Source organism: Methylobacterium carpenticola (assembly GCF_042748905.1).
Taxonomy (GTDB): Bacteria; Pseudomonadota; Alphaproteobacteria; order Rhizobiales; family Beijerinckiaceae; genus Methylobacterium; species Methylobacterium carpenticola.
In genome coordinates, this window is sequence record NZ_JBHZEO010000001.1 from 5,288,799 (window position 1) to 5,515,800 (window position 227,002).

Consider the following 227,002-nt stretch of genomic DNA (forward strand, 5'->3'; position numbering starts at 1 on the left):
CGTCGCATGGTTCGATGGGCTCGTCGACGGCGACCGATCCTTCGCCGTCCTGCCGGCCGACCTGTACGACGTGGACGCCGATTCGGGCGATACCTCGGCCGGCCATCGCTTCCGCGATCCGCAGGAGGCCGCCGCGCGCGTTGCCGAGCTGATGATCGCGCACGGGCTCGTCCGGGCGCCGGCGGATCAGCCCGAACCGGCTCCGGACCGCCCGCCGTCCCGCTGGGGCAGGGTGTTCGGCCGCCCGCTCGCGCGGCGCCTCACGGCCCTGATGCAGCGGGGCATCCGGCCCGGAGCCGGCTCCGGCTGATCAAACCCGGAGCCGGCTAGTCCGCGCGGCGTAAGCGCCGGGACCGTCAGGCGTTGTCGCGGCCGTACACGTCCTCGATCCGGACGATGTCGTCCTCCCCCGTGTAGCTGCCGACCTGCACCTCGATCAGCTCCAGCGGGATCTTGCCCGGGTTCACCAACCGATGCACGCAGCCGATCGGCAGGTAGATCGCCTCGTTCTCGTGCACCAGCGTCACCGTCCCGTCGACCGTTACCTCGGCTGTGCCGCGCACCACCACCCAGTGCTCGGCGCGATGGTAGTGCTTCTGGAGCGACAGGCGCCCGTCCGGCTTCACGGTGATGCGCTTCACCTGGAAGCGCGCACCGATGTCGATCCGCTGATAGGAGCCCCAGGGCCGGTAGATCAGGCGATGCGCATCCGCCTCGGGCTCGCCGCGTGCGCGCAGGTCCTCCACCAGGGCCTTGACCTCGCTACCCGCCTCGCGGGTCGTCACCAGCACGGCATCCGGCGTGGTGACGACCACCACGTCGTCCAGCCCCACGACCGCCGTCAGGATGTCGCCGGAGCTGTGCACGAGGCTGTTGCGCGTGTCCCGTACCGCTGCCCGGCCGCGCAGGGCATTGCCCGATCCGTCCTGCTCCGAGATCTCCCACAGCGCGCCCCAGGTGCCGATATCCGACCAGGGGAAGCGGACCGGCAGCACGCCCGAGCGCCGGGTGCGCTCCATCACGGCGTAGTCGATGGAGATCTTCGGCGCCTGCGCGAAGGCGGCCGGATCGAGCCGCACGAAGTCGAGGTCGCGGCTGGCCCGCGCGAGGGCCTGCTCGGCGGCCTCGAGCACGGCCGGCGCATGCGCGCGCAACTCGTCGAGCATCACGTCGGCGCGGAACAGGAAGTAGCCACTGTTCCACAGCGCCCCTTCGGCGATCAGGCCTTCGGCGCGAGCCGCGTCGGGCTTCTCGAGGAAGCGCGCGATCGCGTGAGCGCCGCTCGCGCCCGCCGCTCCGGGCAGAGGATCGCCCATCTGAATGTAGCCGTAGGCGGTGGCGGGTGCGGTGGGCGTGATGCCGAGCGTCATGATGGAGCCGTCGCGCGCCGCGACCGCGGCGGCCCTGGCGGCGGCGACGAAGGCCGGCGTGTCGCCCACCACGTGATCGGCCGCGAGGATCAGCACCAGGGCCTCGGGATCGCGGTGGGCGGCATTGAGGGCCGCCACCGCGACGGCCGCCGCCGAGTCGCGGCGCTGCGGCTCGAGCAGGATGTCGGCTGCCACGCTCACCTGGGCGAGCTGCTCACCGACGGTGAAGCGGGCTTCCTGGGCCGTGATGACCGTGGGCTTGGCGAACACGGCGGTGTCCGTCAGGCGGAGCGCCGTGGCCTGGAACGACGACCGATCCACCTCCGCGAGGGGGATGAATTGCTTCGGATGGCTCTCACGCGAGGCCGGCCACAGCCGCGTGCCCGACCCACCGCAGAGGATGACCGGATGGATCAGGTTGTGCTCCGTGGCAGTCATTTCTTGCTCCAACACATGCGGCGTTGCGCTTATCAGATCGATTTGGGCGAGAGTAGGGACCGAGCATCCGCTTCTGGCGCTGCGCATTGCGCGCGAGCATGTCTCACGATGACCCGCTCCATTCTCCGCCGGTTGCACGTCTCAGATCAGGCGCGCGGTCTGGTTGCGCACGCCGCCGCTGGGGAAGGGTGGTTCCCGCGACAGGCTTGAGCCAGGATCCGGCGCGTGTACATATGCGCACCGCCATCCCCTTCCGGCCCGCCTCCTCGGGCACCATGGCGCGTTCCACTGGTCCAGCAGGACGGACATCCTCAAGCAAGCGCTCACACGCGATGCCTCGATCCCGGTCTGCCCTCGGCCGAGGCGTCTCCTCCAGCATGTCGTGCAAGGTTCGACAATGAGAAAAAGACGTGGCATGTTTGTCGAATACGCGGTCAGGACCGGGCGGGCATTGAATGGATACCGCCGCAGGCGGCCGATCCGAACGAAATCACAAGCGTCCAAAGACTATGCCGCGATAAAGAACAGCACCGGCATGTTCGATGCGGCGTGGTACCTGACCGAGTACCCCGACGTCAAGCAGTCGGGAATCGACCCGATCGCCCATTACGTCGAGCACGGGTCCAAAGAAGGGCGCATGCCGAACCCGCTGTTCATGACGCACTGGTACCTCGACCGGTATCCGGAGGCGAGATCGTCCGGCGAGAATCCCCTGGTCCATTACATCCGGCACGGCGTCGATCGGGGGCTGCAGCCCCATCCTCTCTTCGACACGGCTTGGTATGACCGCCAGTACCCGGATGCGGCACGCGGAGGTCTCCACCCACTGGCACATTTCCTGCGCCACGCATTCGACGGCACCGTCGACCCGAATCCGGTGTTCGGCACCGGCGCATACCTGACGCGTCACCCGGATCTCGGTAAGACCGGGATCAATCCGCTGGCGCATTATGCCGCCACGGACGTGAATTTCTGCGCCAAGGCCGAGACGGCAAGAGCCGGCCAACCCCACAGGAACGGTCGAGAAATCCTCTATATCGATAGCTACCATCCTCGATTCAAAGCCGATTCAGGATCCCTGGACGCGCTGAATTTCCTCCGAATCTTCATCGGCCTGGGTTTCAAGATCACCTTCATCGCAGCTGCTGAGTTTTTCGACCAAAATCCGCATCGTGATCATATCGAAAGCATGGGAGTTGACTGCATTGATTACTACAAATTTAAATCTGTCGAGGATTTGATTGCCAGACAAGGCAATTCATTCAGTATTTTCTTTCTTTCAAGAATCCATTGTGGCGGGAATTACTACAAAGCGGCTAGGAAGGCGGCGCCGGAGGCGAAGATTATTTTCAATACGGTCGATCTCCATCACGTGAGAGAGGAGCGGGAAGCGCGCCTCACCGACGACCGGGTATCGCTCAACCGCAGCTACTGGACGCGCGAACGGGAATACTATCTGAGCAGAATGTGCGACGCGACGATCGTGGTGTCGTCGGTCGAGGCCCGGATCATCGCGGACAACGTCAAGGGCGCGAACGTGCGGGTGATCCCGCTGCTCCGCGACCTGACCGGGCGCGGGAGGCCTTTCGCGGAGCGGGACGGCGTCGGGTTCATCGGCGGCTACCGCCATACGCCGAACATCGACGCGCTCCTCTACCTGCTCACGGAGATCTGGCCCCGGGTCACCACGATCAACGACCGCCTCACGCTGTACGTCATGGGCGCCGACCTGCCGGCATCGTTCAGGGAGCGGAACGACCACAACGTCGTGTATGTCGGGTACGTCGACGACATGGCGGAGGCGTTCGGGACGCTGCGGGTGACGACGGCCCCGTTGCGGTACGGCGCCGGCGCGAAGGGAAAGCTGGTGTCCAGTCTCCTGCATGGCGTCCCCTGCGTGGCGACGCCGGTCGCGGCCGAAGGCATGGATCTGGTGTCGGGACAGGATGTTCTGGTCGCCGATGATCCGGCCGCGTTCGCCGCGATGATCTGCCGTCTGCACGACGACCCAGCCTTGTGGGAACGTGTGTCACGCTCGGGCTACGCGCACGCCTCGCAGTTGCACGACATCAACCGCGGCTCCGATCTGATGCGAAGCCTGCTCGAGAGCATCCGCTCCGATTGGCAACTGGCACATACTGAGGATGAAGGCCCCACAATAGCGGCTCTCGGCACCCTCTGACCACCGGATCGAAAGGTTGCACGGCGACTTGCATTACAGTGAGTTTTAGTTTTCCGATCTCCGAATCCAACTGATCAAAGCTGAGATCAGCTTCGTTGTCCAAGTAGGGCAGAGTGACCATGCGGGTCTCTTACCGTTTGTTGCTCCCTGGTTTGTCGTGTGGATCATAGAGATGCGGTTCGCAGCGCGATGGGGGCACGTACCGGGGTCTCATCGCAGAGCCGGGCCCACAGCAAAAAGCAATCCTGCAAAATCTTACTCAAAGATGAAAAACCTACACTCAATCGAGACAGTTTCAAGTCATCTGCGGGATGATCCTTTATTTTGGAAAGATTATTTAAATGGCTTTTACTTTATTCCCAATGAAAATATCAGTTTTGCCACCTATTTATTGGAATATATTTGCTACCGTCGCTTCTACACGAAGCCTAGCGCGTGTTACGGACCCGGGCCTAAGTGCCTGTAATAGCTCATTAATCCGATTGGCCGCGGTGATAAAAAAATCATTGCCTCAACGGGTTAGCGTTGGTACGTAACACGCTCTAGCACTACCTGGGCACAATGCCGGATTGCGCAGCGTGATCAACGAGTTGGCCGAAGTGGTCCTTTTCGCTAAGTCATTGACACAAAAAGATTTTTCAGAAAATCTGCCCAAGTAGTGCTAGGTCATTTCACTACCTGTTAATTTGCGGATCATGGCTCGCCTGAAGCACAGCCGGACCAGCCTACCCTTATGCCTATGCGAAGCCGATGGAATGCAGAGCGTGCCAAGACCCTGCAACCTATGAGGATCGCCCCTCTAGAGCCATGATATGAGGCGGGCTTGGCATTGCGAAACACTAGATGTATCATGCTATCTATGTGTCTTCTTCAATTAGGTGAAATTTGATTATGCTAAACCTGCAAACATATACTTCTTGTGGAGATCTTATTGCGCCAGGGTTTAGGTCTTTGCCTTACAAACGAACCACACCTTTGATCTACGGACCTCGCGCAGACTGGATGAAGGAAGTCATTTCGCAGAAGGTTGGCGAAGAGGTAAGGGCACCAGACTTAAATATTGTAAAGTTCAGGGATGTTACGATACACGGGCCGGGGGTTGCAACACTGGCAAACAAGATAATCGTAAAAGAAACACTGCAAAATTGTGAGCATGATGCTGTCCTTGGCAATGTTAAGCGCATCGAACAGAAGGATGAATTCGAATTAATATCCGAACATGAAGTTCAAGAAAGAAAGGGCAATTTCATTCATTTAAAAGTTCAATGGGATGGAAATTATGGTCACTGGCTAGTTGAATGTCTTCCTCGCTTGATACTTCTTTCGCAAGTCGTTCCTGTATTTGATTATCAAATTATCGTTTCCGGTAATGGCGGGCGGATTGACCAAGTCTATATTGATACATTATCTCAAATTGGAATTGCGAGGGAGCATATTTTTTTCAGTTATTGTCATAATTATCACTTCAATGAGCTGATCTATCCGGGACCAATTACCATTCAGCCCTGGATAAAATCACCGCTGGTTGTAGCAGCTCTGAGCGAACTCCGCACATCCGTTATCGCAAACACAGCCGAAAAACAATCCAATACTCCGCGAAAAATTTTCATCGACCGCCCCAATACATCGCGGCGCCCACTGATAAATATTGATAAAATCAGAGATATAGCCTTGAGCAAAGGCTTTACCGTTGTCAATCCTAGCGGTATGAGCTTTCATCAGCAGGTGCGCGCATTTGCACACGCCGAGGCTGTTGTCGGCGTGCTGGGAGCCGAGTGCACAAATATTGTTTTTAGCCCAAAAGGCGTCAGATTATTTGGCCTGTCACCTGAACACATGCAAGATGATTTCTTCTGGGATCTGGCTTCTTTGAAAGAGGGTCACTACGTCTCGCTGCACGGAACAAGTTCTAAATCGGAGGATGGCATGAACTCACCGTTCGAGATTGATGCTAAGTTATTCGATACCCTGCTAGCGCAGTTCATGGAATATTGAGTAAAATTTACATATTCAAAATAACGCCCAAAGCATTGCTTATCGTGCGCTAAAATCATTGGACGGAGTCGAGAAATATCGGAGATAAACCTGACCTCAGCACTCTGGTTTCTTGTGGATGGCCCATTGGCCAACTGATACATCTCTGCTCGTGATGACTCGGAGTTTCTTCCCGCCCAGCGCAACCAGGCCTTGTATGACCACATCGTCGTGAGCCGCCCGCGCCTGAATTCTGCGGTGGGCTGCGTCGACTGCCGTGCTATGCCGCCAACCGGACCACGATGGACGTGCAGACGAGCCCGGCCTCCCACATTCGGCTTGGAAGGCTGGACAAGCTTGAACAGCACCTGTCTTGCACTCAATCGTACCTGAGCCGTGTCGGCGCCGATGGAGAGATCATGAGCAGTCTGAAGTTCGGAACAAGCGGCCTGCGCGGCCTGGTGACGGACCTCGAAGGCGGGCCGAGCTACGCCTATGCGAGCGCCTTCTTCCGCTCCGTCGCGGCGACGAGCGGCACAGGCCGCGAGGTCGTGATCGGACGGGATCTGCGCGACAGCAGCCCAAGGATCGCCGAGACGGTGGCCAGCGCGGCCGCGGCGGCCGGCTTCGACCCGATCGATTGCGGCGCCCTGCCGACGCCGGCCCTCGCGCTGGAAGGCATGCGGCTTGGGGCTTGCGCCGTGATGGTCACGGGCAGCCACATCCCGGAGGACCGCAACGGCCTGAAATTCTACCGGCCCGATGGCGAGATCACCAAGGATGACGAGGTCGCCATCCTGGCCGCCCTCGGCGGCATCGAACAAGCGGACGCCCCCTCGGCACCCGTCTCCGCGGCCCCGGACACCGGTGCGCTCGAACGCTACCGCAGGCGCTACACCGACGTCTTGCCGTCAACGATCCTGTCCGGCTTGCGGGTTGCCGTCTATCAGCAAAGCTCGGTCGCCCGCGACCTTCTCGTCGATCTGCTCACGGCGTTCGGAGCGCAGGTGGCGCCGGTCGGGCGGTCCGCCGTCTTCGTGCCGATCGACACGGAGGCCCACCGTCCCGAGGACGTCACCACCATCCGCGACGCCGTGACCTCGGGCGGCTTCGATGCGCTCGTGACGACGGACGGCGACGCCGACCGGCCGCTCGTCGCGGACGGCACGGGCCGGATCGTGCGCGGCGACATCCTCGGCCTGATCACCGCCCGCTACCTCGGCATCGACACGGTCGTGGTGCCCGTCACGGCGGGCTCGGCCCTCGAGCAGGCCGGGTTCCGGCGCGTGCTGCGCACCAAGGTCGGCTCGCCCTTCGTCATCGCCGGCATGGCGCAGGCGCAGCAGGAGGGCGCCCCCTCGGTCGTCGGCTTCGAGGCGAATGGCGGGTTCCTGCTCGGGTCGGACGTGACCATCGGCGGGAGAACGCTGGCCGCCCTGCCGACCCGCGACGCGGTGCTGCCGATCCTGGCGACGCTGGCGGCGGCGCGCGAGGCCGGCCGGCCGCTCGCCGATCTCGTCGCCTCACTCAATGCAGGCGAGACTGCGAGTGACCGTCTTCCCAACACGCCTGCGGAGCGGAGCAGTGCTCTGCTGCGGCAGCTCAGCCAAGACGCATTTCGCCAGAATTTCCTGCGCCCGGTCGGCACGCCGCTGGCGGTCGATGAGCAGGACGGGATCAGGATTGAACTCGACGGCGGACGAACGATCCACTTTCGGGCCTCCGGAAATGCGCCTGAACTGCGTTGCTACGCGGAGGCGCAGTCGGCAGCGGAAGCCCAAGAGCTCGTTCGATGGGGATTGGCGGCCGCGGCGGCGGCCATGACGTGAGTCGCGAGGGGGAATGCAGGCCGAACCGCGGTCCCTCGCAATCTCCGTGAGAGGCGAGCGGACCGCTTTGCAGCCCTCCCGTGCGGCGGCACCGCACAGGTCAGGCGCCGGCTCAACGCGTGCGCATCATCCGCGCCCGCGCGGAGCCCCCGCGGGGAGCCGGAGACGAGCGCCCTCGACCTCGGCGTGAGCCGGCAGACCGTGGCGCTGTGGCGCCAGCGCTTCGCCGGGCACCGGCTGAAGGGGCCTCGTTGATGCGCCGCGCTCCGGCGCATCCCGTTGCATCAGCGACGAGGCTGTTGATCAGCTGGTCATACGGTTTCCGGATGATCGCTTCGCGATGCGGAAACCGGCCTCGCTCAGGCGCCGCGCGGGCTCGTGATACGGTTTCCGAAAGTGATCGTCCGGAAACCGTATCACTCCCATCCGAGAGGCGGCCCGCAACGCCCTGCATGGGAGCCGCAGCGGCATGAGCCAGACTCGCGCGTTCGCCCTGCGGTCGCACCACGCCGACACCTTCGAGTTCGCCGCTGATCCGATCTTCGTCGAGAAGGCCGGCACCATGATCGGCTCCGGCTTCGTCCGCAGGTCACACCGACATGTGCGTCGTGGCTGAACTCGGTTGATACCGACGGCCATGTTCCGTGATCGCTGTCATAACTCCGATCACGAGGCATGACATGACAGCGTTGCTGGCAATACGCCTCGCCTGGATCAGACGGAGGACACCCAGATCGATCATCAACGGACCGAAGCGCCGATGCGGATCGGCCCGCACGAGCCTGAAGCTCCGGTCGACCAGTGACGATTTCGGTCCGTGGGATGGCTCCCCGAGCAGGACTCGAACCTGCGACAAGGCGATTAACAGTCGCCTGCTCTACCAGCTGAGCTATCGGGGATCGCGCTGGGGCCGCCTCTCTAGGCGAAACGCGGTGCGGCGTCAAATCGTTCTTTCGCCCATCGGCAGCCCTCCCGGATCACCGGCGAAACCCGCCCGTCACGACGCGGGGAGGGGCCGCCGAAAGCCGGGGCACCGAGCCGCCCCGGCCGCTCGATGCTGCCAGCACCTACCACGTCCAGCGGCAGCAGGTGACCCTGATGGACCACGGCCCAGCCAGCAATAGGAGCCCCGCCGCGCTTGTCTGCGCCGCCGGGAGGCGCCTCGACTGGATCCGTAACCTGCCCGCCAGCCGCCGGAATCGTCAGAAATCGTGGATTGACCTCGGTTTCGGTGTGAATATTCGCTGAATCCCGTTGACGGACCGCACCAAGCACTACACTGATACGACCAGCTAAGCACAGGGACACATAGATGAGCGAGACCGAAGCAGCGCCCGTCGATCTGAGCGGCCTGACCAGTGATATCGTGTCGGCCTACGTTTCGAAGAACAACGTCCCGAGTGCCGAGCTGCCGGCCCTGATCCGGAGCGTCTACGACACGCTCTGCAACATCGGAAAGCCCGCGGCTCCCGCGGCCGATGAGGCGCCGAAGGCCACTCCCGCGCAGGTTCGCAAATCCATCACCGTCGACCACCTCATCAGCTTCATCGACGGCAAACCCTATAAGTCCCTCAAGCGGCATCTGACGAAGCACGGCCTGACGCCCGAGGAATACCGGACGAAGTTCGGTCTGCCGCGCGACTATCCGATGGTGGCCGAGAGCTATGCCAAGCAGCGCTCGGAACTCGCCCGCAGCCTCGGCCTCGGCCAGATCCGGCGCGACCGCGCCGCCAAGGCGAAAGCCGTGGAGCCCGAGCCGCCGGCCGTGGTCGAGCCCCCCGAGGTCGTCGAGGCCCCGGCCAAGAAGCCGGCCCGCCGGGCGCGCTCCAAGGCCGCCGCGGAATAGCCCCGAGGCGCCGGCCGCGCGCTGCGGGCCGGCTCCCGAATGGCCGCGCGCCGCCGTTCACGGCAGCGCGCGGATTCCCCCCAGAGCAGGGGTCGTCCATCCCGGGACGGATCCGGCTCCTGGTGCGTCAGGCTCCCACTTGGCGCCGTTCCGTGGCCCGCGGCAGCCAGCCCCGCAGATCCTTCGTCGCCATGCGCACCGGGACCGGCCGGGGCGCACAACCGGCTCGGCGGCACGTATCGTGCCGTGCTCGGCCGGGATCGCACGATCGACGGCTTGCCGAGGGCACCGGCGATCGCCCCCGGAATCCGCGACGCCGCCCGGATCTTGCAGATTGCCCGCTGCCCACCGAGTGTCTTCCGAGCCGGAACGCGACCGATCGGGAGATTCGCGGCGATGCAGCATCGACCATCGTCCTCATCCCAGGGCTTCCCTTTCCAGGTGGACCAGCAGGTCCAGCGGGTGGTAGCCGCCTCCCTGGTGCTCGCGGAGCAGACATTCCTCCTCGGCCTCGCCCTGCAGGCTGCGTGGGTCGAAGCCTGGATGCGCCCGCTCCTCCAGGCGAGCGAGGCCTGTCGGCACTGGCATACGCAGCAGGAGCGGCGCGCCCGCTTGGTGCGGCGCGGGATCCCGGATCGGCTCGCCCGCCGGGGCCTGCGGCTCGTAGAGCCCTGAAGCCGCTGGCCTACCCGCCGGAATTCTGACCCAAGGTCAGGAACCGACCGCGGAACCGCCCGTTGACGAGACGCACTGACCGACCATCCGGTGTGCCGTTGGGCACACCGGGCGGGGCCGTTTGCGTTTACCGAATTTCCAACGGACACGCTTGCCGGGCGGCAACCCTTCGGGTGTTCGGGACTTATCTATGGCAGAACGGTGGAGCGGCGGCTCCGCCGTCGACCCTCACGCGAAGCTCTCAGGAACAGGATGAACCCCATGCGTGCGCACCTCGGCGCCCGGCTGACCCTGCTCGCCGCTCTGACCGCCGGTGCAAGCCTCGCCACTGTCCCGGCCTTCGCCGCGCCCGCCGTCGACAAGACCCCCGCCAAGGCTCAGGGCCGCAGCCCGGCAGTCCGCGACGTCACCGCGACCGCGACGACGCCGGAGGACGCCGCCGACGACGCCACCTGCACCACCGCCCGCAAGCGCCTGTTCGTGGAGGGCGAGGGCTGGATCGTGCGCCGCGTCACCACCTGCCGTTAGGTCCCGGTCACAGCAGGGCGAGGTCAGCCGGTGCGGCTCCGGCGAAGACGCGCTGCAGGCTCGCAGGCTCGAGGCCGTAGAGGCACCGCAGCAGGCCGGCGAGCAGCGACCGGTAATCGGTGAGAACCGGAAAGCCTCGATTCTGGACGAGATGCGCCTCGTCGGCCCGCACCTGCGGTCCGGCGATCCGGCCGCCCTTCACGCCGCCTCCGAGCACCCGGCCGACGCTGCCGTGGCGGCGATCGGTGCCCCGGCTGCCGTTCTCCCGGACGGTGCGGCCGAATTCCGACAGGCCGACCACCGCCGTGTCGACCCAGCCCGGGCCGACCTCCTGCGCGAAACCCGCGAGACCCCGCCCCAGTTCGCGTCGAGGCGCCCGGCGGCATTGTCCGCATTGTCGAGGAAGCGCGGCATCGCCGGATGGCGCAAAGTCGCCCCGAGCAGGTCGCGGAAGCGGCCGAGCGCGTGCGGACGGATCGCCGTATCGACGTAGTCGCCGACCATGGCGCGCAGGTTGGCCTTGCCCTGATGCACGTTGAAGCGGTTGAACCAGAACCACGTCAGCCGCTCGCGCACTCAGCCCCGCGGCGCCAGGGCTCGGCCGGCGTCGCGGCCCGGGCGAGGCCCGGCCGCCGCAGGCGCCGCATCATGATCGTGAGGCTCCCGTGACCCAGGGCCGTCACCCTGCGTCACGATGCGGGGCGGGATTGCGGCAGGGCTCCTCACGATCCCGTGCCCGCCTCATGAAAAACCCCGCCTCCGGAGGAGGCGGGGCCATCGCGACCGGACCGGCCGTCACCCTCAGGCGAGGATGTCGCGGTCCTTGGTCTCCGGCACGAACAGGAGGCCGATGACGAAGGTCATCAGGGCGATCACGATCGGGTACCAGAGGCCGTAATAGATGTCGCCGGTCTGGGCCACCATGGCGAAGGCGGTGGCGGGCAGGAGACCACCGAACCAGCCGTTGCCGATGTGGTAGGGCAGGGACATCGAGGTGTAGCGGATCCGGGTCGGGAACAACTCCACCAGCGCCGCCGCGATCGGGCCGTAGACCATCGTCACGTAGAGGACGAGGATCGTCAGGATGGCGATCACGAGCAGCTTCTGGCCCGAGAAGATGTCGATGGGGTTTGACGCCTTCACGATGTCGGGGTTGTTGGCGCCCGGATAGCCCGCCTCGGTGAGGGCGGCGGGCACCGCCTTGGCGAAGGCCGGGTCGCTCACCGGGAACTCCTTGCCGGCGACGGTGACCACGGTCGGGGTGCCGGCCGGGACCGCCTCGGTCCGGTAGTTCACCGCGTTGCGGGCGAGCAGCGCCTTGGCGACGTCGCACTCCTTGGTGAACTTGGCCGTGCCGACCGGGTTGAACTGGAACGAGCAATCGTTCGGGTTCGTCCGGACCACCACCTCGACATTCGACTGCGCGGCGTAGAGCTTCGGATTGGCGTTGGCGGTGAGCACCTTGAACAGCGGGAAGTAGGTCATCGCCGCGATCAGGCAGCCGCCCAGGATGATCGGCTTGCGGCCGATCTTGTCCGACAGCGCCCCGAAGAACAGGAAGCCGCCGGTGCCGAGGATCAGCGACCACGCGATCAGCACGTTCGCGGTGAACTGGTCGACCTTGAGGATGCTCTGGAGGAAGAACAGGGCGTAGAACTGGCCCGTGTACCAGACCACGGCCTGGCCGGCGGTGAGGCCGAGCAGGGCGAGGAGCGCCCACTTGGCGTTGCGCCACTGGCCGAACGCCTCCGAGAGCGGCGCCTTGGAGTGCGTACCCTCCTCCTTCATCTTCTTGAAGGCGGGGCTCTCCTGCATCTGAAGCCGGATCCAGACCGAGATGGCGAGCAGCACCACCGAGACCAGGAAGGGAATGCGCCAGCCCCAGGCCTGGAAGGCGGTGAGCGTCGTCGTGGTGCCGTCCGGGTTCTGCGTGACGGTGGCCGGGAAAGCCGCGTTCACGTAGCCCTGCGTCGACAGGATGATGATGAGCGAGAGCAGCAGGCCCAGCGTCGCCGTGGTCTGGATGAAGGCGGTGTAGAAGCCGCGCCGGCCGGGCGGGGCGTGCTCGGCCACGTAGACCGCGGCGCCGCCATACTCGCCGCCGAGCGCGAGGCCCTGGAGCATGCGCAGGGCGAGCAGCGTCACGGGCGCGAGCCAGCCGATGCCGTAGGCGCTGAGCGTGCCGTAGGAGGGCAGGAGGCCGACGCAGAAGGTCGACAGGCCCATGATCAGGATGGTGATCAGGAAGGTGTGCTTGCGCCCGACCATGTCGCCGAGCCGGCCGAACACCAGGGCGCCGAAGGGCCGCACCAGGAAGCCCGCCGCGAAGGCGAGCAGCGCGAAGATGTTGCGGGTCGCTTCCGGGTAGGCCGAGAAGAACTGCGCGCCGATCACCGCGGCGAGCGAGCCGTAGAGATAGAAGTCGTACCACTCGAAGACGGTGCCGAGGGAGGAGGCGAGGATGACCCGCTTCTCCTCCCGGGACATCGGCCGGGGGGCGGTCACCGCCTGCCCGACCGCGGTTGCTGTTGCCATGGGGGCGTTCCTCCGTGCTGCGAGCCGCAAAGACCGGCGGGCGCCGTTCGCGTTCCGCCGGGCGGCTCGGTCGCCGCGCGATCTCGATCCGTGCGGGGGCCCGGGACCGGTCGAGTCCGGCCTCCGCGCATAGCCCCGTCACGGTCGCCAGCCAGGGTTAATCCAGCCGCGATCCGAACCCAATTCTCCGTTCGTCGTCAGACTTTCGGATCATCCGCGCGCCCGGCGATCCGCGCGACCGACTGCCCCTCGCCGACGCCCGTCCGACCCGCGGCGCACGCCTGGTTGATGTTGGGTAAACTGGGCACAGGGCGAGATCCTGCGTCCGGGCGAGGAGCCTCATCGGGCTGAGCAAGGTCGCCAATATTCCGCCGAAGGCCGGAATCGGCCTCATGACCCAAGGGAAAACAGCCGCCGGACGCGCCGCGCGCGCCGAAGCTGCACCCACCAAGAGTTGCATCCAGGAGAGAGCGGCCGAGCTGGGCCGTTCACCCGGCCACCCGCGCCGGCATTATTCAGCGCCACGCCATGCTTGCCCGATCCTTATCTATCCGGATTAGGGGCGATATTCAAACTCTGAACAACACTATTACTGCGATTTCTAGAACACAGGTTGTACACGCTATACACAGGCTGACGTTCGCTCGAATGCGTGCGTTCTCTTTAATACCTTGTTAACTTTGGATCGCTGGAGGGCTGGGGGCGCCTCCACTCACCAAAGTCGGATGCTTCCGGAAACGAATGGTCATGAGCCGCAATTCAGCACACGTGATCCGTGAGATCAGCCAAGCTTCGCTCCGGCCGGTCCGCAATCCTGCCGCGCCCGGCATCGCGGCTCCGACCCCGCGCGCCTTGCTCTCACCTTCCGTCTACACGCGCCTTCCGGTCCGTTCCCTCGAACGGCACTACGCGGCCGTGGCCTACGACGTGAATCGGGCGCTCGATCAGGTCCACGACATCGCGATCGAGGGCGGATACGACCCCTTCATCGCCGAGCTGATCGACTTCCTCGGCCTGCTCAAGGATTCCTTCAAGGACAGGACGTGGCGCGAGGCGGTGCTTCCGGCGGCGCGCGGGCACAAGGTGGCGGCCCTGGTCCACGAATGCCCCTTCACCCGCCACTCCTTCGAGCGGCCGCGCGGATATCCGGGCGATGCCGGGCTGCTCGACTTCGTCTACCGTCATCCGGTCGCGCGGCCGTCGGAGGAGGCCGCGACGGCGGGCGGACGGGCGGTCATGGCCCACACGGTGAATGTCAGCGCCTGCCAGGCCGTGCGGCAGCGCAAGGCGCTCCTGGCGCGGACCATCGACGCGGTGGCGGACCGGCATCCGGGGGCGGAGGTGCTCGCCGTGGCCTGCGGCCACCTGCGGGAGGCGGAGGAGAGCCTTGCCCTGCGCGAGGGCCGGGTGGCGCGCCTCGTCGCCACCGACCAGGACCCGGTCAGCCTGGAGGTGGTGGCCGGCTACCGGGAGACGATCTCGCCCGCGATCGAGACCCGCCCCCTGAGCGTCCGGCACTTCCTCGCCGGGCGGCACGGCCTCGGCAGCTTCGACCTCGTCTACGCGGCCGGCCTCTACGATTATCTGGAGGAGCGGCTCGCGGCCCGGCTGACCCACCGCCTGTTCGGCCTCCTGAAGAGCGGCGGGCGCCTGCTGATCCCGAACTTCCGCACCGGCGTGCGCGAGGAGGCCTATATGGAGGCCTATATGGACTGGTATCTCCTCTACCGGTCCCGGGCCGAGATCGAGGCCTTCGCGGCCGAGATCCCGCCCGCCGCCATCGCCCAAACCCGCTACGTCGAGGATGAGAGCGGCCTGATCGGCTATCTGGAAATCGAGAAGCGCTGAGTCCCGCCGCCGCCGGGCCGTCACCCGGCGGTGCCCGGGGCGAGCCGGCCGCCCTTGGCCGCGAGAAGCCCCAGGGCGTCGGCGGACATCGGCCGGTTGAAGTAGAAGCCCTGGAGCAGGCGCACCCCGTACTGCTTCAGGAGCTCGACCTGATCGCCGGTCTCGACGCCCTCGACGACGATGTTCTGGCCGGAATTCTGCACGAGCGTCACGATGTCCTTGAGCATCTTGGCGCCGCGCGGCGTGTCGCTGGCCTGCACGAAGAGCCGGTCGACCTTGACCGTGTCGAAGCTGATGCGGCTGAGGCAGGACAGGCCGGCGAAGCCGGTGCCGAAATCGTCGAGCCAGATCTGCACGCCGAGCCGCTTGAGGGCCGCGATCGTCTCGGCCACGGCGGAATCGGTCTCGATCTCCAGCCCCTCGGTGATCTCGACGGCGAGCCGGTGCGGGGCGATCCGCTCCTCCGCCAGGATGGCCGCGAGGGTTTCGACGAAGTTCGGCCGCCCGAGCTGCACCGCCGAGACGTTCACGCTGATCGTCGGAATCGCCTCCGTGCGGCCGAGTTGCCGGCAGGCCTGCCGGAAGGCCCAGGTCCCGAGTTCGACGATCGCGCCCGTGCGCTCGGCGACCGGAATGAAGGCTCCGGGCGAGATCGCGCTGCCATCCGCGTCATAGAGCCGCATCAGGGCCTCGACGGCCAGGATTCGGCCCGCCGCCACGTCCCAGATCGGCTGGTAGACCAGGGACACCCGCTCCTGCTCGATCGCGGAGCGCAGAGCCTCGGTCACGCTGTCCTGGGTGCTGTTGGCGCCGAACAGGCGCTCGTCGAAGAGCTTGACGCAGTTCCGGTTGCTGTCCTTGGCGAGGTAGAGGGCGCGGTCCGCCGCGGTGATGATCCGCTCGGGCTTGTCGGCAGCGATCTGCCGGCAGAAGGCCGCGCCGATGCTCACCGTCACGGTGGCGAGATGGTCGAGGCGCGCCTCATGCGGGATCTGCAGGGCCTGGACGCTGCTGCGCATGTCCTCGGCCACGGCGGCGATCCGCGCCTCGGTCTCGGCTTCGAGGAGGAGGATGAACTCCTCGCCGCCGAAGCGGCCGATCCGGCAGCCGTGCCGGGACGCCACGCCCTCCATCACGCGGGCGACCGCCCCCAGGCAGGCATCGCCCTTCTGGTGGCCGTAATAGTCGTTGAACATCTTGAAGTAGTCGATGTCGACCAGGATCACGCCGAAGGCCGCCGACCGCGCCGTCCAGGCGGTCCAGAACTCGCCGAGCAGCTGATCGATGGCGCGGCGGTTCGCCAGGCCGGTGAGGGCGTCGGTGGTCGAGAGCTTCAGCAGTTCCTCGCCGCGCTCCGTCGCCTGCCGCTGGCGGATCTCCGCCCGCATCGAGTTGAGGAACACGCGATAGCGCTCGCGGTTCAACTTCCAATTGATGAAGATCGTCAGCACGAAACTGAGGACGTATAACGACCCGATCGCCACGTAATACTGGAACGGAAAAGCGAAGAACATCAACGTCGAAACGAAGAAGATGACGGTGATGAGGCCTGAGGTGAGGAGTGCGACGCGGAACCGGAAATTGAAGAAGAGGTTCGACACCATCATGAAGACGGTGCCGTACGCGAGATAATAGGAGACGTTCGCGCTGTGGGCGCTGAATACCGTCAGGAGCAGCCAGGACGCGTAGCCGATGACGACCCCGAGCGCGCATTGCAGCTCGATCAGCGCCGCATCGACGTTCCGCCTGATCTGCACGCCGATGCAGAGAATGTAGACGGCTCCGATCGCGAGCCGCGACAGAACCGCGTAGAAGATGACGTCGCCGATGAGGATCGCATCGGTGATCGAGAACAGGATGTACAGGGCACCGACGAACCAGATCGCCAGCCGCGCATCCTGGCGTTGCACCTGCCGCTGATGCGCATCATACAGCCGCTTGAGGAGTCCAAATCTCCGGTCATACCAAGATTTGGCGATCTCAGCGTCGAGCAACTTGGTGAAGTCTGCTTGCATATCTGGATCCTGGATGAAACCAGTGATAGCAGCGAGCGTCTCAAGAAACGTTAACGGCCAAGTGAGAAACGTTCCGCCCGGCTCTCGACCGGCCGGATCTGCGATGAAATCGGGATCGGACGGGTTTGTCCGCGCACGGACATTTGCGGCCACGGCGGAGCAGGCGAATGCCGGGCACTCGGGCGGGCTCCTCGCCCCTGCGCATTCTGCCACGGCTGGCGCTCGCGCGGGGAGGGAACGACCATGGGCGTCGCGCGATTGACGGGCGGATTCCCTGGGAGGCACCACACGATGTGGCGTGACCTGATCGGCCTCGGCCTCGCCGTGGCGGCCCTGAGCGCGGCGAGCCCCGCCGCCGCGGACCCGGCGCCCGGCCTGCGGCCGGCCGGCGGCGCCTTGCGGCCGGCTGGCGGCGCCTTGCGGCCGCCCCACACCCTGCGCCATGCCGCCCGGCCGCCCGGATCCGGGTTCCGGCACGGCCGCTTCGGCGGGGTGCCGGCCGGCTTCGCCGGCGGCGTGGTGGCGAGCGAGGCGGCGCCCCCCGTCGTGGCGGAGGGGCCGCTGCTGACGCTGCCGCAGCCGTCGGAACTCGTGCCCTCCGCCTGGGGATACGGCACCTACGGCATCCCGACCGTCGCGGGCATCGCGAGCCCGCCCCGCGCCGAGCCGGTGGTCTACGTCATCGAGGGCGGGAGCCCGCGCGCGCCGGCGACGGCCCGGACGGCCTCTATCGGGCCGGCGGTCTACGGCCGGACCCGAGGCGGCGCCTGGGAGAAGAGGGCCCAGCCGGCGCGTCCGCCCGCCTCCCGTTCCGGCGCGGCCCGGGTGGTGGAGGTCGCCGTTCCGCGGCGCTGAGCCGGCCCGCATCCCCTTCGGCGCCGGGCTCCGGCTTGCGCCGCCTCGCCGCGGCGAGGGACGGGAGCATGAGTCCGCGCAGCAGGACTGGTGAAGGCTCGACCTTCACGGTAACTCTGCCACTCCAGCGCTGACGAGGGCCGAGAGTACGATGACGGAGGCGGGAGCGAGCACGCCGCGGACCGGCACCTACGGCAGCCCCGCGCGCGTCCCGACCGGGATCGCCGGGCTCGACGAGATCCTCGGCGGCGGCCTGTTCGAGGGCGGCGTCTACATCGTCCAGGGCACGCCCGGCAGCGGCAAGACCATCTTCGCCAACCAGGCCTGCTTCACGCATGCGGCCGAACGCGGCGCGCGGGCGCTCTACGTCACCCTGCTCGCCGAGAGCCACGCCCGCATGCTCGGACACATCGCCGGGCTGGCCTTCTTCGACGCGGGCGCGATCCCGGACCGGCTGACCTACCTGTCGGCCTTTCGCACCCTGCAGGACGAGGGGCTGGCCGGCCTGCTCGCGCTGCTGCGCCGGGAAGCCGCCGAGCGGGAGGCCGACCTGCTCATCCTCGACGGCGTGATGGCGGCGGAGGAAAGCGCGGATTCGGCCCTCGAATTCAAGAAGTTCATCCACGAGCTGCAGACCCAGGCGGCGGCCAGCGGCACGACGGTGCTGCTCCTGACCAGCGCCTCGGCGGGCGCCCCGATGGCGGCGGCCGAGCACACCATGGTGGACGGGCTCATCGAGCTGTCGAGCCGCCTGCACGGGCGCCGGGCCGAGCGCGACCTGGAGGTGCGCAAGTTCCGGGGCAGCGGCTTCCTGCGCGGGCGCCACAGCTTCCGCATCACGGACGAGGGCGTGGTGGTCCATCCCCGGACCGAGGCGCGCTTCCGCGAGCCCAGCCGGCGCGACCACGTGACGGGGCCGGCGGTCTCGCTCGGCATCCCGGCCCTCGACGCCATGCTGGGCCGGGGCCTGCCGCTCCATTCCACGACGCTGCTCGTCGGCCCCTCCGGCATCGGCAAGACGACCCTCGGCCTGCAATTCCTGGGGGCCGGGCCGGGCGAGCCCGGCCTGCTCGTCGGCTTCCACGAGAGCGAGGCGGCGCTCACGGCCAAGGCGCGGGCGCTCGGCCTGCCCGTCGCCGGGGCGATCGCCGATGGCGCCGTCTCGCTGATGTGGCAGCCGGCGACCGAGGGGCTGATCGACGAGATCTGCGACCGGCTGCTCGCGACCGTGCGGAACCTGGGCGTCCGGCGCGTGTTCATCGACGGACTCGACGCGATGAGCCGCCTGACCGAGGACGGGGACCGGATCATCCGCATCGTCGCCGCGCTCACGGCGGAGCTGCGGGCCCTCAACGTGACGAGCGTGGTCACGATGGAAACCGATCTCACCGGGCTCGCCGCAGGTCAGCCGCTCAGCGGCGTGTCGCTGAGGGGAGCCTCCGCCATCACCGAGAACATCCTGGTCATGCGCTTCGTCGAGCAACGCTCGGCCCTCCATCGCATGGTGTCGGTGATCAAGGCCCGCGACAGCGCCATCGACCAGCGCCTGCGCTGCTTTGCGATCCGGGACGGCGGCATCGCCGTCGAGGACGGGCCGGAGCGCGCCGAGGCGATCCTGGCCGAACTCCAGCACCTGCCCCTGCGGCGCGGCGGGGAGTGACGGGGTGGCGACGGTGCTCATCGTGGACGACGAATTCGGCATCGCCGAACTCTTGGACGCGGTTCTCACCGACGAGGGCCACACGGTGCTCACCGCCGCCAATGGCCGTCACGGGCTGATGCGCCTCGCCGAGGCCGAGACCAAGCCCGACCTGATCCTGCTCGATTTCATGATGCCGGTGATGGACGGACCGGCCATGCTGCGCGCCCTGGCGGAGGACGCGGCGACCGCGGCGATCCCGGTCGTGCTGATGAGTTCGATGCCGGAGGCGGCCGTGCGCGAGCGCTGCGACGGCTACACGGCCGTCCTGCGCAAGCCCTTCCGGCTGAAGCAGGCGCGGGACGCGGTGACGGCGGCGCTCGGCGGGGCCGGGCGGGACTGATACGGTTTCCGGAAGATCACTTTCGGAAACCGTATCACGAGCCCGCGCGGCGCCTGAGCGAGGCCGGTTTCCGCATCGCGAAGCGATCATCCGGAAACCGTATGAGGACCGCCCGCGGGGAATCGCCTGAGAGATGGCCCTGCCCGCATGCCCTCGCGGGCTCGTCACCGTCGCGCGGCGCCTCACGTCGGCCGGCGCGGGCCGACCCGTCGAGCCCGGGATGAGCGGCCCGCCATCCTCTGTTCGGGATCGAGCGGTTCGGGCCGGGTCGGCGGATCGCCACGGAACCGGCACGCAGCGCTGCTTCCAGATGCGGGCCGACGATCCGCGGCTCGGGCGCGCCGCGGACGGGACCGTTCCGGAGTTACGGCGGCGTGAGCCTGCATGAGCATGGAAGCCGCGTGATCCTCTACGAGGCGCAAGGCGGGCGGCATGTGATCATCGCGGTCCGCACGGCCCGCCGTCCATCGGCTGTTCGTTCGAACGTCACGCAGGCGTTCCGTTAGACTGTTGCCAGCGCTGCGGATATCCTCCACCGGGACCATACCGGGGGGAGCTTGGCCATGGAGCCGGACGGCAACGCGGCGCGGCATGAGGAGGAGATCACCCCGGCGGGACCGGCCCTCTTCGCGCGGCGGATGGCGGAGGGCGAGGCCTCTCCCGATCTCGACCTCGATCAGCTGCTCGCCGCCCTCCAGGCGATGCGGGCGGGCGATTTCAGCGTGCGCCTGCCGGGCAACCTCACCGGCCGCTCCGGCAAGGTCGCCGACACCTTCAACGAGATCGTGGCCGCCAACGAGCGCATCGCCGGGCAGCTCGAACGGGTGGGCCAGGTGGTGGGGCGCGAGGGGCGCACCCGCACCCGCGTGCGCTTCGACCTCGGCCAGGGCGCCTGGGGGGAGATGGAGACCTCCGTCAACACCCTGATCGACGACCTCGTCTGGCCGACCACCGCCGTGACGCGGGCGGTCACCGCGGTGGCCCGGGGCGACCTCCTCCAGACCGTGCCCCTCGACGTGGACGGGCGGGCGCTCCAGGGCGAGTTCCTGCGCTCGGCCACCATCGTCAACGCGATGATCGAGCAGCTCGGCGAGTTCACCTCGGAGGTGACCCGCGTCGCCCGCGAGGTCGGCACGGACGGCAAGCTCGGCGGGCAGGCGCAGGTGCGCGCGGTGACCGGGGTCTGGAAGGACCTCACCGAGAGCGTCAACTCGATGGCCTCGAACCTCACCGCCCAGGTGCGCAACATCGCCGAGGTGACGATCGCGGTCGCGAACGGCGACCTCTCGAAGAAGATCACCGTCGACGTGCGCGGCGAGATCCTGCAGCTCAAGGAAGCCATCAACACGATGGTGGACCAGCTGCGCTCCTTCGCCTCCGAGGTCACCCGCGTCGCCCGCGAGGTCGGCACCGAGGGGCAGCTCGGCGGTCAGGCCATCGTGCCGGGCGTCGCCGGCACCTGGAAGGACCTCACCGATTCGGTGAACGCCATGTGCGGCAACCTCACCGCGCAGGTGCGCAACATCGCGCAGGTGACGACGGCGGTGGCCCGCGGCGACCTCTCGCGCAAGATCACGGTCGACGTCTCGGGCGAGATCCTCGAACTCAAGAACACCATCAACACGATGGTGGACCAGCTCAACGCCTTCGCCGGGGAGGTGACCCGCGTCGCCCGCGAGGTCGGCACCGAAGGGCGGCTCGGCGGCCAGGCGCAGGTGCCGGGCGCCGCCGGCACCTGGAAGGACCTCACCGACAACGTCAACTCGATGGCCTCGAACCTGACCGCCCAGGTGCGCAACATCGCCGAGGTCTCGACGGCGATCGCGAGCGGGGACCTGTCGAAGAAGATCACCGTCAACGTCTCGGGGGAGATCCTGGAGCTGAAGGAGACCATCAACACGATGGTCGATCAGCTCAACGCCTTCGCCTCCGAGGTCACCCGCGTCGCCCGCGAGGTCGGCACCGAGGGCAAGCTCGGCGGCCAGGCCCAGGTGCCGGGCGCCGCCGGCACCTGGAAGGACCTCACCGACAACGTCAATTCCATGGCCGGCAACCTCACCGCCCAGGTGCGCAACATCGCCGAGGTGACGACGGCGGTGGCCCGCGGCGACCTCTCGCGCAAGATCGCCGTCGACGTGAAGGGCGAGCTTCTGGAGCTGAAGAACACCATCAACACGATGGTGGACCAGCTCAACGCCTTCGCCTCCGAGGTCACCCGCGTCGCCCGCGAGGTCGGCACCGAGGGCAAGCTCGGCGGCCAGGCCCAGGTGCCGGGCGTCGCCGGCACCTGGAAGGACCTCACCGACACCGTGAACGTGATGGCCGCGAACCTCACCGAGCAGGTGCGCGGCATCGTCAAGGTCGTGACCGCGGTGGCGGACGGCGACCTCACCCAGAACCTCACGGTGGCCTCGAAGGGCGAGGTCGCGGCGCTCGCCGAGACCATCAACAACATGACCCGGACGCTCGCGACCTTCGCCGATCAAGTGACCACGGTCGCCCGCGAGGTCGGCGTCGAGGGGCGGCTCGGCGGACAGGCCAACGTGCCGGGGGCGGCCGGCACCTGGAAGGACCTCACCGGCAACGTGAACCTGCTCGCGGCCAACCTCACCACGCAGGTGCGCGCCATCGCGGAGGTCGCCACCGCCGTGACCAAGGGCGACCTGACCCGCTCGATCCAGGTCGAGGCCCGCGGCGAGGTCGCGGAGCTCAAGGACAACATCAACACCATGATCGGCAACCTCCGTCTCACGACGGAGCGCAACACCGAGCAGGACTGGCTGAAGACGAACCTCGCCCGCTTCACCAACATGCTGCAGGGCCAGCGCGACCTCGCCACGGTGGGCCGCACCCTGCTCTCGGAACTCGCGCCGCTCGTCGAGGCGCATCAGGGGGTGATCTACCGGGTCGAGGGCGGGGAGGCGGGCCCGGTCGGCCTGCGGCTGCTCTCGGCCTACGCGGATGGGGGCGCGGCGGGCCACCCCGAGCGGCTCGCGGTGGGCGAGGGGCTGATCGGCCAATGCGCCCGCGACGCGCGGCGCATGCTCATCGCCGAATTGCCGACCAGCGCGACGCCCGTCGTGTCGGGCCTGTTCCGGGCCTTGCCGCGCAACGCCATCGTGCTGCCGGTGCTGTTCGAGGGGCAGGTCAAGGCGGTGATCGAACTCGCCTCGCTCACCACCTTCACGGCCCTGCAGATCTCCTTCCTGGAGCAGCTCACCACCGGCATCGGCATCGTGCTCAACTCCATCGAGGCGACGATGCAGACCGAGGGGCTGCTCAAGCAGTCCCAGGAACTCGCGGGCGAATTGCAGATCCGCCAGCGCGAATTGCAGCAGACCAACGAGCAGCTGGAGCAGAAGGCCCAGCAGCTCGCCGACCGCAACGACGAGGTCGAGGCCAAGAACCAGGAGATCGAGCGGGCCCGCCGGGCCCTCGAGGAGAAGGCGGCGGAGCTCGCCCTCACCTCCAAGTACAAGTCCGAGTTCCTGGCCAACATGAGCCACGAGCTGCGCACCCCGCTCAACTCGATCCTGATCCTCGGCCAGCAGCTCAGCGAGAACCCGGACGGCAACCTGTCCGAGCGGCAGGTGGAATTCGCCCGCACGATCCACGGCGCGGGCACCGACCTGCTCAACTTGATCAGCGACATCCTCGACCTGTCGAAGATCGAATCCGGCACGGTCTCGGTGGAGGCCGAGGAGATCGGCGTCGCCAACCTGCTTGCCACCATCGCCCGGCCGTTCCGGCACGAGGCGGAGAACCGGCGCCTGTCCTTCGACGTCGAGATGGCGCCGGGGCTCGGCACCCTCGTCACCGATTCCAAGCGCCTCCAGCAGGTGCTCAAGAACCTCCTGTCGAACGCCTTCAAGTTCACCGAGCAGGGCGGCGTGCGCCTGCGCGTCGCGCCGGCCACGGGCGGCTGGAGCGCCGACCACCCGGTGCTCGCGGGCGCGCCCACGGTCGTGGCCTTCGAGGTCTCGGATACCGGCATCGGCATCCCGCCCGAGAAGCAGCGGATCATCTTCGAGGCCTTCCAGCAGGCGGATGCTGGCACCAGCCGCAAGTACGGCGGCACCGGGCTCGGCCTCGCCATCAGCCGCGAACTCGCCAACCTGCTCGGCGGCGAGATCCAGCTGCGCAGCGCCTCGGGGGTGGGGAGCACCTTCACCCTGTACCTGCCGCTCGCCTACGGGGGCGCGGCGAGCGTGCTCCCGGCCGCGCCCCGCCTGCCGGCCCGGACGGCGGCATCGCCCGCTCCGGTGGCCGAGACGGCGGCGAGCGACGACCGCGAGACCCTGCAGCCCGGCGACGCGGTGCTGCTCGTCGTCGAGGACGATCCGCATTACGCCCGGGTGCTGGCCCAGCTCGCCCGCGACACCGGCTTCAAGGTGGTCACCGCGAGCCGCGGGGCCGACGCGCTGGCGCTCGCGCGCCGCCACCGCCCGACCGCCGTCTCCCTCGACGTGTTCCTGCCCGACATGCTGGGCTGGACGGTGCTGAGCCACCTCAAGCAGGATCCGGCGACGCGCCACATCCCGGTGCAGATCGTGACGCTCGACGAGGACCGCCGCCACGGCCTCGCCCGCGGCGCCTTCGCGTTCCTGTCGAAGCCGACCACGCCCGAGCATCTCGGCTCGGCGCTCCAGCGCATCAAGAGCTTCGCCGAGCCGCGGCGGCGCCGGCTCCTCATCGTGGAGGACAACCCGGCCGAGCGCCTCGGCATCGCGACCCTGCTCGGGCATCAGGACATCGACATCGTCACGGCCGAGACCGGCACGGAGGCGCTGGCGGCCCTGCGCACGCACGGCATCGACTGCGTGGTCCTCGACCTCAAGCTCCCCGACATGACGGGCTTCGAGGTGCTGGAGCGGCTGCGCGAGGACGACACCCTCGCCGACCTGCCCGTGGTGGTGTTCACCGGCCGCGCCCTCTCGCCGGACGAGGATGCCCGGCTCCACGCGCTCGCCCGCAGCGTGGTGGTCAAGGGCGTGGAATCGCCCGAGCGCCTGCTCGACGAGACCGCCCTGTTCCTGCACCGGGTGGTGGCGGACCTGCCCCCCGAGAAGCAGCGGATGCTGGAGCGCCTGCACCGCTCGGACGAGGATCTGGTCGGGCGCACGGTCCTCCTCGTGGACGACGACGCGCGCAACATCTTCGCCCTGTCGAGCGTGCTGGAGCGCCGCGGCATGCGGGTGCTCACCGCCACGACCGGGCGCGAGGCGATCTCGATCATCGAGGCGCGGCCGGATGTCGCCATCGTGCTCATGGACATCATGATGCCGGAGATGGATGGCTACGAGACCATGCAGGTGATCCGCGCCAATCCGGCCTTCCGGCGGCTGCCGATCGTGGCGCTGACCGCCAAGGCGATGAAGGGCGACCGCGAGAAATGCCTGGAGGCGGGCGCCTCCGACTACCTCGCCAAGCCCGTCAACACCGAACAGCTCCTCTCGGCGCTCCGCCTATGGCTGCACCGCTGACCTTCCTGCCCGCCACCGGCACGCCGCCCGAGGCGGAGGCCTCGCCGCCGGTGCGGCGGGCGGACGAGCGCGTCAACATCCTGCTGGTGGACGACCAGCCGGGCAAGCTGCTCAGCTACGAGGTGATCCTGAGCGAGCTCGGCGACACGCTGCTCAAGGCCACCTCCGCCCGCGAGGCGCTGGAGCACCTCCTGCGCACCGAGATCGCCGTGGTGCTGATCGACGTCTGCATGCCCGAACTCGACGGGTTCGAGCTCGCGACGATGATCCGCGAGCACCCGCGCTACCAGCACGTGGCGATCATCTTCGTCTCGGCGATCCAGATCAGCGACCTCGACCACCTGCGCGGCTACGAGGCGGGGGCGGTCGATTACGTCCCGGTGCCGGTGGTGCCGGCGGTGCTGCGCGCCAAGGTGCGGATCTTCGCCGAGCTCTACCGCAAGACCCGGCAGCTGGAGCGGCTCAACGCCGAGCTGGAGCGGCACGTCGCCGAGCGCACCGCCGCGCTCGAAGCCTCGACGGCGCGCCTGCGCGAGAGCGAGCAGCGGCGCAGCCTCGCGCTCGCAGCCGGGCGGATGGGCTCCTGGGACTGGGACCCCGCGACCCGGGAATACACCTGGGACGAGGGCCAGTACCGGCTGTTCGGCGTCGATCCGGCCGGGTTCGTGCCGACGCCCGAGAGCGTCGATGCCCTGCTCCACCCGGAGGACCGGGCGCGGATGCGGGCGCTCGGCCGCCACGCGGCGCGCACGGGCGAGCCCTTCGACGCGGAGTTCCGGATCGTGCGGCCGGACGGGGAGACCCGCTGGTGCGTGGCGGGGGCGGCCACCACCCTCGATGCGGCCGGTCGGCGGCGGCTCAGCGGCGTCACCCACGACATCACGGCGCGCAAGCGGGCCGAGGAGGCCCTGATCGACCTCAACCGGGAGCTGGAGCGGCGCATCGAGGAGCGCACCCGCGAGCGCGAGGCGGCGCTCGCCCAGCTCTTCGAGGCGCAGAAGCTCGACACGATCGGCCAGCTCACCGGCGGCGTGGCGCACGATTTCAACAACCTGCTGATGGCGGTGCTGGGCTCCCTCGAACTCCTGGAGAAGCGCCTCGATCCGCAGGACGACCTCGCCCACCGCCTGGCGGGCAACGCGATCCAGGGGGCGCAGCGCGGCGCGGCCCTGACCCAGCGCCTCCTCGCCTTCGCCCGCCGCCAGGAGCTGCGCCCGCAGACCGTGGCGGTGGCGGGGCTGGTCGAGGGCATGCGGGACCTGCTGGAGCGGGCGCTGGGACCCAGCGTCGCCCTGGTGATGCTCCTGCCCGCCGACCTGCCGCCGATCCGCATCGACGCCAACCAGTTCGAACTCGCCCTCCTCAACCTCGCGGTGAATGCCCGGGACGCGATGCCGGCGGGCGGCACGATCACCCTCGACGGCAGCGCCGTGGCGCAGGCGCCCGGCCTGCCCCCGGGGCCCTATGTGCGCATCGCCCTGACCGATACGGGCATCGGCATGGACGCGGCGACCCTCGCCAAGGCCACCGAGCCGTTCTTCACCACCAAGGGGCCGGGCAAGGGCACGGGGCTCGGCCTGTCCATGGTGCAGGGGCTGGTGGCGCAGTCGGGCGGAATCCTGCAGGTGTCGAGCGCGCCGGGGCAGGGGACCACGGTCGCCCTCTGGCTGCCGGCTGCGGCGGCGGTCGAGGCCGAGCCGGCGGCGGCCGCGCCGCTGGCGGATCCGGCGGCGCTTGCGTCCTGCACGATCCTGGTGGTCGACGACGATCCGCTCGTGCGGATCGGCACCGCGGCGATGCTGGAGGATCTCGGCCACGTCGCCCTCGAGGCCACCTCCGGCGCGGAGGCGCTGGCCCTCCTGGAGAGCCGGCCGGGGATCGACCTCGTGGTGACGGATCACGCCATGCCGGGGATGACCGGCCTCGACCTCGCCCGTCGCCTGCGCGCGGCGCATCCGGCCCTGCCGGTGATCCTGGCGACGGGCTTCGCCGAGCTGCCGAGCGAGGGCGAGACTCCGCTGCCGCGCCTCGCCAAGCCGTTCAGCCAGGAGGAGCTGGCGATGCTGCTCGCGGCGGTGCTGGTGCCGGAGGCGCCCTGACGCGCGCCTCCGCCGCGTTCGCGGAAGCGGTCACCGGTTCGGCGGCGACGATGCCGCGTCAGCCCGGAACGACGTCGAGCGGAACGACGTCGAGCCCTTCGGCCGGAAACGCCCCGCCTCGCGGGACGCAGAGCACCCGCACGCCGGCGTGGCGCGCGATCGCCTCCGCCACGGTCTCAGGGGGCGTCGGGGCGCCGGGGGTCTCGCTCACCACCACGGAGACGAGGGCCACCCCGTGACGACGCAGGGTCTCGATCGCGGTCAGCGCGTGGCTGATCGCCCCGAGATAGCTGCCCGAGACGAGCAGGGCCGGCAGGCCGAGCGCCGTGAGCCACGCGAGGCCGGTCGCCTCGGCGGTGAGCGGGCTCATCAGCCCGCCGACCCCCTCGACCAGCACCGCCGTCCCGGCGGGCGCCCGCGCGATCGCCTCCCGGCACCACGCCACGAGATCCGCGAGGGCGAGGCTGCGGCCCTCGCGCGCCGCGGCGAGATCGGGGGCGAGCGGTGCGGCGAAAAGCCAGGGCGTCGTCGCCGACACCGTCTCGGGCCTCACCGGCAGATCCTGGGCGGCCAGGAGCTGGGCGGTGTCGCTCAGCGCGAAATCCGGATCGGCGAGGGGCGGCACGCCGCTCGCGACGGGCTTGAGGGCGACGACCGGCCGCCCGGCCGCCCGCAGGGCCCGGGTCAGTGCCGCGGTGACGTAGGTCTTGCCGATCTCGGTGCCGGCGCCCGCGACGAAGAGCGCGCTCATCCGCGCGCCCCGAGATCGACGAGAGCCTGGGCCAGGGCGTCGACCTCCGCCTCGTCGTGCGCCGCCGAGAAGGCGACGCGCAGGCGCGCGGTGCCGGCGGGCACGGTGGGCGGTCGGATCGCCACCACGAGGAAGCCGCGCTCCTCCAGGGCCCGCGACAGGGCGAGCGCGGCCGGGGCCTCGCCGATCAGCACCGGCACGACGGCGCTCTGCGCCTCGGGAAGCCCGAGGCGGGTCGTGAAGCGGCGCGCGAGCGCGAGGGGCCGGGCCGCCCGGTCGGGCTCCGCCTCGATCACCGCGAGCGCCGCCAGCGCCGCGGCGGCGGAGGCGGGGGGCAGGCCGGTCGTGTAGACGAAGCTGCGCGCCCGCGAGGTCAGGAGGTCGATCACCGCCCGCGAGGCGCAGAGATAGCCGCCGTAGCTGCCGAGCGCCTTCGAGAGCGTGCCCATCTCCAGGGGCGCGGTGTCGTCCGGCCCGACCACGCCGAGCCCGTGCGCGTCGTCGACGAGGGTCCAGGCGTCGAAGGTCCGCGCGAGGGCGAGGATGCCGGCCATGGGCGCGCGGTCGCCGTCCATCGAGAAGACGCGCTCGGTGACGACGAGCGCGTGGCGGGCGCTCCCGCGCTCGCGGGCGAGCAGTTCCTCGAGATGGCCGAGGTCGTTGTGGCGGAAGGGCAGGGTGCGGGCGCCCGAGAGCCGCGTGCCCGCCCACATGCAGGAATGGCCGAGTTCGTCGATGAGGATCAGGTCGCCCGCCCCCGCGAGCGCGGGCGTGATGCCGAGATTGGCGAGGTAGCCGCTGCCGAAGACGAGGGCCGCCTCGTGGCCCTTGCGCCGGGCGAGCGCCGCTTCGAGTTCGGCGAAGACCGGATGGTCGCCGGTGACGAGGCGCGAGCCGCCGCTGCCGGCGCCGAAGCGCTCCAGCGCCTCCCGCGCCGCCGCGATCACGGCGGGGTGCGTGGCGAGGCCGAGATAATCGTTGCAGGAGAACGAGACCACCGGGCGCCCGCCGCGCTCGGCCCGGGCCCCGCCCGTGCGCGCGGTGGGAACGAGGCGGCGGCGCAGGCCCGCTTCGTCGAGCCCGGCGAGCTTGGCCTGGGCGAAGGCGTCGAGGCTGGGAGTGTGGGGTGCCGGCATCGGGGCGCTGTGGCGCCGGCAGGCCATCGGTGTCAAGGCGGCTGCGGATAGCGCTTTGGCGGAGAGCCGCTGCGGAATCCCCTGGTCGCGGGGACATGAAAATATTTGACTCAGTCAATAAAACCGGTCACCGTTCTCGGGCCTGGGGAAAGCCATGACCGCGCCGTCAGCCCACACCGACGATCCCGTTGCCGCCGTCCGCGCCTTCAACCGCTTCTACACGCGGCAGATCGGCCTTCTGGACGAGGGTCTGCACCGCAGCGCCTTCTCCCTCACCGAGGCGCGGGTGCTCTACGAACTCGCGCATCGCGACGGGCTCACCGCCAGCGATCTCGGCCAGGATCTCGGGCTCGACGCGGGCTATCTCAGCCGCCTGCTCAAGCGCTTCGCCGCCCAGGGGCTCCTCCTGCGCGCGCCCTCGGCCGAGGACGGCCGCCGCCAGGTGCTCGCCCTGACGGAAGCCGGGCGCGGGGCCTTCGCGCCCCTCGACGCGGCCTCCCGGCGCGAGGTCGGCGCGATGCTGGACCGCCTGCCCGAGGCGGACAGGGCGGCCCTGGTGCGGGCGATGCGGACCGTGCAGCGGCTCCTCGGCGAGCCGCCCGCGCCGATCGCCCTGCGTCCCTTCCGCCCGGGCGACACCGGCTGGATCATCCACCGGCAGGGCCGCCTCTACGCGGAGGAATACGGCTGGGACGACGGCTTCGAGGCCCTGGTCGCCGACATCCTCGCGGGGTTCGCGGCGAACCACGACCCGGCCCGCGAGCGCGGCTGGGTGGCGATGCGCGGGGACGAGCCGGTCGGCAGCATCTTCCTGATGCGCCAGTCGGACGCGGTGGCCAAGCTCCGGCTCCTCTACGTCGAGGCGGCGGCGCGGGGCACCGGCACCGGCCGGCGGCTGGTCGAGACCTGCCTCGCCTTCGCGCGCGAGGCCGGCTACCGGCAGGTGACCCTCTGGACCAACGACGTGCTGGTGCCGGCCCGGCGCCTCTACGAGCAGGCCGGCTTCCGCCTGACGGAGAGCGCCCCCCACCGCTCCTTCGGGGCGGACCTCGTCGGCGAGACCTGGACGCTCGACCTCGCGGCTTGACACCACCGCCCGTTCGGGCCGAAGCCGCCCGCATGAGCGAACCCCGCGACGATCGTCTCTGGCGCCCCTACACGCAGATGAAGACGGCCGCCCCGCCGTTGCGGGCGGCGCGCACCCGTGGCAGCCGCATCGTGCTGGAGGACGGGCGCGAGCTCGTCGACGGCATCGCCTCCTGGTGGACGGCCTGCCACGGCTACAACCACCCCCACATCAAACAGGCGGTGGCCGCCCAGCTCGACGCCATGCCGCACGTGATGTTCGGCGGGCTGACCCACGCGCCGGCTGAAGCCCTCGCGCACCGCCTCGCCGCGCTCCTGCCCGGCGACCTCGATCACGTCTTCTTCTCGGATTCGGGCTCGGTGGCGGTCGAGGTCGCCCTCAAGGCGGCGGCCCAGGTCTGGCTCAACCGGGGCGTCGCCGGCCGCAGCCGCTTCGCCGCCTTCCGGGGCGGCTATCACGGCGACACGATGGGGGCGATGTCGGTCTGCGACCCCGAGGAGGGGATGCATCGCCGCTTCGGCCGCTACCTGCCCGAGCAGGTCTTCTTCGACCTGCCCGACACGCGCGCGCGCGAGGCCGCCCTCGATGCCGGGCTCGCCCGCCACCGCGACACCCTGGCGGGGGTGATCGTGGAGCCGCTGGTGCAGGGGGCGGGCGGCATGCGCCTGCACCCGCCCGAGGTGCTGGCGAGCATCGCGCGGCTCTGCCGCCGCCACGGGCTGATCCTGATCCTCGACGAGGTCTTCACCGGCTTCGGCCGCACCGGCACCTTGTTCGCCTGCGAGCAGGCGGGCGTGGTGCCGGACCTGATCTGCCTGTCGAAGGCGCTCACCGGCGGCACCCTGCCGCTCGCCGCCACGGTGGCGACGGCCGAGATCTTCTCCGCCTTCTGGTCGGACGACCCGGCCGCCGCGCTGATGCACGGGCCGACCTTCATGGCGAACCCGCTCGCCTGCGCGGCGGCGAATGCCAGCCTCGACCTGTTCGCGCGCGAGCCGCGCCTCGCCCAGGCCAACCGCATCGCGGCGCTCATGGAGGAGGGCCTCGCCCCCCTGCGCGGCCGGCCCGGCATCGTCGACGTGCGGGTGCTCGGCGCCATCGGGGCGGTGCAGCTCGCGCCTCCCCTCGACCTCGCCGGCCTGAAGGCGGCCTTCCTGGAGCGGGGCGCCTGGGTGCGCCCCTTCGGGGACATCGTCTACCTGACGCCCGCCCTCACCATCCCGGAGGGCGACCTCGCGCTGCTCCTCGGCGCCATGCGGGCGGTGCTCGGCGGCGCCTGACCGGTCAGGCCGGGACGCGGCAAGGCTCGGGCACCAGGGCCGCGGCGACCGCCTCGGGGCTCGCGAACAGATGGGCGGGCTGCTGGGCCGCCAGCGCCTCGGCCCGGGTGTAGCCCCAGGCCACCGCCCCGAAGGCGAGGCCGCAGGCCGCGGCGGCCTGCGCATCGCGGATCTCGTCGCCGAGGCAGACCACGCGCTCCGGCGCGATCCCGCTCGCCCGCACCACGGTCCTGAACCGGCGGGCCTTGCCGAACAGGGCCGAGCCGCAGGCGAATTGCGCGATCCGCGCCGCGCTCTCCAGGCCGAGCACCCGGCGCACGATGTCCTCGCGGTTCGAGGTCACGACGGCGAGGCGGATCCCGCCCGCGTCGAGGCGCTCCAGCAGGGCGGGAATGCCCGCGAAGGGCCGGATCTCCGCGATGTCGCGGGCGGCGAGATCCCGCATGTGGCGGGCGATGAACGGCAGCTTCCAGCCCGGCACTTCGAGGCGCCGCAGGACCTCCCGGGCGCCGAGGCCGCGCAGGGGCTCCACGTCCTCCGGGGCGATGCGCCGGAAGCCGTAGCGGTCGGCAACATCGTTCAGCACCCGGCAGAACCAGGGGAAGCTGTCGGCCAGGGTCCCGTCGAAATCGAGGATCGCGAGCCCGTACGGACCGGCCGGGTTCACCGGCAGTAGCGCGGCAGGCGGCGCTTCCAGCGCTCGCCGACGCGCAGCTCGTCCTCGCGCCGCTTGCCCCGGGGGGCCGCCTCGGCGCTGCCGCTCCGCGCGGCGGCGAGGGCGGCGGGCACCGGAGCCGGGGCGGGCGGCGCAGCCGGCACGGGCGCGGGCGCGGGCGCGGGCGCGGGCGGAGCGGGCGGCTCGTCCGGCCAATCCTCGGGCCAGACGAAGCCCTGGCTCGCCGGCGGCGCGGCGGGCTTGCGCACGATCGGCCGCCGGCGGCGGAAGATCGGCTCCTCCTCGACGACGGGCTCCGGCTCGGGCGGCGGCTCGGGCGGCGCGATCAGGCTCGGCAGCACCCGGCGCGAGGCCGCGGAAGCGGAACCGCGCGCGGCGCGCGGCGCGGGCGCCGCGGCCTCGGGGGCCTTGCCGAAGAGACCGGGCGCGGGATCGAAGCGGCCGGATTCGCTCGCGGCAGCGGCCTCCTCGATCAGGCCGGTTCCGGCCCAGAGGGTGCTCGCCTGCGGCTTCGGCGCGACGGCCTCGCTGGTGGCGGCGATGGGAGAGTTGCGGGTACGTTTGATCTCGACCGTGAACGACGGTCTCGCGCGGTAGCGCGTCATCGAGTGTCCTGAAGCGATCTGTTCGGGATGGCGCCCTCCGCACACTGCGCCGGCGCCTGCCCCTCACTTAGGATGAGACGCACCCCTTGTCCATGCGGGAGGTTAATAAAGTGCCAACAAGCATGATCTGGAGGATGTCGGAGCGTTTAAGGGCAGGGGAAAACGCCGGAGCCGCAAGTTCAGGACGTGTCCTGTGCCGCTCCGCAGCGGGCCGCGGAGCGGGTGCAGCATGAACATCTTCGTTCTGACCGGCGCCGGCGTCTCGGCGGAGAGCGGGCTCGGAACCTTCCGCGACCCGGGCGGGCTGTGGCGCCGGTTCGACCCCGCGCGGCTCGCGAGCCCCGAGGCCTTCGCGGCCGATCCCGACGAGGTCCACGCCTTCTACAACCTGCGGCGGCGCGGGGTGTGCGAGGCCGCACCGAACGCCGCGCACCGGGCGCTCGCGCGCCTGCAGGCGGCGCTGCCGGCGCAGGGCGGGCGCCTGTTCCTGTGCACGCAGAACGTCGACGACCTGCACGAGCGTGCCGGCGCGACCGAGGTCGTGCACATGCACGGGGAGATCCTGCGGGCGCGCTGCGGCTCCTGCGGGGCCTCGGCGCCCTGGCGCAGCGATCTGACCGTCGCGACCGCCTGCCCGGCCTGCGGGCGCGCGGGCGGGATGCGCCCGGACGTGGTGTGGTTCGGCGAGGTGCCGCTTCATCTCGACCCCATCGAGGCGGCCCTGGCGGCGGCGGATCGCTTCGTCGCCATCGGCACCTCGGGGGCGGTCTATCCGGCGGCGGGCTTCGTCGCCGCGGCGCGCCGCCGGGGCATCCCCACCCACGAGATCAACCTCGCCCCCTCCGACACGGCCCACATCTTCGACACCGCCGCCTATGGTCCGGCGACCGCGGCGGTGCCGGCCTTCGTCGGGGCGGTGCTGGCCGGCCGGATCTGACGGCCTCACGGCTGCCGGGCGCCGGGGCGGGGCGGCGGTCCGGGAACCGTCCCGCCCCGCTCGGCGCGGGCCAGGGCCTCGGCAATGGCGGCCCGCGCCCGGGCCCGGGGCGTATCGCGGCCGGGGCGGCAGTCCAGTTCGGCGACCGGAGCCGCCAGGAGTTCCGCCTCCAGCACCGCAGTGAGACGCTCCAGGGTGAGATCCGGCCGCCAGCCGGTCGGAGGTGGGGTCATGAGCGGGCTCCATCCGAAGACAGGCGCAGGAGCGCGCGGCGCATGCGCCTGCGCGCCGTATCGTAGGTGGTCTCGGACAGGCCGTACCGGGACCGGATCTCCGGCGGTGTCGCCCCCTGGGCGAGGCCATCGAGGATCGCCAGCACCGTGGCATCCCTCTCGAAGAGGCCGCGGAGGGCCCGCAGGGCCTGGGCGGCGGCCAGGACGCGCTCGGGATCCGCCTGCGGCGCGGGATCCGGCTCGGCCTCCACCCTCGTCTCGCCGGCCGCGACCATCACCCGGCGCTCGCGCTGCAGGCGGCGCCAGTGGTCCTGGCAGAGGCTGCGCATGCAGCCGGCGAGGAAGACCGTGAGCGGCAGGCCGGGCGGCCGGTGCCGCGCGCCGCTGAGGGCACGCAGCACCGCCTCATGCAGCAGGTCGGCCGGATCCAGCCCCGGTACGGAGCGGGCCCGCAGCCGGGCCACGGCTTCGAGCCGCACCAGATCGGCGTCGGACAGGGCGGCCAGGGCCTCGGCCAGATCGGGCCCATCCTCCTCGGGCGCGGCAGCGGCACCGATGCGTGATGGTCTCACCGCGAAAGCGTCCTCCACTCCGGGACTCTACGTGCGGCGGGAGACCGCGCGGACCCCGCACCGAAAAATTTCCGGGCCCGTCCGCGCCGACGCGCGAACCGCGTCTTGTGGGGGACAGATCCCGGAGACGACGGATGACGACGGACGACGACCTGCGCGCGCTGCGCCGCGCCTATGCCAAGCAGGTGGCCCATGCGGCACAGGCCGCCGATCCACGCCTGGAGGACGCCCTGGCGGACCTGCCGCGGGAGCGCTTCCTGCCGCCCGGCCCCTGGCTGCTCGCCCGCGGGTCGGGCGGCTACCGGCCGACGCCGGATGCCGATCCGGTCTACCTCTATCAGGACGTGCCCATCGCCCTGCAGCCGGAGCGCCGCCTCAACACGGGGCAGCCTTCCTTCGTCGCCGGGCTGATCGGCCACCTGCGCCTCGCCGCGGGCGAGACCGCCGTTCATGTCGGTTGCGGCACGGGCTACTACACGGCGATCCTCGGCCGGTTCGTCGGCCCACAGGGCGCGGTGCTGGCGATCGAGCACGAACCGGATCTCGCGGCACGGGCCCGCCAAGCTCTCGGCGGCCTGCCGCAGGTGCGCGTCGTGGAGGGCGACGGCAGCGCGGTCCCGCTGCCTCCCGCCGACGCGATCCTGGTCACGGCCGGATGCACGCACCCTGCCGACCCGTGGCTCGACGCCCTGACGGCGGATGGACGCCTGATCCTGCCCCTGACCGTGGACAGGGGAGAGGGCATCACCGAAGGCGTGATCCTGCTCGTCGAGCGTCGGGGCGAAACCTTCGCGGCGCGCTGCCTCTGCGGCACGCGCTACTATCCCTGCATCGGCGCCCGCGACGCCGCCTCGGGTGCCGCCCTGGCGGCGGCCCTCGCCCGGGGCGGCGCCGGACGCGTCACCGCCCTGCGGCGCACCGATCTCGTTCCGGAGGAGGCTTGCTGGCTGCGCGCGCCGGGCTGGAGCCTCACTTACGCGTGACGTCCCGGCCGCTTCAGGGCGCGTAGGCGCTCGCGGCGGTGGGCAGGCCGGGGGGGCGGGAGGGGGAGAGGGGGCGCAGGCGCAGGGCCGCCCAGGGACCGGCGAGTTCGTAGAGGGAGCGGGCCTCGCCGCGGCGCTCGGCGCCGCGCAGGGGATCGCGCGAGACCGGCTCGATCTCGGCGGCGAGCCGCTGCTCGGGCAGGTTGACCCGGCCGCGCAGGGTCAGGGCGGAGGCGCCGGTGCGCACCTGTCCCTGCATGATCTCGCCGAGGCCGCCGGCCACCCCGAGCGTCAGCTGGGCCCGCTCGAAGGACAGCCGGCTGCCGCGGCGCAGCACCGGCTCGGCCCCCGGCACCTCCGCCAGGGCGACCCCCGCGATCTCCCCCTGGTCGATCGTCGCGGCGAGGCGCCCGCCGACCCGGCGCGTCATCTCGGCGAGGTCCGACCCGGCCGCGTCGAGGGCGAGGGAGCCGTGGAGCCGCCCGAGGACCGGCCGGGACAGGCCGAGATCCGCGAGCAGCGCGCCGAGATCGACCCGGTCGGCCGTGCCCTGCAGCTTGGCTTCGAGCCCGGACGAACCGCCGTCGAGGAGCACGGCGCGCCCCTTGACGGTGCCGCCCTGCACGGTCGCGCGTCCGAGGCTCGCCTCCACGGCGCCGGCCCGGACGAGGAGGCCCGCGGCGACGTCCTCGGCCTCGAGGGAACCGATCCGGGCCGATGCCGCCGAGAGGCGCAGGTCGAGGTCGCCGCCCGTCCAGGGCGCGAGGGCGAGGGGCGCGCGCACCCAGTCCGGATCGGACCGGCCGGGCAGCAGGGTCGACAGGTCGAGGCGCTCCGTCGCGAGGGTGCCCGAGAGGGCGAGGCGGCCGTCCGGCCCCAGGGTCGCGCCGCCCGCCCCGTCGAGCACCGTATCGGCCACGGCGAGCCGCAGGGCCGGCATCGCGAATTCGTCCGGCCGCGCCTCGAAGCGGCCCTCCAGGGTGGCCCGGCCGAGGACGGGGGCGAGCGGCGCCCGGACGCCGAGCCAGGCCAGGGTCTCGGGCAGCGCGCGGGTGGTGAAGCGGCCCTGGCCCGCCAGCAGCGGCCCGTCCCGCCAGGACCCCGTCCCGTCGAGATCGAGGCTGCCGGACGGCCAGCCGAAGGCCGCCTTGAGCGGGCTCGGATTCCCCGTGGCGAGATCGAGCGGGCGGGCGGCGGCGAGCACGATCGTGGCCGGCACCCCGCGCCAGGAGAAGCGGCCGGACAGGTCGAGCCCGGCCCCGGCCCGGGGCCAGCTCGCCGCGACGGCGAGGTCGCTCACGCGGTCGGGCCCGGCTTCGCCGACCGCGATCCGCCCGCCGGTGACGGCGAGACGGCGCAGGGGCCGGGCCCCCTCGGCGAGGCGCGCGGTCAGGCGGGCGAGGGGACCGGCCCAGCGGTCGTCACCCTCCCCCTCGGGCAGCACGAAGCGGGCATCGCCGAGCGTCAGGGCGGCGGCCTCGGCCTGGCCGGCGAGCAGCGCGCCGAGGCCGAGCTGCACCTCCAGCTCCCGGCTCTCGGCGAGCAGGCGGCCGTCGTTGAGGACGCGCACGCCCCGGAAGCGCAGGCGCGGCGCGGGCAGCAGGGCGAGGGTGGTCGGCCCCTCCGCCTCGAAGGCGAGACCGTAGGCCCGGGCGAGGTGGCGCCCGACGAAGGCGCGGGCCGCGGGCGTCGCGACGCCCCAGGACTGGCAGGCCGCAGCGGCGAGCGCCAGCGCCGAGGCGCCGCCGCAGAGGACCAAGATGGATCGGCGCGACATCGCTCCCCGGCTGATGGTGTGACCTCAGGTGCCCCCCACGGTCGCGCCGCCCGCCCGCAGGCGGCGCACGTTCCATCCCCTTGCCGCCTCCCATACTCTTTCGGGGACGATTTGTCTTCAGCCCCGGCGCGGCACGGGCCTTGCGGTCCCAAGCCGGAGCGTCGCAGTTTTCGTGCGGGTCCCCGGTGACCGCCCGCCCGAAGGATGCTTAAGAAGGGGTCTGTCGAGCACCCGCCTCGTGCGGGAGGTGGACGCGGCAGGCGCCGGATCCGCACGAGGTCCGGCGTCCAGGAGAGGAACCGCGATGAAGAAGGTATATCCCGACGCCACGGCGGCCCTGGCGGGCCTGCTGCGGGACGGCATGACGATCATGGCCGGGGGCTTCGGCCTGTGCGGCATCCCCGACGTCCTCATCGACGCCGTGCGCGAGAGCGGCGCGAAGGACCTCACCGTCATCTCGAACAATGCCGGCATCGACGGGGTCGGCCTCGGCGTCCTCCTGGAGACGCGCCAGATCAGGAAGATGATCTCGTCCTATGTCGGCGAGAACAAGACCTTCGCCCAGCAATACCTCGCGGGCGAACTGGAGATCGAGTTCAACCCGCAGGGCACGCTCGCCGAGCGCATCCGGGCGGGCGGCGCGGGCATCCCGGCCTTCTTCACCAAGACCGGCGTCGGCACGCTGATCGCCGAGGGCAAGGAGGTGCGCGAGTTCGACGGCGAGCACTACGTGATGGAGCGCGGCCTCTTCGCCGACATCGCCCTCGTGCACGCCTGGAAGGGCGACACCGAGGGCAACCTCGTCTACCGGAAGACCGCGCGCAACTTCAACCCGATGATGGCCACGGCCTCGCGCATGACGGTGGCGCAGGTGGAGCACCTCGTCCAGCCGGGCGAGATCGACCCCGACCACATCATCACGCCGGGCGTGTTCGTGAAGCGCCTCGTCCACCTGCAGAACCCGGCCAAGCGCATCGAGCAGCGCACCACCCGCAAGCGCCCCGATGCCGCCGCGGCCGGCGGCGGCGCCATCTAAGTCGAGGAGAGAGCTCAATGGCCTGGACGCGCGACCAGATGGCGGCCCGCGCCGCCCGCGAACTGCAGGACGGCTTCTACGTCAATCTCGGCATCGGCATTCCGACGCTGGTGTCGAACTTCATCCCCGACGGCATGTCGGTGCAGCTCCAGTCGGAGAACGGCATGCTCGGCATGGGTCCCTTCCCCTACGAGGGCGAGGAGGACCCGGACCTCATCAACGCCGGCAAGCAGACCATCACGGAACTGCCGACCACGAGCTACTTCTCGTCCTCGGATTCCTTCGCGATGATCCGCGGCGGCCACATCGACCTGTCGATCCTCGGCGCCATGCAGGTGGCCCAGAACGGCGACCTCGCCAACTGGATGATCCCCGGCAAGATGGTGAAGGGGATGGGCGGCGCCATGGACCTCGTGGCGGGCGTCAAGAAGGTCGTGGTGGTGATGGAGCACGTGGCCAAGGCGAAGGACGGCTCGGAATCCGCCAAGCTGCTCAAGGCCTGCGACCTGCCGCTCACCGGCACGCAGGTCGTCGACATGGTGATCACCGATCTCGGCGTCTTCGCCATCGACAAGAAGGGCGACGGCGGCATGAGCCTGATCGAACTCGCCGACGGCGTCACCGAGGAGGAGATCCGGGCCAAGACCGAGGCCGAGTATCGGGTGGCGCTCAAGAACACCTGAGACGGACTACGGGCCGGTCCCCGAGGAACCGGGGCCGGCCGCGCTCCTCGCCAGGGCATCGTCCGACGAAGTGGATCCCGGTTCGTCGCAGACAATGCGGTAACATCAAAAACCTGGAGCAGCGCCCGATTGCACCGTGATCGGGCGCCGCTCGAGACCTTGGAAGCGTGGCCCGCGGTCTCCCGGCGGGGATCCGCGGCCCATCGGACGCGACGCGGGTGGAGCGCCGGCTCGCACCGCGAATCCAACCCGATCCTCGCAAAGCCCGTGGCATGGGGCCCCGTGGCATGGGACCCGGTTTTCGGCGACGCCGGACCACCTCACGCGACATGCGGAGTGTGACGCGGCGCATCGCCGGTGCTTTCTTTCTGTCGTCCGAACCTGCGCGACGCCGGGCGAGGACACATGACGGGAGACGGCGCATGATCACTCTTTACTCCTATCCTGGGCTGTTCGGCGTCGCGGACAACAACGGCTACGGGCTCAAGGTATTCGCCTTCCTCAAGCTGACGGGCCTGCCTTTCAGGCAGGAGCACATCGTGGACGCGTCGGCCGCGCCGCGTGGACAACTGCCCTACATCGTCGACGGCGGAGACACGGTCGGCGACAGCGACGTCATCATCTCGCACCTCACGCGCCGGTACGGCTTGACCATCGACGCCGGGCTCACCCCGGCCCAGCGGGATATCGGCCACCTCGTCACCCGCATGCTCGACGACCTGTACTGGGTGATGTCCTACTCGCGCTGGAAGGATGAGCGGTTCTGGCCGGCGTTCCGGGACGCCTTGCGCCACGAGCATCCCGACTTGACGGACGAGCAACTCCGGACGGCTCGGGACTTCAACGCCCAGCGCTACTATTACCAGGGGATCGGCCGCTACGCGCCGGACGAGGCGTACGCGCGCGGCATCGCCGATCTTCGCGTTCTCGCCCATCTCGTTCCGGCGAGCGGCTTCCTGTTCGGAGAGAATCCGACCAGCTTCGATGCCGCGATCTACGGATTTCTGGCGAACATCCATTTCTACGACATCGAGACCCCTCTCAAGGCGTTCGTTGCGGGGCATGCCGATCTGGTCAGGCATTGCACGACGCTGCATGGCCTCATCGGCCGGGACGGAGAGATCGCTTCGCCGGCGTGAGGCGCGCGGCCGGCCGCCGCCCCGAAACGCCGGTCCGGGTTGCGCCCCGCTCGCTACCGGCAGCGCGAGCGCGCTGCTAGAGCCACTCTCCCGCCCGGAGCCGGCGCCAAGACCGGCCGGGCCTCGCCCGAGGATGCGCCCGTGCCCGCCCCCAGCTTGCCGGCCGACCGGCCGGATTCCCCCGCCGCGTGGCGGCGCCTCGCCGTCGCCGTGCTGCTCACCACCATCGGCGGCGTCGGCATGTGGTCCGTCGTCGTGGTGCTCCCCGCCGTGCAGGCGGAGTTCGGCATCGCCCGCGCCGCCGCCTCGCTGCCCTACACCCTCACCATGGTGGGCTTCGCCCTCGGCGGGGTGCTGATGGGGCGGCTCGCCGACCGCTTCGGCATCGTGCTCCCCCTCGTCATCGGCGGCCTCTGCGTCGCGGCGGGCTACGGCGTCACCGCCGTCGCCCGGAGCCTGTGGCCCTTCGTCCTGGCGCACGGCCTCCTCATCGGGGTCGGCTGCTCGGCCGCCTTCGCGCCCCTGATGGCCGACACCTCCCTCTGGTTCGTCCGGCGGCGCGGCATCGCGGTCTCGCTCTGCGCCGCCGGCAACTACCTCGCCGGAACGATCTGGCCGCCCCTCGTCCAGCACGCCGTCGCCACCCATGGCTGGCGCGCGACGCAGGCCGGGCTCGGGCTCATCTGCCTCGCCACCATGCTGCCGCTCGCCCTGCTGATGCGGCGGCGGCCGCCGCAGGCGGGCGGGCCTACGGCCGGGCCCGGGGGCTGGCCCGGCGGCGCGCCGGCGCTCGGGCTCTCCCCCGGCGGGCTGCAGGCGCTCCTCGCCCTCTCGGGGGTCGCCTGCTGCGTCGCCATGGCGATGCCCCAGGTCCACATCGTCGCCTATTGCGGGGATCTCGGCTACGGCGTCGCCCGCGGCGCCGAGATGCTCTCCCTGATGCTCGGCTTCGGCATCGTCAGCCGCATCGCTTCCGGCCTCCTCGCCGACCGCATCGGCGGGGCCGCCACCCTGCTCATCGGCGCCGTGCTCCAGGGCGCGGCGCTCGTCCTCTACCTGGTGTTCGACGGGCTGACCTCGCTCTACGTGGTCTCGGCCCTGTTCGGCCTGTTCCAGGGCGGCATCGTGCCGGCCTACGCGATCATCGTCCGCGAGGTCTTCCCGCCCGGCGAGGCCGGCGCCCGGGTCGGCATCGTCATCATGGCGACCCTGTTCGGCATGGCGCTCGGCGGCTGGCTCTCGGGGGTGATCTTCGACCTCACCGGCACCTACGCGGCGGCCTTCGCCCACGGGCTCCTGTGGAACCTCGTCACGGTCGGGATCGCCCTCTGGCTGATCCAGCGGCAGGCGCCGCGGGAGCGCCTCGCCGCGGCCTGAGCGGCCCGCATGCACCGCCGCAAGGGCGACCTTGCGGCGGGCCCGGTTTCCAAGGCGTCTCCGCTCCCCCATCCTCGGGGGCATGACGATCTCCATCGAACTCGGCCTCGACACCTTCGGCGACGTGACCGCGGCGCCGGATGGCGGCCTCCTCCCGCACGCCCAGGTCATCCGCGACGTCGTCGCGCAGGCGGAACTGGCCGACGCGGTCGGCCTCGATTTCTTCGGGGTCGGCGAGCATCACCGCGCCGATTTCGCGGTCTCCTCGCCCGAGACCCTGCTCGCGGCCGTCGCCGGGCGCACGCGGCGGATCCGGCTCGGCTCCGCCGTCACCGTGCTGAGTTCCGACGACCCGGTCCGCGTGTTCCAGCGCTTCGCGACGCTCCAGGCGGTGTCGAACGGCCGCGCCGAGGTGATCCTGGGCCGCGGCTCCTTCACCGAATCCTTCCCGCTCTTCGGCTACGACCTCGCGCAGTACGAGACCCTGTTCGAGGAGAAGCTCGAACTCTTCGCGGCCCTGCTCACGGGCGGGCCGGTGACGTGGCAGGGCCGCACCCGGGCGCCGCTGACGGAGCAGCGCGTCTTCCCGAGCCTGGAGACGCCGCTCACCACCTGGATCGGGGTCGGCGGCAGCCCGAACTCGGTGGTGCGGGCGGCGCATTACGACATGCCCCTGATGCTCGCCATCATCGGCGGCGATCCGGGCCGGTTCCGTCCCTACGCCGACCTCTCCCGGCGCGCCTACGCGCAAGCCGGACGGCCGGTGCGGCCGATCGGCGTCCACTCGCCCGGCTACGTGGCCGCGACCGACGCCGCGGCCCGGGAGGAGCTGTTTCCCGACTACAAGCGCATGCGCGACCGCATCGGCGCCGAGCGCGGCTGGCCGCCGATGACCCGCGAGGAATTCGAGCAGGAGGCCGATCACGGCTCGCTCTATGTCGGCTCCCCGGAGACGGTGGCGCGCAAGATCGCCGCGACGGTGCGGATGCTCGGCCTGTCGCGCTTCCAGCTCAAGTACAGCGCCGGCCCGCTCCCGCACGACAGGCTGATGCGCGGCATCGAACTCTACGGCATCCGGGTGGCGCCGCTCGTGCGCGCGCTGCTGGCCTGATACGGCTTCCGGAAGATCACTTTCGGAAACCGTATCACGAGCCCGCGCGGCGCCTGAGCGAGGCCGGTTTCCGCATCGCGAAGCGATCATCCGGAAACCGTATGACCGGGCCCCTCACGCCCGCGGCGTCGCGGTGCGCAGCAGCACCGCCACCGGGGCGAGCCCCACCGCCACGATCAGGAGGGCGGCGAGCGCCCCGTCCTCGTAGGTGCCGCGCGCGGCCTCGCCGTAGAGGTGGGTCGCCAGCGTCTCGACGTTGAGCGGGCGCAGCAGCAGCGTCGCGGGCAGTTCCTTCACGCAATCCACGAAGACGAGGAGCGCGCCGCCGAGCACCGCCGGCCATGTCAGCGGCAGGTGGATCTGCGCCAGCGTCGCGGCGGCGCTGCGGCCGAGCACCCGGCTCGCATCGCCCAGCGACCGCGGCACCCGGGCGAGCCCCGCCTCGCTGGTGCCCACGGGGATCGCCAGGAAGCGCACCACGTAGGCGTAGACCAGGGCGACCCCGGTGCCGAGGCCGACGAGCCCGAGCCCCGTCCCGGTGAGCGCCCGGCTCGCCCCGTCGAGGGCGGCGTCGAGCCCCGCGAGCGGCGGCATCAGGCCGATCGCCAGGATCGCCCCCGGCACGGCGTAGCCGAGGGTCGCGCAGCGCACGAGCGCCGCCCGCCACGCCACCGGCCCGGCGAACAGGCGCGGCCCTGCCGCCACGAGGAGCCCGAGCGCGGTCGCCGCCAGCGTGGCGAGACCCGCGTAGAGAACGGTGTTGAGAACCTCGCCGAGGATCCGCGGCGAGACGCCCGCGAACTGCACCCGGCGCACGGCCTGCACCACGAGATAGGCGGCGGGCGCGAGGAAGCCGACCGCCACCGGCGCGAGGCCGAGGGCGAAGGCCGCGAGGGCCGGCAGGCCCCGGAGGCGCTGGCGGCCCATGCGGCGGGGCCGCTGCGCCCCCCCCGCATAGCCCCGGCGGCGGCGCGCCGCCCGCTCCACCGCCATCAGCGCGAGCACGAACAGCAGCATCACCAGGGCGATCGCCGCCGCGCCGGGCAGGTCCGAGCGGTTCACCCAGGTCGCGTAGATCGACACGGTGAGGGTGCGCACGCCGAGGAATTCCGCCGCGCCGATGTCGTTGAGGGCCTCGAGCAGCGCGAGGCTCGCGCCGAGCGCGATGGCCGGCCGCGCCAGCGGCAGCGCCACCCGGCGGAACACCGCGGCGGGCGAGAGGCCGAGGCTGCGCCCCGCCTCCACCAGGTTCGCCGACTGCATCAGGAACAGCGCCCGCGTCGGCAGGTAGACGTAAGGGTAGAGCACGAAGCCGAGGAGCAGGATGCAGCCCGGCAGCGAGCGCACGTCCGGCAGCATCAGGTCGCGCGGGCGCGCAACGCCGAGGAGCGCCCGGATCGCGCCCTGCACCGGGCCGACCGGGTGCAGCAGGTCGAGATAGGCGTAGGCCACGATGTAGGTGGGCACCGCGAGCGGCAGCAGCAGCGCCCAGTCGAGGAGGCGCCGCCCCGGAAACTCGTAGGCCGCGACCAGCCACGCCGCGCCCGTGCCGATGGCGACGACGAGGAGCCCGACGCCCGCGAGCAGCAGCGCCGTGTCGCGCACCGCCTGCGGCAGCACGTAGGCCAGGAGATGCGGCCACAGCCCCCCCGAGCCCTGCAGCGCCTCGGCGGCGAGCGAGAGGAGCGGGGCCAGCACGAGCAGGGCCGCGAGCCCCGCGGCCAGCGTCCAGGTCAGAAGGCCGGGAGCGAGGGCGGGGGGCACGCGCGCCCCGACCCCGCGCCGCGGAGCGATGCCCTCCGGGAACCCGCTACTTGTCGAAGCCGACACGGTCGACGAGGAGGCTGGCGGCCTTGCGGTTGCGGGCGATCTCGGCGAGCGGGACCGTGTCGACCTTGAGCGGGCCGAGTTCGGCGAGCAGCGGGTCGACGGCGACGCCGGGCTTCACCGGATACTCGTAATCGCCCTTGGCGTAGAGCGCCTGCGCCTCGTCCGAGACCAGGAATTCGAGGAGCTTGACCGCGTTGTCGCGGTTGGGCGCCGACTTGGCCACCACCGCGCCCGAGATGTTCACGTGCGTGCCCGCGCCGGCGAAGACCGGCAGCACCACCTTGATCCCGTCGCCCCACTTCTTCTGCTCGGGGCCGCCGCGGCCGCTGCGCATCAGGCCGACATAGTAGGAATTGGCGAGCCCGACCTCGCAGAGATCGGCCACGATGTCGCGCGCCACATCGCGGTCGCCGCCGCCGGGCTTGCGCGCGAGGTTGGCCTTGAGGCCCTTGAGCCACGCCTCCGCCTTCTCCTCCCCGTGATGGGCGATGTAGGCCGCGATCAGCGCCGTATTGTAGGGGTGCTGGCCCGCCCGGATGCAGACCTGCCCCTTCCACCTCGGATCGGCGAGATCCTCGTAGGTGATGGCCTCCAGCCCCTTGGTGTCCGGATCGGCGTAGAGCACCCGCGCGCGGGTGGAGAGGGCGAACCAGCGCCCCTCCGGGTCGCGCAGGCCGGCCGGGATCGCCGCCTCCAGCACCGCCGAGCGCACCGGCTGGCCGAGATCCTTGTCCACGATCTCGATCAGGTTGCCGACATCGACCGTCATCACGAGGTCGGCGGCGGAGCGGGCGCCCTCGGCCGCCACGCGCTCGGCGAGCCCCTTGTCCACGAACACCGTGTTGACCGTGATGCCGCTCTTGGCCGTGAAGGCGTCGAGGAGCGGCCGGATCAGGCCCGGCTCGCGGGTGGTGTAGAGGTTCACCTCCCCCGCCGCCCGCGCGCCGGCCGGATGCCCCAGGATGGCGCCGGCGAGCGACGCAAGGACGACGAACGGACGGATCGATCGGTGCGACAAGGTTCCCCTCCCGGATTGTCGCAATCCGTAGAGAAGCAGAAGCGCGGGAAAATCAAGCGTGATAGATTAGACTGGTTTTAAGATGAGATCCGGCGGCCCGAACCGGGTCGCCGCACGTTCACGGCCCCGCTTTAATCCTGTCAGGACCCTGCATCGTCCTCGTCCGGAAGGACCAGCACCGCCGCCTCGCGCAAGGTCAGGCCGACCGCGTCGCCGGGCCCGAAGGATTCCGCCCCCGACAGGCGCGCCCGCAGCGGCACCGCGAGGCCCGGCACCGCGAGGTGGACGAGGGCGGAGGCGCCGAGGAAGACCCGGCGCACCACCTGCGCGGGCAGGCCGGTGCCCGGCGCCCCCACCCGCAGCGCCTCCGGCCGCAGGCAGACCCGCACCGCCATCCCCTCCGCGAGGCCTTCGGCCCGCATCCGGCCGAGGGGCGTGTCGGCGGCCCCGTCCCGGATGCGGGAGGGAATCTCGGTCGCGTCGGCGAGGAAGCGCGCCGCGAACAGGGTGGCGGGCGCCCGGTAGAGCGCCTCGCCGGTGGCGACCTGGACGATGCGGCCGGCCCGCATCAGGGCGATGCGGGTGGCGACCGCGAGCGCCTCCTCGGGATCGTGGGTGACGAGGAGCGCCGTCGTGCCCGTGCGGCGCAGGAGCGCCACCGTATCGTCGCGCACCCGGTCGCGCATGCGCCGGTCGAGATTCGAGAAGGGCTCGTCGAGGAGGAGGAGCCGGGGGCCCGGCGCCAGCGCCCGCACCAGCGCCACCCGCTGCTGCTCGCCGCCCGAGAGCGTCTGCGGATAGCTCTCCGCCCGGGCGCTCAGGCCCACCTGCTCCAGGAGCGAATCGGCTGCCGCCCGGGCGGCGGCGGGCCGGCGCGCGAGGCCGAAGCGGATGTTCTCCGCCACGGTGAGGTGCGGGAACAGGGCGTAGTCCTGAAACATCAGGCCCACCCCGCGGGCCTCCGGCGGCACCGCCACGCCGGGCCCCGCGACGAGGTGGCCGTCGAGGAACACGCGGCCCCGGCCCGGCTGCTCCAGCCCCGCCACGATGCGCAGCAGGGTGCTCTTGCCGCAGCCCGAATCACCCAGCAGCGCCATCACCTCGCCGGGCCGCACCGCGAGCGACACCCCGTCGAGGGCCTGCACGCGGCCGAACCGGCAGGCGACGTCCTCCGCCGCGAGGGCCGGGGGGGCCGGGTGAGATCGCGGCGCCGTGAAGGGCATGGAGGCTCGATCGCTCCGTTCTGGCACAGACCGGCCGCGGATGGCGGTCCACAGGGTCAATCAGGCGTTAAGCGGATCCGTCGAAAGCTCCGCATCGCCCGGGCGGCCTTAGCCGGCCGGCCGGGTCCCGAGCAACCGTCAGGGTGAGTGGCGTATGCGTAGCGCGTCGAGCGAGGCCGGCAATGTCGTGCCGTTCCGGCGATCCAAGCTCCAGGCCGGGGGCTATCATCCCGAGGACCTCGCCGCTCCGAGCCCGGCGCTCGCCCGCTCCCGCCGCGACCAGCGCAGCCTGATGGACACGGTCTACGAGGCGGGCCACCTGCCGGTGGCGGCGGGCGACCGCGACACCAAGCTCGTGGCCGCCCGGCTCCAGGTCTACGGTTTCCTCGTCATCGAGGAGGTGGAGGAGGACGGCCGCCTGCGCCGCCTGCGCCCCTCCGAGGCGGTGCGCGCCGAGGGCGACCGCCCCTGGCGCCTGTCGCGCTCCTCCTACGGGGTGAGCCTCGCGGTCTCGATCCCGCGCGTGGACGACTTCCTGTTCGAGCCCGTCGGCATGACGGTGTGAGGGGCGGGGCGGTCCGCCCCGAAAATTGACTTTCCGGACCGGATCACCGACAGGAGCGCCCGTCGCGGCGACCGGGGGCGGAGTGCCGTCGCGGGCCCGCCGCCGATTCGGAGCGACAGGATGAAGAGCCTTGCTGCCGGGCCGACATCCGGTGCCGGGCCAACGCCCGGCGCCGCGGAGCGCCCTGGCCGCGCCGCCCTGCTGGGCACCCTCGCCGACCGGCTCGTGTCGCTCGGCGCGCGCGGCCATGCGGCGGCCTGCGGCCTGCTCGTCCTCCTCTGCCTCGTCTGCTTTCTGCCGGGCTTCGCCTCGCTCCAGCCGATGGACCGGGACGAGCCCCGCTTCGCCCAGGCCTCCAAGCAGATGCTGGAGAGCGGCGACCTCGTGGACATCCGCTTCCAGGGCGAGGCGCGGCACAAGAAGCCGGTGGGGATCTACTGGGCGCAGAGCGCCGTGGTCGGCACCGCCGAGGCGCTGGGCCTGCGCGACGCCCGCACCACCATCGCCCTCTACCGCATTCCCTCGCTCCTCGGCGCCATCGCGGCCGTGCTGCTGAGCTACTGGGCCGCGCTCGCGTTCCTGCCGCGCCGCCACGCCTTCCTGGCCGCCGCCCTGTTCGGGGCCTGCGCGATGCTGTCGGCCGAGGCGCGCCTCGCCAAGACCGACGCGCTCCTCACCGCCACCGCGGTCGCCGCCATGGGGGCGCTCGCCCGCGCATGGCTGGCGCGGGGCCGGAGCGAGCGCCTGCCAACCGGCACGGTGCTCACCTTCTGGTTCGCGGTCGCCCTCGGCATCCTGATCAAGGGGCCGCTGGTGCCGATGTTCGCCGGCCTCGCGGCGCTCACCCTCTCCCTCAAGGCGCGCTCGGGGGCGTGGCTGCGGCGCTTGCGGCCGGGGCTCGGCCTCCTCATCGTGGCCGCCGTGGCGGCCCCCTGGTTCATCGCCATCACGCTCAAGAGCGGCGGAGCCTTCTACGGCGAGGCGGTCGGCCACGACATGCTGGGCAAGGTCGGCACCGCCCAGACCCAGCACTGGGCGCCCCCCGGCACCTACCTGCTGGTGATCTTCGGCACCTTCTGGCCCGCCGCCGCCATCGCCGCCATGGCGATCCCCTTCGCCTTCGCCGCCCGGCGCGACGACGCGGTCGCCTTCCTGATCGCCTGGGTGGTGCCGTCCTGGCTGGTCTTCGAGGCGGTGCCGACGAAGCTGCCGCATTACGTGCTGCCGCTGTGCCCGGCCCTCGCCATCCTGGCGGTCATGGGCGTCGCCCGCGGGGCGGTCCACCGGGACCGGCCGGGGGCGCCCCTCGTCGCCCTGCTCGTGCCCCTGGTGCCCCTCGGGCTGACCATCGGGCTCAGCGTCGCGGCGTGGCGGCTCGACGGCGTGCTGCCGCTCGCCGCGCTCCCGCTCCTCGTCGCCGCGACCCTCGTCGCCGCCGCAGCCTGGCGCCTGTTCGTCGGCGGCCAGCCCGAGCGGGCGCTCGCGGTCTCGGTCCTCGCCGCGATGCTGCTCGGCCCGGCGGTGTTCGGCCTGACCCAGCCGGTCCTCGGCGCCCTCAAGGTCTCGCCGCGCCTCGCCGCCCTGCGCAGCGCGCTGCCCTGCACGCCGGCCGTGGGGACCTTCGGCTACCGTGAGCCGAGCCTCGTCTTCCTCACGGGCACCGAGCTGCGGATGCTCGATTCGGGCGAGGAGGCGGCGGCGTTCCTGGCCGCGGGCGGCTGCCGCCTGCTCTACGTCGAGGACCGCGTCCGGGACGCCACCCGCACCGCCCTTTCGGCGCGGGACCTCCGCCCGGCGCTGGTGGGACGCGTCACGGGCTTCAACATCAACGGCGGCAAGCCGGTCGGGCTCGACGCCTACGCGGTGGTGCCGTGACCGAATCGACCTCCCTGCGGCTCAGCGTCGTCGTGCCCGTGCGCAACGAGGCGGGCAACATCGCACCCCTCGTCGCCGAGATCGCGGCCGCCTGCGCCCCGCTCGCGCCCTTCGAGATCATCTACGTCGACGACGGCTCGACGGACGCGACGCCGGCGGCGCTGGCGGCGGCGCGGGCGGCGCATCCCATGCTCACGGTGCTGCGCCACCGCGAGAGCTGCGGCCAGAGCGCCGCGGTGCGCTCCGGCGTGCGGGCCGCGCGCGGCGATCTCGTCGCCACTCTCGACGGGGACGGCCAGAACGACCCGGCCTTCATCCCCCGGCTGGTCGCGGCCCTCGACGCGGCCGGGCCCCGGGCCGGCCTCGCGCAGGGCCAGCGGGTAGGGCGCAAGGACGGACGCCTCAAGGGCCTGCAATCGCGCATCGCCAACGGGGTGCGCTCGCGCGTGCTGCGCGACGCCACCCGCGACACCGGCTGCGGCCTCAAGGTCTTCCGCCGCGCCGTCTACCTCGCCCTGCCGTATTTCGACGCGCTGCACCGCTTCATGCCCGCCCTCGTCGCCCGGGAGGGCTTCGCGGTCGTCCACGTGGACGTGGTCGACCGGCCGCGGATGAGCGGGCGCTCCAATTACGGGCTGTTCGACCGGCTCTGGGTCGGGCTCCTCGACCTCGCCGGGGTGTGGTGGCTGATCCGCCGCCGCCGCCGGGTGCCCGACCTCGCGGCCGAGGGGAGTTGAGCGCATGGTCGCCGACATCATGCACGGCCTGTGGGCCTACATCGCCTCGCTGTTCACCGGCCCGGTCGATCTCGTGGTGGTGGTCGGGCTCCTCGGGCAGGCCCTGTTCACGGCCCGGTTCCTGGTGCAGTGGATCGCCAGCGAGCGGGCCGGGCGCAGCGTGATCCCGCTCTCGTTCTGGTTCTTCTCCCTCGGCGGCTCGGCGGTGCTGCTCGCCTACGCGCTCTACCGGCACGATCCGGTCTTCATCCTCGGCCAGAGCCTCGGCACGGTGATCTACCTGCGCAACCTCGCGCTGATCTTCCGCGAGAAGCGCCGCGGGCGGGGGAAGAGCCCGGCCTGAGACCGGGGGCGCCGGGACCGGGCTTGTGCGGATGGCGCGTTTCGCGTTGGCTCCGCGTCCCGGAGACGCCCGCATGACCGACCAGCCGCCCTTCTACGACGACCTCGCCGCCTGCCTCGACGAGGCGTGGCGGCTCTTGTCCGAGGGGGCGGCGCATCGGCGCGGCGCGTGCCACACCCCGACCCTGGCCACGCTCGGCCGCGACGGGGCGCCGCGCCTGCGCACGGTGGTGCTGCGGGAGGCCGACGCGGGGGCGAGGCTCCTGCGCTTCCACACCGATGCCCGCTCCGACAAGGCGGCCGAGATCGCCCGCGAGCCGCGGGTGGCGCTCCACGCCTACGATCCCCACGCCAAGATCCAGATCCGCGCGGAGGGCCGCGCGACGCTGCACGGCGCGGACGCGCTCGCCGCGGCGGCCTGGGAGGCGGCCCGGCCGATGAGCCGGACCTGCTACGGCGTCAGCCCCGGCCCCGGCACCCCGATCCCGCGGGGCGACGGCTACGCCCTGCCGACGGACCGGGCGACGGCGGAGGAGGGCCGCGCCCGGTTCCGGGTCGTCCTCGTCACGGTGGAGCGGCTGGATTTCGTCTACCTGGCCTTCGAGGGCCACCGGCGCGCCCGCTTCACGTGGGACGGCGGCACGCCGGCCGCGACGTGGCTGGTGCCCTGAGGAAGGCCCCGCCATGCGCGATGGTCAGGACGCGGCGGGTGCCAACCGCGGGGCGTCGCGAATGGCGGCGGGATCGCGGCCGATCGCCGCGAGATAGGCCTGCCGTGGCGTCGGGGGCTGGTCCGGCCCAGCTCCCGATCCCGCAACGTTCCCAGCGGGATATGAAAGCGGACCGCGAACTCCTCCTGCGAGAGGCCGAGCGCCCGGCGGATGATGCGGACCTGCGGCGTGCGCCGCAGGGACCGGAGGTCCTCGGAGGGGAGCGGCGCCTCGGGATCGGCCATGGCGGCCGCGTGCCGCTCCGCTTCGCCCATCGCGTCGAAGCGGCTCCCGTCGTGCCGTGGCGGGCCAGAGCTCGGCTTCATGGTATCGTCGGCGTTCATGCGGTTCGGCTCCCCGGGCCGAGATGATCCGGATCGCGTCGCCCCCCATCGTATCGACGAGGCACAGCAATCATACGGTTTCCGGATGATCGCTTCGCGATGCGGAAACCGGCCTCGCTCAGGCGCCGCGCGGGCTCGTGATACGGTTTCCGAAAGTGATCTTCCGGAAACCGTATCACCCCTCCGCCATGCCGATGAGCACGGAGCGCTCTTCCCGATCGTTTTTCACGCGTGTCGTGCACGTCAAGAGCGAAGGGGTCGAGGAGCGTCGCCCGCGCCGCTTCGAACGACACGCCGTGCCGCACGACGTTCGAAGCAGCCTTCGCAGGATCCCGCTCGAAGCGGCCAAGCTCCATGACGGGATCAGGCTGTCCGACCCAAGGTCATGCAGCAAGGACGCCGCTCTCGCTCGGGGGGCCGCCCTATCCCGCCGCCCGCAGCCGGACGAAGCCCGCCTCCAGATCCCGCTTGAGGTCCTCGGGATCCTCCAGGCCGATGTGGAAGCGCAGGCCCGGGCCGCCCGGCTCCCAGGCGGTAGCGGTGCGGTAGGTCCGGCAATCGAAGGGGATCACGAGGCTCTCGAAGCCGCCCCAGGAGAACCCCATCCCGAAGAGTTCGAGCCCGTCGAGCATCGCGGCGACCGCGGTCTCGGAGCAGGGCTTCAGGATCACCGAGAACAGCCCCGAGGCGCCCTTGAAGTCGCGGGCCCAGATGGCGTGGCCGGGATCCTCCGGCAGGGCCGGGTGCAGCACGCGCGCGACCTCGGGGCGCTGCTTCAGCCACTCCGCCATGGCGAGGGCTTGGCGCCCGTGCTCGGCGAGCCGCAGGGGCAGGGTGCGCAGGCCGCGCAGGGCGAGGAACACGTCCTCCGGGCCCGCGCACATGGCGAAGAGCGAGAAGGTCTGCTTGAGGGCCGGCCAGTAGCGCGCATTGGCGGAGGTGAGGCCGAGCAGCAGGTCCGAGCCGCCCGACAGGTACTTGGTGCCCGCCTCGATGGCGATGTCGACGCCGCGCTCGTGGGGCGGGAAGAGCAGGGGCGTCGCCCAGGTGTTGTCCATCAGCACGCAGGCGCCCCGGGCATGCGCGGCCTCGGCGATGGCCGGGATGTCCTGCATCTCGAAGCTCTGCGACCCCGGCGCCTCGGTGAGCACCGCCGTGGTGTTGTCGCGCATGAGGTCGGCGATGCCCGCCCCGAGGGTCGGGTCGTAGTAGGTGGTCTCGACGCCGAACCGGGCCAGGAACCCGTTGCAGAACTCGCGGGTCGGCCGGTAGGCGGAATCGGTCACCAGCAGGTGATCCCCGGCCTTGAGGCAGGCCAGCAGGCCCACCGTGACCGCCGCGAGGCCGGACGGCGTCAGCACCGTGCCGGCCGCGCCCGCGAGTTCGGTCCAGGCCTGCTCCAGCGCCCGGATGGTCGGCGTGCCGGCGGTCCCGTAGGTGTATTCCGCCCGGCGGTGCCGCAGGGCGTCGGTGCTCTCGAAGAGCACGGTCGAGCCGCGATAGATCGGCGTGTTGACGAAGCCGTGCTGCTGCGAGGGGTCGCGGCCGGCATGGACGAGGCGGGTGCGCTCGGCCAGACGGCTCGGATCGCGGGGGGGCGTGATGCTCATCGGACCTCGGGATCGGCAGAAGGCGCGACCACAGCCCGGCCGGCCGCCCCGCGTCAAGCCGCCGAAGCGGGCAGGGCGGCCTCCGCAGGGTCATCCAACCCCTTGACCAAACACCGACCTTCGCCTCGAATGCCGTTTGCTTAGGCAGGACCCCTGTTTGGGCAGGATCCTTGCTTAGGGCAATCGACGGCGCAGGTGCGGACGCCCGGATGGCGCAACCGGCCGCGCGGAACAAGAACGGGGATCGGATGAAGAAGGTTCTTGTGGCGCTCGGCCTCGGCCTGAGCGTCTGCCTGGCGGCCGGAGCCGCCCAGGCTCAGGCGACACTCGCCAGCATCAAGCAGAAGGGGTTCATCGCCTGCGGCTCCAATCCGGGCCTCGCCGGCTTCGGCGTGCCGGACGCGCAGGGACGCTGGACCGGCCTCGACGTCGAGTTCTGCCGGGCGCTCGCAGCGGCGATCTTCAACGACGTCACCAAGGTGCGCTACATCCCGCTCTCGGCCAAGGACCGCTTCACCGCGCTCCAGTCGGGCGAGGTGGACGTGCTGTCGCGCAACACCACCTGGACGATGTCCCGCGACACGTCCCTCGGCCTCGACTTCCCGGCGGTCAACTTCTACGACGGCCAGGGCTTCATGGTGAAGAAGAAGCTCGGCGTGACCTCGGCCAAGCAGCTCGACGGCGCCTCGATCTGCACCCAGCAGGGCACCACCACCGAACTCAACCTCGCCGACTATTTCCGCGCCAACAAGCTCAAATACGAGGTCGTGGCCTTCGCCACCTCGGACGAGACCTTCAAGGCCTACGATTCCGGCCGCTGCGACGCCTTCACCACCGACGCCTCGGGTCTCTACGCCGAGCGCCTGCGGGCCGCGACCCCCGACGACAACATCGTCCTGCCCGAGGTGATCTCCAAGGAGCCGCTCGGACCGGCGGTGCGCCACGGCGATTCGCAATGGGCCGACATCGTCCGCTGGACCCACTACGCGATGCTCAACGCCGAGGAGGCCGGCATCACGCAAGCCAATGTCGACCAGATGCTCAAGTCGTCCGACAACCCGGACGTCAAGCGCATCCTCGGCACCGAGGGCAAGTTCGGCGAGGGCATCGGGCTGACCAACGACTGGTCCTACCGGATCATCAAGCTCGTCGGCAATTACGGCGAGGTGTTCGAGCGCAACGTCGGCCAGGGCTCGCCGCTGAAGATCCAGCGCGGCGTGAACGCCCTGTGGTCGAAGGGCGGCCTGCAATACGGCCCGCCGATCCGCTGACCGGATGAGGCGCGGGGATCCCCCCTTTCCCCGCGGGAGGGGGATCCCCGTCATCCGCCCATGGCGTCAGGGAAAGGCACAAACCGCTTGCGTGAGGAAGGTCAGCCATCCGTGTCGAACAGTTCCTCCGGCCCGCCCCGGGTCTCGCCCCTCAACGACCCGACGATCCGCGGGGCGGCCTACCAGATCCTGCTGCTCCTCGGGGTCGGCCTCCTCGCCTGGATGGCCGTCGGCAACGCGGCCGAGAACCTGCGCAACGCCCGCATCGCCTCGGGCTTCGGCTTCCTGTCGAACACCGCGGGCTTCGACGTCAGCCAGGCGCTGATCCCCTTCGCGGCGGCGACCTCGACCTACGGCGCCGCCTTCGTGGTCGGGCTCCTCAACACGCTCCTCGTCGCGGCGATCGGCATCGTCATCGCCACGATCCTCGGCTTCCTCATCGGCGTCGCGCGGCTCTCGCCCAACTGGATTCTGGCCAAGCTCGCGGGCGTCTACGTCGAGACCATCCGCAACATCCCGCTGCTGCTCCAGCTCCTGTTCTGGTACGTGGCCGTGCTCGCGGCGCTCCCGGGCGCGCGGGATTCCCTCGCCCTCCCGGGCTCGATCTTCCTCAACCAGCGCGGGCTCTACGTGCCCAAGCCCGTGCTGGCGGCGGATGCCTGGGCGATCCCGGCCGCCTTCGCGCTCGGCATCCTGGCCGCGCTCGCCTTCCGGCTCCGCGCCCGGCGGGTCCAGGCCCGCACCGGCCGGCAGGCGCCGGTGGGCCTCGTCGGCCTCGCCCTGGTGCTCGGCCTGCCGCTCCTCGCCTGGGGCGTGCTGGCGCTCGGAGGCGCCGACCCGGTCACCTTCGAACGCCCCGTCAAGGGCACCTTCAACCTGCGCGGCGGGCTGCAGCTCTTCCCCGAATTCGTCGCCCTGGTGCTGGGCCTCAGCATCTACACGGCGGCCTTCATCGCCGAGGTGGTGCGCGCCGGCATCCAGGCGGTCGCCCGGGGTCAGACCGAGGCCGCCCGGGCGCTCGGCCTCCAGCCCGGCCCGACATTGCGCCTCGTCGTCATCCCGCAGGCCATGCGGGTGATCGTGCCGCCGCTCACCAGCCAGTACCTCAACCTGACCAAGAACTCCTCCCTCGCCGTCGCCATCGGCTACCCGGATCTCGTCCAGGTCTTCATGGGGACGGTGCTGAACCAGACCGGCCAGGCGGTCGAGGTGGTGGCGATCACCATGGCGGTCTACCTGACGATCAGCCTCGTCACCGCCACGGGCATGAACCTCTACAACCAGCGCGTCGCGCTGATCGAGCGGTGAGGGCAGCATGACCGCCGGATCCCGGACCCTCCCCCTGAGCTTCATCCGCCGGGAGCCGATCCCGCCGGCCCCGGCCCCGGCCCTGGTGAGCGGACCCCTCGCCTGGGCGCGGGCCAATCTCTTCTCCAGCCCCGGCAACGCGGCGCTGACGCTCCTCGCCGTGCTGATCATCGCCCTGGTGGTGCCGCCGCTCCTGCGCTTCCTCGTGCTCGACGCGGTGTTCACGGGCGAGAACCGCGACGCCTGCCGGCCCGAGGTGGTGGGCCGGCCGGTCGGGGCCTGCTGGGCCTTCATCGCCAACAAGATCAACTACTTCGTCTACGGCTCCTACCCGATCGAGGAGCGCTGGCGGGCCAACGTCTTCTTCGCCATGGCGGCGATCGGCGTCGGCTGGCTGCTGTGGCTCGACGCGCCGCGGCGCGACCTCGGCGCCCTCTACTTCTTCGTCGTGTTCCCGCTCGCGGCCTACGCGCTGCTCGCGGGGCTGCCGCTCGCCGGACTGCCCACGGTGCCGACCTCGCTCTGGGGCGGCATGCTGGTGACGATCGTGGTCTCGATCGTCGGCATCGTGGCCTCGCTGCCGCTCGGCATCCTGCTGGCGCTGGGGCGCCGCTCGCGGCTGCCGGTGGTGCGGCTCGTCTGCGTGATCTTCATCGAGTTCTGGCGCGGCGTGCCGCTCATCACGGTGCTGTTCATGGCCAACGTGATGCTGCCGCTGTTCCTGCCCGGTGACATCAGCGTCGACCGGCTGCTGCGTCCCCTGGTCGGCGTCGCCCTGTTCTCCGCCGCCTACATGGCCGAGGTGGTGCGCGGCGGCCTCCAGGCCATCCCCAGGGGCCAGACCGAGGGGGCGAACTCGCTCGGGCTGACCTACTGGCAGGGCATGCGCCTCGTGATCCTGCCCCAGGCCCTGCGCATCGTGATCCCGGGCATCGTCAACAGCTTCATCGCCCTGTTCAAGGACACGACGCTGGTCTCGATCGTCGGCATCTTCGACTTCGTGCGCACGATCGAATCCGCCCGCATCGACCCGAACTGGGCCGCCCCGACTGTGGTCACCACCGGCTACGCCTTCGCGGCCCTGTTCTACTTCGTCTTCTGCTTCGGCATGTCGCGCTACGCGCTGTTCGTGGAGCGCCGGCTCGCCGCCGGCCAAAAACGGTGATTCCCATGAGCATCCCCATGAGCGCCCCGATGACCGCCTCGCCCGCCGTCCCGCACCTGCCGGAGATCGATCCGGACCTCGCGCCCGCCAACACCTCGGCGACCCGCCTCGCCAGCGCCCCCGTCGCGGTGACGCTGGAACGGGTGAACAAGTGGTACGGGGCCTTCCACGTCCTGCGCGACATCGACCTCACCGTGCGCCGGGGCGAGCGCATCGTCGTCTGCGGCCCCTCCGGCTCCGGCAAGTCGACGATGATCCGCTGCATCAACCGGCTGGAGGAGCACCAAGCCGGCCGCATCGTGGTCGACGGCGTGGAACTCACCAACGACCTCAAGCGGATCGACGAGGTCCGGCGCGAGGTCGGCATGGTGTTCCAGCACTTCAACCTGTTCCCGCACCTGACGGTGCTGGAGAACTGCACGCTCGCGCCGATCTGGGTGAAGAAGATGCCGAAGGCCGAGGCCGAGGCGGTGGCGATGCGCTATCTCACCCGGGTGAAGATCCCCAATCAGGCGCACAAATATCCGGGCCAGCTCTCGGGGGGGCAGCAGCAGCGGGTGGCGATCGCCCGCTCCCTGTGCATGAGCCCGAAGATCATGCTGTTCGACGAGCCGACCTCCGCCCTCGACCCCGAGATGGTCAAGGAGGTGCTCGACACCATGGTCGGCCTCGCCGACGAGGGCATGACCATGCTGTGCGTGACCCACGAGATGGGCTTCGCCCGGCAGGTCGCCGACCGGGTGATCTTCATGGACGAGGGCCAGATCGTGGAGGTGAACACGCCGGACGCCTTCTTCCGCTCGCCCCAGCACGAGCGCACGAAGCTGTTCCTGAGCCAGATCCTGCACTGAGCATGCGCGGGCTCCTCGCGGGCTGGCAGGCCTGGGCGCTGCTCTCGGCCCTGTTCGCCGCGCTGACGGCGATCTTCGCGAAGGTCGGGGTCGGGAGCATCAATTCCGACTTCGCCACCTTCGTGCGCACGCTGGTGATCGTGGGGGTGCTCGGCGCGCTCCTCGCAGCCACCGGGCAGTGGCAGGCGCCCGGCACGGTGCCGGGCCGCGCCTGGCTGTTCCTCGTGCTCTCCGGCCTCGCCACGGGCGCCTCGTGGCTGTGCTACTTCCGCGCCCTCAAGCTCGGCGACGCGGCGCGGGTGGCGCCCCTCGACAAGCTCAGCGTCGTGATGGTGGCGCTCTGCGGAGCGCTGTTCCTGGGCGAGCGCCTCTCCGCCCTGGCCTGGCTCGGGGTGGGACTGATCGCGGCGGGCGCGGTGCTGGTCGCGGTGGGGCGCTGACCAGCACCGTGGACCGTATATCCGACAGGGGCGCCCGATCGCGACGCGATCGGGCGCTCTCTAGAGCAACGTCCGACGAACCGGCAACGGCTTCGGCGGGCGGCGCTCTACCGCCCCGTCGCCACCGGCAGATCCTCCCGCGAGCCCCACTCGGTCCAGGAGCCGTCGTAGAGGGCCCGCGCCGGCCGGCCGAGGGTTTCGAGGGCGAGCGAGACGATCGCCGCGGTGACGCCCGAGCCGCAGGTCGTGATCACCGGGCGGTCGAGATCGACCCCCGCCTCGCGGAAGACCTGGCGCAGGGCTGCCTCATCCTTGAGCTGTCCGCCTTCCTGAAGGGCGGCGTAGTGAACGTTGAGGGCACCCGGCATATGGCCCGGCCGCACGCCCGGGCGCGGCTCCGCCTCCTCGCCCGCGAAGCGCGGCGCCGAGCGCGCATCCACCATCTGGGCGGAGCCGGCGAGAGCCCGCCGCACGTCGCTCACGTCCGCCACCGCCGAATGGTCGAGGCGCGCCGTGAAATGGCGCCGGTCGCGCGGCCGCGGCTCGCCCTCCTCGACCGGATGGCCGCCCGCCACCCAGGCCGGGAAGCCGCCCGCCAGGACGGCCACGTCCCGGGCGCCGAAGACCTTGAACATCCAGCGCACCCGCGGGGCCGAGAACAGGCCCATGCCGTCGTAGACCACGATGGTCATGCCGTCGCCGATGCCGAGCGCCCGCATCCGGGACGCGAAGACCTCGGGCGGGGGCAGCATGTGGGGCAGGGGATTCGTCTCGTCGCTCAAGGCGTCGATGTCGAGGCGCAGGGCGCCCGGGATGTGCCCCGCGCGGTACTCGGCCGCGGCGTCGCGATTCATGGCCGGCAGGTACCATGAGCCGTCCACCACCACGATGTCGGGAGCATCGAGCCGCTCGGCCAGCCAGTCGGTCGAGACGAAAGGTCCTGTCGCCATTGCTGTTCACCTTGGGGGCGCCGCGAGCCCGGATCCCCTTCTTTAAGGTGCATCGGCGGGCGGGTCGACCGCGGTACGAGACGAGACGCAACGGATCAAAGGTTAAGCAACGCCGCCCGGGACCATGCTACGACCGGCTGACCGAGGGGAGGAGACGATCGGATGAAGGGCACCGGAGCCGGCATCACGGCCCCAGATGGCACGGTTCATGCTAGGATTCCGGCGCTGCAACCGCCGTGTCCACTCTCCCTTGCACGGCCGGGCGCGGCCGACGGGCCAGGCAGTGAAACTCCGAGGGCTGCCTGGCCCGCCCGGCCCGCATCGCAGCCGGCCCGGACCACCTCAGCCTTCGAGGTCGCGATGAACGCCACGGCTCGATTCGTGCACCCGCTCCGTCCGGACTCGGTCCGGGTGCTGTCCTGCGGCTATCTGGCGGCCGCGATCTGGTGCGCCGACCTCGTGGCGGCCGCCCTGCCGCCGCGCCCGCGCAAGGCCACGGTGCATCGTCTCCAGCCGAAGGTGCAGCCGCCGCGGCCGGCCCTGCGTCCGGCGGCGATCCTGCCCTTCGCCCACGCCGCCCTGCGCTGAGGGAGCCGACGCGACGTGCGCGCGGATCGCCGGGCGTTCCCGTGCGCACGAAAAAGGGCGGCCGAAGCCGCCCTGTTCCGGTGTCATCGGGCCCAGCGTCGGACCCGGGCCGTCATATCCGCGGCGAGCGGCCCCGCATGAGGCCGAAGATCGCCGAGACGGCGAACAGCACGATGGCGACGAAGAATACGATCTTGGCCGCTTCCATGGCGGTGCCGGCGATGCCGCCGAAGCCGAGCAGCGCCGCGACGAGCGCGACGACCAGGAACGTGATGGCCCATCCGATCATGGAGGTCTCCTGTCTGTCTTGACGCTGCCGACATGGACCGGATGGCCCAAAGCGTCGCAGCAAGTTGCAGGGAAAACCTCGTGCGGCCGAAGGAGTTCCGGCAAATTTTCGTGCACCGGATGGGGAACCGTCCCGAGCCCGGCCCGGCATCGCGATTCGCTGGAGCCGGATCACGCGGCGGCCGCGACGGATCAGGGTGTCGTCGGCAGGGGCGGGATGGCTCCCCGAGCAGGACTCGAACCTGCGACAAGGCGATTAACAGTCGCCTGCTCTACCAGCTGAGCTATCGGGGAACGACGGGCACCGCTTAGCGCATGGCTCCGGGCCGATGCAAGCGCGATTTGGCGGAACGCGCGAAAATTCGCCGGCTCTCTCCCGGTTGCCGAGCCGCCCCCAACTCTGTTAGAGAGCCCTCGTTCCCGGGACGGCCGCCCGCCCCGGGAGGACGGCGCTGCCTTCGCTGCACGCCTGTCGGACGGCCTCGTGGCGGAGTGGTTACGCAGAGGACTGCAAATCCTTGCACCCCGGTTCGATTCCGGGCGAGGCCTCCACCTTCATCCCTTCCCATCCATCGCGATTCCAGCCGAAGCGGCAGCCGGGGTGGCAGGCGCGGTCCAACCTTGCCTTTTGGCAGGCGATCCACCACAACCCCGACGCCCGACGGCCTGGCCCGTCGCCGATGGCTTGGCCGCCACTGTCCCCAGAGACTCCCATGCTCGATTACGCGCAAGCGCGCCGCCTCATGGTCGATTGTCAGCTGCGGACCTTCGACGTGACCGATATCGCGCTTCTCGACGCCTTCGACAGCGTCCCGCGCGAGCGCTTCGTGCCGGAGGGACGGGAAGCCTTCGCGTATATCGATCAGCCCATCACCCTCGGCACGGAGGAGGGGGAAACCCGCGCCATGCCGGCGCCGATGGTCCTCGCCCGCCTGATCCAGGCGCTCGCCGTCAAGCCGGGCGAGCGGGCGCTCGACGTCGCCACCGGCCTCGGCTACGCGGCCGCGATCCTCGACCGGCTCGGCGCGAGCGTGACCGCCCTCGAATCGCTGCCCGGCCTCGCCGAGCAGGCCCGCGAGCGCCTCGCCGCCGTCACCGGCAAGGCGATCCCGGTCGAGACCGGCGCCCTCGACGGCGGCGCCCCCCGGCACGGCCCCTACGACGCCATCCTGATCAACGGCCGAATCGAGCGGCGCCCGCAGGCGCTGCTGGAGCAGCTCGCCGATGGCGGGCGCCTCGCCTGCGTCCAGGGCGAAGGCCGCACCGGCAAGGCGACGCTCTGGGTGCGCGCCGGCAACGCCTTCGGCGCCCGCCCCCTGTTCGACGCCGCCGTGCCCCCCCTGCGGGCCTTCGCGACCGAGCCCGGCTTCACCTTCTGATCCGGCTCCGGACGGTCGGCTCCGGCAACCGCGGCGCCGGTCCTCCGCAGGCGACGCGAGCGACCGGATGACGGTCCGGCCCCGGCCGGTGTCCGCACCGCGCAGCCGGAGCGCCAACGGCGCCCGGGCTGCGCGGCTGCGCGCCGGCCGCCGCACTGTCGCTTTTATGCGGCACCACAAGCCAAACTCAGCCCGGAGCGGCCGCGAGGCGATGCTCCTAACCGGCAGTTCAGCTAAGGTTAGGGCCGAGGTGGCAAACCGCAAACCATTCCGCCCGTCATGTCCGTGGATCGGAGCGGAATGGCCATCGACCTCGCGAGGGTGAGTTTAAGCGTGACCGACACACCAACTCGGGCGAATCGCGGGCTCAGGCTCGGTGGTCTCACAGGCCTCGTGCTGGCGGTGGCCGGCCACACCGCGTCCGCGGAGACCCTGGAGACCGCACTGGCGCGGGCCTATGCGGGCAACCCGACGCTGAATGCCCAGCGCGCCGGCCAGCGCGCCACCGACGAGACCGTGAACCGGGCCATGTCCGGCTACCGGCCGACCGTGAGCGGCAACGCCACGATCGGCGTCCAGACCACCGTGGGCAACCAGGGCCAGACCCGCCTGAACCAGACCCTGACTCCGGGCGGGGCAGGGCTCACCGTCAACCAGACCCTGTTCAACGGCTTCCTCACGGACAACCAGACCCGTCAGGCCGAGTCGACGGTGCTGCAAGGCCGCGAGGGCCTGCGCAACGTCGAGATGTCGACCCTGTTCGCGGCCGCCCAGGCCTACATGAACGTGCTGGCCGACACGGCGACGCTCGAACTCAACCGCAACAACGTCGAGGTGCTCGAGGAGCAGCTGCGGCAGACTCGCGACCGCTTCAACGTCGGCGAGGTCACCCGCACCGACGTCGCCCAGGCCGAGGCCCGCCTGGCGGGCGCGCGCTCGCAGGTGAGCGTCGCCGAGGCGAACCTGCGCACCAGCATCGCCACCTACCGGCAGGTGGTGGGCATCGAGCCGCGCCAGCTCGCCCCGGGCCGTCCCCTCGACCGCTACGTGCCGAGCACCCTCGGTGCGGCGATCGACATCGGCATGCGCGAGCATCCGCAGATCCTGGCCGCGCTCCACGCCGTCGACGCCTCCGAGGCGCAGGTGAAGATCGCCGAATCCACGCTCTACCCGACGGTGAGCGTCAGCGGCACGGTGCAGAAGCTCTACGACCAGCAATTCGCCCATACGGAGCTGTTCGACGGCGCCGTCACCGCCCGGCTCACCGTGCCGCTCTACCAGGGCGGCGCGGAATACGCGGCGATCCGGCAAGCCAAGGAGCAGGTCGGCCAGACCCGCATCCAGGTCGAGACCTTCCGCGACCAGGTCCGCGCCTCCATCGTGACCGCCTGGGGCGGCCTCGAAGCCGCCAAGGCCCGGGTGATCGCCCAGCAGGCCCAGGTGCAGGCCAACGAGGTGGCGCTCAACGGCGTGCGCGAGGAAGCCCGCGTCGGCCAGCGCACCACCCTGGACGTGCTGAACGCGCAGCAGGAACTGCTCTCGGCCCGCGTCAACCTCATCACCGCCCAGCGCGACCGGGTGATCAGCTCCTATCAGGTGGTCCAGTCGGTGGGCCGGCTCACCACCGCCTTCATCAACGTGCCGGTCGCGCAGTACAGCGCCAAGCAGCACTTCGATCAGGTCAAGGACCTCTGGTACGGCGTGCGGACGCCCGACGGCCGCTGATCATGGCTCGCGGGTCACACCCGCGAACTGTCCTGTTGGCGGCGGACGGGGTCGCTTGTGCGGCAGCGGGGACGTGGAATACTGCCCTGCGGGCGTGATGGCCCGGCCCTCCCTTCCCGCAGTGTTGTGAGTCGATGAGCGCAGCGAGCCCCAAGACGCAGGAACCCTCGATGGAGGAGATCCTCGCCTCCATCCGCCGCATCATCGCCGACGACCAGAAGGAGGCCGAGCCGGCCCCCGTGGCGGAAGTCCGCCCGATGCCGCTGCCCGACCCGACCCCGGAAGAAGACGTTCTCGACCTTGCCGGCGTGGCCGAGCCCCTGCGCAAGCCGCCGCTGGAGGAGGACGAGCCGGAGATCGCCTTCAAGGACGACCCGATCGACTTCGACGCGATCGAGATCGAGCCGCCGCCGCCGCCGCCCCCCCCGAAGGCGGCCGCCCCGAAGACCGAGCCCGTTCCCCCGCCGCCCGAGCCGGCTCCGGCGGCCGAGCGGCTGATCTCGCAGGACACGGATGCGAGCGTGAGCCAGGCCTTCAACCTCCTCGCCCACACGGTCCTCACCAACAACGCCCGCACCCTGGAGGATCTCGTCCAGGACATGCTGCGCCCGATGCTCAAGGCCTGGCTCGACGACAACCTGCCCGCCATGGTCGAGCGCCTCGTGCGCGCGGAGATCGAGCGGGTCGCCCGCGGACGCTGAGCCCCGCCGGGGCGGGGGAGAGTTGACGGGAAGGCCCCGTTCGGTTGAAAGCGCGTCGTGAGGGGGCCGGTTGCTGACGCGAGCCGGCCCCGTTTCGATTTCCGACGCGTTTTCGCCGGTCGGGCGCCGAGGCCGAGGCCGGGCGCTCCACCGGCGCGGGTGGCCCGTGATGATGGACAAGACCTTCGATCCCGCCGCCGTCGAGGCGCGCATCGCCGCCGAATGGGAGGAGGCGCAGGCCTTCCGGGCCGGGCGCCCCGACCGCACCGACGCGGTGCCCTACAGCATCATGATCCCGCCGCCGAACGTGACGGGCTCGCTGCATATGGGGCACGCCCTCAACAACACCCTGCAGGACGTGCTCGCCCGCTTCGAGCGCCTGCGCGGCAAGGACGTGCTCTGGCAGCCCGGCACCGACCATGCGGGCATCGCCACCCAGATGGTGGTCGAGCGCCGCCTCGCCGAGCACCAGCAGCCCGACCGCCGCAGCCTCGGCCGCAGCGAGTTCGTGCGCCGCGTCTGGGAGTGGAAGGCGGAATCCGGCGGCACCATCGTCAACCAGCTGAAGCGCCTCGGCGCCTCCTGCGACTGGTCGCGCGAGCGCTTCACCATGGACGAGGGCCTCTCGAAGGCCGTCGTGAAGGTCTTCGTCGACCTGCACGCGCAGGGGCTGATCTACCGCGACAAGCGCCTCGTGAACTGGGATCCCAAGTTCCAGACCGCGATCTCCGATCTCGAGGTGCAGCAGGTCGAGGTGAAGGGCCATCTCTGGCACTTCGCCTATCCGGTGGTGGACGCGGACGGCAACGAGACCGCCGAGACCATCACGGTGGCGACGACCCGCCCCGAGACGATGCTCGGCGACACCGCGGTCGCCGTCCATCCGGAGGACGAGCGCTACCGGGCGCTCGTCGGCCAGCGCGTGCGCCTGCCCCTCGTCGGCCGCCTGATCCCGATCGTGGCGGATGAGTATTCCGATCCCGAGAAGGGCACCGGCGCGGTCAAGATCACCCCGGCCCACGACTTCAACGACTTCGAGGTCGGGCGCCGGCACGGCCTGCCGCTCATCAATATCTTGGATGAGGAAGCTCGCATAACGCTCGATGGAAACGAGGCCTTCCTGGAGGGCTCCGCGCCCGAGCCGGAGACCCTCGCGCTCCACGGCCTCGACCGGGCGGAGGCGCGCAAGGCCGTCGTCGCCCTGATGGAGGCGCGCGGGCGGCTCGTCGCGATCGAGCCCAACACCCATGCGGTGCCGCACGGCGACCGCTCGGGCGTGGTCATCGAGCCCTATCTCACCGACCAATGGTACGTGAACGTCGCGCCGCTGGCCGAGCGGGCGATGCAGGCGGTGCGCGACGGCCGTACCCGCTTCGTGCCCGAGACCTACGAGAAGACCTACTTCCAGTGGCTGGAGAACATCGAGCCCTGGTGCATCTCGCGCCAGCTCTGGTGGGGCCACCAGATCCCGGCCTGGTACGACCCCGAGGGCACCGTCTTCGTGGCGGCCAGCGAGGAGGAGGCCCTGGAGAAGGCCGCCGCCCATCACGGCCGCCCGGTGACGCTGCGCCGCGACGAGGACGTCCTCGACACGTGGTTCTCCTCGGGCCTGTGGCCCTTCTCGACGCTCGGCTGGCCCGAGGCCACGCCGGAGCTCGCCCGCTACTACCCGACCAGCACCCTGGTGACCGGCTTCGACATCATTTTCTTCTGGGTTGCCAGGATGATGATGCTCGGCCTTCACGCGATGGACGAGGTGCCGTTCCAAACCGTCTACATCCACGCCCTCGTCCGCGACGAGAAGGGCGCCAAGATGTCGAAGTCCAAGGGCAACGTGGTCGATCCCCTCGATCTCGTCGACCGCTACGGGGCGGATGCCCTGCGCTTCACGCTCGCCGCCATGGCGGCGCAGGGACGCGACATCAAGCTGTCGGTCCAACGCGTTGAAGGCTATCGGAACTTCGCCACGAAGCTGTGGAACGCCGCCCGCTTCGCCGAGATGAACGGCTGCCGGATCGACCCGGAGTTCCGGCCCGAATCCGTGCGCGAGACCCTGAACGCCTGGGCGCTCGGCGAGGCGGCCCGCGCCGTGGCCGAGGTGACGGCGGCGCTCGACGCCTTCCGCTTCAACGACGCGGCGAACGCCGCCTACCGCTTCGTCTGGAACGTCTTCTGCGACTGGTATCTCGAACTCGCCAAGCCCGTCCTGCAGGGCGAGGCGGGCGCGGGACAGGACGAGACCCGGGCCACGGTGGCCTTCCTGATCGACCAGATCTGCATCCTGCTCCACCCGTTCATGCCCTTCCTCACGGAAGAGCTGTGGGCGACGAAGGGCCGGGAGGCCGGGATCGAGCGCGCGCTCCTCGTGCTCGGCCGCTGGCCGGATCTCGGGGCCCTGAGCCGGCCGGAGGCGGAGGCCGAGATCGGCTGGGTGGTCGATCTCGTCTCCGAGATCCGCTCGGCCCGCTCCGAGACGAACGTGCCGGCCGGGGCCCAGATCCCGCTGGTGCTGGTGAACCCGAGCGAGGCCGTGCAGGCGCGCCTCGCCCGCTGGGGCGAGACCGTGCGGCGGCTCGGGCGCATCGGCGAGATCGGCACCGTCGCGGCGAGCCCCGCCAAGGCGGTGCAGCTCATCGTGCGCGGCGAGGTGGCGGCGCTGCCCCTCGAAGGCGTGGTGGACCTCGCCGCCGAGGTGGCGCGCCTGAGGAAGGAGGAGGGCAAGCTCGTGGCCGATATCGGCAAGATCGACGCCAAGCTCGCCAATGCCGACTTCCTGGCCCGCGCCCCCGAGGAGGTGGTCGAGGAGCAGCGCGAGCGCCGCGAGGCGGCCGCCGAGCGCCTCGCCAAGGTGCGCGAGGCGCTGACCCGGCTGGAGGGGTGATACGCAATCCGCTTGATCGAAGCGGATTGCGTATCAGCAAGCCCGCGCGGCGCTTGAGCGAAGCCGATTTCCGCATTGCGAAGCAATCAACCGGAAATCGTATGAGCCGGGCGAACGCCCCGATCCGGCGCCGCAATCACGCGGCGGCAATGCGACAACCCAACGGCCTCGCGATCGGGACCGTTGACGATGCCGGCTCGGCGCGTGCATCACGGTGCCCATGACGACGCATGGTCATCCCGTCTCGGAACCGAGGACGCGGGCCGGCAGCTTCCTCGCCGGCCTCGGAGCGCTCGTTTCGATCTGGCCGGCCGTCACCGTTCCGGCGCGAGCTTCCGGCCTTGACGCCCTGCGGGCGGACGGGCGGCGGATCGGCGACGACGTGAGGCGCGTGATCGCCCGCGAACATGCGCTCCTCGAAACCTCCGCGAAGTGACCCCGCGCAGCCGTCGCAGGGGGCTCGTGCGCCCGTCAGCCCACAGCCATCGTCCGCTCCGAGGAGAGCCGGCAAGGACCGCTGCCGCCGCGGACCCTGGACGAGTTCGAGGCCCTCGTGCCCGATGCGCCCGAGCGGATCGTCGCTCCGTGGGAGCCGGAGGCGCGGCATCGCCGGGTGCTGGAAGAGCATGCGCTCCGCGGAAGCCTGCGAACGGTGCGGATCGGCCAGATCGGCGCCATTGCCTTCGGGTCTGGGCGGGCTCGCATCCGGCTGCTTCCGTGTCTGGATGGGGCATCCCTCCGTGGCGGGCGTCGTGTTCGGCACGATGATCGTGCCCGTGGTGGGTGCCTTCCTCTATCGGCAGCTCAGGACGGAGAAGGCCGGGCAGCGGACCAGCCAAGCCGGTGAGCCGTCGCAGGACGTTTCTCACCGGAACGCGCCATGAAGACCCCGGTATTATGGAAGACCCCGGCATTGCCGGAACGTCCGCGATTCAGACCCCGCCGAACCATCCTGGCGGTCGCGGCCTTCATCATCATCTTGGCCCTCTGGATCGGACTGACCGCGAGGCCCGGCGACCCGACGCTCTATCCGCCCGCGGACGCGGCGGGGATCACCATCCACGTGGTGGCCAATGGCTGGCATTCGGGCCTGCTCCTGCCGCGGGACGCCCTGGCCCGGGGCGCCGCCGCCGTCGGGGCCGGGGGCCTCGCGGGGGTGGCCGAGCGCTTCCGCGCCTATCCGGCGCTCGAGATCGGCTGGGGCGATTCCGGCTTCTACCGGCAGGTGCCGACCCTCGGTGCCCTCGACTGGCGCCTCGCGCTCGAAGCCCTGTTCACGCCGGGGGGACGGCCCGCCGTGCTGCACGTGGTCGGGATCATGGGCGATCCCGCCGAGGCCTTCCCGGCCGCGCGGATCATCCGGCTGCGCCTGTCGCCGGCGGGGTTCGCGCGGCTCGCCGCCGCCCTGGGCGCGAGCCTGCGCGTCCGGGACGGACGGCCCGTCGAGGCGGGGCCGGGCCTCTACGGGCCGAGTCTGTTCTACGAGGCGGAGGGCCGTTTCAGCCTGCTGCGCCTCTGCAATCACTGGACGGCGGGCCTCCTCAACGCGGCGGGCCTGCCGGTCCTGCCGGTGCTCGACACCCTGCCGGACGGGCTGCGCCTCGACCTCGCGCGCAGCACCGAGCCGGACGCCCCGCCGCTCGGGCGCTGACCCGCCCGGTCAGGCGCTGACCGGGAGGTCGCTCTGGTGGGCGAACAGGGACCGGTAGACCCCGCCGCGGTGCAGGAGGGCGGCGTGCGGGCCGTCCTCGACGATCCGGCCGCGGTCGAAGACCAGGATCCGGTCGAGGCCGCGCACCGTCGAGAGCCGGTGGGCGATGACGAGCGCAGTGCGGCCCTGCATCAGCCGCTCCATCGCTTCCTGGATCAGCCCCTCCGATTCCGAATCGAGGCTCGACGTCGCCTCGTCCAGGATCAGCAGCGGCGCATCGGCCAGGAAGGCGCGGGCGAGCGCCACGCGCTGGCGCTCGCCGCCCGAGAGCTTCACGCCCCGCTCGCCCACCGGCGTGGCGTAGCCCCGCGGCAGGCGGCTGATGAAGTCGTGCGCGTGGGCGAGCCGCGCGGCGCGCTCGATCGCCTCCGGCGTGGCGTCCGGCCGCGCATAGGCGATGTTCTCGGCCAGCGAGCGGTGGAACAGCACCGGCTCCTGCGGCACCAGGGCGATCTGCCGCCGCAGGGACGCCTGGGTCGCTCCCGCCACGTCCTGCCCGTCGATGAGGACCCGCCCCTCCGCCACGTCGTAGAGCCGCTGGATCAGCTTGACGAAGGTGGTCTTGCCCGAGCCGGAGCGGCCGACGAGGCCGACGCGCTGGCCGGCCGGGATCGTCACCGAGAGGTCGCGGTAGAGCGGCGTCTCGTGCCCCGCATAGTGGAAGGTCACCCGCTCGAAGCGCAGGCCCCCGCCCGTGACCGCGAGGGGACGGGCCTTCGGCCGGTCCGAAACCCCGAGCGGCTCGGCCTCCAGGGCGACGAGATCCTCCAGCTCGTTCACGCCGCGCTGGAAATGGTTGATGTGGCCGCCGATGTCGCGCAGGTAGCCGTGCACCACGAAGTAGGTGGTGAGCACGGTGGCGACCTCGCCCGGGCTCGCGGCCCCGCGCCACCACAGCCAGAGCGCGGCCCCCACGATGGCGCTGCGGAAGGCCACCAGCAGCGCGAGCTGCCCGGTGCCGCTCCAGGTGACGCGCATCCAGGTGCGCCGCGTGCGCCGGCTCCACTTGGCCAGCACCCGCGCGAGGCGGGCCTCCTCGCGGGCCTCCGCCCCGAAGGCCTTGACCACGGCGTTGTTGCCGACCGCGTCGGCGAGCGCGCCGCCGAGCCGGGTGTCCCAGGCGTTCGAGAGCTGGGCGGCGGGCGCGATCACCCGGGTGGCGAAGAACAGGGTCGCGCCCACATAGGCCAGGGTGCCGAGTCCGATCACCGCGCCCATCACCGGCCAGCGCCAGCCGAGCACCGTCATGGTGCCGAGGAGCACCACCAGGGTCGGCAGGAGCGACAGCAGGATCGTGTCGTTGAGCCCGTCGAGGGCCCACATCCCGCGCGAGATCTTGCGTACGGTCGAGCCCGAGAAGCTGCCCGCGTGCCACTCGGTGGACAGGCGCTGGACCTTGGCGAAGGCCGAGGCCGCGACCTCGGCCATGGTCGAGAGCGTCAGCGGCACCACGAGGCTCCAGGCGATATGGCGCAGGGCGACCGCGAGGAGGCCGAGCCCCGCCAGGGCGGCGAAGGCCGGCACGGCCGCGGCGAGGGCCGCGTCGCGGTCGGGAAGGCCGAGCGCGTCGACGAGGCGGCCCGCGTAGAGGGGCAAGGCGACGTCGGCCAGGGTGGCGCCGGTGATCGCGGCGGCGAGAGCGGCGACGAGGCCGGCCCGCGCCCGCCAGTGACGGACGATGAAGGCGAGGACGCCGCGGAGGGCATCCGCGCGCCGGGGACGAGCGAGGGTCATGGGGCTGCCCGATGCGGGCGCGCATCGGCTCCGGTCAGGCGCCGCCGGCGCGGCACGGATGGATGGTCGGGGGAGAGCGTGCGGAGCGGCCCTCAGGCCGGCTGCCGCGCGGGGCCGTGCGATCTAGCGCGGACGGCCTGCGGAGGAGACGTGATCGGCATGCAGCATGCGGACTCCTCCGGTTCGAGCGTGACGGCCGGGAGCTATATCGTTGCCGGGACCGATTGGCAACCGGGGCCGTCCCGTCTTGTCCGGCAACCCCGTCATCATCGTCATCCACCGAAAGATCTGTCGAACACCTCCGATGCTCACCTCCCGTTTCCCGAGGACATCATGCATTCGGATGATTCTGCATCCCTTGACAGAATAGGCGGAGTGAAAAACTCTCCACACTTCTCGCGTCCATCGCGCAAGAGGGAGATGGACCGTGCCATCGGCCAATCAGATCGCCCTCCGGCTGGTGACGAAGGCGCCCGGATTCTGGCAGTTCGTCAGCGATACGCCGGGTCTGCGCGGCATCGTGAACCGGCTCTTCATCAATCTCGTCACGCAGAGCGCCCCGGCGCGCCCGTACCCGCTCTCCCTGTGGGGACCCGGCACGGATCCCTGCGCGCCCTACGCCTCCTGGACCGGCCTAGTGGAGCGCCGCTTCTCCGGCCGCCACCTGCCGCCCGCCACCCCGGCGGAGATCGAGGCGCTCCCTCCCGTCGCAGCGCTCGACGGGCTCTTCCGCCGCACGGGCACCATGCAGCCCTGCCCGAAGAGCTCGGCCCTGTTCTGCTTCTTCGCGCAGTGGTTCACCGACAGCTTCCTGCGCACCGATCCGGACGACATCCGCCGCAACACCTCGAACCACGAGATCGATCTCTGCCAGATCTACGGCCTGTCGCCCGCCGATACCGCCCTCCTGCGCAGCCACCAGGACGGCCGGCTGAAGTCGCAGATGATCGACGGGGAGGAATATCCGCCCTTCCTGTTCGACGCGGCGGGGGAGCGCGTCCGGCCCGAATTCCTGGGCCTGTCCTACGTGAACGAGGACGGCACCGGATATCGCAACCCGATCCTGGGGGAGAATTTCGACACGCCGGAGCGCCGCCGGACCCTGTTCGCCGCCGGGCTGGAGCGGGGCAATTCCACGATCTTCTACTCCGCCCTGAACACGATCTTCCTGCGGGAGCACAACCGGCTCTGCCGCCGGCTGAAGGCCGAGCACCCGGCCTGGAAGGACGACCAGCTGTTCGAGACGGCGCGCGCCGTCAACATCGCGCAGCTCCTCGAGATCATCATCCGCGACTACATCAACCACCTCTCGACGACGCGCTTCCGGGTCTTTCCCGAGATCGGCTTCGCGGAGCGCCGGCCCTGGTACCGGACGAACCGCATCGCCGGGGAGTTCGACCTCCTCTACCGCTGGCACCCGCTCGTCCCGACCGCGCTGACCCTCGACGGGGCGCCGCTGCCGAACGAGCGCTTCCGCGTCGACAACAGCCTCCTCCTGGAGCGGGGGCCGGTCGCGGTGCTGCACGCGGCGGCGACCCAGCGGGCGGGCCGGATCGGCCTCGGCAACACGCCCTGGTTCCTGGTCCCGGCGGATCTCGCCGCGATGGCCAAGGCCCGGGCGTGGCGGATCAGGCCCTACAACGATTACCGCGAGCGCTTCGGCCTGTCCCGCGTCACCTCCTTCGAGGAGCTCACCGGCGATGCGGACCTCGCCGCGCAGCTGCGCGACCTCTACGCCCACGTGGATCAGGTCGATTTCCTGGTCGGCCTCTTCGCGGAGGCGCGCGCGCCCGACGCGCCGCTCGGCGACCTGATGACGCTGATGGTCGGCTCGGACGCCTTCTCCCAGGCGCTCACCAACCCGCTCCTCGCCCTCAACGTCTACGGGGCGGAGGCCTTCTCGGGGCCGGGCCTCGCCAGTCTCGAAACCACCTCGACCCTCGCCGACGTGGTGCGCCGCAACGCCGATCTCGGTGAGCGGAGCGCGGCCTTCACCTTCGGGACGCCGCCGGAGCGCGACCCGCCCGGCGCCCTCGATCCGCCCGTGCTGAAGACCCTCGTCGATTCGGTGGACTTCCTGTTCGTGAGCGGCTGGGAGCGGTTCTTCGCCCGGCGGCGCGCCCGCCACCGCAGCACCGTGTTCCGGGTGAACCTGTTCCAGCCCCTCGTCGCGGTGCTCGACCAGAAGGGCATCGGGGCGCTCTTCGCCGATCCGGACCTGATCCAGGATTACGGGTTCGGCTGGGCGGTTCCGCCCCGGCCCCTCGTCGGCCACGTGGTGCCGAGCATCTTCGAGAGCGGCCCGGACCACGACGCGCCCAAGCGCCTCTACCTGCGCCTGCTCGCCTGGCGCGCGGAGACGCTGGAGCCGGTCTTCGCCGCGACCTTCGGAGATTTCGCCGCCCGCTGGGCCGCGCAGCCGCGCTTCTCCTTCGCGGAGGCGATCGAGGATTTCGCCGCGACCCTCGCCTTCCGCTGGCTCCTCGGGGCGGAGGTCGACCCGGCCGACGTGCGGCTCGTCTACGGCAACCTGTTCACGCAGCGCTTCACGGCGATCACCCGGTTCATCCCCTGGTCGACCTACGCGCGCTCGCTGCGCGCCTATGCGCGCATCGTCGATGCGGTGAAGCGGGCCCCGGCCTTCCACGACATCGCCGCGCTGGCGCAGAAGGAGGGCTTGGCCGACCGCGAGGCGCTGGCGAGGCAGCTCGCCTTCCTCGCCGGCATGAACGGCTTCCTCGGCCTCCAGAACCTGATGAAGTCCCTGGTCGGCGAGCTGAGCCTGCATCCCGGCTGGCGCGAGGCGGTGCGGCAGGAGGCCGCGGGCGGGCCGGCCGGCCGCGCGACTCCGATCCTCGACCGCGTCATCCGCGAGACGCTGCGCCTGCATCCGCCGGTGTTCTTCATCTTCGGGCGCGCCACCCGCGACCGCAGCCTCGATTCGGAATCCGGCCGCTTCCGGATCCGCAAGGGCGAGCTGGTGATGGGCGTGATCCCCTTCGCCCAGAACGACCCGACGCATGTCCCGCGCGCCACCGTCTTCGATCCGGACCGCTTCGCCGATCACCGGGACGGGCAGCGGCCGCTGATCTGGCCCCGGGGGCTCGAACGGGCCACGGTGGGGGCGCAGGACCGCACCTGCCCGGGCAAGGACGCGGCCTTCGCCGTCGCTCGGCTCTTCTGCACCACCCTGGTGCGGGAGTATGAATGGACGCTCGCCGAGCGTCCGGTCTGGGAGCGCCGCCGCTTCTCGCTGAACGTGGCCGCCCCGAAGGGGCCCCTGACCGTCGAACGGTTCGTGAGACAGGAGCAGACCGGGTGAGGATCGAATCCCGGACGAATGCCCCGGAGAGCGGGGCCTGATGGCGGTCCTCGACCGCACCGGGCGGCGCGAGGAGCCGCATGCGGACCGGGCCGCCGCGAGCCGGGAGCCCGAGCGGCCGGCCGGGCACGCGCCCGAGCGGCGCCAGCTCACGGTGATGTTCTGCGACCTCGTGGATTCGACGGTGCTGGCCTCCCGCCTCGACCCGGAGGATCTGCGCGTCGTCCTGCGCCGCTACCAGGCGGTCTGCGCCGAGGTGGTGGCGCGGCACGGGGGCTTCGTCGCGCAGTTCCAGGGCGACGGCATCGTGATCTATTTCGGCTTCCCCATCGCCCAGGAGGACAGCGCCGAGGCGGCGGTGCGGGCGGGGCTGGAGATCCTGCGGCGCGTGCCGGAGCTGCGGGTCGCGACCGGGACCGAGGCGGAGGTGCGCCTCGGCGTCGCCACCGGGCTCGTCGTCGTCGAGGAGGCGAGCGAGGCCCCCGGCACGCACACCGCCATCATCGGCCAGGTGCCGAACCTCGCCGCCCGCATCCAGGCCGTCGCGGCACCCGGCACCCTGGTGATCGCCGAATCCGTCCGCCGGCTGCTCGGCACCCTGTTCGACCTCACGGATCTCGGCCCCTACCGGCTCAAGGGCATCGCCGATCCGGTGCGTCTGTGGCGGGCCGAGGGCGCGCGCGAGCACGCCGCCCGCGCCGAGGCGCGCCGCAGCGGGAGCATGCATGTCGGGCGGGGGCGGGAACTCGACGCCCTCTCGGCGAGCTGGACCCGCGCCGCGAGCGGGCAGGGGCAGGTGGTGCTGGTGCGCGGCGAGCCGGGCATCGGCAAATCCGCCCTGTTGCGCGCCTGGACGAGCCGTCTCGCGGGGGCCGAGGCGACGCGCATCCTGCTCCAGTGCTCGCCCCGGCACACGCACAGCCCGTGGTATCCGCTGCTGGCCTATTGGCGGCGCGCCGCCGGGCTCGCGCCGGACGATGCCCCCGCGCTCCAGCGGGAGAAGATCGCAGGGCTCCTCGCGCCGGAGCGGCGGGCGGAGGGCGTGCCGCTCCTCGCCCACCTGCTCTCGGTGCCCCTGGAGGATGCGGCCGCGGACCTGACCTCCGACCAGCGCAAGGCGGCGACCCTGCGGCTCCTGCTCGAGGAGGTGATCGGGCTGACCGCGCGCCGGCCCGTGGTGATGGTGGTCGAGGACGCGCAATGGGCCGACCCGACCACCGAGGAGCTGGCGCGCCTCATCATCGACCGCCTCGCCGGGCGGCGGCTCCTGCTCCTCGTCACGGCCCGGCCCGAATACCGGCCCGCCTGGGCCGACCGCACCGGCGTCCGGCCGCTCACCCTCACGGGGCTCGATGCCGGCGAGGCGGAGGAACTCGTCCGCGGCGTGGCCATGGACCGGCCGCTCGCCGCGCGGGCCCGGCGCGCCATCGTGGCCCGGGCGGACGGGATCCCGCTCTTCATCGAGGAGCTCACCCACGCGGTGCTGGAGGTCCGGGACGGCGCGGGCCCCGAGGTGTCCCGCGTGCCGGCGACCCTTCAGGACATCATCATGGCCCGGATCGACCGGCTCGGCGGCGCCAAGCCGGTCGCGCAGATCGGCGCGGCCCTCGGCCGGACCTTCGCCGGAACGATGCTGCGGCGCGTGGCGGACCAGCCCGAGGCCGACCTCGCCGCCGCCCTGCGCGAGATCGTCCAGGCGGGCCTGCTCTCGCAGGGGGACGGGCCGGACGGCGCCACCTACCAGTTCAAGCACGCCCTGGTGCAGGACGCGGCCTACGAAAGCCTGCTGCGGTCGAGCCGCCGCACCCTCCACGCCCGCATCGCCGCCGTCATCGAAGCGGAATGCCCGGAGATCGCCGAGACAGAGCCCGAGACCCTCGCGCATCACCTGCGCGGGGCGCAGCTCTTCCACCGTGCCGCGGCGGCCTCCCTGCGCGCGGGGCAGCGGGCGGCGGCGCGTTTCGCCAATCCGGAGGCGATCCAGCACTTCCGGGCCGGCCTCGACGACCTCGCCCGGGTGCGGGACGAGGAGACCGGCCTCCTCGGGGCCCGGCTGCATCTCGGCCTCGCCCAGGCGAGCTACGTGACGAAGGGCCCCGCCCACGGCGACACGGTGGCGGCCTATGCGCGGGCGCAGGGCTGCCTCGACGACCTCTCCGACCCGGAGGAGCGCCTCGCCCTCCTGTGGGGCGTCTTCTCGGGCCACCATTTCGCCGCCCGGTTCGGCCCCGCGGAGGCCACGGCCCGGACCTGCCTCGACCTCGTGCGGCGGGACGGGGACCCGGCCCATCTCTGCCAGGCCCACCGCATGCTCGGCTACGTCCGCTTCTTCCAGGGCGACCTGCCGGAGGCGCAGGCGCATTTCCGGGAGATCCGCCGCCTCTACCGGCCGGCCCCGCACCGGAGCCTCGCCCCGATCTTCGGGGCCGATTGCCAAGTCGGGGCCGCGGGATTCGAATGCGTCCTCCTCTGCGTGCGGGGCCGCGTCGCGGAGGCGGTCGCGATGGCCGAGGCGAATCTCTGGCACGCGCGCGGCCTCGGGCATCCGGCGAGCATCGGCTGGGCCCTCGCCTCCACCTGCTACGTCCATCACTACCGGGGCGACCGGGCGGCGACGCGGGCGGTGGCGGCGGAGGGCGTCGCCTTCTGCCGCGCTCACGCCATCGCGGCCTGGGGTCTGCACTGCAAGGTCTTCCTGGCTTGGTCCCTGGCGGCGGGCCCCGACGGGGCGACGCTGGCCGCCGAGATCGTCGGCGACCTCGCGGATGCCGCCACGCGCACGCGGCTCGGCCTGCCGCAGCTCCGGGGTCTCGCCGCCGAGGCCCTGCTGCTCTGCGGCGAGACCGAGGCGGCCCTGGCCCAGCTCCGCACCGCCCTCGACGAGATCGCCGAGACCGGGCAGGGCTTCTTCACCCCCGCGCTCCTGCGCCTGCGCGGACTGTGCGCGCTCGCCCGCCGGGAGGGCGAGGCCGAGACCTGGCTGCGCGAGGCCGTCGCGGCGGCCCGCACCATGGGCGCGGCGCTCCTGGAGGATCGGGCACGGACCGACCTCGCGGCCCTCGCGCAGCAGGGCGGGGACGAGGGCGGAGCGGACTTGGTCCGGACCCTGCTCGGCGCGCCGGACCCGGTGCTGCCGCCCGTCTGACCGCGGCCGCGATCGTTCGTCGTGATCATCCTCGGCGAGCGTCCTTGGCGCTGCCGCCGGGATGTGGGACGAGGCCGGGATGACGACCTTCCTGGCCTATGCGGGCGCGGCGCTCGCCGAGATCGCCGGCTGCTTCGCGGTCTGGGCGTGGCTGCGCCTGGACCGCTCGCCCCTCTGGCTCATTCCCGGCCTCGCCTCGCTCGTCCTGTTCGCCGTCCTGCTGACCCGGGTGGAGAGCAGCGCCGCCGGGCGGGCCTACGCGGCCTATGGCGGCATCTACATCGCCGCCTCGCTGCTCTGGCTCTGGGGCGTCGAAGGGCAGCGGCCGGACCGCTGGGACCTCGGCGGCGCGGCCCTCTGCCTTGCGGGCACCGCCGTGATCCTGCTCGGGCCGCGCGCCTGAGCAGGATCACGGCAAGCCGCCATGCCGGCGAAGCGCCTGTGCCACCTGACCAATCCGTAATCTTCGGGCCACGGGCCGGTCAGGGCTCATCCCTAGAATGGCGACATCGACGGGGGCCGCGAGGCGGCCCCGCCCGCCAAACCGGAGGATGACATCCATGACCGAGCCCGTTCCCGCGTCCCGCTTCCACCGCAAGGCCCTCGCCTCCGTGGCGGCGGTGACGCTCGTCGCGACGGGCGCGCTCGGCACCGCGTTCCTGCCGCCGAGCACGCCGGTCCACGCCCAGGCCCTGCCGGAGACCCCGATCACCGTCCCCGAGCACCCGCCGGGCAGCTTCGCGCCGATCGTCAACCGGGTGAAGCCCGGCGTCGTCTCCGTGAAGGTGGCGCTCAAGGACGACGCGAGCGACGACGACGGCCCGGGCGGCGCCCAGAACGTGCCGCCGCAACTGCGCGAGTTCTTCCGCCGCTTCGGCGAGAACGGCGCGCCGAACCGGCCGCACCGCAACGGCGGGCGGGCCGCGCAGGGCTCGGGCTTCTTCATCTCGGCGGACGGCTACGTCGTCACCAACAACCACGTGGTCGAGAGCGCCAAGTCGGTGGAGGTCACCCTCGACGACGGCCGCACCCTCGACGCGAAGGTGGTCGGGACCGACCCGAAGACCGACCTCGCGCTCCTGAAGGTCACGGAGGGCAACGGTTCCTTCCCCTACGTGAAGCTCGCCCACGGCGCGCCGCAGGTCGGCGACTGGGTGGTGGCGATCGGCAACCCGTTCGGCCTCGGCGGCACGGTCACGGCCGGCATCGTCTCGGCCCGCGGCCGCGACATCGGCGCCGGCCCCTACGACGACTTCCTGCAGATCGACGCGCCGATCAACAAGGGCAATTCGGGCGGCCCGACCTTCAACGTCGCGGGCGAGGTCGTGGGCGTCAACACCGCCATCGCGTCGCCCTCGGGCGGCAATGTCGGCCTCGCCTTCGCGATCCCCTCGGAGACCGTGCAGGCGGTCGTCGACCAGCTGCGCACGGACGGCAAGGTCGCCCGCGGCTATCTGGGCCTCCAGATCCAGCCGGTGACCAAGGACATCGCCGAGGGGCTCGGCCTCGACAAGGCCAAGGGCGCCCTCGTCACCAGCGCGCAGGACGGCACACCGGCCGCCAAGGCGGGCCTGAAGTCCGGCGACGTGGTGCAGGCGGTCAACGGCAGCACCGTGAGCGATGCCCGCGAGCTGTCGCGCAGGATCGCCTCGATGAAGCCGGGCACCAAGGTGGAGCTGTCCTACCTGCGCGGCGGCAAGACCGACACCGCCACGGTGGAACTCGCCACCCTGCCGAACGACGGCAAGGTCGCCGCCCGCGGCGAGCGCGGCCAGGGCAGCGACGCCCAGCCGCGGCTGGGCCTCAGCCTCGCACCCGCCGACGCGGTGGGCGCCGGCACCGAGGGCGTCGCGGTGGTGAACGTCGATCCGGACGGCCCGGCGGCGGCCAAGGGCATCGAGCCGGGCGACGTGATCCTGGATGTCGGCGGCCAGCCGGTCTCCTCGGTCTCCGACGTGCAGAGCCGCGTCCGCAGCGCGGAGCGCGACGGCCGCAAGGCGGTGCTGATGCGGGTCAAGAGCGACAAGGGCGTGCGCTTCGTCGCCATCGCCCTGCAGTCCAAGAACGGCTGATCGGGAACAGCCGATCGCGCGATCACACCGGGGCCGGCTCCGCAAGGGGCCGGCCCCGTTCGCTTGATCCACAGGCCGCGATCCGCCTCTCGGAACGGCCCGTCCGTCAGGGGCTGCACAGGAGGGCGAGGCGGCGTCCGGCGACGCGGCCGCGGGCGGTGCCGTCCGTGCGGATGCGGTCGCCCTCCAGGCGGATCTGCCCGGCATCCTGGATCAGCGTGTAGCGGGTGCGGTCGAGGCCGAGCCCGAACTGGCCCGCCCAGAGCCGCAGGGCGGCGCAGAAGCTCTTCAGGGTCTCGGGCCCGTAGCGGACCGGAACGAGGAGCGGGGCGACCTGCGCCGTCCCGAAGGCCGCGCTGCGGAATCCCGCGAGCAGGTCGGAGCGCCCCTCCGGCAGGTCGAAGGCGGCGAGGGATTCGACGCCGAGCGCCCCCGCCCGGTCGGCGGGCTCGGTGGAGAGCGTCAGCGCCAGCGGCTGGTCGGTCAGCACCACCACGGCGCGGTCGGGCGCCGCCGCGAGATCGACGGCGGTGCGGCGGTAGGATTGGGCCTCGGCGGGCCGCGGCTGCGTGAAGCCGAGGCCGATCACGTCGAGCCACGCGGCCGAGCCGGAGACGCGGTCGGGATGGGCGACGAAGCCGACGAGCCGGCGGCGCTGGGCCTCCCGCTCGGCCGCGATGTCGGGCGTCACGATGCCGGTGGCGGGAACCGGCGGGGGTGGCGGAGCGGGAGGCGGGGGCGGATCGGACCGCTCCGGCGCCACCGAGGGCCGCAGCGCCTGCTCGGGCCGCAGCGGCTGCTCGGCCCGCTCGCAGGGCGGGCAGGAGGCCGGCAGCGGCGCGGGCGAAGCGGTCACGGCGGGACCGGGCGCAGGGGCAGGCGCCGGCTCGGGAGCGGCGGGCATCGGCAGGGCCGGGGCGGGCTCCGGCGCCGCGCGGCGGGCGATGAGGCCGATGCGCGGGTCGAGGAGCAGGATCAGCACGATCGGGCTCGCCACCGCGGCGAGCGCGGCGAGCCCGAGCAGGCTGCGGATGATCCTGTGTCCCACGCTGTCCCCGCCTCGGCCGCACCGGACCGCCAGTATGCGTGCGATCCGCCCAACAAAATGTCAGCGGGAAGTGCGGAGCCCCCCCGGCCCTGGGGATAGCGGGCATTGCGGGCATGGCCGGGCCGCTCGGCCACGCACCTTGACCGCGGGCGGGGCCGGCCGCACGGTCCCGGGCGCCCCCCCCGGGTCGCGGGGCCGAGCGGGGGGCCAAGAGGGTTGTCGGAGGACCGTCACATGCTGCGCATCGGGCTCGTCGCGCTCGCCGGTCTCGCGGCGGCCGCCCCGGCGCGGGCCGATGCCTGCGCGGCGCTCGCCGGCCGCTTCGTGACGACGACCGGGGCGGCGCTCGCCGGCCGCAGCGGCAGCACCGTGGCCTTCGGGGCGGCGGATGCCGACCTGATGCTCCTCGATTGCCGGATCCCCCGGCAGGTGATCCTGCGCTCGCGCTTCGCCGAGCCGAACCGGTCCACGTTCGTGCTGATCGGGCTCGCCGCGAAGGCCCTGGCGGGCGCCCGGGCCGAGGAGGCCGAGACCCTCGCGCTCGCCCTGCACCGGTCGGTGCGGCTCTCCGGCGGCGGCGCGTCCGGCCGGGCGGGGCCGGTGGAGATCGCCTGCTCGGCCGCGCCCGCGGGCGAGTTCCGGACGAGCTGCCTCGTGCGGGCCCTGCGCGGGTCCCGGGCCGGACGCTCCTGAAGCGGATACACCGGGGCGGTTCCCCCCTCGGGCCGGACATGCTCTAAGCGTCGGGTGATGCCGCGCTTCCTCGCCACCGGATCCACCCCGTGACGGACACCTCCCGCCTCATCGCCATCCTGGCCGCCGGAGGGTTCGCCAGCACCTTCGCGGGCCGGGTGGTCGAGCCCCTCGTCGGCGTGCTGGCGCGGGATTTCGCCGCCGCGCCCGCCACGGTGGCGCTCCTCTCCACGGCCTTCGCGCTGCCCTACGCCCTGATCCAGCCCGTGCTCGGGCCGGTCGGCGACGCGCTGGGCAAGGAGCGGGTGGTGGTCACCTGCCTCGGCATCCTGACGCTCGCGCTCGCCGCCAGCATCGTCGCCAGCGACATCCGCATGCTGTTCGCCCTGCGCATGGTCGCGGGGGCGGCGGCGGGCGGCGTGATCCCGCTGGCGCTCGCCATGATGGGCGACCGCATCCCGATGAACCGGCGCCAAGTCGCCATCGGGCGCTTCCTCGTCGCGGTGATCCTCGGGCAGCTCATGGGCTCCACCGTCTCGGGGCTGATCGAGGGGCAGATCGGCTGGCGAGGGGTCTTCGGCCTCTCGACCGCCGTCGCGGCGGCGGGATGCGGCGCGGTCCTCGTCGGCTTCGCCCGCAGCCTGCGGACCGCCGGCAGCCGCTTCGCCGTCGGCCCGGCCGTGCAGCGCTACCGGACGATCCTGGCCAATCCCCGCGCCCGGCTCCTGTTCGGCGCCGTCTTCATCGAGGCGATCGCGGTGTTCGGGATCTTCCCGCACCTCGCCCACCTCATCGAGGCGCGGGGCGAGGGCGGCCCGCGCGAGGCGGGGCTGGTGCTCGCGGGATTCGCGGCGGGGGGCCTGCTCTACTCGCTCCTCGTCGGCGTGCTCCTGCGCCTCCTCGGCCAGACCCGGATGCTGATGGCGGGCGGCGCAGTCTCGGGGGCGGCGCTGCTGACGGTGGGGCTCGCGGGGGCGTGGCAGATCGATGCCGCCGCCCTGGTGGCGCTCGGCCTCGGCTTCTACATGCTGCACAACACCTTCCAGGTGCAGGTCACCGAGGTGGCGCCGGAGGCCCGCGCCTCGGCGGTGGCGCTCCACGCCTTCTCGTTCTTCTGCGGGCAGGCGCTCGGCGTCGCGGTGCTGGGGGCCGGGCTCGCGGCGCTCGGCCAGCTCGGGGCGCTCGCCCTCTGCGCCGTCCTCATCCTGGTCCTCGGCCTCGTCACCGCCCGGCGCTTGGCGCAGCCGATCGGGCTCGCGCGCACCGGCTCATGATTTGCCCAAGACGATACTTGAGCAAGATGATCATCCGGTGAACGGCCGATGAACGAAGATGTGACGGTCACCTGCGTCGGTCTCGATTGCCGGAGATGCGGGAACCGTCCGGCGTCTCGCTCGTTGTTCTGCCTGAACAGAGACACATGCGAGGAGAATTCATGCGCAAGCTCGCGCTTCTGTCCGCCGCCGCCCTGTCGCTCGGCACCACCATGATGGTCGCAGCCCCCGCCGAGGCGCGGCCGGGCTACCGCCATGGCGGCTACGGCCACGGCTATTACGGCGGCCCGCGGGCCTATTACGGCGGTCATCGCGGAGGTCGCGGCATCTCGACCGGTGCGGCGGTCGGCCTCGGCATCGCGGGCCTGGCGGCCGGCGCCATCGCGGCGGATGCCGCGCGCCGCAACGGCTACTATTACGGAGCCCCGGCCTACCAGGCACCCGCCTACGGCTACGACGATTACGGGTACTGATCCGCACCGCGCGAAGCGGGCGGGCCAAGGCACGCGAACGAGGGCGGCCGGTCCATCCGGCCGCCCTCGTCGTGTGCCTGTCATCCCCGCGCGCGGTAGGGGGGCACGCCCTGGTCGGGCAGCCAGAGCGCTTTCGGCGGCTCGCCCGTCTGCCAGAACACGTCGATCGGGATGCCGCCGCGCGGATACCAGTAGCCGCCGATGCGCAGGAAACGCGGCTCCAGAAGCCCCGCGAGCCGCTTGCCGATCGCCACCGTGCAATCCTCGTGGAAGGCGCCGTGGTCGCGGAAGCTGTGCAGGTAGAGCTTCAGCGATTTCGATTCCACGAGCCAGCGGTCGGGCACGTAGTCGATCACCAGGATCGCGAAATCGGGCTGGCCCGTCACCGGGCAGAGCGAGGTGAATTCCGGCGCCGTGAAGCGGGCGAGGTAATCCGTGTCCGGATGCGGGTTCGGCACCCGGTCGAGTTCGGCCGCCTGTGGCGAGCGGGGCAGGGCGGTCGCCCGCCCGAGCTGAAGGGTCTCATCGGTGGTCATGCGCCCGATATAGGGATCCCTAACCGCCCGCGATACCGCGTTCTTCCTTCCCTTGGGGTGCTTGCCGCGCGCGACGTCTTGGCCGATAAGCCCGGCCTGTCGGCCGTCCGCCGGAGAGCATCGACATGACCGCGATCACCAATATCGCCGCCCGCCAGATCCTCGACAGCCGAGGCAACCCCACCGTGGAGGTGGACGTCCTGCTGGAGGACGGCTCCTTCGGCCGCGCCGCCGTGCCCTCGGGCGCCTCGACGGGCGCCCACGAGGCCGTGGAACTGCGCGACGGCGACAAGTCCAGGTTCGGCGGCAAGGGCGTGCTGAAGGCGGTCGCCGCGGTCAACGGCGAGATCCTCGACGCGGTCGGCGGCATGGATGCCGAGGACCAGGTCGCCGTCGACGAGGCGATGATCGAGCTCGACGGCACGCCCAACAAGGCGCGGCTCGGCGCGAACGCCATCCTGGGCGTCTCGCTGGCGGTGGCCAAGGCCGCCGCGGAAGCCTCGGGGCTCCCGCTCTACCGCTATGTCGGCGGGACCCAGGCCCGCGTCCTGCCGGTGCCGATGATGAACATCATCAACGGCGGCGCGCATGCGGACAACCCGATCGATTTCCAGGAATTCATGATCATGCCGGTGGGCGCGGCCTCGATCGCCGAGGCGGTGCGCATGGGAGCGGAGGTCTTCCAGACCCTGAAGGGCGCCCTCAAGAAGGCCGGCCACAACACCAATGTCGGCGACGAGGGCGGCTTCGCCCCGAACCTGCCCTCGGCCGAGGCCGCCCTCGACTTCGTGATGGAGTCGATCCGCGCCGCCGGCTACGCCCCGGGCAAGGACATGGTGCTGGCCCTCGACTGCGCGGCCACCGAGTTCTTCAAGAACGGCGCCTACGTGTACGAGGGCGAGGGCCAGACCCGCGACCCCGAGGCCCAGGCCGCCTACCTCGCCAAGCTCGTCGACGCCTATCCGATCCTCTCGATCGAGGACGGCATGGCCGAGGACGACTGGGCCGGCTGGAAGGCGCTCACCGACCGGATCGGCAACCGCTGCCAGCTCGTCGGCGACGACCTGTTCGTGACCAACGTGACGCGGCTCTCCGAGGGCATCGAGAAGGGCACGGCGAACTCGATCCTGGTGAAGGTCAACCAGATCGGCTCGCTCACCGAGACGCTGGCGGCGGTCGATATGGCTCACCGGGCCGGCTACACGGCGGTGATGTCCCACCGCTCGGGCGAGACCGAGGATTCGACCATCGCCGACCTCGCCGTCGCGACGAATTGCGGGCAGATCAAGACCGGCTCGCTCGCCCGCTCGGACCGGCTCGCCAAGTACAACCAGCTCATCCGCATCGAGGAGGGGCTGGGGCCGCAGGGGCGCTACGCCGGGCGCGCCGCGCTGAAGGCGTGACGGAACTCCGGGGAGGAGCGGGCGATCCCCGCTCCTTCGGACGACAGCGATCGGGAAGGCCGCCTCCGGGCGGCCTTTTTGCTGGGAGCCGCCGTCAGGGGCGGCCGATCCGCGGCGCGAACACGACCAGGTTTCCGACGAGGATGGCCGCGACGCCGGCGGCGGCGAGCGGCGTCACCTGGTAGCCCTCGAACAGGACCGACAGCGTGAGCGCCACCACGGGAAACAGCACGGTCATGGTGGAGGCCTTCTCCGGCCCCAGCCGATGCACGACGATCAGGTAGGTGGTGAAGCCGATCACCGAACCCGGAACGGCGAGGTAGAGGAGCGCTCCCAGGTAGGCCGGCGAGGGATCGAGGGTGAACGGCACGCCGCGCAGGAGCGCGAAGGCCGCGACCAGCGCGGCGCCGTACAGCATCCCGTAGGCGTTCACCGAGGCGACGGCGAGCCCGTGCCGCTGGTTCCGGGCGGAGACGAGGTTCCCGGCCGAGAAGAACCACGTGCCCAGCAGGGCGAGCGACAGGCCGCGCGCCGTCTCGCCGCTGAGCGCGGTTCCGGCGATGGTCTCCCAGAACAGGCCGACGATCCCCGCGAGCCCGATCAGCGCCCCCGCCAGCACGCGGGGCGCCGGCCGCCGCCGATGGAACAGGAAGGCGTTCGCGATATTGAAGATCGTCGCCGCCGAGAACACCACGGAGACGACACCGCTCGCGACGGACCGGGTCGCCGCGTAGAAGCAGGCGAAGTTGCAGGAGAACAGGCACGCGGCCTGGAGCAGGACGAAGGGCTGCTGGCGCAGGGGGATGGGCCGGAGACGGCCCGTCAGCCCCAGGGCGGCGAACAGGACGAGGCCGGCCAGGGCGAAGCGGTAGACGATGGACACCTCCGGGGCGACGACGCCGAGCTGGTGCTTGATGGCGATCCACGTCGTGCCCCAGATGAGCACGGTCGCGGCATAGGAGAAGGCGGTCACGGTTCCGGATCCTGGAGCGAACGATGGCGGCCTCGATAGACCGGAGCCGTCCCCGCCGCTCGCCGATTCCCCGCCGGGCCTTTGCACATTCCTGGGCTTTTTCGGCGTCCTCCGTTGCCCGCCGCACCGGGATCGCCTCCTACTCGCGCAGGATCCTTCCCCGGCAGCCCATGGCAATCCGAGATTCGGCAGACCCGCATCCCGACATCCGCACCGTCCTCGCCCGCACCGGCGCGGCCCTGCTGCGGTCGGGCTCGGCCGGCCGCGGGATCGCGCTGGCCGAATGGGTCAACCGCGACAATCATGCGCGCTACGACCGTCCGGATCACCATACGCTGAGCCTCTATCTCGCGGGCGGCGAGGGCGTCGTGCGCGAGGATCGCCCGGTCTCCGGCGGCGGGCCGGACAAGCTCTGCCTGCTCCCGGCCGGGCACGAGAGCCGCTGGCAGATCGGCGGCGAACTCCGGCTGTTCCACCTCTACATCGCGCCGGAGACGCTCGCCCTCCAGGCCGTCGAGGCCTTCGACATCGATCCGCGCCGGATCGACCTCATGGAGCTGACCTTCTCGGACGATCCCGCCACCGCGATGGTCGTGCGCGGCGGCGTGCTGCCCCTCGACTGGGCGGATGGCAGCGACCGGATGGCCCTGAGTTCGGCCTGCCACCTCCTGCTCCACGCCCTGCTGCGGCGCCACACCCGCGCCGGCGCGGGGCGGCCGGTGACGGGCGGGCTCTCGCCCTCCGTCCGGCGCCGCGTCGCGGACCGGGTCGAGGCGCGTCTCGGCGAGGCCCTCACCCTGGACGTGCTCGCCGACGAGGCCGGCCTCAGCACCTTCCACTTCGCGAAGATGTTCAAGGCGAGCTTCGGCGTGGCGCCCCACCGCTACGTCGTCGACCGCCGGATCGCGCGCGCGAAGAGCCTGCTCGCGGACGGGCGGACGGGCCTTGCCGAGATCGCTACGGCCTGCGGCTTCGCCTCGCACAGCCACTTCGCGCGCAGCTTCAAGCAGGCGACCGGCGCCACGCCCGGCCAGTGGCGGGGCCGCGCGGCCGGAGTCCCGGCGCCCTTGACCCTTCCTTAACCCTGACCGGCCATGCTTCCGGGCATGGTCGTCCGTCGCCGCGCCCGCGCCCTCCTGCTGCCGCTTGGCCTCTACGCCGCCTCGATCCTGGCGGTGGGCTACTTCCTGCGCGAGGCCGAGAGCGGCAGCCGCGGCCTCCAGGCCAAGCGCGCGCTCAAGATCCAGGCGTACAACCTCCAGCAGGAGCTCGACGCCGCCAAGGCCGACCGGGCCGAGTGGGAGCGCCGCGTCGCCCTGCTGCGCAGCGACCAGATCGACCGCGACCTCCTGGAGGAGCGGGCCCGCCTCGTGCTCGGGCGCGTGCACCCCAACGACGTCGTGATCTTCAACCCCTGATTCTCCCCGTTTTCCGGGCGCTCCCCGGCGCCGTGCCCCCTTTCGGGGCCTCGCTTTCCCGCCCCGCCTGCCCTAGACAAGCGTTGGACTAAGGTAGGGATCGGGAGGCGCTGATGGAGGCCGGGAACAAGGCACGCCGCGAGGACAAGGCCGCAGCCGCGGCGCCGCGCCCCGCGAACGCGCCGCAGTTCACGCGCGACGAGGATCTCCACGCCTATCGGGAGATGCTGCTGATCCGGCGCTTCGAGGAGAAGGCGGGCCAGCTCTACGGCATGGGCCTGATCGGCGGTTTCTGCCATCTCTATATCGGCCAGGAAGCCGTGGTGATCGGGGTCCAGATGGCCTCGAAGGACGGCGATCAGGTCATCACCGGCTACCGCGACCACGGCCACATGCTGGCCTGCGGCATGGACCCCAACGGCGTCATGGCGGAGCTGACCGGCCGGCGCGGCGGGTATTCCCGCGGCAAGGGCGGCTCCATGCACATGTTCTCCCGCGAGAAGAACTTCTACGGCGGCCACGGCATCGTCGGCGCCCAGGTCTCGCTCGGCACCGGCCTCGGCTTCGCCAACAAGTACCGCGGCGACGGGGCGGTGAGCCTCACCTACATGGGCGACGGCGCCGCCAACCAGGGCCAGGTCTACGAGAGCTTCAACATGGCGCAGCTCTGGAAGCTGCCCGTGGTCTACGTGATCGAGAACAACCGCTACGCCATGGGCACCTCGGTGAGCCGGGCCTCGGCGCAGACGGACTTCTCGAAGCGCGGCGTCTCCTTCGGCATTCCGGGCGAGCAGGTCGACGGCATGGACGTGCGCGCCGTGCGCGAGGCGGCCCGGCGGGCGATCGAGCATGCCCGTTCGGGGGAAGGGCCCTACATCCTGGAGATGCAGACCTACCGCTACCGCGGCCACTCGATGTCCGACCCGGCCAAGTACCGCACCAAGGACGAGGTCGCCCGCATGCGCGAGGAATCCGACCCGATCGAGCAGGTGCGCAAGCGGCTGCTCGGCCCCCACAAGCTGCCCGAGGACGAGATCAAGGCGGTCGACGCCAAGGTCCGCGAGATCGTGAACGCGTCGGCGGACTTCGCCACCAACGATCCCGAGCCCGATCCGTCCGAGCTGTGGACGGACGTCCTGCTCGAGCCCGCCCGCGCCTGACGCGACCCTCTTCCCCGGATCGACAGAAGCACCCATGGCGACCGACATCCTGATGCCCGCCCTCTCGCCCACGATGGAGCAGGGCAAGCTGGCGAAGTGGCTCAAGAAGGAAGGCGACCCGGTCAAGGCCGGCGACATCCTGGCGGAGATCGAGACCGACAAGGCGACCATGGAGGTCGAGGCCGTCGACGAGGGCGTGCTCGCCAAGATCCTGATCGCCGACGGCACCGACAACGTCGCGGTCAACACGCCGATCGCCGTGCTGGCGGAGGAGGGCGAGGACGTCTCGGCCGCCTCCAAGGGCTCCGGCAAGGGGCCGGCTCAGGAACCGGCCAGGAGCCCCGCGAAGAAGCCGAACGGCCAGGACGCCCCCACTCCCGACATGAAGGCCGAGGGGCAGGCCGGGACGGCGGCGCCGGCCGCCAAGACCGGCGAGGACGCGCCGGTCGCCCCGGCGGCGCCGGCCGCGATCACCAGCCGCAGCGCCGACACGGCGATGGCGGAGATCCCCGAGGGCACCGAGATGGTGACCCAGACGGTGCGCGAGGCCCTGCGCGACGCCATGGCGGAGGAGATGCGCCGGGACGAGGCCGTCTTCGTGATGGGCGAGGAGGTCGCCGAGTACCAGGGCGCCTACAAGATCACGCAGGGGCTCCTGCAGGAATTCGGGGCGCGCCGGGTCGTCGACACGCCGATCACCGAGCACGGCTTCGCCGGCGTCGGCGTCGGCGCGGCCTTCACGGGCCTGCGGCCGATCGTCGAGTTCATGACCTTCAACTTCGCCATGCAGGCGATCGACCAGATCATCAACTCGGCGGCCAAGACCCTCTACATGTCGGGCGGGCAGCTCGGCTGCCCGATCGTGTTCCGGGGCCCGAACGGCGCGGCCGCCCGCGTGGCCGCCCAGCACAGCCACGACTACGCGGCGTGGTACTCGAACGTGCCGGGCCTCAAGGTGGTGATGCCCTACACCGCCTCCGACGCGAAGGGCCTGCTCAAGAGCGCCATCCGCGACCCGAACCCGGTGATCTTCCTCGAGAACGAGATCCTGTACGGGCAGTCCTTCCCGGTGCCGAAGCTCGACGACTTCCTGGTGCCGATCGGCAAGGCGAAGGTCCACCGGGAGGGCTCGGACGTCACCATCGTGTCCTTCGGCATCGGCATGACCTACGCGCTCAAGGCCGCGCACGAACTCGCCGAGCAGGGGATCGGGGCCGAGGTCATCGACCTGCGCACCATCCGGCCGATGGATTCCGAGACGGTGGTGGAATCGGTCAGGAAGACCGGCCGCTGCATCACCGTGGAGGAGGGCTTCCCGCAATCGGGTGTCGGCGCCGAGATCGCCGCGCGCCTGATGGTGGACGCCTTCGACTATCTCGACGCGCCGGTCCTGCGCATCACCGGCAAGGACGTGCCGATGCCCTACGCGGCCAACCTGGAGAAGCTCGCGCTGCCGACCGTCGCCGAGGTGATCGAGGCGGCCAAGGCCGTCTGCTACCGGTAGGCCCGGCATGGCGGACGAATCGAAGTTCGAGGCTCTCGCGGTCCCGCCGGACGCCCTGGAGAAGGGCGGCGTCGAGGTGGTGCGCGCGAGCGTGGTCGATGGCGGGGTGAGCGTGGCCCTGCGGCGCTCCTTCGACGATCCCTTCACCTGGGGCGTGCTGCTGATCGACCTCGCCCGCCAGGCCGCGCGCATCTACGCGATGGAGACCGACCTCTCGGAGGAGGAGGCCTTCGCGCGCATCCGCGAGGGGCTCGAGGCCGAGAGCTTCGATCCCGGCCGCGTGAACTGAGAGCCGCGCATGGCCGAGCCTGTCCCGCGTCGCGCCACCTACGCGGATCTCGAAGCGGTCCCGGCGCATCTCGTCGCCGAGATCATCGACGGGACGCTGGAAACCCATCCCCGGCCGCATCCGCGGCGCGGCATCGCGACGGCGGAACCGGCCAGCGAGCTGATCCCGCCTTTCGGCCGCGGGCGCGGGGGACCGGGCGGCTGGATCTTCATCATCGAGCCCGAGCGTCACCCCGACGCCCAGGGGGTGGTGCCCGATCTCGCCGGCTGGCGCCGCAACCGCCTTCCCACCGAGCCCCCGACCGCCTGCATCGAGACACTGCCGGACCGGGTCTGCGGGATCCTCTCGCCCTCGACCGCCCGGATCGATCGCGGCCCGAAGCGCCGCATCTCCGCGCAGGCGGGCGCCGGCCATCTCTGGCTGCTCGACCCCGCGGACGGCGTGCTCGAAGCCTTCACGCTGACCGGCGGCCGGTGGCCGCTCGTCGGCACCGTCCAGCGCGGCGAGGGGGTCGGCCAGCCGCCCTTCGACGCCGCGCCGTTCCCGCTCGACGCCCTCTTCCCCTTCGACGATCCGGCCGCCCCGCCGCTGCCCGAGACCTGATGCCATGCCGATCAACGTGCTGATGCCCGCCCTCTCGCCCACCATGGAGAAGGGCAACCTCGCCAAGTGGCTCAAGAAGGAGGGCGACCCGGTCAAGTCCGGCGACGTTCTCGCCGAGATCGAGACCGACAAGGCGACCATGGAGGTCGAGGCCGTCGACGAGGGCGTGCTCGCCAAGATCGTGGTGCCGGAGGGCACCGCCGACGTGCCGGTGAACGACCTCATCGCCCTCATCGCCGAGGAGGGCGAGGATCCCAAGAGCGTGAGCGCCGGGGGCGGCGCCGAGGCGGGAGTTCCGAAATCCACCTCCCCGCAGGCCGAGGCGAAGGCCGAGGGCGGCGAGGACCGCACGCCGGGCGGCGGCACCATGGCGTATGCCCGGGTGAACGAGGCGCCGGACGCCGCCAAATCCGCGGCGAAGCCGAACGGCGCCGCGGCGCCGCAGGCGGGCGGGCGGATCTTCGCCTCGCCGCTCGCCCGGCGCATCGCCAAGCAGGAGGGGATCGACCTCTCCGCCATCAAGGGCTCGGGCCCCCACGGCCGCGTGATCGAGCGCGACGTGCGCGCGGCGGCGAAGGAGGGCGTCGGCACGGGCGCCCCCGCTCCGAAGGAGGCCGCGCCGACGGCGCCTGCCGCCGCCCCCGCCGGGGCGCCCGCCAAGCCCGCTTCCGGCGGCGGGCTGGCCGCCGGCCTCACGGCCGATCAGGTCAAGGCGATGTTCGCCAAGGATTCCTACGAGGAGATCCCCCTCGACGGCATGCGCAGGACCATCGCCAAGCGCCTCGTCGAGTCGAAGCAGACGGTCCCGCATTTCTATCTCTCGCTCGACGTCGAGCTCGACGCCCTGCTCGGCCTGCGCGAGCAGGTGAATGCGGGGGCGGCCAAGGACAAGGACGGCAAGCCGCTGTTCAAGCTCTCGGTGAACGACTTCGTCATCAAGGCGCTGGCACTCGCCCTGCAGCGGGTGCCGAACGCCAACGCGGTCTGGGCCGAGGACCGGATCCTCAAGTTCCGCCACTCCGACGTCGGCGTCGCGGTGGCGGTGGAGGGCGGCCTGTTCACGCCGGTGATCCGCAAGGCGGAGCAGAAGACGCTCTCGACCATCTCGGCCGAGATGAAGGACCTCGCCGGCCGCGCCCGCACCAAGAAGCTGAAGCCCGACGAGTATCAGGGCGGCGCGACGGCGGTGTCGAATCTCGGCATGTACGGCATCAAGGAGTTCGGCGCGGTCATCAACCCGCCGCACGGCACCATCCTGGCGGTGGGGGCGGGGGAGGCCCGCGTGGTGGTCAAGAACGGTGCGCCGGCCGTGGTGCAGGCGATGACCGTGACCCTCTCCTGCGATCACCGGGTGGTGGACGGCGCGCTCGGCGCCGAGCTGCTCGCGGCCTTCAAGGGCCTGATCGAGAGCCCGATGGCGATGCTGGTGTGAGCGCGGCGGCGCCCGCGGCGCCGCATCCCGACCGCCGATCCTCGCCCTGCCGGCGCATGCCGCCACGGAGTCCCTGACGAATGTCCGACACCTACGACGTCCTCATCATCGGCGCCGGCCCCGGCGGCTACGTGACCGCCATCCGCGCGGCGCAGCTCGGCTTCAGGACCGCGGTGGTCGATCGCGAGCATCTGGGCGGCATCTGCCTCAACTGGGGCTGCATCCCCACCAAGGCGCTGCTGCGCTCCGCCGAGATCTACCACTACATGCAGCACGCCAAGGATTACGGCCTCTCCGCCGAGACGGTCGGGTTCGACGCCGCCGCGATCGTGAAGCGCTCGCGCGGGGTGTCGGCGCGCCTCAACGGCGGCGTCGGCATGCTGCTGAAGAAGAACAAGGTCGACGTGATCTGGGGCGAGGCGCGGATCGAGGCCGCCGCCAAGGGCGCCACGCCCGGCCGGGTCGCGGTGGCGGAATCGAAGCGCGCCGAGGCCCCGAAGGGCGCCAAGGGGCCGGGCACCTATCAGGCCAAGCACATCATCGTGGCGACGGGCGCGCGGCCGCGCGTCATCCCGGGCATCGAACCGGACAAGAAGCAGATCTGGACCTATTACGAGGCGATGGTGCCGGAGGCGATGCCCAAGAGCCTGCTGGTGATGGGCTCGGGCGCGATCGGCATCGAGTTCGCCTCCTTCTACCGCACCATGGGCGCCGAGGTGACGGTGGTGGAGCTGCTGCCGCAGATCCTGCCGGTGGAGGATGCCGAGATCGCCGGCATCGCCCGCAAGCGCTTCGAGAAGCAGGGCATCCGGATCCTGACAGGCGCCAAGGTCACGAAGGTCGAGACGGGCAAGGACGCCGTCACCGCCACCATCGAGGCGGACGGCAAGACCCAGACCCTCAGCGCCGAGAAGCTGATCTCGGCGGTGGGCGTCGTCGGCAACATCGAGAATCTCGGGCTGGAGACGCTCGGCGTGACGACCGAGCGGGGCATCGTGGTGACGGACGGGCTCGGGCGCACCAGCGTGCCGGGGATCTACGCCATCGGCGACGTCGCCGGCCCGCCGATGCTGGCCCACAAGGCCGAGCACGAGGGCGTGCTCTGCGTCGAGACCATCAAGGGCCTGCCCACCCATCCGATGGACAAGGGCAAGATCCCGGGCTGCACCTATTGCCAGCCGCAGATCGCCTCGGTGGGCCTGACGGAGGCCAAGGCGAAGGAGCAGGGCTTCGACATCCGCGTCGGCCGCTTCCCCTTCATGGGCAACGGCAAGGCGATCGCGCTCGGCGAGCCGGACGGCTTGGTCAAGACGATCTTCGACAAGAAGACCGGCCAGCTGCTCGGCGCCCACATGGTCGGGGCCGAGGTGACGGAGCTGATCCAGGGCTACGTGGTGGCGATGCAGCTCGAGACCACCGAGGAGGACCTGATGCACACGGTCTTCCCGCATCCGACCCTGTCCGAGATGATGCACGAGAGCGTGCTCGACGCCTATGGGCGGGCGATCCACATCTGAGTCGGGGCAGGGGACCGCGGGATTGCGGGGGCCACGGGGCCCTCGCCGCCGCCATGCGCGAGAGCCTCGGGTCACTTCTCCTGAGGCGGAGGAAGATTGTTCTTCACGAGGTAGCGCAACCCCCGATCGAAGGACGTGTCGTTGTCGCCGCGGATGTCTACGCTGTAGGCCTGCTCGCGCTGCTCGCTCCTGAGGTCCTTCACGTAGACGTTGATGTTCAGAATCAGGTTGGAGACCTTCTGGATCTCGCCCGTGATGGCAACGTCGGCCCCCAGTTTCCTGGCATAATCTTCGGCGCAGCCATTGCATTTGCGCAGTTCGGGTCCCTTGGCGACCTCCTCCCTGACCGGATCGATCGACAGGATCCGGTAGCGGCCACTGTCCTTCAGGAGTGACCGCAGCAGCTCACTCAATGGGCCGAGGCGATCGGAGTCGGCCTGCGTCGGCGGCTGCGCACCGATATTGGCGAACTGGAAGTCGAACACGGCAGCCCGTGGCGGCTCCGCATGCGCGGTTCCCACTGTGGCCAACATGGCCGCGGCCATGATGGGCAGCCGGCCTTTGCACGTCATGAGCACGCTCTCCCGGTATCCTGCGGGATGAAACGCGAGACGGCGCACTTTGGATCGCACGAACCGAGGACACGGTCTCATACGGTTTCCGGATGATCGCTTCGCGATGCGGAAACCGGCCTCGCTCAGGCGCCGCGCGGGCTCGTGATACGGTTTCCGAAAGTGATCGTCCGGAAACCGTATCATTGGTCGGCGCCGCACCGCCGGGTTCTCACCCTTGCGCCAGCGGATCGGAAGTTCCGTGAGGATCCTTCCGGTTCGGGCCCCTTGACGCAGAAAGCCCAAGCAAACGCCCCGTCCTGGAACAGGCTGCGCGCGCGAATCGATCATGCCAATTCATGGTGATGCGCCATCGATGCGTCTGGAGAAACGCCATGAGGTTACTCATCCGCGCTTCCTCTCCTCGTTTCCGTCTTATCTCTCGCCAGCATTCCTGCCTATGTGCGCACGCCTTACTACCGTTCCGGCACCTGGCGACTCGTCCCTCGCCTCGAAATGCAGATCCGAGGCGTCGATGATCGGCGGAGGCGGCGGCCGCGGATCGGTCATGCGCGCCGAACAGGTACGTCACATGCGAGTCGAATACCGTCGAAACTGCATGCAGGGACGGTAAGTAGCGCGGATTCAACCTCGGTTGCTCGGCAATGATATCGCATCCGCCCGGCGAGGCGGCGATGGCGCGGCGGGTGAGCGGACCCGCAGAGGGCAACGGCAGGCCAGGATGCGACGGGGAGCTGTTCAGACTGCGTCGGCCCGGCCTGCCTGTCGCACGAGATCGCGGGGGCGATGCCCGAAGCAACCCGCAAGAATTAACATATTGAGTGCCGCAAGGGAAAGAGAGCAAGCCGATGGCTCGCGGCCGACCTCGCATCCGCTTCCGAAGGCGTCGTCACCGGGCTTGCGGCCGGCTCGCCCCCGCGCGCAACACCCGGCCGGGGCTCGAACCCTGCCGGGCGCGCATCAGGAGAGCTTGCCGGATCGCGGCGCTCTCGACGGGCGCGGAGTGGCCGCCTCCCTACCGGCCGCCACCACCGGCGCCGCTGCCGCTCCCGCCGCGCCCGGTTTGCGGCAGGGGCTGATTGGGCGCCTCGGCGTTGGACGCACCGGCCGGGTTGTTCGAGATGGTGTCGGCCCCCGTGCCCCGGGGCGCGACCGTCCCGGTCGAGGCAGGCCCGGAATTCGCGATCCCGGGCGAGCCGCCCTGGACCGGAGCATCCATGGGCGCCGGCCCAGGGGTGGGTGAAGCCGGGGCCGTCGTTTGGGCAAGAGCGGGACCGGCGAGAAACAAGGTGACACCCGCGAGAGCAGCAAGCTTGCTCATTCGGCATTCCTCCAAGTCTTGGCGTCGGCACTCGGCACACGGGACCGAATGCGACATTTCGGACCGACAACGCCAACCAAAACCGCCAAGTTTCACCGAGGGAAAGGGATAAAAAATAGGCAGTTCATGCCTGTTCAAGGTGCAACCAAAGCGACTGGCCACAAGTTTTACTCGTCGGCCCTGGACGAAAAAGAGGACCGCCCGGGAGAGCGGCCCTCAAGTCTAGGGAGGAAACGCCCTGCGGACAGGGCAACAGCGCGGCACCACGAAATGCCGCGCCGCAATGATGCAACGCGATACGCAGCCGGCATGTTCCGTCGCCCGGCCATCTCACCGGTCCACCTCGCGTGGGCCTTCTTTTTTGGACGGTTGCCTTCGGTGACACGTGGGCCGGAAGGCCGATCGGCGGACTAACCATAAAGAGGCTGCCGGGCTGCCCGTCAGGCGCTCTTGCGTGCCGCCAAGCCTCTGATAAATCTCAGGCAACCCAGCCTGCCCACGCGGTCTGACGCGATCCGGCTCCGCGAATGACTGGTACAGGCGGCAGGGCTCGTGACGACGGGGCAGCTCGGACCAGTTCTCTCGGCTGGGCCCTGTGACGCTTGGTGGGTCGAGCGGTCACGAGACGGTCAGCGCGGCGGAGAACAGGAACCGCGACGCTGGCTGATGGCCCACCCAATTCCCCCGCGGAGCGGCGCCTATGGCCGGCTCACGGCGACGGCACCGCACCCGCAGTCAGAGATTGGCCTCGGCCCGTGGATCGAGGCCGATCCGCGCGGGCGGGCCGGCGCAGATCGGCTCGGGTGCCACCGCGGCGGCCGCGGATCGCGCCGGGGGCGCATCGTTGTACGGGCGATTGTAGCAGCGGCGCACCGCGCTCCAGAACGCCGCCCTGGCGTCGTCGTCGAGATGGCCGATGCAGCCGTCGAGGAGCGCCCGGCCGGCCTCGGCGTATTCCGCCCGTTGCCGCGCCGAGAGGTGCCCGTCCGGGCAGGTATCCGCCGCCAGCTGACCCTGAAGCATCCGCACCGCGCCACCCCGCATGTCGAGAGACCATCCGCGGAACGCACGAAGCCTGGCTACGATCCTGCGCCATGACAGCGCGGGCGGGTTCCGCCGTCTCGGCTGCGCGGCCCGGATACAGGAAGGCCACCCGCGAGGGTGGCCTTGAAGTCTCGGGAGGAAGCGCCCGCGAAGGGCATGTGTCGGTCTTGAACGGATCGGCGCGATGCTGCGGTGCGACACCGCACACGGGTCCGGCCCTCGTCCCTCCGGGCCCGCCTCCCGGGGCGATCGGACCGGCGGGAGCAGCCCCGGACCATCGAACCTCCCGCATGCAGGCCCGCCCCGGGCCGCGCGCGGCCTCAGGCAGGCGAGGTGTGATACGGTTTCCGGAAGATCACTTTCGGAAACCGTATCACGAGCCCGCGCGGCGCCTGAGCGAGGCCGGTTTCCGCATCGCGAAGCGATCATCCGGAAACCGTATGAGGAAAGTCGAAAGCTCGCGGGGCCAAAGTGCGGGATGGTCGGCTCCGCCGAGGCCGGAACCGAACGCGGGGCCCGTTGCGCTGGCAGCGGGCGCCGCTCTATCCCGCCCGCGTGCGGCCGCGCGCTCGTGCCGCGTCGAGACACGTCCCGGAACCGAGAGGCCGATGGTGGTCCTGCCCGATCTCGCCACGCTCCAGCTGTGCAGCGCCGTCGCGAGCACCGCTTTCGCGCTGATGTTCCTGGCGCTCTGGCAGGGGCGTCGCGCGGAGCGCCACTGGCTGTGCTGGGCGGCCGGCGCCCTCGGCTATGTGCTGGTCGTCGCGGGCTTCGCGCTGACCGGGCAGGCCGGGGCGAGGGCGCTCTTCTATGCCGGCCTCGGCACCACCAACGGCCTCATCCTGATGGGCGTGCGGCTGTTCGACGGCCGGCCGGCGGTGCCGCGGTGGCTGCCCTGGCTCTCGGCCGCGCCCGGGCTCGCCTATGCGCTCCCGCTCCCCTTCGCGGCCGGCGCCGAGGCGGCCTGGGCGTGCCGCGTCGGCGGCATGCTGGCGCTCGCGGCGAATATGGGCATCGTCGGCGGCATCCTGCTCTGGGGCCACGCCCGGGTGCCGACCCGGGGCCGCCGCATCGCCGGGGCGGCCTGCCTCGGCTACCTGCCCTCCTACGCGATCGGTCTCGCGGCGGAGTTCGGCGGCGTGCAGCCCGGACTCGCGACTTTGCTGCCGCTGCTGTCGGACCAGCTCCTGCTGCCGGTCCTGAATTTCGGGCTCATGGTCATGCCCGGGGAGCGCGCCCAGGAGGAACTCCGCACCGCCGCCCTGAAGGATTCCCTCACGGGCGCCTGGAACCGCGCGGGCCTCCGGGCCCGCACGGCCGCGACGCCGCTGCGGCGCGCCGCGATCATCCTCATCGACGTCGACCACTTCAAGGCGCTCAACGACCGCTTCGGCCACGCCACGGGGGATGCCGTGCTGACGGCCCTGGCGGCAGGGGTCGCGGCCCGGCTGCCGGGTCCGGAGGATCTCGTCGCGCGCCTGGGGGGCGACGAATTCGTGGTCGTCCTGCACGACACGACCCTGGCCCGGGCCCAGCGCTTCGCCGAGGAGGTGCGCGCCGCGACGCCGCGCGATCCGGGCCTGCCGCCCTGGACGGTCAGCCTCGGCGTGGCGATGAATGCGGGCGGCCTCGACGAGAGCATGGCGCGCGCCGACCGGGCCCTGTACCGGGCGAAGGCGTCGGGCCGCGACCGGGCGGCCTGAGATCGGGGAGCCTGCCCGCCGTCACCCGCACATGCGGCGATAGCGGCGGCAATTGCCCGCCCCCTGCTCGCCGAGTTCGTCCTTGTGCAGGCAGGCTTGGCGCAGCTCCCGGCACATGCCCGGCGACGGCCCGCGCCGTCGCTCCTCGTAGTAGCCGCGGCGGGCACCGTGATACCCCTGGCCATCGTCGATCCGGACCCCGCCGGGACCGACGGAGATGCCCTGGGCGAGGCCGATCCCGGACGAGGCGACGAGCAGCGAGACCGCGACCGCGCCGAGGAAACCCTGTCTCGTCGAAATCCGTCTTGCCTGAACCTGTTTTGCCATCATGCCCTCCTCTCGCCCGCTCGGGCGCATGCGCCCGAACCGGCGTGGCACCCGGAACGCCCGTATTGCCAAAAGGTTTCCGGCAAAACCGGATCAGGCGGCCGGCCGCGCGGGCAGGGTCTCGACCCGGTTGCGGCCCGCGCGCTTGGCGACGTACAGCGCATCGTCCGCCCGCTTGAGCAGGATCGCCGCGTCCGCGTCGCGGGATTGTCCGTCGCCGCGGCCGGCGGCGACGCCGGCGCTCACGGTCAGGATGCCGCCGGCGGGCAATCCGGGATGCGGCACCGCCAGATCCGCGACGGCGCCGCGCGCGGCCTCGGCCATCTCCCGGCTGGCGGCGAGGTCGCGGTGCGGGAGGAGGGCGGCAAATTCCTCGCCGCCGTAGCGCGCCATCACGCCCCCGGCCGAGGTGACGACGTCGCTCAGGGCCCTGGCGGCGAGGCGCAGGCAGCGATCGCCCTCCCCGTGACCCGCCGCGTCGTTGAGGAGCTTGAAGTGGTCGAGGTCGAACAGGACGACGCCGACCCAGCTCTCCTCCGCACAAGCCCCGGCCCAGACCGCGTTCAGGCGCTCGACGAAGAGCCGCCGGTTGGCCACGCCCGTCAGCGGGTCGGTCTGCGAGAGCGCGATGAGGCGCGCATTGGCCCGCGCCAGTTCCCCGGCCCGGATCCGCTCCCGCAGCCCGAGCAGGAAGCTGCGCTTGGCCTCCCATTCCCGCGAGTAGCTCATCTTGGTCGGGACCAGGGTGAGGCTCGCGACCAGCAGCGGCACCCCGATCTGGTGCGAGGCGGTGAAGCCGAGCCCCACCACGCCGGAGACGTAGAGAACGAAGGCCGAGCCGCAGAACCACAGGCTGTGCCGGAACGGCATGGGCGCGATCAGGCCGACCACCAGCGGCACGATGGCGGCGAGGATGAGATAGGTGTTGGTGTGCTCCGGGGCGACGAGCCGCGCGCTGTTGAGGACGATGGCCATGTCGGTCAGCGCGGTGGCGAGCGCCGCCAGGGTCAGACGCAGGGGGGAGGGGCGCCCGCGCAATGCGATGATCGCGGCGACCGCCACCGGCACGAACACGCCGAGGGTGAGGACGAGCGGCACGACCATGGCCTCGGCGCTGAAAGCGTCGTGGTCCGTCTTGAGCGACAGGACGTTGAAGACGATGAAGACGGCGAGCCAGGATTGCACGAAACGCCCGCTCTCGGGGCCCGTTTCGGCGTGATAGCGCGCTTCGAGGGGCGCCGGCAGCCTGAGTTCGTGCCAGGGGCGGCTCAGGCCGCGCTCGATCAGGGACTCCATGTCAGGCTCGGAACGCCACTCGGTTGCCTCAGCAGCATCGCATGGCGCAGGTCTGCTGATCGTCTTCGCTCTCGCAGCGTTCGCCGGGCCAGCAAAACCTCGACCGGCGGCACCGCAACGAAGGCTGCTCGGCAGTGTAATGCCGGTTTCCTGCCTCAATAGTAAAGCTTCCCGCCGAGGAAATGTCTCACGCCGCCGCGAGCGGGATGCCGCCGCAGGACGCGCTGCGCGAAAATCGCGCATCGATGCGTCCGGATCGGGGGGATCGGCGTTCCCCGCTCCGTCCGCCACCGGGCGGATCCATCTTCGGAGGTGATCGCGATGATGAGACTCGCAATCGGCGCCTTCGCGCTCGCGGCCGGCCTTGCCGGCGGCATCACCGGCGTGCGCGCGGCGGATTTCGTCGAAACGGAGATCGACGGCCCCGACGCCGTCGTCACGCGCCGCACGATCGTGGAGCGGCCGGTCCTCCTGCCGCCCCGGCGCGTGGTGCGGGAGGTGATCGTGGAGCGGCCCGCCCTCCTTCCTCCGCGCCGCGTGATCCGGGAGGAGGAGGTCGTGGTCGAGCGGCGTCCCGTGGCGCGCGAGATCGTCGTGGAGCGCCGGGGGGTCTACGGCCCGCGCCCGGCCGGGTATGGCGGCTGGGATCCCGATCCCGACGAGTGATCCGGCTTCAGGCCGGGCGGCGCGGCGCGGCGAGGGCGCGAAGCTCGCTCCCGCCGCGCAGGACGGCGTAGAGGATCGCCGGCCACGCGAACAGGAGGATCGCCGCCGGCAGGGACCAGTGCCAGCCCACCACGGCGCCGAGGATGCCGGCGATGGAGCCGACGTAGCGCAGGTAGAAGACGGGGATCGCCACCAGGAAGGCCACGAGCCAGGGCAGGCCCACCGTCTGCATCAGCCCGGCCTGGACCGCCAGCAGGTTGGTGACGCCCATCACGAGGAATACCCCGAAGGCGAGCTTCTGCATCCGCATCCCCTGTGGTCGCCTCGACGGCCCCGAAACCGGGACGGAGCACGACCGCACCGCGAGGGCAATTTCAAGGCAAGCCGGGCCTGCGGCCAAAGAAGCTGTCGGGCCTGCGGCCAAGCGCCTGGGGCGGAACCGCGAACCGGAGCGGGAGTATTAGGGTTGTGTTGAGGGGCGGGCGTCACGGTACGCGAGCGAGGGATCGGTCATGGCCATCACGGGTCGCTTCAACTTCCGCAGAACCCTGACCGGCAAGCTCGTGCTGCAGGTCGAGACCGTGCGCCGGGCATGGTGGCCCTTCGCACGCACCGCGTCGCCCGGCCATGTCTGGCGCGACGCCACGGCGCAGGACCTGACGGCCGTCGAGCTTCAGCCGCTCCTGAACCTGCGCGGCAATCCCGGCTACACGCCTCGCAGCCCCGTGATCTTCATGATGCACCCGGACCGGCCGGCGGCGCCGCCGAGCGCCGAGGTGGTCACCCTCGCGGCCCACCGCGCCGCGAGCCAGGGCGGCTGAACCCATGCGCGGCTGAGCGCAACGCTTGCACCGGATGCGGGTTGACGGGTCACCGGCCGCCAGAGCCGGGGAACCCAGGGGAGAGCGCGCATGGCGATGACGTCGGTGAACCAAGCCGTGATCGAGGCTCTGTCCCACCGGATCGTTGCGACCTATCTCGACGCGTCCGGCCCGGCGGACGGGCCGGCCCGCGCGCGGCTGATGGAGGAGGTCGCCCATGCCCTGGCGGAGCCGGTGGGCCGCCGCAGCCTCGCCGCGCAGGGGCCCGACCACGTGAATGCCGCCCTCGCCGACTGGGAGGCGCAGGAGGGCCGCCCCTTCGGGCTGCGGCTGATCGAGATCGATTCCGCTCAGGCCACCGTGACCATGGGCTGAGGATCAGGGCCGCGACGTCCCGAGTTCCACGAGCAGCCGGGTGAGGGCGTCGGGCGCGCTCACCATGGCGTCGTGCCCCGCCTCCAGGGCGACGAATCCCCAGCCGGACTGACGGCGCACCCATGCCTTCACGCCGTTGAGGGCGGCGTAGGCCGGGCGGGTGCAGTCGACGTAAGTGCGCGGCAGCCCGTTGCCGACCGGGCCCCGCAGATGAAGGGGGCTCTCGTAGGTGCCGAGCGGGTGCGGGGTCAGGCGGCGGGCGAGCCAGGCGGCGTCGGCGGCCTCGGTCACCCCGAAGACCTCGGGCGGCGGCACCGGCAGGCTCACGCCCCCGCTCCTCTCCGCCGCGGCCCGGCGGCGAGCCTCCGCCACCTCGGGCGCGAGGGCCGACAGGGGCGAGCGGCCGGGTTCGACCAGGAGGGAATCCAGGTAGACGAGATGGCGGATGCGCTCCGGCATCGCGTCGGCGACGCCGCTGACCGCGAGCCCGCCGAAGGAATGGCCGACGAGGACGATGTCGTCGAGTTCCTCGGCGGCGATCACCCCGGCGACGTCCTGCACGAAGGTGTCGAGGGTGATGGCCCGGGAGAGGAGATGGGCCCGCTCGCCGAGCCCGGTGCAGGTCGGGGTGAAGACCCGGTGGCCCTCCGCCGCGAGCCTGTCCGCCACGCGCCGCCAGCACCAGCCGCCATGCCACGCCCCATGCACCAGCACGAAGGTGAGGCCGTCCTCACGCCCGTCCCTCTGTCCACCCACGCGCGCCTCCGTCGGTCCGACCGAGCCAAGCGCGGATGCGGGACGGGCGCAAGCCCCCTTGCAACCCCTTTCGGACGGTGCCTCCGCTCAATCCTCGTCGTGTTCGAACCGGGCGGAGCGCAGGGCGATCATCTGCTCCAGCGCCTTGAAGTCCCGCAGGGCCTCCCGGGTGCGGCCGGCCGCGCAGGCGCCCTCGGCGGATCGCGTCCAGAGCAGCAGGCGGTTGAACTCGGCCTGCCCCGGCGCGGCCCCGATCCGGGCGCGACGGGCGATCTCCGCATCCACGACGGTGCGCACCGTGTGGCCCGCGTTCAGGCACAGGTCGCCATCGGGCGGCAGGGCGGCGCGCGAGACGGGCGGCGTGCTGAGCATCGTCACCCAGAACGCCGCCGTCGCGAGGCCGAGGGCCGCCGCCGCGGCCCCGGCCGCCTGGCGCAGGCGTCCGCCGGGGTTCCGCGGCGGGGCCGGCGGCTCGAAGGCGGGAAGGGCATCAATCGCCTCCGCGCAGCAATGCGTATAGTGGATCGACCCGTCCCCGTGCCGGTGTGGCCAAGCATTGTACATCACACGCCCCTTGATCAGGGCAAGCGCGGCAGTTTTCAGCGTCGCTCGCAGATGGCGTCTACTCCACTTTTGCTCTAATTTTTGCTCCCCGCATGTGCTCTGGCGCACATCACGGGTAGAATATCCATCGCCTCCGCAGTCATCATTATCGTGGATTGCTATCAGAACTTGCGGTCACCTGGAATACAGGATACCTCGCAGGCCGGGTGCAAGCGTCGCAGACGAGATGCAAGCGTCGGCGCCATCTGGTAGGGCTCGGCGGCATTTCCGTCCGCGAGCGCCGCCCATGACCGCCCCCCCCGACGACGCGAGCCGGATCGCCACTGGCGTTCCCGGCCTCGATTCCATCCTGGGCGGGGGCTACGCGGCCAACCGGGCTCATCTCCTCGAGGGCCGGCCGGGCTCGGGCAAGACCACCCTGGCGTTGCAATTCCTGCTCGACGGGGCGAGCCGGGGCGAGCGCTGCCTGTACATCACCCTCTCGGAGAGCCGGCGCGAACTCCTCAACGTCGCCGGGCGGCACGGCTGGTCGCTCGACGGCATCGAGGTGTTCGAGCTGGTCCCGCCGGAGCTGAGCCTCGATCCGTCGCAGCAGCAGAGCCTCGTCCATTCCTCCGACCTCGAACTCGGCGAGACCGTGCGGCTGGCCATCGCGGAGATCGACCGCATCAAGCCGCAGCGGGTGGTGGTCGACAGCCTCTCGGAGATCCGGCTGCTCTCGCAGGGCTCGCTGCGGTTCCGGCGCCAGGTGCTGGCGCTGCGCAGCTACCTCCTCATCCACGACACCACGGCGCTCCTCCTCGACGACATCACCGCCGAGCAGGACGATCTCAACCTGCACAGCCTCTGCCACGCGGTGATCCGCCTGGAGCAGCTCGCCCCGCTCTACGGCGGCGAGCGGCGGCGCCTGCGGGTGATCAAGATGCGGGCGACCGCCTTCCGGGGCGGCTACCACGACTTCGTCATCCGCCGGGGCGGGCTGTCGATCTTCCCGCGGCTGGTCGCGTCCGAGCACGGCCATCCCTTCCCGGATGAGCGGATCGGCTGCGGCATCGCGGCCTTCGACGCGCTGCTCGGCGGCGGGCTCGACCGGGGCACCAGCACGATGCTGCTCGGCCCCTCGGGCGTCGGCAAGTCGTCGAGCGCCCTCGCCTTCGTGACGAGCGCGCTGAAGCGAGGCGAGCACGCGCTGATCCTGAACTTCGACGAGGCGACGAACGTGCTGATGCGCCGTGCCCGGGGGCTCGGCATGGAGATCGAGCCCTATTGCGCGTCGGGCCTGCTGACGGTGGAGCAGATCGACCCGGCCGAGATCTCGCCCGGGGAACTCGCCATCCGCGTGCGCGACGCGGTGGAGCGGGACGACGCCCGGATCGTGCTGATCGACTCGCTCACCGGCTATCACAACGCCATGCCGGAGGAGCAGTACCTGCTGCTCCACATGCACGAGATCCTGACCTACCTGAACCAGCAGGGGGTCACGACCCTCCTGGTGCTCGCCCAGCACGGCCTCGTCGGGCCGATGTCGACCCCGATCGACCTCACCTATCTCAGCGACACCATCGTCCTGTTCCGGTTCTTCGAGGCGGCGGGAGAGCTGCGGCGGGCGGTCTCGGTGGTCAAGAAGCGCGTGGGCCCGCACGAATCGGCGATCCGGGAACTCCGCATCGAGAGCGGCGGTTTGCGGGTGGGCGAGCCGCTCGCCGCCTTCCGGGGCGTGCTCACGGGCGTTCCGACCTACGATGGGGACCCGGACCGCCTGATGGCCGAACAGGACATGGCCGAACAGGACATGGCTGACCAGAACGTGGCCGAATGGGACGGCGATGAAAGACAGTGATCCGCCCGTCCTGATCCTGGCCCCCGCGGGGCGCGACGCCGTCGTGGCCCGCGACATCCTGGCGGAGGGGGGCCTGCGGTCCGTGATCTGCGCGGACCTGCCGGACCTCCTCACCCGCCTCGATTCCGGAAGCTGCGCCGTCGTGACCGAGGAGGCCCTGCGGGCCGCCGACCGGCGGGACCTCGCGGCCTGGATCGCCGGCCAGCAGCCCTGGTCGGATTATCCGTTCCTGCTGCTGACCCTGCGCGGATCGCCCCCCGATGCGCGGCTGACGGACGCGCTCGGCAACGTGACGCTGCTCGAGCGGCCCTTCCATCCGGCGACCCTGGTGACGGCCGCGCGCTTCGCGGTTCGGGCGCGGCGGCGCCAGCGGGAGGCCGCGGCCTATCTGCACGAGCGCCAGCAGACCGCGGAGCGCCAGACCCTGCTGATCCGCGAGCTGCACCACCGGGTGAAGAACACGCTCGCCACCGTGCAGGCCCTGCTCGGCGCCTCCGCCCGCTCGGCCACCAGCGTCGACGAATTCTACCAGAGCTTCTCGGCCCGGGTGATCTCGCTCGCCAAGACGCACAACCTCCTCACCGACGATTACTGGCAGATGGCCTCGCTCCAGGAGATGCTGGAGAACGAACTCGGCCCCTACAACGACGAGGCGGGGCGGCGCATCGCCCTCGACGGGCCGACGGTGGATCTCACGGCGGATCTCGCGGTGCCGACCGGGATGGCGATCCACGAACTCACCACCAACGCCGCCAAGCACGGGGCGCTCTCGGTGCCGGAGGGGCGCATCGCCGTGCGATGGCAGGTGACGGCGGCGGAGGGGGGCCGGCGGCTCCAGCTCGACTGGACCGAGCGCGGCGGCCCGCCGGCCCGGGAGCCCACCCGCCGGGGTTTCGGCTCGACCCTGCTGCAGCGGGTGCTGACCATGCAGTGCGGGGCCGACATCCGCTTCGACTTCGCGCCCGCGGGGCTGCATTTCCGCATGGAGGCACCCCTGGTGGAGAGCCGGACCGTGCCGCAATATTGACCGGCGCCGGGGCGGACACCATCTGCCAGCCGGCCACGCTTTCGCCGCCGGGACGTGCCCGGCGGGACGGATGCCGGTGAATCAGGGACGACGGGGCATCGCCGCGGACGGGACCGTTCCGGCCGGAACGGCGCCCGCCGGAGCCGGATCCCTGCGGCAGCGGATCGATCAACCAGGGCGGAGAGGATCATATGGACGGTCACGTCTACGGAGCGCTCGGTCAACCGGGCGTCGGGCTCGTCATGGCCATCATCATCGGGGCGATCGCGGGCTGGCTCGCGGAGCAGTTCACCTCGGCGAACATGGGCCTGTTCGCCAACATCGTGCTGGGCATCATCGGCGGCGTGGTCGGCAACTTCCTGGCGGCGCAGTTCCACATCCCGATCTTCGGGTTCTGGCGCAACCTGATCTCGGCCACGATCGGGGCCGTGATCGTGATCACCATCGTCCGGGCGGTGCGCGGGCAGCGGAGCTACTGACCCGGCCTCCGGGCGCGGGGCGCCGCTACCCGCGCCCGGCTGACGGCGCGGCAGCCCGTCACGCCCCATTTGCCCAATCGTCGGCAAGCCCTTAAGTCAGGGCCTCGGCGTCCCATGGGGCGGGCGCCGCGTCCGGATCACCCATGGCCGTCGTCCTCGATCTCCTCGCCAACGATGCGCGTCCGCGCCACCCGGAGAAGGCGCACCGGCCCGATCAGCCGATCCAGCGCAAGCCCGACTGGATCCGCGTCAAGGCGCCGGGCTCCCCCGGCTGGGCCGAGACCAACCGCATCGTGCGCGAGCACGGGCTCGTCACGGTCTGCGAGGAGGCGGGCTGCCCCAATATCGGCGAGTGCTGGGAGAAGAAGCACGCCACCTTCATGATCATGGGGGACACCTGCACGCGGGCCTGCGCCTTCTGCAACGTGCGCACCGGCCTGCCTCAGGCCCTCGACGGCGAGGAGCCCGCCCGCGTCGCCGACGCGGTGGCCCGGCTCGGCCTCTCCCACGTGGTGATCACCTCCGTGGACCGCGACGACCTCAAGGACGGGGGCGCAGGCCATTTCGCGGCGGTGATCGGCGCCATCCGGGCGGCCAGCCCCGGCACGACGGTGGAGGTGCTCACCCCCGACTTCCTGCGCAAGGACGGGGCGCTGGAGGTGGTGGTCGCGGCCAAGCCCGACGTGTTCAACCACAACCTCGAAACCGTGCCCTCCCGCTACCTCACGGTGCGGCCGGGCGCCCGCTACTTCCACTCGATGCGGCTCCTGCAGCGGGTGAAGGAACTCGACCCCACCATGTTCACCAAGTCCGGCATCATGGTGGGCCTCGGCGAGGAGCGGAACGAGGTGCTGCAGCTCATGGACGACCTGCGCTCGGCCGACGTCGACTTCATCACCATCGGCCAGTACCTGCAGCCGACGAAGAAGCACCATCCGGTCAAGCGCTTCGTGCCGCCGGACGAGTTCCGCGCCTACGAGACCACGGCCTATGCCAAGGGCTTCCTCCTCGTGTCGGCGACGCCGCTGACGCGCTCCTCCCACCATGCGGGATCGGATTTCGCCCGGCTCCGCCAAGCCCGGCTCGACCGGCTCGCGACCGCCTGATCGATGCCGAGCTTCCGCACCACGCGCACCGTCCGGCACAGCCCGGACGACATGTTCGACCTCGTCGCCGATGTCGAGCGCTACCCCGAGTTCCTGCCGCTCTGCGAGGGCCTGCGCGTGCTGCGCCGCCAGCCGGGCCCGGAGGAGACGGAGGTCCTGGTCGCCGAGATGAGCGTCGGCTACAAGGCGATCTCGGAGCGCTTCACCACCCGGGTGCAGCTCGACCGGCCGAACCGGCGCATCGTGGCCGAGTACATCAACGGCCCGTTCCGGCATCTGGAGAACCGCTGGACCTTCCGCGAGGCGCCGAACGGCGGTTGCGCGGTGGAGTTCTACATCACCTACGAGTTCAAGAGTCTCGCCCTCGGGCTCCTCATGGGCAAGATGTTCGACCACGCCTTCCGCAAGTTCACGGACGCGTTCGAGAGCCGGGCGGACCGGATCTACGCCCGCGCGTGAGGCCGGGCCCAAGCCGCGCCTGCGAACGCTACGCCCGCGTCGGGGGCACGTGAGCGTTCCGCGCTCAGAGCGGCTCGCCAGCCAAGTCCCGGCGGCCATCGACGATGGCGACGGTCTCGACCCGGCTCACCGGGCCCAGATCCGTATCCGGGCGGTTTCGTAGAGGGATCGGACAGGGCGCCTCGACCAGGATGCGCGCTCGCCCGGATGTCCGGCCGGCGCGGATCCATGCGCGGCTGCTCGGCGACTTGCCGCGTGCGCTCGTCGATCCGCTCGGCGGCAGCCGGATTCGTCAGGCCGATCGGTCGGCGAGATCGACCGCACCCTGCGGGCCGCTCGCCTTCCTGGCATCCCACGCCTGCCGCAGCTGCGCCAATTCGTGCTCCCGCAACTGCCGTCGTCCCGACCAGAGCCGCACGGCTCACGCACGACCTCGCTGGTGGAAGCATATTCACCGGCCTCGACGGCCGCGCGAATCTGCGCCGGCCTCGGATCTCCGCCGCAGCGTTCCGCGGTGGTCCAGGTCTCTCGTGTCCGGGAGCAAGGGAAAGGTCGCGCGCCGGAGGTGGGCTCCCCGGCAGCCGCCTCATACGGTTTCCGGATGATCGCTTCGCGATGCGGAAACCGGCCTCGCTCAGGCGCCGCGCGGGCTCGTGATACGGTTTCCGAAAGTGATCTTCCGGAAACCGTATCACACCTCGGTCAGTGCCGCCTCCAGCAGCCCGAGCGCATCCTCCACCGCCTTGCGGCGCACCTCGGCCCGGCCGAGATCGCCGTAGCGGCGCTCCAGGTGGCGCCGGGTGCGCCCGGAGGTGACGAGGCCGAAATGCACGAGGCCCAGGGGCTTCGTCGCCGTCGCCCCCGAGGGGCCGGCGATGCCCGTGATGGCGAGCGCCACGTCGGCCCGCGAATGGGCGAGCGCGCCCTCCGCCATGGCGCGGGCCACGGGCTCGCTCACCGCGCCGTGCTCGGAGATCAGGCCGAACTCGACGCCCAGGATCTCGGCCTTGGCCTCGTTCGAGTAGGTGACGAAGCCCCGCTCCACCACGGCGGAGGAGCCTGCCACCTCCGTGAGCAGCGCCGCGAGCAGGCCGCCGGTGCAGGATTCGGCCGTGACGATGCGGCGATGGCGCTCGCGATAGGCGGCGATCAGCACGCCCGCGCGGGCGATGAGGGCGGTGTCCGCGATCATCGGGCCTCCTTGTGATGTCGGCAAGTTGTGATGTTGGCAAGTCGCGACAGGTTCTCCGCCGGGACCGCCGACAAGACAAGGACCCGCGACCTCGCCCGGGGGCTTCGTCCAGCGCATGGCAGGCGCCACGGCGCCCCGTCGGACCCTACGGCAGGCGGATCGTCGCGGCGGCCTGGGCGGCGAGGCCCTCGGCGCGGCCGACGAAGCCGAGCTTCTCGGTCGTCGTCGCCTTGATGGAGACGGCGCTCACCGGGACGCCCGCGACCTCGGCGATGCGGGCGCGGATCGCCTCCCGGTGCGGGCCGATGCGGGGCTGCTCGCACAGGACCGTCACGTCGAGATGGTCGATCACGCCGCCGCGGGCCGCCACGCGGGCGACCGCGTCGGCCAGGAACTGGTCCGAGGAGGCGCCGCGCCAGCGGGGATCGCTCGGCGGGAAATGCACGCCGATGTCGCCGTCCGCCAGGGCGCCGAGGATCGCGTCGGTGAGCGCGTGCAGCACCACGTCGCCATCCGAATGGGCGAGCACGCCGCGATCGGCCGGAATGCGCACGCCCCCGAGCCAGACATGGTCGCCCTCGGTGAAGGCATGCACGTCGAAGCCGGTGCCGAGACGGGTGACGAGGGTCATGGAAGCTCCTGAGGCGAGGCTGGCCGGCGCCGCGGCATCGTCGGAGGCGGCCGCGCCGCCGAAGGCACGGTCCGCCTCGTCGAGATCGGCGGCCTGGGTGATCTTGCGGTTGCGGACGTCGCCCTCGAACAAAGCGACGGGGAGCCCTGCCCATTCGGCGAGCGCCCCGTCATCCGTGAAGCCGTCGAGCCCCTGCGCGGCGGCGCTCCGATGGGCATCGAGCAGCGGCGCGAAGGCGAAGGCCTGGGGCGTCTGCACGGCGCGCAGGGCCTCCCGGGGCGGGGTCTCGACGACGAGGCCCTGCGGGTCGATCCGCTTGATCGTGTCGGTGACCGGGATGCCGGGCACCGCGGCCCGGTGGGCGCGGGCCGCCGCGACGGCCCGGTCGATCAGCGCCGCGTCCACGAAGGGGCGGGCGGCGTCGTGGACGAGGACCAGGGACGGAGCCCCGGCCCCGGCGAGGGCCTCCAGGCCCGCCCGCACCGAGAGCTGCCGGGTGGCGCCGCCCTCCACCGGGGGCAGGAGCTTGGCGGCGTGGCCGGGGGCGAGGTCGCCGAGGCACTCGCCGTAGAAGGCCGCCGCGTCGGGAGCGATCACCACCTGGATCCGGGCGAGCCCGGGATGGCGCGCCAGCGCCTCCAGCGTCCGGGTCAGCACCGCCTTGCCACCGACGCGGCGATATTGTTTGGGGGTGCCGCCGCCGACGCGGATGCCGCGGCCAGCAGCGACGACCACCGCGGCAGTCTCGGACATGGACCGGATCTTTCACAGGCTTCGGGCGGGAAACCGGTTTCCCGAGGAAGCCCGCTTCCTAGGCGGGGTGCGACGCAAAATCAAATCGGGGCGCACCGCGGCATCTCCGCTTGCGCGCGGCCCGGTTTTGGCTATTTGTTGTGCAGAATGACGAGTGATCATTATTTGAGCGCGTCGGGGGACGAGAGCAGGGTGACAGCGCTGCCATCCGGATCGAGGGCGGGCGGGCGTCTGCCGGGCGCCCTGCTGGCGCCGCTGTCGGGCGTCACCGACCTGCATCTGCGCCGGATCGCCCGCCGGCTCGGCGCCACCGCGGTCGTCTCCGAGATGGTGGCGGCCGAGGATCTCGCCCGCGGCACCGAGGAGGCGCGGCTGCGGGCGGAGGGCGAGGGGGTGCTGCCGCACATCGTGCAGCTCGCCGGCTGCGACCCGCGCTGGATGGCGGAGGGGGCCCGCCTCGCCGAGGCCAACGGCGCCGACGTGATCGACGTGAACATGGGCTGCCCGGCCAAGAAGGTGACGGGCGGCGAGGCGGGCTCGGCGCTGATGCGCGACCTCGACCACGCGGCGCGTCTGCTCGCGGCGGTGCGCGGGGCGGTCTCGGTGCCGGTCACCGTCAAGATGCGGCTCGGCTGGGACCATGCCGCCCTCAACGCCCCGGAACTGGCCCGGCGGGCCGAGGATCTCGGCCTGTCCGCCGTCACGGTGCACGGCCGCACCCGGCAGCAATTCTACACCGGCCGGGCCGATTGGGCGGCGATCCGCGCGGTGGTCGAGGCGGTGGCGATCCCCGTGGTGGCGAATGGCGACGTCGACGGCCTGGAGACGGCGCGGGCCTGCCTCGCCGCGTCCGGCGCCGCCGCCGTGATGATCGGGCGGGCGGCGGTCGGGCGGCCCTGGCTCGTGGGCGCGGTGGCGGCCGGCTTGCAGGGCCGGGAAGCGCCCGTCCTGTCGGGGGCCGAGCGGGCGGACCTCGCGGCGGAGCATTACGAAGGCCTGCTCGCGCTCTACGGCGTGGCGATGGGCGTGCGCCACGCCCGCAAGCATCTCGCCGCCTATGCGGACCATGCCGGGGGCCTCCCGGCCCCCGAGCGGGCCCGGCTCGTCACCACCACCGACCCGGCCGAGGCGCGGCAGCTGCTTCACCGGGCCTTCGCCGGTTCGACGGCTTCGGCCGCAGGTCGGGCGGCACCGGCTGCGAAGCAGGCGGCATGAGAAAGGGTCTCGCCGATGATTCGGCCACGCTCCCCGACGAGCCCGCGCGCGGCTCTCCCCGCGTCGCTGCCGGGAGGCGCCCGGCGATGAACGCCCCCACGAACGACGCGATCATCAACGCGCTGCCCCTGCCCGTGCTCACGATCGGGCCGGACGAGCGCATCCTCCAGGTCAACATGGCCGCGGAGCACTTCTTCGACCATTCGCGCCGGCTGATGCAGCGCCAGCGTCTGCGCGACATCATCCCGTTCTCCTCGCCGATCATCGCCCTCGTGAACGAGGTGCGGCGGCGGCACTCCAGCGTGAGCGAGTACCGGGTGGAGCTGGGCTCGCCGCGCTCGGGCATCGAGCGCAGCGTCGACGTCTTCGCGACCTATCTCGACGACGACATGGTGGTGCTGATGCTCCAGGAGCGCACCATCGCCGACAAGATGAACCGCCAGCTCACCCACCGGCAGGCGGCCCGCTCGATGGTGGCGCTCGGCGCCATGCTGGCCCACGAGATCAAGAACCCGCTCGCCGGCATCCGGGGCGCCGCGCAGCTCCTCGAACAATCCGGCAGCGAGGACGACCGCCTGCTCACCCGCCTGATCTGCGACGAATCCGACCGCATCGTGCGCCTCGTCGAGCGCATGGAGCTGTTCGGGGACGAGCGGCCGGTGGAGCGCGGGCCGGTGAACGTCCACGGCGTGCTCGACCAGGTGAAGCGCTCGGCCCAGTCGGGCTTCGCCCGTCACATCCGCTTCGTCGAGAACTACGATCCCTCGCTGCCGCCGGTGCTCGGCAACCGCGACCAGCTCATCCAGGTGATCCTCAACCTCGTGAAGAACGCCGCCGAGGCGATCGGCGCGGACGCGGTCGACGGGGAGATCACCCTCTCGACCGCCTTCCGCACCGGCCTGCGCCTGCAGGTGCCGGGCTCGCGCGAGCGGGTGAGCCTGCCGATCGAGGTGGCAGTGCGCGACAACGGCCCGGGCGTCAGCGCCGACCTCCTGCCCGACCTGTTCGATCCCTTCGTCACCACCAAGGCTCAGGGGTCGGGCCTCGGCCTCGCCCTCGTCGCCAAGATCGTCGGCGACCACGGCGGCATCGTCGAGTGCGACCCCGCCCCCCGCCGCACCACCTTCCGCGTTCTCCTGCCGATGTCCCACGCCCGCGACGGGCGCGAATCGGCCCCGGATGTCGAGTAGCCCCATGCCGAACGGACACATCATCGTCGCGGACGACGACGCCGCCATCCGCACCGTCCTCAACCAGGCGCTCTCGCGCGCCGGCTACGAGGTGCGCTCGACGGGCAACGCCGCCACCCTCTGGCGCTGGGTGGCGCAGGGCGACGGCGATCTCGTCATCACCGACGTGGTGATGCCCGACGAGAACGCCTTCGACCTGCTGCCGCGCATCAAGCGGGTACGGCCGGACCTGCCGATCATCGTCATGAGCGCGCAGAACACCTTCATGACGGCGATCCGGGCCTCGGAGCGCGGCGCCTACGAGTATCTCCCCAAGCCCTTCGACCTGAAGGAACTCACCGCCATCGTCGGGCGCGCCCTGTCGCGGCCGCGGGGCAACGCGGCGCCGGGCGCCGCGCCCGAGAACGAGGACATTCCCCTCGTCGGGCGCTCGCCCGCCATGCAGGAGATCTACCGCTCCCTGGCGCGGCTGATGCCCACCGACCTCACGGTGATGATCACGGGCGAGTCCGGCACCGGCAAGGAGCTGGTCGCCCGCGCGCTGCACGATTACGGCCGCCGCCGCTCCGGACCCTTCGTGCCCGTCAACATGGCGGCGATCCCGCGCGACCTCATCGAATCCGAGCTGTTCGGCCACGAGAAGGGTGCCTTCACGGGCGCCACCGCCCGCTCGGCCGGGCGCTTCGAGCAGGCCGAGGGCGGCACCCTGTTCCTCGACGAGATCGGCGACATGCCGATGGAGGCCCAGACCCGGCTCCTGCGGGTGCTGCAGCAGGGCGAGTACACCACGGTCGGCGGGCGGGTGCCGATCAAGACCAACGTGCGCATCATCGCGGCGACCAACAAGGATCTGCGGGTCTCGATCCAGCAGGGCATCTTCCGCGAGGACTTGTTCTTCCGCCTCAACGTGGTGCCGCTGCGCCTGCCGGCCCTGCGCGAGCGCACCGAGGACGTGCCGGACCTCGTGCGCCACTTCTTCACCCTGGTCGAGCGCGAGGGTCTGAGCCGCAAGCAGCTCGACGCCGACGCCATGGAGCGCCTCAAGCGCTACCGCTGGCCCGGCAACGTGCGCGAGCTCGAGAACCTCGTGCGGCGCCTCGCGGCGCTCTACCCGCAGGAGACGATCACCGGGCCGGTGATCGAGGCGGAACTCGACACGCTGCCGCTCGCCGCCCCCGCCCAGGGCAACGGCGCGGCCCGCAAGGGCGCGGCCGAGGGGGAGGGGCTCTCGGCGGCGGTGGAGCGGCACCTCGCCGATTACTTCTCGGGCTTCCGGGACACGCTGCCGCCGCCCGGCCTCTATCACCGGGTGCTGCGGGAGATCGAGGGACCACTCATCGGCGCGGCGCTCGCGGCGACCCGCGGCAACCAGATCCGCGCGGCGGAGCTGCTCGGCGTGAACCGGAACACCCTGCGCAAGAAGGTGCGCGACCTCGACCTTCAGGTCTTCCGCACGCCGCGCTGAAGCCCATCGGGCCGTGCCATGGGACGCGTCCGAGCCTCAACTGGTTCCGGAAGCGTCTCGAGACGGCGGCCGGGGAGAGTTCCGGCGCCCGCTCCCGGTGATTGCGGGCCGCGCAACGCTTTCAGCCATGGAGAGCGTCCCGGGCGATGATCCGATCTCCGGCGCCCGGAGGCCGGGATCGCAGTCCTTGAGCCGCGCCCGTCGAGACCGTGCGGTCCTTCGGGTGCCGAGGACATTTCGTCGCAGCGCGATCGGGCAGGCGCGGTCCGGCCGCGCCGCCCACAGCCATGCTTCAGGCGCAGGGCAGCGCCGCCTCCTCGGGCGAAGCGGTCACGCAGTAGAGCCGCTTTCGGGAATACAACTTCATGTTGTCGTTGGCCGAAGCGCCCGGATGGCCGTGATACTCGTCCGAAATCTCGCCGGCCGTCAGCACGCGACGGCGTGCGCGCCACGTCGACGGCAGAGCCTTCGGCGTCTTGCGAGTCCGGCTCTTCTTCTCACCACCGACCTGCGAGCGATCCTTTCGCTTCGTCATCTTTGAAACGTCCCCCAACCACGACCGCTTTCTCCGCGGAGCCAGGAAGACCGCCGGTTGGCCCGGCTGATTCCGCCATGCACGCTCCGCAGGTAACCGCAGACCTCACCCTAGACCGAAATCCCCTGCAAAGTCCGGCGACATTTCGACTTTTCAGATTCTTCGCCGGCCTGCGGCGGGCCAGTCACACCCCGCCGTCAGGTCTAATCCGTATGGCGAAACGGCATAGCCCATACGGCTTATGCCATACGATCGGGCAAGTGATTGAGGATGCGATCGTTTCCCCGCCCGCCGGGCCTCGCTCCGGCCGGCGCGCCGGAGCTTGGCATTATGCGCCGGCCGCATTGGTCCGGCAGGTCGGTTCGAGCCGATTGACGTTACGAAACTGAACCGTCCGCAAGCATATCCCGATCGTTTCTGTTCTGCAGGACCTTGAAGTTGACCGCATCTCGCGTAACATCCGACCCATTGGATGGGGTACGCAGTTCCGCGAGGATGACGATGAATTCCGAGAATCAGACCGACGCCCCCCTGACCATTGAACTCGTGTCCGACATCGTGTCGGCCTACGTGTCGAACAATTCGGTGCCCGTGGGTGAGCTCGCCGGCCTGATCCGCAGCGTGCACGAGACGGTGGCCCATCTCGGCGCCCCGGCGGCGCCCCAGCCGGAGAAGCTGAGCCCCCCGGTGCCGATCAGGAAGACCATCACCCCGGATTATCTCATCAGTCTGGAGGACGGCCGGCGCTACCGCACGCTCAAGCGTCACCTCGCGGGACGCGGCCTGACGCCCGAGCAGTACCGCACCAAGTGGGGCCTTCCGCCGGACTATCCCATGGTCGCGGCGAACTATGCCGCCCAGCGGTCCGAACTCGCCAAGAGCATCGGCCTCGGCCAGAAGCCCATCGCGCGCCGCGCCCGCACGAATCAGGCGGCCTGACGCGGGCAGGCACCCGGCGCAGGACGGTGCCCTGAAGCGGCCCGCAGGCCCGACGAGCCCGGGCCGGATCCCCACCGTTCCTCCGATTCCGGTCCGTCTCACGGGACCGCGTGCCATACCGGCCGCGGTCCCGTATTAATTTCGCCACACTGTAGTGGCCTTGCATCACGCATGTTGCTGTCGCGCCGCGTTCACCCTCCCGGGGCTCAAGCCTCCGGCTCCCCGCCGGAGGCTGCCCCGCGGGGGCCCGGCCTGTTCGGGGCCCTCGTCGTCGGCGTGGCGCTCGCGCTGGCGCTCGCCACCTTCCTGATCCTCGTCGGCGCCACCGCGATCGCGCCGACCCACAACGTCGTCGTCACCCTGCTGCTCGGCAACGTGGCCCTGGTGATCGGCCTCGTGGTGGTGATCGTCTGGGAGGCCCGGGTCTTCCTGCGGGCGCGGCGGGCCAATGCCCGGGTGGCGCGGCTGCACACCCGCATCGTCGGCCTGTTCAGCCTCATCGCCACCCTGCCGACGATCCTGCTCGCGGTCGTGGCCTCCATCACCCTGGAGCGGGGGCTCTCCCCCTGGTTCTCCGACCGGATGCGCAACGTCGTGCTGATGTCGGTCGACGTCGCCGACGCCTATCTCACCAACCAGTGCCAGAGCCTCGCCCGCGAGGCGCGGATCCTGTCGGACGACCTCACCCGGGCCCGGCCCGCCTTCGAGGTGGAGCGGGCGTGGTTCGAGAACTTCCTCACCGCGCGGGCGAGTTCCCTCGGGCTGCCGATCGCCCGCATCATGCGCTCGGCCGACGAGACCGTGGCGCGGGCCAATATCGACGTGCTCAAGAACCCGCCGCTGCCCTCCGCGGCGGATTTCGAGGAGGCGGCGAAGTCCGCCGACCCGACCTGCCTGCTCCCCCGGGAGGGCCGGGTGTTCGGCGCGCTCATGAAGCTGCCGGCCTACGGCGATTCCTTCCTGCTGATCGAGCGGGAGGTGACGCGCCTCGCCGTGGAGTTCCCGGGCGTGTCGCGGGCGGCGGCGGCGGAGTTCCTCACCATCGATGCCGGCCGGCGCAGCGTGCAGATCGCCTTCGCCAGCATGTTCGCGCTGATCGCCCTGATCGCGCTCCTGTCGGCGGTCTGGTTCGGGCTCAACTTCGCCAACCGGTTCGTCGCGCCGATCCGGCGCCTGATCAACGCCGCCGATCAGGTCGCCTCCGGCAACTTCTACGCGCAGGTGCCCTTCCGCAAGACGGAGGGCGACCTCCAGCACCTGGGCGAGAGCTTCAACAAGATGACCCAGGAGCTGCGCCGCCAGCATGACGGCTTGGTCGAGGCCCGCGACCAGATCGACCGCCGCCGCCGCTTCACCGAGGCGGTGCTGGCGGGAGTCCCGGCCGGCGTGCTCGGGATCGACGCGAACGGCGTCATCACCATCGCCAACCCCTCCACCGAGCGCATGCTCGGGCGCAAGCCCCAGGACCTCGTCGGCACGCCCCTGCGCCTCGCGGTGCCCGAACTCGCCGAGGTGTTCGGCGAGAAGGGGGAGGCGCGCCTGCGCCCGATGCAGCAGCAGATCCAGATCACCCGCAACGGCCGCGAACGCACCATCGACGTGCGGGTGACGAGCGAGCAGGCGCAGGGGGACGACCGCGGCTACGTCGTCACCCTCGACGACATCACCGATCTCGTCACCGCGCAGCGCACCTCCGCCTGGGCCGACGTCGCCCGGCGCATCGCCCACGAGATCAAGAACCCGCTGACCCCGATCCAGCTCTCGGCCGAGCGCATCCGGCGCAAGTACGGCAAGGTCATCACCACCGACAAGGACGTGTTCGAGCAGTGCACCGCCACGATCGTGCGCCAGGTCGACGACATCAAGCGGATGGTCGACGAGTTCTCGTCGTTCGCGCGGATGCCCAAGCCGGCGATCGCCCGGAACGACCTGACCGAGACCGTGAAGCAGAACCTGTTCATGATGCGGGTGGCGCATCCCGACATCGACTTCGCGATGGAGGGGGAGGGCGCCCGGGTCAGCGCCGCCTTCGACACCCGCCTGCTGGCGCAGGCGGTCACCAACATCCTCAAGAACGCCGTCGAGGCGGTGCAGGCGGTGCCCGAGGCGGAGCGCGGGCGCGGCCGCATCACGGTGCGGCTGGTGGAGGAGGGGGAGAGCGTCGTGATCGAGATCACCGACACCGGCAAAGGATTTCCCGCCGAAGGGCGCCAGCGGCTGCTCGAACCCTATATGACGACCCGCGAAGGGGGCACCGGCCTCGGGCTGGCGATCGTGAGCAAGGTCTTGGAAGAGCACGGCGGCGGCATCGAACTCAACGACAACCCGGCGGGGCGGGGCGGGCAGGTCCGCATGCGCCTGCTGCGCGAGGTCCGGCGCGACGAGCCGGGCGACGGCCCGGGCCGTCCCCGGGAGGGGGCCGCGTGAGGCCGCTCCCGCTCCGCCCGGTGGCGCAGGCCCCGGACAAGCCGATGAGATCAGACAACCAGGGTGCGGCCGCAGGGCAGGACACCCGCAGCGCGGGGAGGCCGTGAGCGATGAGCGCCGACATCCTGATCGTCGATGACGAGGCCGACATCCGCGACCTCGTGGCGGGCATCCTCGACGACGAGGGCCACCGCACCCGCACGGCCGGGTCGTCCGACGAGGCGCTCGCCGCGATCGAGCAGCGCCGTCCGCACCTCGTCTTCCTCGACATCTGGCTCCAGGGCTCCCGCCTCGACGGGCTGCAGGTGCTCGACGTCGTCAAGGCGCAGGCCCCGGACCTGCCCGTGGTGATGATCTCGGGCCACGGCAACATCGAGACCGCGGTCTCGGCCATCAAGGCGGGCGCCTACGACTTCATCGAGAAGCCGTTCAAGGCCGACCGGCTGATCCTGGTGGCCGAGCGGGCCCTCGAAGCCTCGCGCCTGAAGCGCGAGGTGCGCGACCTCAAGGCCCGCTCGGGACAGGCGAGCCGCATCGTCGGCGGCTCGGTCGCCATCAACCAGCTGCGCCAGACCATCGAGCGGGTGGCGCCCACCAACGCCCGGGTGATGATCTCGGGCGCCCCGGGCTCCGGCAAGGAACTCTCGGCCCGCACCCTCCACGCCGCCTCCACCCGCGCGAACGGGCCCTTCGTGGTGATCAACGCCGCCACGATAACGCCCGAGACCATGGAGGCGGAGCTGTTCGGGGTCGAGGCCGCGGACGGGCGCCCCCGCCGGGTCGGCGCGCTGGAGGAGGCCCATGGGGGCACCCTCTACATCGACGAGGTCGCGGACATGCCCCGCGAGACCCAGAACCGCATCCTGCGGGTCCTCGTCGACCAGAACTTCCAGCGGGTCGGCGGCACCACCCGGGTGCATGTCGACGTGCGCATCATCTCCTCCTCCTCGCGCGACCTCGCCGAGGAGATCGCGGGCGGGCGCTTCCGGGAGGACCTCTTCCACCGTCTCAGCGTGGTGCCGATCCGGGTGCCGCCCCTGGCCGAGCGCCGCGAGGACGTGCCTGAGCTGATCGGCTTCTTCATGGAGCAGATCTCGACCGCGACCGGCCTGCCCCAGCGCCGGATCGCCTCCGACGCCATGGCGGTGCTGCAGTCGCACGACTGGCCCGGCAACGTCCGGCAGCTGCGCAACAACGTCGAGCGCCTGATGATCCTGACGCAGGGGGATCCCGAGACCGAGGTGACGACCGAGATGCTGCCGACCGAGGTCGGCGCCCTCGTCCCCACCACGCCGAGCGGGGCGGGAGGCGAGAAGCTGATGAGCCTCGCGCTCCGGGAGGCGCGGGAGATCTTCGAGCGCGAGTACCTCATCGCGCAGATCGCCCGCTTCTCCGGCAACATCTCGCGCACCGCCGAGTTCATCGGCATGGAGCGCTCCGCCCTGCACCGCAAGCTCAAGTCGCTCGGCATCGGCGCCTGAGGATCGCACCCCGCCTGCATTTGGGAATGCGGGCGGGGCACGAGCCTGCTAGGACTTGCTGCGGCGTGGCCGGATGCCACGCCTGCGCCGGATACCTCTTGCGCAAGACCGACCTTCACCGTGTAATAGGGTGCAGCAGGTCCGGGGTCGCGCGCGGCGCGGCCCGCAAAAATCAACGGAGCGACCCGTCATCCGGGGCCGGCAGCGGGTTCACAAGGATAAGAAGAATGGCGGGCGAGCGCGCGCAAAATCTGCAGGACACTTTTCTCAACCACGTCCGCAAGAACAAGATTCCTCTCACGATCTTCCTGGTCAACGGCGTCAAGCTGCAGGGCGTAGTGACTTGGTTCGATAATTTCTGCGTGCTTCTGCGGCGGGATGGACATTCCCAGCTGGTCTATAAGCACGCGATTTCGACGATCATGCCCGGACATCCGGTGCAGCTCTTCGAGCAGGGGGAGGAGGGGGCCGAGAAGGGCTGAGGGCCGCGCGCCCCGCCCATCGGAGACCCGGCCGCTTGATTGCGGCCGGGACGCTTCCAATCTGTCATCGATCGCCGTCGCGGCGCGGTTCGGGCCGAGGCTCCGGACGCGACCGCCGCGGCGATGGCGGTCCGGTGCCCCGGACGTCTCAACGATGCGCGTGAGAACCGGTTTTGATGGAACCACGGATCCCGGGCGACGCCCGACGTGACGACCGGCTGCCGGGCGAGATCCGGCTGCAGCAGATGGCGGAGCCGGAAGGCACGATCGCCGCCGAGACCCGCACCCTCGTGATCGGCCCCTATCAGGTTCGCCGCAATCCCGACGGGGCGCGTCCGGGCGCCGGGCGGCCGCTGGCGGCGCGCCTCGACGAGGCGGTGGGCCTCGCCGCCGCCATTGATCTCGACGTGGTCGACCGCCTGATGCTCGCCGTTCAGGCGATCCGGCCCTCGACCTATCTCGGCAAGGGCCGCGTCGAGGAGATCGCCGGGCGGATCGCCGCTGAATCCGTGCGCCTCGTGGTGATGGACTGCGCCCTCTCGCCGGTGCAGCAGCGCAACCTCGAGAAGGCCTGGAGCGTCAAGGTCATCGACCGGACCGGGCTGATCCTGGAGATCTTCGGGCGGCGCGCCTCCACCCGCGAGGGCACCCTGCAGGTCGAGCACGCGCATCTCGCCTACCAGCGCAGCCGCCTCGTGCGCTCCTGGACCCACCTGGAGCGCCAGCGCGGCGGCTTCGGCTTCCTCGGCGGCCCCGGCGAGACCCAGATCGAGGCCGACCGGCGCATGATCCAGGAGCGGATGACCCGGATCGAGCGCGAGCTCGAAACCGTCACCCGCACCCGCGGCCTGCACCGTCAGAGCCGGCGCCGGGTGCCGTATCCGGTCGTGGCCCTGGTCGGCTACACCAATGCGGGCAAGTCCACCCTGTTCAACCGCCTCACCGCGGCCGAGGTGCGGGCGGAGGACATGCTGTTCGCGACCCTCGACCCGACCGCCCGGGCGATCAAGCTGCCGCACGGCGAGACCGCGATCCTGTCCGACACGGTCGGCTTCATCTCCGACCTGCCGACCATGCTGATCGCCGCCTTCCGGGCGACGCTGGAGGACGTGATCGAGGCCGACATCCTGCTGCACGTGCGCGACATGGCGCACGAGGACACCCAGGCGCAGGGCGAGGACGTGCAGGCGGTGCTGGCCGAACTCGGCATCGCCCCGGAGGGGGACCGGATCATCGAGGTCTGGAACAAGGCCGACCTTCTCGACACCCCCGAGCGCGAGCGCCTGCTCAACCTCAGCCGGCAATCCGGCACCAAGCCCGTGCTGATCTCGGCCCTGACGGGCGAGGGGACCGACCGCCTGCTCGCGCGCATCGAGGCCCGGATCGCCGAGAGCCGGACGAGCTTCGCCCTGATGCTCGACCCCGCCGAGGGCGCGGGCCTGCACTGGCTCTACGAGAATGCCGAGGTGCTCGACCGCCGGGAGGATGCGGAGGGCCAGCTCCACCTCGTGGTCCGCCTCGCGCCCGAGAAGGAGCCGCGCTTCCTCAACCGCTTCGGCACCGCGCGGCGGCTGCGGACGGGCGACGCCCCCCGGCGCTGAGGGGGGGCTTCCGGGATCAGGTCCCGGGGCTCCAGTGCTTGCGGATCACCGAGAGCACCCGCTCGTTGAGTTCGAGATCCATCTCGATGAGCGGGTCCACCTCCTTCATGCGCCGCAGCAGATCGGCGAGATCGACCGCCTCCCGCGGCTCCGCCCGCCGCTCCGGCAGCGGCTTGTCGATGCCGAGCCGGTCGAACAGCGTGGCGGCGAAGCTCTCGTAGTATTCGGCGTGGCCGACCACCTCGAAACGGGAGATGTTCTGCACCGCGCTGTGCCAATGCGTGGGCCCGAGCTTTCCCTGCTTGGGGTTGTAGCCGAGGCAGCGGGTGATGGGGTTGGACAGGAAGGCCCGGCTCTCGTCGTCGATGCCCGCGAAGGCCCGCTTCAGCAGGGCGGGATTGCCGAAATCGAGATCCGTCGCGAAGGCGCAGGGCCCCGCCATGGCCTCGATCCGCCACGCCTGGACCGGGTTGAGCGCCAGCTCGGCCCGGTTGCGCAGCCACAGGATCCGCGACGCGAGTTCGAGATAGGGATCGCCGATCAGGATCGCCCGGACGAACCGGTCGCCCTCCAGCACATCGATGAACTTCTCGTACTCGAACTCGCCATAGACCAGCGACGATCGGATGTCGGTGTTGCCGAACATGCAGCGCAACGCGTTGTTGTCGATGTTGCGCAGGTTCGTATGCGCCATCTGAAACTGCGAGATCAGGATTCCCTTGAGGGGGTCGTTCTGGCCGATCCGGTAGTCGAGATGGACGAGACGGGCGGCGATGTCGTTCAGGCGCTTCGAGCGGCGATAGAGCAGGAAGTTGGTTTCGTAGTCGCGGATGTCGATGTCGCTGTCGGCGGCGTAGCCCGGAACCGAGACCGCCCCGATATCGAAGCCGCACTGGCCCGTCGTGTGCCAGCCGACATCCTTGACGGTGTGCCAGTACACGTTGGCTTCCAGATTGAGTACCGTATTCCCGTCGGCCACGACCCGGACCCGCGGAATCAATCTTTGGTCGTCCGGCGCAATCCAGATCGAAATATTCGAATTCTCTTGCAAATGAAGAGCGAAAAGCATTGCGATCCAGAATTCGTTGTAATCTGCGTCCGGATGAGAGCGTTTTCCGACGAAGTGGATGCCGGTTCGTCGCAGAAAATGCGGCAAAACCAAACATCTAGAGCGGGATCCGACGGCAGCGTGACCGGATCCCGCTCTAGTAGCGCCCGGATAGGCCGTCAAGATCGTGCAGGCCGGGCCGGAGCATCGCCCCGGCCCGGGAGCAAGGCCCCGCGCCCTATTGCGAGCGGCGGCTGAAGGAGACGGCGTAGGCCTGCACCCGCGCGTCGATCAGCGGATCGTCGGAGACCTCGATCCCGTCCGGCAGGTTGTTCGGCATGAACAGCAGAGCCTTCTCGGCCTCGGCGCTGTCGGCCACGGGCTTGGTGAGCGCGAGCGTGCCGACCTCCACGAGGCGCCTGTCCTCGGGCCAGGGCTGGGTCGCGTCCTTGGTGGAATCGCCCTCGCCGGCGATCTGCGCCAGCACCCGGAAGCTCACCGGCTCCCTGGCGATCCGGGCGGCGATGTCGGTCATCAGGAAGTTCGGGTCGCGCCGCGCCGCCACGGCCGCGTCGAGGTAGTCGGTGCCCGCGACCGGCACGAAGCGGTAGCGGAACGGCGTGCGCTTGCCGGCCGCGTCCACGAACACGAAGGCGTTGACGCCGTTATAGACCTCGCGCGCGAGGCTCGACGGCGCCCCGACGGCGGCCCCCGCCTTCGGCACCGCCGGATGCGTGGCGACGAACTGCTCGACCGGCGTCGGGTGGGGGACGTTCGGGCCGCTCGCCGCGGCGGCGCGCAGGAGGTCGCGGAACTCCTCCGGGGTGGCGACCGGGAAGAACTTCAGCGAGTTCACCACCACGTCCATCTCGCCGCCCTCCGCCAGGGCGAACTTGATCGCCATCCCGTGCGGCTTGGCATTGGCGTCGCCGTCCGGGATCGCCGGCAGGCCGGTCGCGTCGGAGAAGCGCACGGTGACCGGCACCGCCGGCCCGCGGAAGACCGCCGCCTTGCTCAAGGCGGCGGCCTCCTTGCTCGGCGTGAAGGTGCCCTGCACCACCACGCCCTTGGCGTGGTTCGCCCGCATGCCGGGATGCTTGCCCCAGAGCGTGTTCATCACGTCGACGATCTGCTCGGGCGTCGAGACGTCCTGCGCCCGCGCGAGGCCGCCGGCGCCGAGCAGCAGCCCGATCCCGGCCGCCAGCGCGGATCCGATCCTCATGTAGCCCGTGAATCCCTTGCCTATGAATCCCTCGCCCATGAGTCCCTCCGGTTGCGGCCGCCTCACGCGCGCCCGATCGGCCGGACCATGGCCCGCCGCTCCATGTCGGCGCAAGATGTGTTGTGCTCAATCTTTCGGGAAGGAGCCTGGCCGGCCGCAGTATCTTCCGCTGCGGAAAACCCCTAAGCTGCGGCGGGCGGGGCAGGGGGCTGTTCATAAGGGGCGGGTCATGGGGCCGGTCACCGGGTTCGACGTCGCGGTCATCGGACTCGCCCTCGTCGTGGTGCTGACCATCGCGCTCGGCGTGCGGATCGTGCCGCAGGGCTTCGTCCACACGGTGGAGCGGTTCGGGCGGTTCCAGCGCACGCTCACGGCCGGGCTCGGGCTCATCATCCCCTATGTCGAGCGGATCGGGCGGCGGGTGAACGTCATGGAGCAGGTGCTCGACGTGCCGAGCCAGGAGGCCTTCACCCGCGACAATGCCGGGGTGCGCATCGACGCGGTCGCCTTCTACCAGGTGCTCGACCCGGCCCGCGCCTCCTACGAGGTCTCGAACCTCGAACTCGCCCTCCTGACCCTGACGATGACGAACATCCGCACCGTCGTCGGCTCGATGGACCTCGACCAGCTCCTGTCCCATCGCGACGAGATCAACGAGCGGCTGCTGCGGGTGATGGACGCCGCCGCCTCGCCCTGGGGCGTGAAGGTCACCCGCATCGAGATCAAGGATATCCTGCCCCCCGCCGACCTCGCCGGCGCCATGGCCCGGCAGATGAAGGCGGAGCGCGAGAAGCGCGCCTCGGTGCTGGAGGCGGAGGGCCAGCGCCAGGCCGAGGTGCTGCGCGCGGACGGGCGCAAGGCCGCCGTCATCCTGGAGGCCGAGGGACGGCGCGAGGCCGCCTTCCGCGACGCCGAGGCCCGCGAGCGCCTGGCGGAGGCCGAGGCGCGGGCGACCACGCTGATCAGCGAGGCGATCGCCCGCGGCGACCTCGCGGCCGCGAACTTCCTCGTCGCCGAGAAATACGTCGAGGCGGTGCGGGCGCTCGCCACCGCGCCGAACCAGCGCGTCGTCGTGGTGCCGATCGAGGCGGCGGCGCTCGCCGGCACCCTCGGGGGCATCGCGGAGATCACCCGCAGCGTGTTCGGGGAGGGGGCCCCGCCCGCGAAAGGCTCCGGCCGGCCGCCCGCCGCCGGGACCCCGCCGCCGCGGAGCTGAAACCGATGCTCGCGGATCTCCTCACGGCGATCGGCCCGGCCTGGGGCTGGATCCTGTTCGGCCTCGTCCTGATGGTGGGCGAACTCGTCCTGCCGGGCGTCTTCCTGGTCTGGCTCGGGCTCGGCGCGCTCCTCACCGGCGTCGCGACGGGGCTCGCCGGAGCGCCCTGGCAGGCGCAGGTGCTCGTGTTCGCGCTCCTCTCGGGAGGCACTCTGCTCGTCGGCCACCACCTGTCCCGGGCGCGACCCGACGCGCTCAACCGGCGCGGGCCGGACCTCGTCGGCCGGGTCACGGCGCTCGATGCCGCCATCGAGGGCGGGATCGGGCGCATCCGCGTCGATGATTCGGTCTGGCGCGTCACCGGCCCGGACCTCCCGGCCGGCGCCCGCGTGCGCGTCACCGGTCTCGACGGCGCCACCTTGATCGTCGAGGCGGCCTGACCGGCTTTCACGACCCCGCCCTCACTCCTCCCGCTTCACCGCGGCCCAGGCCTCCTCCATGGCGGCGAGGCCGGCCTCGGGGAGGCTCCGCCCGCCCGCCCGGACCCGGACCTCCATCGCCTCGAACCGGCGCCGGAACTTCTCGTTCGCCCGCCGCAGGGCCTCCTCGGGATCCACCCGCGCGTGGCGGGCGAGGTTGGCCACCGAGAACAGCAGGTCGCCGATCTCCTCGGCCACCGCCTCCGCGTCGCCGGCCGCCAGGGCATCGGCCACCTCCTCGGTCTCCTCGCGCACCTTGGCGACGACCTGCGCCGCATCCGGCCAGTCGAAGCCGACCGCCGCGGCCTTGGTCGAGATCTTCTCCGCCCGGGTGAGGGCGGGCAGCGCCAGGGGCACGCCCGCGAGCGTCCCGGCGGGCTCGCCCTTGCGGGCCCGCTCCTGCGCCTTGATCACCGCCCATTGCGCCTTGACCGCCTCCGGATCGAGGTCGCGGGCCTCGCCGAAGATGTGGGGATGGCGGCGCACCATCTTGTCGGCGATGGCGGCCGCCACGTCGTCGAACCGGAAAGCACCCGCCTCCTCGGCGAGCCGCGCCTGGAACACCACCTGGAACAGCAGGTCGCCGAGTTCGTCCCGCAGATCCTCCATGTCGCGGCGGTCCACCGCGTCCGCGACCTCGTAGGCCTCCTCGATCGTGTAGGGCACGATCGAGGAGAAATCCTGCTTGAGGTCCCATGGACAGCCGGTCTCCGGGTCGCGCAGGCGCGCCATGATGGCGAGGAGCCGCTCGATCGGGGTGCTGCTCATTGTGATGGGCGCTCGACGATTGCCGCGCCGCCCCTGCGCGGCGCCCCCCGCTCATAGAGCGCGGCTCCCCGGAGAGGAAGGAACCCGGCGATGCCGGCTTCCTGCTCCCCGTTTCGGAATATTCCCAAGCGGGAAGCAGGACGGGCGGCGCCCGTCCCCATGACTCAACGGCATACCTTCGTTCTTCAAAACGAACCGATCATCGGGCCTATACGAAGCCCTATCGGGCTATGGAGTTCAGAGAGTCAGTTCTGTGAATTATATGGAGGGCCAGATCCTGCTGCACCGACAAGGACTTGAGCCATGTCCAGGCATGCAACTCTGCGTGGATCCGCATGGGACTCTGCGGGGATGCGCATGGGACTCTGCGCGGATTTCGCCGCCGGTCGCATCGGATTCTGCGCGGTCGCGCATCGGATTCTGCGCCCGGGCTGGGCCAAATGCCTCGGAATCCCACAGCTTTTCGGACGCCCGGGCGTATCGGACTCTGCGCGGCCGCGCGCTGGCGCCGTCCGGGCGTATCGAACTCTGCGCGGGGCCGCCCGTCCTGCACCGCCCGTCCCCCGCTCATCGACCGCCGGGAGGGGGCCTCTCCCCAGGGTCGTCCCCAGCCCCGTCCCGGGTTTCTCCCCAGGCGCTCCACCGATCGGCCCGCCCGGCGGGTCCCCGCATCCGGCGGCTTACGGGACCGGCCACGGGATCATCGGCGGGAATCCCGCGGTCGGAATCGTGGGGACGACTCGCGGGAATCTTGGGATAACCTCGGCCCACCCCGGGATTCCCGGGAGCGGAATCGGTCATGACGGTTTGAACCGGTGCGGCGCGGCCGCGGACGGGACGAGCTGTTTTCGGAAAGCCATGGGCATCGAGGCCAAGATCGCGGCGATCCACGACGAGGACCTCCGGGCGGAACTCGAAGCCGCGCGGGGCAGCTTCCTGTTCGCGGTCATCGTCGAGACCATCGCCCACCGGCAGGCCCAGCGCGACGCCGAGCGGCAGGAGGCCTCGCGCACGGCCGAGGCCCGCGCCGGCATGGGCCGCGACCAGCGCCGCCGCGACGCGATCCGGGCGGTGATCGAGACCGAGCCGGTCGGGCCTGAGAACATCCAGCACATCCACTCGGTGCTGGCCCTGTGCGGCCTGCCCTACCGCGATCCCGGCGAGACCCGGGAGTTCTTCCGCGAGTACGGCCGCAACACCCTCAGCATCCTGGCCGGCCGCATCAAGAACCCGGCCACCGGCCAGATGGAGCTGCAGGGCCTGCCCTACGGCCCCAAGGCCCGGCTCGTGCTCCTGCACCTCTGCACCGAGGCGGTGCGCCAGCGCAGCCCCACCATCGAGGTCGCCGACAGCCTCTCGGGCTTCATGCGCGAGATGGGCTTCGCGGTGACCGGGGGCGAGCGCGGCACCATCCGGCAGTTCAAGGAGCAGCTCAATCGTCTCGCCGCCTGCACGCTGCAGATCGGCCTGTGGGACGGGCAGTCGCGCTCCTCGACCCTGACCATGCCGCCCTTCCGCAAGCTCGATCTCTGGCGCGTGGAGGGACAGGGCGGCGTCGCGTGGTCCAAGACCGTGCAATTCCACCAGGATTTCTACGACAATCTCGTCAAGCACGCCCTCCCGGTGGACATCCGGGCCGCGCGGGCCTTCTCGGGCTCGGCGCGCAAGCTCGACCTGCTGTTCTGGGTCGGCTACCGCCTGCGCGCCCTGCAGCGGCCGCTGCGCCTGTCCTGGGACAACCTCCACCAGCAGTTCGGGGCCGACAACGCCTCCCTGCGCAGCTTCCGCCAGGCCTTCAAGGCCGACCTCGCCCATCTGTGCGAGGTGTTTCCGAAGCTGCCGATCAGCCTCGACGAGACCGGCATGCAGCTCCTTCCGGCCGATCCGAGCCTGCTGCTCGTGCCGCCCAAGCCCGCCCGGAAGAAGGCCGCGGGCTGACGCGGCGGGCTTGCGGGCCGGCGACCGCGGGCGACAGGGTGCGGGACGCTCCCGCATCCGAAGGGCCCGGCCATGCTCGATCCCCGCATCTCCCTGATCACCCTCGGCGTCGCCGACGTGGCCCGCTCCACCGCGTTCTACGAGGCCCTCGGCTGGACCCGCTCGGCGGCCTCCACGCCGCAGATCACCTTCATCGGGCTCAAGGGCGTCGTGCTCGCCCTGTTTTCGCGCGCGTCCCTCGCCGAGGATGCCGGCGTCGCGGATGCGGGCCGCGCGCCGGAGACCTTCCCGGGCATGACGCTCGCGCACAACCTCGCCGGCGAGGCGGAGGTGGACGCGGCCTATGCCGTCGCGGTGTCGCGGGGCGCCCGGGCGGTGAAGCCGCCGCAGCGGGTCTTCTGGGGCGGCTATTCCGGCTACGTCGCGGATCCGGACGGCTACCTCTGGGAACTGGCCTTCAACCCCCTGGCGCCCCTCGATGCGGACGGGCACATGACCCTGCCGGGCTGAGGCCGGGGACCGGCGCCCCTTCCCGGAAAATTCCCTCTGAGAGTTGGAAATCCGGCCTCTTCCCGGCTTGCGGATTGCGGCCAACCGGCAATATTCCTTGCGAGGTATCGAGGCATCGGAATATTCTGAGAGGGCGTCATGTTCCTGTCGGAGGCGGAAGCGGAGGCCCGGCTGGAGGAGCTGCGGCGCCAGCGCGCGGCGCTCGACCGCGCCATCGCGGAGCACGAACTCTATCTCGAACTCGGCCGCCGGCTGAAGACCCCGGCTCCGGCTCCGGCTCCGGTGCAGGCCGCCGCCGCCCCGGCGCGGCCCGAGCCGGAGCCCTCCGCGCCCGCCGCCGGGCGGGCGGAGGGCCGCCGGGTCATCGAGGCGGCCTTCGCGGTGCTCGCCGCCGCGGGGCGGCCGATGCACGCGGCGGAGATCTGGGAGGCGGTCGCCGCCCGCGGGGTGACCCTGCCGGGCCACGATCCCGTCGCGGCCCTCAACACCCGCCTGTGGAAGCGCGCGCAGGGAGACACCCCCCTGCGGCGGCTCGGCGACGCGGTCTATGCCCTCGACGGGACCGGATAGCCGGGGCCGGCTCATACGGTTTCCGGATGATCGCTTCGCGATGCGGAAACCGGCCTCGCTCAGGCGCCGCGCGGGCTCGTGATACGGTTTCCGAAAGTGATCTTCCGGAAACCGTATCAGCCCGCGAACCGCGTCCAGTGCTGCGCATGCACCGTGCTGATGATGCCGGAGGCCCAGACCAGCCGGCGGTCCGGCATCAGCGGGGCGTTGTGGCTCTCCAGATGGTAGCTGCCCCGCCGCGAGCCGCGCAGGATCTTCTTCAGGAAGCGGTTGCCGTCCGCGGTCGCCACCGCCGCGTAGCAGCCGATCAGCCGGTCCGGGCTCTGGCCGGCCTGCGCGCACAGCACGATGTCGTCGGGCTCGTATTTCGGGTGCATCGAGGCGCCCGCCACCCGGAACGCGATGGTCCCCGGCGGCACCGCGAAGGGCACCGTGACCTCGAACAGGTTGCCGCTCGGATCCGGCTGCTCGTCGCCGGTGGCGATCAGCCCGCCCGCGCTGATCACCCCCCGTACGCCCACCACCGGGGCGCCGTCCGCCGCCGGGTCGCTCGCCTCGTCGTCGCCGAACAGCAGGCCCTTGGCCGTCACCTGCACCCCGTCCCGCCGGAAGCGCTCGGCGTAGCGCTCCGCGTCGTCCTGGCCGATGGTGCGGGTGCCGGCCTCGTGCGCCCGGTAGGTGCTCTCCGGCCAGGCATTGCGCAGGGCCGCGTCGCGGGCGGAGCGGTAGCCCGCGGCGAGGCGGGCGAGCCGCAGCCGCTCGCCCTGGTCGGTCCGGATCCGGCTCTCGCGCATGGTGTCCACAACCTCGACGGCGAAATCGCTACTTGGCGTGTTGATCATCGTCATTACATCATGTAGCTATTCGGGGTGCAAGCGGCCGCTCTGCACGTGCCGCGCGGCTTCCTCTACGGCAGGAGTTCTTGATGATCCGCCGCCGATCCGCGGCGCGCGTCTCCGCATGCGCTGCTCCGACCGTCCTCTCCGGTCCGCCGCATCCGTCCCGGGCTTCCGCCGCGGGCCGTTCGCCGCTCGGCGGTCTTGCGTTGGCGGACCACCGCGTCGTCCGCTTCGGTTCCGGCTGTGTCGCAGGTTCCTGTCGCAAAACCGATGGCCACTGTCGCGAAACCTGCTTAGAGCGGCGCCCGATCGCGGCGCCATCGGGCGCCGCTCTCAGTCCGTGTCGTGACGCGCTCCCGCCCGCCGAACCGGTGTCCATGTCGGCGGGGAGTGCTCCGGGGAGCGGCCATGAAGGCAGCGCTGATCGTGCTCTGGACCGTGGCCGCGGGCGTGGTCCTGTTCCTCATCGTGCGGCGGCGGATCGACGAGGCGATCCGGGAGATGAAGCGGATCGCCGCCGAGCAGCCGGAGGACCGGCAGGACGGCCCGCCGCCGCCCTGAGCCGCGCGCTCCGGCGCGAGCCGGCCCGGCGCGAGCCGGCCGGGAGGCGGCCGTGAGCGGCCCCGCGGGCAGGAAGCGCCGCATCGCCCGGCGGCGGCGCGAGGCGCTGGCCCATGACCGCCCGCCCGCCGCGCGGCCGAAGGCGGTCCGGCGGCGGCGCTCCCGGCCCGCGCGCATCCGCGTGGCGCCGGACCGGGTCTGGCTCGTCGCCCGCACCCGTCCGCGCTGGTCCGCCCGCGCCGCGCGGGAGCTGGCCGGGGCGGACCTGCCGACCTTCGAGGCGCGCGAGGAGGTCGAGCGCGTGGAGCCGAACGGCCGCCGCCGCACGGTGCAGGCGCCGCTCCTGCGCCGCCTGATCTTCGTGGGCGTGCGCGACGACGCGGAGCTGGCGCGCGTCGAGGCCCATCCGGGGATCGAGCGGGTGCTGTTCCGCGACGGCCGCGCCGTGGTGATCCCGCCCGCCATGCTCCAGGCCTTCGCGGATGCGCTCACCGGCCATGCGGGGGAGGGTGGGGACGAGGCGGTGGAGCGGGTCCTCTTCGCCCTCGGCGATGCCGTGCGGGTGACCGCGGGGCCGCTCGCCGACCGGCCCGGCATCGTCGAGGCCGTCGATCCGCGCCGCCGCCGCTACCGGGTGGCGGTGGCCCTGTTCGGCGGCGCCACGCCGGTCGATCTCGGCGAGGACCAGATCGAGCAAGCGCCGGAGCCCTCCGCCGTCAAACCGCCACGATGACCACAGGACGGCGGCGCGGGCGGCGCCGCGCCGCCGCAGGCGGTGGGGCAGGCCCGCATCGTAGGCGGCGCAGTCGCCCGGGCCGAGAACCAGCAGCCGGTCCGCTACCGCGAGGTCGACCGCCCCCTCCAGCACGGAGACGATCTCCTGCCCCCCTGCGTCTGCCCCCATGCGTCGGCAGGTCGTGGGTGAGGACGGCCTCGCCCGGCTCGACGCGGGAGAGCGCCGCCGCGCGGCCGGCGCCGCCGGGCGCCAGGGCCTGCACCGCGTAGGCCGCGTCCCGGGCGCCCGCGAGATCGGCTGGGCGCCGGTCGACCCGACCCCGGCCGGGCGGGAGGGGCCGCTGCGGCCCCTCGACGGCGTGCCCGTACTGCACGGGCATGGCGACACCTTCGCGATCCCGCCCGGCGCGGTGCGCCTCGCCGGCACGGCGCTCTGCGCGAACCAAGCCTTCGCGATCGGCCGCCACGCCCTCGGGGTCCAGTCCACCCGGAGGCGGATGGGCGCGGCTTCGAGAGCTGGCTGATCGGCCACGCGGCGGAGATCGCCGCGACGCCGGGCCTCTCCCGGGCGGTCCCGCGCGCGGAGGCCGAGCGGTTCGGACCGGCGGCGGGGGAGGCCGGCCGGGGCTGCCTCGCCGAATGGCTCGCGGGGCTCGCGGCGGCGTGACGGCCCTGGCGATCCGCGCGGATGCTGGTCGGGCGCTGCGCGCCGCTCGATCCGGCCGGGCCGCAGGGCGGGGCGCCCCGGAGCGGGATCGCCAAGGCGCCGGTCTCCGGCCCGGTCGCGATCGGGCCGCTCGGCCTCGCCGGCGACGAGCAGGCCGACCGGCGCCGTCACGGCGGCCCCGGGAAGGCGGTGCATCACTACGCCCTCGATCATTACGCCGCGTGGTCCCGCGGTTTGCCGGGGCCGCCGACGGTGCTCGCGCGGCCCGGCGCCTTCGGGGAGAACCTGTCCACCCGCGGCCTCACCGAGTCGGATGTCTGCGTCGGCGACCTCTGGCGGGCCGGGCGGCGCGCCGGCTGGAGCGCGGGGCCGTGGAGGACGGGACGCCCCGCCTCGACGGCGGGTGAATCCATTTCATCAAAAAGAACATTTGACGAACAAAACGGGATCGCGTATCAAGAGCGCAGGTAATCCAGGTCTGCGGCCCGCCCTTGAGGAATGTGGCCGCTCGACTGCCCCGCCGCGGATCCGTCCGCCCGGGGATGTGTCCCTGGACCCGGCCCACGGCATCACCGAGGCGACGGGAGGCTCGTGCCCTCCGGGCGCCCGGCCCACCTCCGCGGCAGCGCATGACACGCGAATCCATCGACTGGGCGGCGATCGAGGCCGCGTGGCGGGCCGGCCTGTCCGCCCGCGCCGCGGCGCGGCGCTTCGGCCTCACCCACGGCGCCGTGCTGGCCCGGGCGCGCCGGGAGGGGTGGGAGCGGGACGCGTCCCCGGCCGATCCACCCGATCCGCCCGATCCCACGCCCGAGCGCGTGGTGGCGGCTCATCGCCTCGTGATCGAGCAGGGCCAGATCCTGACCCAGCGCCTGCTGGAGGAGGTGCTGGCCGCCTCCGCCCGGATCGACGCGCTCGCGGCCGAGGCCGCCGGCGACGAGGCCGGCCGGCTCGCCGCCCATGCGCGGGCCGGCACCCTGCCGAGGCGGATCGCGGCCCTGCGCGACCTCGCCCAGGCCGCCCGCCTCTGGATCGCCCTCGAACGCCAGGCTTGGGGCCTCAAGGATGGGGGCCTGAAGGACGCACCGGGTGACGACACGCCGCGCCTCGACCTCGACGCCGCCCTCTCCGCCCTCGCCCCCGAGGAACGGGCCCAGCTCCGCCGCATCGCCGAGATCGTTTCTGGCCGACCCGCCGGCCCTGCTGCGGGCCCTTGACCGGGTCGAGAGCGAGGAGAGCCTCGTGGGCTTCCTGCGCCGGGCCTGGCCATCGGTCGAGCCCGGCACCCCCTACATCCACGGCTGGCCCATCGAGGCGATCTGCGAACACCTGGAGGCGGTCACCCGGGGGGAGATCACCCGGCTCCTCATCAACGTGCCGCCCGGCCTCTCGAAGAGCCTCTGCGTCGGCGTGTTCTGGCCGGCCTGGGAATGGGGGCCGCGCAACCGGCCGGCCCTGCGCACGCTCGCGGTCTCCCACCGGCAGGCGCTCGCCATCCGCGACAACCTGCGCACCCGACGCCTCGTCACTTCCGACTGGTACGCCGGCCTCTGGGGCGACCGCGTCCGGCTGAGCCGCGACCAGAACCGCAAGCAGCGCTTCGAGACCTCCGCCGCCGGTTTCCGCGAGGCCCTGGCGGCGGGCGCCATCACGGGGGCCCGCGGCGACCGGGTCGTCCTCGACGATCCGCTCTCCGCCGAGGACGCCAATTCCGAGCGGGTGCGCGAGACCGTCGCCCGCTGGTTCCTCGAATCCGTGCCGACCCGCCTCAGCGATCCCGCCCGCTCGGCCATCGTGGTGATCATGCAGCGCCTGCACGAGCGCGACCTCTCCGGCCTCATCCTGGCGAAGGGGCTCGGCTACGAGCATCTCTGCCTGCCGATGGAGTTCGAGCCCGGCCGCCGCTGCGTCACCGGGATCGGCTTCGCCGATCCGCGCCGGGAGGCGGGCGAGTTGCTCTTCCCGGCCCGCTTCCCGCGGGCGGTGGTGGAGCGCGACAAGGCCGTGATGGGCGCCTATGCGAGCGCCGGCCAGTTCCAGCAGCGCCCGGCCCCCCGCGAGGGCGGGCTGTTCAAGCGCCACTGGTTCACGCGGGTGCGGGCGCTGCCGGCCGGCTGCCGGCTCGTGCGGGCCTGGGACCTCGCCGGCAGCCTGCCGCGGCCCGGCCGTGCCCCCGCCTACACGGCGGGGGTGAAGCTCGCCCGCACCCCCGACGGGCGGTTCGTCGTGGCGGATGTCCGCCGCGAGCGGCTCTCGCCGGGCGGGGTGGTGCGCCTGATCCTCGCCACCGCCGCCGAGGACGGGCCCGCGTGCCGCATCGCCCTGCCGCAGGATCCGGGCCAGGCCGGCAAGGCCCAGGCCGAGGACCTGATCCGGCAGCTCGCCGGCTACGACGCCCGCGCCAGCCCGGAGAGCGGCGACAAGCTCACCCGCGCGGCGCCGGTCTCGGCGCAGGGGGAGGCGGGCAACCTCCTGCTCCTCGACGGGCCCTGGAACGCCGCCTTCCTCGACGAGCTCGCCGCCTTCCCGAACGGCGCCTTCCTCGATCAGGTCGACGCCCTCTCGCGCGCCTTCTGGACCCTGAACGGGCCGCGCCGCGCCTACGGCATGCTGGGAGTTGTCTGAATGTGGCTCGCCGACCGCCTCGCCAACCTGCTCACCGGCCTCGGGGGCCCGCGGGACAAGGGGGCGGGCGCCCTCCACGTCCACGTGCCACGGCCGCGCCACGAGCTCGACGCCGCCTACCGGGACAACTGGCTCGCCCGCAAGATCGTGGACGTGGTGCCCTTCGACATGCTGCGCGAGTGGCGCCAGTGGCAGGCCCCGCCCGAGGCGGTCGCCGCCATCGAGGCCGCCGAGACGCGCCTGCGCCTGCGCGAGGTGCTGCTGCGGGCCCTGCGCCTCGCGCGCCTGCATGGCGGCGCCGCGATCCTGATCGGCGACGGCGCCCCGGACCCCGCCGCCCCGCTCCGGCCCGAGGCGCTCCCCGCCGGGGGCCTGCGCTACCTCCACGCCCTCGGCCGCGACGCCGTCGCCCCCGGCGCCGTCGAGCGCGACCCGCTCTCGCCCTGGTTCGGCGAGCCCGCCGCCTACACCCTGGCGGGGGGCCAGCCGGTGCATCCCTCGCGGGTCGTCCGCCTGATCGGCGCCCCCGTGCCCGAGGAGGCGGGGGGCGACGCCTTCGGCGACAGCGTGCTGCAGGCGCTCCTGGAGGCGATCGACCAAGCGACCTCGGCGGCTGCCCACATCGCCGCCATGCTGCCCGAGGCCAAGCAGGACGTGATCTCGGTGCCGGGCCTGTCCCAGGCGCTCGCCACCGAGGAGGGCACGCGGCGCCTCACCGAGCGCTTCGGCTACGCGGCCGCGATGAAGTCGATGTTCGGGATGCTGCTCCTCGAAGGCGACGGCCGCTCGCCGGAGGGGGAGCGCTACCAGCAGAAGCAGCTCGACTTCGCGGGGCTGCCCGAGGTGGCCCGGCTCTTCCTCCAGACGGCGGCCGGCGCCGCCGACATCCCGGTGACGCGCCTGCTCGGCCAGTCGCCGGCCGGGCTCGACGCCACGGGCGATGCCGACCTGCGCAACTACTACGACCATGTCGCCGCCCGGCAGGCGGTCGAACTCACCCCGGCGCTCGCCCGCCTCGACGCGCTCCTCCTGCGCCACGCCCTCGGCCGCCCGGCTCCCGAGATCTGGTACGCGTGGCGCCCGCTCCTCCAGACCTCCGAGCGCGACCGGGCCGAGATCGGCCGCCTGCGCGCCGAGACCGCGGCCCTGCTCGCCCGCGAGACCCTGGTTCCCCGCGAGGTCCTCGCCGCCGGCGTCGAGGGCTGGCTCGTCAACGCCGAGCTCTTTCCCGGCATCGAGGCCGCCTACCGGCGCGCGGCGCCGGCCGGGCCGCGCTGACGCGGGCCAAGCCCCGCGCGCGACCGTCACGGCCAACCTCTTTCCGGACCCGTTCGGGCCTGCACGTTCGGGCCTGCGCGACTGAAGCGTCAGCGGAAGGAGATCCGGGAAAGGAGTGGCTGGGTCCTGGAGAACACGCTTCCAAATCCCGCCGACCACGAGGGAATTCCATGCAGATCTTCGACACTTTGAGCCTCGGCCCCCCGGCCGGGATCGCCGACGCGCGGGCGCTGCGCAGCGGCGCCCTGGTGGTGCAGGCCCGCGCGGCCCGCGCCGGCAACGTCCAGCTCTACCAGGGCTCCGAACTGGAGCGGCCGGAGCGCGGGACCGTCCGGGTCTACCGCGACCCCGAGGAGATCTTCCGGGCGGAGTCGCTGGCGAGCTTCGGCCACAAGCCCGTCACCCTCGGCCACCCGCCCGAGGCGGTGACGCCCCGCACCTGGCGCGGGGTCGCCCGCGGCCATGTCGGCGGCGAGGTGCTGCGCGACGGCGAGTTCGTCCGCATCCCGCTGCTGCTCGCCGATGCCGAGGCCATCGCGGCCGTGCAGGGCGGGCGCCGGGAGATCTCGGTCGGCTATACCTGCGACCTCGACTGGACCCCCGGCACCGCGCCGGACGGCAGCCCCTACGACGCCCGCCAGACCGGCGTGACCGTCGATCACGTCGCCATCGTGGAGCACGGCCGCGCAGGGCCCGATTGCCGCATCGGCGACGAGGCGGATCTGCGCCACCGGCTCGCCGACGCGGTCGCCCACGCGCTGCGCGCCGAGGCCGAGACCGCCCGCCTCGCCGCCGTCCTGGCCGAGCGGGAGCGCGAGGTCGCGGCCCTGCGCGGGCCGGGCGCCCTCGACGCGCTGGCGGGCGCCCGCGCCGACCTGATCGCCGAGGCCCGCCGGCTCCTCGGCGACGCCTTCGATCCCGCCGGCCTCGAGACCGCCGTGATCCGCCGGGCCGCCGTCGCCGCCCGCCTCGGCGAGGCCGCCGCCCGCATGGGCGAGGCCGAGATCGACGGCGCCTTCCGGGCGCTCCTGGCGGCCGGGTCCGACCGCACGGCCGCGCCCGATCCGCTGCGCACGGCGCTCGCGCGCCCCGCCGACGCCCTCACCCCCGCGGCGGCCCACGCCGCCATGGTCGAGACCCTCCGCACCGCCTGGAGACACGGAGTTCGCTGATGCCCGTCCAGACCACCTATTCCGGCCGCGCGGCCGCCGCCTACGAGGGCATGGTCGCCTTCGAGGAGCCGAGCCTCACGATCAGCCGCATCGTCGAGACCGCCGCCGGCATCGGCTTCGGCAAGCCCGCCTTCCAGGGCACCCGCGACGAGGGCATCGCCGCCTCGGGCAGCACCTTCCGCGGGGTGACGCTCGCGGACCGCAACGTGGCGCCCCGCAACGGCGGCGACCTGTTCGCCCAGGGCGACACCGCCCCGGTGATGATCAACGGGACGGTCTGGGTCGTGGTGTCGGGCGCGGTCGCGGCCGGCAACCCCGCCTACCTCACCGCGGCCGGCGCCTTCACGGCCAGCGCCACCAACAACACCCCGATCCCCAACGCGCGCTTCGATTCCTCGGCCGCTTCCGGCGGCCTGGCGCGCCTGCGCCTGAACTGAAGGACCGGCCCATGACCCGCACCCTCGTCACCGACGCGCCGCGCGCGCTCGCCTTCCTGGTGAGCCAGCAGGCCTTCATCGAGCCCACCGTCTACCGCACGCAGTATCCGGCCATCCGCTATCCGCGCCTGATCCCGGTCGACACCGCGGCGCCCGAATGGGTGCCCACCGTCACCTACTTCTCCGCCGACCGGGTGGGGCAGGCGGGCTGGCTGCACGGGGCCGCCGACGACGTGCCCAAGGCCGAGGTGCTGCGCCGCCAGACCGAGACCGCCGTCGCCATGGCGGGCATCGGCTACGGCTACGACCTGGAGGAACTCGGCAAGGCCCAGCTCATGGGCCTCGCCCTCGGCACCGAGAAGGCCGACGCCGCCCGCCTCGCCTCGGAGGAGTTCATCGATCAGGTCGCCCTCTACGGCGACGCGGCCAAGGGCTTCTCGGGCCTGCTCAACCATCCGGCGGTGACCACCGGCACCGCCGCGGCCACCGGCACCGGCAGCAGCTCCGCATGGTCCGCCAAGACCGCCGAGCAGATCCTCGCCGACGTCAACGGGCAGCTCACCGGGCTCTTCACCGCCTCGGCCACCGTCGAGATGGCCGACACCCTGCTCCTGCCCTACGACCAGATGCTCGCCATCGGCCTGCGCCGCATCGATCCCACGAGCCCGATCACCATCCTCGACTGGATCCGGCGCCACAACGTCTACACGCTGGAGACCGGCCAGGACCTCACCGTCTTCGGCGTGCGCTCCCTCGAGACCGCGGGGACGGGCGGCTCCGCCCGGATGGTCGCCTACCGGCGCGACCCCGCGGTGCTGAAGCTGTGGCTGCCGATGCCGTTCCGGTTCTTCCCCGCGTGGCAGACCGGGCCCTGGCGCTTCGAGGTGCCGGGCGCCTTCCGCCTCGGCGGCCTCGACATCCGCCGCCCCGGCGCCTTCCGCTACCTCGACGGGATCTGAACCATGGTGCAGGTGACGAACCGCGCGCCCGGACCCCGGCTGTTCTGGGTGCGGGGCGAGGGGACGCCCCGCCGCCTCGGCCCCGGCGAGAGCGCCGACCTCGACCTCCTCGACCGCGACGACCCGCTGCTGCGGGCCTGGGAGGCGGCGGGCGAGGTCGCGATCGCCGAGATGCCGGCTTCGCGGCGCCCGCGCGGGCGGGACCGCGGGCCGGAGGAGCGCTGAGATGGCGGAGCCTCAAGGCCCCGCTCCGGCGGATTTCCGGGCCCGCTTCCCCGCCTTCGCGGCGGTGCCCGACGCCGCGGTGGCGGGCGCCCTCGCGGAGGCGCTGGCCCGGGTCGACGCGACCTGGGCCCCGGGCGAGCGCGACCTCGCCCGCATGCTCTACGCGGCGCATGTCCTCACCCTCGACGGGTTCGGCGGCCCCGAGGGCGACTGGCTGCGGGCGGGGAGCCCGCAGGTGCTGCGCAGCGGCTCCCTCCACGTCGAGCGCCGCGCCGGCGGCGCGGTCCCCGGCACCGATTGTCCCGGCACCCTCGGCCAGACCTCCTACGGGCGGCGCTTCCACGAGGCGCTGCTGCGCAACAGCCCCGGCATCGGGGTGGTGTGATGGCGAGCGATCCCCTCGCGGCCCTCCTCGCCGCCGCCGCTCCCCTCTGCGGGAACGGCACCCTGCACCGCGCCCGGACCGAGGGCGGTTTCGCGGATGTTGCCATCCGCTGCCGCACCGAGGCCCTGCGGGAGGGCGCCGAGGCGCCGGGCCTGCCCGGCCGGCGTATCACCCTGATCGTGCTGCTGAGCGGCCTCGATCCCGGCCCGACGGCCGAGGACGAGGTCACGGTGCCGGAGGGCCGCTGGCGGATCGTGGCCGTCGAGCGCGATCCCGCCGGCAGCCACGTCCTCGTGCAGGGGAGGCCCGCGTGACGGGTCTCCCCCGTCTCGCCGCCCGCCTCGCCGCCCTGCGGCGGGCGGGGCGGCGCCGGGCCCGCGCCCGCCTCGATGCGGCCGCGCGGGCGATCGCCGCGGACCTGCCCGCCGATGCCGCCGCCACGGTGACGGAGACCCCCGCCGGGGCCGCCGTCACCGTCGAGGCCCCCGGTCTCGTCGTCCGGGAATTCGGCACCGCCGCCACCCCCGCCCGGCCCGTCCTCGGACCGGCCCTCGACCGCCTGCGGGCGCCAGACCGCCTGCGGGCGCCAGACCGCCTGCGGGCGGGATTTCCCGATCCGGAGCCCTGACATGGCGAGCCTCGATCTCGGCGAGCCCATCGGCCACGCGGTGATGGCCCGCCTCGCCGCCGACCCGGCCCTCGCCGCCCTGATCCACGGCCGCGTGCGCGACTACGTGCGGGCGGCCGAGGACTGGCCCTTCCTGCGCCAGGGGCCGGCCTCCTGGCACGCCGTCCTGCGCTTCACCGCCGTCGCCACCGCCTGACCCCCGAAGGATCCCGACCCCATGACCGAAGCCGCCACGCTGCCCTTCTCCGGCGTCTCCGTGAAGCTGGAGAGCCCGACCCAGGCCGGCACCTTCGAGGCGCCCGTCGGGCTCACCGAGCGCTCCGTCTCCTTCAGCAAGGAGACGAACAGCGTCGCCATCCCGGATTCCGTCAACGAGGATCTCGCCCCCTTCGTCGCCCGCGACGTCGTCTCGAAATCGGTCTCGATCGCCGGCAAGGGCGTGATGGCCCGCCAGAGCCTCGGCCGCTGGCGGGCCGCCTTCGAGGCGGATGCCCCCGTGCGCACCCGCGTCACCGTGGCGGGAACCGCCGCCGAGAGCGGCGGGCACTGGGAGGGGCTGTTCCACCTCACCGGCTTCGAGGTCGGGGCGATCCGCGGCGAGCGCTGCACCGTCACGGTCGCCCTGCAATCGAGCGGCCCGGTGCCGTTCACGGCCGCCGCCTGAGGCGCCCCCGTGAGCCGCGACGGCCACGTCGATCTCGCGCTGGGCGGCGCCGTCCGGCGCTTCCGCCTCGCGATCGGCGATCTCGAAGCCCTGCAGGAGGCGACCGGTCTCGGCCCCGCCGACCTGCTGCACCGCCTCCATGCCGGGCGCGCCTACGGCTTCCGCGACCTCTGCGCCCTGCTGCGCCTCGCCCTGATCGGCGGCGGCACGCCGCCCGGCGAGGCCCACGCCCACGACCTCGACGGCCTGCCCTGCCTCACCCTCATCGCCACCGCGACGCTCGTGCTGGCGGCGGGGCTGGAGGGCGCCGAGGACGAGCGGGTCGGGCGCTGGACGCGGCCCGGCCCCGCCCGGCCGGACGGCCGCATGGCCTTCGCGCCCTTCTACGAGGCCGCCGCCGCCATGGGCCTTCCGGTGGCCGACCTCAGGGCGATGAGCCTCTGGCAGTTCGCCGCCTACCTCGACGGCTTCAACCGGATGCACGGGCCCGAGCCGATGAGTGCCGAGGAGGAGGACGCCCTCTGGGCCTGGATCCGGGCCGAGACCGCGGGAGCGCCGCATGCCGACCGAGCTTGACCGTCTCGTCGTCTCCCTGGAGGCCAATCTCGGCGCCTACGAGCGCGAACTCGCCCGCGCGGCGCCCCTGGCCGAGCAGGCCCTCGGCCGGACCGAGCGCAGCGTCGCGGCGGGCGCCGCCCGGATGCAGGCCGCGCTCGCCCGGGCCGGAGAGGGCGTGCGCGGCGAGATCCTGCGGATCGCGAGCCCGGCGGGGGCTGGCCCGCAGGCCGCTCTCCCGCCGGCCGCCGCGGCGCCGGCCTCCGCCCCGGCGAAACCCGCCGCGGAGGACGACTTTTCCGCCGAGGCCGCCCGGCTGACCAAGCGCACCGGCCTCCTCAGGGTCGAGGCCGAGACGCTCGGCCAGTCCGAGGGCGCCGCCGCCCGGGCCGAGGCCGCCTTCCGGCTCCTCGCGGCCGCCAAGGCGGCGGACCTCGCCGTCACCCCGCAGCTCAGCGCCGAGATCGAGCGGGTCGCGACGGCCTACGGGGCGGCGGCCGAGCAGGTCGCCACCGCCGAGCGCGCGCAGCGCGCCTTCCAGCTGGCCTCGCGGGATTTCGGCGCGGCCCTCTCCGAGGGGTTGAAGGGCGCGATCCTCAACGGCGAGCGGCTCGGCGCGGTGCTCTCCCGCCTCGCCACGTCGCTGGCGGCGCGGAGCATCGACCGCACCGTCGAGGGCTTCTTCGGCAAGGGCGGGACGGGCAGCGACCTGCTGGGACAAGCTTTCGGGGCGCTCGGCCTCGACCTCAACCCGACCGGCCGCGCCGAGGGCGGGCCGGTGCATCCGGGCGTCGCCTACACGGTGGGCGAGCGGGGCCGCGAGACCTTCGTCCCGCTCCAGCCCGGCCGCATCGTCCCGGCCGCCCGCGGCGCCGCCCCGCCGGCGGCGCCGCGGCCGATCCAGGTCTCGGTCTCGATCGCCACGCCCGACGCGCCGAGCTTCGCGCGCTCGGAGGCGCAGATCACCGCCGCCCTCGCCCGGGCGGTGCAGCGCGGCCTGCGCGGAGCCTGAGATGCCCGCTTCCTTCCACGAGGTGCGCTTCCCGCTCGCGCTCTCCTACGGCTCGCGCGGCGGGCCCGAGCGGCGCACCGAGATCGTCACGCTGGGCTCCGGCGACGAGGAGCGCAACGCCCTCTGGCGCCACTCGCGGCGCGCCTACAATGCCGGGCCGGCCCTGCGCCGGGCCGAGGACATCGCCCTGCTGCTCGCCTTCTTCGAGGAGCGCCGCGGGCCGCTCTACGGCTTCCGCTGGCGCGACACCTTCGATCACGCCTCCTGCGCCCTGGGCCGGCAGCCCGCCGCCACCGACCAGCCGATCGGCACCGGCGACGGCAGCACCACCGTGTTCCAACTCGCCAAGACCTACGGGGCCGCCTTCGCCCCCTACGTCCGGCCGATCGTCAAGCCGGTCGCCGGCTCGGTGCGCGTGGCCGTCAACGGCGCCGAACTGCCGGCCTCCGGCTTCACCGTCGATCCGACCACCGGCCGCGTCACCCTGGCCACGGCCCCCGCCGCGGGCGCGGCCGTCACCGCTGGCTTCCTGTTCGACGTGCCGGTGCGCTTCGCCACCGACCGCATCGAGATCGACCACCAGGCCGTGCTCGCCGGCGTGCTCGCCGACATCCCGATCCTGGAACTGCGCCGATGAGGACCCTGCCGCCCGCCCTCGCGCAGAGCCTCGCGAGCGGGGTCACCACCCTGTGCCGCTGCTGGATCCTCACCCGCACGGACGGGCTGCGGCTGGGCTTCACCGACCATGACGAGGACGTGCCCTGCGACGGCGTCACCTGCGCGGCCGAGACCGGCGCCACCGGCACGGCCATCGAGCAGGGGGCCGGCCTCGCGGTCGACAGCCTGGAGATCATGGGCGCGCTCACCAGCGGGCGGCTCGCGGAAGGCGAGCTGGCCCGCGGGCTCTACGACGGGGCGGCGGTGGCGGTGTGGTGGGTCGACTGGTCGGCGCCCGCCAATGCGGTTCTCATGCTCTCCGGTCACCTCGGCGAGGTCTCGCGCGGCAGCACCGGCTTCACGGCGGAGGTGCGGGGCCTCGCCGACCGCCTCGGCCAGCCGACCGGGCGGCTCTACCAGCGCTCCTGCGACGCCCTGTTCGGGGATGCCCGCTGCGGCATCGACGCGGCCGGGCCGGCCTATCGCGGCACCGGCCACGTCACCGCCGTGCGCTCGGCCCGCGCCCTGGTGGCGTCCGGGCTGGCGGCCTACCGCGGCGACTGGTTCAGCGCCGGCCGTCTCGTCTGGACCTCGGGTGCCAATGCCGGGGCGGTGGTCGAGGTGCGTGCCCATCTGCGTGCGGCGGCCGGGGCGCTGCTCGACCTATGGGAGCCGATGCCGGCGCCGATCACCATGGGCGACGCGTTCACGGTGACGGCCGGCTGCGACAAGGCCTTCGCGAGCTGCCGGGCCAAGTTCGACAACGGGCTCAACTTCCGCGGCTTCCCGGACCTGCCGGGCAACGATTATGCGGTGTCCTCCGGCCGCGAGGAGGCCGGCAACGACGGTGGGCGCATCCGGTAGGCGCGCGCCCGCGGGTGAGGCCGCTACGGATGGGAGCGGTCCTTCTGGCTGTACCGGCCGAGAATCATCGCGCCGTCCAACTCGCGCGTCCTCGCCTCCAGAGTGTTGCCGGAATACCGCCCTGGCCGACGAACGGCGCCGTGACGCGACCCTGCCCAAGTCTTCATGACGGAATGGGCCCGATACCTGTGGGGGGAGGAGATCGCGCCCCGCCGGGTCGGGAACGCAAACCATGCTCGAACGCCTCGCCAAGATGCTCCCCAGGCTGGTGCCGGCCGCACCGGTGGCCGGCGCGAGTCGGCCCGCGAGCCCCGCGGCGGGGACACGGTCGAGGACGGCCCTGGATGCCAGGATCGGGATCGGGCCTGCGCGCGGGTCGGCCCGCACCCGCGCGGCCTCCGGCTTGTCGAACATCCAGGCCCTGCGCGGGCTCGCGGCGGCGATGGTGCTCGTCCATCACGCGGCAATCTACGCTCATCTCCTGCGCGGCGCGGACCGTCCCCTGCCGACCTTCGACACGCTGATGGGCCTCTGGGGCGTCTCGATCTTCTTCGCGATCTCCGGTTTCCTGATGGCGGGTCTCGTCGTGCGCGACCGGCCTCTCGTGTTCCTGTCCCACCGGATCTCGCGGATCTTCCCGACCTATCTCGCGGTCGCGGCGCTGTTCGCGGCGCTGTTCGCCGGCCTCGGCCTGAGCGTCGGCGGTCTCACCCCGCTGTCCCTGTCGCTCGCTCCCGCAGGCCCGCGCAGCTACGCGCTCAACGTCGAGTGGACGCTCGTCTACGAGACGAGCTTCTATGTTGGCCTCTTCCTCGTGGCCTGCATCGGCCTTGCCCGCCGGATCACGCCACTCGCCACCCTCTGGCTCGGGCTGCTCACGGCGGCCTTCCTGCTGCTGCCCGAAGGGTCTCGCGACACGGTCCAGCCGCCGCTCCACCTGCTGCCGGTAACGGCAGCCTGCGTCCCCTTCGCGGGTGGGTTGCTGCTGCCCCGGCTGATCGCCGCCGGGCGGTTTCCTCCGGCCGCCGGGCTCCTCGCCCTGCCGGTATGCGCCGCTTGCTTCGTCGTCGAGAAGGACGTGGCGCGCTGGCTCGGCGGGGTTGCGGCGGTGCTTCTCGTCGGCGCCACCGCGTCGGGCCGCCAGATCCGGGAGGAGGGCGCCGTGTCCCGGGCCGTGCTCGGCCTCGGCAATGCGAGCTACGTGCTCTACCTCGTCCACGCTCCGATGCTGGTTCTGACCGCCTGGGCGCTGCCCGCCCGATGGTCCGGTCTCGCCTACGGGCTCACCGCTGTCGCGGCATCGCTGGGGCTTGCCGCGCTGCTCGGCCCATTGGACGTGGCGCTCTACCGCGCGCTGCGCCGCCGCATCGATGCGGCCTCGCCCACGATCCTCAAGCGGGGGCTCGCCCTCTATCTCCTGCTGTTTGTGGGGTGTGCCGTCTGGGGCAGCGTGGAGACCGCCCGCGACGACTGGCGTGAAAGCCGGGCGCGGGCGGCGCTCGCGGCCCTCCCGCCGGAAACCTGGACCAGCCGCGCGCTGGCCACCAGCGCCATCTCCAACCAAGGCATTGCCCTCCCTGCCTCGGTGCAGGGGGCTCTGGAAGGCATCGAGCGCCTATCGCCGATCGAGGCCATGGTGACGGCCTTCGCCTACGATCCAGCGCAGCCGAAGCGGACTTTTCTGCTGGCCCTGCACTGCTCCGGCCGCCTGATCCGGCTCGATCGGCCGCGCCGTGCGCGCAAGGATCTCGCTCCCCGTCTCGGCTTGGAGAATTCGGGGCACCGGATCGGCTACCGGATGCCAATTCCAGCGGAGGCTTGTGAGGCGGACTCCGCCCCGGTTGCGGTTGTCGTCGATACGAAGGGAAGGATGGCCGTCCTCACTGCCACGCCGGCCCCTTGATCCAGCCGTTCGCTCCGCCGTGATGGGTACGGAATACCGCCGGGGCGAGGGCTTCGCTCCGCAGTCTCTCGCATGTGAACCGCTCGACGGACGCTGCCCCTGGGACGCTCACGCGAGCAACGAGGCTCGAATTTTCTGGCCGCCGCATCGGAGCATCGACCTCCTCACCCTCTGCGCTTCGATGGTGACAACCAGCGCTCGTCTTCCCGGGGGCGGAAGCCATCCCATAGGGCGTCCGGGAAGAGCCGGAACCGGTGCTTTGATCCGGTGTCCGGACGATCCGTCCGGACACCGGATCCGAAGCCCGCGCGGCGCGGAGCAGGGCTCCGCGCACGCTTGAGCGAAGCCGGTTTCCGCATCGCGAACCGACTGCGCAGCAATCGCCGAGCGATCGACAGGAAACCGCATGAGAAGGCAAGACGAGTGGATGCCGATCCCCGCATGACCCGGGCCCGCGTCGTCGGGCTCGCCCGGACTTGGCTCGGCACGCCCTATCACCACCAAGCCGCCCTCAAGGGGGTCGGCTGCGACTGCCTCGGCCTGCTGCGCGGCGTCTATGCCGAGTTCTACGGGCACGCGCCCGAGGAGCCGCCGCCCTACACGCCGAGCTGGGCGGAGGATCACGGCGCCGAGACCCTGCGCGACGCCGCCCGCCGCCACCTCGCCGAGATCCCGATCCCGGACGCGCAAGCCGGCGACGTCCTGCTGTTCCGCTGGCGCGAGCGCCTTCCCGCCAAACACTGTGCCATCCTCTCGGACCGCGATCGCATGATCCACGCCTATGACGGCCACGCCGTCCTGGAGAGCTGGATCCCCCCGGCCTGGAGCCGGCGCATCGCCCACGCCTTCCGCTTCCCTGAGCGCCCGCGATGAGCACCCTCGTTCTCTCCTCCGCCGGCAAGGCGCTCGGCACCGCGATCGGCGGACCGATCGGCGGCTTTCTCGGCGGCATCGCCGGCGCCGGTCTCGGCAGCCTCGCCGACCGTGCCCTGTTCGGCAGCCGCCCCAAGCCGCAGATCAACGCCGGACCGCGCCTCTCGGACCTCTATGTCACCGCCTCCACCGAGGGCGCAGCCATCGCCCGCGTCTACGGCCGCGCCCGCCTCGCCGGCCAGATCATCTGGGCCACCAAGCTCAAGGAGACCCAGAGCGTCGAGAAGGTGAAGAGCCAGGGCGGCAAGGGCCCGCCGACGCAGAAGAGCTACACCGTCACCTACAGCTACAGCGTCAGCCTCGCGGTCGCCTTCTGCGAGGGGCCGATCACCGGCCTCGGCACGGTCTACGCCGACGGCAAGCCCCTGCGCCTGTCCGACTACCAGGCCCGGCTCTACCGCGGCAGCGAGGATCAGCCGCCCGATCCCAAGATCCTGGCGGTGGAGGGCGCGGCCCCGGCCTATCGGGGGCTGGCCTACCTCGTGCTCGAGGACCTGCCGCTCGCCGCCTTCGGCAACCGCGTCCCGGTGATCACCGCCGAGGTGATCCGCCGCCCGCCCGCCGGCGCTCCGCGGCTGGAGGACCGCCTCACCGCCGTGACCCTGATCCCGGGCATGGGCGAGTTCGTCTATGCCACCGCCCCGGTCACGGCCAACGACCGCGGCAGCCTGTCGGGCCAGAACACCGTCTCGGGCGGGGTCGACCTGATCAAGGCGCTCGATCAGCTCCAGGCCGAAGCGCCCACCTGCCGGCACGTCTCGCTGGTGGTGGCCTGGCACGGCACCGACCTGCGCCTGTCGGCTTGCCGTATCCTGCCCAAGGTCGAGACGGCGGCGAAGACCACGGACGTGGCCTGGGCGGCGGGCGGTCTGATCCGGACGAGCGCCCAGGTGGTCAGCCACGATGCCGAGGGCCACCCGCTGCTCGGCGGGGCGCCCGCCGACCTGTCGGTGGTGCAGGCGATCGGCGAGCTGAAGCGGCGCGGGTTGTCGGTGACGCTCTACCCGTTCGTGATGATGGACATCGCTCCCGGCAACGGCCTGCCCGACCCGTATGGCGGGGCGGAGCAGCCGGCCTTCCCCTGGCGCGGGCGCATCGGCTGCGATCCGGCGATCGGCCGCCCGGGCAGCCCGGACAAGAGCGCGGCCGCCGCCGAGCAGGTCGCGGCCTTCTTCGGACAGACCCGACCGGAGGACCTCGCCTGGACGGGCCAGACGGTCACCAGCCAGCGGCCGGACGAGTGGAGCTTCCGGCGCTTCATCCTGCATTGCGCGCGCCTCGCCGAGGCCGCCGGCGGGGTGGAGGCCTTCCTGATCGGATCGGAGATGGTCGGGCTCACCTCCCTGCGCTCCGGTCCCGCCACCTTCCCGGCCGTGGCGCAGCTGCGCGCGCTCGCCGCCGACGTGCGGACCATCCTCGGGCCCGGCACGGCCCTCGGCTACGGGGCGGACTGGAGCGAGTACGCCAACTACCGCCCCGCCGACGGCTCGGGCGACGTGTTCTTCCACCTCGATCCGCTCTGGGCGGATCCCGCCATCAGCTTCATCGGCATCGACAACTACATGCCGCTCGCCGACTGGCGCGACGGCTTCGAGCACGCCGACGCCGCCACCTACGCCTCGCCCTACGATCCGGCCTACCTCGCCGGCAACGTCGCCGGGGGCGAGCTGTTCGACTGGTACTACCCGAGCGAGGCCGACCGCGACGCCCAGAACCGGGTGCCGATCACCGACACCGCCCACGACGAGCCCTGGGTGTTCCGTCTCAAGGATCTGCGCTCCTGGTGGTCGAACCCCCACCACGACCGGCCCGGTGGTGTCCGGCAGGCTGCCGCCACCGCCTGGGTGCCGCAATCCAAGCCGATCCGCTTCACCGAACTCGGCTGCCCGGCCGTCGACAAGGGCGCCAACCAGCCCAACGTCTTCCTCGACCCCAAATCCTCCGAGAGCTTCCTGCCCCACTACTCCAGCGGCCGGCAGGACCTCGCCATGCAACGCGCCTATCTCGAGGCGGTGCTCGGCTTCTGGCAGGACGGCACCGGCAACCCGGTCTCGGCGGTCTATGGCGGCCGCATGGTCGATCCCGAGCGCCTGTTCGTCTGGACCTGGGACGCCCGGCCCTATCCCGAGTTCCCTCGCCAGGCCGCCGTCTGGAGCGACACCCCCAACTACAGCCTCGGTCACTGGCTCAACGGCCGGCTCAACCTCGGCCTCCTGCCCGACGTGGTCGCCGATCTCTGCGCCGGCAGCGGCGCCCCGGTCGACGTCTCGGCCCTGCACGGCGTCGTGCCCGGCTACACGGTCGCCGAGGTCCAGCCCCCGCGCGACAGCCTCGCGCCCCTGCGCACCGCCTACTTCTTCGACGGGGTCGAGAGTGGCGGCGCCATCCACTTCCGCCCGCTCGCCCGGGCGCCCGTCGCAAGCTTCCGCGAGGAGCAGCTCGTCGCCGCGAGGAGCGGCCCGGACTACCGGCGCACCCGCACCGAGGAGACCGCGCTGCCGGCCGTGGTGGCGCTCACCTACCTCGACCCGGCCCGCGCCTACCAGAGCGCCGCCGTCGAGGCCCGCCGCTCCGCCGGCCGCGCCACCGCGGTGACGCGCACCAGCCTGCCGCTCTGCCTGGAGGAGGGCGCTGCCCGCGGCCTCGCCCAGGCGCTGCTCTACCAGGCGCTCGTCGAGCGCGAGGCGGTCAGCGCCGTGCTGCCGCCCTCGGCGCTGGCCCTGGAGGCCGGCGACGTGGTCAGCCTGTCGCTCGCCGGCAGCCGCACGGATGTGCGCCTGACCCAGCTCGGCCTGGAGGCGGGCCGGCCGTTCAGCGCGCTGCGGGCCGATGCCGGCGTCTTCGCCTATCGCGACGGCTCGCCCACCGGCCGCGCTCCGGCGCCCCCGGCCACGGTGGGAGTGGGGCTGTTCCAGATCCTGGATCTGCCGCTGCTGCGCGCCGATGCCATCCCGCACGCGCCCTACTTCGCCGCCTACACCGCGCCCTGGTCGCCGGTGAGCGTGCTGCGCTCGCGCGGCGGCGGACCGTTCGAGGCCGACGCGGTGATCGCCGCCCGCTCGATCATCGGCCGGCTCACCGCCCCGCTCTACAGCGGGCCCAGCCGGCGCTGGGACCGGGTGTCAGAGCTCGACGTGCAGGTGCCGGCCGGGGCGGAACTCGCCTCGGCCACCGACAGCGACGTGCTCAACGGCGCCAACGCCGCGGCGGTGCTCTCGCCCTCGGGCGAGTGGGAGGTGCTGCAATGGGCGCGCGCCACGCTGCTGGGCGCGGGCTCCTACCGGCTCACCCGCCTGCTGCGCGGCCAGCTGGGCACCGAGTTCGCCATGGGCACGCCCACGCCGGCCGGTGCGCCCTTCGTGGTGCTCTCGCCGGCCCTGGTGCAATCCGCCATGCCGCTGTCCACCCGGGCCCAGCCGCAGAGCTTCCGCTGGGGGCCTCTGGCCCGCCCGCCGGAGGATCCCGCCTATGCGGGTGCCACCCTCAGCGTGGCCGGTGCGGGCCTGCGCCCCTACGCCCCCGCCCAGGCTCGCCTGCGGCGGCTGGCGGGCGGCGATCTCCAGATCAGCTGGATCCGCCGGACCCGGATCGAGGGTGATGCCTGGGAGCAGGTCGAGGTGCCGCTGGCCGAGGAGAGCGAAGCCTATGCCCTCGACATCCTCGACGATGCCGGCGCGGTGCTGCGCTCCGTGCAGGTCACCAGCCCATCCCTGACCTACGCGGCGGCGGACCAGGCGGCGGATTTCGGCGGGCCGGTGACGCGCCTGGCGGTGGCGATCTGCCAGCTCTCGGCCGTCGTCGGCCGCGGCACTCCCCTGAGGACCACCCTGTATGTCTGAGGCCACTGCCCTGCTCGCCCTGCCGCTGCTCGCCGCCGCGCAGGCGCAGAAGCACGTCACCCACAACGAGGCGCTGGTGCTGCTGGACACCCTCGTCCAGCTCGCCGTGCTCGACAAGGATCTCACCAGCCCACCCGCCAGCCCCGCCGAGGGCGACCGCTACCTGATCGCCGGGGCGAACCCGAGCGGCGCCTGGGCCGGCTGGGCGGGCCGCGTGGTGCGCTACCAAGACGGCGCCTGGACCTCCGCCGTGCCGCGGCCGGGCTGGCTGGCCTTCGTGCTGGATGAGGGCGAGCTCTACCTCTACGCGGCCGGCGCCTGGGTCAGCTACCGCACGACCCTCACCGTGCTGCAGAACCTCCAGCGCCTCGGCATCGGCACCACGGCGGATGCCGCCAATCCCTTCGCCGCCAAGCTCAACGCCGCCCTCTGGACCGCCCTCGGCACGGGCGAAGGCGGCACAGGGGATCTCCGCACCACCCTCAACAAGGAAGCGGCCGGCAACACGCTCTCGCTGCTGTTCCAGTCGGGCTGGTCGGGCCGGGCGGAGATCGGGCTCACCGGCGACGACGACCTGCACCTCAAGGTCTCGGCCGATGGCAGCAGCTGGACCGAGGCGCTGCGCCTCGACCGCACCACCGGCGGGGCGGATTTCCGGGTGGCGGAGGTGGCGGTCGCCTCCGCCGCGACGGTGGATCTCGGCGCCATCCCCGCGCTCGCCGTGACGATCACCGGCACCAGCGCGATCACCTCCTTCGGCAGCGCGCCGCGCTGCCTGCGGCTGCTGCGCTTTGCCGGCGCGCTGAGCCTGACCCACAACGCCGGAGCGCTGATCCTGCCGGGCGGGGCCAGCCTCACCACCGCGGCCGGCGACACCGGCCTCGCCCTCTCGGATGGGGCCGGCACCTGGCGGGTCATCGCCTACCAGCGCGCCTCCGGCAGACCCCTGAACCTCCTCACCGCCGGCGATCTCGCGGCCGGCGCCGTCACCCCGAGCCGGATGACGCTCGCGGATCCCAACAACATCATCCTCAACCCCGACTTCGCCGCCGGCGCGGATGGCTGGCTGCTCAACGCCGCCGCCATCCAGCCCGCCTCCGCCGCCCCCTCCGGCGCGCCCGCCGAAACCGTCCTGCGCCGCGCGGCCGGCACCAGCAACGCCGACGTCTACGCCAGCAACTCCATCCAGGTCTCGCCCGGCGAGGTCTACTTCGTCGAGGCGTGGTTCGCGGCCGAAGCCAACACCACCGGCACCCTGCGCGTCGGCCTGCACTGCCGCGACGTCGGCAAAACCGGCAACGCCTGGATCACCGCGACCCCGATCCCGGGCGCGGTGAGCACGCAGGCCGCCGCCGCGACCACGAGCTGGACGCGCTTGGCCGGCCTCGTCACCATCCCGGCCACCGTGAACGGCAACCGGACCGGATGGGCCCGCTTCTGGTCCTCGCATGACGGGGCGGCTTCGCCGGCGGGGGCCAGCTACCTGGCGGCGGCCAAGATGCGGATCGTGCCCGTGGCCGCTACGATCGGCGATGCCACCGGCACCGGGCGCGCGCTCCTCACTGCCACCAGCGCGGCGGCGGGGGCGGGCGCGCTGGGTCTCGGCACGGGCAACAACCCGGTCTTCAACGGGCTGGTGCTCAACGCGGCGGCGGGCAACTTCCGCACGATCTACTTCCAGTCGGGCAGCTCCAACCGCTGGACCGTGTTCGTGGACAACGGTGCCGAGAGCGGTGCGAATGCCGGCTCGAACTTCCGCATCAGCCGCTGGAACGATGGCGGCACCTCCGCCGGCGATCCGCTGGTGATCAACCGGGCGAGCGGACAGACGACCCTGTCTTCGCTCGCCGTTTCCGGCACCACCGGCCTGACGGGGGCGGTGTCGTTCACGCCGAGCGCTGCCCTGCAGCCGATCAGCCTACAGGGCAGCGGGCAGACCAATAAGCTGCAGATCCATCCGTGGCTCAATAACGGCGCCTACAGCAACATGACGAAGGCCGGCGACCAGGGCCTGTTCTGGTACGGCTCAGCGAGCGACAACGCGAACGCGGGCGGGCTGGTCCTGGCGCCCTGGTCGAGCAACGCCTACGGCATCCGCATCACCTACGACGGCAGGGTGGGCGTGAACAAGTCCGCGCCGGCTGTGGCCCTCGACGTGGTCGGGGCCGTGGCGGCGACCGGCGGCGTGTCGGTGGGCACGGTGCTGACGCTCGGCGCCTACACGGTGGCGACGGTGCCCGCCGGAACGGCGGGCCAGCAGATCTACGTGAGCGACGCACGCAAGGCGGGCGAGGCGAGCGGGTCGGGCACGGGGGTGCTGGCCTGCTACTCGAACGGGGCGTGGCGGCGGCTCTCGGACGACACGGCGATCGCGGCGTGAGGAGGTGAGGGATGAGCGAGGCGTTCCTGTACGAGTTCCTGTTCCGGGGGCGGGCTGCGGATGATCCCGAGCCGCCGGCCTGGCACGTCATCCTGGGTCAGGTCGTGCGGCTGCCCGGGGCGCGGGAGGCGCAGTTCGTGGACAGCGGGGCGCTGACGCCGGCGCAGGCGGCGGCGGCGGGGTTCCCGCTGGAGCGGGTGCTGGCGGGGATCGAGGCGGCGGCCTTGGCGGACCGGGACGCGACGGCGGCGGCGCTCTCCGCGATGACGCGGGAGCGGGATGCGCTGCGGGAGGCGCTCGCCGCCGTGACGGCCGAGCGGGACGCGCTCCGCTCCGCCGCGGCGGATGCCTAAAGCAGCACCCGATCACGCTGCAAGCGGGTGCTGCTTCAGGTCTTTGATTTTGCCGCATTGTCTGCGACGAACCGGTATCCGCTTCGTCCGAAAGCGCTCTCGATCAAGGCCCGCTCGGCTCGGCAGGAGAGCCGCCATGAATGGAAAGCCGATGCGGAACGACGCATGAGCGCTTCACCGCGCACGATCCACGGACCGGCCCGTCGATGAACCTCCGTTCCCGATACGAGCAAGCCGTGCGTGATCTGCGCGAGCGCGCGGCCGAGCTGCAAGGCGACGGCGCGTCCGCAGAAACGATCGCCCGGACCTTGCACGCGGAGCGCAGGCGACTGGCCGCCCTCTTCAAGGAACAGACGCCCGAGCCGTACCGGACCCGCATCTACGAGCGGACAATCAGGGTCTATGGAAGCGAACTCGGCCCGTCGATCGAGTTCCTTCGCGCGTCGGGCAAGTCCTGGGAGGCGATCATCGCGAGTGCGATGCGTCCGGGACCGATGATCGGGCTGGGGTCTGATCAGGCCGATGGCGAGTCGGGCGAGGCCGGCAATCGAACCGGGGCCTCACGGCGCACCGGACCAAGGTCCGAGTTGGGCGGCTTGCCGAAAGGGATTGCTTGTCAGCCCCCTGCGAGGCGATGCACCGGCCGGCGCATCGGTGCGTGGAGCGGACCGGGCGACAAGGAAGGGAGGAGCGGCGTGGCCGAGGATCCGAACGGGATGGAGGCCGACGATCCCACCCGGCTGATCGACGCGAAGATCGCGGCGCTCGGCGATTGGCGAGGAGAGCTGCTTGCCCGCATGCGGAGCTGGATCAGGCAAGCCGATCCCGAGATCGCCGAGGCTGTGAAGTGGAGAAAGCCGTCCAACGCCCTGTCGGGGGTGCCCGTGTGGGAGCATGCGGGCATCATCTGCACCGGTGAGACCTACAAGACCTGCGTGAAGGTGACTTTCGCGAAGGGCGCCTCGCTCCCGGATCCTTCGGGCCTCTTCAACGCCAGCCTTGAAGGCAGCACCCGGCGCGCCATCGACATGCGCGAGGGCGATCGAATCGACGAAGACGCGTTCAAGGCCCTCATCCGCTCTGCCGTGGCGCTCAACCAATCCCGGGCGCGAGGGTAGGCGAACGCCTCGGAAGGGGCGGGAAATCATTCCCGCAATCGCCAGGCTGATCGAGTTTTGACCCGGGCCTCGTCGATCCCGCCCGGCGGATGAGCCGCCGAGGCTTGCGGTCTCGCATCCCCGGCCGGATCTCGGCTGATCCGCCCCTCCACAATTCCGAGACCCTGCCCGGCGTCGCGCTGCGACGTCGCCCTTAAGCGTCCGCGCACGAGAGCGATACGTCCGCCATTCCGCTGATCCGGGCGGCCCCGCCTCGGTGGCGGAGGTGAGGGCGCTCAACCCCGGCCGCGATGGCGCCGGCCCGACCTCCCGCGCGCCGCCGGGATCCGCGGCGCTCCAGACCGGAGAGAGACGATGACGAAGTACCTGACGCCCGGCGTGGTGGCCGGCCTGCTCTCGGCCGCGGCGGTGGGCGCGGGCTTGGCGGGCAAGCCCGCGCTCGCCGCCTTCCTCAACGATCCGTCGACGGCCGCGAACCTGCTCTCGGCCGCCGGTGCCGTCGGCGCGCTGGTCGCCGGCGTCCTGAAGGGCGTGCGCTCCGCGTGAGCGTCTGCCCGCCCCGCTCGCGGGGCGGGCGATCACCACGATCAGCCGATCACCACGACTTGGGCGCCCACCGAGACCCGTGCGTAGAGGTCCATCACGTCCTGGTTGATCATGCGGATGCAGCCCGAGGAGACGCTGCGCCCGATGCTCTCCGGCTCGGTGGTGCCGTGGATGCGGTAGAGCGTGTCCTTGTTGTTCTGCCAGAGATACATGGCGCGGGCGCCCAGCGGGTTGCGCGGCCCGCCCGGAACGCCGAGCCCGCTCTGGAGCTGGCTGACCTGCCGGGCGAGCGCCGGCTGGCGGGCGATCATCTCCTTGGGCGGGTACCAGTCGGGCCAGGCCTGCTTGGAATTGATCGTCGCGATGCCCGACCACGCGAAGCCCTGGCGCCCGACGCCGACGCCGTAGCGGCGCGCCCGCCCGCCCGGCTGGACGAGGTAGAGGTGATGCGCCCGCGGGTCGATCACCACCGTGCCGGGCTCGTAGCGCCCGCCATAGCCCACGTCCTGGCGCAGGAAGGCGGGGTTCGCCCGCTGCCAGCGGAAGGCGGGGATCGGGAAGGGCTCGGAATTCACCGCCGCGTAGGCGCGGGCGTAGTCGATCGGTCCGTCATCCACCGCCACCGAGGGCTCCTGAGGCGGCGCGGCCGGCCGCCGCGGCCCGCCCCAGAACGGATCCGGCTCGGGCTCGACGGACCGGCGGCCCCCGAAGGGCCAGTCGCCGTCCGGCTCGGGCTCCGGGGCGGGGTTGCGCGGCAGCGGCCAGGCGTGCGCGGCGCCGGCCAGCGCGGTCGAGAGCAGCGCCGAGGCGAGGCCCGTCGCGGCGCGCGCGACCAGAATGCGGCGAGTTGGGTCGGTCATGAATCCGTCGCGGGGCTGTCGGGGGACGGCCGTCGGGCCGCCTTCCTCAAGGGTCTGCAAGGGTTTGACGACCGAAATGAGACCGGACCGGTGAGCCGTCAAGGCCGAGCTGCGCGGCGGCATAGGCGCCGTCCTGCGACCACCGCATGCCTGCGGGCCGGTGGCCGATCGTGCGCAATCGTCTTGGGATGCAGACCATTATCTTATGATGAGATGAGGCTTGTGCATGATAAAGTTGACGTTTGGCTAGAGTCATGCACATCGTTGTTCATCAAGAAAAATCGGTGATACATGATGAACGACGATGCAACCTCCCAGCTCGACCTGATCGAGTTCACCGCCGATATCGTCTCGGCCTACGTGTCGAACAATTCGGTGCCGGCCACCGAAGTGGCTGGGCTGATCGGGTCCGTGCACGGATCTCTGACCCAGCTCATCGCCCCGCCGGAACCGGAGCCGGAGAAGCTCACACCGCCCGTGCCGATCAAGAAGACCGTCACGCCCGACCACATCATCTCGCTGGAGGACGGCAAACCTTACAAGACGCTCAAGCGTCACCTCGCCGGCCGGGGCCTGACGCCGGATCAGTACCGCCAGAAATGGGGCCTGCCGCCGGACTACCCGATGGTGGCGGCGAACTACGCGGCCCAGCGCTCCGAACTCGCCAAGACGAGCGGCCTCGGCCAGAGCCGGCGCGTGCGCAGCGCGGCCCGCAGCGCGGCGCCCGATCCGGTGGTGACCGAGCCCGAAGCGGCGCAGCGCCGGGGCCGGCCGCGCAAGGGGCAGGGCTGAACGGAGGCGGACACCCGCGCTCATCGGGCATTCAGAACCGGGCGCCTAGCCTTGGACATCATTCGCCGGATCGCTCTTCGGTTCGGCAGCGACGATGATGCGAAACCAAGGGTCTGGGCAGAGTTGCTCTCTGCAATTCTGCTTAGGCGGAGACCGGGCGGTCCCAGCCGTCCGGTCCTGTCTGGAGAGTGCTCAGATGATGCCCATCAAGGTGCTCGGGATCGCCGCCCTCGTGGCCGGCAGCCTCGGACTGGCCTCGGCGGCGAGCGCCGCCCCGATCGGCCTCGGCGCGGCGGGCGCCCTGGCCGGCGAGCCGGCGGCGACGCCGGTCTTCGGCGGCTGCGGCCCGGGCTTCGCTCCCAACCGCTTCGGCTATTGCCGCCCGTTCTACGGACCGCGCCCCTATTACGGGCCCCGGCCCTATTATGGCGGCCCGCGCCCGTACTGGCGGCGGCCGTATTACGGCCCGCGGCGGTTCTACTACGGCTATTGAGAACCGGGAGCCGCGCTCCCGATCCTGCTCACGACACCCGGCGTCCGGCGACGCCGGGTTTTTTCATGCCTCGGGGTCGGTCCGGGTCGAGAAGCGGTCGCGGGCGGTGAAGCGATCCGCCGGCAGGCCGGGGAGGGCGCCGCCGTAGATCTCCCGGGACAGGAACGAGCGCTCGATCTCGAGTTGCGCCTCGTCGAGGTCGATGTACCAGCAGCGCCGCCGGCTGGACCAGCGGTAGTTCCGGTCCTTGAGCCGGTCCTTCAGCGCGAAGGGCGCGTCGGAGGCCCAGAGCCGCACGGTCGGCCGGCGGGCCGCCTCCAGCAGGGCCGCGAGGGCGAGGCGCCCCGAAGTCCTGAGCGGCCGGGCGAGCAGCCACAGCAGGGCCTCGCAATCGTCGATCGCCCGGTGGCCGTTGTGGAAATACCCGTGATCGGCGAGCAATCCGCCGAGCCGCGCCGCCTCGTGGCCCTCCTCGCGCCAGGGGATCTGGTGGCAGGAGCAGGCCCAGTTCAGCCCGGCGAAGACCGGCCAGCGCTCCTCGCACATCCGCCGGTCGAAGCGGGCGTTGTGGGCGATGACGACCCGCGCCTGGGCGGCCAGCGCCTCCACGGCGGCATCGTCGATGCGCTGGCCGGCCACGTCCGCGTCGGTGATGCCGGTGAGCCGCGTCACCACGTCGGGGATCGGCTTCGAGGGCTGCTGGAGCTGGTTGAGGCGGTGCCGCACCCGGTAGATGCGGCCGCTCGGGCCGTACGTGAAGGCGATGATGCCGAGTTCGATCACCTCGTCGGTGGCCGGATCGAGCCCGGTGGTCTCGGTGTCGAGGACCAGGCCCAGAAAGGTCGGCTCCTCGGGCACCTCTTTGGGGGCGAGGGCCTCCGGCGCGAAGGCCTTGAGGCGGCGCAGCACCCGGTACTCCCCGGTCCGTTCCAGGATCCCGGCTATGTCGTCGAGCGCGTCCGTCACGCGTCACCCAACCGGACGTTTCAGCATGATCCGGCTTAGCGTCGCCCGAGCCGGCGCACCAGGGCGGCCCGGGCACGATCCACCGCGGATTCAGCCGGCGGCCGGCAGGGCGGCCTTGAGCGTGTCCGGCCGGTCGCCGAGCCGCGCCGCGGTGAGGAGGCCGACCAGGGCGACGGCCGCGATGATGAGGCCGGGCGCGGCCGGCCAGCCGGTGGCGCCGATGAGGGCGTTCGCGGCGAGCGGCCCGAGGCCGCTGAGCAGGGTGAAGCCGACATTGAGCGACAGGGCCACGCCGCTGAAGCGCACCCGGGTCGGGAACAGCCCGGCGAGCAGGTAGGCGAAGCTGCCGTTGGCGCCCGCCACCGCGACCGTGAGGAGCGGCAGCACGAGGAACAGGTTGGCGTCGCCGCGCGCCAGGAGCTGGTAAGTCGGCACCGCGCCGACGAGGAGCAGCAGGGCCGAGGCCTGCATCAGCCGCCGGGGCGGCACGCGGTCGGCGAACCACGAGGCGGCGAGCAGCGAGGACGACATCGCCAGGAGGGCGAGGTTCATGGCAAGCGCGATGGTCTGCCGGTCGTAGTGCAGCACCTGCCCGAGATAGGCGGGCATGTGCGCGAACAGGAGCCCGTTGAAGCCCGCCGTGAGGGCGACGATGCCGATGCCGGCGAGAACCGCGCGGCGGTGGTGGCGCAGCACCTCGCCGACCGGGCTGCGGGCGGCGGCGTGGCGCAGGCGCAGGAATTCCGGCGTCTCCTCCAGGGTGCGGCGCAGCCAGAAGCTCACCAGCCCCAGCACGCCGCCGAGCCCGAAGGCGATGCGCCAGCCGGACTCGGCCATGGCGGCGGGCGGCGGCCAGGATTGCAGGGCGAGGTTGACGAGGGCGGCGAGCAGCACGCCGCTGTTCACGAGGCAGAACACGATGCCGCAGGCGAGGCCGGGCCGCCGCCCCGCGGTCTCGACCACGAAGGTGATGGCGCCTGGCAGCTCCCCGCCGATGCACAGGCCCTGCACGAAGCGCAGGGTGACGAGGAGGAGCGTCGCGGCGACGCCCCAGGAGGCGTAGGACGGGACGAGCCCCATGCCGAGCGTGCAGGCCGACATGGTGAAGACCGTGACCACGAACACGGTCTTGCGCCCGTAGCGGTCGCCGAAATGGCTGAGCACCATGCCGCCGAGCGGCCGGGCGAGGTAGCCGACCGCGAAGACCGCGAGCGAGAGGGTGAGCGCCGCGACCGGGTCGCTCGCCGGGAAGAAGGCGGCGGCGATGTCCTTCGCGAAGATGCCGTAGACGATGAAGTCGTAATATTCGAGCCCGCCGCCGAGGCTCGCCAGCACCGTCATCTTCCATGGACGGCGGGCGATGTCGCTCCCGCCGGCTGCATCCTGTGTCATGATCGCGTCGCTCCCGGGCCCCTCCGGCGAGCCCCCGTCCGGGGGCCCGCGGGGCCTTGGGCGCGCGCCATAACCCGGTTCGGCGCGCGCGCCTACATCACGGCGCCGATCTGCCAGGGCACGAATTCGGCATCGCCGTAGCCGAGCGCCTCGGATTTCGAGCGCTCGCCGGAGGCCACCGCGAGGATCTTGGCGAAGATCTCGTCGCCCTTCTGGCGGATCGTCACCCCGTCGAGGACGTCGCCGCAATCGATGTCCATGTCCTCTTCCATGCGACGATAGATCTCGGAATTGGTGGCGAGCTTGATCGAGGGTGTGGGTTTGCAGCCATAGGCCGAGCCGCGCCCGGTGGTGAAGCACAGGACGTTGGCCCCGCCCGCCACCTGGCCGGTGGCCGAGACGGGGTCGAAGCCCGGCGTGTCCATGTAGACGAAGCCCCGGGCGGTGACGGGCTCGGCGTAGCGATAGACGCCCTCGAGCCGCGTGGTGCCGCCCTTGGCCGTGGCTCCGAGGGATTTCTCCAGGATGGTGGTGAGGCCGCCGGCCTTGTTGCCGGGGGAGGGGTTGTTGTTCATCTCGCCGCCGTTGCGGGCGGTGTAGGCCTCCCACCAGTGGATCATGCCGACGAGCTTCTCGCCGATCTCGCGGGTGGCGGCGCGGCGGGTGAGCAGGTGCTCGGCCCCGTAGATCTCGGGCGTCTCGGACAGGATCGCGGTGCCGCCCTCCGCCACCAGCCGGTCGACGGCGGCGCCCAGCGCCGGGTTCGCCGTGATGCCCGAATAGCCGTCCGAGCCGCCGCACTGGAGCGCGAGCATGAGCTCGGAGGCCGGCACGGTCTCGCGGCGCACCGATGCGACCGCGGGCAGCATCTCGCGGATCGCCGCGACGCCCGCCTCGACGCTCTTGCGGGTGCCGCCGGTCTCCTGGATGGTGAAGCTGCGGAAGGTGTCGCTCTCGGTGATGCCGTAGGCGCGCTTCCAGCGGTCGATCTGGAATCCCTCGCAGCCGAGCCCCACCATGATCACGCCGCCCATGTTGGGATTGGCCGCGTAGCCCCACTGGGTGCGCTTGAGGATCTCGCTGCCCTCGCCCTGGATGTCGTAGCCGCAGCCGGTGCCGTGGACGAGGGGGATGATGCCGTCGATCTCCGGGTAATCGTCGAGGAACCCGGAGCGGCGCACGGCCTCGGCGATGAAGCGCGCCACCGAGGCCGAGCAGTTCACCGAGGTGAGCACGCCGATGTAGTTGCGGGTGCCGACCCGCCCGCCGGCCCGGCGGTAGCCCCGGAAGGTGGCGCGCTCGGCTTCCGGAACCATCGGGGTCTCGCGGGCGTCCTCGGCGAAGCGGTAGTCGCGGGCGAAGTCGCCCTTGGCCTCCCCCAGGCCGACATTGTGCTCGTGCACCCACTCGCCCGGCGCGATGGCGCGGTTCGCGAAACCGATGATCTGGCCGAACTTGCGGATCGGGGCGCCGTCCGGGATGGGGGCGGTGGCGAGCTTGTGGCCCTTCGGCACCCGGACCGCCGCCGTCACGCCCTCGACGCGATCGCCCGGCGCAATGGCATCCACCGCGACGACGACGTTGTCCTCGGGGCTCAGCCGGACGGTGCGGGGTGACGAGGACGGGGGCAGGGCGGTTGCGGCGGACATCGGGGGACTCCTCGACGCGTCGGGGGCGAGCGCGGGGCGTCCCGCCTCCGGGATATGGGGATGGTGCGAGAGCGTTGTCCGACGAAGCGGATGCCGGTTCGTCGCAGACAATGCGGTGAAATCATACGCACAGAGCAGCACCCGATGGCACCCTGATCGGGCGCTGCTCTAGCCGGCGGCCGCCTTCGCGCGCCCGCCCAGATACGCCGCGCGGATGTCGTCGTTGGCCCAGAGCTGCTCCGGCGCGCCGCTGAGCACCAGCTGGCCCGTCTCCAGCACGTAGCCGCGGTCGGCCACCGAGAGGCCCATGCGGGCATTCTGCTCCACCAGGAGCACGGTGGTGCCGCGGCGGCGCACCTCGGCGATGATGGAGAACACCGCCTGCACGATCACCGGCGCGAGGCCCAGCGAGGGCTCGTCGAGGAGCAGGATGCGGGGCTTGGCCATCAGCCCGCGGGCGAGCGCCACCATCTGGAGCTGGCCGCCCGAGAGCGTCCAGCCGAGCGCGTCGGCGAAGCGGCGGATGTCGGGGAAGAGCTCGAACATGGCGTCCGCCTCCTCCCGGATCCGCCGGGCCGGGAGCCCGGTGCGGTTCGAGGCGCCGAGCATGATGTTCTCGCGCACCGTGAGGCCGGGGAAGACCCGGCGGCCCTCCGGCACGTGGGCGACGCCGCGGCGCACGATCTCCTCGGGCTTGAGGCCGAGCAGCGACTGGCCCTCGAACAGGATCTCGCCGCCCGCGGGCTTCACCAGCCCCGAGATGGTCTTGAGGGTGGTCGACTTGCCGGCGCCGTTGGAGCCGAGCAGGGTGACGACCTCGCCCGCCTCCACCGAGAACGAGACGCCGCGGACGGCCTCGATCTCGCCGTAGCGCACCGTGAGGTCGCGGATGTCGAGGAGTGCCATCGGATTCCCCCTCAGGTCGGCGCGAGATCGGCGCGCAGGCCCGGGTCGCGCTGGTCGGCGCTCTCCTGACCCAGATAGGCCTCGATGACCGCGGGCTCGCGCAGCACGCTCGCGGTGACGCCGTCGGCGATGCGCCGGCCGAAGTTCAGGACCGTGATGTGGCTCGCCACGTCGCTCACCAGCGTCATGTCGTGGTCGATGATCAGGATGGTGACGCCCTTGGCGGCGACCCGGCGCAGCAGGGCGGTGAGCGCCCCCTTCTCGGTGCTGTTGAGGCCCGCCGCCGGCTCGTCGAGGAGGAGCAGCACCGGATTGCCGGCGAGCGCCCGGGCGATCTCGATCAGCCGCTGGTGGCCGTAGGAGAAGGCCGAGACCGGCTCGTCCGCCCGCGCCTCCAGCCCCACGAAGGCGAGTGCCGAGCGGGCGCGCGCCTCGAGGGCGGCCCGGTCGTGGCCCTCGATCGGGTTGCCCGGCCGCTCCGCCCCGATCACGACGTTCTCGAGCGCGCTCATCGAGCGGAACAGGCGGATGTTCTGGAAGGTCCGCCCGAGCCCGGCCGCCGCCCGCGCGTGGGGCGGGGCGTGGGTGATGTCCCGCCCGTCGAGGCGCACCCGGCCGGCGGTCGGCCGGTACAGCCCCGAGAGCACGTTGAGGGTCGTGGTCTTGCCCGACCCGTTCGGCCCGATCAGCGCGTGGATGCCTCCGCGCGTCACCGTGAAGGAGACCTCGTCCACCGCCTTGAGGCCGCCGAAGTGCTTGGACAGGCCCTCGATCTCCAGCACCGGGGCGGGGCTCGCCGGCCCCTGGGTGAGGACGAGATCGGAGGCGGGTGCCGCGGAGGCGCGGCGCGGGCGCAGGCGCTTCACCTGGTCGCCGAGGAAGCCCCAGATGCCCTCCGGCATGAACACCACGATCAGGATCACCGCGAGGCCGTAGAGGGCGAGGTAGAGGCCCGGGATCTCCTTCAGGAAGCGCAGCCACTCGGGGATGAGGATGAGGAGCCCGGTGCCGATCACCGCCCCCGCCGGGGAGCCGACGCCGCCCAGGAGCGCCATCGTCAGGAAGACGATGGATTCCGCGAAGGAGAACTGGTCCGGGCTCACATAGGCGAAGCCGCCCGCGAAGAGACCGCCGCCGAGCCCGGCGAGCAGCGCCCCGATCGCGAAGGCCAGCACCTTGGTGCGGTAGACGTCGATGCCGGTGACGCCCGCGGCGAGCTCGTTGTCGCGCACCGCCCGCATGGCCCGGCCGAGCCGCGTGCGCGGCATGTGCCAGACCACCCAGGCGACCACCGCGAGCACCGTCAGGCAGAGGCCGAGATAGGCCTGCCCGTCCGTGAACAGGGCGGGGCGCTGGATGCGCGGCACCCCGTCCGGCCCGTGGGTGACGGGAATCCAGTTCACCAGCACCAGGGTGAGGATCTGCTGGAAGCTGATCGTCACCATGGCGAGGTAGTGGCCGCCGAGGCGCAAGGTCGAGGCGCCGAGGAAGGCGCCCGCCACCAGGGCGGCGGCGAGGCCGGCCGCGAGGCAGAGCCAGAAATTCGCCCCGAGATCGACCGTGCCGAGCCCGACCGCGTAGGCGCCGAGCCCGAAGAAGGCGGCCTGGGCGAGGTTGATCTGCCCGCACAGCCCCAGCACCACCGTGAGGCCGATCACCGCGATGGCGTAGGTCGCGGCCTGCATCAGGATGTTGAGGAGGTAGCCGTTGACCGGCGTGGTCACGGCCAGCGCGACGATGCCCGCCGCCGCCAGCGCGTAGACGAGGGTGCCCAGCGGCAGCCGCCGGGCGGCGGGGACGGGCGCGGCGAGGCCCGCCTGGGGAAGGGGAGAGCCGGTCATGCCTTCTCCGCGATGCGTTCGCCGAACAGCCCCTGGGGCCGCAGGATCAGGAAGGCGACGAGGACGATGAACGCGAAGGCGTCCTTGTAGGGCACCGACACGTAGGCGGCCCCGAAGGTCTCGATGATGCCGAGGGCGAGCCCGCCGATGATCGCGCCGGTCACGTCGCCGAAGCCGCCGATGATGGTGGCGGCGAAGGCCTTGAGTGCGATGGTCGCCCCCATCTGGATCGACACGAACAGCACCGGCGCCACCAGGATGCCGGCGATGCCCCCGAGCACCGCGCTGTAGACGAAGGTCAGCATGATCATCCCGGCGACCGGGATGCCGAGGAGGGCGGCCATCTCCTTGTCCTGGGAGGTGGCCTGGAGCTTCTTGCCGAGCAGCGTGTGCTCGAAGAACCAGTACTGGAAGGCGACGAGCACCGCCGTCACCGCGATGATCAGGAGGTACTGGCTGTCGAGGAAGACCGGCCCGAGCAGGATCCCCTGCGTCTCGAAGACCGGCGAGAGCACCTGCGGCTGCGGCCCGTAGAGGGCGAGCGTGGTGTTGGCGAGAAAGATCGAGGCGCCGATGGTCGAGATGATCACCGGCAGGTAGCTGCGGTGGCGCAGCGGATAGTAGACGCCGAGGTTGAACAGGGCGCCGAGCAGCGCCATGCCGCCGATGGCGAGCAGGAAGGACAGCCAGTACGGCCATTCCAGGTCGACCGCGAAGACGACCATCAGGAAGGCCGCCACCATCGAGAACTCGCCCTGGGCGAAGTTCACCACGTTGGTGGCCCGGAAGATCAGCACGAAGCCGAGCGCCACGAGGGCGTAGACGGCGCCGATGCCGATGCCGGTGAAGAGAAGCTGGAGGAGGAGGTCCATGCGATCCGCCCGCGACCGGTGAGCGAGGGGGCCCGCCCCGGGGGGCGGGCCGGCGGCGGGCGCTCAGCCCTGGTAGAAGTCGATGCGCTTGTCGAAGGTGATCGCGCCCTTGTCGTTCTTCACGACGTTGTAGCCGTGCAGGCCGTCGCCGTTCTTGTCGAAGTTGTATGTGCCCTCCGCGCCCGCATGGCCGCGCACGGCGAGCAGCGCCTCGCGCACCGCCTGGGGGTCGGTCCGGCCCGCCTTGTTGATGGCGAGCGCCAGCACCGTGACCGCGTCGAAGGTCCACGAGGACTGGTTGTCGGGGGCGATCTTGGTGGCGGCCCGGTAGGCCTTGCCGAAGGCCCGCGCGGCGTCGCTCGATTCCTCCGCGTAGTCGGCGACGCCGTAGGTGCCGTAGAGCGAGGGGCCGGCGAGCTTGAGCGCCGTCACGTTGACGATCGAGGGCGAGCCGACCCAGGGCACGGTTACGCCGAGCTGGCGCAATTGCCGGGCGAAGATGCCGAGGTCGTTCTCGAAGGTGAAGTAGGAGCCGATGATCTCCGCTCCCGACTGGCGGATCGCCAGCACGACGGGCGTGAAATCCTGGCTCTGGTTCGTGTAGCCCTGATCGAGGGCGACCGTCGCCCCGGCCTTCCCCAAAGCCTCGGTCAGCGCCTTGGCGCCGCTCGTCCCGAAGGCGTCGGTGGAGTGGATCACCGCCCATTTCTTCTTGGTGAGGCTGCTGATGCCGAAATCCGCGATCACCCGGGCGGAGTAGCTGTCGTTCGGCCGGAACCGGAACATCCAGGGATTGCCCATCTGCGTCAGCACCGGATCGGTGCCGCCGAAGCAGACGGGCTTGCCGGTCTTGAGGATGTCGGGCGCCATGGCGTGGTTCTGGGTCGAGCGGATCGAGCCCAGGAACCCGACGAGGTCGCTCTGCGCGGCGAGCTTCGAGAAGGCGAGCACCGCCCCCGGATTGGTGGTCTGGTCGTCCTCGGTGACGATCTCCAGGGGCTTGCCGAGGACGCCGCCGGCCTTGTTGACCGCCTCGAGCGCGATCTTGGCGCCGTTGAGGGCGAAGCGGCCCGCATCCGCGCCGGGGCCGGTCACCGGCAGCACCATGCCGATGCGCACGGTGGAGCCCGCGCCCTGCGCGCAGGCCGAGCGGATCAGCCCGGGGCCTGCGCCGCTCATGACCGCACATGCGGCTCCGCCCAGGAAAACGCGACGCGTCGTCCTCATGAGGTCGTCCTCCCAATCGTTCCGGTGTCGAGGCCCGGTTGTTGCGCGGAATAGGACACCGGCAGCGCTGCCATGTCCAGTCCCCGGTTGGCGAATAGTGGTCGGGGCGAATGGCGGAGGGGGCGGGGATGCGCCAGGATGGGCCGGCGGCGCCCCGCGATGCCACGGTTGCGGGTTGGATCCCCACGCGCCATTCGCTATTCGCCATTCGCCAAGAAAAATCTCGGGAGGATCCCATGCTCATCGGTGCCGCGGGCCTGACGGCCTTCGTGCGGGACATCTTCGTGGGGGAGGGCTGCTCGGCGGAGGAGGCGGAGCGGATCGGGCGCTACCTCGTCGCCGCGAACCTCACCGGCCACGACAGCCACGGGGTGATCCGGGTGCCGCGCTACGTCGGCTGGCTGCGCGAGGGCGAGGTGGTGGCGGGCCAGGCGCCCGAGGTGGTGACCGACAGCCCCGCCTTCGTGCTCGTCGACGCCCATTACGGCTTCGGCCAGACCGCCGGCCCCTTCGCGACGGAACTCGGCATCACCCGGGCGAAGGCGAACGGCGTCGCCATCGTGGCCCTGCGCCACGCGGGCCATCTCGGGCGGATCGGCGAATGGGCCGAGCAGGCGGCGGCGGCCGGCCTCGTCTCGGTGCATTTCGTCAACGTGGCGGGGAGCCTGCTCGTGGCGCCCTTCGGCTCGGTGGACCGGCGCTTCTCGACCGCGCCCTTCGCGGCGGGCTTCCCCGTGGCGGGGGCCGAGCCGGTCATCCTCGACTTCGCCACCTCGGCGGTGGCCGAGGGCAAGGTGCTGGTGGCCTCGCAAGGGGGCAAGCCGCTCCCCGCGGGCGTGCTGATCGAGCCCGACGGGCGGCTCAGCGCCGACCCGCGCACCCTGTTCGGCCCGATCGAGGGCACCCCGGAGCGCGACAGCCGGCGGGGCGAGGGGGCGATCCGGGCCTTCGGCGAGCACAAGGGCTCGGGGCTCGCCCTGATGTGCGAACTCATCGCGGGGGCGCTCACCGGATCGGGCACCGCGGGGCCGGGGCCGAAGCGCTTCTGCAACGGCATGCTGTCGATCTACATGACGCCGGAGGCCTTCGGCTCCGCGAACGCGGTCGCCACCGAGACCCGCACCTATCTCGACTTCTTCAAGGGCGCGCGCCCGGCCTCCCCGGACGGGGAGGTGCTGCTGCCCGGCGAGCCCGAGCGGCGCACCCGGGCGCAGCGCCTCGCCGAAGGGGTGCCGCTGCCCGACCCGGTCTGGGCGACGCTCCTCGAGGCCGGCCGCCCGCACGCCCTCGACGGGGAAGCCTACCGGCGCTGACCCTCGATCCGTCACGGTCCGGTGGTTCAAGCATCGCTCGCCGAAGCGGTGACCGGTTCGGCAGCGACACCGATGCGGAAGCGAGACGCTGAGCAGAATGACCTCACGCCGTTCCGCTCCTGTCCCGCGGGCGCGCATCCATGCCCGCGGGAGGCGACCGTCGTGACCGTTCCGATCCGGAGCCGGGCCGTCCGGCTCCTCGGCGTCGCCCGCCTGGGGCTGTCGGCCTTGGGGCTGGCGCTCGTGGCGCCGCCGGCTGTGGCGCAGCCCGCCTCCGACCGCCGGGTGCCGCTCGAACCCACGGCCTGGCCCTTCACGGCCATCGGGCGGGTCAACGTGGTCACCGGGCCGGCCCAGCGCGGCCACTGCACCGGCACGCTGGTCGGCCCGCGGCTCGTGCTCACCGCGGCCCATTGCCTGTTCGACGATCGCCTGGACGCGTGGGTGAAGCCGCATCAGGTCCATTTCGTCGCCGGCCTGGCCCGCGACCGGTCCACCGGCCACTCCGTGGCGCAGGCCCTGCGCGTCGCTCCCGACATCGACCTGCGCCGGGAGGCCCGGCCCGGCCCCCTCGCCCTGGCCCCGGAGATGATCCGGCGCGACTGGGCGATCATCACCCTGAAGGACGACCTGCCCGGCCTGAAGCCGGTGCCCTGGCGGGTGCTGCCGGGAGCGGACCTGCCGGGGAGCACGCCCGGCGCCGTGGTGGCGGTGGCGGGCTACGCCTTCGACCGGCCGTTCCTGCCGGTGATCCACCGCGGCTGCTCGGCCCGGATCGACGCGCCCGTCCGCGGGCAGCTCACCGACCTGTGCGATTCCGGCTCCGGCGAATCGGGCGCTGCGGTGCTGCTGCTGGAGCCCGATGGCGGCGCCGTCGTGGTGGGGATCCACACGGCCGTGATCGGGGCCGAGCGCGTCGTCAACGCCTATCGCGGCAGCATCGGGACCGGCGTCGCCGCGAGCGTCTTCGCGCCCGCGCTGGAGGCGATGCTGAAGCGGTGAGGGGGCAGACCCGGGGCCCGCCTGAGGTGTCCGTCCGGGCTCTCATACGGTTTCCGGATGATCGCTTCGCGATGCGGAAACCGGCCTCGCTCAGGCGCCGCGCGGGCTCGTGATACGGTTTCCGAAAGTGATCTTCCGGAAACCGTATCACCCCTCGAAGCGGCCGAACACCACCTGCGTGTCGCCGTAGGTCCGGCGTTCCAGCTCCGAGAAGCCCGGCGGCAGCGCCAGGGAGGCGCTGGCGGCCTCCTCCACCACCGCGAGCGCGCCCGGCGCGAGCCAGCCGCCCGCCCGGCAGGCCTCCAGCGCCTTCGGGGCGAGGTCGCGCCCGTAGGGCGGGTCGCAGAAGACGAGGCCGAAGGGGTCTCCCGGCGGGGCGGCCCCCAGCCGCGTCGCGTCGCGGCGGAAGAGCCGCGTCACGCCGCCGAGGCCGAGCGCCTCGACGTTGCCGCGGATCACGCCCCGCGCCTCCGCGCCCTCGTCCACCATCAGCGCGTAGGCCGCGCCCCGCGACAGCGCCTCACAGGCGAGCGCGCCCGTCCCCGCGAAGAGGTCGAGCACCCGCGTCCCCGCCACCGGGTCGTCGTAGGCGTGGGCGAGCACGTTGAAGAGCGCCTCGCGCAGCCGGTCCGAGGTGGGCCGGATCGCGTCGCTGCGGGGCCCCGCGAGGGCGCGGCCCCGCAGGGTGCCGCCGACGATCCGCACGGCTCAGTGCCCGCGGGACGGGCGTCCCCCGCGCGGCGGGCCGCCGGGACGGCCGCCGCCCGCGGGCGGGCCCGAACGGCCGCGCCCGCCCGGGGCGCCGCCCGGCCGGGGACCGCCCTTGCCGGCCGGCTTGCCCGGACCGGACCGGCCGCCGCCCTTCGAGAAGCCACCCTTGGAGAAGCCGCCGCCCTTGGAGAAGCCTCCTCGGCCGCCCCCGGGACCATCCTTGGAGAAGCCCGGCTTGCCGCCGCCGAACCCGGCCTTCGGGCCGCGCCGCTCCGGCGCCCCGCCCTCGGCGCGGGGACGCCGCACTGGACGATCCTCGCCGGTGCGGGGCGCCCACTCGGCGCGCTCCGCCCGCGCGGGCCGCTCGCTCCGCTCCTGCCGGTCATCCGACCGGTGCCGGTCATCCGACCGGTAACGGCCCTCTCCGCGCGGCCGGCTCGGCGGCTCGGCGGCGGGATCCGCCTTGAGCCGCTCGACCACCACCCGGCGCTCGCCCGACGCGATCGCGCCGACCCGCTCGCGCGGGCGCTCGGCCGCCGCGGCCCGGGCCTCCTTGGGATCGCTGATGCGCCGCCGCACCCGCGGCCGCGCCTCGTTCGCCGCCTCGGCCTCGGCATCGCGCCACACCATCCGGCGCGGTGCCCCGGCCTCCGGCCGGCTCCGCTCGGGCCGCGGGCCCGGACCGGGCGCGCGGCCGAATTGCGGCCGGGCCGGATCGCGCCCGCCGAAGCGCTCGCCGCGCAGCGGACGGTCACCCCTGTCGGGTCTGTCGCCCCGGAATGGACGGTCGCCCCTGTCGGGGCGGTCCCCCCGAAACGGGCGCTCGCCGCGGTCCGGCCGCCCCTCGCCGCGTCCCGCCGGGGCGGCCGCCTTCCGGGCCTCCTTCGGCGAGCCGAACGGCGCGATCGGCTCGCGCACCGGGCTCGTGAAATCGACGCCGGCCTGCTCGGCCAGCGCGGTGCCGAGCTGCTCGCGCAGCACCTTGGTGCGCACCTCCTCGACCAGTCCGACCTCGAGGTCTCCGAGCTGGAACGGGCCGAAGGAGAGCCGGATCAGCCGGTTCACCGAGAGGCCGAGATGCTCCAGGATCCGCTTGACCTCGCGGTTCTTGCCCTCGCGCAGGCCGAGCGTCAGCCAGACGTTGTCGCCCTGCTGGCGGTCGAGGCTGGCCTCGACCGGGCCGTACTCCATCCCGTCGATGGTGACGCCGCCGCGCAGCCGGTCGAGCCGCGCTTGGTCGATGTCGCCGTAGGCCCGCACCCGGTAGCGGCGCAGCCAGCCGGTCTCCGGATGGGCGATGACCTTGGCGAGGCCGCCGTCGTTGGTGAGGAGCAGGAGCCCCTCGGTGTTGATGTCGAGCCGGCCCACCGCCACCACCCGCGGCAGATCCTCGGGCAGCACCTCGAACACGGTCTGGCGGCCCTCCGGGTCGCGGGCCGTGGTCACCACGCCGCGGGGCTTGTGGAAGACCCACAGCCGGGTGCGCTCGCGGACGGGCAGGGGCTCGCCGTCGACGGTGATCCGGTCGTCGGGGCCGACATTCACCGCCGGCGAGGCCAGGGTCTCGCCGTTCAGGGTCACCCGCCCGTCGAGGATCATCGCCTCGGCGTCGCGCCGCGAGGCGATGCCCGCCCGGGCGATGACCTTGGCGATGCGCTCGGGCTCGGAGGAGGTGGCGTCGGGGGCCGGAGCCGGCGCCTGCGCCGGGTCAGGCTCGCCCGGCCCGCGGCGGCGCTTGGGCCCGCGGGGCTCGTGGTCGTTGCTGTCGCTCATGCGCGCCTGATACCAGAGCGGATTCCTTTCGGCGAGCGGGGCCATGGGCGAATCGATGGGCGAATCGTCAGAGCCGCAGGTCCGGGCCCGTCCCGACCCGCTCGGGCTCGCCTTCGCGGCCGCCCGCGAGGCGGCGGCCCTGGGCGAGGTGCCGGTGGGGGCGGCGGTGGTGCGCGACGGCACCGTGCTCGCGGTCGCGGGCAACCGCCCGCGGGCCCTGCGCGACCCCACGGCCCATGCGGAGATCCTGGCGATCCGCGCCGCCTGCGAGGCCGTCGGCGACGAGCGGCTGACCGGCTGCGACCTCTACGTCACCCTCGAACCCTGCGCCATGTGCGCGGGGGCGATCAGCGTCGCGCGGATCCGCCGGCTCTACTTCGCCGCCGGCGACCCGAAGGGCGGTGCCGTCGAGAACGGCCCGCGCTTCTTCTCCCAACCCACCTGCCACCACGCCCCCGAGGTCTATGGCGGCCTGCGCGAGACCGAGGCGGCGGCGCTGCTGCGGGAGTTCTTCCGCACGCGGCGGGACTGAACCGGAAACGCCGCCTCGCGATTCAGCCTTGTCGATTGATTATAGCAAAGGCTATATATGGCGCCGCAGCAGGAGAGCGGAAGCCCATGCGGGACGGATCGGCGTGGCGGTTCGGGAGGGTCGGGACGGAGCCGAGCCTCGGGGCCATGAACGGCAGCGTGGCGGTGGTGAATTCGGGCTCCTGGGCCCGGCGCCTGCTCGCCTTCCTGGGGCCGGGCTACATGGTCTCGGTCGGCTACATGGATCCGGGCAACTGGGCCACCGACATCGCGGGGGGCGCCCGCTTCGGCTACACGCTGCTCGCCGTCATCCTGGTGTCGAACCTGATGGCGATCGTGCTGCAGGCCCTCGCGGCCCGGCTCGGCATCGCCACCGGCCGCGACCTCGCCCAGGCCTGCCGCGACCATTATTCCCGGCCGGTGGGCCTCGCCCTCTGGCTCGCCTGCGAGGCGGCGATCATCGCCTGCGACCTCGCCGAGGTGATCGGCACCGCCATCGCCCTGAAGCTGCTCTTCGGCCTGCCGCTGCTCTGGGGCGTGGTGCTGACGGGGCTCGACGCGCTCCTGATCCTGCTCTTGATGCAGCGGGGCTTCCGGGCCCTCGAAGCCTTCGTGATCGCGCTCCTCACGATCATCTTCCTGTGCTTCGGCGCGCAGATCGCGCTCGCCGCGCCGCCGGTGCGGGCGGTGCTCGGGGGGTTCCTGCCGAGCCCCACCATCGTCACCGATCCGGCCGCCCTCTACATCGCCATCGGCATCCTCGGGGCGACCGTGATGCCCCACAACCTCTATCTCCACTCCGCCATCGTGCAGACGCGGGCCTATCCGCGCACCGAGGAGGGGCGCCGGAGCGCCCTGCACTTCGCGGTGGCGGATTCGACCATCGCCCTCATGCTGGCGCTGTTCGTGAACGCCGCGATCCTGATCATGGCGGCGAGCGTCTTCCACGCGGCCGGGCGCACGGAGGTGGAGGAGATCGAGCAGGCCCACGAGCTGCTCTCGCCGCTGCTGGGAGCCGGCATCGCCTCGACGCTGTTCGCGGTGGCGCTGCTCGCCTCGGGACTGAACTCCACGGTCACGGCGACGCTTGCCGGGCAGATCGTCATGGAGGGCTTCCTGCGCCTGCGCCTCGCCCCCTGGCTGCGCCGACTCATCACCCGCGCCATCGCCATCGTGCCGGTGGTCGCGGTGACGGCCCTCTACGGGGACCAGGGCACCGCCAAGCTCCTGGTGCTGAGTCAGGTCGTGCTGTCGATGCAGCTCCCCTTCGCGGTGATCCCGCTGGTGCGCTTCGTCTCCGATCCGGGGAAGATGGGGCCCCTCGTCATCCCGGGCTGGCTCAAGGCCCTGGCCTGGGCCATCGCCGCGCTGATCGTGGTGCTCAACCTCAAGCTCCTGGCCGACACGGTCCTCGGACTCTGATCCGGGTCCGGCGGGCCGCATCCGGCGATCGCAGCCCACGCCGCGATCGCCGGATGCGGCGTGACGCAGCATCCCGGCAGACATCGTTGCGGATCCGCGGGAGCACGCTCCTCGCGCCGGATCGGCCGGGACATGCCTGATCTTTGAGCATCATCCGGAGCGATTTCCCGGGCGCGGCGGGAACATTTGCGGCTATGACGACTTTCGTGTCGACATCTCCCGCGCCCCAAGCAAATCCATGAAGATCAGAACAGGCTACACCATCGCCTTCGATACGCTCGCGCCGACGCCGATGGTGCTGATGCTGAGCGTCCACCCCTCGCGCGCGCGCGACGTCCTGACGCCCGAGACGATCAGCTTCGACCCGCCGGTGCCGGCCCGGCAGTACCGTGACGCGTTCGACAATCTCTGCACCCGGATCGTCGCGCCGGCGGGGCGGATCCGCATGAGCGCGGATTTCACCGTGCGCGATTCCGGGCAGCCGGACGTGCAGGCGCCGGAGGCGCGCCAGATCCCCGTGGCCGAGCTGCCGGACGCGGTGCTGCCCTTCCTGATGGGCAGCCGCTACTGCGACACCGACAAGCTCTCCGCCTTCGCGTGGCAGCAATTCGGGCGGGTGCCGGAGGGCTGGGCCCGCGTGCAGGCCATCGTGGACTTCGTCCACGGCCACATCCGCTTCGACTACATGCAGGCGGACGCGACCCGCAGCGCCTTCGAGGCGTATCAGCAGCGCCGCGGCGTCTGCCGGGACTTCGCCCATCTGGCGGTGGCGCTCTGCCGCTGCATGAACATCCCGGCGCGCTACTGCACGGGCTATCTCGGCGATATCGGCGTGCCGCCCGTGCCCGATCCGATGGATTTCTCGGCCTGGTTCGAGGCCTATCTCGGCGGGCGCTGGTACACGTTCGACGCCCGCCACAACCGCCCGCGCATCGGCCGCATCGTGATGGCCCGCGGGCGCGACGCCACCGACGTCGCGCTCACCACGAGCTTCGGGCAGGCGCGCCTCGCGGAGTTCCAGGTCCATACGGACGAGGTGCCGGAGGGAGCGGACCGCCGGCTGGAGCAGGCGGCCTGATCCGGCGTCCGGACGATCACGTCCGGAAAGCGCGTCAGGCCGCGCGGCGCGGAGCAGGGCTCCGCGCATGCCTGAGCGAAGCCGGTTTCCGCATCGCGCGGCAATCGCCAGGCGGTCAACCGGAACGCATGATCCGGTTTCCGGACGATCACTTTCGGAACCCGGATCACGAGCCCGCGCGGCGCGGAGCAGGGCTCCGCGCATGCCTGAGCGAGGCCGGTTTCCGCATCGCGAAGCGATCATCCGGAAACCGTATGACACCTCCGGCAGCGGGGAGGGATCTCCCCGCGGCGTCCTACATCGCCCAGCCGCCGTCGATGATGTGGGCTTGGCCCGTGGTGTAGGTCGCGGTGGCGAGGTGGAGCGCCAGCTCGGCGATCTCCTCCGGTCGGCCGATGCGGCCGATCGGCTGGCGGGCGATGAAGGCGGCGCGCGCCGTCTCGTAATCCCCCTGCGCCGAGAGCCGCTCCTGGAGCGAGGGCGATTCCACCGTGCCGGGGCAGATCGCGTTGCAGCGGATGCCCTTGGTGACGTAGTCGGCCGCGATGGACTTGGTCAGCCCGAGCACCGCCGCCTTGGTGGTCTGGTAGGCGAAGCGGTTCGGCACGCCCTTCACGCTCGACGCCACCGAGGACATGTTGATGATGCAGCCGCTGCCGCGCTCCAGCATGCCCGGCAGGACGGCCCGGGTGGTGCGCACCATCGCCTTCACGTTGAGGTCGAAGGCGAAGTCCAGCTCCGCGTCGGTCATCTCGAGGATCGTCCCGTTATGGACGACGCCCGCGCAGTTGAAGAGCACGTCGACGCGCCCGATCTCGCCGAGGACCCGCCGCACCGCGGCGTCGTCGAGGACGTTGAGCACCCGCGCGTCGATGCCCTGGTCCCGCAGCTCGGCCAGCTTCGCCTCGTTGATGTCGGTCGCGACGACCTGCGCGCCCTCGCGGGCGAACAGGTCCACCGTCGCCCGGCCGATGCCCTGCGCCGCGGCGGTCACGACCGCGACCTGACCCGCCAGTTTTCCAGCCATGTGTGGTGTCCCCGTTGGATGGTCCGAAGGCTCGCGCCGGGGCGGCGGACCTCCCGGCCGCCGCGGACGCTCGCGTGAGGTGGGATGCGCCGGGCCGCGCGGCCCGGCCGCCGGTGCTCAGTCCACCGGCGCCAGCTGCAGCGACGGCGCGGATCCGTCCTCCGGCCGGGCCGCCTCGGCCGCGCCCTGGCCGAACTGCTTGTACCAGAGGCCGGTGAGGATCGGGACGACGATGGAGGTGACGATCACGCAGATCGCGACCAGCACCGTGGCGTTCTGCGCCGCGGGCGCGAATTGCGGCGCCACGGCGGCGATCGCCACCGGGTTGGCGGCCGCGGCGCCCGCCGTCGAGGAGGCGGCGAGGCCGGCGGTGCCGGTGCCCCGGCCGATGACCTTGTCGGCGATGATCAGCGGGATGCCGGTCAGCACGATGACGGCGAGGGCCAGCACCACGCCGAGGCCCGCCAGCGGCGAGAGCAGGGTGTTGAGGTCGATGGTGTTGCCGAGCGCGAAGGCGAAGAACGGGATCATCAGATGGCCGCCCGGGCTGAAGAACTCGCGCAGCTTCGGGTCGAGGTTGCCGAGCGCGAAGCCGACCAGGAAGGGCAGCACGGCGCCGACGAAGATCTGAGGCTCGAAATGCGCCGCCCCCGAGGCGCCCAGGATGATCATGCTCATCAGCGGGCCGGACTCGATGGAGGTCAGCACGAAGGCGCCGGCCTCCTCCCGGGTGCCGTAGGTCTGCATCAGGGAGGCGTAGAGGCCGCCATTGGTCATGTCCATGGCGCAGACGATGGCGAGGATCGATAGGCCGGCGAAGAAGCCGGTCTGGATGCCCTCGGCCGGGATGAAGCGGGACGCGACGAGGACGATGATCCAGGCCGAGAACAGCTTGGTGAGGACGAGGGTGCCGGATTTGCGCAGCACCGTCCCGGTGGCGCTCAGCTTGATCGAGGCGCCCATGCAGAAGAACCACACCGCCAGGATCGGGATGACCCCGGTCATGATCCCCTGCGTGAAGCCCTTGAAATAGGCCGGCGCCCCGGGCGCGAAGGTCTTGCACAAGGCGCCGAGCAGCAGCGGCGCCAGCATCAGGCCGCCCGGAATCCGGTCGACCGTCCTCTTGATATCCATGCCTGTCTCCTCCCTGGAGCAGATGTTCGAAAGCAGTGGTCCAACGGCCGTTTTTGTTGTTGTTGATGTCGGCAGTCGAAAGGGCGGTGTTGTTCCGTCTTGCTCAGCACATTGTGGTGTCTGCGGCGCAGCGGAGGGTTCCTTTGCGTTCGGTTTCCTGGCTCCGGCGAGCCCATGGCGGAGTCCGATCGCACGACGCCCCTTTGAGGGTGCGGCGGAGATGCTGTCAAGACTGACGATCGGAGGGCCCGCGTCGCGCCGGGACGGACCGTCGGGGGGCGGCACCCGATCGGTTCGGTTCTGCGCGGGGCCGCATTCGCGCCATTGCAGGCCTCGGGCGCCGAGCAGAACCCGGATTCGCCGAGCGAACGTGCTTGCCGCACCAGAACTGTCGATGACGCGACAGGTGCGGAGCGCGCATGACTGACAAGGTTCGCATCGCTCTCGATGCTGCTTTGGGTCAGACCTCGAAGCCAATCCGAATGGGGCTGCGACAGGGCGTGGACGCCGCCGGCTCTGGTGCGCGGCAGGCGCCCCACGGCCAAAGCCGAGCTTGCCAGCCGAGCCGGGTGCCGGCAATCTCAGCGTCGCATGGCGCTCGACGGGTGCCGGCTGGAGCGGCTTCTCACCGAGCCGCAGGATACGGGAAGTCCGGAAGCATGATCATGGACGGCGGGAAGACCGGCGCCGAGGGGATGGACGAGATCGCTCGGCTCCGGCGCCAGGCGCGGCTGCTCGACCGCCGGTCGTTCCTGGTCGGCTCGGCCGCGAGTGTCGGCGCCCTCGGGCTCGGCGGTTGCGCGACATCGGACGGGTTGATCCTGGCCGAGGCGGCGAAGATCTATGGGCCGATGCCGGACGAGAAGTTTCCGATCCCGGCGGTCGATGTCAGCAAGGTCGATCCGAAATATTATCGCCGGACGGTGCGCTACGAATCGAAAGAGGCGCCCGGCACGATCGTCGTCGATCCCGGCAAGTTCTACGTCTACCGCATCGAGGGTGACGGGTCCGCGACGCGGTACGGCGCCAATGTCGGCCGGGATGGATTCCGGTGGAGCGGCGACGCCTATGTCGGCCGCAAGTCCGAATGGGCGACCTGGACGCCGCCCAAGGAGATGATCCGGCGTCAGCCCGAGGCCGCCAAATACGCCCGCGGCATGCCGGGCGGCCTCGACAACCCGCTCGGCGCCCGGACCCTCCATCTCTACCAGAACGGCGCCTATACGCTCTACACGATCTACGCCAGCAGCGACCCCGAATCGATCGGCACCGGCGTGACGAGCGGCTGTGTCGGCCTGCTCAGTCAGGACATGATCCACCTCTACGCGCGGACGCCGGTCAAGACGAAGGTGGTCGTGCTGCCCGCGTGAGGATCGGCCGGACCGGGGCGGCCCTATGCCCGGGCATCGAGGCGGCGGAACGTGCCCGGATAGTCGCGCACCAGCCCGTCCTCGTCCACCGGCAGGTCGCCCGCGAAGCCGCGGAACAGCCCCTCGTAGCGGTAGAGCCGCCCCGGCTCCAGGCAGGTGTAGCGCTGGTCGACCGCGCGCGGCGCGAGGTCGGGAACCGGGACGTAGACGACCCGGATCGCCTCCGCGGCGCCGCGCTCATCGAGCCGCCCGTCCCGCCGCAGGCGCCGGATCGGCAGGGTGTTGGTGAAGGGCGTCGCCGCGATGTCGATGTCCCGGCAGCCGTCGAGGGCGGGGAGGGGCCGGCCGTCCCCGTCCGTCCAGCGCCCCGCCCCGTCGCCGATCAGGTGCAGGACCGGCCCGCCGACCCGCGCGACGACCGCCTCGCGGACGCACCAATCCGGGTCGCAGCGCAGGCGGTAGCTCAGGCCGAACGGCAGCCCGTCCCGCTCGCCGACGACCACGCTCTCGGCGAGGATGTCCCCGCCGGCGAGGTCGCGGACCTGCAGGTGCTCGAGGCCGGATCCCGTTGCGGGCGCCCAGCGAACGACGCGGTCCATCCTGTCCTCCTGCCTGTATCGCGGGCATCTTCCGCCGCGGAAGCCCGGCGGGCAAGGGGCGCTATCCGGCGAGGAACGGCTCCAGCGCCCGCAGGGTCTCCTCCGGGTTCTCCTCGGCGAGGAAATGGCCGGAGGCGATCACCGCGCCCTCGGCCTTCGGCGCGAAGGTCTCGCGCCATGCGCCGAGCACCGGCTCGAGCCCGCCCTGGCCGACGAAACCCGAACCCGGCAGCACCAGGGTCGGGCAGGCGAGGGTGCGGCCGGCGGCGAGATCCGCCTCGTCCGCCGCCCGGTCCGGTCCGGCGCCCGCCCGGTAATCCTCGCACATGGCGTGGATGCGCTCGGGCACGTTCCAGCTCTGGCGGTAGAGGTCGAGGGCCGGGCGGGCGAAGGCGTCGAGCGTCCCGTCGCCGGTCCAGGTTCGCAGCAACCCCTCGTAGTAGGTGTCCGGATCCTTCGCGATCTCGCCTTCCGGACCCGGCGCCGGCTCGGCGAGGAAGCGCCAGTGCGGGTAGGTTCCCGGCTGAGCCTCCATGCGCCGCCACTGCACCAGGGTCGGCAGGATGTCGAGGAGGGCGAGCCGCTCCACCCGGCCCGGCTGGTCGAGGGCGAGCCGGTAGCCGACCCGGGCGCCGCGGTCGTGCCCGGCCAGGGCGAAGTGCGCGTGGCCGAGCCGCTCCATCACCGCCACCACCTCCTCGCCCATCCGGCGCTTGGAATAGGCCGCGTGAGAGGCATCCCCCGCGGGCGCCGCCGACCAGCCGTAGCCCTTGAGGTCGAGGCAGACGACCCGATGACGGCGCGCGAGCGCCGGGGCGATCCGGTGCCAGCAGGCATGGGTCTGCGGGAAGCCGTGCAGGAGGAGCAGCGGCCGCGCCTCCGCCGGCCCGCCGCTGCGGGCGAAGAAGCGCCCGTCGGGCAGGTCGATCCAGTGGGAGTCGAAGCCCGGGAAGAGGTCGGTGGGCATGGGGCGAACCCGGCGGCTGCGGCGCGACCTCCCGTACTATGGAGGAGGCCGCGCCCGCTTCAAGGGCGGCCGCGCCGCGCTCAGGCCAGGATGCTCATGGCCTGGAAGGCCCGGGCTCTCGTGAGGACGTCGGCCGAGTAGTCGCCGTGCGCGGTCGGCTTGTCGACCGCGGCCATGCCGCCCCGCCGGACGGCGTCGAGCACCCGGCCCGGGCCCGCATTGTAGCCGGCGATCCCGCATTGCTGGATGTCGGCGGCGGGCCAGCCCGGCAGACGCCCCGCCATGAAGGCGATGCTGTCGCGCAGCACGCGGCACGCATAGGCGATGTTCTGCTTCGGGTCCTGCCAGGGGCCGGTGCGCGCGAAGTCGTGCGCGTCCCAGTCGATCTGCATGAGGCCGCGGCCGAAGCCGAGCCCGTCCGGCGGCAGGGGGCCGGGGCGCAGCGGCGGATTGGGCCGCCGCCGGGCCCGGTCGCCCGTCCCGGTCGGCCCGGGCGGGCGCAGGAGGGGGCTGGTGCCCCAGCCCGATTCCCGCGAGCCGATCCCGACGACGACGTAGGGGTCGAGGCGGAAATAGGCCGCCGCCTCCAGGATGAACGGGCGCATCAGCCGGATCGCGGTGTTCTCGGGCGTCGGCGGGATTGGGGGGGCCGCGGCTGCCGGTGCGAACGCGGCGGCCGGGGGCGCGAAGGTCGCGCTCAGTTCCGCGCTGAAGGGGCGCTCGAACGCCCCCGGAGGGGCCACCGTCGCCCAGGGCAGGCCGGTCGGCGTCAGGAACGCCACGATGTCGGAGCGGCGGTTGATCGGGCTGATCATCACCTCGGCGTGCCGCGCCCGCGCCTTCTCGACCGTCGTCGTGTCGGGGCCGCCCTTGCCGGCCTCGATCATGTAGACGGTGTCGAGGCAGATCGCGACGTGCCCGACCCGGGTTGGCTTGCCGAAGAAGGCCAGCGTTCCGCAGATCGCCCCGGTCTGGGGGACGGCCCGGGAGCGGCCATTGTCCTTGAAATACAGGTAGAGGTCCTTCGCGGTCTGATCGCCCGGCGGATCGAGGCCGACATACGCGAGCAGCTTCTGCGCCAGTCCGGAGCAGTCGAAGGCATCCGGACCATCGGCCCCCCAGATGTAGGGCAGTCCGAGAAACTGTTTTGCATGCGCGGTAAAATCGTCGGGCGTCATCTGCGACTCTCCGAGGAATCACAGGAAGCATCGCGGCGAAGATGCCTTGCGTCAACAGGGTTGCTTCTGTTGGATCGTTGTAAAAATGTGCCGCATGGTCGACATGATTTCCGTGACTGAATTTCAATTCAATTCGTGCGTCTGTACGATATCGCGAGCATGGAAATTCATTATCTTGATGGAATAAGACAGGAGAAGAAAACGCCTGAGCCTCGGGAGAAGCTCAGGCGTCTGAATTCGAGAGAGGCTTCGTGATGACGGATGTTCGGTCTCGGGATCAGGCGCTCCGCGGCCCCACCGCCCGCCAGCCGATGTCGCGCCGGTAGAAGCCCTCCGGCCAGTCGATCCGGGCCAGCGCCGCGTAGGCGCGCGCCTGCGCCTCGGCGATGCCGGCTCCGGTCGCCGTGACCGCGAGCACCCGGCCGCCATCGGCGAGGAGCCGCCCGTCCGCCTGCTTGGTGCCGGCCTGGAACACCAGGGCGCCGGCCGCCTCCGCCGCGTCGATGCCCCGGATCTCCGAGCCGCGGGCGACCGTTCCCGGATAGCCCGGCGCGGCCATCACCACGGTGAGCGCCGCCTGCGGCGACCATTCGGGCGCCACCCCGGCGAGATCGCCTGCACCTGCCGCGCGCAGGGCCGGCACGAGGTCGCCGGAGAGCCGCGGCATCAGCACCTGGCACTCGGGATCGCCGAAGCGGACATTGTACTCGATGAGCTTGGGGCCCTCGGCCGTGAGCATCAGCCCCGCATAGAGGATGCCCCGGAAGGGCGTGCCCCGGGCGCGCATGCCATCGAGGGTCGGCTGGATGATCCGCGCCATCACCTCGGCCTCGAGGGCGGGGGTGAGGATCGGCGCGGGCGAGTAGGCGCCCATGCCGCCGGTATTCGGCCCGCGGTCGCCGTCATGGACGCGCTTGTGGTCCTGCGCGGTGCCGAAGGCCACCGCCCGGGTCCCGTCGCAGAGGGCGAAGAAGCTCGCCTCCTCGCCGCTCAGGAATTCCTCGATCACCACCTCGGCGCCGGGATCGGCCAGCAGGTTCGCCACCGCCGCCTCGGCCTCCGCCAGCGTCTCGGCCACCACCACGCCCTTGCCGGCGGCGAGCCCGTCCGCCTTGACGACGATCGGGGCGCCCCGCGCGCGCAGGTAGGCGAGGGCGGGCTCGGGGGCGGAGAAGCGGGCGAAATCCGCGGTCGGGATGCCGAATTCCGCGCAGAGCTCCTTGGTGAAGCCCTTCGAGCCTTCGAGCTGCGCCGCCGCCCGGGTCGGCCCGAAGGCCGGGATGCCGGCCGCGTCGAGGGCGTCGACGACCCCGGCCACCAGGGGCGCCTCGGGGCCCACCACCACGAAATCCACGCCTTCGCGGCGGCAGAAGGCCACCACGGCGGCGCCGTCCATGACGTCGAGGCCGGGATGGTTGGTGCCGTGGGCGGCGGTGCCGGGATTGCCGGGCGCGACGAGGAGCCGGCCGCAGGCCGGGCTCTGCGCGAGCTTCCAGGCCAGGGCATGCTCGCGGCCGCCGGAGCCGATCAGCAGGATCGTGAGGGTGTCGGTGCGCATGGCCCGTCCGTGAGAAGGCTGTGTTCCGGCCCGTTTAGGCGATCGGGCGCGCCGATCTCAACCCGGCCGTCCGGGGTGGGGCGCCCGCCCGGGTGGCCGCTCCCTCTCGGCCGCTCCCCCTTGGCCGCGGGCGGCCGGTATGGGATGACCCGGCGCATGAGCATCGACGCGTCCCTCGACATCGACGGCCTCAAGCAGGAGGCGACCCAGTGGTTCGCGCAGCTGCGCGACCGCATCTGCACGGCCTTCGAGGCCCTGGAGGCGGAGGCCGCCGGCCCGTTCCCGCCCGAAGCGACGGCGCCGGGACGCTTCGTGCGCACCCCCTGGCAGCGCACCGACCATTCGGGCGCGCCCGGCGGCGGGGGCACCATGGCGATGCTGCGCGGGCGGGTGTTCGAGAAGGCGGGCGTGCACGTTTCGGCGGTGCACGGGGAATTCGCCCCCGAGTTCCGCGTCCAGATCCCGGGTGCCGCCGAGGATCCGCGCTTCTTCGCCACCGGCATCTCGCTGATCGCCCATCCCTGGAACCCCAACGTCCCGACCGTGCACATGAACACCCGCTTCGTCGTGACCACGAAGGCGTGGTTCGGGGGCGGGGCCGACCTCACCCCGGTTCTCGACCGGCGGCGGACGCAGGAGGATCCCGACACGCTGGCGTTCCACGCCGCGCTCGCAGCCGCCTGCGGGCGCCATCCGGGCGCCGATTACGCCCGCTACAAGGCGTGGTGCGACGAGTATTTCCACCTCAAGCACCGCAACGAGCCGCGCGGCATCGGCGGCATCTTCTACGATTACCACTGGACCGGCGATCCGCAGGCCGATCTCGCGCTGACCCACGAGGTGGGCGAGGCCTTCCTGGCGGTCTATCCGGAGATCGTCCGTCGCAACCTCGCCACGCCCTGGACCGAGGCCGACCGGCACGAGCAGCAGGTGCGGCGCGGGCGCTACGTCGAGTTCAACCTGCTCTACGACCGCGGCACCATCTTCGGGCTCAAGACCGGCGGCAACGTCGATTCGATCCTCTCCTCGATGCCGCCGACGGTGCGCTGGCCTTGAATCCGGAATCCGACCGGTGCGGCCGCTTCCCGATCTCGCCGCCGTCATCCTCTGGATGGCGGGCGCGCTCCTCTCCTTCTCGGCCAATGCGCTCGCCGTGCGCGAACTCGCCCCGGCGCTCGGCCTGTTCGAGATCCTGGGCGCGCGGGCGGGGGCGGGCCTCGCCGTCGTCGGGCTCGTCGCCCTCGCGCGGGGCCGCTCGCTCGCCCCGTCGCGGCTGCCGATCCACGGCCTGCGCAACATCGCCCACTGGTTCGGCAACTACGCGTGGTCGGTGGGCGTCACGCTCCTGCCGCTCGGGGTGGTGTTCGCCCTCGAATTCACCACCCCCGCCTGGGTGACCCTGCTCGCGGTGCTGATCCTGCGCGAGCGCCTGACGGTGAGCCGCGCCGGCGCGGTCGGGCTCGGCTTCCTCGGCGTGCTGGTGATCCTGCGGCCGGGCTTCGCGGCGCTCCAGCCCGCGAGCCTGCTCGTGCTCGCCGCGGCCCTGGGCTTCGCGATCACCGCCGTCGCCACCAAGGCCCTCACCCGTCACGACAGCACGCTCGTCATCCTGTTCTGGATGAACGCCATGCAGCTGCCCCTGAACCTCGCCGCCGCGTGGCTCGTCCCCTCCGCCCCGGCGGTCGCCTTCGAGCCCCTGCATCACGGGATCGGCCTCGCGGTGGTGTGCGGCGCGGGCCTGTCCTCCCACTGGTGCCTCACCAACGCCTACCGGCGGGGCGACGCGATCCTGGTCGTGCCCCTCGACTTCCTGCGCCTGCCGCTCATCGCGCTGATCGCCTGGCGGATCTACGGCGAGCCCCTCGATCCCTGGCTGTTCGCCGGGGCGGGGCTGATCGTCGGCGGCATCGTCTGGAACCTCGCCCGCGAGACGCGCACCCGCGCGGGGCCCGGGCAGCCCGCGCCGAAGTGGTCGCCGGTTCGGCGGCGATGATGCCGGGCCCGGCGCCCGCCGGGACTTGACCTCGCGGGCCGCCTCGCGCGTTGATCGCGCATGCTGCTCACCTTCTTCACCGAACTGCGCGCCGCCAAGGTCCCGGTCTCGCTGCGCGAGTACCTGACCCTGCTCGACGCCCTCGGCCGCGACCTCGCCGACCAGCGGGTCGAGGACTTCTACTACCTGTCGCGGGCCGCGCTGGTGAAGGACGAGCGCAACCTCGACAAGTTCGACCGGGTCTTCGGGCAGGTCTTCAAGGGCGTCGCAGCCCTCGGCGAGGCCGTGGAGCCGCGGGAGATCCCCGAGGAATGGCTGCGCAAGCTCGCCGAGAAGTACCTGTCGGAGGAAGAGAAGCGGCAGCTCGACGCCCTCGGCTGGGACACGCTGTTCGAGACCCTGAAGCAGCGGCTCGCCGAGCAGAAGGGGCGCCACCAGGGCGGCTCGAAATGGATCGGCACCGCCGGCACCTCGCCCTTCGGCGCCTACGGCTACAATCCCGAGGGCATCCGCATCGGCCAGGACGGCAACCGCAACTTCCGGGCCGTGAAGGTCTGGGACCGGCGCGAGTTCAGGGACCTGGACGATTCCGAGGAGCTGGGCTCGCGCACCATGCGGCTGGCCCTGCGGCGGCTGCGCCGCTTCGCCCGCACCGGAGCGGCGGAGGAACTCGACCTCGACGGCACCATCCGCGAAACCGCGAAATCCGGCATTCTCGACCTGCGTCTGCGCCCGGAGCGGCGCAACGCCGTGAAGGTGCTGCTGTTCCTCGATGTCGGCGGCTCGATGGACTGGCACGTGGGGCTCGCCGAGGAGCTGTTCTCGGCGGCGCGCTCCGAGTTCAAGCACTTCGCCCATTTCTACTTCCACAACTGCCCCTACGAGACGGTGTGGACCGAGAACCGGCGCCGCCACACCGAGCGCACGCCGCTCCTCGACGTGATCCGCACCTACCCGTCCGACTACCGGGTGGTCTTCGTCGGCGACGCGTCGATGTCGCCCTACGAGATCGCCATGGCGGGCGGCTCGGTGGAGCACTGGAACGAGGAGGCCGGTCAGGTCTGGCTCTCGCGCATCCTCGACCACTTCCCGCGGGCGGTCTGGCTCAACCCGGTGCCGGAGGCGCACTGGCCCTACACGCAGTCGATCGCGATGATCCGGCAGCTCGTGGCCGGCCGGATGTTCCCGCTCACCCTGGCGGGGATCGACGCGGCGACGCGGGAGCTGGTGCGCTGAGAGCGCCCGGATCCTATCCGGCCGGCGCGGCGCATGCTTCGGTCGCCGCCGGAACGACGGCCCGCACCGCGCAGCCAGGATGCCGCCCTGAACGGAGGGCGGTTCCATGACCCCGGATGCCGAGACGGCGGTCCTGCACATCTACGAACGCTGGCACGAGACGGTGGTGCACCGGGACCTCGACGGCCTGACGGCGCTCTACGACGACGATGCGGTGTTCGAGAGTCCCCTGGTCTGGGCGGTCCGGCGGGAGGCCGGCACGGGCATTCTCCGGGGCAGGGCCGCCATCCGGGATTTCTTCGCCGCCGGCTTCCGGGCGCCGGAGACCGGCCTCGGACGCTGGTACCGGACCGGGACCTTCTTCTCTGACGGCCGGCAGCTGACCTGGGAATATCCGCGCCGCACGCCCGATGGCGATCAGGTCGACCTGGTCGAGGTGATGGACCTGCGCGGCGGCCTGATCGCGCATCACCGGGTCTATTGGGGATGGGTCGGAATCCGCGCGCTCTCGGCCCTTCCGACGCAGGCGCCCCCGCTCAGCCCTGCCGGGGCGGCGTCGAGACCTTGAGCCCTTCGAGTTCGGGCTTGAGGCGGATCTGGCAGGAGAGGCGGGAATTCGGCCGCACGTCCGAGGCGAAGTCGAGCATGTCCTGCTCCATCGGCTCGGCCGGGCCCACCGCCGCCTCCCATTCGGGATCCACGTAGACGTGGCAGGTGGCGCAGGCGCAGGCGCCGCCGCACTCGGCGTCGATGCCCGGCACGTTGTTGCGGATCGCGGTCTCCATCACGGTCGAGCCGACCGCGCCCTCGACGGTGCGGGGCGTGCCTGCGGCATCGACGTAGGTGATCTGGACCATCGTGCGCTCCGAGCCTCGTGCCTCGCGGGATTCGCCAATCGGGCGCCGCGGCTGCGCCTGATTGGCGGGCCGGGGGCCGGAATGCAAGCGCGCCATGCGGTGTCCGGTTCCGCGGGCGTCGGCGCCGCTGACGCAGCGCAGGGGAGGGCCCGCCGCGCTGCGACGTCGCGGCGCGGGTCAGAGCACGGCCAGGGTCTCGCGCAGGGCCTCCGCGAGGCGCGGGAGCAGGAGCGCGGCGCCGGCCTCGTCCTCCCGGCGCAGGCTTGCCTCCAGCGCCGCGGCCAGCGCGCCGAGCCGCCGCGCGCCCACCCCGGCCGCCGAGCCCTTGAGCGTGTGGGCGAGATCGGCCCGCTCCGCCGCCGGTCGCGCGGCCTCCGCCAGGGCCGGGCCGAGCCGCTCGCACTGCGCCCGGAACAGGTCCAGCACCTCCCGGGCGAGGTCCGCATCGCCGAAGGTCTCGCGCGCCAGATGGGCGCGGTCGAGGAGCGGGGCGGGGGTGTCCAAGTCGCCGGTGTCCAAGTCGCGGGTGTCCAAGTCGCGGGTGTCCAAGTCGGGGGGCTCCATGGCGCGGGCTCCGCATTCCTCACGGACTATCCACAACGGGATTCCCGTGCCGCCCCGCGCCGGGGTGCCGGCGGGAACCCTTGCGCGTCCGTGGGATAGCCCGGGACAACGCGAACCGCCACGCCAATGGTAACCAATCCGTTAAGGTTTTTGGGCCGGTTCGACCGGATCGGGTATCCCGCTGGTACTCCTTGCGTCTAAGGTTCGCCCCGGTAATGGCGACAGCCTCGCGTCCGGGCCTTCGGGTCCGGGCAGCGGGCGGAAGGCCGGGGGCGCGGGGGCGCCGCCGGGTCCCTCGCCGGGGTTCACGGCGTAACGAGGCGTTCGATGGCAACCGAGAAGAAGCTCAAGGACCCGACGGAAGCGGCGCTGTCGGCCATTGAGCAGGCCTTGAACCTGGACCAGACGCCGACCGCCGACGCCAACCGGGTCGAGCCCCGGCTGCCCGATGTCGAGGATGCCGATCCGCTCTCCGCCCCGCGCCGCCCCGGAGCCGGAGCCCGCTCCGGCGAGCCCGTCTTCGACGGCAGCGTGATGCCGGAGCTGGAGCGCGAGGCCCGCCGCGAGGGCGGCCTGCTGCCGCCCGACCGCTCCCTCGTGGCCAACGACGACCGCCGCGGCATCGGCGCCATGCGCCAGAGCCTGCGCGTGCAGCCCTCGCGCACGCCCTATCTGCTCGCCACCCTCGCCGCCCTGGTCTGGTTCGCGGGCTTCGCGGCCCTCGCCTGGTCGCAGGCGAACGGCGACATCCGCGGCTTCCTCACCGGCCTCACGGGCCTCCAGGGGGCGGTCGGCGCCGCGTCCGTGCTCGCGCCCGTGCTGCTGTTCTTCATCGCCGCCATGCTGGCCGTGCGCGCCCAGGAGATGCGCCTCGTCGCCCGCGCGGTGGGCGACGTGGCGATCCGCCTCGCCGAGCCGGAGGCCTTCTCGACCGATGCCGTGCTGACCATGTCGCAGGCGGTCCGCCGCGAGGTCGCGGCGGTGGGCGACGGCGTCGAGCGGGCGCTCGCCCGCGCGGGCGAACTCGAGACCCTGGTCCGCGGCGAGATCTCGACCCTGGAGCGGGCCTATTCGGACAACGAGATCCGCATCCGCGCCCTGGTGGACGAACTCGTCGCCCAGCGCGAATCCATCGTCGCCAATGCCGAGCGCGTGCGCGGCGCCATCCAGGGCTCGCACCAGAACCTGACCCAGGAACTCGACACCGCCGCGACCCGGATCGTCTCCGCCGTGGACGGGGTGGGCGAGCGCGTCACCACCTCGCTCGGCTCGCGCGGCGAGGAGATCACCGCTGCCCTCGGCCGCAAGGGCGAGGAGATCACCGCCGCCCTCGCCGAGACCGGCGAGCGGGTGGCGCAGGCCGTCTCGGGGCAGGGCGACGGCCTCGTCCAGCGGCTCGCCAGCACCGGCGAGAGCCTCAAGGCCGGCCTCGGCGAGGCGGGCGACACCCTCGCCGTCACCCTGCAGGCCCGGGTCGAGGAGGTCACGCAGGCGATCGGGCACACGAGCGGCCTGCTCACCAGCGCGCTCGCCGAGAGCACGGGCGAGGTCGCCCGCGTCCTCGGCCAGACCGGTGCCGGGGTGATCGAGGCCCTCAACCGGGAGAGCGCGCAGGTCCGCGAGGGCTTCGAGCGCTCGGCCGCCACGCTGGAGGAGCGCCTGCTCGCCCGCGGCGCCGACCTCACCGACCGCTTCGCCGAGACGGGCGAGGCCATCACCCTGCGCTTCGCCGCCTCCGGCAACGCGCTCGCCGCCCACATCGCCGACCGCTCGACCGCGCTCCGCCAGGAGATCGAGGGGGCCGGGAGCCAGGTGGCCGAGACCCTGGAGGCGCGCGCCCGTGACACCGAGGGCGCGCTCGCCCAGGCGAGCGACGGCGTGCTCGAAGCCTTCTCGGCCCGCGCGGCGCGGCTGCGCGAGGAGGTCGCCGCCCTCGTCGAGGAGGCCGCCCAGGCCATCGGCGTGCGCGCCGCCGACCTGTCGGGCCGCCTCGACGAGACCATCGGCCGGGTCGAGGAGGCGCTCGTCGTCCATGGCGGCGCCCTGGAGCGCGGCCTCGCCGAGACCGGCGAGCGCATGGCCGGCCTGATGGCCGAGCGCACCGCCACCGCGACCACCGCCTTCGCGGCCGCCTCCGACGCCCTCCAGGAATCCCTCGACGGGCGCACGGGCGCGGCGATCGCGGCCCTGCGGCAGGCGGCCGCCGAGGTGGCCCGCGAGATCGATGCCCGCGCCACCGAGGCGACGCAGGCCTTCCGGCAGGCCGCCGAGACCGCGACCCAGGCGGTCGGGACGCAGACCGCCGAGGCCGCCGAGGCGATCCGCGCCGCGGGCGAGGGCACGGCCCTGACGGTCGGCACCAGCGTGGCCGAGGCGGTGGCGACCTTCCGGCGCGCCGCGGAGGACGGCGCCGAGGCCGCCGCCCTGTCGGGCGGCGAGGCCGTCGCGGCGTTCCGCCAGGCGCTGGCGGCGGCCGAGGGCGAGCTCGAAGCCCGTGCCGCCGAGGCGGCCGAGACGATGCGCCGTGCCGCCGAGGCCGCGACGGGCGCCCTCGGCACCCGCGCGGTCGAGGCCGCGCAGGTCTTCCACCGCACGCTGGAATCCACCGGCACGGAGCTCGGCAGCCGCACCGCGGAGGCCGCTTCCCTGTTCCGGCAGGCCGCCGAATCCGCCACCGCCGAGATCGGCGCCCGGGCGGGCGAGGTGGCGGAGGTGCTGCGCCGCTCCACCGAGACGATCCTCCGGAGCGTCGGCGACCGCACTGCGGAGAGCGTCGAGATCGTGCGCCAGAGCGCCGAGGATCTCGCCGCCACCTTCGAATCCACGAGCGGCAGCGCGGCCTCCCGCGTGCTCGGCGCCGCCGAGGAGGGCACGCGCCTGCTCCATGCCCGGGTCGACGAGACCGACGCGCAGCTGCGCGAGGCGCTGACCCGGATCGAGGCGGCGGCGAATGCGGTGGTGCAGGCCACCGAATCCGCCACGGGCGCCCTCGATCACCGCACGGCCGGTGTCGCGACGGCCTTCCTGGCGGCGGCCGAGGAGGCCTGCGCGCGCATCGAGTCCCGCACGGGCGAGGCGGACGAGACCCTGCGCCGCTCCGTCGCGGCGCTGGCGGCCCGCGCCGAGGAGGTGGCGGCCGGGATCGCCCGCTCGGCCGAGACCGCGGCCGGCGCGGTCGACGCGCAGATCGGCGGCGTCGTCGTGAGCTTCTCGGAGGCGGCCGAGGCGGCGAGCGGCCGCATCGGCACCCAGGTGGCCGAGACCGACGCCGCCCTGCGCGAGGCGGTGGAAGCCATGGTCCTGCGGGCGCGGGACGCGGCGGTCGCCATCGCCCGCTCGGCCGAGATGGCCACCGGGACGGTGGATGCCCGCATCGGCAGCGTCGCTTCGGTCTTCACCCAGGCGGTCGAGACCGCGACGGGCAGCCTCGACGACCGCATGGCCGCGGCGACGACGGCGCTCCTCGGCACGGCGGACACGGTGGGCGCGCGCCTGACGGCGCGCACGGCGGAGGCCGACGAGGCCCTGCAACGCTCGGTGGAGGCGCTGGCGGAGCGCGCCCAGGCGGCCGCGGCGGCGATCGCCCGCTCGGCGGATTCCGCCACGGGCGCGGTCGATGCGCGGCTCGCGGGCCTCGCCGAGGCCTTCCTGCGGGCGGCCGAGGAGGCCGAGGGGCGCCTCGGGGCGCGCACGGCCGCGACGGACGAGGCCCTGCGGCGCGCCCTCGACGCGGTGGCGGCCCGGGCCGAGGCGGTCGCCGGTGCGATCGCGCAGGCCGCCGAGACGGCGACGGACGGCCTCGACGACCGCGTCACCGCGGCGGCGGCCTCGCTCGTCGGGGCGGCGGACGCGATGGGTGCGCGCCTCGGGGCGCGCACGGCGGAGGCCGACGAGGCCCTGCGGCGCTCGGTGGAGGGCCTCGCCCAGCGCGCCCAGGAGGCTGCGGAGCTGATCGCGCGCTCGGCCGAGACGGCGACGGGTGCGGTCGATGCGCGGCTCGCGGGCGTGGCCGAGGCCTTCCTGCAGGCGGCCGAGGAGGCGGAGAGCCGCGTCACGGCCCGCGCCGGCCAGGCGGACGAGTCCCTGCGCGAGGCTCTCGACGCGGTGGTGGCCCGGGCCGAGGCGGTCGCCGCCACGGTGGCGGGCGCCGCGGAGGCCGCCACCGGCGGTCTCGAGGCGCGGGTGAGCGCGGCGACGGCGGCCTTGGTCGGAGCGGCGGACGAGGCCGGCGACCGCGTGACGGCGCGCACGGCGGAAGCCGACGAGGCGCTGCGGCGCTCGGTGGAGGCGCTCGCGGAGCGGGCGCGCGACGCGGCCATGCTGATCGCCCGCTCGGCCGAGACGGCGACGGGCGCGGTCGATGCGCGGCTCGCGGGCGTGGCCGAGGCCTTCCTGCGGGCGGCCGAGGAGGCCGAGAGCCGCGTCACGGCCCGCGCCGGCCAGGCGGACGAATCCCTGCGCGAGGCCCTCGACGCGGTGGTGGCCCGGGCCGAGGCGGTCGCCGCCACGGTGGCGGGCGCCGCGGAGGCCGCCACCGGCGGTCTCGAGGCGCGGGTGAGCGCGGCGACGGCGGCCCTGGTCGGGGCGGCGGACGAGGCCGGCAGCCGCGTGATGGCGCGCACGGCGGAGGCCGACGAGGCGCTGCGGCGCTCGGTGGAGGCGCTCGCGGAGCGGGCGCGCGACGCGGCCATGCTGATCGCCCGCTCGGCCGAGACGGCGACGGGCGCGGTCGATGCGCGGCTCGGCGACGTGGCCGAGGCCTTCCTGCGGGCGGCCGAGGAGGCCGAGACCCGCGTGGCCACCCGCACGGGCGAGGCGGACGAGGCCCTGCGCCGCGCCGTGGAGACGCTGGCCGAGCGCGCCGAGGCGGCGGCGCTCGCGATCGCTCGCTCGGCGGAGGGCGTGGGCAGCGCGCTCACGACGCAGATCGGCGCCGTCGAGACGGCCTTCGACGGCCACGGCCGCGAGATCGTCTCCCTGATCGGCCGGCACACCGACGAGACGCAGACCCGTCTCGCCGGCGTCGGCCGCGACATCGTGCTCGCCGTCACCAGCCAGGGGGCGCGGGTCAACGACGCGCTCATGCGCGCCGGCGAGACCCTGGTGAACTCCACCGAGACGGGCGGCAAGGCCATCGACGAGGTGCTGACGAACCGCCTCGCCGCCCTGCAGGAGCTGATCGCCCGCGGCGACATCCTGGCCGACCGCATCGCCCGCGACACGGGCGACCTCACCCGGACGGTGGCGACCAACCTGGAGGAGATGGACCGCGTCATCACGGTGCAGGGCCGGGCGGTGGCCGAGAGCATCGCGGAGCGCACCCGCGAGGCCCGCGACGTGGTCGAGACCCAGCTCGGGGCCCTGGAGGAGCGCTCCGCCAAGCGCAGCGCCGAGATCAGCGCCACCTTCGACACCCTGGTCGGCCATGTCGACCGGCAGATCGGCGCCCGCGCCACCGCCCTCAACGAGGCCCTGATCGTGCGGGCCGGCGAGATCGCCCGCACCCTGGCGGAGGGCGGGCGCGAGGTCGCCCAGGCGCTCGACGCCCGCGCGGACGAGCTGGCCCGGGCGATCACCGCCCAGAGCCAGGCGATGAGCGATGCGCTGCTCGCCCGCGCGGGCGAGATCGGCGGGGAACTCAGCCGCCGCACCGAGGCGCTGACCGAGAGCATGGATGCGGGCGCCGCCCGCTTCGACGAGCGCGTGCTGCGCCGGCTCGACGGCGTCGCGGCGGCGCTCGACGAGCGCAGCCGTCTCATCGAGGAGACCTTCGGCGGCCAAGCCCAGGAGATCCTGCGCCAGGTCGAGGCGCGCACCCGCGCCATCGACGAGGAACTCGCGGCCCGGACCCGCGACCTCGTCGGCTTCGTGGAGAACCACGGCGGCGCGGCGAGCCGCGACCTCGCCACCCATGCCGAGGCGATCCGCGCGGCCTTCGAGGGCCGGGCGGAGACCCTGGGCCGCCTCGTGGCGGAGCGCACCGCCGCCATGGCGGCGGAGCTCGACGAGCGCGGCCGGGAGATGTTCGGCTCCCTCGGTCAGCGGGTGACGGAGATCGCCCGCCTGTTCGACCGCGGCGGCAGCTCGCTCGCCGAGCTGCTGGAGCACCGCGGCGAGGGCATCGTCGAACGCCTCCGGGCGGCGGTGGCCGAGGCCGAGCGCACCCTCGCGGAGGGCGGCTCCCGCCTGCAGGACGGCGTCACCGCGCTCGACGCGACCCTGGAGCGCCGGGGCGACACCCTGGTCGCGCGGCTCCAGGGCGCCGTCACCGAGGCCGAGCACGTGCTGGAGACGGGCGGCACGCGCCTGCAGGAGGGCGTCGCGGCCCGCACGGCGGCGATGGCCGAGCTGTTCGACGCCCGCGGCTCGCAGGTGGACGAGGCTTTCGAGGAGCGGCTGAAGCGCCTCGGCGGCCTCGTGGACGAGCAGGCCGCGATGATCCACGCCCTGCTCGACGGGCAGGCGGCGGCCCTGCGCGCCACCCTCGACGAGCGCATCCGGGTGCTCCACGACGTTCTCGACGAGCGCGCGGCGGCGTTGCGCGGCTTCCTCGACGGACAGGCCGGCACGCTCGGCAGCGTCCTCGACGAGCGGGTCGGCGCCCTGCAGGGCCTGCTGGCCGAGCGCGGCCAGGGCCTGGTGCGGCAGCTGGAGGACCATGTCGGCGACCTGACCGGCGCCGTGGACGAGCGCACCCGCGACCTCGCCACCCTGTTCGACCGGCGCATCGCCGCCCTCGACCTCCTGGTGGAGCGCCGGGGCGCCGCCTTCGCCGAGACGGTGGAGGCGCGGGGGAACGCCCTCGCGGCCCTGGTGGACGGCCGCGCCGAGGCCTTCGCGCGCACCGTGGACGAGCGCGTGGCGAGCCTCGGCCAGCGCCTGCAGGCCCGCATCGACGATCTCGGCACCGCGGTCGAACTCGGCGCCGAGGCCTTCGCGGGCCTCGTCGAGGAGCGCCGCACGGCCCTCGCGCAGCTCCTCGCGGGCGGCGCGGGCCTGCGCGAGGTGTTGGAGGAGAACGAGCGGGCGATCACCGCCCTGCTCGATGCCCGCCAGACGGCGCTCGCCCAGGAGATGCGGTCCCGCACCGCCTCCCTGGCCTCCGTCCTCGACGAGCGCACGCAGGCGCTTGCCGGCACCCTGGCGCGGGGCGGGCAGGCCGTCGTCGAGGCGGTGGGAGCGGGCGACGCCGCCGCGCAGGCCCTTCAGGCGCGGGTCGCCTCCCTGTCGGAGGCGGTGGAGCAGAGCACGCAGGATCTCGTCGCCCTGTTCGACGGTCGCGCGGGCGAGCTGCTCGGCCTGATCGAGAGCCGCGGCGGGGCGCTCGGCACGGCCTTGCAGGCGCGCATCGCCGAGTTCTCGGACGCGATCGCCCGGCGCGATGCCGCCTTCGCGAGCCTCGTGGAGGGCCGGGCCGAGGAGTTCGGCCGCGTGCTCGACGCCCGCGGCGAGGCCCTCGCGGCCCGACTTCAGGCGCAGATCGCCGCCCTCGACGGCACCGTCGCGGCCGGGGCGGACGCCTTCGCCGAGACCGTCGAGAGCCGGGCCCAGGCCCTGGCCACGCTCCTGCAGGAGCGCACCGAGACCCTGTCGGGCGCGGTGGACGAGCGCAGCGCCGCCTTCACGGCGCGGATCGACGGCCGCATGCGCGCCTTCGCGGCCCTGGTCGCGGCCCGCGGCGAGGCCCTGGCGGACGCCTTCGACGACCGCAGCGACGCCTACGCGGCCCTGGTGGATGCCCGCACGGCGGCGCTCACCCAGGCCCTCGACGAGCGCGCGGCGGCGCTGCAGGCAGCCCTCGACGAGGGCAGCGCCGGGCTCGCCAGCGGCTTCGACCGCCGGGCGGCGGCGCTCGCCGCGGTCATCGACCAGCGCAGCGCGACGCTCGCCCGCAGCCTCGCCGAGACCGCGCGCGAACTCACCCAGGCCCTCGAAGGCCCGGGCGCGACCCTCGCGCGCAGCCTCGACGAGCGCGTCGGAGCGCTGGCCGAGATCGTCGACGGCCGCGGCCAAGCCCTCGGCCGCACCCTGGACGAGAGCGCCCGCATCCTGCGGGAGGCGATCGACGCGCGCGGCACCGCCCTCGTCGCCAGCCTGGAGGCGAGCGGGGCCACGGTGGTCGGCGGCCTCGACCAGCAGGTCTCAGCCCTGCGCGCCCTGGTGGACGGCCCCGGCACCGCCCTGGTGTCGGCGCTGGCCGAGCAGTCCGAAGCCCTGGAGCAGACCCTGGAGCAGGGGGTCGGCAGCGTGCTCGACACCCTGCAGCGGCGCAGCCGGGAACTGGCCGAGGCGGTGGCCCGCGCCGGTTCGGCCCTCGACGCGGCGGCCGGCCAGGGAGCGGCCCGGGCGGTGCAGGCCCTGGAAGAGGTCAATGCCCGCATCGGCGGCGACCTCGGCGCCCTGATCGGCCGGATCGAGAGCGCCTGCCTCGGCCTGCAGGACCTCGTCGGCAACGCGGGCGACACCCTGGCGGCGATCGAGGACGGGCTCGCGGGCCGCGTCCAGCAGATCCAGGGGGCGCTCACCGAGATCGCCGAGGGCGCCGGCCACGCCTCGGGCCTGGTCTCCGGCCAAGTCACGGCGTTGCAGGAGGCCGCGGCCGGGGCGCTGCGGCAGGCCTCCAGCCTCGCCGCCGCCCTCGACGCCCGCGGCAAGGCGCTCGCCGACACCACCCGCCAGCACGTCGCCGGCCTCTCCGAGGCGGCGGGCGAACTCGAAGGGGTGGAGGGCCGCATGGCCGCCGCCCTGTCGGACCGGAAGGCGGCGATCGACGGGCTGCTCGCCCAGATCGACGCGCGGGCGGCGGCGCTCACGGCGTCGACAGACGGGCTCGGCGGGCGCGTGGCGGAGACGCTCGCGGGCGTCGAGGCGCGCACGCAGGCACTGGGCACGGCCCTGGCGGAGAGCGCCCGCGCGGCGGGCGAATCCCTGGCCGAGTCCTTCGAGCGGCTGCGCGGCAGCGCGCAGGCCGAGGGCGCCGGGACCGCCGACGCGGTGCGCAAGGCGGTGGCGGATGCCTCGGGCGAGCTTCAGGGCGCGTTCGGCGAGGCCGCGACCCGGTTCCAGGGCACGGTGGAATCCCTGCGCGGCATGGCGGCCGACATCCGCCGGACCCTCGACGAGATCCGCTCCGAGCTGCAGCAGGGCGTGAACGCGATCCCGCAGGAGACGCAGGACGCGACGAGCGAGATGCGCCGGGTGGTGGCCGACCAGATCAAGGCGCTCAACGAGCTCTCGGCCCTGGTCGCCCGCTCCGGCCGCTCGGTCGACGTGGCCGCGCCCAAGCCGGCAGAGGTGCGTGCGGCGGAGGGCCGTGCGGCGGCGGCCGAGAGCCGGCCGGCGCAGGCCCCTCGCCCGGCGGAGACCGTGCGGTCCACAGCGTCTGCCACGGCGCGGCCGGCCCCGGCCCCCGCTCCGGCGGCGCGCGCTCCCGCGGCGCGTCCCGCTCCGGCGGCCGTGCCCGCCCCGGCCCCCGCGGCGCGTCCCGCGTCCCGGCCGGCCACGGGAGCCTCGAAGGCTGGCGGCGCCGGCTGGCTGTCCGACCTCCTCAGCCGCGCCTCGCAGGACGAGGCCCCGGCCGAGGCGGGCGGGCGCCCGCGCGGCGCCGACGAGGGGCTCGGCACGATCGACTCGATCTCCGGCAACATCGCCCGGATGATCGACCACCAGGCCGCCGTGACCCTCTGGGAGCGCTACCGGCAGGGCGAGTCGGATCTGTTCACCCGCGACCTCTACACGGCGCAGGGCCAGCAGACCTTCGACGAGATCCGCCGCCGCTACCAGGCCGAGCCGGAGTTCCGGCGCACCGTCGACCGCTACGTGCGGGAGTTCGAGCGCCTGCTCGGGGAGGTCTCCCGCGCCGACAAGGATCCGCGCCGGGCCAACGCCTACCTGACCTCCGAGACCGGCAAGGTCTACACGATGCTCGCCCATGCGAGCGGGCGGTTCGAGGGCGCCTGAGCGCCCCCGCGGGCGCCGCGGGGCTTCGGAGCCTGATGCACCCACGACACGGGCCGGGCGCCGTCAACAGGCGGCGCCCGGCCCGCCCTTCCGCGGGGCGGGGCCTGCGGCTAGCCTTGAGGGCATGTCCGCTTCGCTCCTCTCCGTGCCTCCCGCCGCGCCGGCCAACGCGCCCGAATGGTCGGTCACGGATCTCGCCGCGGCGCTCAAGCGCACGCTCGAGGACGCGTTCGGCCATGTCCGGCTGCGGGGCGAGATCTCGGGCTTCCGCGGCCCGCACAGCTCCGGCCACGCCTATTTCTCGCTCAAGGACGGCGGCGCCAAGATCGACGCGGTGATCTGGAAGGGCACCTTCGCCCGCCTGCGCCACCGGCCCAAGGAGGGGCTGGAGGTCGTCGCCACCGGGCGGATCACCACCTTCCCGGGCAAGTCCGCCTATCAGATCGTCATCGAGGCGCTGGAGCCCGCGGGCGCGGGCGCCTGGATGGCGCTCCTGGAGGAGCGCCGCCGCCAGCTCGCCGCCGAGGGGCTGTTCGACGCCGCCCGCAAGCGCCCGCTGCCCTACCTGCCCCGGGTGGTGGGCGTCGTCACCTCGCCGACCGGCGCGGTGATCCGCGACATCCTCCACCGCCTGGAGGACCGCTTCCCCCGCCCCGTCCTGGTCTGGCCCGTGCGGGTGCAGGGGGAGGGCTCGGCCGAGGAGGTGGCGGCGGCGATCCGGGGCTTCAACGCGCTTCCCTCCGGCGGGCCGATCCCGCGGCCGGACGTGCTGATCGTCGCCCGCGGCGGCGGCTCGATCGAGGATCTCTGGAGCTTCAACGAGGAGATCGTGGTGCGGGCCGCCGCCGAGAGCGCGATCCCGCTGATCGCGGCGGTCGGCCACGAGACCGACGTGACGCTGATCGACCACGCCGCCGACCGCCGCGCGCCGACGCCCACGGGCGCTGCCGAGATGGCGGTGCCGGTGCGCCTCGACCTCGTGGCGGATCTCGACGGGCTGGCGCGGCGCCACGCGGCGGCGCTCGCGCGCGCGATCGACCGGCGGCGCAGCGACCTGCGCGGCCTCGCGCGGGTCATCCCGAGCCCGGAGGCCCTGCTCGCGGTCAAGCGCCAGCGCCTCGACCTCGCGGAGGCGCGCCTGCGCCCGGCGCTGGCCGAGAGCGCCCGCACGGCGCAGCGCCGCCTCGCGCGCCTGCTGCAGGATCTCGGCCGCCACCCGCCGGCGCTCCGCCTCGCCCGCGCCCGCGAGCGCCTCGCCGCCGTGGATCACCGGCCCCGCCACGCCCTGGAGCGCCTCGTCGCGGTGCGGGGCGAGCGCCTGAACGGCCTGTCGCAGCGCCTCGCCCAGGCCCAGGCCCGCGACCTGGAGCGGCGGCGCGGCCGCTTCCAGGGCCTCGCGGCCCTGTTCGACAGCCTGAACTACCGGGCGGTGCTCGCGCGGGGCTACGCCCTCGTCCTCGATGGGCAGGACCGCCCCCTGGCCGAGGCCGGGGCGGCGCGCGCGGCCGGCCGGATCACGCTGGAGTTCCAGGACGGCAAGGTGGGGGCGGTGGTCGAGGGCGCGCCGCCCCGCCGGGCCGCGGCGAAGCGGGGACCGGCGGCGCCCGCCAAGCAGGGCTCGCTGTTCGATCCCTGACCGGGGGACGGGCCGGCCGACGCTGGAATTCTTCCAAAACCCCTTTCCAAGGCGCCGGGCCGATCCAGATTGGCTCATCGGGAAAAGTTCCCGCAAGCGGTGCAGGCCGGGGGTGCGCTCGGTGCAGTTGTAGCTCCCGGAGCGCCCGGCCTAGGACCGCCTGATTGGAACCGTTGTGATCGAGGACGGGCCGCGCGCCGCGACCGGAAGCGTGTCCGCGCGATGCGCCGCTCCCCCGACAGCCGGAGGGCGACGATGATCAAACTCACCGTGAACGGGGCGGAGCGCAGCTATGACGGGGATCCCGACATGCCGCTCCTCTGGTATCTGCGCGACGAGCTGGGGCTGACCGGCACCAAGTTCGGCTGCGGCATCGCGGCCTGCGGCGCCTGCACCATCCATGTGGGCGGCAGCGCCGTGCGCGCCTGCCAGACGCCGGTCTCGGCGGCCGAGGGTCAGCCGGTCGTCACCATCGAGGGCCTGTCGCCGGACGGCAACCACCCCCTGCAGGCGGCGTGGCGCGACCTCAACGTGGCGCAGTGCGGCTACTGCCAGACCGGGCAGATCATGCAGGCCGCCTCGCTCCTCAAGGACACGCCCAAGCCCACCGACGAGGACATCGACACCGCGATGAGCGGCAATCTCTGCCGCTGCGGCACCTATCCGCGCATCCGCGCCGCCATCAAGCAGGCGGCCGGCGTGACCCCGAAGGCCAGCCAGGGAGAGCGCCTGTGATCCACGACACCGATCTCGCCTCCCAGGCCGGACCCGCCGAAGCGCTCAGCAACGTCAGCCGCCGCGGCCTCCTCGGCGGTGCGGGCGCGCTGGTCCTCGCCCTCTCGCTGCGCACGCCCGCCCGGGCCGCCGACGAGCCGAAGACGTTCGGCGCCGACGCCATGCCGCATGGCTGGCGCGACGACCCGCACCTGTTCGTCGCCATCGCGCCCGACGGCACCGTGACGGTGACCTGCCACCGCTCGGAGATGGGGCAGGGGGTGCGCACCTCCGTCGCCCTCGTGGTCGCCGACGAACTCGACGCCGACTGGGCCAAGGTGAAGGTCGCCCAGGCCCAGGGCGACGAGACGAAGTTCGGCAACCAGGACACCGACGGCTCGCGCTCCCTGCGCCACTTCTTCATGCCGCTGCGCCGGGCCGGCGCCGCGGCCCGCCAGATGCTGATCGAGGCCGCGGCCAGGCAATGGGGCGTGCCCGCCGCCGAGGTGACGGCGGAGAACCACGTCCTGCGCCATGCCAGATCGGGCAAGCAGGCGGGCTACGGCGAGCTGGCGGCCGCCGCCGCGCAGCTCCCGGTGCCGACCGGCGACGCCGTGCGCCTGAAGGACGCCGCCGCCTTCCGCTATATCGGCAAGGGCAAGACCGGCCTCATCGACAACCACGACATCACCACCGGCAAGGCGTGGTACGGCCTCGATACCCGCCTCGACGGCATGCTCTACGCGGTGGTGGCCCATCCGCCGGTCTTCGGCGGCAAGGTGAAGTCCGTCGACGCGGACGCCGCCCTGAAGGTGCCGGGCGTGGTCAAGGTGGTGCCGATCGACCCGCCGACCCCGCCGGTGGAGTTCCAGCCCCTCGGCGGCGTCGCGGTGATCGCGAAGAACACCTGGGCGGCGATCAAGGGCCGCGAGGCCCTCACGATCACCTGGGACGACGGGCCGAACGCCTCGTACGATTCCGACACCTACCGGGCGCAGCTGGAGGAGGCCGCGCGCAAGCCCGGCAAGGTGGTGCGCCAGGAGGGCGACGTCGACGCGGCCATGGCCAAGGCCGCCAAGCGGATCAGCGCGGAATACTACATCCCGCACCTCGTCCAGGCCCCGATGGAGCCGCCGGCCGCCACCGTGCGGATCAAGGACGGCAAGGTGGAGGCCTGGGCCTGCACCCAGGCGCCGCAGGCGACGCGCGACCGCATCGCCAAGCGTCTCGGCATCGGCCCCGAGAACGTGACCGTGAACGTGACGCTGCTCGGCGGCGGCTTCGGGCGCAAGTCGAAGCCCGACTACGTGGTCGAGGCGGCGCTCTGCTCCAAGGCCATGGACGGCGCGCCCGTGAAGCTGACCTGGACGCGCGAGGACGACCTCCACCACGGCTACTACCACACGGTCTCGGTGGAGCACCTGGAGGCGGGTCTCGACGAGACGGGCAAGCCGGTGGCGTGGCTGCACCGCAGCGTCGCGCCGACGATCGGCTCGATCTTCGTGGACGGCGCCCAGAACGAGATTCCGATCGAACTCGGCATGGGGCTGGTGAACACCCCCTTCGCCATCCCCAACCTGCGGATGGAGAACCCGAGCGCGCCGGCGCATGTGCGCATCGGCTGGTTCCGGTCGGTGTCGAACATCCCGCACGCCTTCGCGATCCAGTCCTTCGTGGCGGAACTCGCGCACGCGGCGGGCCGCGACCCGAAGGACTACCTCCTCGAGGTGATCGGCCCGGCCCGGATCATCGATCCGGTCAAGATCGGGGACGCCTGGAACTACGGCGAGGATCCGTCGCGCTACCCGATCGATACCGGGCGCCTGCGCCGGGTGATCGAGGCGGCGGCGAGCGGCATCGGCTGGGGCCGCAAGGTGGAGAAGGGGCGGGGGCTCGGCATCGCCGGCCACTACAGCTTCGTCACCTACACGGCCGCCGCCGCGGAGGTGGAGGTCGGGCCCAAGGGCGAGATCACCGTGCACCGGGTCGACATCGCGGTCGATTGCGGGCCGCAGGTGAACCCGGAGCGCATCCGCTCGCAGCTCGAGGGCGCCGTGGTGATGGGCATGGGCCTCGCGCTCACCGCCGAGATCAGCTTCAAGAACGGCCGGGCGGTGCAGGACAACTACGACACCTACGAGATCACCCGCATCGACGCGGCCCCGAAGGTGATCAACGTCCACCTGCTGCCGGGCAGCGATTACGGCAAGCCGCTCGGCGGCGTCGGCGAGCCCGGCGTCCCGCCGGTGGCGCCGGCCATCGTCAATGCGGTCTTCGCGGCCACCGGCCGGCGCATCCGGCAACTGCCCCTGCGCGACAAGCTGAGCGCCTGAGCGCGGGCCCGGGCACCTGACCGAGACCCGGAGGCCGCCGGACGCGGCGGCCTCCGGGCCGGACCGTCACATCCAGGGCATGCCGGAGAGGGTGGCGAGGGCGTCGGCGTCCAGGGGACGCCAGCCGAGGCGCCGCCGGACGGCCGCGTAGAGGGCCGTCAGCGCCACCAGGCTCGCGGCCAGCACCAGGATGAACGCTCCCGTGCTCTGCCTCGCCAGGCCGACCGCCGTGGCGAGCAGAACCGCGATCAGCAGGATGAGACCGACCGGATGGCGCGGTCCCGGATGATCTGACGGCGGCCTCATCGGTCTTGGCTCCCCTTGGTTCCCCGCGTCACGTCGCTTGCCATCGCGTCCGCCGCCTCATCGGGCGCGGCAGTTCGGGCCGTACCAAGTGCCGGAGCGGGCATCGAGGCCGCCGTTGCTCGCCGCCCCGCAAACCGGGAAGCGCGTGTCGCCGCTGCGCTGCAGGCTCAGCGCCCGGTAGAGGTCCCTCTGGCGCTCGCGCTCCTGGTTCTGGGCAGTGAGCCGGGCCTGGAGTGCCAGCCGCTCGTTCTGCTGCATCAGCGCGCGCTGCTGGGTCACGTCCAGCATGCACTGCGCAAAGGCGTCGGTGCCGGGCTCGAAGCCGAAATCGGCGCATTGGCCCTGGTCCATGGCCCGCTGCTCCCGCGCCGTCACGCAGGCCGAGAGGGAGAGGGCGCAGGCCCCGGCCAGGACGAGCCGCGCGAAGCGGGAGAGGGCCGGCCGGGACGTCGGCGCCGCCCGGCCGGCCGCCGCCCGGCCATGACCGATGCCGGCCTCTGAAGACGATCTCATCGAACACACCTCGTCTGCGGCGCCGGTCCCGCGCCGTGATGAGGGGCACTCTGGGACATTCGCCTGAAAATCCGCCGCAACGATTCGGTCGAATTGTCGATAATCCGGGAGAACCGAGGGGGCGACCCGCCGTGATCTTCCGATCGGCCCGTCTTCCGTTGGGGGATCGGGCCCGCGGGTTCCTGTTGCGGGACGGCGACGCGCAACGCGGATCGTACGCCATGAGACGGATCGATCCGCCAATACAAGGCGGTCTTCCTTTTCATAAGAACAGCGTGTACTCTTGATAAGGATGAAGATATCCGGTCGACGAAGCCCGTCATGCCGGCATAGGGAGGATAAGTCCGGACGGAGAGACTTGCGTTTCTTCGCTCGTCGGGATGATCCGGGCGCTGGCCGATGTCCCTGACGGATGTCGGCCGCCTGTCCTCTCACGGTTATCGGGGCTGGGTCCCACCGCTTCCGGGGAGGAACGAGACGTGATCAAGCTGATGCTTCCGTCGCTGCTGGCCTCTGCTTTGGCCTGCCTGTCGCCCGCCGCCGCCCAGCCCGCTCCGCCTGCGGCGGCGCCCGCGCCGCTCGGCGCGCCCGCCGGCTGGGGGCAGGAGGTGCGGACCGTGGTCACCGCCAGGATCCCGGACGCGGTCGCCCAATCCCTGCTGCCGGCCGGCTGGACGGTGAACCCGGTCGCACAGGGGCCGGCCAAGGGCGCCAACTTCGCGATCGTGTTCGCGGAGAGCCTGCTGGGCCTCGCGGCGGACGGGAAGCCGGAGGTCGGGCCGGGGGCCTTCGTGGCCCTGTCGGTTCCCGCCCGGAACGGCGAGGAGACCGCCTTCGGCATCGTGGCGGTGCTCAGCGACGCGCGGACCACGCCGGGCTTCTACCGGGTCGGCAAGCCCGCCACGGTCACGGTCGCGCGCACCACGCACGGCGACAACCTCGCCAGGACGGTCGAGGAATCCTGGAGCGTCGCCGCCGAGACCGGGGAGCGGCTCGCCTTCCGGGTCGCCTACGAGGCGGGCCCGCCCGCCCGGATCCAGCTCGATTCCCGCAACGTCTCGGCGGCCGACCCGAAGCTGCGCCGCCTCTACCGGATCGACCAGGGCAGCTTCGTGATCCGCAGCCAGGGCAGCGGCATCGACCGGGCCAAGACCGTGAGCTTCGAGGCGTCGGGCGGGATGCTCGACCGCATCTTCGAGGGCGGCCCGTCGGTCGTGAGCATCGCGGCCCTGCCCTGGTACGAGCGCCAGATGTTCGTGCCGCCCCTGGTCGACTGACGCCGCGGCCGGAACTGCCTCGGCGGATCGGGGTTGAGCGGGCATCCGCTGAACGGAGCCGTTCGATGATCCCACGCCTTTCCCTCGCCGCCGGCCTCCTGTGGGGGCTGGCGGTCCTGCCCGCCGCGGCCGCCTGCGAGCAGGAGATCGCCGCCTTCGAGCCGCGGCTCGCCGATCAGACCCGGGACGTGATCTCGACCTCGACGGCGAGCAAGGAGGTGTCGAGCCGGCGCGAGGCGCAGGGCGAGGCGGCCAAGAATGAGAACGTGCCGCCCTCCGCCCTGCCGAAGGGCCCGGAGGCCGGCTCCGGCGAGGCGCGGGCCGCCGCGGAGGCCGGGACCGGCACCGGCGCCATGGAGGCGCGGGCGAGCCTCAACCGCGCCCGCGAGGCCGCCAAGAAGGGCGACGAGGCCGGCTGCCTGCAGGCCCTGAACCAGGCGAAGTCCCAGCTCGGCCAGCGCTGAGGGGGCCTGCGCCGGGCGCAACGCCGCCCGGCTGGCGACTCCGGCCCGGCCGCTGAGAGCATCGTCCGACGAAGTGGATGCCGGTTCGTCGCAGGCCATGCGGTAACATCGAAGACCCGGAGCAGCGCCCGAATGCACCGTGATCGGGCGCTGCTCTAGGTGAGGGGGACCGGCCGCCACGAAGGCGGCGCCAGTCCGGAGCCCCCATGCCGTCCCTGTTCGACCCGATCCAGCTCGGCGCCATCGCGGCGCCGAACCGCATCCTGATGGCCCCGCTGACCCGCGGCCGCGCCACCCGCGCCCATGTGCCGACGCCGATCATGGCCGCGTACTACGCGCAGCGCGCGAGCGCCGGCCTGATCCTCAGCGAGGCCACCGGCATCAGCCGCGAGGGGCTGGGCTGGCCCTATGCGCCGGGCCTGTGGTCGCCCGAGCAGGTCGAGGCCTGGAAGCCGGTGACGGCGGCGGTCCACCGAGCGGGCGGGCGCATCATGGCCCAGCTCTGGCACATGGGCCGCATCGTGCACCCGGACTTCCTCGACGGCGCCCCGCCGGTCTCGGCCTCGGCCACCACGGCGCCCGGGCAGGCCCACACCTATGACGGCAGGAAGCCCTACGCCGCGGCGCGGCCCCTGCGCGAGGACGAGATCCCGCGCCTCCTCGACGACTACGCCAAGGCGGCCCGCAACGCCGTGGAGGCCGGGTTCGACGGGGTGCAGATCCATGCCGCGAACGGCTACCTGATCGACCAGTTCCTGCGCCGCTCCGGCAACCATCGCCAGGACGGCTACGGCGGCCCGGTCGAGAACCGCATCCGCCTGCTCGTCGAGGTGGCCGGTGCCGTGACCGACGCGGCGGGGGCGGACCGCACGGCCGTGCGCCTGTCGCCGAACGAGCCGATCCAGGGTGTCGAGGATCCCGAGCCCGAGCCCCTGTTCGTCGCCGCCGCGACCGCCCTGTCGCGTCTCGGCCTCGCCTTCCTGGAACTGCGCGAGCCGGGGCCGCAGGGCACCTTCGGCAAGGCCGTCCACCCGCCCGTGGCCCCGGCGATCAAGGCGGCCTTCGCCGGCCCGCTTGTGCTCAACGCGGATTTCGACGGGGCGAGCGGCCAGCGCGCCCTCGACGAGGGGCGGGCGGACGCGATCGCGTTCGGGCGCACCTTCCTGGCCAATCCCGACCTGCCCGCACGGATCGCCAGGGGCGCCGCCCTGACCAAGGACGATCCCAAGACCTGGTACAGCCAGGGGCCGGAGGGCTACATCGACTATCCGGCCCTGGACCCGGCGGGCTGAGACTCGGTTCGTCCGCCCGGACCTGCCGCAGCGGCAGGTCCGGGCGTTGCACCGCCGCACGCCCCGCGGAGTCTTTGGTGCAGTGCGGCGGATTCCCGGCTTGACGCGCGGCCCGCCGCTTGCAACCGGGGGCCGGGCCCCGACCCGGCCCGGCAGCGGGAGACGACCGTATGACCACCACCGGCAGCCAGCCGTCGCAATCCTCCGAGCCGACGCAGCTCCTCCACCTCGTCTTCGGCGGCGAACTCACCAGCCTCGAAGGCGTCACCTTCCGGGACCTGTCCAAGCTCGACATCGTCGGCATCTTCCCGGACTACGCCAGCGCCGCCATGGCCTGGAAGGCCAAGGCCCAGCAGACCGTGGACAGCGCGCTCACCCGCTACTTCATCGTCCATCTGCACAAGCTGCTGCAGCCCTGAGGACAAGGCCGGCACCGCGTCCATGAAGACATTGTGACGCTCCGCCACCACTGATATGAGCCGGGCGCGGCGCGCCGGCCCGGCACCCTTGCGGCGGCCAGAACCGCTTGCGGCGGCCAGGACCGATGGAATGGCGATGAAATCCTCGATCAAGATCGTGGCGGGTAACGCGAGCCGGCCTCTCGCGGAGGCGATCGCGGCCTATCTGGAGCAGCCGCTCGCGCTGTGCTCCGTGCGGCGCTTCGCCGACATGGAGATCTTCGTCGAACTCCAGGAGAACGTGCGCGGCGAGGACGTGTTCATCGTCCAGTCGACCTCGTTCCCGGCGAACGATCACCTGATGGAACTCCTCATCATGATCGACGCCGCACGTCGCTCCTCGGCGCGGCGGATCACCGCGGTGATCCCGTATTTCGGCTATGCCCGCCAGGACCGGCGCACCTCGGGCCGCACCCCGATCTCGGCGAAGCTCGTGGCGAACCTCATCACCGAGGCGGGCGCCGACCGGGTGATGACCCTCGACCTGCATGCCGGCCAGATCCAGGGCTTCTTCGACATCCCGACCGACAATCTCTTCGCCGCCCCCGTGATGGTGCGCGACATCAAGGAGCGGCTCGACCCCGACGACATGATGGTGGTGTCGCCGGATGTCGGCGGCGTGGTGCGCGCCCGCGCGCTCGCCAAGCGCATCGACGCGCCGCTCGCCATCGTCGACAAGCGCCGCGAGCGCCCCGGCGAATCCGAGGTGATGAACATCATCGGCGACGTCGAGGGGCGGTCCTGCATCCTCGTCGACGACATCGTGGATTCCGGCGGCACGCTGGTGAACGCCGCCGAGGCGCTGCTGGCGAAGGGCGCCAAGGACGTCTCCGCCTACATCACGCACGGGGTGCTCTCGGGCGGGGCGGTCTCGCGCATCGCCTCCTCGAAGCTGAAGGAACTGGTGATCACCGATTCCATCCAGCCCACCGCCGCCGTGAAGCTCGCCCGCAACATCCGGGTGGTGACCATCGCGCCGCTCCTCGGCGAGGCCATCGGCCGCACCGCCGAGGAATCGAGCGTGTCGAGCCTCTTCGTCTGAATCGACCCATCCCGGTCCTGCCGCCTTCGGGACCCGCGCGGCCGCCGGTGACGGCGCCTCGGCCCGAGGGGCGTCCGGCTGCCGGGGTCGCTGACGCCTCGGCCCTCCATCCGCATCGGGCATGCCGAAATCCGGTTTGCGCCCGGGGGCGGACCCTCCTATATTGCGGCCTTCTCCCTCACAGCGTGAGACGCGACATCCCGGAGTGATCCGGAATGTCCGGCGGGGCCTCCCCGGCGCCGCCCGCGGCGTCATGCTGTGCGAAGGGTCGTCATTCAGGCCGCCGCGTTGCCCGGCGGCATCCGCGTCCCCGCTCAAGGGGGCGCCCGAGGAGGTGCTGCATGTCCCAGGGACCGTTGATGCCGAAGGCGACGGCCGTCTGGCTCATCGAGAACACGTCGCTGTCCTTCGATCAGATCGCCGATTTCTGCAAGCTCCACCCGCTCGAGGTGAAGGGCATCGCCGACGGCGAGGTGGCGAGCGGCATCAAGGGGCTCGATCCGGTCTCCACCGGCCAGCTCACCCGCGAGGAGATCGAGCGGGCCCAGAAGAACCCGAACCACCGCATGAAGGTGGCGGTCTCCAAGGTGAAGCTGCCGGAGGTCAAGCGCTCGAAGGGGCCGCGCTACACGCCGCTGTCGCGCCGCCAGGACCGTCCCAACGCGATCCTCTGGCTGCTGCGCAATCATCCGGAACTCAAGGACGCGCAGATCATGCGCCTCGTCGGCACCACCAAGTCGACGATCCAGCAGATCCGCGAGCGCACCCACTGGAACTCGGCCGCCCTGCAGCCGATGGATCCGGTCACCCTCGGCCTGTGCACGCAGATCGACCTCGATTTCGAGGTGCAGCGCGCCGCCAAGGACCGGCCGGCGGTGGTGGAGCCCGTCGATGGCGGCCAGACCCTGATGCCGCCCGAACTCTCCGTGCTCCCCGAGCACGAGGAGGACGACCGCGATGCCCGTCGCGGCGGCCGCGACGAGCGGCTCGACGCGGATTCGGTCTTCGCCCGCCTCAAGCCCCTGCACCGGGGCGAGGAGGACGACGAGGACGACCTCTGATCGCGCTCGTCGCTCCGGCGATGCGTCGATCTTTGCTGGTTCGTCTTGCCCGGAGGGCGCTTTTACGATAAGGCGCCACGATCCGGCGAGATCCGCGCGCGATGAGGTCGAGAGGGGCGGAAGGCCCCTCTTTTCGCATGGCGCGGCTCTCCCCGGACAGAACACGGTCCTGTCCGTCGATTTCGCGCCGGCACGCTCCCTCGGGGAGCGCGCCCCGGGGGCTCCGAGGAGCCGACGGGGCACCGGCGGGCAGGAGCGGCCCGTCACACGAGCCGCCGGCGTCGTCCGGCCCTTCGAAGGGCCGGGCGATCTCAAGGAGTTTCAATGTCCGCAGGTTTGCAAGGCGCCGCGTCGAGCCGCGAGGATTTCGCCGCCCTTCTCGAAGAGTCGTTCCGCGAGCACGAGATCACGGAAGGCTCCGTGGTCAAGGGCCGGGTCGTGGCGATCGAGAAGGACGTCGCCGTCATCGACATCGGCGCCAAGACCGAGGGGCGCGTCCCCCTCAAGGAGTTCACCGGCCCCGGCCGCGACCAGCCGATCACCGTCGGTGATGAGGTCGAGGTCTATGTCGACCGCATCGAGAATGCGCTCGGCGAGGCCGTGATCTCGCGCGACAAGGCCCGTCGCGAGGAGAGCTGGGTCAAGCTCGAGAAGGCGTTCGAGAACAACGAGCGCGTCACCGGCACGATCTTCAACCAGGTCAAGGGCGGCTACACGGTCGACCTCGACGGCGCCGTGGCGTTCCTGCCGCGCTCGCAGGTGGACATCCGTCCGGTCCGCGACGTCACGCCCCTCATGGGCACGCCGCAGCCGTTCCAGATCCTCAAGATGGATCGCCGCCGCGGCAACATCGTGGTGTCGCGCCGCACCGTCCTCGAGGAGAGCCGCGCCGAGCAGCGCTCCGAGCTGGTGGCGAACCTCGAAGAGGGTCAGGTCATCGACGGCGTGGTCAAGAACATCACCGAGTACGGTGCGTTCGTCGACCTCGGCGGCATCGACGGCCTGCTGCACGTCACCGACATGGCGTGGCGCCGCGTCAACCACCCGTCCGAGGTCGTCAACATCGGCCAGACGGTCAAGGTCAAGATCATCAAGATCAACCACGAGACGCACCGCATCTCGCTCGGCATCAAGCAGCTCCTGGCCGATCCGTGGGAGGGCATCGCCGCCCGCTACCCGGTCAACGCCAAGCTCAAGGGCCGCGTGACCAACATCACCGATTACGGCGCCTTCGTGGAGCTGGAGCCGGGGATCGAGGGCCTGATCCACGTCTCGGAGATGAGCTGGACCAAGAAGAACGTCCATCCGGGCAAGATCGTCTCCACCTCCCAGGAGGTCGAGGTGCAGATCCTGGAGGTCGATCCGGTCAAGCGCCGCATCTCGCTCGGTCTCAAGCAGACCCTGCAGAACCCCTGGGAGGCCTTCGCCGAGAAGCACCCGGTGGGCTCCGAGGTCGAGGGCGAGGTCAAGAACAAGACCGAGTTCGGTCTGTTCATCGGCCTCGAGGGCGACGTCGACGGCATGGTCCACCTCTCGGACCTCGACTGGAACCGTCCGGGCGAGCAGGTCATCGAGGAGTTCAAGAAGGGCGACATGGTGCGCGCCCAGGTTCTCGACGTCGATGTCGAGAAGGAGCGCATCTCGCTGGGCGTCAAGCAGCTCGGCGGCGACCCCTTCGCGGATGCCGGCGAGATCCGGAAGGGTCAGGTCGTCACCTGCGAGGTGCTGGAGGTCAAGGATTCCGGCCTTGAGGTGAAGATCGTCGACACCGACCTGTCGACCTTCATCCGCCGGGCCGAGATCGCCCGCGACCGCGGCGACCAGCGCCCCGAGCGCTTCGCGGCCGGCGAGAAGGTGGATGCCCGCGTCACGCAGTTCGACCGCAAGGCGCGCCGCGTGCAGCTCTCCATCAAGGCCCTCGAGATGGCCGAGGAGAAGGAGGCGATCGCCCAGTACGGCTCGGCCGATTCGGGCGCCTCGCTCGGCGACATCCTGGGCGCGGCCCTCAAGGCCCGCGCGGGCGAGAAGAAGTAAGGCGGCGGCCGGGCGGAGATCTCGCCCGGCTTCCCTTCCGGGACGCTTGCCTCGGGAATCAAGAAGGCCCGCGCCGGGAGACCGGCGCGGGCCTTCGCATGGGTGGGTGATGTCAGGCCGCGGAGGAGCCGCCGCTCAGGAGCCGCAGCGGCCTCGCCGACTGGGGAGACGGCTCGCCCTGGCCGAGGATCGCCTCCAGGGTGAGCGGGCGGCCGGTCTCGGCGCGCAGCCGCAGCAGGGCGCTCTGGCGGAAGCGCGGGTCGCCGGAGACTTCCGGTCCGACCCAGTCGGGCAGGGCGAGCGCCGCCGCCTCGTGCTCCAGTTCCACCTCCGCGAGGATCAGGCCGGCGAGGTCGCCCTGGAAGACGTCGATCTCCCAGAGCCGTCCGGCATGGGGGACGCCGTAGCGGATCTTCTCGATCAGGCCGCCCGCGCAGCAGATGCCCGCCATCATGGCATCTGCGTCGCTGCGCGGAATCTCGTACTCGAATTCCTGGCGGCCGAGGCCCTGGCGCGGTCCCTTGACGGCCAGCCAAGCCCGGGCGTCGTCGATGCGCACCCGCACCTTGGCCCCGTTCGACTGCATGATGAGACCGTCGCGGAGATGGCGCCGGATGGTTGCGGCCGGCCGCCAGCCGTCGTGACGCACGAGAAACTTCCGCTCCACCTCGAACCGCATCTGCCCTCCGGCCACCCGTCGCTGCACTGCAACCTGAACCGCTTACCACGACGCTCCGGGCGCGGCACCCCGGCTTCGGGCCCGCTCGCCATCCCGCGGAGCGGCGTGCAGGCTCCGGACCGGTCCGTGCCTGGTGTGGACAAATCTGAGGAGCCTCGATAGTGTCCGACGGCTTTTATGAGTGTCGAGGCTGTGTTCAACTATAGAACTGATTTCGACGGCTTCGACGATGGCGGCTTAGCGTATAATCATCTGAAATATACGTACAGGTCGGTTCCGTGCGGGCTTGGACGGAAAAGGTGCGACTTATGCTCGGTCCTCTGATGGTGATTCGTGTCCTGAATCGCGGCTCTTCACGGTAGAATTTTTCTCCTGCAGATTGAATGAAGATTTTGGGTCAATAAAAATGCAGGATTTGACAGATATTTCCCTTGAAGAGAGTATCGAGGCTGTCAAAGAAAGCGCATTGTTCGATCGTGATTACTACCTAGCGCAAATCAAAGACGACTCTTTGGACGAAATTTCGGCGATCCGGCACTACTTGGAGCTGGGTTGGGTGTCGATGCTCAATCCGAGCCGGGATTTCAGCACGGCCTATTACCTCGACCGGTACGGCGACGTGCGGTCGTCGAACGTCAATCCTCTGCTGCATTACCTGTTCTGGGGGCGGGCCGAAGGCCGGCTGGCCGACAGGGCGCCGCCCGATCCGAGCCAGGCGGCGGTTCCCCAGCCCCGGGCGCCCGACGATGCGGCCTGGGAGCGGCTCGCCGCCCGGCATGCGCGGCCGGATCCCGCCGCCGCGATCCCCGTCGACGTCGTCATCCCGGTCTACAAGGGCGTGGCCGAGACGCTGCGCTGCCTCTACAGCGTCATCGCCGCGCAGAGACGCATCCCCTACGCCGTCGTGGTGGTCGACGACCGCAGCCCGGAAGCCGAGATCCGCGCCCGCCTGCGCTGGCTGGCGGAGCGCGAGCTCATCGTCCTGTGCGAGACGCCGCGCAACCTCGGCTTCGTGCAGGCGAGCAATCTCGGGATGCGGCAGCATCCGGGGCGCGACGTCGTCCTGCTGAACTCCGACACGGAGGTGTTCGACCACTGGCTCGACCGGCTGCACGCGGCCGCCTATCGCGACCCCACGATCGCGACCGTGACGCCGTTCTCGAACAACGCCGAGATCTGCAGCTATCCGACCTTCATCAAGAACAACTGGCTCGGCCTGGAGATGGCCGACGCCGATCTCGACCGCCTGATGGCCGCGGTGAATGCGGGGCAGATGGTCGATATCCCGACCGGGGTCGGCTTCTGCATGTATGTGCGGCGCGCCTGCCTCGACGAGATCGGCCTGTTCGACGCCGACCATTTCGGCCAGGGCTACGGCGAGGAGAACGATCTCTGCCGCCGCGCCCTGGCGGCGGGCTGGCGCAACGTCATCGCGGGCGACGTCTTCGTGCGGCATTACGGCGGGGCGTCGTTCGGCGCGAGCAAGCCCGCGCGCGTGCGCAAGGCGGTCGAGACGGTCGAGCGCCTCCATCCCGGCTATCTCCAGGACGTCTACGCCTTCCTCGACCGCGACCCGATCAGGCCCCTGCGGCGGCAGGTCGACATGGCGCGGCTGCGCAGGGTCCTGTCCGCCTTCGCGCACGCGCCGATGCTGTTCGTCTCGCACAACCGCGGCGGCGGGACCGAGCGCCACATCCAGGACCTGATCGCCAAGCTGGCCGAGGAGGGCATCCCGGTTCTGTTCGCCCGGCCGAACCGCACCAACCGCTGGCAGCTCCAGATCGAGCTTCCGCTCCTGTCCGAGACCCCGAACCTCCCGGCCTTCGACTTCGCGCAGCCGCCCTCCGAGATGGCCCGGTTCATCCGGGAGATCGGGATCTTCCACGTCCACATCCACCACCTCGCCGATCTGGAGGACAAGGCGGCGGATTTCGTGCGGCTGGCCTGCCTGGAGGCCGGCGTGCCCTACGACGTCACCGTGCACGATTACACGGCCATCTGCCCGCGGATCACCCTGACGACGACCGGGGACGCGTATTGCGGCGAGCCGGCGCCGGCGGCCTGCCAAGCCTGCATCTCCGCCAACGGCTCGGATTTCGGCCAGCCGGTGATCTGGGAATGGCGCGAGCGCTACGGGCGGCTGCTCGCGGGCGCGCGCCGGGTGTTCGTGCCGAGCCGCGACGTCGCCCTGCGCCTCGGGCGCTACTTCCCCGGCCTCGACTGCGCGGTGCGCCCGCACGCCATGCCCGCCCTGTTCCAGGGCGGGGAGGCGGCGCCCCGGCCCGCCCCGGCCGTCCGGACCGGGACCGCCGTGCCGCACGTGGCGGTGATCGGCGCGATCGGACCGCACAAGGGCTCGGGCCTGCTCCTCGCCTGCGCGCGGGCGGCCGGGGCGCGCCGCCTGCCGATCCGGTTCACCCTCATCGGCTATTCGGACCGCGACCGCGAGCTGGCGGCCTGCCCGAACGTCACCATCACCGGCCGCTACAACGACAAGGATCTGGTCGCCCTCATCCGCCGGGCGAATCCCGACGTGATCTGGCTTCCCGCCCTCTGGCCGGAAACCTTCTCCTACACGCTGAGCGCGGCCTTCGCCGCCGGGATCACGCCGGTCGCCTTCGATCTCGGGGCGATCGCCGAGCGGATGCGCAGGCACCGGGCCGGCCGGCTCATCCCGGTCGAGGCGATGCGCGATCCCGACCGGGTGCTGGACCTCCTCGCCGAGGCCGCGCGGGACGGACGCGCCCGCGTGATCGCGGCGGACGAGGGCGGGACCTACGACGACCCGCTGCGCTCCTACTACGACCTGCGCCGCAGCGGCCTCGGGACCCTGTGGCGCGCGGGGCGCGGCCGGTCGTGGCGCGCGGGGCTGCGGCGCGGCAGCCGGTGAGGCGGGATCAGCCCCTGCTCTGAGCGAGACTCGCCGAGACCACGATCACCGCGATCGCAATCGCGCTCAGAGCAAACATCAGCATACCGGCCGGCCCATGCGGAGGAAGGGAGCCGCCCGTGGCGCGGGGCACCCATCGGCGGCGCCCGCTCCTTAGGCGAGCCGTGCAACGGTTTCATGAACCAGGGCCGGCGGCCCTGCCGCCATGCGCCCGGCGCCGGCCCGCGGAGGCTCAGCGCGGCGGCACCGCGGCGACGATGGCGATCTCGACCGTGGCGCCCGCCCGAAGCCCGGCCTGGACGCAGGCCCGCGCCGGCTGCCGGCCGGGGACCAGCCACGCATTCCAGACCGCGTTGACCGCGGCGACGTCGCCGTTGACGTCCGTGAGCCAGATCGGGGCCGACAGGATGTTCGCCTTGTCGGTGCCGGCGCGCGAGCCGGGCATCCCGCTCGGCCGGCACCTGCTCGGTCTGGCGCCCCCATCCGCCGAGGCGTCGGCGGGAACGGCGCCCGAGACGTGGGCGACGCCGCTCCAGATCACCGTGTCGGAACGGTGCTTCAGGTCGCCGGGGTTCTGGAAGGCGGTGTCCGGCCTGGTGTTCCCGCAGCGGTTCCGGCCGCCGGGCCGGGGCGATCCCGTTCAGTACCGGTCGGGCCGGTAGGGCGCCGGGTCCACGAAGGGCGGCTCGCCCGTGATCATCTCGGCGACGAGGCGGCCCGTGCTCGGGCCCAGCGTCATGCCCTGATGCCCATGCCCGAAGGCGCACCACAGGTCCTCCGCTCCCCCGACGCGCCCGATCACCGGCAGCATGTCGGGCATGCAGGGCCGGGTGCCCATCCAGGGCTCGGCATCGACCCGCTCGGCCAGGGGCAGGAGCCCGCGCGCCACCGGCTCGGCGCGCGCGAGCTGCGTCGGGGTCGCGGCGGCGTCCTGGCGGGCGAATTCCGCCCCCGTTGTCAGGCGGACCCCGCGGCGCATCGGCGCCAGGAGGTAGCCGTTGTCGCCGTCGAGCACGGGCCGGTTGAGCACCGCGCCGTCCCGCAGGGTGTAGTGCATGTGGTAGCCGCGCTTGGGGAACAGCGGCGGCGCGTAGCCGAACCGGCGGGTGACCTGCAGCGAGGCGGCGCCGAGGGCCACCACGGCGCGTTCCGCCTCGACCGGCCCCGCCTCGCCCCGCAGGCGCCAAGCCGCGCCGTGCCGCTCCAGGCTGCCGGCATCGCCCGTCAGGATGGCGCCGCCCGCCGCGACGACGCGGCGCGCATAGGCCAGCACGAGGTCCTGCGGGTCGCTCAGCGAGAGGGCGTCGGTCCAGTGCAGGGCCCCGGCCTTGCGCCTGAGCAGCGCGGGCTCGGCCGCCGCGAGCGCGTCCCCGTCCAGGATCCGGGAGCCGACGCCGTAATCCCGCCGGGCGGCCTCCGCCTCCGCGGCGGCGGCGTCGAGGTCGCGGCGCTCGTCGTAGAGCCGCATCCAGCCGAGCGGGCGCAGCAGGTCCCCGGCCCCGGTCTCGGCCGCGAGGTCGCGGTGCTCGTCGAGGCAGGTGAGGATCAGCCGGGAATAGCCCGCCACCGCCCGGTCGTACCGCGCGGGCGCGGAGTGCCACCAGTAGCGCAGCAGCGGCGAGGCGAAGGGCGGCAGGGCGAGGGGGTGGTAGGCGGCGTCGATCGAGCGGTTGCGGGCGATCCGCAGCAGCGTCCCGGCCTCGCGCGGGAACGGATAGGGGAACACCGCCTCCCGCTGGATCAGCCCGCCATTGCCGAAGGACGCGCCGGCCCCCGGGCCGCGGCGGTCGACCACCAGCACCTGCTGCCCGCGGCGCTGCAGGTGGAGCGCGATCGAGAGGCCGACGATGCCGGCCCCCAGCACCAGGACAGTCCCTGCCATCGCCCCCTCGTCCTCTCCTCCGCGGCGGCGGGCCGGAACCCGGCCCGCTCCCCCTCAGCCCTTGTAGGCGGCGGGATCCGGGCTGTCGGTCGGGTTCTCGAAGGCGCGCTTCAGCTCCGCCGGCATCGGGAAGCGGTAGTTGATGCCCTTGGGCGGCACCGGCGACTGGAACCACTTGTCGTAGATCGCGGTGATCGCGGGGCTGCGGTAGAGCGCGGCGGTGGCGCGGTCCACCACCGCCTTGAAGGGCTCGTCGTTCCGCCGCAGCATGATCCCGTAGGGCTCCGGCTGGCCGAACGCCTCCTCGCTGATCGTGTAGGCGGCCGGGTCCTTCGACAGCGCGATCAGGACGCTGAGCTGCACGTCGTCCATCACGAAGGCGGCCGCCCGGTCGGTCTCCAGGAGCAGGAAGGCCTCGACCGTGTCCTTCGCCGCCTGGATGTTCAGGCCGAGCTTGCGCTCGCCGTTCACCTTGTTGATCTGAACGATGTTGGTCGATCCGGCCACCGAGACGACGGTCTTGCCCTTGAGGTCGTCGATCGTCTTGATGTTGTGGGCCTTCTTCGAGGCGAACCGGCTCGCCGTGACGAAGTGGGCGTTGGTGAAGGCGACCTGCTTCTGGCGCTCGGGATTGTTGGTCGTCGAGCCGCATTCGAGGTCGATCGTCCCGTTGGTCATCAGCGGGATGCGGGTCGACGAGGTGATCGGGTTCATCTCGACGCGCAGATCCGGCGCGTTGATCTCCGCCTTGATCGCGTCGACGATCCTGCCGCAGATGTCGATCGTGTAGCCGATGTAGCGGCCGTCGTTCTCGATGTAGCTGAACGGGGGACCGCCGTCCCGCACGCCGAGGACGATGCGGTTGCCGTCCTTGATCTTCTTCAGGGTGCCGGTGAGTTCGGCCGCCGCCGCGGGGGCGGCGGCAACGGCCATGGCCAGGGCGATCCCGAGCAGTCGCATCGTTGGTCCTCTCGTCGTGGGATGTCCGATCGCTGCGCGATGCGGAAGGCGGCTTCGCTCAGGCCCTGCGGGCGGGATCGCGCGCTCAACCGGCCGGCTTGGCGTAGCGGCCGTCGTAGCGGCCTTCGCGGATCATCCGCAGCACCTCGGCCTCGCGGGCTTCTTGAGCCCGCACGGCCGCGATCAGGCCGGGGGCGATGCCGGGCGGGAAGGTGACCACGCCGTCCATGTCGCCCACGACGACGTCGCCGGGATGGACGGTCCATCCGCCGATGGAGACCGGCACGTTGATCTCGCCCGGTCCCGTCTTGTAGGGGCCGCGGTGGATCGCGGCCCGGGCGTAGCAGGGAAGATCCGAGGCGGCGAAGGCGGCGGAATCGCGGATGGCGCCGTCGATGACGAAGCCCGCCACGCCGCGGCTCTCCGCGATCGCCTTCATGATGTCGCCGACCAGGGCGCGGCTGGTGTCGCCGCCGCCATCGACCACGATCACGTCGCCCGGCCCGGCGACGGCGAGGGCTTGGTGGATGGCGAGGTTGTCGCCCGCCCGCACGCGGACCGTCAGGGCCGTGCCGAGAAGGCTGCCGCCGCGGTGGAAGGCGCGCAGGCCGACGAGGCCGGGCAGCCGCTCCAGGTTGTCGCTGATCGTGGCGGTCGCGACGCCCCGGAACATCGCCAGGAGGGCGGGGTCGAGCGGCGGGGGAGGCGGCACGGGGCGGGCGGCCATCACGTCGTCCTTCTTCAGGATAGCACCGCGGAAGGACCGGCGGGACGGATGCGACGCCGGAAACCTCGAGCTGGCGTATAAGCCCCGCTCCGATATCGTGAAAGGGAATAAAAACGATCGGGTTCCATCGCCGGATGGAATGCTGGTAGGGGCAGGCCGGCCGCCGGCTGCGTGGCCGTACCGGAGGGGTGGGGAGCCGCGATGCCGACGCTCAAGCAGCTCGAAGCCCTGCGCTGGATCGCCGTGCTCGGCAGCTACGAGAAGGCCGCCGAGCGCCTGAACACCACGCAATCCGCCGTCTCGAAGCGGATCCAGGAACTCGAGGCGCGCCTCGGCGCGACGGTGTTCGACCGCAACCGGCGCGGGGCGCGCCTGACCGTGAAGGGGGAGGCGATCCTCGCCCTGGCCGAGGAGATGCTGGCCCTGCATGCCAAGGTGGTGGCGGCCGGCACGAGCGAGGCCGCCCCCATCCGCCAGCTCCGCTTCGGCGTCACCGAACTGATCGCGCTGACCTGGCTGCCGGCCTTCGTCGCGGAGATCCGCGCGGCCTATCCCGCCATCGTGCTCGAGCCGGAGGTCGAGCCGAGCACGGACCTGTTCCGGCGCCTCCGGGACGGCACGGTGGATTTCATCATCGTCCCGGACAGCCTGTGGCAGCCGGGCTTCAAGAGCGTGCCGCTCGCGCGCGTCGCGAATGCCTGGATGTGCGGCCCGGCCCTGATCCACGAGCGCGGGATCGTGCGGCTCGCCGATCTCGTCCGCTTCACCCTGCTCACCCAGGGCAGCCGGTCGGGAACCGGGCTCGTCTTCGGAAAGTGGCTGGAGGAATGCGGGATCGTGTTCCCGCGCCTCGTCACCAGCAACAGCCTGATCGCGATCATCGGCCTGACGGTCGCGGAGATCGGCATCAGCCACCTGCCCCTGCGCTGCTTCGAGGGCCTGATCGAGCAGGGCAGGCTGCGGGTGGTCGAGACCGATACGCCGCTCCCGCCCGTCACCTACGTGGCGATGTTCCGCGGCGACGAATCCGTGAACCTCATCAGCGTCATCGCCAGCATCTGCCGGGCGACCTGCGACTTCTCCCGCCCGATCCGGTGGGCCTGATCATCCGGCCGGGCGCGGGGTCAGGGGCGCCGAAGGGCCGGCGGGCGCGAGCCGAGATGCGCGCGCAGCGTCCGGCCCTCGTAATCGAGCCGGACGAGGTTGCGCTTGCGCAGCTCCGGCAGGACCAGCGCGATGAAGTCGTCGAGCCCGCCGGGCAGGGTCGGCGGCATGATGTTGAAGCCGTCGGCGCCGTGGGCCCGGAAGCGCGCCTCCATCTCGTCGGCGATCTGGGCGGGCGTGCCGACGATCTGCGAATGGCCGCGCGCGCCCGCGATGCGCAGGTAGAGCTGGCGCAGCGTCAGCCCCTCGCGCCGCGCGAGATCGACCATCAGCTGCTGGCGGGACTTGGCACCGTTGGCCTCGGGCAGCGGCGGCACCGGCCCGTCGAGATCGTAGCCCGACAGGTCGAAGCCGCCGATCATGCGCTCCAGCAGGGCGAGGCCGACGACGGGGTCGATCAGCTCCTGGAGTTCCGCGAACTTGGCCCGCGCCTCCGCCTCGCTGCGTCCGACCACGGGAAACAGGCCGGGCATGACCTTGAGGTCGTCCGGCGCCCGGCCGAAGCGGCCCATGCGCTCCTTGAGGTCGCCGTAGAACTCCACCGCCTCGGCCAGCGTCTGGTTGGCGGTGAACACGATCTCCGCGGTCCGGGCCGCGAGATCCTTGCCGGGGCCCGACGAGCCGGCCTGCACGATGACCGGCTGGCCCTGCGGCGTGCGCGAGATGTTGAGCGGCCCGCGGACCGTGAAGTGCTTGCCCCTGTGGTTCAGCGGGCGGAAACCGTCCGGCTTCGAGAACTGGCCGCTCTCCCGGTCGATGATCACCGCGTCGTCGTCCCAGGTGTTCCACAGGCCGAGGACCACGTCGACGAACTCCTCCGCCCGCTCGTAGCGGTCGGCGTGCAGGGCGATCCCGTCATGGCCGAAATTCGCCGCTTCGAGGTCGGTGGCGGAGGTGACGAGGTTCCATCCGGCCCGGCCCCCGCTCAGATGGTCGAGGGAGGCGAAGCGGCGGGCGACGTTGTAGGGCTCGTTGAAGCTCGTCGAGGTGGTGGCGACGAGCCCGATCCGGCTGGTGACGGCGGCGAGCGCGGAGAGCAGCGTCACCGGCTCGAAATGCGTCGAGCGCGCCGTCCGCTCGCTGGAGCGCAGGTTGGCGTCCCGGATGCCGGTGCCGTCCTCGAGGAAGACGAGGTCGAACTTCGCGGCCTCGGCCCGCTGCGCCCAGCCGATGGTGCGCGCGAGCGCAAGGCCGCCATCGGCCTCGCTCGACGGATGGCGCCAGCCGGCCACGTGGTGTCCGGTCGCGTAGAAGAAGGCGCCGAGGCGCAACCTGTCCTGTCTCATCGAGCCACTCGTGATGCGTGCGTCGATCCGCTCCGGAGGCGTCCCGGCGGCCGGAGACGTCCGATGTCAGCGGACCATGCCCCAGCGCCGCGTCGTCAGCCGCTCGACGGCCGCGAACACGACCGTCTCGACCGCGAGCCCGATCGCGATGACGAGGAGGAGGCCGGCGAAGACGCGGTCCGTGTAGAGTTCGTTGCGGTTCTGGAAGATGTACCAGCCCAGGCCGCCGCGCCCGGAGGCGGCGCCGAAGACCAGCTCGGCGGCGATCAGGGTGCGCCACGCGAAGGCCCAGCCGATCTTGAGGCCGGACAGGATGGACGGCAGCGCGGCCGGAACGAGGATCTGGCCCACATAGGCGAGGCCGGTGAGCCCGTAATTGCGTCCCGCGAGCCGCAGCGTCTCGGGCACGCTCTGGAAGCCCGCATAGGTGTTGAGGGCGAGCGGCCACAGCACCGAATGGATCAGCACGAAGACGAGGCTGCCCGTGCCGAGCCCGAACCAGAGCAGCGCCAGCGGCAGCAGCGCGATGGCGGGGAGCGGGTTGAACATCGCGGTGAGCGTCGAGAGCAGGTCGCGGCCGAGCTGGGTCGAGACCGCGAGCGTCGTCAGCAGGAAGGCGAGGCCGATGCCGGCGAGGTAGCCCTGCGCCAGGACGGTGAGGGAGATGCGGACGCGCTCCGGCAACTCGCCGCTCGCCAGCCCCTCGCCCAGGGCCGACAGGGTGGCGAGGCAGCCCGGCAGCAGCAGGTCGTTGTCCTGCCAGCGGGCGAGCCCCTCCCAGGCCAGGGCGAGGGCTGCGAGGATCAGCCCCTTGCGCAGGGCGCCCTGCTGCCAGAGACGCGCGCCGAGCGGCAGGGCCCGCGCGACCGGGGTGTCGACGAAGGGCGGGAGCACCCGGTCGTATTCCGGGCGGATCGGGGGCAGGAGGGGCTGGTTCATCGCGGGGCCGCTGTGTCGGGATCGGCCTCGAACAGCCGCCCGTGCAGGCGCTGGACGGCGGCCTGGAAGGCGGTGCTGCCGATGCTGGTCAGATCGAAGTCGTGGCTGTTGAACTCGCCGCGCACCCGGCCGGGATGGGGCGACAGCACCGCCACGCGGTTGCCCACCACCAGCGCCTCCTCGATGGAATGGGTGACGAAGAGGAGGGTGAAGCGGACCTCGTCCCAGAGCGCCAGCAGCTCCTCCTGCATCCTGCGGCGGGTGAGCGCGTCGAGGGCCGCGAAGGGCTCGTCCATCAGCAGCACCTTGGGCTGCATGGCGAGCGCCCGGGCGATGGCGACGCGCTGCTTCATGCCGCCGGAGAGCTGGTGCGGATAGCTGTCGGCGAAGCGCGACAGGCCGACCTTGTCGATGAAGTGCCGGGCGCGCGCCTCGGCCTCCCGTCGGCCGAGGGTGCCGGAGGCGCGCAAGGGAAAGGCGACGTTCTGCGCCACCGTCTTCCAGGGCGGCAGCTGGTCGAATTCCTGGAAGACCACGATGCGGTCCGGCCCGGGGCCCCGCACCGGCCGGCCGTCGAGGACGATCTCGCCCTCGACCGGCGGGATGAAGCCGGCGATGGCCTTGAGCAGGGTGGACTTGCCGCAGCCCGAGGGGCCGAGCAGGACGAAGCGGTCGGCCCGGTAGACGTCGAGGTCGATCCGGTGCGCGGCCCGGACCACGCGCTCCGGCGTGCGGTACTCCAGGGAGACGCCCGCGACGCGCAGGAGCGGCGCGGCGCCCGCGGGCGCCGGTGCGCCGGGCCGGTCTTCGGGGAGCGCGGGATCCCTCCGCCGCGCCGGTGAGGGCGCCTCGCGCCGAGCCACCAGAATCATGCGCCGCCTGCCGGTCAGCTGCCCGCGGCGATGCGCGGGCTGACGAAGAAGTAGTCGCCGAGCGCCTTCGGCTCGTTCCTGATCGCGCCCACCCGGTGCATGAACTGGCCGAGCCCGAGCGTGTTCTGCGGCTCCACCTTGAACGTCACCTCGGGGTTCTTGATCACCTTGAGCAGGAGATCGCGGTCGGTCCGGCTGCCGGTCGCCTTCAGGTAGATGTCGGCCGCCCGGTCCGGGTTGGCGGTGATGAACCGCGCCGCCTCGTCCAGGGCGTCCACGAAGGCCTGATAGGTCTTGGGGCTGTCCTTGTAGAACGCCTCGGTCCCGTACAGCACGGTGGAGGAGGCGGGGCCGCCCTGGACGTCGTAGGACCTGAGGACGATGCGGGCGTTCGGGTTCTCGGCCAGCTCCTGCTCCTGGAAGGGCGGATTGGCGAAATGGGCGCTGATCTCGGTGCCGCCCTTGATGATGGCGGCGGCCGCCTCCGGATGCGGGACCGCGACGCTGATCCTGTCGAGCTTGGCGAAGTCCTTGTCCCCCCACAGCTTGGCGGAGGCCCATTGCAGGATGCGGGACTGGACCGACACGCCGACCGCGGGCACCGCGATCCGGTCCTTGTCCGTGAGATCGGCGATCGACGCCACCCCGGGGCGGTTGGTGACGAGGTAGTAGGGGAAGTTGCCGAGGGAGGCGATGCCCTTGACGCCCTGCCGGCCGCGGGTGCGGTCCCAGAGGGTGAAGAGCGGGCCGATCCCGGCGCTGGCGACGTCGATGCTGCCGGAGAGCAGGGCATCGTTGACGGCCGAGCCGCCGGACAGCTGGACGTATTCGACCTTGATGTCGAGGCCGGCCGCCCGGCCGTGCTTCTCGATCAGCTTCTGGTCCTCGGCGACGTTCAGAAGCAGGTAGACGACCCCGAACTGCTTGGCGATGCGCAGCTGGCCTTCGGCCGCCGCGGCCGGAAGGGCGGCGACCGCCGCCAGGCCGAGACCGCCGAGCAGGCCTCCGAGCAGGGCGGCAGCCTGCCTGCGCGAAGGCAGGTCGCGTCTCTTCGTCATCATTCGCCTCTGCTGGGTCGTCGGTTCTGCGGACCCGGATGGGGCGCGCTCGATGGCGGAGAATCTGTCTTCGCGGCTGCGCCACGTCAACGAGAACGTTCTTTCGGGTCAAAGAACCCTGCGAGGGAAACGATCTATTTTCTCATCGTGTCGGAGAAGAATCTCTCGATACATGACATGATGGTCGAAATGTCGCCGGATGTGTTGCGGGTTGGGACAAATATGGCCGTATATTCTTCGCGTTGCATCATTTTCGGAAAAGGAATCCCTTGACCGGCCGGCTGCCGTCTCGCCATGCTTTTCGGGCCGCGCGGGGCGATGCGGGACCGGGCACGCCTCCCGGAGGCCGGTCAGGGGCTTCCGGTCCGATCCGGGCGAGCGGTCCTTCCAAGCGAGGTTGCGGATGTCCGAGACCGGGCGCCAGCTGGCGCTGAACCTGTTCATCTATCCCGGCGGCCATCACGAGGCGGCCTGGCGCTACCGGGAATCCGAGCCGCGCCGCGTGCTCGACATCGGCTATTATCAGGAGCTGGCGCGGCGGGCGGAGGCCGCCAAGTTCGACGCGATCTTCTTCGCGGACGGGCCGTCGCTGCCGGAGAACATCCGCTATTCCGCGCGGGTGCGGTTCGAGCCGGTCACGTGGCTGACCGCCATCGCCGCCGTGACGAGCCGGATCGGGCTGATCGGGACCGCCTCCACCACCTACACCGAGCCCTACAATCTCGCGCGGCTCTTCGCCTCGCTCGACCATATCAGCCACGGCCGGGCCGGCTGGAACATCGTCACCACCAGCGATGCCGGCGCGGCGCAGAATTTCGGCCTGCCTGAGCATCCGCCGCACGGCGAGCGCTACGACAAGGCGCGCGAGTTCCTCGACGTGGTGACCAAGCTCTGGGACAGCTGGGAGGACGACGCCCTCGTGGCCGATGCCGCGAGCGGCGTCTTCGCGGACGGCGACAAGGTCCACCGCATCGACCATGTCGGCCGGCACTACCGCGTGCGCGGGCCGCTCAACGTCGCGCGCTCCCCGCAGGGCCGGCCGGTCTACGTCCAGGCCGGCTCGTCGGAGGACGGCCGCTCCTTCGCGGCCCGGCACGCCGAGGCGATCTTCACCGCCCACCAGACGCTCGCCAGCGCGCAGGCCTTCTACGCCGACATCAAGACGCGCGCCGCCGCGCTCGGGCGCCGGCCGGAGCACATCCGCGTCCTGCCCGGCCTCAGCCCGTTCATCGGCTCGACCCAGGCCGAGGCCGACCGGCTGGAGGAGGAGATCGACGCACTGATCCAGCCGGCCGCCTCGCTGGAGCAGCTCAAGCGCATGCTCGGCGTCGACCTGAGCGGCCACGACCTCGACGGGCCGGTTCCCCGCCACCTCATCGACACGCGCGGGCCGAACGGAGCCGCCAGCCGCTTCCAGCTCGTGGTGGACATCATCGACCGCGAGAAGCCGACCCTGCGCGGTCTGATCAAGCGGCTCGCCGGGGCGCGGGGCCACTGGGTCCTGGCGGGCACGCCCGACCGCATCGCCGACGCGATGCAGACCTGGTTCGAATCCGGCGCTGCCGACGGCTTCAACGTGATGCCGCCCTGGCTCACCGGCGGCTTCGACGTCTTCGTCGCCGAGGTCGTGCCGATCCTGCGCCGGCGCGGCCTGTTCCGCGAGGACTACGCGGGCACGACCCTGCGCGACCATTACGGGCTGCCGCGGCCGGAGAGCGGCTACGCCCTGACCCGGCGCCGGAGCGCCTGAGGCGGGCGCCCGGCTCGATCGGGCGCGGCACGGCGCGCCCGCGGGGAGGCGGAAGCTGTTCTGAACAGCGAACGCAAGTGGCCGTGCCGTCCGGTGCCGCGCGGAGCCCTCCGGTCGCCCGGGCCGTCCGTCCCGGAGGGCTCCGCGCTGCCGCCGGGCGGTCCGCGGGCATGCCGTCCGAGGGCGTCCCACCGGCAGGGGGCGTCTCGGCATCGCAGGATTCTCCGGCAAGGGCCGATCGACAGTCAATTCTTCTGCGAGGGCTCGTTCTTTAAAAAGTACGTTCTCGTTGATCTTTCGGTCTCTCCGCTCGACAATTCCCGCTCGACGTCGCCCTGGGCGACGGGTTGGAAGGAGGTCCCGATGCAAGCGGCTGCCGCGACCCCGCGGGCGCGGGACGGGCGACACCACCTCGTGGTGGGCGCCACGGCCAGCGCCCTCTGCCTGACCTCCCACCTGTTGCGCCAGGATCCGCGCGCCCAGGTGACGCTGATCGAGCGCAGGCCCGATCTCTGTCGCCTGCTGCGGCGGCAGGACTACGCGCCGATCCTGAGGGCCGGCGTCGCGGACGGGGCGCGCTGGTGGCCCGCCGGGGCGGCGGAGGGGGCGCAGCAGCCCCGCCTGAGCGCCGCCCTGGGCGAGGCCGCCGCGCGCCTGCACGTGGCGGAGGGGACCTGTACGGCGCTCGGCGCGACGGTGCAGGGCGTCGCGGCCCTGCTCGACGACGGCACGACCTATCTGGCGCGGACGGCGACCGTCACGGTGGCGGGCTCCCCCGCGGCCTCCCCGGCCGGGGCCGGCGGGGCCCTGCTGCGCGTGCTGCGCCTCGACCGCGCCGACATGCCCCTCGGCACCGGCGTGGCCTACCTGATCCGCTGGCTGCGGCACGTGGTGCGGGAGGCCGAAGGCCGCGGGATCCCCTGGAGCGAGGCGATCGACGGCGTGCGCCTGCACGCCCCGGAGATCTGGCACCACCTGCCGCCGCAGGCGCGGGGGAGCGTCCTGCGCCATGGGCGCCGGGCGTGGCACGCGCTCGCGGCGCGGGCGCCGGGGGCGCCGGGCGGCGTGCCCCATCCGGCGGATCACGCGCTCCTGGCGATGGCACGGGCCGAGGCGGCCGGGCGCGGGGACCGGTTCTTCACCACCGATCCCGCCGCGTTGATGCCCTACGCGTCCGGGGGGCAGCTCCTCGACCTCGACGTCGCCTGCGCGTGGCTCGCCGCCCGCATCCGGGACGGCGAGGGGATGGACGCGGTCGAGGCCGTCCCGAGCGCGCCGGCGCGCCCCTCCGCCACGTGGTGAGGGGATAACGTCAGATCTGGTAGGTGAAGCTGTCGCCCTCGTCGATCGCCGGCCGGTCGCGCATCTGCGCGAGGGTGAGCGTGTCGAGCACCGCCGCCATGCTGTTGCGCACCTCCAGCATCACCAAGCGCACGGCGCAGCCGGCCTCGTCGGTGCAATCCTCGCAGGGACGGTAGCCGGTGCGGCTCGCGCAGGGGATCGGCGCCAGCGGGCCGTCGAGTACCCGGATGGCGTGGCCGATGCGGATCTCCTCGGGCGGCCGGGCCAGGGCGTAGCCGCCCCCGGGCCCCTTGCGGCTGTGGACGATCCCGGCATTGCGCAGCTCGGCCAGGATCGCGTCGAGGAACTTCTTCGGGATGTTGTTCGCCGCCGCGACCTCGGCCACGCCGATCCGGGCGCCGGGCGGCAGGCCTGCGAGGTGGACGAGCGCCTTGAGCCCGTACTTTCCCTTGTTGGTGAGCATCCTGGCTCCGCGCGGCCGGGGGGAGGGTGGTGTGAGTGAGGGCGACTTGGTCGATGTAATGGCTGGACTTTCCCCGCGCCAGCGCGTCAGCGCAGCCCGAAGCCGAGCCGCTCCAGCGCCGTGCGGATCCGGTCGCGGCCGCTCAGGGCCTCGGGCCCGCGCACCCGGTCGAGCGCCGCCCTCGTCCAGCCGACCGGCGGCAGGCGCTGCCCCTCCTGGAAGGCGGCGAGGGCCCGGTCGTAGGCGGCGACATCCGCCGGATCGGGCGCCGCCCCGTAGCGCTCCCGGTGCAGCACCACGGATTGCGGCAGGCGCGGCTTCACCGCGGCCGGGCGCGCCGGGTCCTCGTAGCCGACGCAGTGGCCGAACACCGCGAGCACGTTCGGCGGCAGGCCGAGGATCCCGGCCACGGTCTCGGGATCGTTGCGCAGCGCCCCGATATAGACCGAGGCGAGGCCGAGGGATTCGAGCGCGACGGTGGCGTTCTGGGCCGCGAGCGCCGCGTCGATGATCCCCACGAACAGCGTCTCCAGATAGGCGAGGCCGCCGGTGGGCCGGTCCTGCGCGCGGCCGATCGCCCCGAGGCGCGACAGGTCGGCGAGCCAGACGAGGACGAGCGGCGCCTCGATCACGTGGCGCTGGCCGCCCGCCACCGCGGCGAGGCGCCGCTTCGTCTCCGGATCCTCCACCGCGACGACGCTCCAGGTCTGGAGATTCGAGGAGGAGGGGGCCGATTGCGCCGCGGCGACCAGCGTCTCCAGGGTGTCCGGGGGCGGGGGATCGGGCCGATAGGCGCGCACCGAGCGGTGGGCGAGGAGCCTCGCCAGCGTGTCGTTCCAGGCGATGGCGAGATCCGCCCCCGCCGGTCCGTAGCGCTCCGCCAGCGCCGTCTCGTGCGATCCCGTCCCTGCCACGCCCACCTCCGCCATCCGCCCCAGACTAGCGTCGGAGCAGGTTCCCGCAAATAGTATACTTTGTATGTTGACTATATGGAATAGAGCCGTCACACCGTCGGCACCGAGTGGCTTCGAGCGGAGAAGGGGCGGCTGCATCTCGGGGCGCTCCCGTATCCGGGCGGGCGCCACGTGGCGGCGCCGTGCGCGGGCGCGGGCCGCGCGTGCTTCCGGCGCGCTTCCGGATGGAGCTCGTGATGCTCGGCGTCGTGATCCTCGGCCTCCGGCTTCCTCCTCGACCAGGGTGCCGCCCGCCTCGCAGCGCGTCTCCTGCGCCGGCGCGACGGCTGACCTGGGCCCTCCCCGAAAGACCTCATCCATGACGCATTCCACCGCTTCCGTTGTCACGCACGCCCTGGCCGCGCCATCCCCGGCCACCCCCTCCCTCGTCATCGTCGGCGGCGGCTTCTCCGGCGCCGTCGCGGCCCTCAAGGTGATCGCCGCCGCCGAGGGGCCGGTCGCGATCACGGTGATCGAGCCCGCCGCGGATCTCGGCGCCGGCATCGCCTACGGCACCCGGGATCCGGCGCATTTCCTCAACGCGCCGGCCAAGATCGTCTCGCTCCATCCCGAGCATGCGGGCCACTTCACCGAGTGGCTGGCGGCGCGGCCCGACGCCTTCGCCGGGCCGGGCCCCGCCGAGGCCTTCGCGCGGCGCGGGGCGCTGGGCGCCTATGTCCGGGACGAGCTGGCGCGGGCGCTCGCCGCGGCCCCGCGCGCCCGGCTCGACCACGTGCGGGCGGAGGCCGTCGACCTGCGGGTCTCCCGCGACGGCGTGGCCGTCACCCTCGACGACGGCCGCACGGTGGGGGCCGACCGGGCGCTCCTCGCCACCGGCCTCGTCGGCGCCCGGCCGCCGATCCCCGGGGCCGATACCCTCGGGCCGGAGGACGGCTACATCGCCGATCCCTTCGACGCCGCTTCCCACGCGCATGTGCCCGCCGACGGCACGGTGCTCCACATCGGCACCAGCCTCACCATGCTGGACAGCCTCGTGACCCTGGAGCGGCGCGGCTTCCGCGGACTGCATCTCGGCGTCTCCCGCCACGGCTTCCTGCCGCAGGAGCGGCGCGAGCCGCCGGCTTGGCCGGATTTCCTCGGGGCCGCCCCGCT

At 71.9% G+C, this 227,002-nt stretch carries 198 protein-coding genes, 3 tRNA genes and 3 pseudogenes (2 of these 204 only partly in view); 134 read left to right on the forward strand and 70 right to left on the reverse strand.

Features of this window, described 5'->3' with window-relative positions:
• Positions 1–310 carry the 3' end of a hypothetical protein gene (locus tag ACE101_RS24565; protein ID WP_379135284.1) on the forward strand. The gene continues 1,148 nt to the left of window position 1, outside the view, so the window shows 310 of its 1,458 coding nt (coding positions 1,149–1,458); the start codon falls outside the window, past its left edge; the stop codon is at positions 308–310.
• 46 nt (positions 311–356) lie between these two features.
• Here the strand turns inward: ACE101_RS24565 and ACE101_RS24570 are convergent, their stop codons facing one another.
• Positions 357–1,808, reverse strand: a complete 1,452-nt coding sequence (locus ACE101_RS24570) for a mannose-1-phosphate guanylyltransferase/mannose-6-phosphate isomerase (RefSeq protein WP_379135286.1) — start codon at positions 1,806–1,808, stop codon at positions 357–359.
• Between the two features lie 415 nt (positions 1,809–2,223).
• On the opposite strand from ACE101_RS24570, the gene ACE101_RS24575 reads away from it, so the two are divergent.
• The 4 genes from ACE101_RS24575 to ACE101_RS24590 all read left to right on the forward strand — a co-directional run bounded on the left by ACE101_RS24575 (position 2,224) and on the right by ACE101_RS24590 (position 8,409).
• A complete protein-coding gene (locus tag ACE101_RS24575) occupies positions 2,224–3,990 on the forward strand; it encodes a glycosyltransferase (protein ID WP_379135288.1) in 1,767 nt (588 codons plus the stop codon).
• Positions 3,991–4,992: 1,002 nt separating this feature from the next.
• Positions 4,993–5,985 carry a glycosyltransferase family 61 protein gene (locus ACE101_RS24580; protein ID WP_379135290.1) on the forward strand — a complete coding sequence of 331 codons (993 nt, stop codon included), beginning with the start codon at positions 4,993–4,995 and terminating at the stop codon, positions 5,983–5,985.
• Between the two features lie 398 nt (positions 5,986–6,383).
• Complete coding sequence (locus ACE101_RS24585) at positions 6,384–7,793, forward strand: phosphomannomutase (protein WP_379138906.1); 1,410 nt, start codon at positions 6,384–6,386, stop codon at positions 7,791–7,793.
• Between the two features lie 469 nt (positions 7,794–8,262).
• The gene (locus tag ACE101_RS24590) at positions 8,263–8,409 is read left to right on the forward strand and encodes a hypothetical protein (RefSeq protein ID WP_379135293.1); all 147 of its coding nucleotides are present in this window, start codon (positions 8,263–8,265) and stop codon (positions 8,407–8,409) included.
• A gap of 207 nt (positions 8,410–8,616) precedes the next feature.
• Here the strand turns inward: ACE101_RS24590 and ACE101_RS24595 are convergent.
• Positions 8,617–8,692: transfer RNA gene (locus ACE101_RS24595), tRNA-Asn, on the reverse strand.
• Between the two features lie 413 nt (positions 8,693–9,105).
• Between ACE101_RS24595 and ACE101_RS24600 the strand changes: the two genes are divergently transcribed.
• The 3 genes from ACE101_RS24600 (at position 9,106) to ACE101_RS24610 (ending at position 10,842) form a co-directional block, all read left to right on the forward strand.
• On the forward strand, positions 9,106–9,639 hold the full coding sequence (locus ACE101_RS24600; RefSeq protein WP_379135295.1) for a Ros/MucR family transcriptional regulator: 534 nt from the start codon (positions 9,106–9,108) through the stop codon (positions 9,637–9,639).
• A 396-nt stretch (positions 9,640–10,035) separates the two neighbouring features.
• The gene (locus ACE101_RS24605) at positions 10,036–10,314 is read left to right on the forward strand and encodes a hypothetical protein (RefSeq protein ID WP_379135298.1); all 279 of its coding nucleotides are present in this window, start codon (positions 10,036–10,038) and stop codon (positions 10,312–10,314) included.
• Positions 10,315–10,575: 261 nt separating this feature from the next.
• A complete protein-coding gene (locus tag ACE101_RS24610) occupies positions 10,576–10,842 on the forward strand; it encodes a hypothetical protein (RefSeq protein WP_379135301.1) in 267 nt (88 codons plus the stop codon).
• 7 nt (positions 10,843–10,849) lie between these two features.
• Here the strand turns inward: ACE101_RS24610 and ACE101_RS24615 are convergent, their stop codons facing one another.
• The 3 genes and pseudogenes from ACE101_RS24615 to ACE101_RS24625 all read right to left on the reverse strand — a co-directional run bounded on the left by ACE101_RS24615 (position 10,850) and on the right by ACE101_RS24625 (position 13,377).
• The gene (locus tag ACE101_RS24615; RefSeq protein WP_379138909.1) at positions 10,850–11,203 is read right to left on the reverse strand and encodes a DUF1501 domain-containing protein; all 354 of its coding nucleotides are present in this window, start codon (positions 11,201–11,203) and stop codon (positions 10,850–10,852) included.
• A pseudogene (locus ACE101_RS24620) lies at positions 11,200–11,418 on the reverse strand (DUF1800 family protein); the annotation flags it as partial. The pseudogene ACE101_RS24620 and the gene ACE101_RS24615, both read right to left, overlap by 4 nt.
• 225 nt (positions 11,419–11,643) lie before the next feature.
• A complete protein-coding gene (locus tag ACE101_RS24625) occupies positions 11,644–13,377 on the reverse strand; it encodes an MFS transporter (RefSeq protein ID WP_379135304.1) in 1,734 nt (577 codons plus the stop codon).
• Positions 13,378–14,229: 852 nt separating this feature from the next.
• On the opposite strand from ACE101_RS24625, the gene ACE101_RS24630 reads away from it, so the two are divergent.
• Entirely contained in the window at positions 14,230–15,225 is a 996-nt protein-coding gene (locus tag ACE101_RS24630; RefSeq protein ID WP_379135306.1) for a class I SAM-dependent methyltransferase, read from the forward strand.
• Positions 15,226–15,245: 20 nt separating this feature from the next.
• Here ACE101_RS24630 and ACE101_RS24635 read toward each other — a convergent pair whose 3' ends face one another.
• Positions 15,246–17,135, reverse strand: a complete 1,890-nt coding sequence (locus ACE101_RS24635) for a putative bifunctional diguanylate cyclase/phosphodiesterase (protein WP_441005382.1) — start codon at positions 17,133–17,135, stop codon at positions 15,246–15,248.
• Positions 17,136–17,531: 396 nt separating this feature from the next.
• Here ACE101_RS24635 and ACE101_RS24640 point away from each other — a divergent pair, with 396 nt between their 5' ends.
• From ACE101_RS24640 to ACE101_RS24660, 5 genes and pseudogenes are all read left to right on the forward strand, one after another.
• Complete coding sequence (locus ACE101_RS24640; protein WP_379135310.1) at positions 17,532–18,095, forward strand: hypothetical protein; 564 nt, start codon at positions 17,532–17,534, stop codon at positions 18,093–18,095.
• A 151-nt stretch (positions 18,096–18,246) separates the two neighbouring features.
• Positions 18,247–19,755 (forward strand): RAD55 family ATPase, encoded by a 1,509-nt coding sequence (locus ACE101_RS24645; protein ID WP_379135312.1) that lies wholly within the window; start codon positions 18,247–18,249, stop codon positions 19,753–19,755.
• 4 nt (positions 19,756–19,759) lie between these two features.
• The gene (locus ACE101_RS24650; protein WP_379135314.1) at positions 19,760–20,137 is read left to right on the forward strand and encodes a response regulator; all 378 of its coding nucleotides are present in this window, start codon (positions 19,760–19,762) and stop codon (positions 20,135–20,137) included.
• Between the two features lie 1,073 nt (positions 20,138–21,210).
• Positions 21,211–25,620, forward strand: a pseudogene (locus ACE101_RS24655) (response regulator); the annotation flags it as partial.
• Positions 25,605–27,719, forward strand: coding sequence for a response regulator (locus ACE101_RS24660; RefSeq protein WP_379135317.1), 2,115 nt, complete (start codon positions 25,605–25,607; stop codon positions 27,717–27,719). The pseudogene ACE101_RS24655 and the gene ACE101_RS24660, both read left to right, overlap by 16 nt.
• 58 nt (positions 27,720–27,777) lie before the next feature.
• On the opposite strand, the gene bioD is transcribed toward ACE101_RS24660, so the two are convergent.
• Together bioD and ACE101_RS24670 are read right to left on the reverse strand one after the other, a co-directional pair.
• Positions 27,778–28,470: a dethiobiotin synthase gene (bioD, locus tag ACE101_RS24665; protein ID WP_379135320.1), complete on the reverse strand. Its 693-nt coding sequence runs from the start codon at positions 28,468–28,470 to the stop codon at positions 27,778–27,780.
• On the reverse strand, positions 28,467–29,606 hold the full coding sequence (locus ACE101_RS24670; protein ID WP_379135323.1) for an aminotransferase class I/II-fold pyridoxal phosphate-dependent enzyme: 1,140 nt from the start codon (positions 29,604–29,606) through the stop codon (positions 28,467–28,469). Before ACE101_RS24670 ends, bioD begins: the two co-directional genes overlap by 4 nt.
• A 154-nt stretch (positions 29,607–29,760) precedes the next feature.
• Here ACE101_RS24670 and ACE101_RS24675 point away from each other — a divergent pair, with 154 nt between their 5' ends.
• Positions 29,761–30,693 carry a bifunctional helix-turn-helix transcriptional regulator/GNAT family N-acetyltransferase gene (locus tag ACE101_RS24675; RefSeq protein ID WP_379135327.1) on the forward strand — a complete coding sequence of 311 codons (933 nt, stop codon included), beginning with the start codon at positions 29,761–29,763 and terminating at the stop codon, positions 30,691–30,693.
• A gap of 32 nt (positions 30,694–30,725) precedes the next feature.
• Positions 30,726–31,973 carry an adenosylmethionine--8-amino-7-oxononanoate transaminase gene (locus tag ACE101_RS24680; protein WP_379135329.1) on the forward strand — a complete coding sequence of 416 codons (1,248 nt, stop codon included), beginning with the start codon at positions 30,726–30,728 and terminating at the stop codon, positions 31,971–31,973.
• 4 nt (positions 31,974–31,977) lie between these two features.
• Here ACE101_RS24680 and ACE101_RS24685 read toward each other — a convergent pair whose 3' ends face one another.
• Entirely contained in the window at positions 31,978–32,640 is a 663-nt protein-coding gene (locus ACE101_RS24685) for an HAD hydrolase-like protein (protein WP_379135331.1), read from the reverse strand.
• On the reverse strand, positions 32,637–33,254 hold the full coding sequence (locus tag ACE101_RS24690; RefSeq protein ID WP_379135334.1) for a hypothetical protein: 618 nt from the start codon (positions 33,252–33,254) through the stop codon (positions 32,637–32,639). Before ACE101_RS24690 ends, ACE101_RS24685 begins: the two co-directional genes overlap by 4 nt.
• A gap of 229 nt (positions 33,255–33,483) precedes the next feature.
• Here ACE101_RS24690 and ACE101_RS24695 point away from each other — a divergent pair, with 229 nt between their 5' ends.
• The gene (locus ACE101_RS24695) at positions 33,484–34,191 is read left to right on the forward strand and encodes an NAD-dependent deacylase (RefSeq protein ID WP_379135337.1); all 708 of its coding nucleotides are present in this window, start codon (positions 33,484–33,486) and stop codon (positions 34,189–34,191) included.
• A 5-nt stretch (positions 34,192–34,196) separates the two neighbouring features.
• Here the strand turns inward: ACE101_RS24695 and ACE101_RS24700 are convergent, their stop codons facing one another.
• A complete protein-coding gene (locus ACE101_RS24700) occupies positions 34,197–34,424 on the reverse strand; it encodes a hypothetical protein (RefSeq protein WP_379135339.1) in 228 nt (75 codons plus the stop codon).
• Entirely contained in the window at positions 34,421–34,996 is a 576-nt protein-coding gene (locus ACE101_RS24705) for an RNA polymerase sigma factor (protein WP_379135342.1), read from the reverse strand. Before ACE101_RS24705 ends, ACE101_RS24700 begins: the two co-directional genes overlap by 4 nt.
• A gap of 134 nt (positions 34,997–35,130) precedes the next feature.
• Between ACE101_RS24705 and ACE101_RS24710 the strand changes: the two genes are divergently transcribed.
• Positions 35,131–35,979 carry a protein-L-isoaspartate O-methyltransferase family protein gene (locus ACE101_RS24710; RefSeq protein ID WP_379135344.1) on the forward strand — a complete coding sequence of 283 codons (849 nt, stop codon included), beginning with the start codon at positions 35,131–35,133 and terminating at the stop codon, positions 35,977–35,979.
• Positions 35,980–35,992: 13 nt separating this feature from the next.
• Here the strand turns inward: ACE101_RS24710 and ACE101_RS24715 are convergent, their stop codons facing one another.
• Complete coding sequence (locus tag ACE101_RS24715) at positions 35,993–37,756, reverse strand: AsmA family protein (RefSeq protein ID WP_379135347.1); 1,764 nt, start codon at positions 37,754–37,756, stop codon at positions 35,993–35,995.
• A gap of 304 nt (positions 37,757–38,060) precedes the next feature.
• Here ACE101_RS24715 and ACE101_RS24720 point away from each other — a divergent pair, with 304 nt between their 5' ends.
• The 5 genes from ACE101_RS24720 to ACE101_RS24740 all read left to right on the forward strand — a co-directional run bounded on the left by ACE101_RS24720 (position 38,061) and on the right by ACE101_RS24740 (position 43,102).
• The gene (locus ACE101_RS24720; protein ID WP_379135348.1) at positions 38,061–38,792 is read left to right on the forward strand and encodes a CoA transferase subunit A; all 732 of its coding nucleotides are present in this window, start codon (positions 38,061–38,063) and stop codon (positions 38,790–38,792) included.
• 17 nt (positions 38,793–38,809) lie between these two features.
• On the forward strand, positions 38,810–39,475 hold the full coding sequence (locus ACE101_RS24725) for a 3-oxoacid CoA-transferase subunit B (protein WP_379135351.1): 666 nt from the start codon (positions 38,810–38,812) through the stop codon (positions 39,473–39,475).
• A gap of 422 nt (positions 39,476–39,897) precedes the next feature.
• A complete protein-coding gene (locus ACE101_RS24730) occupies positions 39,898–40,614 on the forward strand; it encodes a glutathione S-transferase C-terminal domain-containing protein (protein WP_379135353.1) in 717 nt (238 codons plus the stop codon).
• Positions 40,615–40,755: 141 nt separating this feature from the next.
• Positions 40,756–41,991, forward strand: coding sequence for an MFS transporter (locus ACE101_RS24735; RefSeq protein WP_379135356.1), 1,236 nt, complete (start codon positions 40,756–40,758; stop codon positions 41,989–41,991).
• 82 nt (positions 41,992–42,073) lie between these two features.
• A complete protein-coding gene (locus tag ACE101_RS24740) occupies positions 42,074–43,102 on the forward strand; it encodes an LLM class flavin-dependent oxidoreductase (RefSeq protein WP_379135358.1) in 1,029 nt (342 codons plus the stop codon).
• 114 nt (positions 43,103–43,216) lie between these two features.
• On the opposite strand, the gene ACE101_RS24745 is transcribed toward ACE101_RS24740, so the two are convergent.
• From ACE101_RS24745 to ACE101_RS24755, 3 genes are all read right to left on the reverse strand, one after another.
• Positions 43,217–44,866, reverse strand: coding sequence for an ABC transporter permease (locus tag ACE101_RS24745; RefSeq protein WP_379135360.1), 1,650 nt, complete (start codon positions 44,864–44,866; stop codon positions 43,217–43,219).
• Between the two features lie 46 nt (positions 44,867–44,912).
• The gene (locus ACE101_RS24750; protein ID WP_379135363.1) at positions 44,913–45,950 is read right to left on the reverse strand and encodes a Fe(3+) ABC transporter substrate-binding protein; all 1,038 of its coding nucleotides are present in this window, start codon (positions 45,948–45,950) and stop codon (positions 44,913–44,915) included.
• Between the two features lie 140 nt (positions 45,951–46,090).
• A complete protein-coding gene (locus ACE101_RS24755) occupies positions 46,091–47,173 on the reverse strand; it encodes an ABC transporter ATP-binding protein (protein WP_379135366.1) in 1,083 nt (360 codons plus the stop codon).
• A gap of 154 nt (positions 47,174–47,327) precedes the next feature.
• Here ACE101_RS24755 and ACE101_RS24760 point away from each other — a divergent pair, with 154 nt between their 5' ends.
• From ACE101_RS24760 to ACE101_RS24780, 5 genes are all read left to right on the forward strand, one after another.
• Positions 47,328–47,738 carry a hypothetical protein gene (locus tag ACE101_RS24760; RefSeq protein WP_379135369.1) on the forward strand — a complete coding sequence of 137 codons (411 nt, stop codon included), beginning with the start codon at positions 47,328–47,330 and terminating at the stop codon, positions 47,736–47,738.
• Positions 47,739–47,858: 120 nt separating this feature from the next.
• The gene (locus tag ACE101_RS24765) at positions 47,859–49,613 is read left to right on the forward strand and encodes an ArnT family glycosyltransferase (protein ID WP_379135372.1); all 1,755 of its coding nucleotides are present in this window, start codon (positions 47,859–47,861) and stop codon (positions 49,611–49,613) included.
• A complete protein-coding gene (locus ACE101_RS24770) occupies positions 49,610–50,350 on the forward strand; it encodes a glycosyltransferase (RefSeq protein ID WP_379135375.1) in 741 nt (246 codons plus the stop codon). The genes ACE101_RS24765 and ACE101_RS24770 overlap by 4 nt, the downstream gene beginning before the upstream one ends.
• Positions 50,351–50,354: 4 nt before the next feature.
• Positions 50,355–50,693 (forward strand): lipid-A-disaccharide synthase N-terminal domain-containing protein, encoded by a 339-nt coding sequence (locus tag ACE101_RS24775; RefSeq protein ID WP_379135378.1) that lies wholly within the window; start codon positions 50,355–50,357, stop codon positions 50,691–50,693.
• A gap of 73 nt (positions 50,694–50,766) precedes the next feature.
• The gene (locus ACE101_RS24780) at positions 50,767–51,363 is read left to right on the forward strand and encodes a pyridoxamine 5'-phosphate oxidase family protein (protein ID WP_379135381.1); all 597 of its coding nucleotides are present in this window, start codon (positions 50,767–50,769) and stop codon (positions 51,361–51,363) included.
• 805 nt (positions 51,364–52,168) lie between these two features.
• On the opposite strand, the gene metC is transcribed toward ACE101_RS24780, so the two are convergent.
• Entirely contained in the window at positions 52,169–53,356 is a 1,188-nt protein-coding gene (metC, locus tag ACE101_RS24785; protein WP_379135384.1) for a cystathionine beta-lyase, read from the reverse strand.
• A gap of 248 nt (positions 53,357–53,604) precedes the next feature.
• Between metC and ACE101_RS24790 the strand changes: the two genes are divergently transcribed.
• From ACE101_RS24790 to ACE101_RS24810, 5 genes are read left to right on the forward strand one after another with little or no spacing between them, the layout of a single operon-like run.
• Entirely contained in the window at positions 53,605–54,627 is a 1,023-nt protein-coding gene (locus ACE101_RS24790; protein ID WP_379135386.1) for an amino acid ABC transporter substrate-binding protein, read from the forward strand.
• A gap of 60 nt (positions 54,628–54,687) precedes the next feature.
• Entirely contained in the window at positions 54,688–55,935 is a 1,248-nt protein-coding gene (locus tag ACE101_RS24795; protein WP_379135388.1) for an amino acid ABC transporter permease, read from the forward strand.
• A gap of 7 nt (positions 55,936–55,942) precedes the next feature.
• A complete protein-coding gene (locus ACE101_RS24800) occupies positions 55,943–57,100 on the forward strand; it encodes an amino acid ABC transporter permease (RefSeq protein ID WP_379135390.1) in 1,158 nt (385 codons plus the stop codon).
• Positions 57,101–57,129: 29 nt separating this feature from the next.
• A complete protein-coding gene (locus tag ACE101_RS24805; protein ID WP_379138912.1) occupies positions 57,130–57,951 on the forward strand; it encodes an amino acid ABC transporter ATP-binding protein in 822 nt (273 codons plus the stop codon).
• A gap of 2 nt (positions 57,952–57,953) precedes the next feature.
• Positions 57,954–58,391 (forward strand): EamA family transporter, encoded by a 438-nt coding sequence (locus ACE101_RS24810; RefSeq protein WP_379135392.1) that lies wholly within the window; start codon positions 57,954–57,956, stop codon positions 58,389–58,391.
• 107 nt (positions 58,392–58,498) lie between these two features.
• On the opposite strand, the gene sseA is transcribed toward ACE101_RS24810, so the two are convergent.
• Positions 58,499–59,341, reverse strand: a complete 843-nt coding sequence (gene sseA / locus ACE101_RS24815) for a 3-mercaptopyruvate sulfurtransferase (protein WP_379135394.1) — start codon at positions 59,339–59,341, stop codon at positions 58,499–58,501.
• Between the two features lie 360 nt (positions 59,342–59,701).
• Between sseA and ACE101_RS24820 the strand changes: the two genes are divergently transcribed.
• Positions 59,702–59,929 carry a hypothetical protein gene (locus tag ACE101_RS24820; RefSeq protein ID WP_379135397.1) on the forward strand — a complete coding sequence of 76 codons (228 nt, stop codon included), beginning with the start codon at positions 59,702–59,704 and terminating at the stop codon, positions 59,927–59,929.
• Between the two features lie 112 nt (positions 59,930–60,041).
• On the opposite strand, the gene ACE101_RS24825 is transcribed toward ACE101_RS24820, so the two are convergent.
• Both ACE101_RS24825 and ACE101_RS24830 read right to left on the reverse strand, forming a co-directional pair.
• Positions 60,042–60,218 (reverse strand): DUF1328 domain-containing protein, encoded by a 177-nt coding sequence (locus ACE101_RS24825; protein ID WP_048431004.1) that lies wholly within the window; start codon positions 60,216–60,218, stop codon positions 60,042–60,044.
• Positions 60,219–60,435: 217 nt separating this feature from the next.
• Positions 60,436–60,511: transfer RNA gene (locus ACE101_RS24830), tRNA-Asn, on the reverse strand.
• A 184-nt stretch (positions 60,512–60,695) separates the two neighbouring features.
• On the opposite strand from ACE101_RS24830, the gene ACE101_RS24835 reads away from it, so the two are divergent.
• The 7 genes from ACE101_RS24835 to ACE101_RS24865 all read left to right on the forward strand — a co-directional run bounded on the left by ACE101_RS24835 (position 60,696) and on the right by ACE101_RS24865 (position 68,554).
• A tRNA-Cys gene (locus tag ACE101_RS24835) sits at positions 60,696–60,769 on the forward strand.
• Between the two features lie 161 nt (positions 60,770–60,930).
• The gene (locus ACE101_RS24840) at positions 60,931–61,596 is read left to right on the forward strand and encodes a protein-L-isoaspartate O-methyltransferase family protein (protein WP_379135400.1); all 666 of its coding nucleotides are present in this window, start codon (positions 60,931–60,933) and stop codon (positions 61,594–61,596) included.
• A gap of 300 nt (positions 61,597–61,896) precedes the next feature.
• On the forward strand, positions 61,897–63,321 hold the full coding sequence (locus tag ACE101_RS24845; RefSeq protein WP_379135403.1) for a TolC family outer membrane protein: 1,425 nt from the start codon (positions 61,897–61,899) through the stop codon (positions 63,319–63,321).
• 170 nt (positions 63,322–63,491) lie between these two features.
• Positions 63,492–64,022: a PopZ family protein gene (locus tag ACE101_RS24850; RefSeq protein ID WP_502361938.1), complete on the forward strand. Its 531-nt coding sequence runs from the start codon at positions 63,492–63,494 to the stop codon at positions 64,020–64,022.
• Positions 64,023–64,191: 169 nt separating this feature from the next.
• Complete coding sequence (locus ACE101_RS24855; RefSeq protein WP_379135406.1) at positions 64,192–66,903, forward strand: valine--tRNA ligase; 2,712 nt, start codon at positions 64,192–64,194, stop codon at positions 66,901–66,903.
• Positions 66,904–67,435: 532 nt separating this feature from the next.
• A complete protein-coding gene (locus ACE101_RS24860; protein WP_379138918.1) occupies positions 67,436–67,750 on the forward strand; it encodes a DUF2335 domain-containing protein in 315 nt (104 codons plus the stop codon).
• Between the two features lie 132 nt (positions 67,751–67,882).
• A complete protein-coding gene (locus ACE101_RS24865; protein ID WP_379135409.1) occupies positions 67,883–68,554 on the forward strand; it encodes a DUF2459 domain-containing protein in 672 nt (223 codons plus the stop codon).
• Positions 68,555–68,563: 9 nt separating this feature from the next.
• On the opposite strand, the gene ACE101_RS24870 is transcribed toward ACE101_RS24865, so the two are convergent.
• A complete protein-coding gene (locus tag ACE101_RS24870) occupies positions 68,564–70,348 on the reverse strand; it encodes an ABC transporter ATP-binding protein (RefSeq protein WP_379135411.1) in 1,785 nt (594 codons plus the stop codon).
• Between the two features lie 427 nt (positions 70,349–70,775).
• On the opposite strand from ACE101_RS24870, the gene ACE101_RS24875 reads away from it, so the two are divergent.
• The 4 genes from ACE101_RS24875 to ACE101_RS24890 all read left to right on the forward strand — a co-directional run bounded on the left by ACE101_RS24875 (position 70,776) and on the right by ACE101_RS24890 (position 78,887).
• Positions 70,776–73,670 (forward strand): cytochrome P450, encoded by a 2,895-nt coding sequence (locus ACE101_RS24875; protein ID WP_379135414.1) that lies wholly within the window; start codon positions 70,776–70,778, stop codon positions 73,668–73,670.
• A 40-nt stretch (positions 73,671–73,710) separates the two neighbouring features.
• Entirely contained in the window at positions 73,711–76,815 is a 3,105-nt protein-coding gene (locus ACE101_RS24880; RefSeq protein WP_379135417.1) for an AAA family ATPase, read from the forward strand.
• Positions 76,816–76,894: 79 nt separating this feature from the next.
• A complete protein-coding gene (locus ACE101_RS24885; RefSeq protein WP_379135419.1) occupies positions 76,895–77,218 on the forward strand; it encodes a YnfA family protein in 324 nt (107 codons plus the stop codon).
• A gap of 157 nt (positions 77,219–77,375) precedes the next feature.
• Positions 77,376–78,887, forward strand: a complete 1,512-nt coding sequence (locus ACE101_RS24890) for a Do family serine endopeptidase (protein WP_379135421.1) — start codon at positions 77,376–77,378, stop codon at positions 78,885–78,887.
• A gap of 106 nt (positions 78,888–78,993) precedes the next feature.
• Here ACE101_RS24890 and ACE101_RS24895 read toward each other — a convergent pair whose 3' ends face one another.
• The gene (locus ACE101_RS24895) at positions 78,994–79,935 is read right to left on the reverse strand and encodes a hypothetical protein (RefSeq protein WP_379135424.1); all 942 of its coding nucleotides are present in this window, start codon (positions 79,933–79,935) and stop codon (positions 78,994–78,996) included.
• A 234-nt stretch (positions 79,936–80,169) separates the two neighbouring features.
• On the opposite strand from ACE101_RS24895, the gene ACE101_RS24900 reads away from it, so the two are divergent.
• From ACE101_RS24900 to ACE101_RS24910, 3 genes are all read left to right on the forward strand, one after another.
• Positions 80,170–80,628: a hypothetical protein gene (locus ACE101_RS24900; protein WP_379135427.1), complete on the forward strand. Its 459-nt coding sequence runs from the start codon at positions 80,170–80,172 to the stop codon at positions 80,626–80,628.
• A gap of 89 nt (positions 80,629–80,717) precedes the next feature.
• Positions 80,718–81,902, forward strand: coding sequence for an MFS transporter (locus ACE101_RS24905; RefSeq protein ID WP_379135430.1), 1,185 nt, complete (start codon positions 80,718–80,720; stop codon positions 81,900–81,902).
• Between the two features lie 161 nt (positions 81,903–82,063).
• On the forward strand, positions 82,064–82,375 hold the full coding sequence (locus ACE101_RS24910) for a hypothetical protein (RefSeq protein ID WP_379135431.1): 312 nt from the start codon (positions 82,064–82,066) through the stop codon (positions 82,373–82,375).
• Between the two features lie 80 nt (positions 82,376–82,455).
• Here ACE101_RS24910 and queF read toward each other — a convergent pair whose 3' ends face one another.
• On the reverse strand, positions 82,456–82,911 hold the full coding sequence (gene queF / locus ACE101_RS24915) for a preQ(1) synthase (protein ID WP_379135433.1): 456 nt from the start codon (positions 82,909–82,911) through the stop codon (positions 82,456–82,458).
• A gap of 125 nt (positions 82,912–83,036) precedes the next feature.
• Between queF and eno the strand changes: the two genes are divergently transcribed.
• Positions 83,037–84,314, forward strand: a complete 1,278-nt coding sequence (gene eno / locus ACE101_RS24920; protein ID WP_379135436.1) for a phosphopyruvate hydratase — start codon at positions 83,037–83,039, stop codon at positions 84,312–84,314.
• Positions 84,315–84,408: 94 nt separating this feature from the next.
• On the opposite strand, the gene ACE101_RS24925 is transcribed toward eno, so the two are convergent.
• Complete coding sequence (locus ACE101_RS24925; RefSeq protein WP_379135437.1) at positions 84,409–85,287, reverse strand: DMT family transporter; 879 nt, start codon at positions 85,285–85,287, stop codon at positions 84,409–84,411.
• 170 nt (positions 85,288–85,457) lie between these two features.
• Between ACE101_RS24925 and ACE101_RS24930 the strand changes: the two genes are divergently transcribed.
• From ACE101_RS24930 to lpdA, 8 genes are all read left to right on the forward strand, one after another.
• A complete protein-coding gene (locus tag ACE101_RS24930) occupies positions 85,458–86,369 on the forward strand; it encodes a helix-turn-helix transcriptional regulator (RefSeq protein ID WP_379135439.1) in 912 nt (303 codons plus the stop codon).
• A gap of 24 nt (positions 86,370–86,393) precedes the next feature.
• Complete coding sequence (locus ACE101_RS24935) at positions 86,394–86,705, forward strand: FtsB family cell division protein (protein ID WP_379135441.1); 312 nt, start codon at positions 86,394–86,396, stop codon at positions 86,703–86,705.
• 113 nt (positions 86,706–86,818) lie between these two features.
• Positions 86,819–87,865 (forward strand): pyruvate dehydrogenase (acetyl-transferring) E1 component subunit alpha, encoded by a 1,047-nt coding sequence (gene pdhA / locus ACE101_RS24940; RefSeq protein ID WP_379135444.1) that lies wholly within the window; start codon positions 86,819–86,821, stop codon positions 87,863–87,865.
• A 34-nt stretch (positions 87,866–87,899) separates the two neighbouring features.
• Entirely contained in the window at positions 87,900–89,369 is a 1,470-nt protein-coding gene (locus ACE101_RS24945) for a pyruvate dehydrogenase complex E1 component subunit beta (protein ID WP_379135446.1), read from the forward strand.
• Between the two features lie 7 nt (positions 89,370–89,376).
• On the forward strand, positions 89,377–89,658 hold the full coding sequence (locus tag ACE101_RS24950; RefSeq protein ID WP_379135449.1) for a DUF5076 domain-containing protein: 282 nt from the start codon (positions 89,377–89,379) through the stop codon (positions 89,656–89,658).
• A 9-nt stretch (positions 89,659–89,667) separates the two neighbouring features.
• Entirely contained in the window at positions 89,668–90,261 is a 594-nt protein-coding gene (locus ACE101_RS24955) for a Uma2 family endonuclease (RefSeq protein WP_379135452.1), read from the forward strand.
• Positions 90,262–90,265: 4 nt separating this feature from the next.
• Entirely contained in the window at positions 90,266–91,693 is a 1,428-nt protein-coding gene (locus tag ACE101_RS24960; protein ID WP_379135455.1) for a pyruvate dehydrogenase complex dihydrolipoamide acetyltransferase, read from the forward strand.
• An 80-nt stretch (positions 91,694–91,773) separates the two neighbouring features.
• Entirely contained in the window at positions 91,774–93,210 is a 1,437-nt protein-coding gene (gene lpdA, locus ACE101_RS24965) for a dihydrolipoyl dehydrogenase (protein WP_379135458.1), read from the forward strand.
• Positions 93,211–93,281: 71 nt separating this feature from the next.
• Here the strand turns inward: lpdA and ACE101_RS24970 are convergent, their stop codons facing one another.
• Entirely contained in the window at positions 93,282–93,782 is a 501-nt protein-coding gene (locus ACE101_RS24970; protein WP_379135461.1) for a DUF3280 domain-containing protein, read from the reverse strand.
• Between the two features lie 2,056 nt (positions 93,783–95,838).
• The gene (locus ACE101_RS24975) at positions 95,839–96,126 is read right to left on the reverse strand and encodes a hypothetical protein (RefSeq protein ID WP_379135464.1); all 288 of its coding nucleotides are present in this window, start codon (positions 96,124–96,126) and stop codon (positions 95,839–95,841) included.
• Between the two features lie 629 nt (positions 96,127–96,755).
• On the opposite strand from ACE101_RS24975, the gene ACE101_RS24980 reads away from it, so the two are divergent.
• A complete protein-coding gene (locus tag ACE101_RS24980) occupies positions 96,756–97,850 on the forward strand; it encodes a GGDEF domain-containing protein (protein ID WP_379135466.1) in 1,095 nt (364 codons plus the stop codon).
• 21 nt (positions 97,851–97,871) lie between these two features.
• Here the strand turns inward: ACE101_RS24980 and ACE101_RS24985 are convergent, their stop codons facing one another.
• Entirely contained in the window at positions 97,872–98,177 is a 306-nt protein-coding gene (locus ACE101_RS24985; RefSeq protein ID WP_379135469.1) for a hypothetical protein, read from the reverse strand.
• A 93-nt stretch (positions 98,178–98,270) separates the two neighbouring features.
• Complete coding sequence (locus ACE101_RS24990) at positions 98,271–99,473, reverse strand: GGDEF domain-containing protein (protein WP_379135472.1); 1,203 nt, start codon at positions 99,471–99,473, stop codon at positions 98,271–98,273.
• A gap of 321 nt (positions 99,474–99,794) precedes the next feature.
• Here ACE101_RS24990 and ACE101_RS24995 point away from each other — a divergent pair, with 321 nt between their 5' ends.
• The gene (locus ACE101_RS24995; RefSeq protein ID WP_379135474.1) at positions 99,795–100,139 is read left to right on the forward strand and encodes a hypothetical protein; all 345 of its coding nucleotides are present in this window, start codon (positions 99,795–99,797) and stop codon (positions 100,137–100,139) included.
• Between the two features lie 7 nt (positions 100,140–100,146).
• Here ACE101_RS24995 and ACE101_RS25000 read toward each other — a convergent pair whose 3' ends face one another.
• Entirely contained in the window at positions 100,147–100,443 is a 297-nt protein-coding gene (locus tag ACE101_RS25000; RefSeq protein ID WP_379135477.1) for a hypothetical protein, read from the reverse strand.
• Between the two features lie 208 nt (positions 100,444–100,651).
• On the opposite strand from ACE101_RS25000, the gene ACE101_RS25005 reads away from it, so the two are divergent.
• Positions 100,652–100,960: a hypothetical protein gene (locus ACE101_RS25005; RefSeq protein ID WP_379135480.1), complete on the forward strand. Its 309-nt coding sequence runs from the start codon at positions 100,652–100,654 to the stop codon at positions 100,958–100,960.
• Positions 100,961–101,050: 90 nt separating this feature from the next.
• On the forward strand, positions 101,051–101,335 hold the full coding sequence (locus tag ACE101_RS25010) for a hypothetical protein (protein ID WP_379135482.1): 285 nt from the start codon (positions 101,051–101,053) through the stop codon (positions 101,333–101,335).
• A gap of 3 nt (positions 101,336–101,338) precedes the next feature.
• Here the strand turns inward: ACE101_RS25010 and ACE101_RS25015 are convergent, their stop codons facing one another.
• Both ACE101_RS25015 and ACE101_RS25020 read right to left on the reverse strand, forming a co-directional pair.
• Complete coding sequence (locus ACE101_RS25015) at positions 101,339–102,091, reverse strand: alpha/beta fold hydrolase (protein ID WP_379135484.1); 753 nt, start codon at positions 102,089–102,091, stop codon at positions 101,339–101,341.
• 87 nt (positions 102,092–102,178) lie between these two features.
• On the reverse strand, positions 102,179–102,655 hold the full coding sequence (locus tag ACE101_RS25020; protein WP_379135487.1) for a hypothetical protein: 477 nt from the start codon (positions 102,653–102,655) through the stop codon (positions 102,179–102,181).
• Positions 102,656–102,941: 286 nt separating this feature from the next.
• On the opposite strand from ACE101_RS25020, the gene ACE101_RS25025 reads away from it, so the two are divergent.
• The 5 genes from ACE101_RS25025 (at position 102,942) to ACE101_RS25045 (ending at position 107,566) form a co-directional block, all read left to right on the forward strand.
• The gene (locus tag ACE101_RS25025; RefSeq protein ID WP_379135489.1) at positions 102,942–104,495 is read left to right on the forward strand and encodes an ATPase domain-containing protein; all 1,554 of its coding nucleotides are present in this window, start codon (positions 102,942–102,944) and stop codon (positions 104,493–104,495) included.
• Positions 104,482–105,522: a sensor histidine kinase gene (locus ACE101_RS25030; RefSeq protein WP_379135491.1), complete on the forward strand. Its 1,041-nt coding sequence runs from the start codon at positions 104,482–104,484 to the stop codon at positions 105,520–105,522. Before ACE101_RS25025 ends, ACE101_RS25030 begins: the two co-directional genes overlap by 14 nt.
• A 191-nt stretch (positions 105,523–105,713) precedes the next feature.
• On the forward strand, positions 105,714–106,001 hold the full coding sequence (locus ACE101_RS25035) for a GlsB/YeaQ/YmgE family stress response membrane protein (RefSeq protein WP_379135494.1): 288 nt from the start codon (positions 105,714–105,716) through the stop codon (positions 105,999–106,001).
• Between the two features lie 143 nt (positions 106,002–106,144).
• Positions 106,145–107,107: a lipoyl synthase gene (gene lipA, locus ACE101_RS25040; RefSeq protein WP_379135496.1), complete on the forward strand. Its 963-nt coding sequence runs from the start codon at positions 106,145–106,147 to the stop codon at positions 107,105–107,107.
• 3 nt (positions 107,108–107,110) lie between these two features.
• Entirely contained in the window at positions 107,111–107,566 is a 456-nt protein-coding gene (locus tag ACE101_RS25045; RefSeq protein WP_379135497.1) for a type II toxin-antitoxin system RatA family toxin, read from the forward strand.
• Between the two features lie 691 nt (positions 107,567–108,257).
• Here the strand turns inward: ACE101_RS25045 and ACE101_RS25050 are convergent.
• Both ACE101_RS25050 and ACE101_RS25055 read right to left on the reverse strand, forming a co-directional pair.
• Positions 108,258–108,758: a CinA family protein gene (locus ACE101_RS25050; protein WP_379135499.1), complete on the reverse strand. Its 501-nt coding sequence runs from the start codon at positions 108,756–108,758 to the stop codon at positions 108,258–108,260.
• A 145-nt stretch (positions 108,759–108,903) separates the two neighbouring features.
• Positions 108,904–110,142: a bifunctional 2-C-methyl-D-erythritol 4-phosphate cytidylyltransferase/2-C-methyl-D-erythritol 2,4-cyclodiphosphate synthase gene (locus tag ACE101_RS25055; RefSeq protein WP_379135502.1), complete on the reverse strand. Its 1,239-nt coding sequence runs from the start codon at positions 110,140–110,142 to the stop codon at positions 108,904–108,906.
• Between the two features lie 147 nt (positions 110,143–110,289).
• Between ACE101_RS25055 and dusB the strand changes: the two genes are divergently transcribed.
• The 3 genes from dusB to ntrC all read left to right on the forward strand — a co-directional run bounded on the left by dusB (position 110,290) and on the right by ntrC (position 114,012).
• Positions 110,290–111,357, forward strand: coding sequence for a tRNA dihydrouridine synthase DusB (gene dusB / locus ACE101_RS25060; RefSeq protein ID WP_379135505.1), 1,068 nt, complete (start codon positions 110,290–110,292; stop codon positions 111,355–111,357).
• Positions 111,358–111,443: 86 nt separating this feature from the next.
• A complete protein-coding gene (locus ACE101_RS25065) occupies positions 111,444–112,547 on the forward strand; it encodes a two-component system sensor histidine kinase NtrB (protein ID WP_379135508.1) in 1,104 nt (367 codons plus the stop codon).
• A gap of 4 nt (positions 112,548–112,551) precedes the next feature.
• Positions 112,552–114,012, forward strand: coding sequence for a nitrogen regulation protein NR(I) (gene ntrC, locus ACE101_RS25070; protein WP_379135511.1), 1,461 nt, complete (start codon positions 112,552–112,554; stop codon positions 114,010–114,012).
• A 292-nt stretch (positions 114,013–114,304) separates the two neighbouring features.
• Here ntrC and ACE101_RS25075 read toward each other — a convergent pair whose 3' ends face one another.
• Complete coding sequence (locus ACE101_RS25075; RefSeq protein WP_379135514.1) at positions 114,305–114,547, reverse strand: hypothetical protein; 243 nt, start codon at positions 114,545–114,547, stop codon at positions 114,305–114,307.
• 501 nt (positions 114,548–115,048) lie between these two features.
• Here ACE101_RS25075 and ACE101_RS25080 point away from each other — a divergent pair.
• The 5 genes from ACE101_RS25080 to hflX all read left to right on the forward strand — a co-directional run bounded on the left by ACE101_RS25080 (position 115,049) and on the right by hflX (position 121,477).
• Entirely contained in the window at positions 115,049–115,486 is a 438-nt protein-coding gene (locus tag ACE101_RS25080; protein WP_379135516.1) for a Ros/MucR family transcriptional regulator, read from the forward strand.
• 171 nt (positions 115,487–115,657) lie between these two features.
• Positions 115,658–117,913, forward strand: coding sequence for a sensor histidine kinase NtrY-like (locus ACE101_RS25085; RefSeq protein ID WP_379135518.1), 2,256 nt, complete (start codon positions 115,658–115,660; stop codon positions 117,911–117,913).
• Between the two features lie 110 nt (positions 117,914–118,023).
• The gene (gene ntrX, locus ACE101_RS25090) at positions 118,024–119,394 is read left to right on the forward strand and encodes a nitrogen assimilation response regulator NtrX (protein ID WP_379135521.1); all 1,371 of its coding nucleotides are present in this window, start codon (positions 118,024–118,026) and stop codon (positions 119,392–119,394) included.
• Between the two features lie 227 nt (positions 119,395–119,621).
• Positions 119,622–119,876 (forward strand): RNA chaperone Hfq, encoded by a 255-nt coding sequence (gene hfq, locus ACE101_RS25095; protein WP_012335600.1) that lies wholly within the window; start codon positions 119,622–119,624, stop codon positions 119,874–119,876.
• Positions 119,877–120,052: 176 nt separating this feature from the next.
• Positions 120,053–121,477 carry a GTPase HflX gene (gene hflX / locus ACE101_RS25100; RefSeq protein ID WP_379135524.1) on the forward strand — a complete coding sequence of 475 codons (1,425 nt, stop codon included), beginning with the start codon at positions 120,053–120,055 and terminating at the stop codon, positions 121,475–121,477.
• 16 nt (positions 121,478–121,493) lie between these two features.
• On the opposite strand, the gene ACE101_RS25105 is transcribed toward hflX, so the two are convergent.
• Together ACE101_RS25105 and ACE101_RS25110 are read right to left on the reverse strand one after the other, a co-directional pair.
• Positions 121,494–122,456 (reverse strand): hypothetical protein, encoded by a 963-nt coding sequence (locus ACE101_RS25105; protein ID WP_379135526.1) that lies wholly within the window; start codon positions 122,454–122,456, stop codon positions 121,494–121,496.
• Positions 122,457–122,763: 307 nt separating this feature from the next.
• Complete coding sequence (locus ACE101_RS25110) at positions 122,764–123,747, reverse strand: catalase family peroxidase (protein WP_379135529.1); 984 nt, start codon at positions 123,745–123,747, stop codon at positions 122,764–122,766.
• Positions 123,748–123,976: 229 nt separating this feature from the next.
• Here ACE101_RS25110 and ACE101_RS25115 point away from each other — a divergent pair, with 229 nt between their 5' ends.
• Positions 123,977–124,963 carry an SPFH domain-containing protein gene (locus ACE101_RS25115; RefSeq protein WP_379135531.1) on the forward strand — a complete coding sequence of 329 codons (987 nt, stop codon included), beginning with the start codon at positions 123,977–123,979 and terminating at the stop codon, positions 124,961–124,963.
• 5 nt (positions 124,964–124,968) lie between these two features.
• Positions 124,969–125,403 (forward strand): NfeD family protein, encoded by a 435-nt coding sequence (locus tag ACE101_RS25120; RefSeq protein WP_379135533.1) that lies wholly within the window; start codon positions 124,969–124,971, stop codon positions 125,401–125,403.
• A gap of 21 nt (positions 125,404–125,424) precedes the next feature.
• On the opposite strand, the gene mazG is transcribed toward ACE101_RS25120, so the two are convergent.
• Positions 125,425–126,210: a nucleoside triphosphate pyrophosphohydrolase gene (mazG, locus tag ACE101_RS25125; protein WP_379135535.1), complete on the reverse strand. Its 786-nt coding sequence runs from the start codon at positions 126,208–126,210 to the stop codon at positions 125,425–125,427.
• An 858-nt stretch (positions 126,211–127,068) separates the two neighbouring features.
• Here mazG and ACE101_RS25130 point away from each other — a divergent pair.
• From ACE101_RS25130 to ACE101_RS25140, 3 genes are all read left to right on the forward strand, one after another.
• The gene (locus ACE101_RS25130) at positions 127,069–128,148 is read left to right on the forward strand and encodes a replication protein RepA (protein ID WP_379135538.1); all 1,080 of its coding nucleotides are present in this window, start codon (positions 127,069–127,071) and stop codon (positions 128,146–128,148) included.
• A 72-nt stretch (positions 128,149–128,220) separates the two neighbouring features.
• On the forward strand, positions 128,221–128,658 hold the full coding sequence (locus tag ACE101_RS25135; RefSeq protein WP_379135540.1) for a VOC family protein: 438 nt from the start codon (positions 128,221–128,223) through the stop codon (positions 128,656–128,658).
• A 138-nt stretch (positions 128,659–128,796) separates the two neighbouring features.
• On the forward strand, positions 128,797–129,228 hold the full coding sequence (locus tag ACE101_RS25140) for an HTH domain-containing protein (protein ID WP_379135543.1): 432 nt from the start codon (positions 128,797–128,799) through the stop codon (positions 129,226–129,228).
• 116 nt (positions 129,229–129,344) lie between these two features.
• Here the strand turns inward: ACE101_RS25140 and ACE101_RS25145 are convergent, their stop codons facing one another.
• Positions 129,345–130,070 (reverse strand): LexA family transcriptional regulator, encoded by a 726-nt coding sequence (locus tag ACE101_RS25145; protein ID WP_379135546.1) that lies wholly within the window; start codon positions 130,068–130,070, stop codon positions 129,345–129,347.
• Positions 130,071–130,475: 405 nt separating this feature from the next.
• Here ACE101_RS25145 and ACE101_RS25150 point away from each other — a divergent pair, with 405 nt between their 5' ends.
• Both ACE101_RS25150 and nusG read left to right on the forward strand, forming a co-directional pair.
• Complete coding sequence (locus ACE101_RS25150) at positions 130,476–130,628, forward strand: hypothetical protein (RefSeq protein ID WP_379135548.1); 153 nt, start codon at positions 130,476–130,478, stop codon at positions 130,626–130,628.
• Positions 130,629–130,680: 52 nt separating this feature from the next.
• Entirely contained in the window at positions 130,681–131,361 is a 681-nt protein-coding gene (gene nusG, locus ACE101_RS25155; RefSeq protein WP_379135551.1) for a transcription termination/antitermination protein NusG, read from the forward strand.
• Positions 131,362–131,373: 12 nt separating this feature from the next.
• Here nusG and ACE101_RS25160 read toward each other — a convergent pair.
• Positions 131,374–131,532 (reverse strand): annotated as a pseudogene (locus ACE101_RS25160) (cupin domain-containing protein); the annotation flags it as partial.
• Here ACE101_RS25160 and ACE101_RS25165 point away from each other — a divergent pair.
• From ACE101_RS25165 to ACE101_RS25285, 25 genes are all read left to right on the forward strand, one after another.
• On the forward strand, positions 131,531–131,887 hold the full coding sequence (locus ACE101_RS25165) for a type 1 glutamine amidotransferase family protein (protein WP_379135553.1): 357 nt from the start codon (positions 131,531–131,533) through the stop codon (positions 131,885–131,887). The pseudogene ACE101_RS25160 and the gene ACE101_RS25165 overlap by 2 nt on opposite strands.
• Positions 131,888–132,051: 164 nt before the next feature.
• A complete protein-coding gene (locus tag ACE101_RS25170; protein ID WP_379135556.1) occupies positions 132,052–132,501 on the forward strand; it encodes an MOSC domain-containing protein in 450 nt (149 codons plus the stop codon).
• A 158-nt stretch (positions 132,502–132,659) separates the two neighbouring features.
• Positions 132,660–133,247 carry a hypothetical protein gene (locus tag ACE101_RS25175; protein WP_379135558.1) on the forward strand — a complete coding sequence of 196 codons (588 nt, stop codon included), beginning with the start codon at positions 132,660–132,662 and terminating at the stop codon, positions 133,245–133,247.
• Between the two features lie 25 nt (positions 133,248–133,272).
• Positions 133,273–134,655 (forward strand): phage terminase large subunit, encoded by a 1,383-nt coding sequence (terL, locus tag ACE101_RS25180; RefSeq protein ID WP_379135561.1) that lies wholly within the window; start codon positions 133,273–133,275, stop codon positions 134,653–134,655.
• Positions 134,656–135,933, forward strand: a complete 1,278-nt coding sequence (locus tag ACE101_RS25185; RefSeq protein ID WP_379135563.1) for a DUF1073 domain-containing protein — start codon at positions 134,656–134,658, stop codon at positions 135,931–135,933. It abuts the gene before it with no gap.
• 170 nt (positions 135,934–136,103) lie between these two features.
• Positions 136,104–137,105, forward strand: a complete 1,002-nt coding sequence (locus ACE101_RS25190) for a DUF2213 domain-containing protein (protein ID WP_379135566.1) — start codon at positions 136,104–136,106, stop codon at positions 137,103–137,105.
• On the forward strand, positions 137,105–137,542 hold the full coding sequence (locus tag ACE101_RS25195; RefSeq protein ID WP_379135569.1) for a structural cement protein Gp24: 438 nt from the start codon (positions 137,105–137,107) through the stop codon (positions 137,540–137,542). Before ACE101_RS25190 ends, ACE101_RS25195 begins: the two co-directional genes overlap by 1 nt.
• Before the next feature lie 11 nt (positions 137,543–137,553).
• On the forward strand, positions 137,554–138,501 hold the full coding sequence (locus ACE101_RS25200) for a DUF2184 domain-containing protein (protein WP_379135571.1): 948 nt from the start codon (positions 137,554–137,556) through the stop codon (positions 138,499–138,501).
• Positions 138,502–138,504: 3 nt separating this feature from the next.
• The gene (locus ACE101_RS25205; protein ID WP_379135574.1) at positions 138,505–138,726 is read left to right on the forward strand and encodes a hypothetical protein; all 222 of its coding nucleotides are present in this window, start codon (positions 138,505–138,507) and stop codon (positions 138,724–138,726) included.
• Between the two features lies 1 nt (position 138,727).
• Positions 138,728–139,111, forward strand: a complete 384-nt coding sequence (locus ACE101_RS25210) for a DUF4054 domain-containing protein (protein ID WP_379135576.1) — start codon at positions 138,728–138,730, stop codon at positions 139,109–139,111.
• The gene (locus tag ACE101_RS25215; protein ID WP_379135578.1) at positions 139,111–139,425 is read left to right on the forward strand and encodes a hypothetical protein; all 315 of its coding nucleotides are present in this window, start codon (positions 139,111–139,113) and stop codon (positions 139,423–139,425) included. Before ACE101_RS25210 ends, ACE101_RS25215 begins: the two co-directional genes overlap by 1 nt.
• On the forward strand, positions 139,422–139,739 hold the full coding sequence (locus ACE101_RS25220; RefSeq protein WP_379135580.1) for a hypothetical protein: 318 nt from the start codon (positions 139,422–139,424) through the stop codon (positions 139,737–139,739). The genes ACE101_RS25215 and ACE101_RS25220 overlap by 4 nt, the downstream gene beginning before the upstream one ends.
• A 1-nt stretch (position 139,740) precedes the next feature.
• A complete protein-coding gene (gene gp17 / locus ACE101_RS25225) occupies positions 139,741–139,935 on the forward strand; it encodes a tail completion protein gp17 (RefSeq protein WP_379135583.1) in 195 nt (64 codons plus the stop codon).
• 21 nt (positions 139,936–139,956) lie between these two features.
• Positions 139,957–140,403: a phage tail tube protein gene (locus tag ACE101_RS25230; RefSeq protein WP_379135586.1), complete on the forward strand. Its 447-nt coding sequence runs from the start codon at positions 139,957–139,959 to the stop codon at positions 140,401–140,403.
• Between the two features lie 9 nt (positions 140,404–140,412).
• Positions 140,413–140,979, forward strand: coding sequence for a gene transfer agent family protein (locus ACE101_RS25235; protein ID WP_379135589.1), 567 nt, complete (start codon positions 140,413–140,415; stop codon positions 140,977–140,979).
• On the forward strand, positions 140,963–141,970 hold the full coding sequence (locus ACE101_RS25240; RefSeq protein ID WP_379135592.1) for a hypothetical protein: 1,008 nt from the start codon (positions 140,963–140,965) through the stop codon (positions 141,968–141,970). The genes ACE101_RS25235 and ACE101_RS25240 overlap by 17 nt, the downstream gene beginning before the upstream one ends.
• Position 141,971: 1 nt before the next feature.
• Positions 141,972–142,607, forward strand: coding sequence for a phage distal tail protein, Rcc01695 family (locus ACE101_RS25245; RefSeq protein WP_379135594.1), 636 nt, complete (start codon positions 141,972–141,974; stop codon positions 142,605–142,607).
• On the forward strand, positions 142,604–143,491 hold the full coding sequence (locus ACE101_RS25250) for a phage/gene transfer agent baseplate hub protein (protein WP_379135596.1): 888 nt from the start codon (positions 142,604–142,606) through the stop codon (positions 143,489–143,491). Before ACE101_RS25245 ends, ACE101_RS25250 begins: the two co-directional genes overlap by 4 nt.
• A gap of 232 nt (positions 143,492–143,723) precedes the next feature.
• A complete protein-coding gene (locus ACE101_RS25255; RefSeq protein ID WP_379135599.1) occupies positions 143,724–145,394 on the forward strand; it encodes an acyltransferase family protein in 1,671 nt (556 codons plus the stop codon).
• A gap of 441 nt (positions 145,395–145,835) precedes the next feature.
• Positions 145,836–146,267, forward strand: a complete 432-nt coding sequence (locus tag ACE101_RS25260; protein ID WP_379135602.1) for an NlpC/P60 family protein — start codon at positions 145,836–145,838, stop codon at positions 146,265–146,267.
• Positions 146,264–150,166, forward strand: coding sequence for a baseplate multidomain protein megatron (locus ACE101_RS25265; RefSeq protein ID WP_379135603.1), 3,903 nt, complete (start codon positions 146,264–146,266; stop codon positions 150,164–150,166). Before ACE101_RS25260 ends, ACE101_RS25265 begins: the two co-directional genes overlap by 4 nt.
• Positions 150,159–152,546, forward strand: coding sequence for a DUF2793 domain-containing protein (locus tag ACE101_RS25270; protein WP_379135606.1), 2,388 nt, complete (start codon positions 150,159–150,161; stop codon positions 152,544–152,546). The genes ACE101_RS25265 and ACE101_RS25270 overlap by 8 nt, the downstream gene beginning before the upstream one ends.
• Positions 152,547–152,557: 11 nt before the next feature.
• A complete protein-coding gene (locus ACE101_RS25275; protein WP_379135608.1) occupies positions 152,558–152,899 on the forward strand; it encodes a hypothetical protein in 342 nt (113 codons plus the stop codon).
• 716 nt (positions 152,900–153,615) lie between these two features.
• The gene (locus tag ACE101_RS25280) at positions 153,616–154,017 is read left to right on the forward strand and encodes a DUF1801 domain-containing protein (protein ID WP_379138920.1); all 402 of its coding nucleotides are present in this window, start codon (positions 153,616–153,618) and stop codon (positions 154,015–154,017) included.
• A 354-nt stretch (positions 154,018–154,371) separates the two neighbouring features.
• Complete coding sequence (locus ACE101_RS25285) at positions 154,372–154,563, forward strand: hypothetical protein (RefSeq protein ID WP_379130373.1); 192 nt, start codon at positions 154,372–154,374, stop codon at positions 154,561–154,563.
• A 41-nt stretch (positions 154,564–154,604) separates the two neighbouring features.
• Here ACE101_RS25285 and ACE101_RS25290 read toward each other — a convergent pair whose 3' ends face one another.
• A complete protein-coding gene (locus tag ACE101_RS25290) occupies positions 154,605–155,423 on the reverse strand; it encodes a L,D-transpeptidase (protein WP_379135611.1) in 819 nt (272 codons plus the stop codon).
• A gap of 291 nt (positions 155,424–155,714) precedes the next feature.
• Between ACE101_RS25290 and ACE101_RS25295 the strand changes: the two genes are divergently transcribed.
• Positions 155,715–156,215, forward strand: coding sequence for a Ros/MucR family transcriptional regulator (locus ACE101_RS25295; RefSeq protein WP_379135614.1), 501 nt, complete (start codon positions 155,715–155,717; stop codon positions 156,213–156,215).
• Between the two features lie 196 nt (positions 156,216–156,411).
• Complete coding sequence (locus tag ACE101_RS25300; RefSeq protein ID WP_379135616.1) at positions 156,412–156,708, forward strand: GCG_CRPN prefix-to-repeats domain-containing protein; 297 nt, start codon at positions 156,412–156,414, stop codon at positions 156,706–156,708.
• 63 nt (positions 156,709–156,771) lie between these two features.
• Here ACE101_RS25300 and ACE101_RS25305 read toward each other — a convergent pair whose 3' ends face one another.
• From ACE101_RS25305 to ACE101_RS25335, 7 genes are all read right to left on the reverse strand, one after another.
• The gene (locus tag ACE101_RS25305) at positions 156,772–157,674 is read right to left on the reverse strand and encodes a 3'-5' exonuclease (protein WP_379135619.1); all 903 of its coding nucleotides are present in this window, start codon (positions 157,672–157,674) and stop codon (positions 156,772–156,774) included.
• A gap of 90 nt (positions 157,675–157,764) precedes the next feature.
• Positions 157,765–159,066 carry an MFS transporter gene (locus ACE101_RS25310; protein ID WP_379135622.1) on the reverse strand — a complete coding sequence of 434 codons (1,302 nt, stop codon included), beginning with the start codon at positions 159,064–159,066 and terminating at the stop codon, positions 157,765–157,767.
• 92 nt (positions 159,067–159,158) lie between these two features.
• A complete protein-coding gene (locus ACE101_RS25315) occupies positions 159,159–160,715 on the reverse strand; it encodes a UxaA family hydrolase (protein WP_379135625.1) in 1,557 nt (518 codons plus the stop codon).
• A 168-nt stretch (positions 160,716–160,883) separates the two neighbouring features.
• Entirely contained in the window at positions 160,884–161,621 is a 738-nt protein-coding gene (locus ACE101_RS25320; protein ID WP_379135628.1) for an ABC transporter ATP-binding protein, read from the reverse strand.
• Positions 161,622–161,632: 11 nt separating this feature from the next.
• A complete protein-coding gene (locus tag ACE101_RS25325; RefSeq protein WP_379135631.1) occupies positions 161,633–163,462 on the reverse strand; it encodes a branched-chain amino acid ABC transporter ATP-binding protein/permease in 1,830 nt (609 codons plus the stop codon).
• Positions 163,459–164,334 carry a branched-chain amino acid ABC transporter permease gene (locus tag ACE101_RS25330; protein WP_379135634.1) on the reverse strand — a complete coding sequence of 292 codons (876 nt, stop codon included), beginning with the start codon at positions 164,332–164,334 and terminating at the stop codon, positions 163,459–163,461. Before ACE101_RS25330 ends, ACE101_RS25325 begins: the two co-directional genes overlap by 4 nt.
• Positions 164,335–164,397: 63 nt before the next feature.
• The gene (locus ACE101_RS25335; RefSeq protein WP_379135637.1) at positions 164,398–165,561 is read right to left on the reverse strand and encodes an ABC transporter substrate-binding protein; all 1,164 of its coding nucleotides are present in this window, start codon (positions 165,559–165,561) and stop codon (positions 164,398–164,400) included.
• Between the two features lie 236 nt (positions 165,562–165,797).
• Between ACE101_RS25335 and ACE101_RS25340 the strand changes: the two genes are divergently transcribed.
• Positions 165,798–166,874: a malate/lactate/ureidoglycolate dehydrogenase gene (locus ACE101_RS25340; protein ID WP_379135640.1), complete on the forward strand. Its 1,077-nt coding sequence runs from the start codon at positions 165,798–165,800 to the stop codon at positions 166,872–166,874.
• 162 nt (positions 166,875–167,036) lie between these two features.
• Entirely contained in the window at positions 167,037–167,876 is an 840-nt protein-coding gene (locus ACE101_RS25345; RefSeq protein WP_379135642.1) for a trypsin-like serine peptidase, read from the forward strand.
• A 147-nt stretch (positions 167,877–168,023) separates the two neighbouring features.
• Here ACE101_RS25345 and rsmD read toward each other — a convergent pair whose 3' ends face one another.
• Positions 168,024–168,581: a 16S rRNA (guanine(966)-N(2))-methyltransferase RsmD gene (rsmD, locus tag ACE101_RS25350; RefSeq protein ID WP_379135645.1), complete on the reverse strand. Its 558-nt coding sequence runs from the start codon at positions 168,579–168,581 to the stop codon at positions 168,024–168,026.
• A gap of 3 nt (positions 168,582–168,584) precedes the next feature.
• Entirely contained in the window at positions 168,585–170,360 is a 1,776-nt protein-coding gene (locus tag ACE101_RS25355) for a pseudouridine synthase (protein WP_379138923.1), read from the reverse strand.
• Positions 170,361–170,415: 55 nt separating this feature from the next.
• On the opposite strand from ACE101_RS25355, the gene ACE101_RS25360 reads away from it, so the two are divergent.
• The 3 genes from ACE101_RS25360 (at position 170,416) to ACE101_RS25370 (ending at position 173,391) form a co-directional block, all read left to right on the forward strand.
• Positions 170,416–170,892: a nucleoside deaminase gene (locus ACE101_RS25360; RefSeq protein WP_379138926.1), complete on the forward strand. Its 477-nt coding sequence runs from the start codon at positions 170,416–170,418 to the stop codon at positions 170,890–170,892.
• A gap of 86 nt (positions 170,893–170,978) precedes the next feature.
• Entirely contained in the window at positions 170,979–172,313 is a 1,335-nt protein-coding gene (locus ACE101_RS25365; RefSeq protein ID WP_379135648.1) for an Nramp family divalent metal transporter, read from the forward strand.
• A 238-nt stretch (positions 172,314–172,551) separates the two neighbouring features.
• Entirely contained in the window at positions 172,552–173,391 is an 840-nt protein-coding gene (locus ACE101_RS25370) for a transglutaminase-like domain-containing protein (protein WP_379135651.1), read from the forward strand.
• Positions 173,392–173,686: 295 nt separating this feature from the next.
• On the opposite strand, the gene ACE101_RS25375 is transcribed toward ACE101_RS25370, so the two are convergent.
• Positions 173,687–174,418, reverse strand: a complete 732-nt coding sequence (locus tag ACE101_RS25375; protein WP_379135653.1) for an SDR family oxidoreductase — start codon at positions 174,416–174,418, stop codon at positions 173,687–173,689.
• 117 nt (positions 174,419–174,535) lie between these two features.
• Positions 174,536–175,552 carry a 2-keto-3-deoxygluconate transporter gene (gene kdgT, locus ACE101_RS25380; protein ID WP_379135656.1) on the reverse strand — a complete coding sequence of 339 codons (1,017 nt, stop codon included), beginning with the start codon at positions 175,550–175,552 and terminating at the stop codon, positions 174,536–174,538.
• Between the two features lie 659 nt (positions 175,553–176,211).
• Here kdgT and ACE101_RS25385 point away from each other — a divergent pair.
• Positions 176,212–176,922, forward strand: a complete 711-nt coding sequence (locus ACE101_RS25385; protein WP_379135659.1) for a L,D-transpeptidase family protein — start codon at positions 176,212–176,214, stop codon at positions 176,920–176,922.
• 23 nt (positions 176,923–176,945) lie between these two features.
• Here the strand turns inward: ACE101_RS25385 and ACE101_RS25390 are convergent, their stop codons facing one another.
• The 4 genes from ACE101_RS25390 to purD all read right to left on the reverse strand — a co-directional run bounded on the left by ACE101_RS25390 (position 176,946) and on the right by purD (position 181,224).
• Complete coding sequence (locus ACE101_RS25390; RefSeq protein ID WP_379135662.1) at positions 176,946–177,521, reverse strand: putative glycolipid-binding domain-containing protein; 576 nt, start codon at positions 177,519–177,521, stop codon at positions 176,946–176,948.
• Between the two features lie 61 nt (positions 177,522–177,582).
• Positions 177,583–178,488 carry an alpha/beta fold hydrolase gene (locus ACE101_RS25395; RefSeq protein WP_379135665.1) on the reverse strand — a complete coding sequence of 302 codons (906 nt, stop codon included), beginning with the start codon at positions 178,486–178,488 and terminating at the stop codon, positions 177,583–177,585.
• 80 nt (positions 178,489–178,568) lie between these two features.
• A complete protein-coding gene (locus tag ACE101_RS25400; protein WP_379135668.1) occupies positions 178,569–179,666 on the reverse strand; it encodes an NlpC/P60 family protein in 1,098 nt (365 codons plus the stop codon).
• A 277-nt stretch (positions 179,667–179,943) separates the two neighbouring features.
• Positions 179,944–181,224 carry a phosphoribosylamine--glycine ligase gene (gene purD / locus ACE101_RS25405; protein WP_379135671.1) on the reverse strand — a complete coding sequence of 427 codons (1,281 nt, stop codon included), beginning with the start codon at positions 181,222–181,224 and terminating at the stop codon, positions 179,944–179,946.
• A 156-nt stretch (positions 181,225–181,380) separates the two neighbouring features.
• Here purD and hemF point away from each other — a divergent pair, with 156 nt between their 5' ends.
• The 4 genes from hemF (at position 181,381) to ACE101_RS25425 (ending at position 185,021) form a co-directional block, all read left to right on the forward strand.
• The gene (hemF, locus tag ACE101_RS25410; RefSeq protein ID WP_379135672.1) at positions 181,381–182,280 is read left to right on the forward strand and encodes an oxygen-dependent coproporphyrinogen oxidase; all 900 of its coding nucleotides are present in this window, start codon (positions 181,381–181,383) and stop codon (positions 182,278–182,280) included.
• Between the two features lie 16 nt (positions 182,281–182,296).
• Positions 182,297–183,217: a DMT family transporter gene (locus ACE101_RS25415; RefSeq protein ID WP_379135674.1), complete on the forward strand. Its 921-nt coding sequence runs from the start codon at positions 182,297–182,299 to the stop codon at positions 183,215–183,217.
• A 60-nt stretch (positions 183,218–183,277) separates the two neighbouring features.
• The gene (locus tag ACE101_RS25420) at positions 183,278–184,453 is read left to right on the forward strand and encodes a vWA domain-containing protein (RefSeq protein WP_379135676.1); all 1,176 of its coding nucleotides are present in this window, start codon (positions 183,278–183,280) and stop codon (positions 184,451–184,453) included.
• 106 nt (positions 184,454–184,559) lie between these two features.
• Entirely contained in the window at positions 184,560–185,021 is a 462-nt protein-coding gene (locus ACE101_RS25425; protein WP_379135680.1) for a nuclear transport factor 2 family protein, read from the forward strand.
• On the opposite strand, the gene ACE101_RS25430 is transcribed toward ACE101_RS25425, so the two are convergent.
• On the reverse strand, positions 184,990–185,310 hold the full coding sequence (locus ACE101_RS25430) for a 2Fe-2S iron-sulfur cluster-binding protein (RefSeq protein ID WP_379135682.1): 321 nt from the start codon (positions 185,308–185,310) through the stop codon (positions 184,990–184,992). The genes ACE101_RS25425 and ACE101_RS25430 overlap by 32 nt on opposite strands.
• A 177-nt stretch (positions 185,311–185,487) precedes the next feature.
• On the reverse strand, positions 185,488–185,814 hold the full coding sequence (locus ACE101_RS25435; RefSeq protein ID WP_379138929.1) for an Hpt domain-containing protein: 327 nt from the start codon (positions 185,812–185,814) through the stop codon (positions 185,488–185,490).
• A 387-nt stretch (positions 185,815–186,201) separates the two neighbouring features.
• Between ACE101_RS25435 and ACE101_RS25440 the strand changes: the two genes are divergently transcribed.
• The 4 genes from ACE101_RS25440 (at position 186,202) to ACE101_RS25455 (ending at position 200,517) form a co-directional block, all read left to right on the forward strand.
• A complete protein-coding gene (locus tag ACE101_RS25440; protein ID WP_379135685.1) occupies positions 186,202–195,834 on the forward strand; it encodes an apolipoprotein A-IV repeat region-like domain-containing protein in 9,633 nt (3,210 codons plus the stop codon).
• Between the two features lie 124 nt (positions 195,835–195,958).
• Complete coding sequence (xseA, locus tag ACE101_RS25445) at positions 195,959–197,470, forward strand: exodeoxyribonuclease VII large subunit (RefSeq protein WP_379135688.1); 1,512 nt, start codon at positions 195,959–195,961, stop codon at positions 197,468–197,470.
• 255 nt (positions 197,471–197,725) lie between these two features.
• Entirely contained in the window at positions 197,726–198,205 is a 480-nt protein-coding gene (locus ACE101_RS25450) for a (2Fe-2S)-binding protein (protein ID WP_379135691.1), read from the forward strand.
• Positions 198,202–200,517 (forward strand): xanthine dehydrogenase family protein molybdopterin-binding subunit, encoded by a 2,316-nt coding sequence (locus ACE101_RS25455; protein WP_379135694.1) that lies wholly within the window; start codon positions 198,202–198,204, stop codon positions 200,515–200,517. Before ACE101_RS25450 ends, ACE101_RS25455 begins: the two co-directional genes overlap by 4 nt.
• Before the next feature lie 66 nt (positions 200,518–200,583).
• Here ACE101_RS25455 and ACE101_RS25460 read toward each other — a convergent pair whose 3' ends face one another.
• Entirely contained in the window at positions 200,584–200,823 is a 240-nt protein-coding gene (locus ACE101_RS25460; RefSeq protein ID WP_379135696.1) for a hypothetical protein, read from the reverse strand.
• 57 nt (positions 200,824–200,880) lie between these two features.
• On the reverse strand, positions 200,881–201,336 hold the full coding sequence (locus ACE101_RS25465; protein ID WP_379135698.1) for a hypothetical protein: 456 nt from the start codon (positions 201,334–201,336) through the stop codon (positions 200,881–200,883).
• Between the two features lie 479 nt (positions 201,337–201,815).
• Here ACE101_RS25465 and ACE101_RS25470 point away from each other — a divergent pair, with 479 nt between their 5' ends.
• The 7 genes from ACE101_RS25470 to rpsA all read left to right on the forward strand — a co-directional run bounded on the left by ACE101_RS25470 (position 201,816) and on the right by rpsA (position 208,964).
• Positions 201,816–202,613, forward strand: a complete 798-nt coding sequence (locus tag ACE101_RS25470) for a hypothetical protein (protein WP_379135701.1) — start codon at positions 201,816–201,818, stop codon at positions 202,611–202,613.
• A 65-nt stretch (positions 202,614–202,678) separates the two neighbouring features.
• The gene (locus ACE101_RS25475) at positions 202,679–203,077 is read left to right on the forward strand and encodes a hypothetical protein (RefSeq protein ID WP_379135704.1); all 399 of its coding nucleotides are present in this window, start codon (positions 202,679–202,681) and stop codon (positions 203,075–203,077) included.
• A gap of 206 nt (positions 203,078–203,283) precedes the next feature.
• Complete coding sequence (locus ACE101_RS25480) at positions 203,284–204,369, forward strand: alkene reductase (protein WP_379135706.1); 1,086 nt, start codon at positions 203,284–203,286, stop codon at positions 204,367–204,369.
• Positions 204,370–204,539: 170 nt separating this feature from the next.
• A complete protein-coding gene (locus ACE101_RS25485; protein WP_379135709.1) occupies positions 204,540–204,788 on the forward strand; it encodes a DUF4170 domain-containing protein in 249 nt (82 codons plus the stop codon).
• 136 nt (positions 204,789–204,924) lie between these two features.
• Positions 204,925–205,869: a ribose-phosphate pyrophosphokinase gene (locus tag ACE101_RS25490; protein ID WP_379138932.1), complete on the forward strand. Its 945-nt coding sequence runs from the start codon at positions 204,925–204,927 to the stop codon at positions 205,867–205,869.
• Between the two features lie 341 nt (positions 205,870–206,210).
• Entirely contained in the window at positions 206,211–206,930 is a 720-nt protein-coding gene (locus ACE101_RS25495) for a DUF1013 domain-containing protein (protein WP_379135712.1), read from the forward strand.
• 324 nt (positions 206,931–207,254) lie between these two features.
• Positions 207,255–208,964: a 30S ribosomal protein S1 gene (gene rpsA / locus ACE101_RS25500; RefSeq protein WP_379135714.1), complete on the forward strand. Its 1,710-nt coding sequence runs from the start codon at positions 207,255–207,257 to the stop codon at positions 208,962–208,964.
• 112 nt (positions 208,965–209,076) lie between these two features.
• Here rpsA and ACE101_RS25505 read toward each other — a convergent pair whose 3' ends face one another.
• A complete protein-coding gene (locus ACE101_RS25505; RefSeq protein WP_379135717.1) occupies positions 209,077–209,643 on the reverse strand; it encodes a CYTH domain-containing protein in 567 nt (188 codons plus the stop codon).
• A gap of 562 nt (positions 209,644–210,205) precedes the next feature.
• Between ACE101_RS25505 and ACE101_RS25510 the strand changes: the two genes are divergently transcribed.
• Positions 210,206–212,533 (forward strand): glycosyltransferase, encoded by a 2,328-nt coding sequence (locus ACE101_RS25510; RefSeq protein ID WP_379138935.1) that lies wholly within the window; start codon positions 210,206–210,208, stop codon positions 212,531–212,533.
• A gap of 232 nt (positions 212,534–212,765) precedes the next feature.
• On the opposite strand, the gene ACE101_RS25515 is transcribed toward ACE101_RS25510, so the two are convergent.
• The 4 genes from ACE101_RS25515 to ACE101_RS25530 all read right to left on the reverse strand — a co-directional run bounded on the left by ACE101_RS25515 (position 212,766) and on the right by ACE101_RS25530 (position 216,102).
• Complete coding sequence (locus ACE101_RS25515) at positions 212,766–212,978, reverse strand: Rid family hydrolase (RefSeq protein ID WP_379135720.1); 213 nt, start codon at positions 212,976–212,978, stop codon at positions 212,766–212,768.
• A gap of 195 nt (positions 212,979–213,173) precedes the next feature.
• Positions 213,174–214,415, reverse strand: a complete 1,242-nt coding sequence (locus tag ACE101_RS25520) for an NAD(P)/FAD-dependent oxidoreductase (RefSeq protein WP_379135722.1) — start codon at positions 214,413–214,415, stop codon at positions 213,174–213,176.
• A gap of 54 nt (positions 214,416–214,469) precedes the next feature.
• On the reverse strand, positions 214,470–215,375 hold the full coding sequence (locus ACE101_RS25525) for an amino acid ABC transporter substrate-binding protein (RefSeq protein ID WP_379135724.1): 906 nt from the start codon (positions 215,373–215,375) through the stop codon (positions 214,470–214,472).
• 85 nt (positions 215,376–215,460) lie between these two features.
• Positions 215,461–216,102, reverse strand: coding sequence for an RraA family protein (locus ACE101_RS25530; RefSeq protein WP_379135726.1), 642 nt, complete (start codon positions 216,100–216,102; stop codon positions 215,461–215,463).
• A gap of 201 nt (positions 216,103–216,303) precedes the next feature.
• Between ACE101_RS25530 and ACE101_RS25535 the strand changes: the two genes are divergently transcribed.
• Positions 216,304–217,206: a LysR family transcriptional regulator gene (locus tag ACE101_RS25535; RefSeq protein WP_379135728.1), complete on the forward strand. Its 903-nt coding sequence runs from the start codon at positions 216,304–216,306 to the stop codon at positions 217,204–217,206.
• Positions 217,207–217,226: 20 nt separating this feature from the next.
• On the opposite strand, the gene ACE101_RS25540 is transcribed toward ACE101_RS25535, so the two are convergent.
• The 4 genes from ACE101_RS25540 to ACE101_RS25555 form a co-directional block, all read right to left on the reverse strand.
• The gene (locus ACE101_RS25540) at positions 217,227–218,552 is read right to left on the reverse strand and encodes an LLM class flavin-dependent oxidoreductase (RefSeq protein WP_379135731.1); all 1,326 of its coding nucleotides are present in this window, start codon (positions 218,550–218,552) and stop codon (positions 217,227–217,229) included.
• A 66-nt stretch (positions 218,553–218,618) separates the two neighbouring features.
• Positions 218,619–219,491: an ABC transporter permease gene (locus tag ACE101_RS25545; RefSeq protein ID WP_379135734.1), complete on the reverse strand. Its 873-nt coding sequence runs from the start codon at positions 219,489–219,491 to the stop codon at positions 218,619–218,621.
• Positions 219,488–220,363, reverse strand: a complete 876-nt coding sequence (locus tag ACE101_RS25550) for an ABC transporter ATP-binding protein (RefSeq protein WP_379135737.1) — start codon at positions 220,361–220,363, stop codon at positions 219,488–219,490. Before ACE101_RS25550 ends, ACE101_RS25545 begins: the two co-directional genes overlap by 4 nt.
• 14 nt (positions 220,364–220,377) lie before the next feature.
• Positions 220,378–221,421: an ABC transporter substrate-binding protein gene (locus tag ACE101_RS25555; protein ID WP_379135740.1), complete on the reverse strand. Its 1,044-nt coding sequence runs from the start codon at positions 221,419–221,421 to the stop codon at positions 220,378–220,380.
• Positions 221,422–221,824: 403 nt separating this feature from the next.
• Between ACE101_RS25555 and ACE101_RS25560 the strand changes: the two genes are divergently transcribed.
• Together ACE101_RS25560 and ACE101_RS25565 are read left to right on the forward strand one after the other, a co-directional pair.
• Entirely contained in the window at positions 221,825–223,171 is a 1,347-nt protein-coding gene (locus ACE101_RS25560; protein ID WP_379135743.1) for an LLM class flavin-dependent oxidoreductase, read from the forward strand.
• A gap of 363 nt (positions 223,172–223,534) precedes the next feature.
• The gene (locus ACE101_RS25565) at positions 223,535–224,473 is read left to right on the forward strand and encodes a hypothetical protein (RefSeq protein WP_379135745.1); all 939 of its coding nucleotides are present in this window, start codon (positions 223,535–223,537) and stop codon (positions 224,471–224,473) included.
• A 10-nt stretch (positions 224,474–224,483) separates the two neighbouring features.
• Here the strand turns inward: ACE101_RS25565 and ACE101_RS25570 are convergent, their stop codons facing one another.
• A complete protein-coding gene (locus ACE101_RS25570; protein ID WP_379135748.1) occupies positions 224,484–224,936 on the reverse strand; it encodes an RrF2 family transcriptional regulator in 453 nt (150 codons plus the stop codon).
• Between the two features lie 86 nt (positions 224,937–225,022).
• Positions 225,023–225,850 carry an NADPH-dependent oxidoreductase gene (locus ACE101_RS25575; protein ID WP_379135751.1) on the reverse strand — a complete coding sequence of 276 codons (828 nt, stop codon included), beginning with the start codon at positions 225,848–225,850 and terminating at the stop codon, positions 225,023–225,025.
• A gap of 358 nt (positions 225,851–226,208) precedes the next feature.
• Here ACE101_RS25575 and ACE101_RS25580 point away from each other — a divergent pair, with 358 nt between their 5' ends.
• Positions 226,209–227,002, forward strand: the 5' portion of a protein-coding gene (locus ACE101_RS25580; protein WP_379135753.1) for an FAD/NAD(P)-binding protein. 664 nt of this gene lie beyond the right edge of the window; the window shows 794 of its 1,458 coding nt (coding positions 1–794); the start codon lies at positions 226,209–226,211; its stop codon lies beyond the right edge, outside the window.

Bases quoted from the DNA above. Each gene is read 5' to 3' on its own strand.
- ACE101_RS24590 (WP_379135293.1), top strand. From the start codon at position 8,263: ATGAGCCAGACTCGCGCGTTCGCCCTGCGGTCGCACCACGCCGACACC.
- ACE101_RS25460 (WP_379135696.1), bottom strand. From the start codon at position 200,823: ATGAGGCCGCCGTCAGATCATCCGGGACCGCGCCATCCGGTCGGTCTC.
- lpdA (WP_379135458.1), top strand. From the start codon at position 91,774: ATGTCCGACACCTACGACGTCCTCATCATCGGCGCCGGCCCCGGCGGC.
- ACE101_RS24755 (WP_379135366.1), bottom strand. From the start codon at position 47,173: ATGCCCTTCACGGCGCCGCGATCTCACCCGGCCCCCCCGGCCCTCGCG.
- ACE101_RS25440 (WP_379135685.1), top strand. From the start codon at position 186,202: ATGGCAACCGAGAAGAAGCTCAAGGACCCGACGGAAGCGGCGCTGTCG.
- lipA (WP_379135496.1), top strand. From the start codon at position 106,145: ATGGCCGTCGTCCTCGATCTCCTCGCCAACGATGCGCGTCCGCGCCAC.
- ACE101_RS25525 (WP_379135724.1), bottom strand. From the start codon at position 215,375: ATGCGACTGCTCGGGATCGCCCTGGCCATGGCCGTTGCCGCCGCCCCC.
- ACE101_RS24825 (WP_048431004.1), bottom strand. From the start codon at position 60,218: ATGATCGGATGGGCCATCACGTTCCTGGTCGTCGCGCTCGTCGCGGCG.
- ACE101_RS25485 (WP_379135709.1), top strand. From the start codon at position 204,540: ATGACCACCACCGGCAGCCAGCCGTCGCAATCCTCCGAGCCGACGCAG.
- ACE101_RS24740 (WP_379135358.1), top strand. From the start codon at position 42,074: ATGACGATCTCCATCGAACTCGGCCTCGACACCTTCGGCGACGTGACC.
- ACE101_RS25335 (WP_379135637.1), bottom strand. From the start codon at position 165,561: ATGAGGACGACGCGTCGCGTTTTCCTGGGCGGAGCCGCATGTGCGGTC.
- ACE101_RS25320 (WP_379135628.1), bottom strand. From the start codon at position 161,621: ATGGCACTCCTCGACATCCGCGACCTCACGGTGCGCTACGGCGAGATC.
- ACE101_RS25280 (WP_379138920.1), top strand. From the start codon at position 153,616: ATGGAGGCCGACGATCCCACCCGGCTGATCGACGCGAAGATCGCGGCG.
- ACE101_RS25385 (WP_379135659.1), top strand. From the start codon at position 176,212: ATGATCATGGACGGCGGGAAGACCGGCGCCGAGGGGATGGACGAGATC.
- ACE101_RS25190 (WP_379135566.1), top strand. From the start codon at position 136,104: ATGCAGATCTTCGACACTTTGAGCCTCGGCCCCCCGGCCGGGATCGCC.
- ACE101_RS25185 (WP_379135563.1), top strand. From the start codon at position 134,656: ATGTGGCTCGCCGACCGCCTCGCCAACCTGCTCACCGGCCTCGGGGGC.
- hfq (WP_012335600.1), top strand. From the start codon at position 119,622: ATGGCGGGCGAGCGCGCGCAAAATCTGCAGGACACTTTTCTCAACCAC.
- ACE101_RS25315 (WP_379135625.1), bottom strand. From the start codon at position 160,715: ATGTCCGCCGCAACCGCCCTGCCCCCGTCCTCGTCACCCCGCACCGTC.
- metC (WP_379135384.1), bottom strand. From the start codon at position 53,356: ATGAGCATCACGCCCCCCCGCGATCCGAGCCGTCTGGCCGAGCGCACC.
- ACE101_RS24805 (WP_379138912.1), top strand. From the start codon at position 57,130: ATGACCGCCTCGCCCGCCGTCCCGCACCTGCCGGAGATCGATCCGGAC.
- ACE101_RS25425 (WP_379135680.1), top strand. From the start codon at position 184,560: ATGACCCCGGATGCCGAGACGGCGGTCCTGCACATCTACGAACGCTGG.
- ACE101_RS24910 (WP_379135431.1), top strand. From the start codon at position 82,064: ATGCGCAAGCTCGCGCTTCTGTCCGCCGCCGCCCTGTCGCTCGGCACC.
- ACE101_RS25145 (WP_379135546.1), bottom strand. From the start codon at position 130,070: ATGATCAACACGCCAAGTAGCGATTTCGCCGTCGAGGTTGTGGACACC.
- ACE101_RS25275 (WP_379135608.1), top strand. From the start codon at position 152,558: ATGAGCGAGGCGTTCCTGTACGAGTTCCTGTTCCGGGGGCGGGCTGCG.
- ACE101_RS25120 (WP_379135533.1), top strand. From the start codon at position 124,969: ATGCTCGCGGATCTCCTCACGGCGATCGGCCCGGCCTGGGGCTGGATC.
- ACE101_RS25260 (WP_379135602.1), top strand. From the start codon at position 145,836: ATGACCCGGGCCCGCGTCGTCGGGCTCGCCCGGACTTGGCTCGGCACG.
- ACE101_RS25000 (WP_379135477.1), bottom strand. From the start codon at position 100,443: ATGCAGAAGCTCGCCTTCGGGGTATTCCTCGTGATGGGCGTCACCAAC.
- ACE101_RS25495 (WP_379135712.1), top strand. From the start codon at position 206,211: ATGTCCCAGGGACCGTTGATGCCGAAGGCGACGGCCGTCTGGCTCATC.
- ACE101_RS25140 (WP_379135543.1), top strand. From the start codon at position 128,797: ATGTTCCTGTCGGAGGCGGAAGCGGAGGCCCGGCTGGAGGAGCTGCGG.
- rpsA (WP_379135714.1), top strand. From the start codon at position 207,255: ATGTCCGCAGGTTTGCAAGGCGCCGCGTCGAGCCGCGAGGATTTCGCC.
- ACE101_RS24970 (WP_379135461.1), bottom strand. From the start codon at position 93,782: ATGACGTGCAAAGGCCGGCTGCCCATCATGGCCGCGGCCATGTTGGCC.
- ACE101_RS25010 (WP_379135482.1), top strand. From the start codon at position 101,051: ATGGCGATGACGTCGGTGAACCAAGCCGTGATCGAGGCTCTGTCCCAC.
- ACE101_RS25340 (WP_379135640.1), top strand. From the start codon at position 165,798: ATGCTCATCGGTGCCGCGGGCCTGACGGCCTTCGTGCGGGACATCTTC.
- ACE101_RS25285 (WP_379130373.1), top strand. From the start codon at position 154,372: ATGACGAAGTACCTGACGCCCGGCGTGGTGGCCGGCCTGCTCTCGGCC.
- ACE101_RS25505 (WP_379135717.1), bottom strand. From the start codon at position 209,643: ATGCGGTTCGAGGTGGAGCGGAAGTTTCTCGTGCGTCACGACGGCTGG.
- ACE101_RS25215 (WP_379135578.1), top strand. From the start codon at position 139,111: ATGGCGAGCGATCCCCTCGCGGCCCTCCTCGCCGCCGCCGCTCCCCTC.
- ACE101_RS24800 (WP_379135390.1), top strand. From the start codon at position 55,943: ATGACCGCCGGATCCCGGACCCTCCCCCTGAGCTTCATCCGCCGGGAG.
- ACE101_RS24845 (WP_379135403.1), top strand. From the start codon at position 61,897: ATGGCCATCGACCTCGCGAGGGTGAGTTTAAGCGTGACCGACACACCA.
- queF (WP_379135433.1), bottom strand. From the start codon at position 82,911: ATGACCACCGATGAGACCCTTCAGCTCGGGCGGGCGACCGCCCTGCCC.
- xseA (WP_379135688.1), top strand. From the start codon at position 195,959: ATGTCCGCTTCGCTCCTCTCCGTGCCTCCCGCCGCGCCGGCCAACGCG.
- ACE101_RS24980 (WP_379135466.1), top strand. From the start codon at position 96,756: ATGGTGGTCCTGCCCGATCTCGCCACGCTCCAGCTGTGCAGCGCCGTC.
- mazG (WP_379135535.1), bottom strand. From the start codon at position 126,210: ATGAGCAGCACCCCGATCGAGCGGCTCCTCGCCATCATGGCGCGCCTG.
- ACE101_RS25200 (WP_379135571.1), top strand. From the start codon at position 137,554: ATGACCCGCACCCTCGTCACCGACGCGCCGCGCGCGCTCGCCTTCCTG.
- ACE101_RS25290 (WP_379135611.1), bottom strand. From the start codon at position 155,423: ATGACCGACCCAACTCGCCGCATTCTGGTCGCGCGCGCCGCGACGGGC.
- ACE101_RS24780 (WP_379135381.1), top strand. From the start codon at position 50,767: ATGACCGACCAGCCGCCCTTCTACGACGACCTCGCCGCCTGCCTCGAC.
- ACE101_RS25245 (WP_379135594.1), top strand. From the start codon at position 141,972: ATGCCCGCTTCCTTCCACGAGGTGCGCTTCCCGCTCGCGCTCTCCTAC.
- sseA (WP_379135394.1), bottom strand. From the start codon at position 59,341: ATGGCGACAGGACCTTTCGTCTCGACCGACTGGCTGGCCGAGCGGCTC.
- ACE101_RS25370 (WP_379135651.1), top strand. From the start codon at position 172,552: ATGAAGATCAGAACAGGCTACACCATCGCCTTCGATACGCTCGCGCCG.
- ACE101_RS24820 (WP_379135397.1), top strand. From the start codon at position 59,702: ATGAACGCCACGGCTCGATTCGTGCACCCGCTCCGTCCGGACTCGGTC.
- ACE101_RS25025 (WP_379135489.1), top strand. From the start codon at position 102,942: ATGACCGCCCCCCCCGACGACGCGAGCCGGATCGCCACTGGCGTTCCC.
- ACE101_RS25170 (WP_379135556.1), top strand. From the start codon at position 132,052: ATGCTGGTCGGGCGCTGCGCGCCGCTCGATCCGGCCGGGCCGCAGGGC.
- ACE101_RS25085 (WP_379135518.1), top strand. From the start codon at position 115,658: ATGTTGCTGTCGCGCCGCGTTCACCCTCCCGGGGCTCAAGCCTCCGGC.
- ACE101_RS24675 (WP_379135327.1), top strand. From the start codon at position 29,761: ATGACCGCGCCGTCAGCCCACACCGACGATCCCGTTGCCGCCGTCCGC.
- ACE101_RS25430 (WP_379135682.1), bottom strand. From the start codon at position 185,310: ATGGTCCAGATCACCTACGTCGATGCCGCAGGCACGCCCCGCACCGTC.
- ACE101_RS25080 (WP_379135516.1), top strand. From the start codon at position 115,049: ATGAATTCCGAGAATCAGACCGACGCCCCCCTGACCATTGAACTCGTG.
- ACE101_RS25420 (WP_379135676.1), top strand. From the start codon at position 183,278: ATGCTGCTCACCTTCTTCACCGAACTGCGCGCCGCCAAGGTCCCGGTC.
- ACE101_RS25355 (WP_379138923.1), bottom strand. From the start codon at position 170,360: ATGAGCGACAGCAACGACCACGAGCCCCGCGGGCCCAAGCGCCGCCGC.
- ACE101_RS25490 (WP_379138932.1), top strand. From the start codon at position 204,925: ATGAAATCCTCGATCAAGATCGTGGCGGGTAACGCGAGCCGGCCTCTC.
- purD (WP_379135671.1), bottom strand. From the start codon at position 181,224: ATGCGCACCGACACCCTCACGATCCTGCTGATCGGCTCCGGCGGCCGC.
- ACE101_RS24730 (WP_379135353.1), top strand. From the start codon at position 39,898: ATGATCACTCTTTACTCCTATCCTGGGCTGTTCGGCGTCGCGGACAAC.
- ACE101_RS24645 (WP_379135312.1), top strand. From the start codon at position 18,247: ATGACGGAGGCGGGAGCGAGCACGCCGCGGACCGGCACCTACGGCAGC.
- dusB (WP_379135505.1), top strand. From the start codon at position 110,290: ATGACGAGTGATCATTATTTGAGCGCGTCGGGGGACGAGAGCAGGGTG.
- ACE101_RS25530 (WP_379135726.1), bottom strand. From the start codon at position 216,102: ATGGCCGCCCGCCCCGTGCCGCCTCCCCCGCCGCTCGACCCCGCCCTC.
- ACE101_RS25240 (WP_379135592.1), top strand. From the start codon at position 140,963: ATGCCGACCGAGCTTGACCGTCTCGTCGTCTCCCTGGAGGCCAATCTC.
- ACE101_RS25550 (WP_379135737.1), bottom strand. From the start codon at position 220,363: ATGATTCTGGTGGCTCGGCGCGAGGCGCCCTCACCGGCGCGGCGGAGG.
- ACE101_RS25150 (WP_379135548.1), top strand. From the start codon at position 130,476: ATGAAGGCAGCGCTGATCGTGCTCTGGACCGTGGCCGCGGGCGTGGTC.
- ACE101_RS25270 (WP_379135606.1), top strand. From the start codon at position 150,159: ATGTCTGAGGCCACTGCCCTGCTCGCCCTGCCGCTGCTCGCCGCCGCG.
- ACE101_RS24670 (WP_379135323.1), bottom strand. From the start codon at position 29,606: ATGCCGGCACCCCACACTCCCAGCCTCGACGCCTTCGCCCAGGCCAAG.
- ACE101_RS24945 (WP_379135446.1), top strand. From the start codon at position 87,900: ATGGCGACCGACATCCTGATGCCCGCCCTCTCGCCCACGATGGAGCAG.
- ACE101_RS24715 (WP_379135347.1), bottom strand. From the start codon at position 37,756: ATGTCGCGCCGATCCATCTTGGTCCTCTGCGGCGGCGCCTCGGCGCTG.
- ACE101_RS25065 (WP_379135508.1), top strand. From the start codon at position 111,444: ATGAACGCCCCCACGAACGACGCGATCATCAACGCGCTGCCCCTGCCC.
- ACE101_RS24880 (WP_379135417.1), top strand. From the start codon at position 73,711: ATGGCGGTCCTCGACCGCACCGGGCGGCGCGAGGAGCCGCATGCGGAC.
- ACE101_RS25360 (WP_379138926.1), top strand. From the start codon at position 170,416: ATGGGCGAATCGTCAGAGCCGCAGGTCCGGGCCCGTCCCGACCCGCTC.
- ACE101_RS25475 (WP_379135704.1), top strand. From the start codon at position 202,679: ATGATCCCACGCCTTTCCCTCGCCGCCGGCCTCCTGTGGGGGCTGGCG.
- ACE101_RS24610 (WP_379135301.1), top strand. From the start codon at position 10,576: ATGCGTGCGCACCTCGGCGCCCGGCTGACCCTGCTCGCCGCTCTGACC.
- ACE101_RS24950 (WP_379135449.1), top strand. From the start codon at position 89,377: ATGGCGGACGAATCGAAGTTCGAGGCTCTCGCGGTCCCGCCGGACGCC.
- ACE101_RS25390 (WP_379135662.1), bottom strand. From the start codon at position 177,521: ATGGACCGCGTCGTTCGCTGGGCGCCCGCAACGGGATCCGGCCTCGAG.
- ACE101_RS25565 (WP_379135745.1), top strand. From the start codon at position 223,535: ATGCAAGCGGCTGCCGCGACCCCGCGGGCGCGGGACGGGCGACACCAC.
- ACE101_RS24840 (WP_379135400.1), top strand. From the start codon at position 60,931: ATGCTCGATTACGCGCAAGCGCGCCGCCTCATGGTCGATTGTCAGCTG.
- ACE101_RS24680 (WP_379135329.1), top strand. From the start codon at position 30,726: ATGAGCGAACCCCGCGACGATCGTCTCTGGCGCCCCTACACGCAGATG.
- ACE101_RS24885 (WP_379135419.1), top strand. From the start codon at position 76,895: ATGACGACCTTCCTGGCCTATGCGGGCGCGGCGCTCGCCGAGATCGCC.
- ACE101_RS24850 (WP_502361938.1), top strand. From the start codon at position 63,492: ATGGAGGAGATCCTCGCCTCCATCCGCCGCATCATCGCCGACGACCAG.
- ACE101_RS24710 (WP_379135344.1), top strand. From the start codon at position 35,131: ATGACGACGGACGACGACCTGCGCGCGCTGCGCCGCGCCTATGCCAAG.
- ACE101_RS25020 (WP_379135487.1), bottom strand. From the start codon at position 102,655: ATGTACAATGCTTGGCCACACCGGCACGGGGACGGGTCGATCCACTAT.
- ntrC (WP_379135511.1), top strand. From the start codon at position 112,552: ATGCCGAACGGACACATCATCGTCGCGGACGACGACGCCGCCATCCGC.
- ACE101_RS25005 (WP_379135480.1), top strand. From the start codon at position 100,652: ATGGCCATCACGGGTCGCTTCAACTTCCGCAGAACCCTGACCGGCAAG.
- ACE101_RS24575 (WP_379135288.1), top strand. From the start codon at position 2,224: ATGTTTGTCGAATACGCGGTCAGGACCGGGCGGGCATTGAATGGATAC.
- ACE101_RS25515 (WP_379135720.1), bottom strand. From the start codon at position 212,978: ATGCCCGGCTCGCGCGCCGGCACCGACAAGGCGAACATCCTGTCGGCC.
- eno (WP_379135436.1), top strand. From the start codon at position 83,037: ATGACCGCGATCACCAATATCGCCGCCCGCCAGATCCTCGACAGCCGA.
- ACE101_RS24870 (WP_379135411.1), bottom strand. From the start codon at position 70,348: ATGACCCTCGCTCGTCCCCGGCGCGCGGATGCCCTCCGCGGCGTCCTC.
- ACE101_RS24935 (WP_379135441.1), top strand. From the start codon at position 86,394: ATGGTCGTCCGTCGCCGCGCCCGCGCCCTCCTGCTGCCGCTTGGCCTC.
- ACE101_RS25250 (WP_379135596.1), top strand. From the start codon at position 142,604: ATGAGGACCCTGCCGCCCGCCCTCGCGCAGAGCCTCGCGAGCGGGGTC.
- ACE101_RS24570 (WP_379135286.1), bottom strand. From the start codon at position 1,808: ATGACTGCCACGGAGCACAACCTGATCCATCCGGTCATCCTCTGCGGT.
- ACE101_RS25175 (WP_379135558.1), top strand. From the start codon at position 132,660: ATGACACGCGAATCCATCGACTGGGCGGCGATCGAGGCCGCGTGGCGG.
- ACE101_RS25545 (WP_379135734.1), bottom strand. From the start codon at position 219,491: ATGAACCAGCCCCTCCTGCCCCCGATCCGCCCGGAATACGACCGGGTG.
- ACE101_RS24775 (WP_379135378.1), top strand. From the start codon at position 50,355: ATGGTCGCCGACATCATGCACGGCCTGTGGGCCTACATCGCCTCGCTG.
- ACE101_RS24625 (WP_379135304.1), bottom strand. From the start codon at position 13,377: ATGGCAACAGCAACCGCGGTCGGGCAGGCGGTGACCGCCCCCCGGCCG.
- ACE101_RS24955 (WP_379135452.1), top strand. From the start codon at position 89,668: ATGGCCGAGCCTGTCCCGCGTCGCGCCACCTACGCGGATCTCGAAGCG.
- ACE101_RS25480 (WP_379135706.1), top strand. From the start codon at position 203,284: ATGCCGTCCCTGTTCGACCCGATCCAGCTCGGCGCCATCGCGGCGCCG.
- ACE101_RS25570 (WP_379135748.1), bottom strand. From the start codon at position 224,936: ATGCTCACCAACAAGGGAAAGTACGGGCTCAAGGCGCTCGTCCACCTC.
- ACE101_RS25300 (WP_379135616.1), top strand. From the start codon at position 156,412: ATGATGCCCATCAAGGTGCTCGGGATCGCCGCCCTCGTGGCCGGCAGC.
- ACE101_RS25165 (WP_379135553.1), top strand. From the start codon at position 131,531: ATGCGTCGGCAGGTCGTGGGTGAGGACGGCCTCGCCCGGCTCGACGCG.
- ACE101_RS25195 (WP_379135569.1), top strand. From the start codon at position 137,105: ATGCCCGTCCAGACCACCTATTCCGGCCGCGCGGCCGCCGCCTACGAG.
- ACE101_RS25255 (WP_379135599.1), top strand. From the start codon at position 143,724: ATGCTCGAACGCCTCGCCAAGATGCTCCCCAGGCTGGTGCCGGCCGCA.
- ACE101_RS24585 (WP_379138906.1), top strand. From the start codon at position 6,384: ATGAGCAGTCTGAAGTTCGGAACAAGCGGCCTGCGCGGCCTGGTGACG.
- ACE101_RS25535 (WP_379135728.1), top strand. From the start codon at position 216,304: ATGCCGACGCTCAAGCAGCTCGAAGCCCTGCGCTGGATCGCCGTGCTC.
- ACE101_RS25035 (WP_379135494.1), top strand. From the start codon at position 105,714: ATGGACGGTCACGTCTACGGAGCGCTCGGTCAACCGGGCGTCGGGCTC.
- ACE101_RS25115 (WP_379135531.1), top strand. From the start codon at position 123,977: ATGGGGCCGGTCACCGGGTTCGACGTCGCGGTCATCGGACTCGCCCTC.
- ACE101_RS25110 (WP_379135529.1), bottom strand. From the start codon at position 123,747: ATGAGGATCGGATCCGCGCTGGCGGCCGGGATCGGGCTGCTGCTCGGC.
- ACE101_RS24760 (WP_379135369.1), top strand. From the start codon at position 47,328: ATGCGTAGCGCGTCGAGCGAGGCCGGCAATGTCGTGCCGTTCCGGCGA.
- ACE101_RS25055 (WP_379135502.1), bottom strand. From the start codon at position 110,142: ATGTCCGAGACTGCCGCGGTGGTCGTCGCTGCTGGCCGCGGCATCCGC.
- ACE101_RS24640 (WP_379135310.1), top strand. From the start codon at position 17,532: ATGTGGCGTGACCTGATCGGCCTCGGCCTCGCCGTGGCGGCCCTGAGC.
- ACE101_RS25210 (WP_379135576.1), top strand. From the start codon at position 138,728: ATGGCGGAGCCTCAAGGCCCCGCTCCGGCGGATTTCCGGGCCCGCTTC.
- ACE101_RS24605 (WP_379135298.1), top strand. From the start codon at position 10,036: ATGCAGCATCGACCATCGTCCTCATCCCAGGGCTTCCCTTTCCAGGTG.
- ACE101_RS25540 (WP_379135731.1), bottom strand. From the start codon at position 218,552: ATGAGACAGGACAGGTTGCGCCTCGGCGCCTTCTTCTACGCGACCGGA.
- ACE101_RS24725 (WP_379135351.1), top strand. From the start codon at position 38,810: ATGGCCTGGACGCGCGACCAGATGGCGGCCCGCGCCGCCCGCGAACTG.
- ntrX (WP_379135521.1), top strand. From the start codon at position 118,024: ATGAGCGCCGACATCCTGATCGTCGATGACGAGGCCGACATCCGCGAC.
- ACE101_RS25555 (WP_379135740.1), bottom strand. From the start codon at position 221,421: ATGACGAAGAGACGCGACCTGCCTTCGCGCAGGCAGGCTGCCGCCCTG.
- ACE101_RS24795 (WP_379135388.1), top strand. From the start codon at position 54,688: ATGGCGTCAGGGAAAGGCACAAACCGCTTGCGTGAGGAAGGTCAGCCA.
- ACE101_RS24720 (WP_379135348.1), top strand. From the start codon at position 38,061: ATGAAGAAGGTATATCCCGACGCCACGGCGGCCCTGGCGGGCCTGCTG.
- ACE101_RS25310 (WP_379135622.1), bottom strand. From the start codon at position 159,066: ATGACACAGGATGCAGCCGGCGGGAGCGACATCGCCCGCCGTCCATGG.
- hflX (WP_379135524.1), top strand. From the start codon at position 120,053: ATGGAACCACGGATCCCGGGCGACGCCCGACGTGACGACCGGCTGCCG.
- bioD (WP_379135320.1), bottom strand. From the start codon at position 28,470: ATGAGCGCGCTCTTCGTCGCGGGCGCCGGCACCGAGATCGGCAAGACC.
- ACE101_RS25045 (WP_379135497.1), top strand. From the start codon at position 107,111: ATGCCGAGCTTCCGCACCACGCGCACCGTCCGGCACAGCCCGGACGAC.
- ACE101_RS24580 (WP_379135290.1), top strand. From the start codon at position 4,993: ATGAAGGAAGTCATTTCGCAGAAGGTTGGCGAAGAGGTAAGGGCACCA.
- ACE101_RS24765 (WP_379135372.1), top strand. From the start codon at position 47,859: ATGAAGAGCCTTGCTGCCGGGCCGACATCCGGTGCCGGGCCAACGCCC.
- ACE101_RS24690 (WP_379135334.1), bottom strand. From the start codon at position 33,254: ATGACGCGCTACCGCGCGAGACCGTCGTTCACGGTCGAGATCAAACGT.
- ACE101_RS24695 (WP_379135337.1), top strand. From the start codon at position 33,484: ATGAACATCTTCGTTCTGACCGGCGCCGGCGTCTCGGCGGAGAGCGGG.
- ACE101_RS25520 (WP_379135722.1), bottom strand. From the start codon at position 214,415: ATGGCAGGGACTGTCCTGGTGCTGGGGGCCGGCATCGTCGGCCTCTCG.
- ACE101_RS24700 (WP_379135339.1), bottom strand. From the start codon at position 34,424: ATGACCCCACCTCCGACCGGCTGGCGGCCGGATCTCACCCTGGAGCGT.
- ACE101_RS25400 (WP_379135668.1), bottom strand. From the start codon at position 179,666: ATGACGCCCGACGATTTTACCGCGCATGCAAAACAGTTTCTCGGACTG.
- ACE101_RS25465 (WP_379135698.1), bottom strand. From the start codon at position 201,336: ATGAGATCGTCTTCAGAGGCCGGCATCGGTCATGGCCGGGCGGCGGCC.
- ACE101_RS24900 (WP_379135427.1), top strand. From the start codon at position 80,170: ATGCTGCGCATCGGGCTCGTCGCGCTCGCCGGTCTCGCGGCGGCCGCC.
- ACE101_RS24985 (WP_379135469.1), bottom strand. From the start codon at position 98,177: ATGGCAAAACAGGTTCAGGCAAGACGGATTTCGACGAGACAGGGTTTC.
- ACE101_RS25325 (WP_379135631.1), bottom strand. From the start codon at position 163,462: ATGACCGGCTCTCCCCTTCCCCAGGCGGGCCTCGCCGCGCCCGTCCCC.
- ACE101_RS25075 (WP_379135514.1), bottom strand. From the start codon at position 114,547: ATGACGAAGCGAAAGGATCGCTCGCAGGTCGGTGGTGAGAAGAAGAGC.
- ACE101_RS24960 (WP_379135455.1), top strand. From the start codon at position 90,266: ATGCCGATCAACGTGCTGATGCCCGCCCTCTCGCCCACCATGGAGAAG.
- ACE101_RS25130 (WP_379135538.1), top strand. From the start codon at position 127,069: ATGGGCATCGAGGCCAAGATCGCGGCGATCCACGACGAGGACCTCCGG.
- ACE101_RS25265 (WP_379135603.1), top strand. From the start codon at position 146,264: ATGAGCACCCTCGTTCTCTCCTCCGCCGGCAAGGCGCTCGGCACCGCG.
- ACE101_RS24600 (WP_379135295.1), top strand. From the start codon at position 9,106: ATGAGCGAGACCGAAGCAGCGCCCGTCGATCTGAGCGGCCTGACCAGT.
- ACE101_RS25395 (WP_379135665.1), bottom strand. From the start codon at position 178,488: ATGCCCACCGACCTCTTCCCGGGCTTCGACTCCCACTGGATCGACCTG.
- ACE101_RS25375 (WP_379135653.1), bottom strand. From the start codon at position 174,418: ATGGCTGGAAAACTGGCGGGTCAGGTCGCGGTCGTGACCGCCGCGGCG.
- ACE101_RS24890 (WP_379135421.1), top strand. From the start codon at position 77,376: ATGACCGAGCCCGTTCCCGCGTCCCGCTTCCACCGCAAGGCCCTCGCC.
- kdgT (WP_379135656.1), bottom strand. From the start codon at position 175,552: ATGGATATCAAGAGGACGGTCGACCGGATTCCGGGCGGCCTGATGCTG.
- ACE101_RS25050 (WP_379135499.1), bottom strand. From the start codon at position 108,758: ATGATCGCGGACACCGCCCTCATCGCCCGCGCGGGCGTGCTGATCGCC.
- ACE101_RS24995 (WP_379135474.1), top strand. From the start codon at position 99,795: ATGATGAGACTCGCAATCGGCGCCTTCGCGCTCGCGGCCGGCCTTGCC.
- ACE101_RS24975 (WP_379135464.1), bottom strand. From the start codon at position 96,126: ATGCTTCAGGGTCAGCTGGCGGCGGATACCTGCCCGGACGGGCACCTC.
- ACE101_RS24930 (WP_379135439.1), top strand. From the start codon at position 85,458: ATGGCAATCCGAGATTCGGCAGACCCGCATCCCGACATCCGCACCGTC.
- ACE101_RS24855 (WP_379135406.1), top strand. From the start codon at position 64,192: ATGATGGACAAGACCTTCGATCCCGCCGCCGTCGAGGCGCGCATCGCC.
- ACE101_RS25450 (WP_379135691.1), top strand. From the start codon at position 197,726: ATGATCAAACTCACCGTGAACGGGGCGGAGCGCAGCTATGACGGGGAT.
- ACE101_RS24990 (WP_379135472.1), bottom strand. From the start codon at position 99,473: ATGGAGTCCCTGATCGAGCGCGGCCTGAGCCGCCCCTGGCACGAACTC.
- ACE101_RS24810 (WP_379135392.1), top strand. From the start codon at position 57,954: ATGCGCGGGCTCCTCGCGGGCTGGCAGGCCTGGGCGCTGCTCTCGGCC.
- ACE101_RS25510 (WP_379138935.1), top strand. From the start codon at position 210,206: ATGCTCAATCCGAGCCGGGATTTCAGCACGGCCTATTACCTCGACCGG.
- gp17 (WP_379135583.1), top strand. From the start codon at position 139,741: ATGGCGAGCCTCGATCTCGGCGAGCCCATCGGCCACGCGGTGATGGCC.
- hemF (WP_379135672.1), top strand. From the start codon at position 181,381: ATGAGCATCGACGCGTCCCTCGACATCGACGGCCTCAAGCAGGAGGCG.
- ACE101_RS25295 (WP_379135614.1), top strand. From the start codon at position 155,715: ATGATGAACGACGATGCAACCTCCCAGCTCGACCTGATCGAGTTCACC.
- ACE101_RS25330 (WP_379135634.1), bottom strand. From the start codon at position 164,334: ATGGACCTCCTCCTCCAGCTTCTCTTCACCGGCATCGGCATCGGCGCC.
- ACE101_RS25365 (WP_379135648.1), top strand. From the start codon at position 170,979: ATGCGGGACGGATCGGCGTGGCGGTTCGGGAGGGTCGGGACGGAGCCG.
- ACE101_RS25135 (WP_379135540.1), top strand. From the start codon at position 128,221: ATGCTCGATCCCCGCATCTCCCTGATCACCCTCGGCGTCGCCGACGTG.
- pdhA (WP_379135444.1), top strand. From the start codon at position 86,819: ATGGAGGCCGGGAACAAGGCACGCCGCGAGGACAAGGCCGCAGCCGCG.
- ACE101_RS24790 (WP_379135386.1), top strand. From the start codon at position 53,605: ATGAAGAAGGTTCTTGTGGCGCTCGGCCTCGGCCTGAGCGTCTGCCTG.
- ACE101_RS25230 (WP_379135586.1), top strand. From the start codon at position 139,957: ATGACCGAAGCCGCCACGCTGCCCTTCTCCGGCGTCTCCGTGAAGCTG.
- ACE101_RS25030 (WP_379135491.1), top strand. From the start codon at position 104,482: ATGAAAGACAGTGATCCGCCCGTCCTGATCCTGGCCCCCGCGGGGCGC.
- ACE101_RS24660 (WP_379135317.1), top strand. From the start codon at position 25,605: ATGGCTGCACCGCTGACCTTCCTGCCCGCCACCGGCACGCCGCCCGAG.
- ACE101_RS25205 (WP_379135574.1), top strand. From the start codon at position 138,505: ATGGTGCAGGTGACGAACCGCGCGCCCGGACCCCGGCTGTTCTGGGTG.
- ACE101_RS25560 (WP_379135743.1), top strand. From the start codon at position 221,825: ATGTCCGAGACCGGGCGCCAGCTGGCGCTGAACCTGTTCATCTATCCC.